General features: G+C 41.2%; 163 protein-coding genes, 8 tRNA genes and 2 pseudogenes. 98 read left to right on the forward strand and 75 right to left on the reverse strand.

Annotated features, from left to right (window positions below; genetic code table 11):
- Positions 1–242 precede the first annotated feature (242 nt).
- The 3 genes from fadI (at position 243) to QQK00_RS14820 (ending at position 3,989) form a co-directional block, all read left to right on the forward strand.
- Positions 243–1,553, forward strand: a complete 1,311-nt coding sequence (fadI, locus tag QQK00_RS14810; protein WP_284218391.1) for an acetyl-CoA C-acyltransferase FadI — start codon at positions 243–245, stop codon at positions 1,551–1,553.
- The gene (fadJ, locus tag QQK00_RS14815; RefSeq protein WP_284218392.1) at positions 1,553–3,661 is read left to right on the forward strand and encodes a fatty acid oxidation complex subunit alpha FadJ; all 2,109 of its coding nucleotides are present in this window, start codon (positions 1,553–1,555) and stop codon (positions 3,659–3,661) included. The genes fadI and fadJ overlap by 1 nt, the downstream gene beginning before the upstream one ends.
- A gap of 124 nt (positions 3,662–3,785) precedes the next feature.
- Positions 3,786–3,989 carry a hypothetical protein gene (locus tag QQK00_RS14820; RefSeq protein WP_284218393.1) on the forward strand — a complete coding sequence of 68 codons (204 nt, stop codon included), beginning with the start codon at positions 3,786–3,788 and terminating at the stop codon, positions 3,987–3,989.
- Positions 3,990–4,006: 17 nt separating this feature from the next.
- On the opposite strand, the gene QQK00_RS14825 is transcribed toward QQK00_RS14820, so the two are convergent.
- Complete coding sequence (locus tag QQK00_RS14825; protein ID WP_284218394.1) at positions 4,007–6,721, reverse strand: insulinase family protein; 2,715 nt, start codon at positions 6,719–6,721, stop codon at positions 4,007–4,009.
- Positions 6,722–6,862: 141 nt separating this feature from the next.
- Between QQK00_RS14825 and sixA the strand changes: the two genes are divergently transcribed.
- Together sixA and QQK00_RS14835 are read left to right on the forward strand one after the other, a co-directional pair.
- A complete protein-coding gene (gene sixA / locus QQK00_RS14830) occupies positions 6,863–7,351 on the forward strand; it encodes a phosphohistidine phosphatase SixA (RefSeq protein WP_284218395.1) in 489 nt (162 codons plus the stop codon).
- A gap of 15 nt (positions 7,352–7,366) precedes the next feature.
- The gene (locus tag QQK00_RS14835; protein ID WP_284218396.1) at positions 7,367–7,543 is read left to right on the forward strand and encodes a hypothetical protein; all 177 of its coding nucleotides are present in this window, start codon (positions 7,367–7,369) and stop codon (positions 7,541–7,543) included.
- Between the two features lie 30 nt (positions 7,544–7,573).
- Here the strand turns inward: QQK00_RS14835 and QQK00_RS14840 are convergent, their stop codons facing one another.
- Together QQK00_RS14840 and QQK00_RS14845 are read right to left on the reverse strand one after the other, a co-directional pair.
- The gene (locus tag QQK00_RS14840; RefSeq protein ID WP_284218397.1) at positions 7,574–8,866 is read right to left on the reverse strand and encodes an HlyC/CorC family transporter; all 1,293 of its coding nucleotides are present in this window, start codon (positions 8,864–8,866) and stop codon (positions 7,574–7,576) included.
- Positions 8,867–8,923: 57 nt separating this feature from the next.
- A complete protein-coding gene (locus tag QQK00_RS14845; RefSeq protein ID WP_284218398.1) occupies positions 8,924–9,667 on the reverse strand; it encodes a cytochrome C assembly family protein in 744 nt (247 codons plus the stop codon).
- A 223-nt stretch (positions 9,668–9,890) separates the two neighbouring features.
- Between QQK00_RS14845 and ffh the strand changes: the two genes are divergently transcribed.
- Positions 9,891–11,291 carry a signal recognition particle protein gene (gene ffh, locus QQK00_RS14850; protein ID WP_284218399.1) on the forward strand — a complete coding sequence of 467 codons (1,401 nt, stop codon included), beginning with the start codon at positions 9,891–9,893 and terminating at the stop codon, positions 11,289–11,291.
- 88 nt (positions 11,292–11,379) lie between these two features.
- Here ffh and QQK00_RS14855 read toward each other — a convergent pair whose 3' ends face one another.
- Positions 11,380–11,754 carry a VOC family protein gene (locus QQK00_RS14855; RefSeq protein ID WP_284218400.1) on the reverse strand — a complete coding sequence of 125 codons (375 nt, stop codon included), beginning with the start codon at positions 11,752–11,754 and terminating at the stop codon, positions 11,380–11,382.
- 293 nt (positions 11,755–12,047) lie between these two features.
- Between QQK00_RS14855 and QQK00_RS14860 the strand changes: the two genes are divergently transcribed.
- A complete protein-coding gene (locus QQK00_RS14860) occupies positions 12,048–17,876 on the forward strand; it encodes an Ig-like domain-containing protein (RefSeq protein WP_284218401.1) in 5,829 nt (1,942 codons plus the stop codon).
- Between the two features lie 24 nt (positions 17,877–17,900).
- On the opposite strand, the gene QQK00_RS14865 is transcribed toward QQK00_RS14860, so the two are convergent.
- From QQK00_RS14865 to QQK00_RS14880, 4 genes are all read right to left on the reverse strand, one after another.
- Positions 17,901–19,181: a serine hydrolase domain-containing protein gene (locus QQK00_RS14865; RefSeq protein ID WP_431307745.1), complete on the reverse strand. Its 1,281-nt coding sequence runs from the start codon at positions 19,179–19,181 to the stop codon at positions 17,901–17,903.
- A 234-nt stretch (positions 19,182–19,415) separates the two neighbouring features.
- A complete protein-coding gene (locus QQK00_RS14870) occupies positions 19,416–20,024 on the reverse strand; it encodes a hypothetical protein (protein ID WP_284218402.1) in 609 nt (202 codons plus the stop codon).
- Positions 20,011–20,625 (reverse strand): RNA polymerase sigma factor, encoded by a 615-nt coding sequence (locus QQK00_RS14875; RefSeq protein ID WP_284218403.1) that lies wholly within the window; start codon positions 20,623–20,625, stop codon positions 20,011–20,013. Before QQK00_RS14875 ends, QQK00_RS14870 begins: the two co-directional genes overlap by 14 nt.
- A gap of 62 nt (positions 20,626–20,687) precedes the next feature.
- Complete coding sequence (locus QQK00_RS14880) at positions 20,688–21,332, reverse strand: energy transducer TonB (protein WP_284218404.1); 645 nt, start codon at positions 21,330–21,332, stop codon at positions 20,688–20,690.
- A 247-nt stretch (positions 21,333–21,579) separates the two neighbouring features.
- Between QQK00_RS14880 and rpsP the strand changes: the two genes are divergently transcribed.
- The 8 genes from rpsP to QQK00_RS14920 all read left to right on the forward strand — a co-directional run bounded on the left by rpsP (position 21,580) and on the right by QQK00_RS14920 (position 30,314).
- Positions 21,580–21,828 (forward strand): 30S ribosomal protein S16, encoded by a 249-nt coding sequence (rpsP, locus tag QQK00_RS14885; protein WP_284218405.1) that lies wholly within the window; start codon positions 21,580–21,582, stop codon positions 21,826–21,828.
- A gap of 25 nt (positions 21,829–21,853) precedes the next feature.
- Positions 21,854–22,372, forward strand: coding sequence for a ribosome maturation factor RimM (gene rimM / locus QQK00_RS14890; RefSeq protein ID WP_284218406.1), 519 nt, complete (start codon positions 21,854–21,856; stop codon positions 22,370–22,372).
- Positions 22,372–23,115, forward strand: coding sequence for a tRNA (guanosine(37)-N1)-methyltransferase TrmD (trmD, locus tag QQK00_RS14895; RefSeq protein WP_284218407.1), 744 nt, complete (start codon positions 22,372–22,374; stop codon positions 23,113–23,115). The genes rimM and trmD overlap by 1 nt, the downstream gene beginning before the upstream one ends.
- 39 nt (positions 23,116–23,154) lie before the next feature.
- On the forward strand, positions 23,155–23,514 hold the full coding sequence (gene rplS, locus QQK00_RS14900) for a 50S ribosomal protein L19 (RefSeq protein ID WP_284218408.1): 360 nt from the start codon (positions 23,155–23,157) through the stop codon (positions 23,512–23,514).
- A gap of 224 nt (positions 23,515–23,738) precedes the next feature.
- Positions 23,739–25,280: an AbgT family transporter gene (locus QQK00_RS14905; RefSeq protein WP_284218409.1), complete on the forward strand. Its 1,542-nt coding sequence runs from the start codon at positions 23,739–23,741 to the stop codon at positions 25,278–25,280.
- 423 nt (positions 25,281–25,703) lie between these two features.
- Positions 25,704–26,780 carry a 3-deoxy-7-phosphoheptulonate synthase gene (locus QQK00_RS14910; RefSeq protein ID WP_284218581.1) on the forward strand — a complete coding sequence of 359 codons (1,077 nt, stop codon included), beginning with the start codon at positions 25,704–25,706 and terminating at the stop codon, positions 26,778–26,780.
- A gap of 6 nt (positions 26,781–26,786) precedes the next feature.
- Entirely contained in the window at positions 26,787–27,947 is a 1,161-nt protein-coding gene (gene tyrA / locus QQK00_RS14915) for a bifunctional chorismate mutase/prephenate dehydrogenase (RefSeq protein ID WP_284218410.1), read from the forward strand.
- A gap of 45 nt (positions 27,948–27,992) precedes the next feature.
- Complete coding sequence (locus QQK00_RS14920) at positions 27,993–30,314, forward strand: methyl-accepting chemotaxis protein (protein WP_284218411.1); 2,322 nt, start codon at positions 27,993–27,995, stop codon at positions 30,312–30,314.
- A 129-nt stretch (positions 30,315–30,443) separates the two neighbouring features.
- On the opposite strand, the gene pheA is transcribed toward QQK00_RS14920, so the two are convergent.
- From pheA to yciH, 3 genes are all read right to left on the reverse strand, one after another.
- Positions 30,444–31,625 carry a prephenate dehydratase gene (gene pheA, locus QQK00_RS14925; RefSeq protein WP_284218412.1) on the reverse strand — a complete coding sequence of 394 codons (1,182 nt, stop codon included), beginning with the start codon at positions 31,623–31,625 and terminating at the stop codon, positions 30,444–30,446.
- A gap of 171 nt (positions 31,626–31,796) precedes the next feature.
- Positions 31,797–32,597 carry a response regulator gene (locus QQK00_RS14930; RefSeq protein ID WP_284218413.1) on the reverse strand — a complete coding sequence of 267 codons (801 nt, stop codon included), beginning with the start codon at positions 32,595–32,597 and terminating at the stop codon, positions 31,797–31,799.
- 22 nt (positions 32,598–32,619) lie between these two features.
- Positions 32,620–32,940, reverse strand: a complete 321-nt coding sequence (yciH, locus tag QQK00_RS14935; RefSeq protein WP_284218414.1) for a stress response translation initiation inhibitor YciH — start codon at positions 32,938–32,940, stop codon at positions 32,620–32,622.
- Positions 32,941–33,221: 281 nt separating this feature from the next.
- On the opposite strand from yciH, the gene QQK00_RS14940 reads away from it, so the two are divergent.
- The 22 genes from QQK00_RS14940 (at position 33,222) to QQK00_RS15045 (ending at position 52,375) form a co-directional block, all read left to right on the forward strand.
- Positions 33,222–34,229 carry an extracellular solute-binding protein gene (locus QQK00_RS14940; protein ID WP_488798470.1) on the forward strand — a complete coding sequence of 336 codons (1,008 nt, stop codon included), beginning with the start codon at positions 33,222–33,224 and terminating at the stop codon, positions 34,227–34,229.
- A gap of 97 nt (positions 34,230–34,326) precedes the next feature.
- Positions 34,327–35,946, forward strand: a complete 1,620-nt coding sequence (locus tag QQK00_RS14945; RefSeq protein ID WP_284218416.1) for an ABC transporter permease — start codon at positions 34,327–34,329, stop codon at positions 35,944–35,946.
- On the forward strand, positions 35,946–37,016 hold the full coding sequence (locus QQK00_RS14950) for an ABC transporter ATP-binding protein (RefSeq protein ID WP_284218417.1): 1,071 nt from the start codon (positions 35,946–35,948) through the stop codon (positions 37,014–37,016). Before QQK00_RS14945 ends, QQK00_RS14950 begins: the two co-directional genes overlap by 1 nt.
- Before the next feature lie 96 nt (positions 37,017–37,112).
- Complete coding sequence (aspS, locus tag QQK00_RS14955; protein ID WP_284218418.1) at positions 37,113–38,873, forward strand: aspartate--tRNA ligase; 1,761 nt, start codon at positions 37,113–37,115, stop codon at positions 38,871–38,873.
- Between the two features lie 9 nt (positions 38,874–38,882).
- Complete coding sequence (gene nudB, locus QQK00_RS14960; RefSeq protein WP_284218419.1) at positions 38,883–39,323, forward strand: dihydroneopterin triphosphate diphosphatase; 441 nt, start codon at positions 38,883–38,885, stop codon at positions 39,321–39,323.
- Positions 39,320–39,841 (forward strand): crossover junction endodeoxyribonuclease RuvC, encoded by a 522-nt coding sequence (gene ruvC, locus QQK00_RS14965; protein ID WP_284218420.1) that lies wholly within the window; start codon positions 39,320–39,322, stop codon positions 39,839–39,841. Before nudB ends, ruvC begins: the two co-directional genes overlap by 4 nt.
- Positions 39,842–39,954: 113 nt before the next feature.
- Positions 39,955–40,572, forward strand: a complete 618-nt coding sequence (ruvA, locus tag QQK00_RS14970; RefSeq protein ID WP_284218421.1) for a Holliday junction branch migration protein RuvA — start codon at positions 39,955–39,957, stop codon at positions 40,570–40,572.
- A 14-nt stretch (positions 40,573–40,586) separates the two neighbouring features.
- Complete coding sequence (gene ruvB / locus QQK00_RS14975; RefSeq protein WP_284218422.1) at positions 40,587–41,585, forward strand: Holliday junction branch migration DNA helicase RuvB; 999 nt, start codon at positions 40,587–40,589, stop codon at positions 41,583–41,585.
- Positions 41,586–41,869: 284 nt separating this feature from the next.
- Positions 41,870–42,274 carry a tol-pal system-associated acyl-CoA thioesterase gene (ybgC, locus tag QQK00_RS14980; RefSeq protein WP_284218424.1) on the forward strand — a complete coding sequence of 135 codons (405 nt, stop codon included), beginning with the start codon at positions 41,870–41,872 and terminating at the stop codon, positions 42,272–42,274.
- A 1-nt stretch (position 42,275) separates the two neighbouring features.
- Entirely contained in the window at positions 42,276–42,944 is a 669-nt protein-coding gene (gene tolQ, locus QQK00_RS14985) for a protein TolQ (protein WP_431307746.1), read from the forward strand.
- Between the two features lies 1 nt (position 42,945).
- The gene (gene tolR / locus QQK00_RS14990) at positions 42,946–43,368 is read left to right on the forward strand and encodes a protein TolR (protein ID WP_284218426.1); all 423 of its coding nucleotides are present in this window, start codon (positions 42,946–42,948) and stop codon (positions 43,366–43,368) included.
- Positions 43,369–43,370: 2 nt separating this feature from the next.
- Positions 43,371–44,159, forward strand: coding sequence for a cell envelope integrity protein TolA (gene tolA / locus QQK00_RS14995; RefSeq protein ID WP_284218427.1), 789 nt, complete (start codon positions 43,371–43,373; stop codon positions 44,157–44,159).
- Positions 44,160–44,162: 3 nt separating this feature from the next.
- Positions 44,163–45,530: a Tol-Pal system beta propeller repeat protein TolB gene (gene tolB / locus QQK00_RS15000; RefSeq protein WP_284218429.1), complete on the forward strand. Its 1,368-nt coding sequence runs from the start codon at positions 44,163–44,165 to the stop codon at positions 45,528–45,530.
- 31 nt (positions 45,531–45,561) lie between these two features.
- Positions 45,562–46,131: a peptidoglycan-associated lipoprotein Pal gene (gene pal / locus QQK00_RS15005; protein ID WP_284218430.1), complete on the forward strand. Its 570-nt coding sequence runs from the start codon at positions 45,562–45,564 to the stop codon at positions 46,129–46,131.
- Positions 46,132–46,137: 6 nt separating this feature from the next.
- A complete protein-coding gene (ybgF, locus tag QQK00_RS15010) occupies positions 46,138–46,950 on the forward strand; it encodes a tol-pal system protein YbgF (protein WP_284218431.1) in 813 nt (270 codons plus the stop codon).
- A gap of 132 nt (positions 46,951–47,082) precedes the next feature.
- Positions 47,083–47,158: transfer RNA gene (locus QQK00_RS15015), tRNA-Lys, on the forward strand.
- 39 nt (positions 47,159–47,197) lie between these two features.
- Positions 47,198–47,273, forward strand: a tRNA-Lys gene (locus tag QQK00_RS15020).
- Between the two features lie 117 nt (positions 47,274–47,390).
- Positions 47,391–48,431, forward strand: a complete 1,041-nt coding sequence (nadA, locus tag QQK00_RS15025) for a quinolinate synthase NadA (protein ID WP_284218432.1) — start codon at positions 47,391–47,393, stop codon at positions 48,429–48,431.
- A gap of 86 nt (positions 48,432–48,517) precedes the next feature.
- Positions 48,518–48,607: transfer RNA gene (locus tag QQK00_RS15030), tRNA-Ser, on the forward strand.
- 462 nt (positions 48,608–49,069) lie between these two features.
- On the forward strand, positions 49,070–49,444 hold the full coding sequence (locus QQK00_RS15035; RefSeq protein ID WP_284218433.1) for a helix-turn-helix domain-containing protein: 375 nt from the start codon (positions 49,070–49,072) through the stop codon (positions 49,442–49,444).
- A gap of 2 nt (positions 49,445–49,446) precedes the next feature.
- Positions 49,447–50,781: a type II toxin-antitoxin system HipA family toxin gene (locus QQK00_RS15040; RefSeq protein WP_284218434.1), complete on the forward strand. Its 1,335-nt coding sequence runs from the start codon at positions 49,447–49,449 to the stop codon at positions 50,779–50,781.
- Between the two features lie 232 nt (positions 50,782–51,013).
- On the forward strand, positions 51,014–52,375 hold the full coding sequence (locus tag QQK00_RS15045; protein WP_284218435.1) for a hypothetical protein: 1,362 nt from the start codon (positions 51,014–51,016) through the stop codon (positions 52,373–52,375).
- 168 nt (positions 52,376–52,543) lie between these two features.
- Here QQK00_RS15045 and QQK00_RS15050 read toward each other — a convergent pair whose 3' ends face one another.
- Together QQK00_RS15050 and QQK00_RS15055 are read right to left on the reverse strand one after the other, a co-directional pair.
- A complete protein-coding gene (locus QQK00_RS15050; RefSeq protein WP_284218436.1) occupies positions 52,544–53,323 on the reverse strand; it encodes a restriction endonuclease in 780 nt (259 codons plus the stop codon).
- A gap of 252 nt (positions 53,324–53,575) precedes the next feature.
- The gene (locus QQK00_RS15055) at positions 53,576–54,601 is read right to left on the reverse strand and encodes a T9SS type B sorting domain-containing protein (RefSeq protein WP_284218437.1); all 1,026 of its coding nucleotides are present in this window, start codon (positions 54,599–54,601) and stop codon (positions 53,576–53,578) included.
- 75 nt (positions 54,602–54,676) lie between these two features.
- On the opposite strand from QQK00_RS15055, the gene QQK00_RS15060 reads away from it, so the two are divergent.
- Together QQK00_RS15060 and QQK00_RS15065 are read left to right on the forward strand one after the other, a co-directional pair.
- Positions 54,677–55,933 carry a sensor histidine kinase gene (locus QQK00_RS15060; RefSeq protein ID WP_284218438.1) on the forward strand — a complete coding sequence of 419 codons (1,257 nt, stop codon included), beginning with the start codon at positions 54,677–54,679 and terminating at the stop codon, positions 55,931–55,933.
- 23 nt (positions 55,934–55,956) lie between these two features.
- Positions 55,957–56,598, forward strand: coding sequence for a response regulator transcription factor (locus tag QQK00_RS15065; RefSeq protein ID WP_284218439.1), 642 nt, complete (start codon positions 55,957–55,959; stop codon positions 56,596–56,598).
- A 115-nt stretch (positions 56,599–56,713) separates the two neighbouring features.
- On the opposite strand, the gene QQK00_RS15070 is transcribed toward QQK00_RS15065, so the two are convergent.
- Positions 56,714–58,216 (reverse strand): amidohydrolase family protein, encoded by a 1,503-nt coding sequence (locus QQK00_RS15070; RefSeq protein WP_284218440.1) that lies wholly within the window; start codon positions 58,214–58,216, stop codon positions 56,714–56,716.
- Between the two features lie 131 nt (positions 58,217–58,347).
- On the opposite strand from QQK00_RS15070, the gene QQK00_RS15075 reads away from it, so the two are divergent.
- Positions 58,348–59,403 carry an AraC family transcriptional regulator gene (locus QQK00_RS15075; RefSeq protein WP_284218441.1) on the forward strand — a complete coding sequence of 352 codons (1,056 nt, stop codon included), beginning with the start codon at positions 58,348–58,350 and terminating at the stop codon, positions 59,401–59,403.
- A gap of 68 nt (positions 59,404–59,471) precedes the next feature.
- Here QQK00_RS15075 and QQK00_RS15080 read toward each other — a convergent pair whose 3' ends face one another.
- On the reverse strand, positions 59,472–60,329 hold the full coding sequence (locus tag QQK00_RS15080; protein ID WP_284218442.1) for a hypothetical protein: 858 nt from the start codon (positions 60,327–60,329) through the stop codon (positions 59,472–59,474).
- A gap of 93 nt (positions 60,330–60,422) precedes the next feature.
- The gene (locus QQK00_RS15085; RefSeq protein ID WP_284218443.1) at positions 60,423–64,109 is read right to left on the reverse strand and encodes a beta-galactosidase; all 3,687 of its coding nucleotides are present in this window, start codon (positions 64,107–64,109) and stop codon (positions 60,423–60,425) included.
- 254 nt (positions 64,110–64,363) lie between these two features.
- Between QQK00_RS15085 and QQK00_RS15090 the strand changes: the two genes are divergently transcribed.
- The gene (locus QQK00_RS15090) at positions 64,364–65,764 is read left to right on the forward strand and encodes an MFS transporter (protein WP_284218444.1); all 1,401 of its coding nucleotides are present in this window, start codon (positions 64,364–64,366) and stop codon (positions 65,762–65,764) included.
- Positions 65,765–65,848: 84 nt separating this feature from the next.
- Here the strand turns inward: QQK00_RS15090 and QQK00_RS15095 are convergent, their stop codons facing one another.
- From QQK00_RS15095 to QQK00_RS15110, 5 genes and pseudogenes are all read right to left on the reverse strand, one after another.
- A complete protein-coding gene (locus QQK00_RS15095; protein ID WP_284218445.1) occupies positions 65,849–66,967 on the reverse strand; it encodes a topoisomerase IV in 1,119 nt (372 codons plus the stop codon).
- A 13-nt stretch (positions 66,968–66,980) separates the two neighbouring features.
- A complete protein-coding gene (locus tag QQK00_RS15100) occupies positions 66,981–67,379 on the reverse strand; it encodes a type 2 periplasmic-binding domain-containing protein (RefSeq protein ID WP_284218582.1) in 399 nt (132 codons plus the stop codon).
- A 208-nt stretch (positions 67,380–67,587) separates the two neighbouring features.
- Positions 67,588–67,731 (reverse strand): annotated as a pseudogene (locus QQK00_RS20535) (hypothetical protein); the annotation flags it as partial.
- 137 nt (positions 67,732–67,868) lie between these two features.
- Positions 67,869–68,744: an alpha/beta hydrolase family protein gene (locus QQK00_RS15105; protein ID WP_284218446.1), complete on the reverse strand. Its 876-nt coding sequence runs from the start codon at positions 68,742–68,744 to the stop codon at positions 67,869–67,871.
- 6 nt (positions 68,745–68,750) lie between these two features.
- The gene (locus QQK00_RS15110; RefSeq protein ID WP_284218447.1) at positions 68,751–68,918 is read right to left on the reverse strand and encodes a hypothetical protein; all 168 of its coding nucleotides are present in this window, start codon (positions 68,916–68,918) and stop codon (positions 68,751–68,753) included.
- Positions 68,919–69,166: 248 nt separating this feature from the next.
- Here QQK00_RS15110 and QQK00_RS15115 point away from each other — a divergent pair, with 248 nt between their 5' ends.
- Both QQK00_RS15115 and QQK00_RS15120 read left to right on the forward strand, forming a co-directional pair.
- On the forward strand, positions 69,167–69,943 hold the full coding sequence (locus tag QQK00_RS15115; protein WP_284218448.1) for a PEP-CTERM sorting domain-containing protein: 777 nt from the start codon (positions 69,167–69,169) through the stop codon (positions 69,941–69,943).
- A gap of 148 nt (positions 69,944–70,091) precedes the next feature.
- On the forward strand, positions 70,092–71,861 hold the full coding sequence (locus QQK00_RS15120; protein WP_284218449.1) for an ATP-binding protein: 1,770 nt from the start codon (positions 70,092–70,094) through the stop codon (positions 71,859–71,861).
- Here the strand turns inward: QQK00_RS15120 and QQK00_RS15125 are convergent.
- Positions 71,858–72,487, reverse strand: coding sequence for a response regulator transcription factor (locus QQK00_RS15125; protein WP_284218450.1), 630 nt, complete (start codon positions 72,485–72,487; stop codon positions 71,858–71,860). The two genes, QQK00_RS15120 and QQK00_RS15125, sit on opposite strands and share 4 nt — an antisense overlap.
- 226 nt (positions 72,488–72,713) lie before the next feature.
- Positions 72,714–73,274, reverse strand: a complete 561-nt coding sequence (locus QQK00_RS15130) for a hypothetical protein (RefSeq protein ID WP_284218451.1) — start codon at positions 73,272–73,274, stop codon at positions 72,714–72,716.
- 313 nt (positions 73,275–73,587) lie between these two features.
- On the opposite strand from QQK00_RS15130, the gene QQK00_RS15135 reads away from it, so the two are divergent.
- The gene (locus QQK00_RS15135) at positions 73,588–74,022 is read left to right on the forward strand and encodes a DUF805 domain-containing protein (RefSeq protein WP_284218452.1); all 435 of its coding nucleotides are present in this window, start codon (positions 73,588–73,590) and stop codon (positions 74,020–74,022) included.
- Positions 74,023–74,140: 118 nt separating this feature from the next.
- Here the strand turns inward: QQK00_RS15135 and QQK00_RS15140 are convergent, their stop codons facing one another.
- On the reverse strand, positions 74,141–78,505 hold the full coding sequence (locus tag QQK00_RS15140) for a DEAD/DEAH box helicase (RefSeq protein WP_284218453.1): 4,365 nt from the start codon (positions 78,503–78,505) through the stop codon (positions 74,141–74,143).
- A gap of 195 nt (positions 78,506–78,700) precedes the next feature.
- Between QQK00_RS15140 and QQK00_RS15145 the strand changes: the two genes are divergently transcribed.
- On the forward strand, positions 78,701–79,147 hold the full coding sequence (locus tag QQK00_RS15145) for a type 2 periplasmic-binding domain-containing protein (RefSeq protein WP_284218454.1): 447 nt from the start codon (positions 78,701–78,703) through the stop codon (positions 79,145–79,147).
- 35 nt (positions 79,148–79,182) lie between these two features.
- A complete protein-coding gene (locus QQK00_RS15150; RefSeq protein ID WP_284218455.1) occupies positions 79,183–79,827 on the forward strand; it encodes a glutathione S-transferase family protein in 645 nt (214 codons plus the stop codon).
- Positions 79,828–79,836: 9 nt separating this feature from the next.
- Here QQK00_RS15150 and QQK00_RS15155 read toward each other — a convergent pair whose 3' ends face one another.
- The 3 genes from QQK00_RS15155 to QQK00_RS15165 all read right to left on the reverse strand — a co-directional run bounded on the left by QQK00_RS15155 (position 79,837) and on the right by QQK00_RS15165 (position 81,529).
- The gene (locus QQK00_RS15155) at positions 79,837–80,775 is read right to left on the reverse strand and encodes a hypothetical protein (protein WP_284218456.1); all 939 of its coding nucleotides are present in this window, start codon (positions 80,773–80,775) and stop codon (positions 79,837–79,839) included.
- 115 nt (positions 80,776–80,890) lie between these two features.
- On the reverse strand, positions 80,891–81,202 hold the full coding sequence (locus tag QQK00_RS15160; RefSeq protein WP_284218458.1) for a hypothetical protein: 312 nt from the start codon (positions 81,200–81,202) through the stop codon (positions 80,891–80,893).
- Positions 81,203–81,340: 138 nt separating this feature from the next.
- Positions 81,341–81,529 carry a hypothetical protein gene (locus QQK00_RS15165; protein ID WP_284218459.1) on the reverse strand — a complete coding sequence of 63 codons (189 nt, stop codon included), beginning with the start codon at positions 81,527–81,529 and terminating at the stop codon, positions 81,341–81,343.
- Positions 81,530–81,940: 411 nt separating this feature from the next.
- Between QQK00_RS15165 and QQK00_RS15170 the strand changes: the two genes are divergently transcribed.
- Positions 81,941–83,107, forward strand: coding sequence for a hypothetical protein (locus tag QQK00_RS15170; RefSeq protein WP_284218460.1), 1,167 nt, complete (start codon positions 81,941–81,943; stop codon positions 83,105–83,107).
- A 95-nt stretch (positions 83,108–83,202) separates the two neighbouring features.
- On the opposite strand, the gene QQK00_RS15175 is transcribed toward QQK00_RS15170, so the two are convergent.
- The 5 genes from QQK00_RS15175 to QQK00_RS15195 all read right to left on the reverse strand — a co-directional run bounded on the left by QQK00_RS15175 (position 83,203) and on the right by QQK00_RS15195 (position 90,775).
- Positions 83,203–84,750 carry a M56 family metallopeptidase gene (locus QQK00_RS15175; protein WP_284218461.1) on the reverse strand — a complete coding sequence of 516 codons (1,548 nt, stop codon included), beginning with the start codon at positions 84,748–84,750 and terminating at the stop codon, positions 83,203–83,205.
- Positions 84,751–84,783: 33 nt separating this feature from the next.
- The gene (locus tag QQK00_RS15180; protein ID WP_284218462.1) at positions 84,784–85,164 is read right to left on the reverse strand and encodes a BlaI/MecI/CopY family transcriptional regulator; all 381 of its coding nucleotides are present in this window, start codon (positions 85,162–85,164) and stop codon (positions 84,784–84,786) included.
- A 170-nt stretch (positions 85,165–85,334) separates the two neighbouring features.
- Positions 85,335–87,842 (reverse strand): esterase-like activity of phytase family protein, encoded by a 2,508-nt coding sequence (locus QQK00_RS15185; RefSeq protein WP_284218463.1) that lies wholly within the window; start codon positions 87,840–87,842, stop codon positions 85,335–85,337.
- Positions 87,843–87,962: 120 nt separating this feature from the next.
- Entirely contained in the window at positions 87,963–88,514 is a 552-nt protein-coding gene (locus QQK00_RS15190; RefSeq protein ID WP_284218464.1) for a rhomboid family intramembrane serine protease, read from the reverse strand.
- A 167-nt stretch (positions 88,515–88,681) separates the two neighbouring features.
- Entirely contained in the window at positions 88,682–90,775 is a 2,094-nt protein-coding gene (locus tag QQK00_RS15195) for a TonB-dependent receptor plug domain-containing protein (RefSeq protein ID WP_284218465.1), read from the reverse strand.
- Positions 90,776–90,950: 175 nt separating this feature from the next.
- Between QQK00_RS15195 and QQK00_RS15200 the strand changes: the two genes are divergently transcribed.
- On the forward strand, positions 90,951–91,658 hold the full coding sequence (locus QQK00_RS15200) for a response regulator transcription factor (RefSeq protein ID WP_284218466.1): 708 nt from the start codon (positions 90,951–90,953) through the stop codon (positions 91,656–91,658).
- On the forward strand, positions 91,655–93,430 hold the full coding sequence (locus QQK00_RS15205) for a sensor histidine kinase (RefSeq protein WP_284218467.1): 1,776 nt from the start codon (positions 91,655–91,657) through the stop codon (positions 93,428–93,430). The genes QQK00_RS15200 and QQK00_RS15205 overlap by 4 nt, the downstream gene beginning before the upstream one ends.
- Positions 93,431–93,609: 179 nt before the next feature.
- Here QQK00_RS15205 and QQK00_RS15210 read toward each other — a convergent pair whose 3' ends face one another.
- Positions 93,610–94,389 (reverse strand): SDR family NAD(P)-dependent oxidoreductase, encoded by a 780-nt coding sequence (locus QQK00_RS15210; protein ID WP_284218468.1) that lies wholly within the window; start codon positions 94,387–94,389, stop codon positions 93,610–93,612.
- Between the two features lie 344 nt (positions 94,390–94,733).
- On the opposite strand from QQK00_RS15210, the gene QQK00_RS15215 reads away from it, so the two are divergent.
- Positions 94,734–96,302, forward strand: a complete 1,569-nt coding sequence (locus QQK00_RS15215) for a tryptophan halogenase family protein (protein ID WP_284218469.1) — start codon at positions 94,734–94,736, stop codon at positions 96,300–96,302.
- 12 nt (positions 96,303–96,314) lie between these two features.
- Here QQK00_RS15215 and QQK00_RS15220 read toward each other — a convergent pair whose 3' ends face one another.
- Together QQK00_RS15220 and QQK00_RS15225 are read right to left on the reverse strand one after the other, a co-directional pair.
- Positions 96,315–97,742 carry an aminotransferase-like domain-containing protein gene (locus QQK00_RS15220; protein ID WP_284218470.1) on the reverse strand — a complete coding sequence of 476 codons (1,428 nt, stop codon included), beginning with the start codon at positions 97,740–97,742 and terminating at the stop codon, positions 96,315–96,317.
- Positions 97,743–98,010: 268 nt separating this feature from the next.
- Positions 98,011–98,505, reverse strand: a complete 495-nt coding sequence (locus QQK00_RS15225; RefSeq protein WP_284218471.1) for a hypothetical protein — start codon at positions 98,503–98,505, stop codon at positions 98,011–98,013.
- A 349-nt stretch (positions 98,506–98,854) separates the two neighbouring features.
- Here QQK00_RS15225 and QQK00_RS15230 point away from each other — a divergent pair, with 349 nt between their 5' ends.
- The gene (locus tag QQK00_RS15230) at positions 98,855–101,437 is read left to right on the forward strand and encodes a glycoside hydrolase family 2 TIM barrel-domain containing protein (RefSeq protein ID WP_284218472.1); all 2,583 of its coding nucleotides are present in this window, start codon (positions 98,855–98,857) and stop codon (positions 101,435–101,437) included.
- Between the two features lie 135 nt (positions 101,438–101,572).
- On the opposite strand, the gene QQK00_RS15235 is transcribed toward QQK00_RS15230, so the two are convergent.
- Positions 101,573–102,496, reverse strand: a complete 924-nt coding sequence (locus QQK00_RS15235) for a LysR substrate-binding domain-containing protein (RefSeq protein WP_284218473.1) — start codon at positions 102,494–102,496, stop codon at positions 101,573–101,575.
- A 210-nt stretch (positions 102,497–102,706) separates the two neighbouring features.
- Between QQK00_RS15235 and QQK00_RS15240 the strand changes: the two genes are divergently transcribed.
- The 4 genes from QQK00_RS15240 (at position 102,707) to QQK00_RS15255 (ending at position 105,848) form a co-directional block, all read left to right on the forward strand.
- A complete protein-coding gene (locus QQK00_RS15240) occupies positions 102,707–103,120 on the forward strand; it encodes a VOC family protein (RefSeq protein WP_284218475.1) in 414 nt (137 codons plus the stop codon).
- Positions 103,117–104,061, forward strand: a complete 945-nt coding sequence (locus QQK00_RS15245; protein ID WP_284218476.1) for a 2-hydroxyacid dehydrogenase — start codon at positions 103,117–103,119, stop codon at positions 104,059–104,061. The genes QQK00_RS15240 and QQK00_RS15245 overlap by 4 nt, the downstream gene beginning before the upstream one ends.
- A gap of 182 nt (positions 104,062–104,243) precedes the next feature.
- Positions 104,244–105,128, forward strand: coding sequence for an AraC family transcriptional regulator (locus QQK00_RS15250; RefSeq protein ID WP_284218477.1), 885 nt, complete (start codon positions 104,244–104,246; stop codon positions 105,126–105,128).
- 9 nt (positions 105,129–105,137) lie between these two features.
- Positions 105,138–105,848 carry a glutathione S-transferase family protein gene (locus QQK00_RS15255; protein ID WP_284218478.1) on the forward strand — a complete coding sequence of 237 codons (711 nt, stop codon included), beginning with the start codon at positions 105,138–105,140 and terminating at the stop codon, positions 105,846–105,848.
- Between the two features lie 13 nt (positions 105,849–105,861).
- Here QQK00_RS15255 and QQK00_RS15260 read toward each other — a convergent pair whose 3' ends face one another.
- Positions 105,862–106,335 (reverse strand): NYN domain-containing protein, encoded by a 474-nt coding sequence (locus QQK00_RS15260; protein WP_284218479.1) that lies wholly within the window; start codon positions 106,333–106,335, stop codon positions 105,862–105,864.
- Between the two features lie 181 nt (positions 106,336–106,516).
- Here QQK00_RS15260 and QQK00_RS15265 point away from each other — a divergent pair, with 181 nt between their 5' ends.
- From QQK00_RS15265 to QQK00_RS15280, 4 genes are all read left to right on the forward strand, one after another.
- Positions 106,517–107,170, forward strand: coding sequence for a dUTP diphosphatase (locus tag QQK00_RS15265; protein WP_284218480.1), 654 nt, complete (start codon positions 106,517–106,519; stop codon positions 107,168–107,170).
- A gap of 225 nt (positions 107,171–107,395) precedes the next feature.
- The gene (locus QQK00_RS15270) at positions 107,396–108,487 is read left to right on the forward strand and encodes a purine nucleoside permease (RefSeq protein WP_284218481.1); all 1,092 of its coding nucleotides are present in this window, start codon (positions 107,396–107,398) and stop codon (positions 108,485–108,487) included.
- 108 nt (positions 108,488–108,595) lie between these two features.
- Positions 108,596–109,087, forward strand: coding sequence for an acyl-CoA thioesterase (locus tag QQK00_RS15275; protein WP_284218482.1), 492 nt, complete (start codon positions 108,596–108,598; stop codon positions 109,085–109,087).
- Between the two features lie 232 nt (positions 109,088–109,319).
- Positions 109,320–110,558 (forward strand): glycoside hydrolase family 117 protein, encoded by a 1,239-nt coding sequence (locus QQK00_RS15280; RefSeq protein ID WP_284218483.1) that lies wholly within the window; start codon positions 109,320–109,322, stop codon positions 110,556–110,558.
- Positions 110,559–110,616: 58 nt separating this feature from the next.
- Here QQK00_RS15280 and QQK00_RS15285 read toward each other — a convergent pair whose 3' ends face one another.
- Entirely contained in the window at positions 110,617–111,858 is a 1,242-nt protein-coding gene (locus tag QQK00_RS15285) for a hypothetical protein (protein WP_284218484.1), read from the reverse strand.
- Between the two features lie 233 nt (positions 111,859–112,091).
- Between QQK00_RS15285 and QQK00_RS15290 the strand changes: the two genes are divergently transcribed.
- A complete protein-coding gene (locus QQK00_RS15290) occupies positions 112,092–112,433 on the forward strand; it encodes a hypothetical protein (RefSeq protein WP_284218486.1) in 342 nt (113 codons plus the stop codon).
- Here QQK00_RS15290 and QQK00_RS15295 read toward each other — a convergent pair.
- The 7 genes from QQK00_RS15295 to asnS form a co-directional block, all read right to left on the reverse strand.
- Entirely contained in the window at positions 112,430–114,013 is a 1,584-nt protein-coding gene (locus QQK00_RS15295) for a sulfatase family protein (protein ID WP_284218487.1), read from the reverse strand. The genes QQK00_RS15290 and QQK00_RS15295 overlap by 4 nt on opposite strands.
- A 1-nt stretch (position 114,014) precedes the next feature.
- Positions 114,015–115,691: a sulfatase family protein gene (locus tag QQK00_RS15300; RefSeq protein WP_284218488.1), complete on the reverse strand. Its 1,677-nt coding sequence runs from the start codon at positions 115,689–115,691 to the stop codon at positions 114,015–114,017.
- A 331-nt stretch (positions 115,692–116,022) separates the two neighbouring features.
- On the reverse strand, positions 116,023–117,090 hold the full coding sequence (gene cheB, locus QQK00_RS15305) for a chemotaxis-specific protein-glutamate methyltransferase CheB (RefSeq protein ID WP_284218489.1): 1,068 nt from the start codon (positions 117,088–117,090) through the stop codon (positions 116,023–116,025).
- Positions 117,091–117,197: 107 nt separating this feature from the next.
- Positions 117,198–119,522 (reverse strand): efflux RND transporter permease subunit, encoded by a 2,325-nt coding sequence (locus QQK00_RS15310; protein ID WP_284218490.1) that lies wholly within the window; start codon positions 119,520–119,522, stop codon positions 117,198–117,200.
- 154 nt (positions 119,523–119,676) lie between these two features.
- Positions 119,677–122,865 carry an efflux RND transporter permease subunit gene (locus tag QQK00_RS15315; protein WP_431307747.1) on the reverse strand — a complete coding sequence of 1,063 codons (3,189 nt, stop codon included), beginning with the start codon at positions 122,863–122,865 and terminating at the stop codon, positions 119,677–119,679.
- Between the two features lie 9 nt (positions 122,866–122,874).
- Positions 122,875–124,050 (reverse strand): efflux RND transporter periplasmic adaptor subunit, encoded by a 1,176-nt coding sequence (locus tag QQK00_RS15320; protein WP_284218491.1) that lies wholly within the window; start codon positions 124,048–124,050, stop codon positions 122,875–122,877.
- Between the two features lie 281 nt (positions 124,051–124,331).
- Positions 124,332–125,729: an asparagine--tRNA ligase gene (asnS, locus tag QQK00_RS15325; RefSeq protein WP_284218492.1), complete on the reverse strand. Its 1,398-nt coding sequence runs from the start codon at positions 125,727–125,729 to the stop codon at positions 124,332–124,334.
- Positions 125,730–125,880: 151 nt separating this feature from the next.
- Between asnS and QQK00_RS15330 the strand changes: the two genes are divergently transcribed.
- The 5 genes from QQK00_RS15330 to QQK00_RS15350 all read left to right on the forward strand — a co-directional run bounded on the left by QQK00_RS15330 (position 125,881) and on the right by QQK00_RS15350 (position 130,619).
- On the forward strand, positions 125,881–126,300 hold the full coding sequence (locus QQK00_RS15330; protein WP_284218493.1) for a hypothetical protein: 420 nt from the start codon (positions 125,881–125,883) through the stop codon (positions 126,298–126,300).
- A 526-nt stretch (positions 126,301–126,826) separates the two neighbouring features.
- Positions 126,827–127,078: an EF-hand domain-containing protein gene (locus QQK00_RS15335; protein ID WP_284218494.1), complete on the forward strand. Its 252-nt coding sequence runs from the start codon at positions 126,827–126,829 to the stop codon at positions 127,076–127,078.
- Between the two features lie 144 nt (positions 127,079–127,222).
- Entirely contained in the window at positions 127,223–128,659 is a 1,437-nt protein-coding gene (locus QQK00_RS15340) for a sensor histidine kinase (protein ID WP_284218495.1), read from the forward strand.
- Complete coding sequence (locus tag QQK00_RS15345; protein ID WP_284218496.1) at positions 128,660–129,256, forward strand: hypothetical protein; 597 nt, start codon at positions 128,660–128,662, stop codon at positions 129,254–129,256.
- Between the two features lies 1 nt (position 129,257).
- On the forward strand, positions 129,258–130,619 hold the full coding sequence (locus tag QQK00_RS15350; RefSeq protein WP_284218497.1) for a sigma 54-interacting transcriptional regulator: 1,362 nt from the start codon (positions 129,258–129,260) through the stop codon (positions 130,617–130,619).
- 39 nt (positions 130,620–130,658) lie between these two features.
- Here QQK00_RS15350 and QQK00_RS15355 read toward each other — a convergent pair whose 3' ends face one another.
- Entirely contained in the window at positions 130,659–131,228 is a 570-nt protein-coding gene (locus QQK00_RS15355) for a TetR/AcrR family transcriptional regulator (protein ID WP_284218499.1), read from the reverse strand.
- 178 nt (positions 131,229–131,406) lie between these two features.
- Between QQK00_RS15355 and QQK00_RS15360 the strand changes: the two genes are divergently transcribed.
- Positions 131,407–132,009 (forward strand): glutathione S-transferase family protein, encoded by a 603-nt coding sequence (locus tag QQK00_RS15360; RefSeq protein ID WP_284218501.1) that lies wholly within the window; start codon positions 131,407–131,409, stop codon positions 132,007–132,009.
- Positions 132,010–132,087: 78 nt separating this feature from the next.
- Here the strand turns inward: QQK00_RS15360 and bioA are convergent, their stop codons facing one another.
- Entirely contained in the window at positions 132,088–133,359 is a 1,272-nt protein-coding gene (gene bioA, locus QQK00_RS15365; RefSeq protein WP_431307748.1) for an adenosylmethionine--8-amino-7-oxononanoate transaminase, read from the reverse strand.
- Between the two features lie 99 nt (positions 133,360–133,458).
- Here bioA and bioB point away from each other — a divergent pair, with 99 nt between their 5' ends.
- The 4 genes from bioB to bioD all read left to right on the forward strand — a co-directional run bounded on the left by bioB (position 133,459) and on the right by bioD (position 137,540).
- Positions 133,459–134,553 (forward strand): biotin synthase BioB, encoded by a 1,095-nt coding sequence (gene bioB / locus QQK00_RS15370; protein WP_284218504.1) that lies wholly within the window; start codon positions 133,459–133,461, stop codon positions 134,551–134,553.
- Positions 134,550–135,779 carry an aminotransferase class I/II-fold pyridoxal phosphate-dependent enzyme gene (locus QQK00_RS15375; protein WP_284218505.1) on the forward strand — a complete coding sequence of 410 codons (1,230 nt, stop codon included), beginning with the start codon at positions 134,550–134,552 and terminating at the stop codon, positions 135,777–135,779. Before bioB ends, QQK00_RS15375 begins: the two co-directional genes overlap by 4 nt.
- Positions 135,772–136,770: a methyltransferase domain-containing protein gene (locus tag QQK00_RS15380; protein ID WP_284218506.1), complete on the forward strand. Its 999-nt coding sequence runs from the start codon at positions 135,772–135,774 to the stop codon at positions 136,768–136,770. The genes QQK00_RS15375 and QQK00_RS15380 overlap by 8 nt, the downstream gene beginning before the upstream one ends.
- A 68-nt stretch (positions 136,771–136,838) precedes the next feature.
- A complete protein-coding gene (gene bioD / locus QQK00_RS15385; protein WP_284218507.1) occupies positions 136,839–137,540 on the forward strand; it encodes a dethiobiotin synthase in 702 nt (233 codons plus the stop codon).
- Here the strand turns inward: bioD and pepE are convergent.
- Positions 137,526–138,218, reverse strand: coding sequence for a dipeptidase PepE (pepE, locus tag QQK00_RS15390; RefSeq protein WP_284218508.1), 693 nt, complete (start codon positions 138,216–138,218; stop codon positions 137,526–137,528). The genes bioD and pepE overlap by 15 nt on opposite strands.
- 92 nt (positions 138,219–138,310) lie before the next feature.
- Here pepE and QQK00_RS15395 point away from each other — a divergent pair, with 92 nt between their 5' ends.
- The 3 genes from QQK00_RS15395 (at position 138,311) to QQK00_RS15405 (ending at position 142,504) form a co-directional block, all read left to right on the forward strand.
- Positions 138,311–139,207, forward strand: coding sequence for a M14 family zinc carboxypeptidase (locus tag QQK00_RS15395; protein WP_284218509.1), 897 nt, complete (start codon positions 138,311–138,313; stop codon positions 139,205–139,207).
- Between the two features lie 100 nt (positions 139,208–139,307).
- Entirely contained in the window at positions 139,308–139,778 is a 471-nt protein-coding gene (locus tag QQK00_RS15400; RefSeq protein ID WP_284218510.1) for a low molecular weight protein-tyrosine-phosphatase, read from the forward strand.
- Positions 139,779–140,386: 608 nt separating this feature from the next.
- Positions 140,387–142,504, forward strand: a complete 2,118-nt coding sequence (locus QQK00_RS15405) for a right-handed parallel beta-helix repeat-containing protein (RefSeq protein ID WP_284218511.1) — start codon at positions 140,387–140,389, stop codon at positions 142,502–142,504.
- A gap of 77 nt (positions 142,505–142,581) precedes the next feature.
- On the opposite strand, the gene glpK is transcribed toward QQK00_RS15405, so the two are convergent.
- Positions 142,582–144,069 carry a glycerol kinase GlpK gene (gene glpK, locus QQK00_RS15410; protein ID WP_284218512.1) on the reverse strand — a complete coding sequence of 496 codons (1,488 nt, stop codon included), beginning with the start codon at positions 144,067–144,069 and terminating at the stop codon, positions 142,582–142,584.
- A 245-nt stretch (positions 144,070–144,314) separates the two neighbouring features.
- On the opposite strand from glpK, the gene QQK00_RS15415 reads away from it, so the two are divergent.
- The gene (locus QQK00_RS15415) at positions 144,315–145,931 is read left to right on the forward strand and encodes a glycerol-3-phosphate dehydrogenase/oxidase (protein ID WP_284218513.1); all 1,617 of its coding nucleotides are present in this window, start codon (positions 144,315–144,317) and stop codon (positions 145,929–145,931) included.
- 472 nt (positions 145,932–146,403) lie between these two features.
- Here the strand turns inward: QQK00_RS15415 and QQK00_RS15420 are convergent, their stop codons facing one another.
- Positions 146,404–147,315, reverse strand: a complete 912-nt coding sequence (locus tag QQK00_RS15420) for an AraC family transcriptional regulator (RefSeq protein WP_284218515.1) — start codon at positions 147,313–147,315, stop codon at positions 146,404–146,406.
- A 121-nt stretch (positions 147,316–147,436) separates the two neighbouring features.
- On the opposite strand from QQK00_RS15420, the gene QQK00_RS15425 reads away from it, so the two are divergent.
- The 3 genes from QQK00_RS15425 to QQK00_RS15435 all read left to right on the forward strand — a co-directional run bounded on the left by QQK00_RS15425 (position 147,437) and on the right by QQK00_RS15435 (position 150,879).
- Entirely contained in the window at positions 147,437–148,558 is a 1,122-nt protein-coding gene (locus tag QQK00_RS15425; protein ID WP_284218516.1) for a 3-keto-alpha-glucoside-1,2-lyase-like domain-containing protein, read from the forward strand.
- Between the two features lie 149 nt (positions 148,559–148,707).
- The gene (locus tag QQK00_RS15430) at positions 148,708–149,148 is read left to right on the forward strand and encodes a hypothetical protein (protein ID WP_284218517.1); all 441 of its coding nucleotides are present in this window, start codon (positions 148,708–148,710) and stop codon (positions 149,146–149,148) included.
- Positions 149,149–149,280: 132 nt separating this feature from the next.
- On the forward strand, positions 149,281–150,879 hold the full coding sequence (locus QQK00_RS15435; RefSeq protein WP_284218519.1) for a hypothetical protein: 1,599 nt from the start codon (positions 149,281–149,283) through the stop codon (positions 150,877–150,879).
- Between the two features lie 95 nt (positions 150,880–150,974).
- On the opposite strand, the gene QQK00_RS15440 is transcribed toward QQK00_RS15435, so the two are convergent.
- From QQK00_RS15440 to QQK00_RS15465, 6 genes are all read right to left on the reverse strand, one after another.
- Positions 150,975–154,499 carry a TonB-dependent receptor gene (locus tag QQK00_RS15440; RefSeq protein WP_284218521.1) on the reverse strand — a complete coding sequence of 1,175 codons (3,525 nt, stop codon included), beginning with the start codon at positions 154,497–154,499 and terminating at the stop codon, positions 150,975–150,977.
- Positions 154,500–155,040: 541 nt separating this feature from the next.
- Complete coding sequence (gene uxaC / locus QQK00_RS15445; RefSeq protein WP_284218522.1) at positions 155,041–156,453, reverse strand: glucuronate isomerase; 1,413 nt, start codon at positions 156,451–156,453, stop codon at positions 155,041–155,043.
- Positions 156,450–157,373, reverse strand: coding sequence for a sugar phosphate isomerase/epimerase family protein (locus QQK00_RS15450; RefSeq protein ID WP_284218524.1), 924 nt, complete (start codon positions 157,371–157,373; stop codon positions 156,450–156,452). Before QQK00_RS15450 ends, uxaC begins: the two co-directional genes overlap by 4 nt.
- An 8-nt stretch (positions 157,374–157,381) precedes the next feature.
- A complete protein-coding gene (locus QQK00_RS15455; RefSeq protein ID WP_284218526.1) occupies positions 157,382–158,497 on the reverse strand; it encodes a Gfo/Idh/MocA family protein in 1,116 nt (371 codons plus the stop codon).
- Between the two features lie 14 nt (positions 158,498–158,511).
- Complete coding sequence (locus QQK00_RS15460; RefSeq protein WP_284218527.1) at positions 158,512–160,218, reverse strand: divalent metal cation transporter; 1,707 nt, start codon at positions 160,216–160,218, stop codon at positions 158,512–158,514.
- Between the two features lie 11 nt (positions 160,219–160,229).
- A complete protein-coding gene (locus QQK00_RS15465) occupies positions 160,230–160,931 on the reverse strand; it encodes a 3-keto-disaccharide hydrolase (protein WP_284218529.1) in 702 nt (233 codons plus the stop codon).
- A gap of 249 nt (positions 160,932–161,180) precedes the next feature.
- Between QQK00_RS15465 and QQK00_RS15470 the strand changes: the two genes are divergently transcribed.
- The 6 genes from QQK00_RS15470 to QQK00_RS15495 all read left to right on the forward strand — a co-directional run bounded on the left by QQK00_RS15470 (position 161,181) and on the right by QQK00_RS15495 (position 165,555).
- A complete protein-coding gene (locus QQK00_RS15470) occupies positions 161,181–161,954 on the forward strand; it encodes an FCD domain-containing protein (RefSeq protein WP_284218531.1) in 774 nt (257 codons plus the stop codon).
- A 9-nt stretch (positions 161,955–161,963) separates the two neighbouring features.
- Positions 161,964–163,145 carry a mannonate dehydratase gene (uxuA, locus tag QQK00_RS15475; protein WP_284218532.1) on the forward strand — a complete coding sequence of 394 codons (1,182 nt, stop codon included), beginning with the start codon at positions 161,964–161,966 and terminating at the stop codon, positions 163,143–163,145.
- 89 nt (positions 163,146–163,234) lie between these two features.
- Positions 163,235–164,173, forward strand: a complete 939-nt coding sequence (locus QQK00_RS15480; protein WP_284218533.1) for a GlxA family transcriptional regulator — start codon at positions 163,235–163,237, stop codon at positions 164,171–164,173.
- Between the two features lie 15 nt (positions 164,174–164,188).
- Positions 164,189–164,632, forward strand: a complete 444-nt coding sequence (locus QQK00_RS15485; RefSeq protein WP_284218534.1) for a hypothetical protein — start codon at positions 164,189–164,191, stop codon at positions 164,630–164,632.
- Between the two features lie 102 nt (positions 164,633–164,734).
- A complete protein-coding gene (locus tag QQK00_RS15490; RefSeq protein WP_431307749.1) occupies positions 164,735–164,884 on the forward strand; it encodes a DUF3012 domain-containing protein in 150 nt (49 codons plus the stop codon).
- 14 nt (positions 164,885–164,898) lie between these two features.
- Positions 164,899–165,555, forward strand: coding sequence for a leucine-rich repeat domain-containing protein (locus QQK00_RS15495; protein WP_284218536.1), 657 nt, complete (start codon positions 164,899–164,901; stop codon positions 165,553–165,555).
- A 38-nt stretch (positions 165,556–165,593) separates the two neighbouring features.
- Here the strand turns inward: QQK00_RS15495 and QQK00_RS15500 are convergent, their stop codons facing one another.
- From QQK00_RS15500 to QQK00_RS15510, 3 genes are read right to left on the reverse strand one after another with little or no spacing between them, the layout of a single operon-like run.
- Complete coding sequence (locus tag QQK00_RS15500; RefSeq protein WP_284218538.1) at positions 165,594–166,238, reverse strand: TVP38/TMEM64 family protein; 645 nt, start codon at positions 166,236–166,238, stop codon at positions 165,594–165,596.
- A gap of 9 nt (positions 166,239–166,247) precedes the next feature.
- On the reverse strand, positions 166,248–166,703 hold the full coding sequence (locus QQK00_RS15505) for a DUF2141 domain-containing protein (protein ID WP_284218540.1): 456 nt from the start codon (positions 166,701–166,703) through the stop codon (positions 166,248–166,250).
- 2 nt (positions 166,704–166,705) lie between these two features.
- Positions 166,706–167,437, reverse strand: a complete 732-nt coding sequence (locus tag QQK00_RS15510) for an SDR family oxidoreductase (protein ID WP_284218542.1) — start codon at positions 167,435–167,437, stop codon at positions 166,706–166,708.
- Between the two features lie 96 nt (positions 167,438–167,533).
- Here QQK00_RS15510 and QQK00_RS15515 point away from each other — a divergent pair, with 96 nt between their 5' ends.
- Both QQK00_RS15515 and QQK00_RS15520 read left to right on the forward strand, forming a co-directional pair.
- A complete protein-coding gene (locus tag QQK00_RS15515; protein WP_284218543.1) occupies positions 167,534–168,061 on the forward strand; it encodes a Crp/Fnr family transcriptional regulator in 528 nt (175 codons plus the stop codon).
- 389 nt (positions 168,062–168,450) lie between these two features.
- Complete coding sequence (locus tag QQK00_RS15520; RefSeq protein ID WP_284218544.1) at positions 168,451–169,980, forward strand: hypothetical protein; 1,530 nt, start codon at positions 168,451–168,453, stop codon at positions 169,978–169,980.
- A gap of 250 nt (positions 169,981–170,230) precedes the next feature.
- On the opposite strand, the gene QQK00_RS15525 is transcribed toward QQK00_RS15520, so the two are convergent.
- The 4 genes from QQK00_RS15525 to QQK00_RS15540 all read right to left on the reverse strand — a co-directional run bounded on the left by QQK00_RS15525 (position 170,231) and on the right by QQK00_RS15540 (position 173,607).
- On the reverse strand, positions 170,231–170,779 hold the full coding sequence (locus QQK00_RS15525) for a lysozyme inhibitor LprI family protein (protein WP_284218546.1): 549 nt from the start codon (positions 170,777–170,779) through the stop codon (positions 170,231–170,233).
- Positions 170,780–170,999: 220 nt separating this feature from the next.
- On the reverse strand, positions 171,000–172,262 hold the full coding sequence (locus tag QQK00_RS15530) for an alginate export family protein (RefSeq protein ID WP_284218548.1): 1,263 nt from the start codon (positions 172,260–172,262) through the stop codon (positions 171,000–171,002).
- Between the two features lie 2 nt (positions 172,263–172,264).
- Positions 172,265–173,065: an anti-sigma factor gene (locus QQK00_RS15535; protein WP_284218550.1), complete on the reverse strand. Its 801-nt coding sequence runs from the start codon at positions 173,063–173,065 to the stop codon at positions 172,265–172,267.
- On the reverse strand, positions 173,050–173,607 hold the full coding sequence (locus QQK00_RS15540) for a sigma-70 family RNA polymerase sigma factor (protein ID WP_284218552.1): 558 nt from the start codon (positions 173,605–173,607) through the stop codon (positions 173,050–173,052). Before QQK00_RS15540 ends, QQK00_RS15535 begins: the two co-directional genes overlap by 16 nt.
- Before the next feature lie 225 nt (positions 173,608–173,832).
- Between QQK00_RS15540 and QQK00_RS15545 the strand changes: the two genes are divergently transcribed.
- On the forward strand, positions 173,833–175,182 hold the full coding sequence (locus QQK00_RS15545; RefSeq protein WP_284218553.1) for a class II 3-deoxy-7-phosphoheptulonate synthase: 1,350 nt from the start codon (positions 173,833–173,835) through the stop codon (positions 175,180–175,182).
- A 119-nt stretch (positions 175,183–175,301) separates the two neighbouring features.
- Here QQK00_RS15545 and QQK00_RS15550 read toward each other — a convergent pair whose 3' ends face one another.
- The 3 genes from QQK00_RS15550 to QQK00_RS15560 form a co-directional block, all read right to left on the reverse strand.
- Positions 175,302–176,633: a carbohydrate-binding protein gene (locus QQK00_RS15550; protein ID WP_284218554.1), complete on the reverse strand. Its 1,332-nt coding sequence runs from the start codon at positions 176,631–176,633 to the stop codon at positions 175,302–175,304.
- A 538-nt stretch (positions 176,634–177,171) separates the two neighbouring features.
- Positions 177,172–179,946, reverse strand: coding sequence for a DUF2339 domain-containing protein (locus QQK00_RS15555; protein WP_284218555.1), 2,775 nt, complete (start codon positions 179,944–179,946; stop codon positions 177,172–177,174).
- 172 nt (positions 179,947–180,118) lie between these two features.
- Positions 180,119–180,598 (reverse strand): YHS domain-containing (seleno)protein, encoded by a 480-nt coding sequence (locus QQK00_RS15560; protein ID WP_284218556.1) that lies wholly within the window; start codon positions 180,596–180,598, stop codon positions 180,119–180,121.
- 143 nt (positions 180,599–180,741) lie between these two features.
- Between QQK00_RS15560 and QQK00_RS15565 the strand changes: the two genes are divergently transcribed.
- Entirely contained in the window at positions 180,742–181,566 is an 825-nt protein-coding gene (locus QQK00_RS15565) for a helix-turn-helix transcriptional regulator (RefSeq protein WP_284218557.1), read from the forward strand.
- Between the two features lie 32 nt (positions 181,567–181,598).
- Here QQK00_RS15565 and QQK00_RS15570 read toward each other — a convergent pair whose 3' ends face one another.
- Positions 181,599–183,395 carry an ABCB family ABC transporter ATP-binding protein/permease gene (locus tag QQK00_RS15570; protein ID WP_284218559.1) on the reverse strand — a complete coding sequence of 599 codons (1,797 nt, stop codon included), beginning with the start codon at positions 183,393–183,395 and terminating at the stop codon, positions 181,599–181,601.
- A 135-nt stretch (positions 183,396–183,530) separates the two neighbouring features.
- On the reverse strand, positions 183,531–184,862 hold the full coding sequence (locus QQK00_RS15575; protein WP_284218560.1) for an endonuclease/exonuclease/phosphatase family protein: 1,332 nt from the start codon (positions 184,860–184,862) through the stop codon (positions 183,531–183,533).
- A 276-nt stretch (positions 184,863–185,138) separates the two neighbouring features.
- Here QQK00_RS15575 and QQK00_RS15580 point away from each other — a divergent pair, with 276 nt between their 5' ends.
- Positions 185,139–185,879 (forward strand): substrate-binding periplasmic protein, encoded by a 741-nt coding sequence (locus tag QQK00_RS15580; protein WP_284218562.1) that lies wholly within the window; start codon positions 185,139–185,141, stop codon positions 185,877–185,879.
- A gap of 52 nt (positions 185,880–185,931) precedes the next feature.
- Here the strand turns inward: QQK00_RS15580 and QQK00_RS15585 are convergent, their stop codons facing one another.
- From QQK00_RS15585 to QQK00_RS15600, 4 genes and pseudogenes are all read right to left on the reverse strand, one after another.
- Positions 185,932–187,134 carry a glycoside hydrolase family 117 protein gene (locus tag QQK00_RS15585; RefSeq protein ID WP_284218564.1) on the reverse strand — a complete coding sequence of 401 codons (1,203 nt, stop codon included), beginning with the start codon at positions 187,132–187,134 and terminating at the stop codon, positions 185,932–185,934.
- 133 nt (positions 187,135–187,267) lie between these two features.
- Entirely contained in the window at positions 187,268–187,915 is a 648-nt protein-coding gene (locus QQK00_RS15590) for a DUF1826 domain-containing protein (protein WP_284218565.1), read from the reverse strand.
- A 61-nt stretch (positions 187,916–187,976) separates the two neighbouring features.
- Positions 187,977–188,443: pseudogene (locus QQK00_RS15595) on the reverse strand (GTP-binding protein); the annotation flags it as partial.
- A 227-nt stretch (positions 188,444–188,670) separates the two neighbouring features.
- Positions 188,671–189,792 carry an oxidoreductase gene (locus QQK00_RS15600; RefSeq protein ID WP_284218566.1) on the reverse strand — a complete coding sequence of 374 codons (1,122 nt, stop codon included), beginning with the start codon at positions 189,790–189,792 and terminating at the stop codon, positions 188,671–188,673.
- 116 nt (positions 189,793–189,908) lie between these two features.
- Between QQK00_RS15600 and QQK00_RS15605 the strand changes: the two genes are divergently transcribed.
- Positions 189,909–190,226 (forward strand): winged helix-turn-helix transcriptional regulator, encoded by a 318-nt coding sequence (locus QQK00_RS15605; RefSeq protein WP_284218570.1) that lies wholly within the window; start codon positions 189,909–189,911, stop codon positions 190,224–190,226.
- 433 nt (positions 190,227–190,659) lie between these two features.
- The gene (locus tag QQK00_RS15610) at positions 190,660–192,048 is read left to right on the forward strand and encodes a tetratricopeptide repeat protein (RefSeq protein ID WP_284218572.1); all 1,389 of its coding nucleotides are present in this window, start codon (positions 190,660–190,662) and stop codon (positions 192,046–192,048) included.
- A 175-nt stretch (positions 192,049–192,223) separates the two neighbouring features.
- Here QQK00_RS15610 and QQK00_RS15615 read toward each other — a convergent pair.
- The 3 genes from QQK00_RS15615 to QQK00_RS15625 form a co-directional block, all read right to left on the reverse strand.
- Positions 192,224–192,299, reverse strand: a tRNA-Val gene (locus QQK00_RS15615).
- 39 nt (positions 192,300–192,338) lie between these two features.
- Positions 192,339–192,414, reverse strand: a tRNA-Val gene (locus QQK00_RS15620).
- A gap of 189 nt (positions 192,415–192,603) precedes the next feature.
- Positions 192,604–193,422, reverse strand: coding sequence for a hypothetical protein (locus QQK00_RS15625; RefSeq protein ID WP_284218573.1), 819 nt, complete (start codon positions 193,420–193,422; stop codon positions 192,604–192,606).
- Between the two features lie 300 nt (positions 193,423–193,722).
- On the opposite strand from QQK00_RS15625, the gene gltX reads away from it, so the two are divergent.
- The 8 genes from gltX to QQK00_RS15665 form a co-directional block, all read left to right on the forward strand.
- Positions 193,723–195,132, forward strand: coding sequence for a glutamate--tRNA ligase (gene gltX, locus QQK00_RS15630; protein ID WP_284218574.1), 1,410 nt, complete (start codon positions 193,723–193,725; stop codon positions 195,130–195,132).
- Between the two features lie 112 nt (positions 195,133–195,244).
- Positions 195,245–195,320 (forward strand) — tRNA-Ala (locus QQK00_RS15635).
- A gap of 148 nt (positions 195,321–195,468) precedes the next feature.
- Positions 195,469–195,544: transfer RNA gene (locus QQK00_RS15640), tRNA-Glu, on the forward strand.
- Positions 195,545–195,615: 71 nt separating this feature from the next.
- A tRNA-Glu gene (locus QQK00_RS15645) sits at positions 195,616–195,691 on the forward strand.
- Positions 195,692–195,959: 268 nt separating this feature from the next.
- Positions 195,960–196,898, forward strand: coding sequence for a tRNA-dihydrouridine synthase (locus QQK00_RS15650; protein WP_284218575.1), 939 nt, complete (start codon positions 195,960–195,962; stop codon positions 196,896–196,898).
- Between the two features lie 102 nt (positions 196,899–197,000).
- Entirely contained in the window at positions 197,001–198,410 is a 1,410-nt protein-coding gene (locus tag QQK00_RS15655; RefSeq protein WP_284218576.1) for an amidohydrolase, read from the forward strand.
- A complete protein-coding gene (locus tag QQK00_RS15660; RefSeq protein ID WP_284218577.1) occupies positions 198,407–199,696 on the forward strand; it encodes an amidohydrolase family protein in 1,290 nt (429 codons plus the stop codon). The genes QQK00_RS15655 and QQK00_RS15660 overlap by 4 nt, the downstream gene beginning before the upstream one ends.
- A 212-nt stretch (positions 199,697–199,908) precedes the next feature.
- A partial coding sequence (locus tag QQK00_RS15665; protein WP_348521160.1) for a LamG-like jellyroll fold domain-containing protein occupies positions 199,909–213,712 on the forward strand: 13,804 nt, incomplete at its 3' end.

A 213,712-nucleotide genomic window follows, 5' to 3' on the forward strand; every position in this document is an offset into this window, starting at 1 on the left:
ATTGCATTTATTTTTTGCGCATAGTGCTACCGTTTAAAAGCGCGTTATATATTACAGTGCGTATGTGACTGTTTTTTTTATAATAGGTTCGATTATCCATACATCAACTACTATGCTTGTATTTTTAATGAATCATTTGCCTTTTTGAGGGTTATTTGTTTAAATCACAGTGGTGGTCAGACCAGATTTGCCGTTAAATTTTTTCTAAAACGGCATTTACTTTACTTGTTAAAGGAAAAAAGATGTCGAAGAAACAAGAGCTTAAAACGAAGTCGGGCGATCGAATAGCGATCGTTGATGGCTTACGTACGCCGTTTGCTAAAATGGCGACGTATTTTCACGGTGTTCCTGCCGTTGATCTTGGAAAAATGGTTGTTAACGAATTACTTATCCGCAACGACATCTCGCCAGAAATAATTGAGCAAGTGGTTTATGGGCAAGTCGTTCAGATGCCCGAAGCGCCGAATATTGCCAGAGAAATTGTTCTGGGTACGGGGATGCATGTGCATACTGATGCTTACAGCGTGTCACGTGCTTGTGCGACAAGCTTTCAGTCCACTGTAAACATAGCTGAATCGATGCTTGTTGGGAATATTGACGCGGGTATTGCTGGTGGTGCGGATTCAACCTCTGTGTCACCAATCGGCGTATCTAAAAATTTAGCGAGAGCATTGGTTGATTTACAAAAGACTAAAACCTTAGGGCAGCGTTTAAGTATTTTTAAACGTCTAGGCTTAAAAGACCTATTGCCCGTACCTCCAGCGGTTGCAGAGTATTCCACCGGTTTGTCTATGGGGCAAACTGCAGAGCAGATGGCAAAGTCACACAGTATTTCACGTACTGAGCAAGATGCTCTGGCTCATCGTTCTCACTCATTGGCGGCAGAAAATTGGAATGCTGGCAATTTAGATAGTGAAGTCATGACTGCATACGCTGAACCATACAAAGGCGCGCTGGGTAAAGACAATAATGTTCGCTTTGACTCTGTACTTGAAGGCTATGCAAAGCTGCGTCCAGTATTTGATAAAAAGCATGGTTCTGTTACTGCTGCAAATGCAACGCCACTGACTGACGGCGCTTCGGCAGTTGTGATGATGACAGAAAGCAAAGCCAAATCATTGGGCTACAAACCACTTGGATACCTGAAGAGTTATGCGTTTTCGGCCATAGATGTTTGGGAAGATATGTTAATGGGACCGAGTTATGCAACGCCTATCGCGCTTGAACGAGCAGGTATGAATTTACAAGATCTCACGCTAATTGAAATGCATGAAGCGTTTGCCGCGCAAACACTTTCTAATGTCAAAATGTTTGCGAGTGAAACCTTTGCAAAAGAAAAACTAGGGAGAAGCAAGGCTATTGGCGAAATTGATATGGATAAATTTAACGTGATGGGTAGCTCACTCGCATATGGTCATCCATTTGCTGCAACGGGCACGCGTATGATTACTCAAATGTTAAATGAACTGAATCGACGCGGCGGAGGAACAGGATTACTGACTGCCTGCGCTGCCGGTGGTTTAGGGGCGGCAATGATCGTGGAGACTGAATAATGAGTGCTTTTGAATTAAAAACTAGAGAAGACGGTATTGCGGTCCTCACAATGGATGTGCCAAATGAGTCAATGAATACCTTAAAAGCGGATTTTGGTGAAGAAATTACCAGTATCTTGAATACCATTGAGAATGATGAAGACATCAAAGCCGTCGTGATCGTGAGTGGTAAAAAAGATTCTTTTGTTGCCGGCGCTGATATTAGTATGTTAGCCAATAGTGAGTCTGAATCTGACGCTGAAGCGCTATCAACACAGGGGCAACAAGTGTTTGATCGAATCGAAGGTATGAGAAAAACCTTTGTCGCTGCTATCGACGGTCCTGCATTGGGCGGAGGATTAGAACTCGCTTTAGCATGTCATTACCGAGTATGTACAGACAGTGATAAAACACAACTAGGTTTGCCTGAAGTGCAATTGGGATTATTGCCTGGTAGCGGTGGCACACAGCGTTTGCCTAAATTAATTGGTGTCCAGCGAGCGTTAAAGATGATGTTGACGGGCTCACCTGCTCGGGCAAAACAAGCAAAAAAATATGGGATTGTAGATGATGTTGTCCCCAAAAGTATTTTGCTTGAAGCCGCGATTAAGTTGGCAAATAAAAAGCCTTTGACTGGTGCTGCAAAAAAATCTGTGACAGATAAGATGCTTGAAGATACAGGGTTTGGGCGAAAAATCTTATTTAAAAAAGCGAGGGAACAAACGCTTGCTAAAACGAAAGGGAATTATCCAGCTCCCATGTTCATTATTGACAGTATTGAAGCGGGTTTAGAAAATAGAAGCAAAGGATACGCTACCGAAGCCCGTCTGTTTGGTAAGTTAGTTTTAACCAAAGAGTCGAAGCAATTAAGAGAAATATTTTTTGCTACCACTGATATGAAAAAAGAAAGTGGTGTTGAGGGAGTTGAACCCCGAAAAGTTGAGAAAATAGGTGTTTTAGGTGGAGGCTTAATGGGTGGTGGTATTGCATATGTTTCAGCGTCCAAAGCTAAAGTACCTGTGCGCGTTAAAGACATTAGCGAAAACGGTATTGCTAGTGCAATGAAATATAGCTATGACATTCTTCAAAAACGTGTAAAAAAACGTATATTGCGCAGTTCTCAAATGCAGAAACAGATGGCTAATATAACTGGTTGCTTGGATTACAGCGGTTATAAGCATATTGATATGGCCATTGAAGCTGTATTTGAAAGTGTAGAACTCAAGCAGCAAATGGTGGCAGATATTGAGCAGTACTGCGACGAGGATACAATCTTCGCTTCAAATACGTCATCAATACCTATCCGAGATATTGCTGCTAAGGCCAAACGCCCTGAGAATGTTGTTGGGCTGCATTACTTTTCTCCTGTAGATAAAATGCCGTTAGCGGAGGTTATACCGCACCCTGGGACAAGCGAAACAGTGATATCTAGTACGGTAGCGTTCGCTAAAAAACAGGGTAAAACCCCCATTGTCGTCAAAGACGGTGCTGGGTTTTATGTCAACCGTATCCTTGCGCCTTATATGAGCGAGGCAGGTTTTATTGTGATGGAAGGGCAACCCATTGACTCTATTGATAAAGCCTTAGTTGATTTTGGTTTTCCTGTGGGTGCGTTTAAGTTATTGGATGAGGTTGGTATTGATGTTGGTACCAAGATAATTCCCATTTTGAAGGCGCAGTTTGGTGAGCGATTTAGTTCGCCAAATGCATTTGACAAACTGTTAGAAAATGACAGGAAAGGTAAGAAAAACAAGTCTGGATTCTATAGTTATAAAGGAAAAACGGCCGGTAAAGATGTTGATAGCTCGGTATATGACTTATTAGGTATATCACCGGTTACAAAGTATACCGATGCAACAATTGTTGAGCGTTGCTTATTATTAATGTTGAACGAAGCTGCTCGATGTTTGGAAGAGAATGTTATAAGAAATCCGAGAGACGGTGATATTGGCGCTATCTTTGGTATTGGCTTTCCGCCATTTTTGGGTGGACCGTTCCGATATATGGATGAAATGGGCGTTGATTCGATCGTCGAAAGGTTACGTCATTATGCCGAGGTTTATGATGAAAAATATAAACCAGCTGACATTCTTATCGATATGCAAAACAACAAGAAAACGTTTTATTAATTGTGTTTTTACGTTAATTAAGTGTTAAAAAAAGCCGGTATCCCGGCTTTTTTAATTTAGATGCTCATTTTATGGGCTTTTTGATTATTTTTTCGTTATACTCTCCGCCGCAAAAGGAGAGGTCATGTTAGGTTTATTAGTATTCGTCAGTTATGTTCTGTCAGCGAGTTATTATTACGTTGAATCTGTAGTAAATGGTATGAATAAACGTCGTTGGTTATTTGGTGGCGTTGTAATGGGACCATTACTTTTGCCTATGTTTCAAATCTCAAAGCATATGACTGTGCGCAAATCTGTGGGCTTCAATTCGTTATATTTTTGTGCGTAGCTTTGGTGTTTTCCAGATTAACACGTTTGTTTAATTTCAGTTTCCACATGATGCGTCATTGGATGGGACATTAGTCTGATCTGACTATTGGCTCCGTCGAGAATGCTCTCCAACACATTTAAAATGTCTTCTTCTGACACCTTATTTATTGCTTCTTGCATCTTATGTGTATATTCCAAGGGATCAACTTGCTCATAATGTAACCAAATATACCGTGCGAAATCCGACGCCGTCCTTGGCGTTTCGCTTACTTGTTGAATTACTTGATATTTTACATGTGCCAAATTTTCAATAAGCTCTGAAAAGCTTTCTATCACTTCTGCAATGACTTCTTTTACATTGTGATAGATAACATCCGGCGAGGTATTTGGTGCTTGAGTATAAAATACTAGACCGGCTTGTTGATTGATTGGTTTGTAACCAACACCAACGGAATAACCTAGTTGTCGAATGTTTCGCATCTCAACAAAAAATATAGGACTGAGTAAACACTCCAACATAAGTGCAATTGCGACTTCTTTTTCCGCACTATTGCCGTTTTCACCCATAACTATCTGTTGGTAAAGCACAAATGCATTGTCTGCTGTACTTGTGGATGTTGCATGGGTAACGATGGATTTATGAATCAGATTGGCGGTGATTTTGGGCTTTTTCCACTTAGTATCAATTATCATTCGGCTGTCTAAATGCTGCTTCACGCTTTCGGCCATCTTTTTTGTCCAGTTACCGACCATCAAGCTTTCGATGTGTGTTTTCGAAAAATAAAGTTGTTGATGTTTAGTCGCTGTTTTAAAAGATAATTTTTCAATACCGTCGAGTAGTATTAGCGGTTCGAGTACATTAGGGTGAACGCGATTAGTGAGAATAGAAATCAATCTATTGACAGGTTTTTGTAACAAATTTTTATTTAATTTCCGTTTTATCAAAAATTTACTACGTTCAAATTCTTGTTGTGAAAATTTAAATGCTGTGGTGAGGTTGATTAAGTCGAGTACGAGCAAAATCTGCTTTTCGGTGAAACCACTTGTATGAATACAAATGCCATGTTGATGCCCATAAACTCTATAGTAGAGTCCAGCAAACTCCGATAGATAAAAAGTGCGTGACAATTTTGTTTGCAGCGCTTCTAACCAGACTTTTTTTACTAACACGTTTTCTGCAGAGCCAAACATACTTTGACAGCTTATCGAAATATATATGTCACCAAGTGGTTTGCTATTTTCTATAAATTGCATGAATTTGAATTTCATGCCTGGCTCTTCCCAATGTTCGACGGACAGGTCTTCTGGATTAAATGGGAACACACGTAAACTTGTCGGCATGTATTGGTTTTGTTCAGGGAGCTTGAATGTGTACTTATCGTCTAACTCGATAGGTTTTGGTGAGCTTATTGAATAGTTGACGTCGTAAAAATCAGTACAATCAGAGTAGATATCCAGTGTCGTAAACACATATGTGGTTGGAGACAAGTCTGACAATGTTGAAATAAGGCCATTTAGTCTTTGTTTTACTAAGTCGTCATCTAGTCGCAATGCTTCGCTTAGATCAGTGTTAGCACACACGGTGTTAAGGCGTTCGGCCATATCTATGGTGGCATCCATCATACTTTGCGTTTTTCCAAAGTGTTGTGCCAATACTAGTTGTTTTTGTTTTTCTCTAAATCGCCAAGATTCGATATCTGTGGATTGTAAAAACTCCAAATATTGTCGAGTAACGAATTTTATTCTAGCAATAAGCTCATCACTAATTTGAGGCTTAGAAACAGACATTTTTATTTGAATTTCTTCAATGGTGTTGTCTTCTAATCCACCCGTTACGATTAGTTGCTCTACATCACATATTCTTTTGAGCGTGTCTGTGAGGCCATATTGTTGTTTGCTATCGAGTAATTGCTGCAACATCGTAAGGGCCAAGTTGTCTAATTCGTCATTACCAATTTTTTCAACGATAAAACTTAAAATCAGCGCTTGAGAGCGAACGACAGGTTCAACGAAAATTAACTTCCCCTGTGCCTCTTTATCAATGATTGAAGGCAAGCATGGTGTGTCGATGCTAGCGTTAGCTCTAATGTGGCTTGTCAGTATCGATTCAATCTTCGGTAATACATCTTGGAATACGTTATTAGGTAAGGTTATGCCAACTGCGATATTGTCAGCACAAAAATGCGTTGAATGAAATTTTCTTAGTTGTTGTATAAGTGTTTCAACATCTACTTGGCAAAAGGTGAGTCTGTTGCCTACCGTAAAGCGGCTAAAGGGGTGGTTAGGGTTAGTTTGTGTTTGTTGTACTGATAAAATTCGGCGTTGCTCATCGCGTTTTTTCAGGGAAAATTCTGCATCAATGGCGTTAATTTCTCGCGTTATCTCTTCTACCGTAAATAATGGGTTAACGATTTTGTCGATTAGAATGGAGACGCAATCAATAAAATGTTCGTGTGGGCATTGTAAATGAAAATTTGTCGTTAATGAGTGCGTCCAAGCATTGACCTGACCGCCACGCTGTTCGACGTATTTCTGCAAAAAACCTACTTCAGGGTATTTTTCATTGGGAGAAAAAATCAAATGTTCGAGTAGGTGAGTGAATCCAAAGCACTGTTCTTTTTCGTAGTAACGACCAGACCGTACACTAAATGAAATTATACTATAGTCATTATTGTGTTGCTTTTCTGCCGCAATTCTTAGACTATTTTGCAACTCATTGGTGTAAATAGTCGTCTTGTCGTTATTCGTCAAGGTATATGACCTCTACTTGGTTACTTTCCTAGACTAAAGTAGTAAAGGAGCAGTAAATGCAGTTATTTTTTAGGTAAATCGCTGTTAACAACCCACTTTATAAATAGCGTCGATTAATAGCAATACTTTAGAAGATATGAAATGAAACTAATTATTATGCGCCACGGTGAAGCTGAACCATATAACAATGATGACGTTAATCGGCAGTTAACACGGTTTGGAAAAACTCAATCAGAGTATGCTGGACGTAGGCTTGCTGAATACTTACAAGATGATTTAAATAAACCGAGTATTCACAAGTTGTTAGTGAGCCCTTATCGACGTACGCAACAAACTTATCAAGAAGTCGCCAAAAAAATTGCTATTTCTGACAAAATAGATACTGACCTTATTGTGCCTGAGGCAAATGTACAACAAGCCACAGATTATATTCACGGCCTTGCTTGCAGTGATAATCCTCCAGATAACTTGATGTTAATCAGTCATATGCCCTTTGTTAGCTTACTCGCTGATAAAATTTGTTTCGGATTTAATGCAAAAATTTTTACGCCTGCCGATATACTCATTGTTGACTACAATGCAAAAGGCCAACAAGGAAAGCAGTTAGCTTTGATTCAAAGCATAAGTTAGGAGTGGTTTTTAATAATGCCTAGAGTTTCACTACCAGTGACGCTTCAATTAGCGCTTAAACAACACGTTGCTGCCGCCGATATCGATGATGACGATGAACTTCGCATGTTGATGGTTAAGCTAGGTGATTTGAATGAAAAAATTGAAGCCGTCAAACAAAAGGTGCGCGATAATCGTTTAACGAAACGATAGGTGTTCGCGCGTCTTGATATTTTTTTGTGTTTAGTCGATGGATTCTTGCTCTACGCTAACATAGTACTCAGGCTGTATACGCACAGTCTTAATCATATTACCACTTATATCGATAATTTCGATTGGATAACCGGCTAAACGCAGACTAATGTTGTTTTCAGGGATTTCTTCAAGATATTCAACAATTAAGCCATTGATAGTCTTTGGGCCATCAGTAGGAAACTCCCAATCCATTTCTTTATTTAGTTCTCGAATATTGGCGCTTCCGTCGACTAAATAGCTACCGTCTTGTTGTTCTACCGCCTCTTTACTATAGTCAGGTAACATGTTGGTAGTGAAGTCACCGATGATCTCTTCTAGTATATCCTCCAAGGTAACTAAGCCTTGTATATCTCCATATTCATCGACGACGAGTCCAATTCTCTCGCGCTCTTGTTGAAATTTAAACATAAGTTTATGCAATGGTGTAGATTCGGGGGTGTAGTAAATTTCCCTGACCGCTCTTAGCATTGTCGCCTTTGTAAATTGATCTTTTGATAATAGGCGTAAAGCATCGCGAACGTGCATAAAACCAACGGCGTCATCTATACTGTCTCGATACAATAAAACCCTTGTGTGCTGTGAATAAGTAAGCTGTCGCTGTATGAGTTTCCAGTCATCGTTAATATCGATAGCGAAGATGTCACTGCGTGGGACCATAATATCTTCTGCAGTCACCTTTTCTAAATCTAAAATGCTTACCAGCATATCTTGGTGTTTTTTAGGGATCATGGAGCCGGCTTCGTATACTACGGTGCGAAGTTCCTCTCTGCTAAGTGAGTCGCCATTGCCACCTTTAGGGTTCATGCGGAATAAAAATAGTATGCTATTTGTAATGCCATTTACGCCTTTTACAAATGGGGTCATGATAAATAACAAGGGCAGTAATATAACTGAGCTAGGAAATGCGACATTTTCTGGGTGCAGCGCAGCGTATGTTTTTGGTGTAACCTCCGCAAAAATAAGAACAATCAGTGTAAGTCCAAATGTGGCGACAATTGGCCCGTAAAAGTCACCAAACAAGCGCCAACACAAAATTGTAGCAACCGTGGTTGCGGCAATATTAACGAGGTTGTTACCAATTAAGATTAATCCAATCAGTCTATCTGGTCTATTCAGCAAGGATTGCACGCGTCTGGCGCCTTTATGACCTTCATTCGCTAAATGCTTTAAACGGTATCGGTTAATGCTCATTAAGCCTGTTTCAGAACTAGAAAAATAAGCAGACAATACGAGCAATATGCCTAAGATTATGTAGAGCGTTGAGTTTGACAATTGATCCAAAATATCTACCTATTCTCAGAGCGTACTTGAGTTAGCTGAGTGATTAATAAAGTAAGTTTATCCAATGATGACTTCCTGCACTATGCGTGAGCCAAAGTAGGCTAATGATAAAAATGCAATACCAACCACGTTAACAATGATGGCATGGCGCGCTTTTAGCCCTTTTTTGTGATGAAAAATAAGTGCGCTAATGAAGGTAAGTAGTGCGACGGTCGATAACGTAGTCTTGTGTGCATAGCCTTCAGCAAACATATTTGGCACAAATACGAACCCAGATATAAGGGAGGCTGCCAATATTAAAGTGCCTAGCAACATGAGTTTGTAAAGAATGTCTTCAACGAGTAAAAGTGGAGGAAGGTCGCTATGTAGCATAGTTTTTCGTTTGTGCTTTAATTGATAATTAATGTAACTCAATTGCAATGCGTATAGCATCGAGATACCCAAAATACCGAAGGCTAAAATTGACAGCGTAATATGTGCGATTACGCCAGAATTCATACTTGAATCGATGCCTGTTGTTGCAGGAAAAATTAAATGTAGAAATACAAACAACGCCGATAAGAAACAAACGATAGGCAAAAACACTATGTTTTTGATGAGTTTATTCAACATATACATGCTGGCTGATACAAGCCATGCTAGTGTTGCTAGCACAAAGGTTAGGCTGAGTTTTTCGCCATCAATTTGCTGGATACTGAGAATTAAGATACTTAAGTGAATGGCAATACCTAACATCAGACTGCCTTGGGCGACTTTAGTATTTTTATTGTCTTGCGCTTGACCAAAAAATTGTCTGAGCACAAGCACTCCTGCTAACAAGTAACAGATCATACTGATGACAGAAGTAATAGAAACAGCTGACATTTACATCCTTTGTTATTAGTTAGATAGTGCTAGACGTTACAAACCAGCATCCTACGTTTGCAGATAGTAATCTAATCGAAAGCTATTGCAAAGTTTCCGCTTACCCCAATCTTTATTGTATACTTACGCACAACAGTTTTGTACAACCAATAATAGACATATGTTTCAGAATCTAAGCGATCGCCTCGGGCAAACACTCAAAAATATCAGCGGTAAGGGAAGACTCACCGAAGACAACATTAAAGACGCATTACGTGAAGTGCGTATGGCACTGCTTGAAGCCGATGTTGCACTTCCTGTGGTGAAAGATTTCATTGGAAAAGTGAAAGAGCGCGGGCTTGGTACTGAAGTTAGTAAGAGTTTAAAGCCAGGACAAGTATTTATTAAAATAGTGCAGTCTGAATTGGAGTCTGTGCTAGGTGCTGATAGCGTTGGTTTAAATCTCGCCGCCTCTCCTCCTGCGGTTGTCATGATGGCTGGTTTGCAAGGTGCAGGTAAGACGACCAGCGTAGGTAAGCTTGCAAAGTACTTGAGCGAACGTGAAAAGAAAAAGGTGCTAGTCGTTAGTGCTGACGTATATCGGCCGGCGGCGATAAAGCAGCTCGAAACGCTAGCAAATGAAGTTAATGTAGAGTTTTATCCGTCAACCATTATGCAAAAGCCTGTGGATATAGTGAATGCTGCTATTGCCCATGCAAAACTTCAGTTTATAGATGTGCTTTTGGTCGATACTGCCGGTAGATTGGCTGTTGACGAAAAAATGATGGATGAAATAAAGGCACTTCATGCGGCAGTAAGTCCAGTGGAAACGTTATTTGTGGTTGATGCCATGACGGGGCAAGATGCCGCGAACACCGCTAAGGCCTTTAATGAAGCATTGCCGTTAACCGGTGTTATTTTAACTAAAGCTGATGGTGATGCGCGAGGTGGTGCGGCGTTATCGGTTAAACATATCACTGGTAAACCAATAAAATTCTTGGGTATGGGTGAAAAAGTCGATGCCTTAGAGCCTTTCCACCCTCAGCGTATTGCTTCTCGTATTCTCGGGATGGGGGACGTGCTTAGTTTAATCGAGGAAGTTGAGCGTAAGGTTGACCGCACAAAAGCCGAGAAATTGGCGAAGAAAGTTCAAAAAGGAAAGGGGTTTGACCTACAAGACTTTAAAGAACAGCTAGAGCAAATGCGTAATATGGGCGGAATGATGTCGCTAATGGATAAGCTACCTGGTATGGGTGGCATGTCAGCAAAAATTAAAGATCAGGCAAATGATAAACAGTTCACACAAATGGAAGCCATCATTAATTCCATGACGCCTGGCGAAAGACAACGCCCTGATGTTATCAAAGGCGCGCGAAAACGCCGCATAGCCGCGGGTTCTGGCACACAAATTCAAGATGTAAATCGCCTCCTTAAGCAGTTCACTCAAATGCAAAAGATGATGAAAAAAATGGGTGGCGGCAATATGAAAAAGATGATGCGAGGTATGGGCGGAATGATGCCTCCAGGTGGTATGGGTGGCGGAATGGGAGGTTTTGGTGGCGGATTTCCACCAAAACGCTAGTTAGCAACGAAAATATAAATGCCAAGTGTATTTCGCCTCATAAGGCCATGAGGCGAAACAGTTGATAGATTTAAATATACGCAGACTTTTAACGATGCTGATCGATAAGCACTGGGTTGCCATCTGGGTCTTTTAGTGAAATATGCGCTGGGCCACTCGAGTTTTCATCGATAATAGCGTCTAACGCTATGCCTTTTGACATAAGTTCTTTTTGTATTTGTCTAATGTCGTTAAACGGATTAACTTCTTTTGCTTGATTGTTCCAACCTGGGTTAAATGTCAGCATGTTTTTTTCAAACATCCCTTCAAAAAGCCCAATTGTCGTGCTATCGCCGTTGCGCAAAATTAACCACTTTTGTGATATATCACCGCCGGTAATGACGAAACCTAAGGCTTCGTAAAAATTCTTAGACTTTTCAATATTTGAAACGTTTAAACTAATAGAAAATGCACCCAATTCCACTATAACCTCCAGAAGGCCTTTTAAATACACTCTATCAGCATAGATGAAAATCAATATTTTGCTAAGACCCTTAGTATCAATTTGGCGTAAAAACTCTTAAGACGTTAACTCTGTTGAAACAAACGCACATAACGTAATCAAAATTTAACGATTTCATCTCTACAGCCGATAAAAATATAGTCTAAAGTATAGATAGGTTGGTGTTGTTTTGTACAAAACATCTTTTCTATACGCGTCGTATTTACGCATTCTCTAGACGTCAATTTTTTAGACGTAGAATTAAATTAATTGCTATGAAATACCTTTTATTTATTAAATTCATTTTATTAAGTGCTTTGGGCTTATATTCGGTTTTTGCTTCTGCGGCAGTGCCGCTATTTTCTGATGCTACGCCAATGGTAAATGTTTTTGAAAACACTGTTTATGTGGCCGATATCGTGGCTACTGATGCAGACTCAAATGCTATTACGTATAGTATCTCCGGCGGAGACGACCAAAGTCTTTTTTCCATTGATGTTAACACCGGCAGTTTACGTTTCAATTCGTCGCAAGACTTCGAAACCCCGCTAGATAATGACAGTAACAATGATTACTTAGTCGAAGTTACTGCCACTAATGTAGATGGATTTGCCATTGCAAATGTGACAGCAAGTATCGTCGATGACGTAACGCCGCCGTCATTCGAAAATTCGATGCCTCGAATAGATAGTTTTGATGCGACTTCAATCACCTTTAATCTGGATTTAGATGAAAGTGCTTCAGTATACAGTGTTGCGTTGTCTATGGGATCAGGAGCTCCCTCGGTGGCTCAGTTGGTAGCAGGGCTTGATAGAAATAACACCCCAGCGATCAACAACAATGTGCTACTAAGCAATACAACATTTACCGGTCAGTTAACTATTTCGGGTTTATCAACGAGTCTTGGCTCGCGATATGACGTGTATCTAGCGGCGGAAGATTTAGAAGGCAATCAGCAGGTTTCATGGGTTAGTTTTGGCTTACAAGACATAGATACTGATGGTGATGGCACAAGAGATACAGCCGAAATAGACGCTGATAATGATGGTGTTCCAGATACAAATGAGGGGCTTGATGGAACGAATAGCCTAAGTGAATTTAGTTTCTTAGATGACGATAATGATGGCGTTCCGAATTTTTTTGAACTCATGACACCTGCGCAATATGTTGATGTAAATGGTGATCCTTTAGACAGCGATAGTGACGGCACAATTGACTATATTGAAGCATATCCTGGTAAACCTGACATCCCATATTTTTTAAATTTTAATCCAACATTTACGGCCGTTAATATTACATCTTCTGCAATAGGAGCCGCTGGGGTTTTTGTCGCAGATGTTGATGCTGATGGTGATATGGATGTGTTATCGGCAAGTGCCGGTGACAATACAATTGCGTGGTATGAAAATACCAGCCTTGTTTTTTCTCAGCATGTCGTTGCTAATACTATGCTTGGCGTACGTTCTATTGTGGCGAGAGATTTTGATGGTAATTTATCGATTGATATGGCATCTGCAAGAAGTGCAGAGAACCAAATTAGTTGGCATAAACAGGAAGGCGATGGCAGTTTTACGAATGTGACGTTTTTTGGTGGAGCCAACAATGCCCAAGACGTATTCGGTGCAGATATAGATGGTAATGGTCATATGGATATTTTGTCAGCAAGTGAAGGGAATGACCTGCTTAGGTGGCACCCAAACAATGGTATTGAAACCTTTGGAATTATCTCAATTGATGATGTATCAGACGGCGCGAGATCAATTTTTGCTGCGGATATAGACAGTGATGGTGACATCGATATTCAAGCCGCCAGTGCCGAAGATGACACTATTGCTTGGTACGAAAACGATGGCATAGAAAACTTCACCAAACATGTGGTAACTGCTAGTGCTGATGGCGCTCGAGCGGTCTATGCGATTGATTTAGATGCTGATAATGATGTTGATCTTCTTTCCGCGAGTTTCATTGACAACAAAATAGCATGGTATGAAAACAACAATTTGACATTTACTGAGCACACTATTGACAGCAATGCATTGGGTGCTACACACATTGATGTGATTGATGTTGACGGCGATGGTGACCTTGATGTTGTTGCTGCAAATTACAACGAAGATAGTATTGTTTGGTACCAGAACGTAGATTTGAGTTTTAGTCGTCGGGTCATTGATAGTGCAGCGCTTGGTATTTTGTCTGTGCATTATGGCGATTTAGATGATGATGGCGACCTTGACCTTTTGTCTGCAAGTGAATCAGACAATGCTATAGATTGGTATGAAAATACACCAACGTTAAATGTAAATGTGTTAGAAGGGAGTACGTCAGCACTAACAATTGCCGCTAATGATCATGATGGTCAAGATATTACCTACGCGATAACAGGGGGACCAGATGCGTCAGATTTTGGTATTAATGCGACAAGTGGCGATATTAGTTTTAATGTTGTTACAGACCATTCAAATCCGGTAGACAGTGATGTTGACAATATTTATGAACTTGAAGTGCAAGCAATGTCGGTCGACGGAAGCGTGTTTGGTGAGTTGTTTATTACGGTTGATGAGAATGTTGCGCCTGTAATTAGTGGTTCGCCGGATACTTCGGTGTCTGAAGACACTCAATATAGTTTTACACCAACGGCGACAGATGCAAATAGTACAAGTCTAACGTTTTCCATCAACAATCTGCCGGGTTGGATGACGTTTGATTCAACAACTGGCATGTTGAGTGGTACACCTAGTAATAACGATGTAGGCGCTTATTCAAATGTCATTATCTCAGTCTCTGACGGTGTATTTACCGATAGTTTGGCGAGCTTTACTGTAACCGTCGAGAATGTCAATGACTCCCCAGGCATCATAGGTTCTCCCGATTTAACAATTGATGAAGACATACTCTATCATTTTACTCCTACTGCTTTAGATATCGACAGCAATGATCTTTCTTTTTCAATCGTGAATAAGCCAAGTTGGGCTAATTTTAGCCATGATACAGGAACACTGAGTGGCACACCGACAAACGACGACGTTGGACGCTTTGAAAATATCGTTATCAGTGTATCGGATGGTGCATTAAGTTCGCAGTTGGAAAGTTTTACGATAACGGTGACGAACATCAACGACGCGCCGGTGATCAGTGGAATGCCGCCTTTGTCAGTTGAGGAGGATTCTCCATATACTTTTGTTCCAAATGCAAGTGATCAAGACAGCTTTGAGCTTACCTATTCGATTGACAATATGCCGAGTTGGGCGTTATTTGATGTGTCCACTGGTATTCTGAGTGGCACACCGACAAACGACGACGTTGGGATTACAAGTGATATTGTGATAAGTGTGTCAGATGGAGCGTCAAGCGATCGCCTACCGCCGTTTAACTTGGAGGTTGTGAATGTCAACGATGCACCGGTTGTGAGTGACATAGTTGTGAGTCTTAGCAAAGATGATTTGACGAATAGTCCCGCATTTGAGACGTCAGCACTTGCGAGCGACGAAGACAATGACGCTCTTGAAATTCTTATTGTATCGCAGCCTTTGTATGGTATTGCGAGCGTGAATGGCTCACTGATTAGCTATCAATCTACGCGTCAGTCAAATACCGCTACGGTCGATGAAGATAGCTTTACTTATAAAGCAAATGACGGAAACTTGGATTCAAACGTTGCTACTGTAAAGCTTACCTTTCTTTCTAGTAACAATCGGGCCCCAATAGCACAGGATGATCAACTGGTACTCCCTGCGAATGACGTAAATCGATATGTTTTAGATGTCATTTCGAATGATCGCGACCCTGATATAGGCGACACTATCGCTATCGTGAAGGCAAGTACGCAAATTGGTCTCGTATCTATTGTTGGTAATATGTTATCAATAGACATTCCAGAAGGGTTCGTTGGTGAGGTGGATCTTTTATATACTATTGCTGATAGTTTTGGTCTAGAAAATGATGCGTATGTTCGTCTGCGTATTTCAAACGATATGATCGATATGGGTCCAGTGTTGAAAGTGCCTGAAGACATCGTTGTGAATGCGTCAGGTCTTTTAACGCCAGTTGATTTCGGTATTGCCACAGCTTTTGAACGACAGTCTGATTTGCAAATACCTATTAGCGTTGCTGGTGATACGGGTATTTTTGTACCAGGGAAACATTCAGTGGTTTGGCAGGCGACAGATAGTCAAGGAAACACGCTTTCACAACGTCAGGATATAACCGTATTGCCAATGATTTCATTCGGGCTTGACCAAATTGTCGAAGAGGGTGAAATTGCGACAGTTGAGGTATTTTTAAACGGAGTTTCGCCTAGTTACCCAGTTATTGTTGAGTATGATGTGAGTGGCACTGCGAGCTCAGGTGATGATTTCATTATGCCGTCAGGTGAAGTGCATATCGAAGAAGGGCTTTCTGCACAGATAGAAATTCAAACAGTAGATGACGTTTTAGTCGACGATCTTGAAAATATTGTGCTAACGCTGTCGGACAAGCACAATTTGGGCGAAAATAAGCAAGCCGTAATTACCGTCGTAGAGCGAGATGTTCCATATATTGTGAAATTATCGGCTATCCAATCTGGCGAGCTAAGAACCTTGGCCAGTCGAAATGATGGGCAGGTTATCGTCAAAGCATCATCACAACGCGCTACTTACAAAGAGAACCTTATCTATCAATGGAACATTGAAGACATCCTTTCTAAAACGACGTCACAAAATTTTATCGAGTTTCTTCCACGTGACCTTACTGATGGTGTTTATCAAGTAAGTGTTAATGTGTTTGATCATACTCAAATTCAGCCACTTGTTGCGCAAGATCGAATGTTCCTTAAAATAGCTGAAAACTTAGATGTGTTGTCGGATCAAGATAGTGATTTAGATGGCGAAATTGACCGTCGTGAAGGCTACGTAGACAATCATAGAAATGGCATTCCGAAATACTTAGACGCTCACAACCAATGTAATGTCATGAGTACTAACATACAAAATAGCCAACGTTTTTTAATTGAAGGTAATATGGGTATTTGTATTGGTTTAGGCAAAACTGCATTGCAGAATAATCAATTTGTGCCTGAAGTAACGTCATTGCTAAAACCATCTGCGAGTTCTGGATATAAGCTTGTTGGCGGTATTTTTGATTGGGTTGCAACGGGTATTCCAACTAATATCGACACCTATCAGATTGTTTTACCGCAACTTGTGCCTATACCGTCTGATGCTACATATAGAAAATACATAAATTCTGAATGGCTTGAATTTACCCAGAATGCGAACGAATTTCTCTCAAGTGCTAAAGGTGAAGAAGGTGTTTGTCCGCCACCTGGTGATGATGACTATATTGAAGGTCTTATTCCTGGGTATTGGTGCGTACAACTAAATATCGCAGATGGTGGCCCTAACGATATGGATGGACAACGCGATGGCATACTTGTTGACCCCGGTGGTATAGCGGTGCGAGCGAGTGACAACATATTGCCGATTGCAATAGACGATATAGCAAGTATTCGGTTAAACGTGGCAGTAGATATTGATGTACTAGAAAATGATACTGATGCAAATAATGATGAGTTGAGGGTTCTGCGCGCGTCGTCCACATTCTCAATACTCGAAATCATCGAAGATAGAACAATTCGATATTTTCCAAAACTCGATTTTGTCGGCACTGATATTGTGAAATACGTTATTAGTGACGGCAATGGCGGTATTTCTAACGCCGAAGTCGAAGTGACGGTTGCACCAAATCAGCATCCCCATGCAGTAAATGATCAATTGCAAGTAGATCAATCCCAATTTGAAATAGATGGTGGTGTAGACATTCAGGTGCTGTCGAATGACAGTGATCCCGATGGCGATAGATTGTCAGTGTTAAATGCGTCGGCTGATTTTGGTGACGTTTTTATTCGTAACAATACAAGCTTGTACTTTACGGCAATGAAAGGTTTTTCAGGTGAGGTAGAAATTCACTATACAGTCGGTGATGGCATGGGAGGCGAAGCCTCAGCGACGGTTTCAATCCTAATTGTAAAAAGCCGTCGCGGCGGCGCATATAGTATTTATTGGGGCGTCATTATGCTCATTGCATTTTTATTGAGATTGCGCCCCAACCAAGCTAAACGACAATAAGTTGGTTTTTAGGTCTTAGTACTTTTAGTCGACTAACGCTTGATAAACAACATTCCTAAAATCGTCATGATATGGGTGAAAACCCATAGGTAAAAATTGTGTCATGCTGATCATTATCATATTTTCATGAGGATCAATACGGAAATACGTTGAGGCTGCACCACCCCAGCCATAGTTGCCCGTTGAGCTCATAAAGCTTACTGCATTTTCATCAACAGTCACCGACATAGCAAGGCCGTAGCCTTCACCATTAGCGCCGGGCGCAAAAGGAATTAAATTATCCGGCAAATGATTTGAGCTGAGATATTGCACTGTTTTACGGCCCAGAATTCTTGCACCATTTAGCTCGCCACCATTGAGTAACATCTGCGTAAATTTGAAATAATCGCCAATGGTTGATGTTAGTCCGCCGCCGCCATTATGCACAACAGGATCACTAGCAAAGTCGCCTAACATCGGGTTTGCGTTAACAACCGTTTGTCCCTTGTCTCCAGGCCCATATATCTGCGCTAAACGACTTTGTTTTTCTGCGGCGACATAAAAACTCGTGTCGCTCATATTAAGTGGCGTGAAAATAGCTTCTTGCATGTACTCGCCTAACTTTTTCCCTGTTAAACGTTCAACTAAGAAACCAATAATGTCGGTGTTAACGCCATAATGCCATTTTGCTCCTGGCTGATGAACTAAGGGTAAGGTTGACAGTTTTTCTAAAGCGGCTGCAGAGCTCGCATTATTTAATTCAGCAAATGCTGCTTGATATAATTTGTCCACTGGACTTTGAGAGAAACCATAGGAAAACCCTGCAGTATGCAGAAATAGTTGCTTCACGGTGACTGATGACTTTGCGTCTTCTAATACCATGTCATCACCTTCACCACTGACATATACCTTAAGGTTTTTTAACTCTGGTAGGTGTTTTTCGATAGGATCGTTCATATGAAACAACCCTTGTTCCCACAGTGTAAGTGCCGCTACTGCAGTAATCGGTTTTGTCATAGAGTAAATCCGAAAAATGGTATCTTCTGACATCGGAGTCTGTGCTTCTCTATCTCTCATTCCGTTGGCGGATAGGTGCACAATTTCGCCATTTCGAGCAACTAAACTTAAGGTGCCTGCCAATTTGTCGGAGGTGATGTAGCGTTGCATCATATCGTCAATACGAGCCAAACGCTTTTTTGAAAACCCCTGTACTATTTGTGAATCGTTTGTTTTTTCAGATGTCGCTATTGTTTGTAATGGGGCTGCTTGGCATGCACCGATAACAAGCAAGCTACTGAGTAAAAGTGTCTTTGTCGTTAGTTTCATATTCGTCTTTTTTTAGTATGTGGCGTTCTAATGTGAATTTAGTGTTAATTAGTCTAGGCGAATTAAAGCATATAAACAAAGAACAATTTATGACAAATAAAAAATGAGAAATAGATTACCTAAACTACGTAGATAGGTGCGAGGCACCTTGGCGTGACTACTCTTTACCTAACTAGCACCGTCTTTTTTCTCCCGCCTGTTTATTTGCCATAGCCCAGTGAGCATCAATAAAGGTTAATCAGCTAGCGCTGGACATTCCTTTATATCAGTACTTGTATCTAGTTGCAGTATTCGTCCTTTATCATCCATATTCATCGCCATCATGTCACCTATATGCGGTTGGATGTGCAAGGTGGGAGAAGTTTGTATGTTCTTTAAAAGCGCCTTAGTAATTTGGATAACTTCATCATTGCAAGTGAATAATTTAATGCCATCTTCATTATCTTCAATTACTCGCGCAATCTTTTGATCATCAAAACTACGAAGTTCTAACGTATTGATGTATTCGTTAAACGCATTGTCATATTTAACTCTGTGGGCGCCAGCGATGGTAGTTGTTGCTTCGCTAGCTAAGCTATGTATTTCAATATCAACGTAATTGATGGTGCTTCTTTCGTGCTGAAAGAATTGGATACCAAAGACGATTGCAGCCACGGCACAAGTAGCCAAAACTGCGCTGTATTTAAAAAAGCTACCAATAGCATGATGCCAAGGTTGCGCCGTCGTATTATTAAACAAATTTTGCTGCAAACTCTCGGGCACTTTGCACTGTTGTTTTCTGTTTTTATACAATTTAGAAAACTTGTCCTCGTAATGTTCATTGTTTTGTTTATTCACCGACATGATATCCCTCCAGTAAATGTTGTAGCCTTTGCTTTGCATAGCGCAGTCGAGTCTTGATTGTTTCTGGCGGGGTATTAGTAATGCTTGAAATATCGTTAACAGTAAACCCTTCTTGTTGTAAACAGAATGCTTCGCGTTGATAAAATGGTAATTGCGTTAGCGCATCATTAAATTCATCAGCAATACATTTATTGTCTAAGTCAGATGCGTGAACGGGAGGATGCTTTTCCCCATAAATAGGGCCATCATTGTTTATTTCTGTATTATTGACTGTTGTTAGGTCAGATAGTTTATTAGAGCGTTTATATTCGTCAAAGATGCTATTTCTGACAGATGAAAACATGTAAGCTTTGAAGTTTTTTTGCTGTTTAAATTTTTCAGGGTGTTCGAGTAACTTTAACCAAAGCTTATGCGATAAATCTTGAGCAGTTGCATAATCAGTGAGTGTCAGCGCAAAATGAAAAATATCATCTGCATACTTTTTATAAAGGTGCTCAACGATTTTCTCGTGTCTCGTAACACTTGCTTTTTCATTAGTATTTCTTGAGTCAGAAGCGCCTGTGAATACATTATCGAGTTGTTTTAACAGAATTGATAACACAATACCTCCTTAACGTCCCTTGTAAACCTTTGCACTATTGCACACGTTCTCAATAAATATTGCTAATTTGATAGATTAAACTCTAACTTTACTTGTAAGCCACTTACAGGCGTGGGCTTACCTGCGTTCATCTGAGGTTGATACTTCCATTTTAGTAGTGCTCGTCTAGCTGCGCGTTCAAATATGCCTTTTGGTTCTGCATTTACAATTTTAATATCTTCGACATTGCCGGTGGCAGTGATATTGAATGACATTACCACAAAGCCTTCAATGCCGTCACGTGCTGCATTTACCGGGTATGTTGGATTAGCACGAACCAGAGGCCTCAAATCTGTAGCGCCAAGGCCTAGTGTAGGTTTTGTATTTGTATTAATGCGTGGTTTTTTCATTGTCCAATTGGGTGTGCCAATTGTCGGTTTAACTTTTTCAATGTGTGCCACAGGTGCTTTGGGTGGTTGTGTTAATTTGGGTAGCGGGACAAGCGTTTGCTTTATAATCGTTTTTTCGGGCGGCGCTTCATAACGAGAATTTACAAATAATGGCGGTGGTGGTGGAGGCGTGTTCACCCCTGTATTTTCGGTCAATTTCTGCATGGCAACAAATAGTGAGAATGTCACACCAAGCGCAAGCACAGTCTGAACGCTAGTCGATAGTATTTTTTGTAATGTTGAAACATGCGCGTAAGGTAATGTTAATGAATTTGTCATCGCTGAATCCTTATTTTTTGTAGACTATTTATTGTTCATTCATGGATAAGACGATTCAAAATGGTTAAAGGGGTGAATGATTTCAAAGTTTTTTTTGCATGAGTGACATTTAACGCCCTTCTATTAACGGTAGGTCTGTTTTAAGCCTTGCATTTGTAGCTTATCTGCGTATAATTCGCGCACCTTTTTGTCAGTGGTTGGCAATCAGGTTTGTTAACGGTAACGCGACAACGAGTTTGAGGCATATATGGTTACTATTCGTTTACAGCGTGGTGGTGCAAAAAAGCGCCCATTTTATCAAGTAGTTGTGGCTGACAGCCGCCGTGCACGCAACGGCAAGTTCATCGAGAACATCGGTTTCTTTAACCCAACAGCACAAGGCCAAGCAGAAAGACTACGTCTTGATCTTGAGCGTATTGAGTACTGGGTTGGTAAAGGTGCTGGATTGTCAGACCGCGTATCACGCTTGGTAAAGGATGCACAAGCAGCAGCTTAATTCGCTGTTGCTAAATGGAGTAAAGATGAGTTCTGCGTCTGACAAATTAATTGTTGGCAAAATTGGGGCACCAAACGGTGTACTCGGTTGGGTCAAAATTAACAGCTTTACCCAGCATCAAGAAGATATATTTGATTATGTTCCATGGTTTTTGGGAGATGATCGACAAATAAAGGTTGACCAATGGCGTACTCACGGCAAGGCCCTTGTGGCTAAGTTAGCGGGTATTAATAGCCGAGATGATGCTGAGCTTATTAAGAATTTAGACATAAGCGTTGAAGAATCTCAGTTACCAGCATTAGACGATGGCTTTTATTGGAAAGATTTAATTGGCATGCAAGTCGTTACTTCAAAAGGGTACGATTTGGGCGTTATCAAACAAATGTTTGAAACAGGTGCCAATGATGTAATGACAATAAAAGCAAACGATAATGACGCCTTTGGGCAAACGGAACGTTTACTTCCTTTTTTATACGACGACGTTGTATTAGAAGTGGATAAAAACGCCAACACTATTACAGTGGATTGGGACCCTGGGTTTTAATGGCGGCAGTGCAGCGATTTTGTATTGTTACATTATTTCCAGAGTTATTTACGCCATTTATAGAGCAAGGTGTATTTGGCAGGGCGGTAAAAAAAGGATTAATTGAAGTTCATTTAATTAATCCGCGTGAGTTCGCTCACGACAAACACCGAACTGTTGATGACCGGCCTTATGGTGGTGGTCCTGGCATGTTAATGATGGTGCAGCCTTTAGCAGACGCTATTGCCAAGGCTAAATTGCTTTTGGCAGACAACAGTAAAGTGATTTACTTGTCCCCACAAGGGACGCAACTTAGCTTTAATGGCGTTCAGCAATTAAGTGAGTATTCAGATATGGTGCTCATTGCCGGACGTTACGAAGGTATAGATGAGCGAGTAATCGCCACCTTAGTCGATGAAGAATGGTCTATTGGTGATTACGTGTTAAGCGGCGGTGAGTTACCCGCAATGGTGTTAATGGACGCAGTTGCTAGATTAGCGCCAGGGGTATTAGGGCATAAAGACTCTGCCAGTGAGGATTCATTTTCACAGGGTTTGTTGGATTGCCCTCATTATACTCGACCCGAAACGTTTAATGATTTGTCTGTGCCTAAGGTGTTGTTAAGTGGTGATCACGAGAAAATTAGACAGTGGCGACTTGAAGCATCGCTTATTAGAACGCTTCAACGTCGACCAGATTTGTTAAATGACCTAGCTCTGACTGAGGAGCAACAGGCGCTGTTAAAAAAGATTCAACAGTCCTGATGCGGCTAGATGGCAGTTATACTAGGATGAGAGGATTAGATGAGTAAAGTCAATCAAGATATCATCAAGAAGATTGAACAAGCACAACTAAAAACTGATTTACCAGAATTTGGCCCTGGTGACACAGTTGTTGTGCGAGTTAAAGTTAAAGAAGGTGACAAAGAGCGTCTACAGGCGTACGAAGGTGTTGTCATTGCTAAACGCAACCGCGGTTTACATTCTGCTTTTACTGTTCGTAAAATTTCAAGCGGTGAAGGTGTAGAGCGTGTGTTCCAAACTCACAGCCCAGCGGTCGATTCAATTGAAGTGAAGCGTCGCGGTGCAGTTCGTAGAGCGAAACTATACTATCTACGTGAACGTTCAGGTAAATCTGCACGTATCAAAGAAAAACTTAACTAAAATTAATTCCGCTTTATCGTTAACAATAAAAACCCGCCGTTTGGCGGGTTTTTTAATGTTCGAAGTGTTCTACTCTAGTTATGTGTCCAGTCTCGGTCCCATGATACCCGTCAAGTAAATATGTTTACTACTCTTATGCACCAGCTATCTTGCAATATTTTTCACTTCTCGCATAATGATGAAAAACGCCATGCGTTAAAATAATAACAATAATGGAGAGCATCATGCAAAACACCCAATCTACATGGGTGACGCGAGCCTTAGATCGTGTCGAAGTAGTTGGTAACAAATTACCTGATCCAGCTATTATATTCTTTATTTGTTTGTTGGTCGTGTGGGTCTTCTCGGCTGCGCTTTCTCAACTTTCATTTGATTCAATTGACCCTCGCACGGGTGAAGCCATTGTTATCAATAATTTGTTGACTGGGGATTCAATCGCCGACTTTTTAAGTCGTATGGTCAAAATATTCACTGGCTTTGCGCCCTTAGGTGTTGTACTCGTGGCTATGTTGGGTGTGGGTGTTGCGGAGCATTCGGGTTTTATTAGTGCCGGTTTAAAGCGTATGTTAGATGCCACGCCGAAAACATTTTTGACCCCAATGGTCGTGTTAGTCGCTTTAGTTTCACACACCGCTACCGACGCGGGTTATGTACTCGTTATTCCATTAGCAGGTGTTATTTTTTATGCGATGGGAAGGCATCCCTTAGCGGGTATTGCGGCAGCATTTGCGGGGGTCAGTGGTGGTTTTTGTGCTAACTTTATACCGTCGGCGATTGATCCATTGTTACAGAGCTTTACACAAGAAGCCGCCCGCATCATAGATCCAACCATTGAAGTAAATCCGTTAAATAATTACATATTTAATTCTATTTCATCCGTTCTGATTATTAGTATTGCATGGTATTTAACTGACAAAGTAGTTGAGCCTCGTTTAAAAGACGTCGAAGTGGATGGTAACCCTAACGATATTCCTAGGTTCGAGGATTTAAATCCCAAGCAAACAAAAGCCTTACGTTGGGCTAGTTTGTCTATGTTAGTTGGTTTTGTTGCGTTAATCGCGGTATTAATACCCGAATCTAGCCCAATGCGCGCGCCATCGGGAGAGCTAACTTCATTTTCTGCACCTATCATGCAATCCATTGTGCCGATTATTTTCTTACTCTTTTTATTGCCCGGTGTTGTTTATGGTTACGTGTCGGGAGCGTATACGTCAACTAAGGACATGATTGATAGCATGACAAAAGCCATGCAAGGCATGAGTTACTACGTGGTCATGGCCTTTTTCTGTGCATTATTTATTGATGCTTTTGGTAAGTCTAATCTTGGTGCGCTACTCGCCATCGAAGGCGCTCAAGTGCTAAAAACCCTAGGTTTGCCGAGTATGGTGACGATTGTTGGCATCATACTGCTCACGGCCTTTGTGAATCTATTTGTAGGATCTAGCTCTGCCAAATGGGCATTATTAGGACCTATATTCGTGCCAATGTTAATGCAACTCGGTATTTCACCAGATTTAACTCAAATTGCTTACCGCGTAGGGGATTCATCTTCTAACATCATTACGCCGTTAATGCCGTACTTCCCGCTCGTTGTCGTTTACTGTCAGCGCTATGTTAAATCTACTGGCATTGGCACACTGTTATCGATGATGCTGCCATATAGCATAACGATCCTCATTGCGTGGACTATATTTTTACTTATCTATTGGTCTATTGGTATTCCATTGGGCATACAGTCTAGCTACATATATCCAGCGGCTGGTTGAGTAAGTTAAGGGCGCATTTCTATGCGCCCCATGTGCTCGAAATATATGTATAACGGTAGTGCTGTATACCATACTCAGACTTAACATATAGACAATGAGTGACAAACGTGGCTTATGAGTTCATGATGCCTTTGGCAATGCATTGAGCTTTCCGTCCACATCCCATCGAATTTAATTATTCACATCAAGCAAGGATGCTCGCATATTTATATCAAATATCAAAAAAAAATTGCTCTCTCGGGCTGCTTTTGTTACAACTCACACCACGCGTAAAAATAAAAAAATAAAGCACGCACACGACGTATAGGGATCCAATTACTATCGACAGAATCTGGCTAGTCATAGCCTAGAATGGTCTCTTTTTTTCAAACTTGTGGCAGGTGACTAAGTATCATCTTGCCCGATAAATCAGTGTTAGAGACAATGCAAAAAGATAGTGTTAATAATTTACACGTTAGTGGTGAGAGAGTACTGGTAACCCCAGAAGCACTTGCTAACGAAATGCCAATAAGTGATAAGGCAAGAGGCTTTGTCGAATCTGCAAGAAGCACCATTTCAGACATCATCCACGGTAAAGACCATCGTTTACTTATTGTTTGTGGGCCATGTTCTATACATGATGTTAATGCCGCAAAAGAGTATGCTGAAAAGTTAAAAGCCTTACACGAATCGTGCAAAGATTCTTTGTATATTGTTATGCGAGTATATTTCGAGAAGCCTCGCACAACAACGGGTTGGAAGGGCTTAATTAACGATCCTCATCTAGATGACTCTTTTGATATTGAAAATGGCCTGCGTACTGCTCGAGAGTTGCTCAATTATCTTGCCGAGCTTCAAATTCCTGTTGCAACAGAAGCGCTAGATCCTATCAGCCCGCAATATCTTTCTGAGTATTTTAGTTGGGCGGCGATCGGTGCAAGAACCTCCGAGTCTCAAACACATAGAGAAATGGCTTCAGGCTTATCCATGCCGGTAGGCTTTAAAAATGGTACTGACGGTAGTTTGGGTATTGCTATTAACGCGTTGAAATCTGCTGCCTCGGGCCACAATTTTATGGGGATTAACAAAAAGGGGCAGGTGAGCGTTATTAATACGTCTGGTAACCCCGATGGCCATATTATTTTGCGTGGCGGTAAGCAACCAAATTATGATTCTGTTGCTGTCGCTCAATGTGAAGCTGATTTAGCAAAAGCCAATGTTACCTCAGCCCTTGTCGTTGATTGTAGTCACGCGAATTCAGCAAAAGACTACAGACGCCAACCTTTGGTTGCTGAAAATGTATTTAACCAAATCTTAGAAGGCAATAAATCCATTATAGGTATCATGCTTGAAAGCCATTTAAATGAAGGTAATCAGGGCATGAACGGAAAGTCGTTAGACGAGTTAGCGTATGGCGTTTCTATTACTGACGGTTGTATAAATTGGGAACAGACAGAAGCATTGATTCAACAAGCGAGCGAAAAACTAAATGCAGCGCTTAAATCGCGTCAACAAAAGTAATTTCTAATGGCAGAAGACCCAAAGGAATCACCGTCTCTTGAGGAATCTTTAGCGGCACTAAGAGAGCAAATCGACGAGGTCGATACTGCGCTTGTTGATTTGCTCAAACGTCGTTCTGAAATAACGACTAAAGTAGGAGAGCTAAAAAGTAAGCATGCAATGCCTGTTTACGTCCCCGAGCGCGAAAAATCGCTCATTCAAGCTCGGCGATGCCAAGCAGAAGCCGCAGGGGTTAACCCTGATTTGATAGAAGACCTGTTGCAAAGAATGTTTCGCGAATCCTATCATTCTCAGCATAATAACTACGCTTGCATTAATGCTGATATTCAACAAGTCGTTATCGTTGGTGGTGGTGGTGCCTTAGGCAAGGTTTTTGTTAAGCTATTTATGCAGTCTAAGTATCAGGTCAGTATATTAGAGAAAGACGACTGGGAAAATGCGGATAGTCTCTTATCTAATGCCGATTTGGTTATCATTGCTGTGCCAATAAATGCGACTGAAGATGTTATTCACGCGTTGCCTCAGTTACCAAAGCACTGTGTATTAGCAGATGTCACCAGTATTAAAGAAAAGCCCCTGCAATGTATGTTAGAAAAGCACAGTGGGCCGGTAGTGGGTTTACATCCAATGTTTGGTCCTGATGCACCAGGCATGATTCGGCAAGTGGTGGTGGTTTGTCATGGGCGTGGCGAAGAACAGTACCAATGGTTTTTAGAGCAAATGCAATTGTGGGGGGCTTCATTGCATATAAGTACTGCTAATCAGCATGATAAGGCCATGAGCATTATTCAGGTAATGCGGCACTTTTCTAGTTTCGTTTATGGTTTACATTTGCGCAATGAAGATCCAGACATCAACGAACTCATCGCTTTTAGTTCGCCTATTTATCGACTTGAGCTAGCGATGGTTGGGCGACTTTTTGCTCAAGCTCCTCAGTTATATGCCGATATCATCTTCGAGAACTCTGAAAATATCGATTTACTCGATAGGTTCATAGGAAGATTTACGAAGGCAACACAGCTATTAAAACAAGGTGACAAAGCCGGTTTTATTGCTGAGTTCAAGGACGTATCAGCCTGGTTTGGTACATATGCGTCCCAATGTCTCGTAGATAGCAAACAAATGTTATTAAAGGCAGACGACAGTCATCTCTTAAGAAAAAAATAGTGCTCCGTCTGCCAGAATAGCGATATTTTGGTTATAGGAGATGTTGTGTCTTTACGGAAGCGTTTAATATTATCACTACTGGCGTTAGCGGTTGTATCTACAATTGTCGCTGCGGGCGTTTCACTCTTTGTTTCTTCAAGCGAGTCAAGCAATTCACTTAAGGCACAAACGCAACAGCAGTTGATTTCACAATCGCAAAGTGCGGCTGACGGGTTAAAAACTTACTTTTCTACCATCGCACAGCAGATATCGACTAAAGCCTCTGATGATAGATGGCGAGATGCTGCCGTTAATTTTATATCGTCTTTCAATCAATACCTTGATCAACGTGGCGACACGCCTTCAAATCAGTCGCAGTCTATTCAGCAGTATTACGAGAATGAATTTGCCACTACGTATAACGCAAGAAATAACGGAAAACCCTTAGATGTTAACGCCTTATATGCTGAGTTATCGCCAACAGCGCTGGCGTTGCAATATGACTTTATTTCAAATTCACAATTTCCGCTTGGTGGTAAAGATGAACTGAGAAAGCTTGATAATCAAAGCGCCTATGCTGACATTCATGGTTCTTTTCATGGAGATGCGAGGGAGTTTTTACAAGCTTTTGGTTATTATGACATTTTTATTGTCGACGCCCAGTCAGGGAACGTGGTGTATAGCGTGTTTAAAGAGCTTGATTTTGCGACAAACTTAACACGTGGTGTGTATTCAAATACAGGTATTGCAGAGGCATTTAATCTAGCGGTGAGTTCAAATACTGAAGGACAAGTGTTCTTTAGCGACCTCGATAATTATCTCCCATCTTATGAGGCAATGGCTGGTTTTATCTCAAGCCCAATAGTTGTAGACAATAAGACGGTCGCCGTCGTTATTTTTCAGATTCCACTGGACAGAATTAATAATTTGTTGACTCGTGGGCAAAATTGGCTTGATAAGGGGTATGGCGCGACCGGCGAAACCTATTTAGTCAGTCCTCATGAAGTACTCGTTACAGAGAGTCGGTTTTTCCTAGAATCAAAAACTGATTATTTGAATCTAATGTCATCCATATCCCCTGCTATAGCTGATGCTGTTGAAAGTGCAGATACTACCGTTGGTTTCCAAAAAATAGAGAGTGTCAGCGTTAAAAAGGCTCTAGGTGGCGAGTCCGGTTTTAATGAGATTGCTGATTATCGCGGCGAGGCGGTTTTTTCATCGTATTTACCAATAGCCATTGGCGAACGAAATTTCGCACTCATTACCGAAAAAGATGTTGCAGAGGCGCTAAAACCCGCGAGAGAACTCACCAGTAGCTTGCTAAAAATTACGGTAATTATTTGTATTGCGGTAGCGCTTACTAGTAGCATAGTTGCATTTTTTATTGGCAATTCTATTGTTAAACCCTTAAGCCGCGTCCGATCAAGTTGCCTTGAATTAGCTAAAGGAGAGGGTGACTTAACCGTAAGGTTAGAAGATTGCGGCGTGAGTGAAATTGACGATTTGGTTGATTCTATTAATCAGTTTTTAGATCAAGTACATGATATTATCTCAAAAATCAAGATAGACGCTTGCTCTTTAGCATCGTCTTCCGAACAGCTCAATGCAGTGACAGAAGCGAGTAAAAAGTCGACGGCTAAGCAGTCCGAGCAAACACAATCTGTGCTGACGTCAATGCATGTTTTATCGGACTTGATAGAAGAAATTGCCTCACAAACCTCAAGCAGCTCGCAGCGCAATATAGATACCAAAGAAGACTTGGCAAAGAATAAAACCGAGTCTCAGCAAGCAGCATCAAGTATTCAGTCATTAGTGCAGCAGATAAAACAAGCGAGTGACACCATTCGTTCACTTCAAAATGATGTAAATCAAGTAACAGAATTTTTGGATGTCATAACGAGTATTGCTGATCAAACAAATCTGCTTGCGTTGAATGCTGCAATTGAAGCCGCCAGAGCAGGCGATGCCGGCAGAGGTTTTTCAGTTGTCGCTGAAGAAGTGCGTTCTTTAGCTATTCGCTCGCAAGAGAATACGGACAAAATTTCCAAAATAGTGGAACAGATGAATTCAAGTTCTGACAATAGCGTGGCGGCCATGGAGAGTGCCGTTGGGGTTGCGGATGAAGGTTTGCAAAAAGTGAATACGGTCGTATCTGCGTTGACTAATCTTACAAATGTGTTGGAAGAGTTGCAGAGTGTTGCCGACCAAGTATCTGAAGCAACAGACAAGCAATCTACACTGTCAAAAGACGTGAACGAGCGCATGAACACAATTCGTCATATGTCTGAAGATGCAGAAAATTCTGCAGATCAAACAAGTGAGTCTTCGCACAAATTGGCAGAGATGGCGACCCACGCAATGGAATTGGTAGGGCGCTTTAAATCTTAAGTGAGTTTAGTTTTTTACAGTTAGCTAGCCACAAGACGTCGGTGGCAGTATAAAATGAAAGTACTAGTGTTGTATTTCTGCGGTAAAACAGTAATACATCCTAGTACTTTTCTTTTTTGTGTTCCGAAACTATTGAGTAAGGGATGACGCAACGGCAACTCTGGTCGGCGCAACATCTTCAACAGGGTAACATCCGAGTATTTTGAAATAGCGAGTCATATCACGTAAGGATTCAACCGCTTTTTGCATTGGTCCGTCTTCAATGTTGCCTTCAACATCGATATAAAACATTTCTTCCCATGGATTGCCGTTAATAGGACGTGACTCCAATTTAGTCATGGCAATATCGTTGTCTTTAAGCACGGTCAAGGCGTCAACTAGTGCGCCTGGGCTTTGAACTGTCGACATGATCATGGTCGTTTTGGCGGGCACTTGCAATGGTACTTTTATAGGGTTACGTGCGACAACAATAAAGCGACTGTGATTTTCTTTTTGGTTGGCGAGCTTCGACTTAACTGCTTTTAAGCCGTACAATCTGCCGCCGCCTTCTGAGCCGATTGCCGCGACTTCAGGAGATTTCAGTTCATTCACCACTAGCATCGCAGCTGACGTGCTATCACAAGGTTTTACTTCAATGTTGCCTAACTCCGCTAAAAAGTGGCTGCATTGCGCAAATACTTGAGGGTGCGCATAAAGTGTTTTTATCTTGCCAAGTTCAACGTCTTCATGAATCAAGAGCGCATGATTAATCTCGTGTGTCAGTTCCCCGATAATACTTAACCGAGTATGCTGCAATTGGTCATACACTTCATTAATGCTACCTGATGATGTATTTTCTATTGGCAGTACCGCAAAGTCTGCTTCGTTGCTTTCAACCGTCGCAATAATATCTGGAAAGCTCTTGCACCCAATTTCGACTAACTCGCCACTACGGCGGGCAAAGTATTTTTGGGTGGCCAAATAACTATATGAGCCTTTTTCACCTAAAAACGCCACACGATTTATTGGCAGACTTGCTTCGGGGTTAGCGCGTTGTGCGAGAAGGGATTGTTGGTTAAGTACTGAGTCTTCAATAATCACATGAAAGAGCTTGGTGACAAAATGAGGATCTAGCCCCACTTCCTGGCCCTGTTTAATTAGGCGCACTAGTAGTTGCTCTTCACGTACCTGATCGCGCACCTGTATATGATGTTTGATTTTGGTTTCTGCAACTTGATGTGTCAGTTTTTGACGTTTTGCGATGGTCGCAAGTAAGTCGTTATCGGTTTCTGTAATAGCAACACGTAACGCTTCTAATTCCTCATTAGCCAATTTGTTTGGATCCCTGATAAATATTTAAAAAGAGAATTATGGGTATGAGTTTAACACACCAATAAATTAATTGGCTGACTGTAAAAAACGCGACCATCCATGTCAACGATATTTTTGTTTTAAGTAATCACAAACGCTAAGAAAATATGTGCGTTACAACGCTATGCAGTGCTAATGATCGAGTAATCTAGACAGAATTGCCCGTACTTCGTCAGATTCAAAGGGTTTATCACACAGTGCATTTACACCTGTTTGCTGTATATTGCTCATATGGGCACTTTCAGTATTCTCTGAGGTAACCATAATTATTGGAATATGCGTCGTTGCAGGATTAAATCTCACAAACTCAGAAAGCTCGCGCCCATCCATTTCTGGCATATTGTAGTCAGTAACGACTAAATCAAACTCTTGGTCTTTTAAAAACGTTAACGCATGAGCGCCATTTTCAGCTTCGGTAATACGTTGTATCCCCATATTTTGTAATACACGTTTAATATGGTTTCGGGCTAAACGGCTATCATCAACAAGCAACACTCTCACTTCAGCAATATCGAACGTATCTAGATCGAGTTCTTCGGTATTCATTAACTGCAAGCTGGCGTTTAGGCCGCGCTCTAAATGTATTGGCTCAAATGGCTTTGGTAAAATAGCGGCAACACCGGATTGTTTGAATTGTTCGAGTTTAGAAATACTACCTTCGCTAGATACCAACATGAAAGGTATTGTGTTGCTTACCTCGTCAGCTTTTAAATGTTTTAAAATATCTAAGCCTGTGCCGTCAGACAAATACATGGCACTAACTACCACGTCTGCCGAGTGTTTCGCTATTTCATGTTTTGCTTGTGTCACATTTTTGACGATATCTACACTATTTACATCAGCACTTCTCAGTAATTTACTGATTATTTTTGCTTGAGTGTCTGAGGGTTCAACCAACAAAATATGTAAGTCAGTTATCGCTAATCTATGCATTCAAATGTTCTCTATATAGAAACTAGCCTCCGGCTAGTTTTACTTTAAATCCTTTACTTTCGAGGAGATGTTTAAGTTTATCTCTTACATCGCCTTGAATCTCGATATCAAAATTTTTAACAGCACCACCACAACCACATTGTTTTTTCAGATCGGTGCACATCTTTTTTAATTCGTCTTTCGGCAATCCTAAGCCGGTAACTAGCGTTATCCCTTTGCCTTTTTTCCCTTTAGTCACTCGTTGTAACCGCACAATGCCATCACCTTTGGGGCTTTCTTCTTGTGCTTTAGATGGCTGAATTCGCCCACTCTCTGTAGAATAGACAAGTCTAGAATTCGTCATAAATTTATCCTTACCAAAGCATCTATACAAAATAGATGCCATTAATTTTTCCAAGTGTTAATTTTTTATCAGTGTTGTATTGTAGCGCTTATTTTGTGAAGTACCTATTTTGCTAGCCTAGTACACATATTCTTGTGACATGCCCTAGACTTGCATAGATGCTGTGATACACTACATGTAATTGAGACTTATTATCAATAAAAGCTCAATAATACTTTAGAATAACTATTACATAGAGTTAGGGCTGTGATTGAATTTCATAGACTCTATTAGGAGGCTGTATTAAAACCTTGGCGTCGGTATTTACCATATTATTCGCAGGACTTTCAGCAGCGCAAAGTTTCGCAGCTGAAGTAAACGTGTATTCAGGCAGGCAAGAAGCACTGATCAAACCATTGTTAGACAAATTTACCGCGCAAACGGGTGTAAAGGTGAATTTAGTGACTGGCAAAGCCGATGCGCTAATTAGTCGTGCGGCATCTGAAGGCGAATTTTCGCAAGTAGATCTGTTAGTCATGGCTGACGCTGGGCGTTTAGTCAGGGCTAAGAATATGCGCCTAACGCAAGCAATAGGGCTCGACTTACCTGCGCTATCGTCATCTTTTATAGATGAGGAAAAGCATTGGGTGGCGCTGACGACAAGAGCTCGCACAGTGATGTATAAAAAGGGCAGTGATGTGGTATTGCCTGAGTCTATGCTGGCCCTTGCCGATAAAAAATATGCAGGCCAAATTTGTGTCCGTTCGTCTAGTAATATATACAATCAGTCAATGACGGCGGCGATGATGTTAGATAAAGGCGACGAAGTAACATCTAAGTGGGCTAAAGGGATTGCTGAAAATATGGCAAGAAAGCCAAAGGGCGGCGATAGAGACCAGATTAAAGCGATGATTGCAGGCGAATGTCAGTTTGCCATCGCAAATACATACTATCTTGGTGGTATGCTTACGTCTTCTGACGAGAGCCAAAGAGAAATCGCTGAACAAGTTGCCATTGCTTGGACACCGAAATCTGAAGGTGGAACGCATATTAATATTTCGGGTGTGTCTATCGCTAAACATGCGCCAAATAAGGCAGCGGCAGAACAGCTACTCACATTCATGTTAGCTGAAGAGCAACAAGCGTGGTACGCGGAAGTGAACCAGGAATACCCTGTAATAGACGGTGTGAATTGGAGTAAGACCTTAGAACGCCTTGGGCGATTTGACGCGCAGTCAGTTAATTTTAACGACATGGGACGTTTAAATGGCGACGCGTTAAAATTAATGGATAAGGCTGGTTGGCAATAAGCGTCAATACCAGTATATTTCGTTCTATAAAGATGTTGCACTTGGTTGGGTAACATCTTTTTCTTTTCTTAAAACAAAATAATAAGTAAGCGGTGTAATGAACGGATTTAACTGGATTAAAATATTTGCTGTGATATTTGCCAGCATTTTAATTCTTCCTTTATTCTCTGTCTTATTTAGTGTGTTTTCGCCCGACCTCGATACATGGCAGCATCTTATCGATACAGTGTTAGTCGACTACATTACTAACAGTGTGGTATTAGCACTAGGCAGCGCGACTGGTGCGATTCTTCTCGGTACTACTACCGGCTACGTCATGGCTAATTACCAGTTTGCCGCAAAAGCCATTTTGCAGATTGTATTGCTTCTTCCCCTTGCTATGCCTGCTTACATCATTGCTTATACTTACACTGGGCTAATGGATTTTGGATCGCCTTTACATCAACTTATTCGCGATGTATTTAGCTTACCATCAACGGTAAGCGTGTTACCCGATATCCGGCACTTATCTGGCGCCGTGGTTATGATGTCTTTGGTGCTATATCCCTACGTGTATCTATTATCTTACGCCGCATTTAAGAGTCAACCGGATGCGCTTCAAAATGTTTCTACCTTGGCAGGTAAAAGTAGCTTATCGCATATTTTTAATGTGGCACTGCCAATGGCAAGGCCAGCAATATTGACCGGCGGTGCGTTGGTTATGATGGAGGCGTTGGCTGACTATGGCACCGTGGCATATTTTGGAGTAAATACCTTTAGCGCCGGTATATACAGGACATGGTTTGGTATGGGGAATCGTGAGGTCGCGGCTCAATTGGCATCTGCCCTGTGTCTATTTGTGTTTTTGGTGCTTATTTTAGAAAAATATTCTCGTAAAGATGCCCGTCGCTATGTAAACAACTTAGCGAATAAAAAAACGACTAGGGAGGTGACTGGTAAGGGCTTGGTGTTTATTTGGTTGCTCTGTTTATTGCCTCCTTTGTTTGGTTTTTTTATTCCAAGTATTCAACTTTTATATTGGGCTGTATTTACGTCTGAGGCTGATACACAAGGGTTTTCCAATCTATTAGGAAACACGCTATATCTTTCGGCGTTGGCGGCGTTTATCATTGTGGCGTTAGCGTTGATGTTTTCTTATGTCGCAAGAATGACCAGCGCTAACCACTTTAGTCGGCTAAATCAGTTATTGTCACTCGGTTACGCGTTGCCAGGTTTGGTTATTGCTGTTGGTGTGATTAGTATTTCGGGTTGGGCAGATAGGCAATTCAATATGTTTACTATTAGTTGGTTTGACTTTCGTCCAGGCCTCATTATTTCTGGCAGCATCACTATTTTACTTTTTGCTTATTCGGTTCGGTATCTTAGTGTTGCCTTGCAAAATACCGAAAATGGATTTGCACGAATTTCATTGCAAACCGATGCGGCCGCGTTAAATTTAAACCCCAGTCGGTGGCATTTGCTGTCACGCATTCATTTACCTTTACTGAGACCCAGTATACTTAGTGCTATGTTATTAGTATTCGTTGATGTTTTAAAAGAATTGCCTGCTACCTTAGTACTTCGGCCGTTTAATTTTAATACGCTGGCGGTGAGGGCTTATGAGTTAGCAAGTGATGAACGTTTGATTGATGCAGCGCTGCCGGCAATCGCAATTGTTGGCGTTGGTTTATTACCTGTTTGTTTGTTGATTTATCAGTTAGAACGGAGAAGCACCTAATGTTAACTATACAAAACCTTAACTTAGGTTACGACAATAAAACCGTACTTCGTATTGACGACTTACAATTAAATAAGGGAGATATCGGCTGTGTGCTCGGCCCGTCAGGCTCCGGTAAATCAAGCTTTTTGCATGTCGTCAGTGGTATAAATTCGCCGATGTCTGGCAGTATTCATTTAAATCAGCGAATAGTATTTGATGCGGAAGTAAATGTACCTGCTTCCGATAGAGCAGTTGGTATGGTATTTCAGGATTTATGTCTTTTCCCACACATGACAGTGGCGCAAAATGTCGCTTACGGCTTACATTCTATCGTAAAGGCAGCGAGAGATAGTCGCATAGAAGAAGTTTTATCATTAGTCGAATTGAGTGATTTTGCGAGTCGTTTTCCATACGAATTATCTGGTGGGCAACAACAACGCGTCGCGATTGCTAGAGCGCTTGCACCGCGCCCCGAAATTTTATTAATGGATGAGCCGTTTTCTAGTTTAGACCCAAGTTTGCGTGAACAATTAGCGTCAGATTTACGTGTGTTGTTAAAAAAATTAGGCATTACTGCGCTTATAGTAACGCACGATCAGCAAGAAGCATTTGCCATGGCAGATAAAATAGCGGTATTTGCTGATGGTAAATGCCAGCAGTGGGGCAGTGCATACGACTTGTATCACACACCGGTCAATCAAGATGTGGCGACCTTTATAGGTGAAGGCACATTTTTAAAAGGGCAGGTAGTTGAAAAGGATGGGAACTTGTATATCTCGACAGCACTTGCCGAGCTAAATACGCAAGAAGTAACAACTGCTAATACAATAGATGCTCGCGAAACGCCTAAATTATCTATCGGAGAAACAGTATCTGTTTTGGTGCGTCCGGATGATATTTTGCATCGTGACAAAAGTGCGCACAAAGCAACGGTTGTAAACCGGCAATTTAGAGGCGCACATATTATGTATACTTTGGCCATTTCAAATGGAGACGAAGTACTTTGCTTAGCACCGAGTCATCACGACCACCAAATAGGCGAAGCCTTTGGGATTAGCTTAGATGTTCAGCATTTAATTTATTTTTAAATGCGCTCTTTGTCCTCCAACCTGCATAGTCTATAATGCGCCGATTATTGAGCAAAATGCTCACCTGAATAAAACTAGAATGAAAAAGGTTATGGAATGCGCACTGATTATTGCGGTCGAATTGACGAAAAATTTGTAGGTCAGATAGTAACGCTAAAGGGTTGGGTACATAAGCGCCGCGACTTGGGTGGTCTTATCTTTATCGATTTACGTGACAGAGAAGGTGTGATTCAGGTTGTTATTGAACCAGATGCTGAAGCGGCTTTTGTACCTGCCAATGAATTACGTAACGAATTTTGCATTGAAATTAGTGGCCAAGTGCGTGCTCGTCCAGACAGTCAAGTGAACAAAGATATGCGTACCGGCGGCGTTGAAATATTAGCTACTTCGTTAACTATCATTAACCGTGCGCCAGCGTTGCCATTAGATTGGAATCAAGAAAACTCTGAAGAACAACGTTTAAAGTATCGCTATTTAGATCTTCGTCGTCCATTAATGACTGAGCGCCTAGTGTTTCGTTCCAAAGTTACGGCTGCGGTAAGACGTTACCTAGAAGACGCTGATTTTCTCGACATTGAAACACCGATGCTAACGGCGGCAACACCAGAAGGCGCGAGAGATTATTTAGTACCGAGTCGCACGCATAAAGGCGAATTTTTTGCACTGCCTCAATCGCCGCAATTGTACAAGCAGTTGTTAATGATGAGTGGTATGGACAAATACTACCAGGTTGTAAAGTGTTTCAGAGATGAAGACTTGCGCGCTGACCGCCAGCCAGAATTTACGCAAATCGATATTGAAACGTCGTTTTTAGATGCCGACGGTGTAATGGCAATAACCCAGGGCTTAATTACACATGTATTCAAGCAATTATTGGATATCGATTTAGGTGAGTTTCCGCGCATGAGCTATGCCGAGGCAATGCAGCGTTACGGTAGTGACAAACCTGATTTACGCAATCCACTCGAAATTGTTGACGTTGCCGATGTTGTTAAACATATAGACTTTAAGGTGTTTAGCGGCCCTGCAAATGACGAAAATGGGCGAGTTGCCACTATTTGCGTACCGAACGGCGCTAAGCTATCACGCAAACAAATCGACCAGTATGGCGAGTTTGTTGGCATATACGGTGCAAAAGGTTTAGCTTGGATGAAGGTAAATGACCTTTCGGCAGGTAGAGAGGGTTTACAGTCACCAGTGCTTAAGTTTTTTGATGACGAGAGTGTTAAGGGCTTACTCGAAACCACGCAAGCGAAAGATGGTGACATATTGCTCTTTGGCGCAGGTGATTACACAACGGTCACGGAAGCGCTGGGTGCTTTACGTTTAAAACTTGGTGTAGATTTTGAATTGTTAAGTGATGAGTGGAAACCGCTTTGGGTGGTTGACTTCCCAATGTTTGAGCGCGTTGATGGGCGCCTATATGCACTTCACCACCCCTTTACAGCACCTAGAGATGACAGCACTGACGGGCTAAAAGCGTCACCTGAAAACGCTTTGTCTAATGCATACGACATGGTATTAAATGGCGTTGAAGTTGGTGGGGGCTCAGTCCGTATCCACAATATGGACATGCAATCTACCGTATTTGACTTGCTAGGTATTTCGGAAGAAGAAGCAAATGAAAAATTCGGTTTCTTACTCGAAGCCTTACGATATGGTACGCCTCCTCATGCAGGGTTGGCCTTCGGTTTAGATAGGCTTGTGATGTTGATGTTAGGTGCTGACTCTATTCGTGATGTTATGGCGTTTCCGAAGACGACTACTGCTGCATGCCCTCTAACAGGTGCGCCCGGCAAAGCAAATCCTGAACAACTTAAAGATCTCGCTATTCAAACTATCTCAAAAAGTGAGTAATAGCCTGTTATGACATTAAAAAGACCTGAATCTGTACTTGTGGTTATCTACAGTGAACAGGGACGGGTCTTAATGTTACAACGGGACGACGACGCTGATTTCTGGCAGTCGATTACTGGCACAATGGAAGTCGGGGAACGCCCTATAGATACCGCGTATCGGGAAGTGGCTGAAGAAATTGGACTTGAGCTTGATATTAGCCGCAATCAGATTAAAGACTGTAAAACGACGAATCAATATCAAATTAGAAAGCGTTGGTTACATCGCTACCCTGAAGGTACTAAGACCAATACTGAGCATGTGTTTAGTTTATGTATTTGTGAGCAAACCAGTATTTTATTGACTGAGCATTTGGACTTTATTTGGCTGTCGAAACACGACGCTATTGCCTTGGCGTGGTCGGATACAAATAAGACTGCAATAGATGAGTTTGTAGCGGTGAATCAGTGAGTATTATTCTTGGTATCGATCCCGGTTCTCGCGTTACTGGCTACGGCATCATAAAAGTTGTGGGCAACAAAACAGAGTATCTTGGGAGTGGATGTATTCGCGTCGTTGATGATGTGCTCGCAAATCGTTTGCATAATGTATTTACTGGTGTAAGCGAGATCATTCGTCAATTTGCGCCGAATCAATTTGCTATCGAGCAAGTATTTATGGCAAAAAACCCGGATTCAGCGCTTAAATTGGGACAAGCTAGAGGCGCTGCTATTGTTGCAGCAACATCGGCAAATATGCCCGTGTTTGAGTATTCAGCAAGACAAATAAAACAATCTGTTGTGGGCAAAGGGAATGCTGATAAAACACAAGTTCAACACATGGTGACTCATATTCTGAAATTAAACAAAACACCGCAAGCTGACGCCGCTGACGCATTGGCTGTTGCGCTTTGTCATTTGCATACTGAGCAGAGTATGATTAGATTGTCGGGACAGGCTAAAAAGACGGTAAGAGGTCGTCTGCGGTGATAGGTATTACAAAAGATCCTAAGACCATAGTGCGCAATAAAGGCGCTCAACTTAAGGTGTAAAGATACGCTAGTTGTAAAAATACGCTCTAAAAATAATAGGTAAACAATATCATGATTGGAAGATTGAAAGGCGTGTTAGTTGAAAAGCTCCCGCCTGACATACTCATTGACGTTAATGGCGTGGCATACGAAGTTCAGCTTCCAATGACAAGTTTTTATCAACTCCCTGAGGTTGATCACATCACCACTATTTATACCCATTTTGTCGTGCGAGAAGATGCGCAGTTACTGTTTGGTTTTATCGACAAATATGAAAGAAGTTTGTTTCGTGTGCTAATTAAAGCGAATGGTGTAGGGCCTAAACTGGCATGTACGATCTTGTCTGGTATGTCTGCGGGTCAATTTGTGCAAGCGGTGCTTGATGAAGATATTACTTCGCTTGTGAAAATGCCTGGTGTTGGTAAAAAGACCGCGGAGCGTTTAGTCGTCGAGTTAAAAGATAAAGTATCGACTATCGATGATATTCCCAAAACTGGCATAACGCCAAGCCAGCCACTTAAAAAAGCCGAGCTACTCGCGCCAGCTACTTCGGCTAAAGATGAAGCTATTAGTGCTTTGATTGCTTTAGGATATAAAAAGCTTCAAGCTGAAAAGGCGATTCAAGGTGTGCTTGTTGATGACGCAACAAGTGAGTCTTTAATACGCGATGCACTTAAATCAATGGTGTAGTGGAGTATATTCATATGATTGATGCAGATAGAATTATAACGCCTGACGCGCAGAGCGACGAAGAACAAATAGACCGCGCCATTCGGCCTAAACTACTGACTGACTATGCCGGACAAGATCACGTTTGCGAACAAATGGATATTTTTATTCGGGCGGCAAGAAAGCGTGAAGATGCGTTAGACCACCTACTTATCTTCGGTCCTCCAGGACTCGGTAAAACAACACTTGCGAATATTGTTGCCAATGAAATGGGCGTAAGTATTAAAACTACGTCAGGGCCTGTACTAGAAAAAGCAGGTGACTTAGCGGCTCTTCTCACTAATTTAGAAGCGCATGACGTATTGTTTATTGATGAAATACATCGGCTGAGTCCAGTGGTTGAGGAAGTACTTTACCCGGCGATGGAAGATTATCAATTGGATATTATGATTGGCGAAGGCCCTGCCGCGCGTTCCATAAAGCTAGAGTTACCGCCGTTCACTCTGATAGGAGCTACAACACGTGCTGGTTCTCTAACGTCACCGCTTAGGGACCGTTTTGGTATTGTGCAGCGCTTGGAGTTTTATAATTTAAAAGATTTAACCAACATCATCATGCGCAGCGCCAAGTACTTAAATATGGACATGGAACATGCAGGCGCCATTGAGATTGCACGTCGCTCGCGAGGTACACCACGAATTGCTAACCGTTTACTGAGACGTGTTCGAGATTATGCTGATATAAAAGCTGACGGCAACATTACAGAAGAAGTTGCGTCGCTAGCGCTTAATATGCTTGATGTTGACGCCGAAGGGTTTGACTTCATGGATAGAAAATTACTTAGCACGATTATCGAAAAATTTTCTGGTGGACCGGTCGGGTTAGAAAACGTTGCAGCAGCAATAGGGGAAGAAAAAGAAACGATTGAAGATGTGATTGAACCATTTTTGATACAGCAAGGTTTTTTACAAAGAACGCCCAGAGGCAGAATAGCAACCGACAGAGCATATCTGCATTTTGGCTTTGATAAATAATTTTTATTCGATATAAGTAATCATTTTGCATAAAAAAGCCCGCATAAACAGCGGGCAAGAAAAAGTTAACGGAAGGGAGTCCGAGAATAACAAGAAGCCATGTCTACACCTCAAGTTGGGACATATATTAACGTTTTAATAATTTCTGACAATTTACAAATATTGTGCTTTCGGATTATAAAAACTAATATTAAATTTTAGAGTGTAGTTTTATTAAGTTGTTGTAATAATTTATATTTAACATATTTTATACAAAATAAAAGTGAAATAAATCTGTAATATATATGAATATTTTTAACATAAAGGCTCGAGTGTATTTCGAGGATACAGATGCTGGTGGTATCGTCTACCACGCAAACTACCTGAAATACATGGAACGTGCGCGTACCGACTGGATTCGAAACATCGGCGTTAGCCAGCAAAACCTTTTGGAACAATCTGTTGCTTTTGTCGTCAAAGACATTACCTTAAGTTATAAAAAAAGTGCTAAACTTGATGAGATGTTAACGATTACCTGTCATCCGTTGAAAATTGGTAACGTTAGTGTTGCTATAGAGCAACAAATTTATAATAAAAATGATGAAATCTTGGTAAGTGGTTTAGTTAAGATTGCCTGTGTTGATCCTAAGTTACAAAAACCAGTTAAGATTCCGAGTAGTATATTGAGGGAAATGCGCAGTGACTCATGATATGTCAATAACCAGTCTGTTTTTGCAGGCCAGCCCAGTAGTGCAATTTATTATGCTATTGCTACTAGGGACGTCAGTTGTTAGTTGGGCCTTTATTTTTCAACGTAATAGTGCCTTGTCACAAGCTGAAAAAGAAGTTAAAGCGTTTGAGGATGAGTTTTGGTCGGGCGCTGACTTAAATCAATTGTATAGTCAATATAGCCAGCAAGAAAATATGTCTGGTTGTTCGCTTATTTTTTGTTCTGGCTTTAAAGAATATGTGCGTTTACACAAAGCGGCAGGCGCTGTGCATGAGTCAATCATGGACGGCGCTTATCGTGCCATGCGTGTTGCTATGTCACGAGAAATCGATGGCTTAGAAGCTCGCCTCCCATTTTTGGCGACGGTGGGCTCTATATCGCCTTATGTTGGTTTACTCGGCACGGTTTGGGGCATCATGAATGCCTTTATTGCACTAGGGCAAGTAAAACAGGCAACCTTGCAAATGGTAGCCCCCGGTATTGCAGAAGCATTGATAGCTACGGCTATTGGGTTGTTCGCAGCAATTCCGGCAGTCGTGGCATACAATCGGTTTAGCACCAAAGTAGAAAAAATAGAAAATACTTACGGCAACTTTATGGAAGAGTTTTCTTCTATTTTACATCGCCAAAGTATTACGAAACGAGGCTAGTATGTTTATTCGACGTCGCCGTAAGCGCGTTTCAGAAATTAATGTTGTACCTTACATCGACGTTATGTTGGTGTTGCTCGTTATTTTTATGGCCACAGCACAAGTTGTGACGCAAGGGGTTACTGTCGATTTACCCAAAGCCGAAGCGCAAACTATCGAGACAGAACAGGACACGATTTTGATTGTGTCGATTAACGGCGAAGGTCAGTATTTCCTGAATATCGGTGACAATGCTGATCAAGCGATGAGTGCACAAGATGTTGCAGCATTGGTTAGAACACGTTTGGAAGTATCTCCGCAAACACCGGTTGTCGTAAATGGCGATCGTAGCGTAAGTTATGAGAAGGTAGTGGATATGATGGTGTTGCTGCAGAACTCTGGAGCTGAGTCGGTTGGTTTAATGACGGATCCAAATCAAGGGTAGTCATGAAGGAAAATAAAGCGCTCGGAATATCATTTGGACTGCACGTATTATTGGTGATCGCGCTCGTTGTGAGCATCTCCTTTGATAGTCCTAAAATGGTATTTGCTAGCGCCCAAGTGCAACCGGTTAAAGCGGTTTTTATTGATTCACAAGCCCTTGCTGATAAAAAGAGAAAACAACAAGAAGCGCAAGCACAAGCTAGGCAGCAAGAGCAAGCACGTAAAGACAGAATTAAAAAGCAGCAACAAGAAAAAGAGCGAAAAAGAAAACTCGAAAGGGAACGTAAACGGAAAGAAGATGCTGCTCGAAAAAAACGTGAAGACGATGCACGTAAGAAAGCAGAGCAAGCCCAAAAAAAACGTGATGAACAAAAGGCACTAGAGCGTGCAAAACAAGAAGAAGCTGAATTTCAACGCAGAGTGGCAGAAGAAAAAGCCAAGCAAGAAGCACTAGAAAAAGAAATGGCTGAACAATTGGCGAAGGAGCAAGCGGCAATTGCCGAAGCGCAGCAAAAACGTGTGATGACCGAATTAGATAAGTACCGAGCATTGATTTATCAAACCATCTACCAAAATTTGTTTGTGGATGACGGTGCAAAAGGTAAGGAATGTAGGTTAACCGTTAAACTGGCGTCTAACGGTTTGGTGATTGATACAAAAATCGAGGGGGGAGATGCAGCGATTTGTCGAGCGGCACAATCTGCGGTATTGCGACCTGAAACACTGCCGGTGTCGAAAGACCCTGCAGTATTTGAACAAATGAAAACTTTAAAACTGACGGTAAAATTATAAAAGATGATAAAGCGCGCTAAAAAAATCATTTTAATCACGTTGTTCGCGTGTACGGCAATTGCTAATAAAGCGTTGGCCGAACTTGAGATTGTTATTACAGAAGGTGTAAATAACGCGAGACCTATCGCTGTCGTGCCTTTCAAGTGGCGGGGCGACACTGTGCTTCCAGAAAATTTAACAGATGTTATTAGAAACAATCTGTTGCGTAGTGGTAAGTTCAATCCAATTAGTTTGTCTGATATGCCTCAATTTCCTAGCACGGATTCAGAGGTGGATTATGATGCTTGGGCGGCGCGAGGTATAGATACTGTCGTTGTTGGAAGCATTGAGCCAGCAGGAGTAGACAACTACAAGGTAAGCTTTGAGTTGGTCGATGTTTTGCGTGCGCAAATAACAGGCGGTGAATCTAGGGCTTTAGTCGATGGTCAATTGGTGTTGAGTAAAGATCATATCATTGAAGGACGCGATAAAACGATTATGTCGGAAGATTTTCGACAATATGCGCACATTATGAGCGACATTATATATGAGCGTTTAACGGGAGAGCGTGGTGCTTTTCTTACTCGCATTGCCTATGTCGTCGTAAGAGACAGGGTAACAAATCCATTGCCATATCAATTGGTGATTGCCGATTACGATGGCGCTAACGAAACACGTTTATTGTCCTCACCTGAACCACTCATGTCGCCGTCTTGGTCACCTGATGGCAATAAGCTAGCGTATGTTAGTTTTGAAAATAAACGGTCTCAAATATACATCCAAGATATTTATACTACCGAACGCACGTTAATTACTGACTTCCCCGGCATAAACAGCTCACCGGTGTTTTCGCCTGACGGCAAAAAGCTAGCAATGGTCTTGTCTAAAGACGGTAATCCAGAAATCTATATCATGGAATTAGCGACGAGAAAACTTGAACGAATTACGCGAAATCGCACGATTGATACTGAGCCGTCTTGGACGCCAGATGGAAAAAGTATCGTTTTTAGCTCAGAGCGGGGTGGTAAACCGCAAATTTATCGCGTAGATTTAGCAAGTAAGCGTCCTAGACGCTTAACTTTTGAAGGTGATATGAACTTAGGTGCGTCAATTACGCCTGACAACGAGAATTTAGTTGTGGTCAATCGCACACAAGGTAATTATCATATTGCTAGGCAGCAATTATCGACGGGTAATATGCTGGTATTAACAAAAACGTTTTTGGATGAATCGCCAAGTATTGCACCAAACGGAAGTATGATTATATACAGTACGTTGCATGAGGGTAGGCAAGTGTTATCACTTGTTTCTCTCGATGGCAGATTCAAGGCCTTATTACCTGCAACAGAAGGGCAGGTGAAATCGCCGAGTTGGTCACCATTTTTATTATAAGTAGTAAATACCAAAATAAGGACTAATAAGCATGCTTACTAATAACAAACTTAAATCTCTTTTAATTGTTTTGCCGACGTTAACGTTAATGGCTTGTGCTAACTCCGATGGAGAAGAGCAATCTGCTGACACTAACGCAGCAGCTGAAGCTGCAGCAGCGGCAGATGCAGCTAAAAAGGCTGAAGAAGCAGAAAAAGCGCGTGCAGAAGCAGCTGCGGCTGATAAGCTTCGTAAAGCAAAAGATTTAATGGCAAAAGAAAAAGCGGCGCTAGAAGCACAACAAACCGTTTATTTCGATTTCGATCGTTCAACAATTAAAGCTGAATTTCAATCAGTACTTAAAAAGCATGCTGACTTCTTAGTTAAAAATAGCAGTCAAAAAATCGTTATAGAAGGCCATACTGATAGTCGTGGTACGCCTGATTACAACATCGCACTAGGCGAGCGTCGTGCAAAAGCTGTTGAAACTTTCTTCCTTAATGCGGGAGTAAGAAGCTCACAGATGTCAGTTGTGTCTTATGGCGAAGAAAAACCTGCGGTAATGGGTGCATCAGAATATGCATTTGCTCAAAACCGTCGTGGTGTAGTTGTTTACCAATAATCTTATATGCGTAAACAATTTGTAAGTACACTAGTCCTGTCTTTCATATCAGGTGCCTGCCTTGCGCAAGCACCTGTTGTTGATATAAGCGACACGCCGACGGTATCGACTGCGAGTACCAATGGTTTAGTTGACGTATCTATCCTGGAAGACAGATTAGCCGTGTTAGAGAGAATTGTTGAGTCTCGTACTGAAAATCAGCAGCGCATGCAAGAGCAGTTAGATATTTTGCAAAGCGATGTAGACGGCATTAGAGGCTCAATCGAACTTCACAACCATCAATTAGAAAAGATACTCGAACGTCAAAGAGAGTTGTTTCTAGAGATTGACAATAGATTTTCGTCATTGCAGTCTCAAACGCAGCAAGTGGCTAGTCAATTTCCCAGCACTACTAACGCTGGAGCTGCGAGTAACGGTACACCTACTGCTGTAATTCCGGCATCGGGTAATGAGCAGTCAGCATATCAAGATGCGGTTAATTTAATCTTGAAGCAACGTGATTACGATGCTGCAATTCCTGCATTTAAAACCTTTTTGAGTCAGTTTCCTAACTCAGAATATACTGACAATGCACATTATTGGTTAGGCCAACTTTTATATAACAAAAAAGAATGGGCTGACGCCAAAAATGCGTTTGAGCAGGTGGTGAATAATTTTAATCAGTCACCTAAACGCGCTGACTCAATTTTAAAACTGGGTATGATCGCAAAGCAAACGGGTACCATTGGAACTGCAAATCAGTTGTTTCAACAGGTGGTTGCAGAGTATCCCGACAGCACACCAGCGCGACTAGCAAATGAGCAACTAGCAGGTAATTAGGCTTGCTAGCTTGTTTGATTGTTTAGTTTCCATGCAATCAAACCATATTTTAGAAAAAAACGCATTTAAAGGTTGCACTCAATTCTTTTATGGGTAATATATGCCGCCGTTGCAACATGATGTTGATTTGAAGGGTCGTTAGCTCAGCTGGTAGAGCAGTTGACTTTTAATCAATTGGTCGCTGGTTCGAATCCAGCACGACCCACCATCATCACATCATTGTTAGTAGCATTACACCAAGAATTGTGGGTCGTTAGCTCAGCTGGTAGAGCAGTTGACTTTTAATCAATTGGTCGCTGGTTCGAATCCAGCACGACCCACCACTCTTCTCCAAGTTGTATCTTTCCTTATATCTTATCGCTTTAATTTTTACATCATCTAAATGAACTTTTTATGACGTCAGTGTATAATTATCGGATTAGACACACTTTATTTTTATTATGACTTTAGCAACCCGCATAGCGCCAATTGATTATCCATTTCCGGAAAAGCCTGTTAGTTTAGATGCTTCTCGCGAACAAGCATTAATTAGCGAAATCACATTGTTACTTAAACAACATAATGCAACGCTTGTTGCACATTACTATACAGATCCCGTGATTCAGGCGCTGGCAGAAGCCACCGGTGGATGCGTATCTGATTCTTTAGAAATGGCAAGATTTGGTCGAGATGCAAGAGAACAAACCCTCATTGTTGCTGGCGTTAAGTTTATGGGCGAAACAGCAAAAATTCTTAGTCCTGAAAAACGTGTATTTATGCCAACGCTTGAAGCTACTTGTTCACTTGACTTAGGTTGCCCTGAGAAGGAGTTTACAGCGTTTTGTGATGCTAACCCTGATAGAACCGTTGTGGTGTATGCAAATACTTCTGCAGCAGTAAAAGCGCGCGCTGATTGGGTGGTTACTTCAAGCATTGCTTTAGAAATTGTAGAACACTTGGATAGCCAAGGTAAAAAGCTGATATGGGGGCCAGATCGCCATTTAGGTGCTTATATTCAAAAGCAAACCGGTGCTGATATGCTGATGTGGAACGGCGAATGTATTGTACATGACGAGTTTTCTGCAAAGGCATTGAAAACCGCAAAACATTTGCATCCTGAAGCGGCAATCTTAGTTCACCCAGAATCCCCCGCAAGTGTTGTAGACATGGCCGACGCGGTAGGGTCAACGTCGCAACTGATAAAAGCGGCGCAATCCATGGACAACCAAAAGTTTATTGTTGCGACGGATAAGGGCATTTTTTACAAAATGCAGCAGTTAGCGCCAAATAAAGAATTAATCGAAGCACCAACGGCTGGACAAGGTGCAACGTGTCGAAGTTGTGCCAACTGCCCTTGGATGGCGATGAACGGGCTTGAGGCACTTAAAAACTCACTTATTCATCCGCAAGGCAGGGAAATCTTCGTAAGTGAAGACTTACGCGAAAAAGCTATGATTCCATTGAATCGCATGCTCGATTTTGCCGCGCAATTGAAAGGATAGCTTAATTCTTCTGCGTTTATACCCACAAAGCTAAATTCTGGCTTGCAACCAAGCCCAGATTTACCTAGTATACGCCCTCAAATTTCGGAGAGGTGGCTGAGTGGCTGAAGGCGCACGCCTGGAAAGTGTGTTTAGGGTTAAACCTAACGAGGGTTCGAATCCCTCTCTCTCCGCCAGATAATTTTGAAAGCCCCGTTTATCGGGCTTTTTTGAGTATCTAAGCCCTTTTAAAAGATTCTCTCTACCACAACAAAATTTTGCCTACATTATTTTATAGTAAGGCGGCGAGCTGAATCGAACCAAATCAATACTCAATAACGTAGCTAAACTAAGTATCTTCATCAGATCAACACGCTTTAAAAAACCAAAGCATTCTTTAAGTTTTCTCAGTTAAGATAAATTAGTTACGACAAACTTAACTAAATTTACCTAGCACTGTTCATTTTGTTTGACGCTTGTTAAGACGACGAGAACATGACAATAGTTATGTCACCTTGTCATTATAGTGAATAAAAGCAATATAGTAGAGTATTTAGTCTTTTATAGTGAATAAAAGCATTGTTAATGATCTTGTGTAATAATTAATATAAGCACTATAATTGGACGTATGTTCCAAAGTAATGCGGATAAGCAATATTATGAATTTCGAAAGAATGAATAACAAAGCAATTATGCTCGAGATTGGTCAGCGCTTTTTGCTAGCGCGCCTAAATGAAGGATTGGAGCAAGTTGAGCTGGCTGACAACGCAGGCGTAAATGTCAGCACTGTCCAAAGTTTGGAAGGAGGCAAGCGAAGTGTCGGTTTAGAAAAAGTCATTGCCATATTGCGTGCTTTGGGCAAGTTGCATGAGTTAGACAATTTTATGCCAAAACCACCTGTGCGTTCTGCTTCGTTGCTTACCACCAAAAATCAAGTACGTAAACGAGCAACTGGGGGAAAAAAGAAAAACTCCGGCAATGAGCCGTTTGAATGGAATAAAGTCATACCACAAATGGATAACACGAAGGAGTGAGTATGGTAGATATACTAGAAAAAGCCGATGTTTATTTGTGGGACACTAAAATAGGTTCAGTAATATGGCAAAACGAATTAGGGTATTTTGAGTATGATAAGCAGTTTCAGCGCTCAAATATTCAATTGTCTCCAATCAAGATGCCGTTAAGTAATAAGTCGTATTCATTCAGTGATCTGTCAAAGGAAACCTTTAAAGGCTTGCCAGGCTTCTTGGCTGATAGCCTGCCAGATAAGTTTGGTAACCGCCTGATTGACCAATGGCTAGAAAGAAATGCTCGCACACCTGAATCATTTAGCCCCATTGAACGTTTATGTTACATCGGCTCTCGTGGTATGGGGGGACTGGAGTTTAGACCCTCTGTCGGCTCAATTAAGGAGACGACATCTGAGGTACAATTATATGAATTAGTCAAGCTCGCCAACAAGGCTCTGCAAGAAAAAACAACACTTAATGTTCCAATTGAAGATTCTGAACAAGGTAAGCACGAGGCGGTTGAACAAATCATTCTCGTTGGCACCTCAGCGGGCGGTGCAAGAGCAAAGGCAGTTATTGCATGGAACAAAAAGACCAAGGTGATCAAAACTGGACAAGCACCAGCGGGTGAAGGGTTTGATTATTACTTGTTAAAGTTCGATGGAGTGGATGGCAACAAAGACAAAGAATTGTTGGCTGATCCAAAAGGGTTTGGCTTACTGGAGTATGCCTATTATTTGATGGCAATTGATGCTGGCGTCAAGATGAATGAATGTCTAATTTTTAAGGAGAATGGTCGCTCTCACTTTATGACTGAACGTTTTGATCGATTGACTGGTGGCAACAAACTTCACATGCAATCACTTTGCGGTATTGCCCACTACGATTTTAATGAATCGGGTGCTTATTCCTATGAACAGGCCATTGGAGTCATGCGTGAATTAAGGTTGTCAGCAAAGGAAATTGAGCAATTCTATGTTCGTATGGTCTTTAATGTCGTCGCCGTCAACCAAGACGATCACACAAAGAATATCTCGTTTTTAATGGATCAGTCAGGTAACTGGTCACTATCACCAGCATATGACATCACTTATAGTAATGGCGCTGGCTGGACAAGTCGTCACCAGATGACCATTAATGGTAAGGCACAAGAGTTCACAATTGATGATTTGCTAGCGGTAGCAAGTCATGGAGACGTATCTAAAGCCAAAGCAAAGAAGATAATAAAGAGAGTCGTTTCCACTGTAGCTAACTGGCCGCACTATGCGAGGGAGTCTGGTCTGGCTAATTTTGCTGATATGTCTCGATTGCTTAGAGAAGTGGGTGAAGCTCATCGACTTTATCTGGGTGAAGATTTGTAGCCAGTATTTGAACATCCTTGTTTTTAGTTATTCTGGTTTACGTACTAAACTTGCGTGCAAACTAGTCAGACAGGCCGAACGAGAAAAAAACTAAGGGGCCACGCCACAGCATTTGTCTGTGCAGGTTTACAAAAAAAGAGTTGATTACAAATTCATCGTAAACTACACAAAGCTTTACATTTATTACCCATTATAAGTTTTACACTGTGATTTTTATATTACGGAGCAAACTATGCGTAAGGGTCTACTGTCATTGTGTATTTTGGGAACATTTTTGAGTGGATGCAATTCAGATGATACATCCGATGAAAATACATTAACGATTGATTTTTCTGAGTCAAATCAAAATTTCAAAGCAATTTTTTCAGAATACTACGCCAATCGTGAGGCGATGAATAACGAAGTGTTTTATCAACTCGAGGGGCGACATGATCCACTACCTACCCCGTTTGATGGTAGTTCAGGTTGGTACTTGGCGGGTATGAATCGTTCGGACGATTTGTTTATGTCTATTAAAGGTTACTCTCAGGGCTGGTCGCCAGAAACGCATTATGATGCAGTGCTATCGGTGACGATAGTTACAAATGTGAATTCTGATTGTGTGGGGATTGGTGGGGCGCCCGGCGAATCTGTTTATGTGAAATTAGGCGCCAGTACTCAAGAGCCTATTAATACTGTTTCAGACGATACTGAGCTAGGGACGTATAGACCTAATATTGATAAAGGCAACCAAGTTAATTCAGGCGTCAACGCGACGAACGTGGGTAACGTAGCCAGTGGTATTGACTGTGAGCAGCCTTCAAGTTATGTCGAAAAGACCTTAACTACGGCGCAGCCGATAGATGTTCGAAGCGATGAACAAGGTGGCTTTTGGGTGCTAGCTGGATCTGACTCTGGCTTCGAAGGTTTTACTGACTATTATATTCGTTCCATAAGATTGGATGTAAACGGGGGCACTCAACAGTTTGATTTTGCTGAGAATGATGGTGATTTCTCCGTGTTTTTCTCTGACTACCCACCGAGCGGTGATGCTGTTGACAACGAACAAGCCTTTCAGTTGGTATCAGACTACGTTAATTTGCCTGCTCCGCAGAACAATGAAAACGCTTGGTATCTTTCTGGCAACAACAAGTCGAGTGACTTGTTCATGGGCGTTACCGGCTATGTAAATGGTTATACACCGAACGAAACGATAGACCTTGAGATTCACTCTAGTTTTGTCACCAATACCCCAGATGCTTGTGGCAGTGCTGATGTTGGCGTAGCTGATGCCCTATACGTGAAGCATATTGCCAGCCCATTTGAACCAAGCAACAACTTATTTCAAGAATTCGATGAATTCATTTATGTGTTGACCGTTGACAAAGGTAACAATGAAAGCGACGGTTCTGAAGGATATACGGCGGGTAATCTAGGTAACAACATGAGCTGTAATGATGAAAGCGAATGGGTAGAAGTACTGCTCAAGTCAAATAAGCGCCTAAGCGTTGATACTGATGAAAGTGGCGGATTTTGGGTAACAGTGGGTGTTGACTCAGCTTCTGAGCATAGCAATCAGTTTTATCTTAAAGGGATTGGGGTTGTTGAATTGTAATCTTCGTTTGGTGCAGATCAATTTGTTTTAAAAATTCACTCTGTGACGTATTTTTATACATACTACCATTGCAAGAAGCATCATTGATTTATGTGTAGGGCTCGACAAAATAGCGACTGAGCTAGTACAACTGAGTAAAGCGTTGAAGCGGTGATCTGCTCCAAAACATTATGTAGCTGCGGTATATCGACACTTTGGAAAGCTACTGCATCCAAAAAATTCGTTTCCTGTATTAGGACCTTTTTTAGCAACACGCTTAACCAAATCAGAGTCACATTTAGGGCATTTTTTGATGTCTTTAGTTTGCGCAACGGGTTTGCATTCGCCTGATGTTTGAACTTCGGCAATTAACGAGACTAACTCATCACCACTGATTAAGGTAATCGGTAAGTCAGCAGCAAAAGCGATAGCGTCTTTTGTAAAGTGACCAGAACTAACGACATAAACGCTTTTTGCGGACGATGCTTTCAGCACGCCGAACATCTCCCTTATGATCGCCACCCCAACGTTAGATTTTCGCCACTGCTTGCACTGTACTACGTGATGTTCGCCGTCTTTTAACAGCAGTAAATCAATACCGCCGTCTGCACCAGCTGACATATTCTCCTGCACCGAATAGCCTTTGCGTCTAAATACTTCTCCAACAAGCACCTCAAAATCGTTCCATGATGTTTCTCTGAGCGTGGCAATGCTCTTTTGTTGTTCAACTAAGTTTTTGCGTTTCCGGCTTCTGAAAAGTGATGTTACGGTCGGTAACAGGAATAACAGACTTAACCAAGTTGCTGCATGCTTGCCAGCGCCAATAAACATTCTCAGCATATTGTTGTCGGTCGCTATACTCGGCAGTATGTACGTAAGGCTAAAGTATACAAAAATACCTGCAAGAACACTGAGCCACCAAGGCAAGTATGATAAAGCTATGAATAGTGAGGGATTGTTTCGATTCATGATATCGCAAGTGTTCAACGGATACTTTTGATTTTATGCAAACATCGGCCATTAACAATATCTAAAAACATCACTTGTTATGTGGATCTATATTTAGCCGAAGAATCACGAGAGTGTTTTCTGTAAATATTTATTTTGTAACTTACCTTTATTCTGGTAAGAAACTCTGTCAAAAATAATAATAAATCTGACAGAGCAGCATACAAAATCTTATTCTACCTATCTTTATAAGTATAAACATCTATCTAATCACTAGTTTAGCGATGCAACCATGAAGCTAACAATCTCTTTGGCTGTCGTGATATTGTTGGTATTCGCGTATAACTTACCATTTTGGCCGGAGTGATGACCATGACCTATGAGCTCAAGAAAAAATTGTTTTTTGTTTTTGGCTTGCAGCTTTGCACTATAAATTAATGAGGGCTGACCAGAAGAGCCTGACCCGCTATAAATGGCGTCATCTGGAAACCTGTCCTTGCTGTAATATTCATTAAAATCGTAAGATCGGTTCACTTCAACCATTAGTCTTTTGCCGTCTAGATTTGTTCCCGCCAGTTGTAGCAGGTGATCGCTTTTTGGCGTGGCTGCTGTTCGACCATCAAACGCGGTACTATCCTCCTCTGGTACATATAATCCGTCACTGGCCTTAATTCCCCTTTTATGAGACCAGTAGGGAAGGGTTTCCGGTCGTCTTACTCGTCCCTCGTCTTCCTTCGCGGAATAAAAACCTGACTGGGCGACTTTACCTGTTACATACAGGGTTTGAAGGTAGTTACCCTGCATATCTTCCAGCCATACGGCAATTTGTGGTGTGGAAGTGTAAGTCAACCCCCAATAGAGTGGTTGTGGTTCTGACTCGTATTCACGGCCTGCTTTAATAAACAGTGACAGTTTGTTGTCATCATCAAGATCTGGAGCCAGATCAATCGTCTTATATGCGCCTTCTCTAACCTCACTGGCACCACGCAAGTTCTCACCTAATGCAACTAGTGTTACAAAGGGCGTCATTTCTGAAACCAATCCCCACGAAACAGGAATAAGACCGACAGTAAAAAAAATGAAAACAAACTTGCCGATTTTCTTTTTGAGGTGGTTTTTATAGGGCGCCCAGTTGCTTTTGATATGCCCAGCGACAGCCACTAAAACCAAAATTGAAGACCATAAGTGTAACCCGGATGTAAAGTAGTCATACTCCGTGCTGTACATCAAAACGCCAGTGATGATTAAACAACTAATACCTATAGACAAAGCAACAGTGTAGGCAATACGGTAATTCATTTGTGAATGCTCCAGTTATGTTCCGTTTTAGTCGTTGCTATTTTGAAGGCTTTTCACTTTTGGCCAGAGTGACATATGTCACGAATTCAGCGCCAAAAAATTCGTGACATTTGTCCATTGGATTTGCAGAGAATTTATGGAATGATGTTCATCAAACTCAATAAAACAGCTAACTCCATGAAAACATTAACTAAAGACTATCTGATAACAGGTTCCGCCTGGGGTCTAATAGTCGTAGTAAGTTTGGTTTTCTGGACTACCGACGACCCGGAAGTTCAATTGGACTTTACGTTTGAGTCTATAGCTTTGGCGGTGATTCTTTTTACTATTTTCCTTGCCGGCATATGCTCGCTTAAATACTGTCAATACCAGAACTTCGTAGAGAAAAGAACATTTTATCAGCGTATTGCTTTTCTGGTTTGTATAGTGTCGTTCGCGGCATTAGCAGGCATTTTTTACTACCTGTTAATAGGATTACTGTTCGTTCTTTTAAGCACTACTTTTCTAGATTATATGAAGCCATCGCAGGCCTGGCTATTAGCAGTGGCGGTGCCAATTCTGGCGGGTACCTATGATGTGTTTTTTAAACAAATGAGCTTCTATATTGAAATTAAATTGTTATTTATTGTGCTTAACAGTCTAGTGCTTGTATCTAGTAGTAAAATAAAATCTGAACAACAAGCCATGGAGCAAGCATCCCAACTCTTAAGGGAGTTGCAGGCCACGCAGCATTTACTAGAATCTACGGTAAAAAGAGACGAACGGTTGCGTATCGCCAGGGACTTGCATGACTCTATGGGGCACAAATTAACCGCACTTAAATTACAACTTGAGTTAGCATCACATCTTGCACCGGACCTTATGCTCGATAAGGTTAATACGGCAAAAAAGCTTAGCGGTACCTTGCTGGATGATGTCAGGGCTAGCGTGAATGAATTTCGCGACTCCAATGGAATAGATTTAAATAAGGCTGTTAAAGCACTAGTTCCCAATATCGCGTCTGTCAGATTTGAGTTGAAGTTGGACCTCAATCAGCAGTTACTATCAAATCGTCAGGCAGAGACATTGTTTCGCTGTATTCAGGAATCCATTACGAACGTATTACGACACGCGAATGCTAACCATTGTCTTATTGAACTTGATGATAATGGGTGCAACGCTTTTTTAAGGGTGCAGGATAATGGCGATACAAAAAATTCATCTAACAATCCAGGTAATGGATTGGCCGGTATGGCAGAAAGGGTAAAGGAAGTCGACGGTGAAATTATGTGTGGTTTTAACCAGTCCGGCTTTGAAGTAAAACTATCACTACCGCTCGACCATATCCATTAACTCAGTTTCAACAGGTGCTATAAATGATAAATATTGTAATAGTTGACGACCAAAACTTAGTAATGGAAGGTATTTGTAGCCTGCTGGAATTAAATTCAGAATTTAATGTTGTAGCTAAAATTGATGACAGCACCCGGGTTGTAGAAACACTTCACCAATATAACCCCGACGTACTGTTACTTGATATCAGAATGCCAAAAATGGATGGTTTAGAGGTGCTTAGGGCGATGCAATATGAGGGAATTGACACCCCTACGCTGATGTTAACCACCTTTGATGAGCACAAACTGGTACTCAATTCACTTAGTCTCGGTGCCAAAGGCTATTTGCGCAAAGATGTTTCGTTGGAAGAGTTAACAGACGCTATTTACACGTTGTCTGCAAAAGGCTCTTGGATCCAGCCTGCGGTGTCTTGCCAGTTGAAAAGCAACAGTGAATGCTATTCACAGCAGGTTCAGCTATTAGAATCCCTTACAGCAGGTGAAACGGAAGTTTTACGACTTATTGCGGCTGGTTTTTCAAATCATGAAATCGCTGACGCATTGCACAAATCATCTGGTAGGATTAGAAATATAGTTACCGCTATATTAGATAAACTTGCTGTGCGAGACAGAACTCAAGCGGCACTAAAAGGCCTTGAGCTAGGCCTTATTTCAAAAAACTAATCAATCCCGCTTTAACTTTCTCCTTCTACTAGATACCTTTGATTTAGTTCGCTCCTTTATCGTGTCACTGCAGTTATAAAGGGGTACGCCACCAGATTGGGGCGCATATCGACCATTACAACTCTGTAGCTGATAACATATGCCTATCTATTACTACGCCATTTAGAATGACCTTGTTAATTGTGTCGTATGCAGAAACATCCACTAGCGGATTTTCGTTTAACAAGAGCAAATTTGCTTTCATTCCCACGCTGACTTGACCAATGGAAGCTTCCATCCCTATAGCTCTGGCATTTTGGACTGTCATTGAGGTAAAAAGTACGTTAGGGCTTAACCCTGCGTCCATCCAGCGGTCCATTTCCCAACGCCCATTTATGCCTGGAAATTGAGTATAAAAAGGTCCACTTGGCGTATCGCTACCAAAAAGTAAGGTCGCACCTTCTTGCGATAGCATTTTGGTAAAGCTTAAAAGATTGTTGATTGGTGTGCTATACGCGTCTTTTACTTTGAGATACAAATCTTCGGCATCCTCGAAATCGTTACCAAAATTCTGACTTAAGTCGTTTTTCATCCACTGGCCTTCATCACTTTGATACCAATCTAATAGAGATTTTGGCATCACATGTTCAAGCGCCTTATGCAGAAAGAACGTTGGCTTAAATATTTCTTTTTCTCCAGCAATCACCTGAATAGTCGGCTGTACCCAAATATTCGTCTCTGCATAGCGTTTGGCGAATTGTCGCTTTGTTAAGGTGTTAGCTGTAGATAAGTTTCCCCAATGCCACATACCGTGAACAATACCATCAACCTTTGATGCTAAACCAAATTCATGTGACGTTTGAGAGTTAGCATGTAGTAAAACGATTAAGTCTTGCTTATGAGCATGCTGGATAATCTCCTGTATCAACGCAATCGGCGGTACCGGCAAGTTTTTCCATCTACCAAAGCCTTTTTCATAGAAGACTTTGATACAGCGTGCGCCTTCATTTTTAGCTCGATTGACCATTTTCTCTGGTGTTTGCTCAGCCTTTGGAAAATTGCTTGGGTAAAGTTCGGATTGTTCAGGATTGAATACGAGGCTATGGACCAACGGCGAAGAAAATTGATGTTTGTGACTGTTTCCTTGTATTGGGTAGCCATCGGGAATGATAATCGAGTGGCAAAAAAACGCTTGCGGCGCTACAGATTGATTGTTCCAATCCTCAATAAACGAACGATGGGATATTAAATCTAATAACGTCGTGAAACCAAAATACAAATAACTACGCGGGATTTGCGCTATTGCCTCGTCAACAAATTTGGGCTGCTTACCGTCTTTAGTTATAACGCCAGGAATGCCTTGTAAGTGAACATGTGTATCTATTAGTCCAGGAATTAGATATTGATTTTTACCCTCAATTACCGTTTTTGATGGGGGAAGGTCATGGCCGATGTTAAGAATAATACCATCTCGAATAAACACATCTTTAGGACTGCTGACGTTAGGTTTGTCGCCGCTAATAATGTGCACATTACGTATTAGTAACTCTTCGGCAAATGCGACTTTCCATGAAAAAACAGCGACTAAAAATAGGCACCATAGACTAATGCGATTTTTGGATACTGTCTGGTTGAGCATAAAAGACCTTCTGGCTTGCGAATATTAGATATTGATTGTTATGCTCATAGCCCATAATTGACGACCTAAAACACGATCGAGGTCTGCTTTTATTCTGAAAAAAAGCTATGTAATGGATGTAGAACGAATCTATGGAACAAATACTTTCACACAGCCAAGCGGCCAATGTCATGATTTGCTTGGTATTAGCGCTTCACCTCTTTTCTGTTAGCACTAGAGTTCGCTTACCGGCTCGGATGTTAGGAGTGAATTACCTGATGTATAGTTGTCAGAGCTTCTTGCTCATTGGATTGCTGAATGATGTTAATTTGTCTTATACATCTGTTATTAGACCGACTACAGCAATGCTGCTAGGGCCAGTTTTTTATTTCTATTTTTTAACGGTTAAACGGACAATACCTCAATTCAAATGGGTAGACTATTTGCACTTTTTCCCATGTCTGTTGGTACTCTTTGCCTTTATAGCGCAAAGTCGGTTCCTCTACCTTACGGATTATCTCATCATCGGCAGCTTTGCTTTTTATTTGATACTAATGACCATTCCAATGCTGCAGGGTGTAAAGGTATTTAGCCACTTAAGCACAGAGCCCAAACGGCCTTATCAATGGTTATGCATATTGGCGCTGATGATGGCTGTGAATATCGTTGCCGAGGTTGCAGTGCTTACGGAAATACATGCAGGAAAGGCACTTAACGAAAGTTTGGCTTTATTTATAGGTACCAGTTTATTTCTCGTTATTAACGCTATCGTAGCGTTTGCAACACTGAGGAGAAACCCTTTGATTGAATGGATGTACGAACTGAGTGTGCAAACATTCTCTGAAAATGACGTGGCATCGGCCGAAAACAACGCGCATTTTGGCAGGTGGGAAGTACTTGTTACTACTGAAGAGTTATACAAAAAAGAGTTTGGCATTACGCTATCCGAAGCTGCCAGAAAACTGCAAATACCGGCAAGACAGTTATCTAATGCTATTAATCAATGTTACGGCAGGAGCTTTTCTCAATATTTGAATGACAAGAGAGTGAAAGAGGCGCAACGCCTAATACAAGCTGACCCTGAAATGACCATGATAGATGTAATGTATGCGGCAGGCTTTAATAGTAAATCTAATTTTAACAAAGAATTTCAGCGAGTTTCGGGGATGCCTCCATCGAAATATAGGTTGGCATTGTTGGTGGATTGAAGTCATGTAGTAAACCACTGCGATAAAAAAAGGCCGCAAAAGCGGCCATATTTTACTTGTAAATAGCGTTACCCAATCAATTTTTTTCTGCCAGCAAAGGCTAAACCCAGCAAGGCAATTGAAGAAAACAGTACGCTACTAGGTGCTGAGACTTGGTTTACTGTAGATACATCAAACCCATTGCCATTTGGCGTGAATAAGATCGACATTTGATCTAAGTCAAAAGCACTGTTATCTAAACCAGTAAACTGCTCACAGCTGTCTTCTGTGTCATAACACCATTGTTCAAATACTGTATTTGCTGTATTACTACTATCACTACTTAAATCGTGAAGCGCCAGTGGACCATAATCGCCCGCGCTTATGCCTGTCACGATACCTTCATCAAGAGAGTCAAAGGGACTTTCACCTGCGTCGTCAAAAATACCGTTATAACTAAAAAGGATTTGCCCCATCTCAAATAACTGAATTTGAAAGCTAGCCAAATGATCTAACTCTAACGCGCTACCTACTTCATTCCATGTAAAAACGGCTCTATCACCAAAATCATTAAAATGAATGGTGCCATTGTCTTCTAATGACAAATCGGTACCAAACGCCGAAAATAGGGGAGTACCATCACCTAAAAATTCATCTAAATCTGCCCACAAGTCATAGTCTATGTCGTCGTCATTGCCGGCTAAACCTAGGTTGTCCGTTGCTTGAATTCCCCCGTTAGTGCCGACAGCAAATTCGTTATAACTTTCGCCAGCATACGGAAACATAAAGCTCAAAGACACGGTTGAAAATGCATCATCTTCGCCAGTTAAGTCAGCGAGTTCAGTGCCAAAATCGGTTTCCCACATGACGGGGGCGGCGTAACTAGATGCACCAAACATTAATATAAGGCCGCTTAGGCTTGCTTTAGTCACTTTATTAAATTTCATTATTATTCCTCTTTACTACTGTCTTGTTTCCAACAAATACATGTTGAAAAACAAATATGCTCGGTCAATACCATTGACCGAGCACAACGTTGCCTATGGTAAAACTTCAATAAGTTTTACATCGAAGGGTTTCAAGGTAGTCATATATGCCTTTTGGTTATATTCCAGCATTGACGTAAACTCGAGCCTTGTACCGTCAGCTCTACTCTCCAAACTCATGTCTACATCATCCAAACCAGTATTCACGATAGACATCACAATTTTTCCATCGGCCATACTCACTTGTTTGATCATCAGCTTTTTCTCACCCGTTGTGCGTAAGGCGTCATTTGCATACTCTTGAACGCGCACTGGCGAGACAGTGTTTTTGTCTGTCAAGACAGTCATTGCTTGATGTGTTGCATCTGTCGCCGTATTAGCTGTAATTAGCTGCCCAGACGACGCATACAAACTAGCAGGGAATGCCTGACCATATTCGTCCGTCTGGAAGCTTTCATCGTCAATGACCACAGTGCCCCCTTGATCCAAGTACGCTTGCAATTGATTAAACTCCGTCAAAGTTGCCATCGGTGTTTTATGCACCACCACCACATCCCAATTTACATCTTGCGTGGCCAAAATATTCTCTGTGACAAAGCCTATGGCTTCGCCTTCAAAATATAGTGATTCGTGCATCGCGCGTTGTGCTGGCATATAGTCTCTGCTGTTTATGCCTGCAACGCTTGAGTAGAACATACGAATGGGTTGACGGTTATGTTGTATAGCGGTTATTTCTTCAGCATAACTGTTCAAATCCATCACAGTTTCAGTGATTTCATGCAGTACTTTCGGGTTTTGGGTAATCGAGATGACAAAATCCGAATTAATGCCACGGTTTGTAAATAGGCTACCGTCAGGGTTTCTGCTCCAGACCCACGTTTTTGTCGCGTCTATACCACTAGTAAAGCCACTCCAATAAGCCGCTCTCACATAGTCAGGGTTTAATTGTGGATTCTTATAGTTGCTTTTCAATATGAAGTGATTCTCGGAATCATACATAACATTGTCTGGTTTAACTGATCTCAAAAAATCAAAGGTCAGCAGCGACGTTTGCCAATCAAATGAATATTTATCAACCCATGACTTATAGCCGAAGTCCAAGCCATCCTGCATACCTGCATCAAAACTAGTGATCGTATTCAAATTAGTAATGGCTTCAAAGTCCACTCCATGGTCTCTGGCAGCGTCAGAAAATAACCAAGGCATAAGCTTTGCGTGGGAGTTTGCATCTGGATCATATTTTCTAATTTCATTATTCATGAATGCAAAAAAGTCAGTAACCCGGTGGTTGTTAAATGTCATCCAATCCATCCAACGTGGTGTTCCCTGCAAGGCCCGAGGCATGGGAATGGTTTCATTTACATCATCAAAACTAACGTATGTTGACCCCCACAAATTATTTAAGGTACTTATATCGCCGTGTTTTTCACTTAACCACGTTTCATAGTTGTCCAAGGTATACTGTGAAACAATTCCAGTGTTCCAAGTACCTACCTCTGTAAAGTAACTAGGCTCATTAAAAAGCATGTACCCCAATTCACTAAATTTCTTCCCCTTCAGGAGCGGTGAAAAGTGTCTAAATAAGTCCCTTAGCAGCTGCCTAGAGGCAGGATGATCAATATCGTATTTACCATAGATACGTATTCCATCTTCTATTTCTGGGTAATTTTCTTTTATCCAATTGGGGATCGCATTTTGACTAAGAAAAGCTGCGCCAATAGTCGTTTCTTGTTGCTCTTGAGCTTGCTGATAAACATATGCTCGAGGACTACCGTCCTCTTGAATAAAGTTAGGTGCAATATAGTGACCGTCCATCGCTCCATAGTAGCGAGTAAATTCTGGGTCGAGAGGTTTCCATGTATAATCAGCTAAAAAGACGGGTTTGCCATCTTGCGTCAGGTTTTGATTGGAAACATCTACACGGCTATAATCGACAAGTATTCCAGGTCGGCGAACTAAACTTTCTCTTCGCATTTTTTTCAACCGGTCAATCGCTTCTTGCATGATATCTCTTGCGCCTTCGCGTTCGAAATTTGGCAACCAAGCAGCAAGTTCGGCAGCTTCTTCAATATCTATTTGACCACTTTCTGAATAGTGAGACTGTAAAATATCAGGATGTTGAGCATCCCAGTCTGCCCATTTTAGAAATATATCGGCGGTGTACAATGTCATTTTTTCTTTTTCGACGTCGATACCGTCATCTTCCATCAAAGCAATCAAGGTAGAGAGCGTTTCTCTCGCTTTCACGAGCTCTTCGCTCAAGGTGAGTGAGACTTTACATTTGTCATACGTACAAAGCGCTCTTAGCGCTTTATAGTCATTTTTATCTACCTTACCGTCACCATTAAAATCATATTCGGCACCGAGTGGTTCACCAGATTTTAGAAGCGTATTAAACGCTTTTGTGTCTTTTTTATCGATGTCTCCATCACCATCAAGATCGCCAAATTCAACGCCGTTTACCATCACACTTTGGGTAAATACCTCACTGATTGGTGTGTTGTCATCGACAGCTGACATAAATATTTGCCACTCGTAGTTACCTGAATACAACTCTGGTAATACAATTTTAAAGTCTTTACTTGCTTGGTCATCAACTTGTTCAGATGCACTGAACACGACATTATTTGAAGTATCAGCTAGTACAAAATGAATGGCTCTTTCTTCTGTCACATCAAAGCTGACAAAGATGGATGACTCTGTGTTTATGTCGATTGAAGATGGGGCGGAAGCGTCGAATATTTTGTCTTCGCGTGTTAAATCTACTATTTCATAAGTATATTGCGCTTGTTTGTGATTGATATCACCTGCCCACGAGAATGCTCTTACTATTTTTCCACCGTTTCCTAGTGCTGCGAATACAGCTTTTCCGTTTGGCGCGGTTAAAGAAAGTTGAACATCACCATGATCTGAAATAAGAAATTTATTTCCATCTTCGATGTGATCTGAGCCTAGTACTAGCGCGCCACTTTGACTTGGTGCATCAGGTGTACAGTAACAGCGGAGGTATTTGCCCGTTGGCAAATGACGCAAAGCTATTAAGTCAGGCGTGCCAGCTTCAACAACCTCAAAAATACTTGAACGGTTTTCCTCGCCATCCCAGCGGCTGTCAGAAAACCCGTCTTCAATCCATAGGTACGCGCCCCGATCACTTACTGTTTTTAATCGGATAGTTTGTCCAAGGATTTCTCCTTTAATAGCACTAGTATCCGGTACTGGCCTATTAGCAGGCTCATAGGTGTATTGGGCTTCCCACGAGGTAGGATCATTTGACCATGTAAATGCTCTAGTAAATTTAGCGGAGCTGCCAAAGGCTGAATATACAGCTTTGTCGTTTGCAGCCACTAGCGCAAAGTTGTCATCACCTCGGTCAACTACTGTATAAGACTCAAAATCTCCTATAGTGTCAGCATTGGCAATTAGTTGACCGGAGCCGCTGCAAACACAACTCAAATATTTCCCGGTGTCTATGTGCAGCATGGCGATTGTGTCAGGCTGCGCACCTGCAACTACTTTAAAATCACTTGTTGTATCTCCTGAGCCATTCCAACGCAATTCCGTTGCACCATCTTCAAACCAAAGGTATTGGCCTCTGTCGCTGCGCGTTTCGATTTTAATTTCCTTTCCAAGTAAACCAACTGCATCCACTGCATAACTTGCCTGACTCACCGTACCTAAAATACAAGCAGCGATTACAGAAAGACGTGTCGGTACTTTGTTACCCCTGTGTAACTTTTGCATTTTTTCTCCAACATGAATGTATACGTTTACATTTTAATAACTATAAATATAAATACATATTATTCAATTAAAATTTACATATAATAAACAAACTATTGATTACTAAGTAAATTGAAGTAGGGGCGCTTCGTATGATTTTTGATGCTAGATGGAAAACTTGCGAATAAATGTAAACGTTATTATCCTGTGGTGTAAGAAGCATGTCGTTCAAGATTGATAAGTAAAAGGATTAAGCGTATTAATAGGGATGCAGTTTGTTAATCAAATCAGTAGGTTTTGTGCGCACCAAACATAAATTTGTTCTAGGCATTGGTTTTTTAGCGATATTTTTTAGCGCACAAGGCTTAGGCATTCTTGCCACTCCGTATTATCAAATGACCTTGGGTGTTGACCCATTTTTGCTTGCGCTTGCCATGAAAGCCCCTGTATTTATAGCTAGTTTTCTTGCGCCATTCATTGGTCAATGGTCTGATGGCTTTCGTTCCAGTTTTGGTCGTAGAAGACCATTTTTATTCGTGTTTCCTTGGTTATCGTGCCTAATATTTGGTTTGATTTGGATGGTGCCACAAGCTTGGTCTCGAGAAGAACAGTTGGTGTATTTCGCAATCATGGCACTTGCATTTTATTTATGTAATACGTGCTGGACCATTCCTATGAAGTGTTTAGCGTATGAAGCGTCAAGTGATTACCACGAACGAACCCGAATCATGGGATTTGTCACATACTTTTTAAAGTTTGGTTCAATTATCTATCATTGGGTATTTCCTATTGCTCAATTAAGTATATTTGGCGGTGTTGTCGTTGGTATGCAGTACGTTGGATGGGGCGTTGCGCTCATTTGTTTAGGCTTATTCGGAATGATCCCCGCTATATTTTTGCGAGAGAGAACATACGAGCCAAGCAAATTGGAACAAAAGCATTCCTTAATTGAGAGTTTAAAGACAATTCTTCAAAATAAAAACTTGCGCATCTTATTGTTAATAATTTTCTTTCAAATGGGCTTCGGTGGTTTGGCTGCAAGCATGGATTATTATGTTCTCGTTTATTATATGCATGAGGGGAACGTTGCAGAAGGTGCTACTTGGAAAGGGCTGTTATCGACGGCGTATGCAATTGCAGGTATTGCGTCTATTCCTTTGATAACCAAACTTTCTTCAACGTTTGGCAAAATTAATGCGATTAAGTTTATGTTTATACTTACCTTTGTCGGTGGATTGCTAAAATGGGTCATTTATCAGCCAGGCAATGAGTGGCTTTTAGTTATAGATGCGGTAATTTGCTGTGGTATTTGGGCGGCTATGGGGATTTTGGTGACATCTATGGTTGCTGACCAAATTGATGTCGATGAGCATGCGTATGATATACGAAGAGAAGGCATATTTGTGTCCTTACAGAATTGGTTTATCGCGATTTCTGGTGCTATCGCAGTAATATTGTCTGGGCTCATGCTCAACCTTATCGGCTTTGAAGCCCTTAAGGGAGGTAACCAAACAGATACAAGTCTAAATGCGATGCGATTTATATTAGTGTTTGGCACAGCTTTTCCGGCGCTACTTGGCTACAAACTAATATCTCAGTATGATTTAACAGAGCAACGCTTTAATCAAATAAAGGCAGAAATAAAAACGAATCATCCGAGTGAGACAGCAGATTAATGAGAAGTTGTGATGCTAAGCGCACATTAAATGTTTTATCAATGTGCGCTTAGTAGGGTGGTCTTTTAGACGGCTGACTTAGGCTTAAAATACATAATTGATAGCAAAACGAAGTAAGGTCGCATCGCTGTTACCGGATGCATCTCTGTCGTCAGTATACTTTGTTAAATCAGCTTTGAGCGCCACATTCGTGCTGTGGTCGAACCTTACGCCCAGAGTTATCGTACTATCGTCACTTATAAAAGCATTCTGTAGGCCTGCAACAGCACCGACGAGTGCTGGTGGTAAGCCAACAAGTTGATTTGCGAACTTAAGGTCGTCCTCATCTTTTACTCTTTCATATGTAATTGACGGGGTATACTTGCCAAAGCGTAAGCCTGCGGTGACGTAGTATGCGATATCCTCAGTAAGAAATGAGTCTTCAGTATTCACACTGGTAAATTCGCCGCTAACAAACCAATCAAATTTATCTATTTCAACACCTACGCCAATAAACTTGCCGAGATCCTCTTCTTGCTTTAAGTTGTTAAACAAATCCGCAGGTAGCGTTTGTTCAAGTTGTGCTAGCAAGGGGGCAACAGGCCGCAGGTTTAAAGTAGTATCCGCTTGTCCATATACTAAACGAAGTTTTAAGTAGTCATAGGTCGCTTCGATACTCGCAGTAACATTGTTCCTGCCGTCCAGTTCAAGTAAGTCGTTAGATACACTGTAGTTACCAACGGCGAGTTGTAGTGCGTATTCCCAATCGCCAACATAATTATTATAGTCTAATCGAACTCCTTCAATACTGTTAAAAGGTACATCATAAACACTTTGAGGGGCACTGACCCAATGATATGAGTAACCGATATCTTGAGAGGATGAATAGCGGAATAAGGGTTGTCTAAATCTACCTGCACTGATATTCAGGTTATCGGAATAGTTATAGGTAATGTATGCCCATTCTAGTTTGGCGTTGTAGTCATCTGAGCCGCGCGCTAAAATTTGCCCGGTTGCTGTCATTTTTTCGTTGATGTCGCCAATAATCTGTACGGCAAATAAACTTTCTTCAGAAAAGCTTATATTGTCATCATAAGCATACAAGGTCTCATCCGATTTCGTTATACCACCAACTAAATTAGCAAAACCGTTTATACGAATTTCAGCATGAGCAGTAGAATATATACATGCGCACAAGGCAACAAATGGAATAATTTTTTTCATAATTGTATCCTCGTTAATTAAGTGAAATAACACGAACAGCATCAGTCACTGCGCTGCTGTCTATGTAGCCGATACAACTTGGATTATCGGATATTAAGTTGATAACGTCGGCATCACTTTCAACTTCTTTGGGCGGTATACCTTTTCCTGTGAAAACCAGCTTTGACCAGTAAGCTGAAATTTGACTTGAGCTTCGACCCAATATACCTGAGTCAAAAGCATTGCGAGCAGCTGCGCCTTCGACTTGGTTAATTGGAATAGCTTCTTTTCCGTTTGAAAACTTTTTAGCTTTTCCTAAAAAAATTCGTTGAACCGATTTTTTATCAAGTGTAGCGTCATTAGATGAATGAGTGACCAATACGACTTCAGCGGATGCTGAAAGCATTACTGCAAGGTAAAAGAAAGTCATCATTCCTATTTTTTTGTATATGTTTATACTCATATAACCCTCGTGGCAGGATGGTGTGTTAGTGTTCGGGCGTCTCTCCGTGATGCCGGCTATGGTTGGATGATCCCTTCTGATAAATTACAGAACAACCTTAGGTTTATTTCGGCTGCTTTTTCATTTACTTAAGTATGGTGGGAAGGTATTTTCAGGCTGGACGGTGTGTAATCCAAATTTAAACTCTTTGGAAAGTGCATAATAGGCCAGTGCTTTTATCCCCGAAAGGAAAGCGTTTTTCATGCATGGCGAGCGAACCATCTCTATTCAATGACTCACTACGCCAGCCATCATCTACAATAATGTATTCGTAGCCAGCATCAAGTAAGCCCTTGTATGGATTTTATAGAGGAATGTAGAATCTTCTAGGGCAATATTTGTTTTGTACTTACGATATTAACGATTTGATTGGGAAAAGACTGGAAAAGGCGCAAACAAGCACCTTTAGTAGGAATGAAATCACAAATGCAAGTGAAACCACGTCGCCAATTCAGATAGCGCCATGGTTTTTGCATTAGCATTAAATGAATGTTTTTCGCCGCCATAAATTGAGAGCTTATATGGATGCTTAAATTCTTCCAATTTCTCTACTAGCCAATAGGCGTTGTCTACCGATACTTTTGTGTCTTGATCGCCATGTATTATCAGGATTGGCATATTCTTTTTTAGGGTGTCTGCCCAATTGATCGCTGAGCGCTCCGCGAGAGCCATATGCTTATTATCTGAGTAATTTGGAATTCTTATTTTGTACACGTTTTCCATTTCTGGTCTATTTTCCAATTCTCTGAGTAAATCGGACGCGCCAGATTGCACTGCAAGCGCTTTTATTGACGGCATTCTTCGTGAGGCAATAAGCGTTTGCATGCCGCCTCGACTGCTACCGTACATGCCGACACGTGAGCCATCAACACCTTGGATATGGGGAATATAGTCTAAAAGTTTAACCACATCATCAATGTCTTTGCCGCCAAATTCGTCATACTTTCCTTTGACGACTTCCTTACCAAGTGAGCCACGATATTGGCTCCCAATAATAGCAAAGCCTTTTTCTGCAAGAGGAAACAAATTCGACATGAGACTGGCGAATATAACGGCGCCATAGCGGCCATTCCCACCTCGATTATATATAAGCAACGGCAAATCATTTTGACCTTTAGGTTTTATTAAATAGCCGTCGACAAGGAGGTCATCAACCTTATATTTAAACACAATACATTCAAGCGACGCCTTGTATGTGTAAAAATCGTCTTTTTCGAACATGCGCTTAAAGGTATTAAGCCGTTGTTCCAGCTGAGCCGGTGTTTTTGCCTTGCGTTTACTACCGCGTTCTATCATGCTTAACTAGGTGTCATATTCTTCGAAAACACCGCTATAACAATTTTTTATCTGGCTCACGTCACGGTGTTTGAGAATATCGTCATTCGCCTTGACGACAAATACGGCAGAAAATATCAATACCCCTGTTAAAAAGATACTACTTATATATTTTAACAATATACGTCCTTGCATAACTGATTCCCTAAAATTCTAAAGTACAGGAACTAATTGAAAAAAGCGAATTCGGCGGTTTAGAAATCATCGGCTTTCATTTTTCTGCGTGTTATGTCAAATCGGAAAATTTACAGAAGCTAAACAAATCGAGATTTATTGCTTAATACATCCTTTAGTATGTATAACTACATACTTATTCTCGGCTTGTTCAAAAAGCGCCTAGCAGTATATTTGTGTCCTTGTGAATTAATAGTAAAGGATCTTGTATGTACCTCACTCCATTAAAAAAACAACGAACGCGCTTGTTAAATGCTCTGTTATTTTTAACTGTATTTTTGTTTGCACAATCTGCTAGTGCCATTTTAATCGACGCAAGCGTTGGCATAGAAATTACTGATTTGTCTTCTACCGACCGGGTCGTACTAGAGGTTGATGGGACAGGACTCGAGCAACGCCTGTTGGGTGCTTATAACGTCGAAATATCGGGCCAACTCTGGGATGTCAGATTTGTCGATGGAACCGTCGGGAATATATATAACAACGGCGCTGATATTGATACGCCAGCCGTTTTTTTAGCTTTGTCATTCGCAGAAGCAATAGGTGAACAGGTGTTGAGAGGCTCTTCTTCTATCTTTAAGTTTTTCAACTTTTTTCCGCAAAATGTCAATGGTTGTGGTGTTGGAATAAATCCATTTAGTTCTTTTTGCGACATTATTGTGCCATATCGCTATCAATCTCAAGAGGATGCATATTTGGCTGTGTCATTACGAAACGATGTGTCTTTAGATATTTCCAATATTGATCTGAATACATTGATTGATGCGAATGTAGATACCTCAAATGATTCAGCTGTTACCCTTACAGAATGGGCAACGTCGTTTTCAGAAGAATTTAGAATCACGCCTCCCGTCACACCTACAACACCGACAGGTTCAGTACCTGAGCCATCTGTATTGATTTTGATGTTAGTTGGATTGTTGGTTCTCTTTCGCAATGTCCGCAAAAAAGTCAGCATATTTTATCACGCAGTAAAGTTAAGATAACTTACTTAAGGCGATGAAAAGGCCATGAATTTTTGGCGGTATTGACTTTTAACATCATTGATAGGAAAGGTTAATTTTACTGACACTCCGGTTTTGATGTGCATAATTATCCTGGTAGACCCTTTTATTTGGGTCACAAAGGACAGGTATGAATTTCACAAATAAACACCATAAATTGACTATAAATGATGCAATCTTCAAAGCGCAAATAAAAGAATGTTGTCGCCCTCACTATGAGATATTTTTTGCAGCATTGCTAGCGATTATTTTCGTAGTTTTCCTTAGCGCTGACAAAGGTAGCAATCAACCGCTGCTTATATGGGTTGGAATAACCCTCACAGTATTGAGTTTACGATACGGGTTTGTAGCGTGGTTTAACCGTTTGCCTGACGAAAGGATTAGAATAGGCCATAGTCGACTATTTTGCCTTATTATGATGGTTTGGGGAGGTTGTTGGGCCGCGGCAACGCTCATTTTTTTCCCTCTTTTGAGCACCGCTCAGCAAGCGGCATGGTTTGCGATGTTCATGGTCATGATTTCAGCATCCGCGACCTCACATGCGGTGTTTATTAGTGCTTTTTTTGCTTTCGCCTTGCCCTATTTTTTCAGTATTGTTTGGGTCGTAGCGATACAGTATCCGAGCCCTTATCATGTAAACGCGTTTATAGTTACTCTGGTGATGATTACGCAAGTAGGTGCTGCAAAAAAAGGTAATTTGGCAATATTGGAGTCCTTACGGTTACGATTTGATAACCTTGATTTAATTGCTAAATTAAAAGAACAGAAGGATACAGCGGAGCAAGCAAACCTTTCTAAATCTAAATTTCTCGCAGCTGCCTCTCATGATTTGAGGCAGCCATTGCAAGCCATAACGTTGTTTAGTTCAGCACTGAAAGACGCAATTGATGACAAAAGTAAAGCTAAAGTACTTGCCTCACAAATAGGTGACTCTGTGGGTACTCTGCAAGGCTTGTTCAATGCACTGCTGGATATATCAAGGTTGGATGCGGGTACCTTAGAGTGTGAGAAATCAGATTTTTATGTTCAAGATGTATTGAGTAAACTCGAAAATGATTTTTCACTAAGTGCGGAAGCAAAACAAATCGATTTGTACTTTGATGGTGATAACCATGTCGTGAACACAGACGCTACTTTATTATTACTAGTGCTTCAGAACCTTCTTTCAAATGCCTTACGTTATACCGCTGTAGGTTCGGTAAAAGTCTCTGTTAGCGCGCTAGATTCAAAGATAAAAATTGATGTTGAAGATACGGGGATTGGTATTCCTATTGAACATCAGCAATACATTTTTGAAGAGTTTGTGCAGCTACATAACCCTGAAAGAGACAGAAAAAAAGGACTTGGTTTAGGTTTGTCCATCGTTAAAAGAGTGACGACATTGATGGGAGCAGCTTTATCTTTTTGCTCTAAAGAAGGAAAAGGCAGTTGTTTTTCCGTAGTAGTGGATAAAGGGAGCGATATGGCCGCGCCTTCAAATAATGAAGTCCACGTGCACAACTTTTTATCGAATCAAGCAAACGTTGTAGTGATTGACGACGAAGTTGCCATCTTAAGTGCAATGTCTGCGTTACTGATAGGCTGGGGATATAATGTGATATCCGCTGCAGATCTGACTAAAGCAGAGCGATTGCTTGAGGGGCAGTCCATTGTACCTGATTGTATTATTGCTGATCTGCGTCTACGAGACAACAAATCGGGAATTGAGGCGATTTGTCGACTCCGGAAACGATACGGTGCATCGGTGCCTGCACTCATTGTGTCTGGTGATATTGCCATAGAGCGACTTCAGGAAGTGAAGGAGCATGGATTGGACATGCTTCATAAGCCTATTCAACCAGCGAAGCTACGAAGTTTTCTTCACAATAAAATTCATACATTTAAGAACAACACGGTCTAACCTGTGTCTACTAAAGAAATGTGTTTTTCCCGAATTTTTGCAATCGCAGCGCTGCGATTATGTACGTTCAGTTTTTCAAATATAGCAGATAAATGCATCTTAACTGTGGGTTCGGCTAAGTCCAATTTGGCAGCAATAATTTTATTCGGGCAGCCTTCAATAACTAAGGACATTACTTGGCGTTGTCGCGGCGTCAAATCTATACGTTTTTCGCGGCTTATTCTGCGTTCGGTATACATAATCGAATGGGGTACGTAAATTTCACCTGCCAAAATCAGACTCATGGCATTGTGCAATGCGGCGGCAGGAGAATTCTTTGATATAAAACCCAGGGCACCCGCATCAATCGCTTTATTAACGTCATTGCGTTTGGTCGAGGCGGATAAGATAACGCAAGGTAAGGTAGGGTATAGCGTTGTGAAAATATCTAGTGTCTCAAACCCGTCATTGACAGGCATTTCTAGATCTATTAACAGCATTACTAAATCTGGGTGTTTTTCTACCGTAATTTTTGCCTGAGACAGCGAATCTGCTTGAAGTAGAACAATACTACTATCAATTGCTTTGAGTGCGTAATGTAACCCATCTCGAAATAAGGCATGATCATCAATGACTAATACTTTCATTTCACTACTATTTAGTCTCGGCTTAGTACTGTTGGATACGGTTACCCATTTTTAATCTAAAAGACTAATACATTAAAAACAAAACTGAAAATTTTTAATTGCGTAAAGTATTTTCCTTTTTAGTTTTTGTCGCAAGTGATTTAAACCTAAAATTATCATAACATCTGGATAAAGGAGTGGCGTTCAAAAATCACTATGCCAAGAAAATTGAACACTTGCATCTCTACTAAAAGCCGAACCAATTCTTCTCTAAAGAGAAGTTTGGGTTCAATTTGCTGAATATTAGCTCCAATTCTTCAATCGTATCTTTGGTTACACGTCCCAATAACGGTTGTTCGCTAACTATGTAGCTTTGCCTTTCAAAAAATGAAGATGAAACGACATTTACGTTGTTTGCTGAATACACGATAGTTCTAATAGAGACATGAGAGAGGTAGCTTTCTTGGAGCACATTATCTTCTTTTACAAACACATCACTTACAATAAATCCATTTGCATTCAAATGCTTGGCAACTTGCTCCATCGCTAAAATTGGATCCTTATTATATTGTTCTTGCAAAGCAAGATGCTCAATTGTGCTCATTACTTGTCGGGGCGTAATGAATTTAATTGGTCCTCTTGTGGCTAGTTCGTGAATATACTGGTCGGTAACGTATGAGTGTGTATTACCATCAATTGGGGCAATTAAAACGACGTCCCAATTTTGACCTTCGAAATTAGCGTTAAATTTTATCGACGTACACGCCGTCAAGGTGCATAAAGCAATAAATGTTATTAAGTACTTCATTTGAACCATATTCCCTCTGGTTAGAAATCTTATTTGGATAAACGTATGAAAGGCTGTGAAATACACACATGCTAACGACTTGCTAAGTCTGCTGATTACGTAAAATATAAATGTACATCAATATTTTACATAATCAAGCCTAAAAAAGCTTTCATAATGAGGAATTTATATTATTCACCATCACTTACAAAATTTAGCGCGCTTGAAATTAAATTGTTCATCAAGCAATATGTATATTGATTTAATTATACCTATTGTTAGGTCAGTATTTAGTAGAATATTTTCACGAAATAAATAGTAAAAAGGTAGCAATATGAGCGTTGACGCATATCAAAGCCCAGAAGCAGATTTAAGTAACAGTAGTAATGATGTGAGAGTTTTAAGCCCCAAGCAAATATTGTTTACGATGGAAGGCAGAATTGGTCGAAAAACTTATTGGCTCTATTATCTTGGTACTGTGTTTTCTCTTTTGATTCTTTTTGGCATTCTTATGGCTGTTTTGCCCAGTGCAGGCGGGGAATCGGTTATAGGTGGCGTGATTATGATGGGGGCAATGTTAGTCTTCTATGTGCTAATGATTTGGGTCTCTATTTGCATAAGTGGCAAGCGATGGCATGATAGAAACAAGTCTGCATGGTGGATTTTAATTAGCTTTGTACCAATAATTGGCGGCTTTTGGTTACTAATCGAAAATGGTTTCTTGAAAGGCGACGATGGTGAAAATAGGTTTGGGCCACCGCCTTTCTAATGCACTTAGCTGTTAGTTAGATGTATGAGTTTGGACCTATTTAAAGGCTTGATTGGGCGACAATCAAGCCTTTATTCGTCGTTTTAGACGGTTTGTGCTGACTTAAAATCGTGTATATCTAAAAAGTATCCTTTAACAATATCAACATATCGTCTACGGACAGTTTTGTCGCTTGGTCGCTGCCCGATAGCAGCTTATCCGCTAAGTCTCGTTTGTGTTGATGTAAAGAGACAATTTTTTCTTCAATCGTATTTTTCGCTATCATCCGATAAATCGTGACAGGACGATTTTGCCCCATTCTGTGGGAGCGATCAGATGCTTGATCTTCCACCGCAGGATTCCACCATGGATCCATGTGAATAACGTAGTCAGCGGCGGTCAAGTTTAAACCAAATCCACCGGCTTTTAAGCTAATTAAAAATACCTCACCTTCACCTGCCTGAAAGGCATTTACACGCTGCTGCCTTGCCTTTTGTGGGGTCGAACCGTCAAGGTATTGATATGAGATACCTTTAGATTCTAAATGTTGTTTTATGAGCTGAAGATGCCCAACAAACTGACTGAATATTAGTGCTTTGTGTTTATTCAGGCGCAAGTCAATCAGCAACTCATTTAGTGCCTCAAGTTTTGCGCTAGGCAATTCACTCTCTTCTAGCACCAGTTTTGGGTGGCAGCACGCCTGTCTTAGTTTCGTTAATTCTGCTAGCATTTTTATGCGCTGCTCTCCGGCGTTAGTTATGTTGCTAGCTTGACTAATATTATCTATGGCATTGAGTCGCAAGGCTTCATAAAACGCCCGTTCCTTACTGCTAAGTTCAATCGGCACATTTATCTCTGTACGTGCCGGCAACTCAGTTAATACCTGACTTTTTAGCCGTCTTAAAATAAATGGTTTAATCAGTGCTTTCAGCGCTTGGCTGGCTTTACGGGCGGCAAGTTTATCTTCTTTCGCATTTTCAATGGGTTGAATAAAACGTTGCGTAAAACGCTTTAAGTTACCTAATAGCCCTGGATTGATAAAACGGAACAAGCTCCAAAGCTCTGTAAGATCATTTTCAATGGGTGTGCCGGTTGTCACCATGTTAAAGTCAGCCTTGAGTAAATAAGCGGCTTTGGTGCGTTTTGCTAACGGGTTTTTAAGTGCTTGGGCTTCGTCCGCAATTAACGTATGCCATTGGACTTTTTGTAATAATTCGCTCTCTCGTTGCAGCAAGCCATAACTCAGTACTACGCAGTCAAAGGCTTGCAATTCGGCTAATAGAGCGGCTCGTTCGGCACTTGTACCGGCGTCGGCAAATAGTTTGATGTTTAGGGTTGGTGCAAATCGTTGTGCTTCTTGTATCCAATTAAAACATACAGATGTTGGCGCGATGACTAAACTTGGCCCTCCTTGTGCTCTGGCGACTAACAAGCCGAGTGCTTGCAGGGTTTTACCTAAGCCCATATCGTCGGCTAGACAAGCGCCGGCCCCCCAATGAGATAAGCGCATAGCCCAATCAAAACCTTCCAACTGATAGTCTCTCAGTTGGGCTTGCAAAGTTGATGGGACTAGAGGTTTTATCTCGTTGGCTTCATACATTTGCTTGGTTTGTTTGTCCCAAGCATGAATCGTTTTCATGCGCATGCCGGAAGTAGCTTCTTCTACCTGAAGGCTAGCCACGGGGTGAAATTTACCCTCATCGGTAACTTGGTTAAGGTATTCCAGTTTTTGACGCAAATCATTGCTTAACGCAAGCACTCGCTCCGAGTCCAATTTTATAAAGCGCCCGTTACTGGTCGAAACCAAAGACAGCAATTTCCGCAGCTCGATGACGTCATTGTTATCGATGGCTAGTTCGCCAGTGATATCAAACCATTCCGTTTTTTTGCTGATACCCAACTGTATTTGTTCACTGCTTAATTTTTTACTTAACGTGACTGTTTTACCTTTCGGCCAGCGAAGGATAATAGGCAATTTATTCTCAGACAGCGCGTTTTCGAGTTGCTCTAAGGCTTCCAACGCACTTTGCGTGTCTTCTAGCTGCAACATATTGTCAGGCATTGACAAAAAGGCTGGGCATGTAGCATCAAGCCTGTCTAAGAGGGTTTGTTCTTTTAATAAATCGCGTTGTGTTGCGACGCGTTTACCACTAATTTCTGCGCTTAAATTTGCACTGCCTACTCCAGGCTTATACGCAGGGCCTTTTTCACCAAACGGCATGATAACGCAAGTAAACTCTAAGCCTTCCCTTATTGGTTGAATATTTATTATCAGATTGTCATCACACGGCACGGCGTCTAGGCCGGTATCTAACTCAGCGACATCAGATTGAATATTTAAGAACGGTGCAATAGCGGCAATGCCTTCTAGCACACGTTCTTTAGCTGATATCGGGACGAGTAAACCGTCATCGCCAAGAATGTCGACAACTTGTAAGTGTTCCTTTGAAAATACTGTGAGTTGATATTGCTCAGTGTTGAGCTGTTTTAGCACATAAGGTTTATTTAGCGGATTTGTATCATTGGTATAGTAGCCTCGTTCATCAAGATGATCCGTTGTAGACACTGGCTCAATATCTGACATACTCAAGCACAGTTGGCTGCCATGCTGGCTAACCACGAGTTCTGGTTCTTTCTCAATTAAGTCGATACTTTGACTAATGTCATTGGCCATGTATAGGTTAGGTGCATCTACCGCTGCTAAAAGCGCGGGTAAACCCTCTAACTCATATTCCGTTTTGGCGTAATAACCATAGCCTTGATAGGGCATAATAGCGCGGCAGATTTTTATATCTGATTCAAGTAAAAAGCTAAAGGCATCAGTATTTTCATATAGACGTTTTAACGAGACTACTCGGCCTTTGCTCCATGCTGTTTTTGTTCGTTTTTGTTCTCTAGGCACCAGCTCGTCTTTAAATCTACCAAGATGTAGCTCCCATATCAGTCTTGACGTTTTTTCTATCTGTGGTGCTTTTTTCGCCTCACTATCATCATTGGTGCTGTTTGGGTTTAAAGCGACAAGTTTATCTAAGGCATGTTCCCATGCTGCACGCCTATGAATTTGCGAGCTTATGTTAATCAGAAGTGGTGGTGCTTTAGTTGCATTGTTTTTGTTTATATTCGCCGCGTTGGTTTCTAATGAAGTATCAAAATGGTCCGCGAGCTGCTTGCTTAAATTGGCAAATAATGTATAGCCAGTGTCAGAAAAAAATGCGACACATTGGTGAGCTAATTCAACATTGGCATTGTCACTCAGTTCAACTTTATCCGATTCACTAGTATTACACCAAGCACTACCAATGAGTTGATTGATGCGATTAAGCCAAAAAATAAATGCATTGAGATCCTTGTTGATATCATACAAATCCGAGTGCGGTAAATATTCGGCACCATCGCTTAAGCGGGAGGTGATTTTTTTTAACTCAAGATATAAGGGTACGCAATCACTCGCTGTTTTTTGATCTACATATTCGTTTTCACATTGTGTAAGCAGTGTATTGAACAAACTAGCGTCATGTTGGTTGGCTTCAATGATAAGCGACAATTTAAAAAAGTAGCCAAGTAGGTCACCAAGGTATTGTTTTTTTCTGCGAGAAATCTTATTTTTCGCAACTATGGCTTTTTCGTAATATGTATTTGCTATTTGGGTTTTGCTGGTTAAAAATTGATAAGCGCCCTGTAATTGCAAGCCATAAGATGATGAGTCAAGCTCGTCCGAAAACGCTAAATATTCTTCAAAACGGCATGTATAAAGATATTGTTCGCAGAGTAATTGTCTACAAAGAACGTTCCCTTGGTTTTCCTTACAGATTTGTTCAAGTAGCCTAAGTGGATACAAAATGTTACTTCCATCGCGTTGGCACATACGAAACAATGTTGCAAACGCGAGATATTGAATTTTGTCTGATAGGATTAAAAAACGTTTGAGAGAAAAGGGTAAAAATAAGAGTTCAACCAAAATCTGATTAAACTCCGTATCAATAATTTGTGGATTTTTGTGTGACTCTATTGTTTTTTCTAAGTTATCAATTTCATTCAAGTAAAAAAAGTCGCGACATAAGCGCTGTTTATCAACGCGTTTGTCTTGCCAAGCGTATGGGTTCACTACTGGCACTATGTGTTCTGCGGCAAATAGAATACTGATGAATTTTCTATGCCCAACACCTTCGCGCAATTCTTCTAGATACTCGACTTCTTCTGTTAGTTTGTTAGCGAGCAAGCGATTCACCATTACACCTTCACGGGTGACTTGTAGCATACCCGCTTTACCTAGTTTTGCTTTAACGTCAGTCGTCAATTTGTAGTAAGTACCTTTTTGAGTCAAAAAGTCCATGTCGATTAACTGACGAATAACCTGGTCGAATTTTGTTGTGCCAATTGGCTTATAAATTACAGATAAAATAATAAGGATGACTTTATCAGCAGCAGATAAATCTAAAAAAGCCTTATGTACAACTTCTGATTCCTGTTTTGTGTTCTGAGATATTAAAGAAGTGATTTTCATTAGGCCTGCTATAAGGGATGTAGAAAGTACTAATTGCAAAGATGCTCAGACGCTATCAGAAAATTAAAGGCAGCTCAATTTTAGCTTTTTCTATTGATTAAGATTTATTCATTCTTGCCGATAGACTGCCTATGAATCATAGGATGTTGTACAAAAAAAGTACGAATCCAGCGTTAAAGATAAGTGTGGCATTGAATGAAAGTATTTACTTGCTTTACCTTATTAGTATGCTTAGCATTTTCGTCTACGTTGCAATCAATGACAACGAGCGAGAATGCTTCAGATATTGTTGTTGTTGTACATGCAGAAAATTCGGTTAGGGGCCTTACAAAAAAACAGCTTGTTGACATCTACATGGGGAGATTTAAACATTTCCCAAATGAAGAAAAGGCCTCACCTATAGACTTTTCTAGTGGGAGTGAACTTCGAAAGGAATTCTATTCCGCTTTAGTAGGTAAAACTGAGCGCAGTATTAACGCTTATTGGTCCGTCTTGCTATTCTCTGGTAGAGCGACGGCACCTAAAAAAGTAAAGTCCGTAAAAGATGTTATTTACTCGTTGGATGCTGATGTTTCCTCTATTGCATATCTTCGTGCTAAAGATGTGACGCCAGATATGCATGTGGTTTATAGATTTAGGTGATATGCTAATGGTTTCATAAGGGGTGAGGGCATGGTGTGCAACTATATATAGGCAACAAAAACTATTCATCTTGGTCGCTAAGGCCTTGGTTACTTTTAAAAAAGTTCAACGTAAATTTTGATGAAGTTAAATTAGATTTAGCTACACCAGAATTCTATCAACAATTAGTAAAAATCTCGCCCGCTTGTAAGGTACCCACGTTAGTTGATGATAAGCTAGTGGTGTGGGATTCTTTAGCGATATGCGAATATATTAATGAAGCTTATTTGTCTGGGCGAGCATGGCCTAATGAAAGTTTTGCTCGCGCTAAAGCACGAGCACTTTCGTCAGAAATGCATGCTGGTTTTGCCGCATTGAGAAATGAAATGCCAATGAATATCCGCGCTAAACGAATAGTCAATCTGTCTGCAGATGCAAAAAAGGATATTCAGCGCGTCTGCGACATATGGACAGAACAACTTTTTGAGTATGACGGATGGCTGTTTGGGGAATGGAGTATTGCAGACGCAATGTTTGCGCCTGTTGTGCATAGATTTATTACTTATGGCATTGATGTGAATAAGGACGTACAAGCATATATGACGCGTACTTTAGCTTGCGACGCAATGCAAAAATGGATATCAGAGGCCATGATTGAAACTGCATTTGTGTCAGTAGGTGAAGCAGGTGAGGACATTTGAGTTGTTAGGCTATAATGACCATTTTATTCCGCCTAGCATTCTGCTGCTATTGTCAACCTTATCGAAGCGAATGAACCAATTTAGTGGGGCAAAACTAAAACTAGATTCAATTTCCGCCGAAAATCCGTGACCGGTGCCTAGAAAGTCTTCAGTAAGTTCTGCTTTTAAGCCAAAGTCATCACTGACATATGAATAGTAGACAAAATATTCATAGGGCTTATCTTTGCTTCTAAATTCACCTTCGACACCTAGGACAGTTTTAATTTTAGTGGCATCTGCTCGCTTAACTAATTCGGCGAATGCAGTGTGGGACTCAGCATAAGCATATCGTAATTCGGTTCTCATAAAGTTTGCAGAGGTCATACGTTCTAGACTGAATTCGTAACTTATCTGCTCGTTGTATGATGCTGAATATTCCGCCTCTAGATAGTCGATTGTGTTGGGTGCGTCAATTGCCTTACGAGGGTCAACGTTATTTAATTCTCCAGCGACTAATTCAAATTGACCTTTGTTGCCTGTATTTCTTACATGTCGAATGCCTTGAATCCAACCATCTTTTGATAATCCACTAGAGGACACACGCCCTTTAAATGTAGGGATTATACCCACTTCAGTTTTTCCGTAGTCACCAGAATGGCGCACAAATGCTCGCCTAAGATAAAAATGATCTGCAGAACTGTCATCAATCGTGTTGTGACTAGATGAAAAGTCATCGCCTGTCACAACAAAGCCATTTACTGACAAACTATCACTAAAACTGACAGAGGGATAATAACGTACACGATACTGATACCTTAAATCTCGGCCTGATCTATCATCAGCTCGTAGTTGAACATCAAGTTTATGTTTAAACACTGTGGCATTAGCGGTGTACAAAGGATTTAACGTCAGTAGCAATATTGCAAGCGATGTTGAAAAAGCGGTGAAAAACGTAAATTTATGTCTCAAGTGGTGGCCGTTGTTACTTCTACTAATACTTACTATTATATCTGATTTGCAACTGTTTACATTATTAACGCAAAAATTTGCTTAGAATCTGAGGAGATACTAAAGATTTTTAGCCTTATTCGTTTTCTTGTGTTGCGTTATCTGGCTCAAACGAGCAGGAACTAAATATTAAGATAGCAATGAGATAACCCGCTAGCGTGGCTAAAATATCCTTGTAGTCAAATATTAAGGTTGTCCAAATTTGTTCAATTTCATAAATGAGGGCGCCGAGAGCTATTAATGATGCTAGCGTTAAGAATTTTTTGAATTTTATTGTATTATCTATTAGCGGGACAAAGAGAATAGCACCTAAAACATAAAAAAAACTTGGGGCAGATCCCAATATGATATCTACGCTACTTAATACGCCATGGGACTTTTCACGCATGTGTTGCGAAGTAGCCGCACATATAATACATATAAGGATGATAAGTGTTATAAGGATATTTTTTTGTCGTTTCATACTATTTAAAAAAAGGAGAAAGGAGCCCATTACTCCTTTCACTTTGTTAGTATAGCATAGCCTTTATTGCGATAAACGCCTGTTCCCATTCATTTGACCACCAGAGCTAGTGGTGCGTTCTCTGTTCTTGGCGTAAGATATGACACTATCTGCAATCTTGCCACCTAAGTAACCCAAGACGGCGACTGCGATAACTGCTTGTGCAGCACCGCCATATACTTCATTGATTTCATTAGTGTTCAATTGATTCATTTTATACCACTCCGATTAGTAACATTAAGTTGTGAAAGTAATTTTTAAGTTGTTTATTTGTAGTCGTGACTTTTACTGCCGCTACAAATGAGATGTTAGACAAATTAAATTCGCCAGATAACTGTACTGTAGTAGTAAAACTTAAAGTAAATTCGCTCCGAATTTAAACGTTTGTTCATCTTAACAACGTAATTAGATGGCAGGTTCACATGTTAGAGATGTATCATCAACATGCTCGAACGCTTATGTGATATTAGCCATTGTCCATAATTTGCAGTTATGACCAATATAAAAGTAAAAATGTAAATCCTCTACCTTCTATCTGGCGTTATGCACATCCTTCATCAACTGAGAGAATCTCTTTGATACCAACACTTAAGGAGTACACATACAAAATGGAAGCGTTATTAAATGAAAATGAAAAACACCACGTCCCCTTTATTATTGGGTTCAGCCTTGCTCTTATCAAACGTAGTTTTTGCTGAAGAGAGTGATACTACAATATCAATTAATTGTAGTAATAATGAACAAAAAAAGTGTGTTGAAAAAGTGTTAGTTGCAATTAAACCAGCTTTTAAAGTGTGTGATTCTGGTTTGGCTAAGGGCTCTCTAGACCTGCAAGAATTTGCAAACGTAGAAATTCCTGATGATAAGTATCACGACGCGGATATGGCTAAAAACATGCGAAGCGTTTGGATTAATGGTATTCAAAGTAACTGCGCCGAAGAAAAATTCGTAAAAGATTTATTTGACCCGACCGAGAAATCCTCTTGGGGGAATCAGCTAATGTTAGGATATACCTTGCAATCTGACTATAACGTAGATGGCGTTCACGAGGGATTCGGTCGAAAAAATGCGTTTGCACAATTTGCTTTTAATGGGCGCTGGATGACTAAGCAGTATACCGCTATTCATTGGGGAGTCGGGGGCTTATTTGCTAACAGTGCTGTGCTTCTGGAAGAAAAAGATGCTATCCCAAATGAGCCAATGATGCCAGGCGATAATGACAGTGGTTCAGAGGGAGACTCAACTGGTGGCGCAAATGATGGATCCGAAGGCGATACTGGAGACAATGCTGGAGTACCTAGCGCAACTGATGCCAAAAACGATGAAGTAAGTTTTAATGACGTAAATGGCTCGTTGGATATTTATACTAAACTAACGTTTTCTACGTCGCATAAAAATAAGTTAATGCATGATTACTTTACCTATGGACTAATGGTGGGGTTGAAGACCAGAGAGAAGGTAACGGCTTCACAAGATACAAGCAATTCATATGGTGGTTTTATTGGTGAGTATCTATACTTCGGCGAAGATATGAGTAAAAAGGTCAATACGATTCCTCGCGGAAAACTGAGTGCTGCGGTATTAATGTTTGAAGAGTACGGTGGGCAAAAAAGTGAACCTAGGCTACTGTTAACCGGTGAATGGCAATTAGATGTTGATGCTGATGCTGAAAAAGGTAGATTTGTTGTCGGATTTAAAGCAAATGTCGGTAACGGAGCAGATGATATTGCAGTATTTTTTGCTTACCGTTCAGGTTTTGACAGTATAAAAAGCTTTATCACAGGGGGATAAATTATTGTCGCTGGTTTAAATACACGGGCAAGAACTTCAGGTTCATTGCCCGTCGTTGAAATATAGAGACTGCAGCAAAATGGTTAATTGATGTTTTATTGCTCCATTGCGCCCTGACTAATTAAAAAACGACGGATTTTATGTGTTGCCGCTTTATTTAACGGTGTTCTATATTCTTTCGCAAATGATTCATTTGCCATAACGCCCAAGTTTACGTCGGCTCCCTGACTGACTAAATATTCGACGACTTCAAAGTTACCGCGGCGAGACGCCGTGATTAAGGGCGTTTCATCACCTGGCACAATAGCGTTTACATCTGCGCCATAGTCTAGCAAACGCTTAGTTAGTTTTACGTTGTTGGTGCCTGCTGCCGCAATCAGTGGGTTGCCATCACCCCTTGATGATTGATTCACGTCGGCGCCGAGTGAAATGAGTGTTTCCATCATGTGTGCGTTATTGGCTTTTACCGCAATGATTAGCGCTGTACCATCGCCAACGATGGGCGTGTTTATGTCCAAACCATTGTCGATCATTAAGTTGAGCAAGGGCTTGTCATTTGATTTAATCGCCTCCATTAGCATTTCACCTTGTGCTCTTGATAGTTTTGAAAAGTGATTTCCATCGCGTTCTACAGCCTGAAGGTCGATAGACGGCGCAAAAGCGTTCGCAGTCGCGATGGTTACGCCGCTTAAGCAAAGGCAGTAGAAGGCAATAAGGCTTGTATTTGGTTTACGTTTTGAATTTTCGTTCATCACTTGATTTATCCTATAGGTTAGGTCTTTCTTTTTACTAAACAATCCGAGTGCCAACACATTGGTTTTGTGTGTTAGCATTAATTTTGTGCTATCTAAAAGCGATTGAAGATAACGCTTTGAGCTATTTAAGTGCCTTACTGCGCGTAAATCACATGCCAACTCCCTAGAAATATGAATTTTTCTGTTAATAAGGCGTATTGCTGGACTCCACCAAAAGGCAATTGCTAATGTTTCTTGAAAGGCGCTTACCCATAGGTCTTTGCGTTGAATATGCGCATATTCGTGCATCAATATGGGCAACAGTTGTTGCTCACTTAGATTATGCAGAAAATTAGCAGGTAATATAATTTGGGGGCGCATGAGGCCAACGGCTAAAGGGGATTTAGCGTAAGAAGATATGAGAATGTCGACGTGTGGTATTTCATTTGTCGCAATACCCGATGGGGTTGCTGTTGTGCTTAAGTATCGAGTCCTAGATACCGAACCTACCAACTGAAATAAGCGCCATATGCTGCCAAATATCCATAGTACACAAAATGTATATAGTAAGCTTTGGATACCAAATATCAGGCCACTTGGTACATGCCAGTTTGGGGGTATTCTCTTTTGTGCTTTCGTGGGTTGATATGCATCAGAAAGGTCTAAAATGGCTGTGCTTTCATTGACTGAAGTAATATTTACGCTGGGTGTACTGCGTTCCTTATCGACATTAATCAGTGTGAACGGAGCCACCGTCGAGACAATAAAAATAGTTACCCACAGCCAACTTTGCGTTTCTGCAGAAAGTGCGAAACATTTTATCACTATGCACATTAACCCAAATAGGCAAAGACCAATCAGCAAGTGGTGAATCGCTATTGTGCCAAACAATGTCATTTCAGTAATCATCGGCTTTTCCTATAGATGGTCGTGTAATATGTTTCAGTCTTTTACCTTGTTAATTTTCTGTTGGAGCGCTTCTAGATCTCTTAATTCGATATCTGTTTCTTGCATAAGGTGTTGTGCCAATAACTCCGGCGAATTGCCAAAAAACTTATTTAATAAGGAGGATAGGGCGCCTTGTCTCGCGTCATGCTCAGTTATTTTTGCTTTGTATAAAAATGCGCGACCATCTTTACGAAACTCTGCATAGCCTTTGTCTACGAGAATTTTGCACATTGTTTGTGCAGTTGTGTATGCCGTTGGTTTGTCCTGTGACAAGGCGTCAGCCACGTCTTTTACTGACATCTCACCTTGTTTCCACAGTAGCTGCATAATGTTTTGCTCACCGTCGGTTAGTTGGTCTGATTTTTTGCGGGCCATCTTTTTTACTCACATGGATGTTGTAGACATCAATACTAGTATCTACTAAATAATTAGTATTTAAACTGTAGAATCAAAAATATTGATTGTCAACTAATTAATTAGTTTTAAAGCTTTGAAAAATGCCCAGCAATTGCTGGGCATAGGGTGAGGGTAACTTTCTAGATAGGTTAGTTTAGTATTTTACCTAAATTAATTAACTGAGTTTCGCCACTGTTGTCATCTACACCATCGTTATCATTGATGATATAAACATTGCCCTCTGAAGTCACAGCAGTACCTTCTATTTTTTCAAAAGTCAGTGCACCAGTTGCTGCTAAGTCTGGCATGAGATCACGCACTAGTGTTTTAGTAACCGTGGTATCATCCGCTGCCGATGACAAATCAATGGTGTATAAGCGTTTAATGGCTGCATCTGGTCCGCCTTTATTGTCACGTTCCAATACCAAAAATTGGCCTTCGCCTAAGGAAGTAATATCAGATAAGCCAACCCAACCGCCATCTTGTGATTCAACGGCATCCAATGGGTAGAATACAAAGCGCCAAGTACCCGAAGCAACATGGTATATGCCAATACGTGGATTCACTTCATCCCCCCAAGCGCGTTGAAAAGCAACATATGCTTTACCGTCATACTCAGTAATACCTTCAAATCCAAAACGCAGTTGCATATCATTTAACGCCTGAGGCAGCGTAATAACAGATTCAATTACACCGCTATCATCTGTTTTAAAGATGAAGTTTAGCTTTTCGATATCGCGGTTGTCGTCACCAATCGTACCTGCACCTTCTGACGCCACCCAAAAGCCACCATCGGATGATTTAGCAACACCTTCCGGGTCAATGTTTACTGTTTTATCTTGATTAATCATTGCAGCTAAATCAACATCGTCAAAACTCTCTGCGTCTTCAGCGGCACCAGACGTTGTCACTCCTGCAAATACATCGTTTGTGTCTTTTATTGTGATTTCGTCTACGACAACTGCAGGCGTTTGTCCGACGTCAATTTTAAATATGCGATTAGACATGTAAAAACTATCTTCAACCGCATACAGCGTATTTGCATCAGCGGGATCCGCTGCTAAACCAGACATGGCTGACCAAGGGATTGGCGTGCCGTTAGCACGATCTGCTGACACTAAGGTTGGGTATTCAGCTTCTGCAAATTCATACTGGTAAATATTCAATACAGAACGAATTTTGTCGCCACGGTTATCTTCTTCACTGGCAACAACCAATAGGTTTCTATCAGGGATGGCTAACCCACCTTCTGGCGCAGCACCGGCTGGCAGAATTTGTTTTAAAGTAGGCAACGCAGGATTTGCTACATCGTAAACAAACACTAGACTTGAGCGCTCTGAATTAACAAATAAGAACCTGCCGTCATTGTATATGCCGACCTCTACATTTTCTGGTTCATTGCCTTTGTTACCTGAGCGGCCATCTGGGTAATGCCCTAAACGAGCAGTCATGTGGTCTAAGGAATTGCCGGAGGTCCACACTATTTCGCCTGCGGTATTAAAAATGGTGAATCCGCGGCTTCCACCGTCTAAGTCACCTTCATCAGCGGTTGCAAAGTGCTCACTATTTATCCATGCGACACCGTCAGGTTCGCGAGGCACATCTGCTAAAGACTCTGTTTGTAGAATAAGCGCTGGGTCTTCTTCAGTGGCGTCAACCATGTCTAAGTCGACTGTACCCGCGCTGAAGTCATTCATTACTGTACCATCTACTAAATTAATCAGCACGATATGATTATTTTCTTGTAAGGTAACCACCGCGACATTATTGTCATTTATATCGACGTATTCTGGTTCAGGGTCAGACGGAAACTTATCTGCAAGATCAACTAATTCAACCGTTGATGTCGTCCAGTTTGCTGGGTCGATATCCGCGATATTGACGATAACTAAGCTACCTGCGGGAAGTTGCGGAGGAGCACCATCTCCAAGGTCTTCGTCTCGTTCATTTTCAATTACGACAGCTGCGTAGTTCCCATCAGGGCTAACGGCAACTGAGTCAGGTTGACCGCCTAAATCCAGAGATTGCACGACAGTTTGCGTGGCAATATCTACCACACTTAGTTTACCACTTACATTGATGAAATCTTCAGAAGTATTCACACCAACTAACGCAAATTCACCTTTAACGGCAACTGAGGTCGGTTCACCTTCTAGGGCTAACGTGCCTGCTGACATGGGGGCATTTGGTGTCGCAATGTCCACAAAACCAAGCGCTTCTCCTGGACTATCTGTGTAGATTAAGGTCATTCCATCTTCTGAACTTGCGACGATTTCTGCCGCGGTTTCATTGTCTGTATTACATGCCACATCAATTTGCGAACATACTGGAAATGAAGCGATACGGTTAAAGTTTACTGCGTCATTGAGGTTAGCATTGGCGCATACGTATGATGTACTGGATACTTCATCCATCGTCAATTCACCATCAGCATTTGTATCTATGCCGCTTTCAACTTGCAGGCCACCATTGAAGCAAGCGTCGCTCATTGCGGGCAACGTCGTTTGTACTACAAGACTGCCTAAACCATTTTGGCCATCAGCACCATTTTGTCCATCAACGCCGTTTGTACCGTCACGACCGTCATCTCCGTCACAACCAGCGAGTGAAATTATAATAGCCGTGCTCAACAGGGCTTTTGGGAATATCGTCTTCATTCTTTACTCCAAAGTTATAGGTATTTTTTTTCGCCCATAGTCTTTGGAAAATGAATGACAATTTGGTGTCTATTTGGTTACATAAAAATGAACTTTATGTGTTAAATATATGACAGGGCCTTAACGTTGTTTACTGCGCATGAGCCATGCTAAGCCTAGACCTGAGATAAAACCGAAGAGGTGAGACTCCCAAGAGATATAAGGTCTGCTGGGTAACACGCCAAAAATGATACCGCCGTACATAAAGGCTATAACAATCGATATTAACATTAAGGAAAGGCGTTTTTGCATCCATCCTGCTAGCACTAAATAACCAAAATATCCGTAAAGTAAACCGCTTGCTCCCAAGTGGTATGCGTTTCTACCAAGTAACCACACTAAAATTCCAGTGCTTAAGATAAGAATGGCGGTGACTTTTAGAAATTGTTTATTGCCGAATTGGAAAAGTAAAAAAGCGAAAATACTCAAAGTAAAAATATTTGAAAAGAAATGATGTAAGTTTGCATGTAAAAAGGGGGCTGTGAGAATAAATATGAGTGAGCTTGGATCACGAGGTAAAATGCTAAACTGGTTTAGTGCTCTGCCAGATAACAAATTGATAATTTCAATAACGATAAAGGCGCCTAAAAAATAGGCTAAGTATTTAAGCTGAAGTTGAAACTTGCTTTCCATTTTTGTTCTCAATATTTATTTGATAATCGCACCTGTGTTATATGTAAATTAACGCAATATAGCGAACTAAATTTCAAAAAAAATGTAAGAGAATTTTTTTTTGCGCAGGTCTACCAGATAAATCTAATATTTATCTGGTATCGAGACCGCAAGCAAGAGTTATTCGCCTAGAATTGGCCTGATAAGGTGATGGAAAATCTCGACTCCCAATGATATCGACGTTGTTCATCACGCAAAAATGCTGACGCTGATGATAGGCCGTTAAAACGTTCTCTTTCATATTGATACTCGCGATTTAAAAGATAGTCGCCTTGCAGTCTGAGTTTGAGCTGTTTGTTGATTTGATAATCAATAAAACCATTCACGGTCATATTAGACGTAAGTGTTTGTTTGTAGTCATAGCGAGCCGCCGTATATGGGCTGCGTTTGGCTAAGGTTAAGGTGAATGATAAATCTTGAATTAACTCATTCTGATTGATTTTTAGACGCCAGTCATGATTACTAAAACCATTGAACTTAGTATGCTCATTAGTAAAGGGATCAAGAACATCACTGGTTTTTATTGTATAACTTGCAGTGACGATAGTGTCTTCAATGCCAAGCATGTCCAAGCTTAGATGACCATTAAGCTTTAGTCCGTATTCTTTGGCTTCATCAACATTGCCGTCCCCAGAGTAGTTAATTAGCGGAATCTCAGTGATCAAATCTGTAATTTTGTGATAATACGGGCTCAAGGTAATGCTATTTTTAGTTGCCTGCCATTGTGCTTGCCAGCTCATTGAAAACTCATCGCGCATTTCTGGTTTTAAATCTGGGTTAGTTTCTTCAAGGCGAGCCTCATCTCGATTAAATTGCGGCACAAAGTCATCGAGATTTAGTTGACTAACGGTACGCTGATAATTGAATCTTAGTTGATGCTGTGCGTCTAAGTCGTAGCGTAGATTAAGCCGCGGTTTTAAATAAGCGAAGCTGCGACTAGATGCGTCATTGGATGTTAGCAATTCGTCGGTCTGAAGCTGAAACTGGGTTGCAACCTTAAGCGCAGAATTTTCATAGACTAAAGAAGACTGCACATTGAGAAATTCACTTATGGCGACGTTATGGCTGATAAAAATTTCGTATCTTTGTTCTTCAATGTTTGTCTCTTCTGTTGAGTGATAAACATCGCCTGATAGCGCTTCGAATTGAACGTTCTCGTCAAGTTTATTTATTGCGACTTCAATGCCTGAGTCAACGCTATGTTTGCTATTAGAGATATGTTTCCAATTCCCTCGCAATACGGTTTCATTAGCAACAAAAAGTCTGGGTAATCGATAATCTATGGTCGTTTGGCCGTGCTCTAGAACGTTTAATTGCCATATTTTGTCGTCGGCATCTGATCGATTGCTGATAAAAAGCAGTTTGAGATGATTGTCGTTATCGATGTCATAAGTGATGTCTCCGCTTACTTCCCAGTTTTCTTTGCTCCAGTCATAGACAAGATCAGTGGTATTGAATGAGTTTTCAATTACGTTTTCTGATTCGCTGAGATATGAGCTGTCGACACGATACTTTTCAAATAACGTGTTCAGTTGCAAATGTGTGCGTGTAGAGTATTCATATTCTAGTTTTGCACTCACGCTGTCCCGCGTAAACCAGTTTTTCCGTTTTCGAGTAGCAGCAAAAATTTGCTGATTGTCAAGGTTCCAGTATTCATCTGTGATTGTGAATTCGGTGGGATTAACGTAGCGTTCGTAACCAATCCGATACTTAAGACCGTCATTGCCATTGTTATAAATAATAGAGCCAAAGGGCTTGGTCGCTAAACTTTTAGTTGTTATGCCGCCAAATGTCCAACGTATAGATGCATCGACGTGCTTTTTGAGTATGACGTTTATCACCAACCCGCGGCTTTGCACGTCTAAATCAGACCGTGTGCCGCGTATTAATTCGACGTATTCGATATCTTGCGCAAGCGTGTTATTCAGCTCTTTTTCAATGCTATTGTCTTTGCCGGACACTCGTTTGTTGTTAATTAGTATTTGGTCTCCGTCACTACCAAAGCCTCTGTTGTCTGCGGTATTGGCCATATCAATAAGGACACTATTGGCAGCAGGAATGAGCGTTAACACATCGTAAAGTGTTTGTGGTTCGAGCGCCATAAAATACGTACTGTCGTAGCGGTCAACATTTGATGTTCTTAGATTTTCACAGCATGCACTACCAGCGGTGAAAAGTAAGCTAGCGAGAAGTGCTAAATGCGCTGTTTTGTGCTTAGTCATAGATAGCTTGATTTGTTCTGGTGGCTTAAAACTGGATAGAATTTTAAAAAGCCTGACCTGATGAAAATAGGCACAAAGCGTAAAAATACCACGTCAAATAATTTACAATAGTTTACATTGAGTCTTTGTAAATCCTGTTATATTGGGCGGTGATTTAGTTGTCGGAATGGAAGTCATGAAAGCAAAACCTACTCTACTAATTATTGAAGACGAGCCTTATATTTTAAGAGGTTTAACTGACTTATTTGTATTTCATGGATATCACGTCGACAGTGAGATGGATGGTCAAAACGGTCTGAATAAAGCTTTGGAAAAAAAGTATAGCTGCATTTTATTGGATCTTATGTTGCCCAGCATGAACGGCTTTGAGGTTTGCGACATTATTCGACAATCGTCGCAGGCGCAGCCGATAATTATGCTTACTGCAAAAAATTCGGAAGAAGATGTTATCAATGGCCTTACCTTAGGGGCGGACGATTATCTGGCTAAGCCTTTTTCGACATCAGAATTGGTGCTTAGAGTAAATGGATTAGTTCGTCGATCGGCTATGGCAGGCCAAAGCACATCAATCTTGATTGGTGATCATGTTAGGGTATGTACTCAAACCTTAGTGGGTACGTCGTATCAACAAAAAGTACAGTATACTCGTCGTGAAGTGGCTATATTGTCCTACTTGAATGAACAAAGTAGCTTTGTTAGCCGCACGGAACTTTTGAGGCAGGTGTGGGGGTACAAATCGACGGAGGATGTTGATACTCGAACCGTTGATATTCATATCGCCAGGATTAGAAAAAAGATAGAGAAAAACCCAAGAGCACCCGCGCACTTAGTGACCTTTCGAGGTGAGGGGTATCAGTTGTTCTGCAGCCCTGTCGACGTATGAAGTGGCTCAGCCTAAACAATTCCCCGCGTAATCCTCCGCGTAATTATCGTCAACGTCTAAATCGTTTGCGTTTGATAAGCCTGTTATTGTTTTTTACATTGTTTATCCCTGCAAGTGTACTTTCTTATCTCGGTTTTCAGCAGCTGAGTAAAGACACGTTAATAAATTACCAGCGACAAACCGACAAAATCACTGTTGCTTTAAATAAGCGACTATTTAAAAGGCTCGCCTATTTTAATGCGATTCAAAAACGGCAATTTGACTACTATTACCTTGTGTATAACCCTGCCACTAAAGCGCTAAATGAAACGCTATCCAATTTGGCCGACCCAAGTAATTATGAAAGTAAACCTGGCTTGTTGGGTTACTATCAAGTCGATATGAAAGGGCGGTTTAACAGTCCAATTTGGCCATACACCTTGCACTCGGAGAGTGAAAAAAAAGCGCTGACTGAACACTTGTCTAGCACATTTGAAGCTCGTCGAAAACAGGCCTTGGAGTTGCAAGAGATTGTTTCTTTGTCTCAACAGTTCAAGCAGTTCGTTGCTGGTGGGATGATAGGCAATTCCGGACGCTTTCACTTATTCGACGATGTGCCAAACTATTATATTTTTTATCGTGTGGTGTTGCTCAATGAGCAAACCAAATTGCAGGGTTTTGTGATAGAAAGGTCGTCGTACTTAAACTACGTTGTAAGCTCTGCACTCAATTCAATTCCCGTGGACATCGTACTTGCCATTACGTTGCACGATTCAAAACCAACGCCTTTTTACAGTTATTTTATTGCGACTAGTGATGATAACGGTGAGGTGAACGTTCAACGGCGAGAACAAGATTCACCTCAATACACCCAGCAAATCTTAGGTAGTCAAACGCTAAATTGGCCCTATGGCAATCTGACTATTCATTATTCTACCGCGACTTTGAAACATTCTCCTCAGGGCTTATATAACTTAGTGCTGAACATCGTATTGTTGGTGGCGATGGTAGGTAGCTGTTTAGGTTTTTATAAGATTGGTGTTAAACAACTTAAATTAGCGGAGCAGCGCTTGGGCTTTGTATCGTCGGTAAGCCATGAGCTAAAAACACCGCTTACTTCAATAAGGATGTACGCTGAAATGTTGGAATCTGGGCAAATGAATTCAGTTCAAGACCAAAAGGACTATTACAATTTCATTCTGTCAGAAAGTGAGCGGCTTTCTCGTCTTATCGACAATACGCTAACGCTGTCTAAATTAAGTCAGCCGCAACAAAGCCTGAAAACTGAATTTGTCGAATTACCCGTTTTGAAAGATGTTATCCGATCAAAAGTTATGTCGCTACTTCAGACAAATGGCTTTGAACTCAATTTTTTAGGCAGCACTAGTGACTTTAGAAAGGTAAAAGTGAAGGTCGATTTAGATGCATTTTCGCAGGTCGTGGTTAATATTGCGGATAACTCTGTGAAGTTTTTTGGTGCTAGTAAAATAAACGATATTAGCCGCAAAAAGTTGGATTTTACCTTTAATATAGATAAAGCAAATAACAATCGGATTATGTTAGAGATTCGAGACTATGGCCCTGGCATTACGTCAGCCCATGAGGAAAAGCTGTTTGAATTGTTTTACCGCGGTGGTGATGAACTTACTCGCATAGCACCAGGGACTGGTATTGGCCTTGCGCTAGTGCAAGAGTTGGTTCACGCCCAAAATGGGACAGTGAAGGCGGTTTCGATGTCTCAAGGGTTAGCACTACAAATTTCTTTAGTCGCATATATTGCACATAGTTTTTAAGATAAAGGTCATCTATATCGAATTAAATATAGGTTGATTTGTTGGGGTAGATATGTAAAATATGTTGCAACCTTGTTAAAAAAATCAGTTTCATGTGTTGTCTTGCGATATTCCCTAGTCGTAATGTCTATTGCACAGTACTCGCCGTTTTCTTTTTAGAAAACGGCTTTTTTATGGACTTAACTTATACTTAAACCGCCGTCGATAGGAATAACGGTCCCAGTTATCCAGGATGATTCACTTGATACTAACTGTAGCGCCATTGCGGCAACATCTTCTGGTTTTCCGAAGCATCCCATTGGCTGAAATTTAGGCATATCTTCTTCATATTGCTCCGTAATTTCGGCATCACAGGTAGAAATTTTTTCAAAGGTTTTACCTACGATCATTCCTGGTGATAGGGCATTTACTCTGACACCTTTGGGCCCTAGTTCTTTCGCAAGCGCCTTAGTCAATGAATTTAGTGCGCCTTTGCTAGCAGAGTAAACACTTGACGATTTGTCTGGTAGCATCTGATCGGCTAAATGGGAAGAGATGTTTAATACACAACCCTTACGTTTAGCGAGGTTAGCTTCAAATGCTTGAGTAAAAAAGAGAGGAGTACGTAAGTTGACGTTCATGATTGCCTCGTAATCATACACGCTGATTCGCTCTAAGTTTTTGAAAATTGCGGTGCCAGCATTGTTTACAAGTATGTCAATGTTGCTAGTCAGCGATTGAATTTGGTCAATACATTTTTTAACGTATTCGAAATTGGATAGGTCGGTAGTAATTAGGTGGACATTTGCGCTTGTAAGCATAATAAGCTGACGTCTAACTTCTTCGAGTCTATTCTTATTTCTTGCTATGAGTATTAGTTCGGCGCCCTGTTCGGCAAATCGTTTTGCAATGGCAAGTCCGATGCCTTCGCTAGCGCCTGTAATGATGGCGGTCTTTCCAGTTAATCGTTGAACGTACATTCATTAAACCTAAGGTCAGATATGCTTCCTAAAAAGCATATGGATCGCAAAAAGACGGTCGTTTGAATTCACTTTAATATAAATCCAAATCAGGCCCGTCATACGTTTACCTCAGTATTGCGTAACACATTACTGGGGTATTGTTTAATTGGTTTGCTTGTACAACATATAAATAGACCTGCAACATCCTAAACTCATTTCAACGTAAATGAAATATTTGTTGTTTGGGATGTAAAAGTTGAGCGTAAGTGAGTGAGTTGTTCTTTACTGCGCAAATTAAAGCGATTAATGTATACAATCTTAAATCTGCTTATGTACAAAATTTATTATTTACAAGGACATACATGTCAGTTTCAATAAAATCAGTTGTTATTGTGGGCGGCGGCACGGCTGGTTGGATTACCGCGGGTGTGCTATCTGCAAAATTGATTGAGAAGTTTGGTGCAAATGCAAATGGGGCGCCAATAATTACACTCATTGAGTCTGACAAATTAGCGCCAATAGGTGTAGGCGAGGGGACGTTGCCGACAATGCGTTCTACACTCTCAAGTATGGGGATCTCTGAATCAACCTTTATTAAAGAATGCAATGCGTCTTTTAAACAAGGATCGACGTTTCGAAAGTGGCGAACAAACGAGAGCAATGACGTATACCAACATCCCTTTTCTTTACCCGCGGAGTTTAGTACTAACAATCTGGCAGAGTATTGGTTGTCCAATGCTGAAGTAAATGAATATCAGGCTTTTGCTAATTTTGTTACGCCTCAAGCAAAGGTATGCGAGCAAAAGCTTGCCCCAAAACAAAGTACAACGCCGGAATTTGCAGCCGTTTGTAATTATGGTTATCACCTGGATGCGGGCAAATTTTCTAATTTCTTAAGGACGCACTGCATTAAAAACCTTCAAGTTAGGCATGTTGTAGATGAGGTCATCAATATTGACAACCATCCTAATGGGCACATTAAGTCAGTAACGACAAAATCGAGTGGCGTCTTAGAAGGCCAATTATTTATCGACTGTACAGGAATAAGCGCTCTATTAATTGGCAAACACTTAGGGGTAGGATTTATCTCTAAGAAAGATACGCTTTTTATTGATTCAGCGGTTGCCGCCCAAGCAGATTATGTTAACTCACATGCGCCAATAGAATCTAATACGCTATCTACTGCGCAGGCGGCAGGATGGATTTGGGATATTGGTCTGCCTTCTCGTCGAGGCATCGGTTACGCCTATTCAAGTCAATTTGCCAGTAGAGATCTTGCTGAAGAGACATTGCAAGACTATATTCAGCATGAAAAATACGCCTTACCTACCGCAGACTGTCGTCACATTTCTTTTGAGCCAGGTCACCGTGAACGTTTCTGGTCAGGCAACTGTGTGGCAATTGGCTTGTCTGCTGGATTTGTTGAGCCACTAGAAGCGTCTTCATTAGCATTGGTTGAGTTGTCATGCAAAATGATTGCCGAACAATTTCCAGCCTCAACCTTTGCGTTGCCTCAGTTAGAAAAGCGTTTTAATGAGGTTTTCTTATATCGTTGGCAACGTATCGTTGAATTTTTGAAGTTACATTATGTATTAAGTCAGCGGGCAGATTCTGCGTTTTGGGTACAAAACAAAGATCCACAAAGTGTGCCGGAGAGACTTAAAGAGATGTTGGAGGGATGGAGATATCAAGCGCCATGGCATTATGACTTTGATCGAATAGAGATCTTTCCTTCCGCGAGCTACCAATACATTCTGTGTGGTATGGGGTATGCGCATGCGTTAAGCGGTATGGCTGTATCGAATAACATGGACGCTGTTGTCGCTAGACTTACATATGCAAATAAGAGTATGAGTGAAAAATATTTATCAGCGCTGCCTACAAACCGAGAATTGATAGAGAAGATTAAGCAAAAAAATTTGCCGATTTAATTCGTAGCCCATCTAGATAGGAGATCGTTGTTTGCACATCTTACCTAATGTCAATAGTGCATCCTTTCTCTTGAAAGTATAAGCGTGAGCGAAGCTCAATCGAATGTGATGATCAAAGCGTTTCGAATTACTGAATAAGCGTCCAGGTGTGATAACGATGCCCTGTGTCATCGCTTCGTGATACAGAGACAATGTATCGATGCGCCTGCTTAGTTCCACCCATATGCATAAGCCACCATTTGGCACTCTATAGTCGTATTGAAACTGCCAATTTGCATGAATTAAATCTAACATTGAGTTGAGTTGCTGCTTCAGTGTTTTTCTCAAGTTGATTAAATGTCGTTTGTAGTGTCCTTCCGATAAAAAGGTGGCGATCCCTTCATGCACTGATATAGGAGATGCCAACTGATTTAGTAACTTGATGCGTAGTATTTTTTCTTTGTATTTATCATTGCAAACAATCCATCCTGTTCTGATATCCCTAGACAAGGACTTGGAAAACGAACTACAAATGATGGTGTTGTCGTGGCGGTCAAATGACCGGATTGGCTCGGGCCTGTAATCAAATCCAAGGTCACCATATATATCATCTTCAATGATCGTAAAATTATGCGTTGCGGCTAATTCAGCGATGGCTATTTTTTCTTCCCTGGGCATTAATGCGCCTGTTGGCGTCGCGAAATTTGCACTAATAACGCATGCGCTAATTTGCCACTTATCGCAAACGGCTTTTACATCAATTGCAGAAATCCCCTGTGTTGCAGACGCATTAATTTCGACAACGTTCAGTTTTAGTTGTTGAAGTATTTGTAGTACGCCATAAAAGGCTGGGCTTTCTACTGCAACAGTATCGCCTTCATTACAGCACGCGGAGAGGGTCAAATATAGACTGTTTTGACAACCATTGGTCAAACAGATGTTTTCGGGCGTAATGTCTATGGCTATTTGTTTATAGATATAGGCTAGTTGTTTTCTAAGCTCAAAGCTTCCTTCTGGCATGGCGTAGTAATCAGCTTTGGCTTTTGAGTTACATCGCATCGCTCTTCCAATATGGCGATTTAATAAGTCTAAATGAGTCGACGACTGAGTTGAATCTTCGCCACTAGGAAAAATATCAAACGCTGCACTTTTCGCCATGATATCGTAAAAAATTTCTGGGACTTTGACTGGCCTGGGTATTGAGGTGCGAATTGTTTCATAATGAAGTGTTTGACTGTTATTTTGATATTCACCTTCGACATAATAGCCTGAACGTGCCTTAGAATAGAGGATATGACTCGCTTCCATTTTTTGCAGGGCGGTTTGCACTGTCACTTTGGCCGCCGAAAACTCCCTGCTCAATTGGCGAATAGAGGGGATTCTTTCACCGACATGCCACTCTTTGCGACTTATTTTTTCGCTAAGTTCCTTGATTATGTATTCATATTTAAAATTAGACATATCTTGTGTTAGTCAAACATCCTAAATTGTCCCTATTATAACTTAATAGTTTATATCTATTAATAGCAGTTTATGTAGGTATTCTACTTGGAGGTTTTAAATAGCCGACGAGTACTAGAAGTAAAGATAAGTGAAGACAGAGAATAAGGGAGCGATGATTATTATATGACTACTAAGTGTATAGCGAATATTCGTATATAAAGCAGAGAGCCCACACTCCATTACAAAGTGCGGGCTCCCTGCTTTTGATCCTAAGCGTTTAGCTACATTAACTAGCTATTGAGCTTGACTCATCAGTATCTAATACGACTTTACGGTTTTTAAATGTCTTTAGGAAGTGTGATAGCGATTTACCATTACATACCACGTTGGTATTACGCATATTGTGTTTGGAGCGTGCTGCTTTTTCACCCATAACGACAGCGTCTAAACATAGCTGTGATTCAGGTGAACGGTCTAATGCACTTAATGCAACTACTTGAATCGTTTTCTTTTCCGTAATACTCGACTTTTTGTCAAAATACTTTGCGGCAAATTCGTTGATACGCATGCCATTGCACATTACGCTGTTTTTGAAAACCGCGAAGCTTACTTTAGATTTTTGAACAATTTCTTTTGTTGCGTTCATTCCTTTAGTCGCGGCAGTGTAACAAGCTTCTGTTTCTAGGTTGTTGTTTACTTTTTCAAATTCAACTTGGTTAGCTGAAACGCTAAGCGCAGTAAATGTCAATGCGGCAGATAAAATAAGTGTTGATGTTTTCATATGTTTCTCCAAAAGCAGGTAAAGCGTATTTATGTTTGAATGCCAGCGCATTATGGTTGAAAAATGTATAAAAGGAAGTAAATCTAGGGATGGTGAGCTATACCTAAGTATGGTTGTTGAATGTGAAAATTAGCATTGGTTAAAAAATTTTATATATTAATCAAATGTTTGTGGGTTTTTGTTTGTTCGTGCCGAGACGAAAATTTGAACATACATGCAAGAAAAATACTGCTTGTTTTATATTAATATTTGATCATTATTTTAAATATAAAAAATAAAAATTATATGTCAATTATTTGTTGGGTGTTTTACCATAAACAACACTGTATTAAATATGATTGAGAATTAAATGAAAATACGTAGTTTATGGTGGGTGTCACTTTTTACGCTTTCTGTCCTACTTTTGATATCAAAGTTGCATGCAGCCGATAACACAAGGCATATATCGGATTTTAATTTTAATTGGCAGTTTATGCTTAAAGATGAAAATGCCGTTTTCATTAACGACGATAACGAGCAGTCTCTTGGTAGCTGGCAAACCATAAACATCCCGCATGATTGGTCTGTCGAGCTTGATTACACTGAGCAAAATGCGGCTTCGAGTACTGGTTTTAAACCCGCTGGTGTCGGCTGGTATCGGAAAGAATTTAATTTAAGCGATGATGACTTAAATAAAGTGGTTTGGCTTGAGTTTGATGGGATCTATAACAATTCTCAGGTGTGGATTAATGGGCATTTTGTGACTGAGCGTCCAAATGGCTATATAAGCTTTGTGGCACCTGTATCTAAATACGCGCTAAAAGGTAAAAATGTCGTTACGGTAAAGGTAAATAGAACAGCGTATAACGATGCTCGTTGGTATACAGGATCGGGTATATATAGGGACGTGCGGTTAGTAAAAGTACACCAGCACCACATCAAGCATTGGGGGGTACAAGTGACGACGCCAGAAGTGTCTAGACAAAAAGCTAGCATACATATTAATAGTGCGTTAAACATTGGTACTCAGCGCAATAGCCGACTATCTCTAAAGGTTGATATTCTTGACGCGAATGGTGAAATAGTTACTTCGAGCAAACAAAAACTAAAACATAGTCATTCTCAAACAATCAATACTGAAATAGCGCTTAAACATCCAGTACTCTGGCAATTGGATAAGCCAACGCTTTATAAGGCGCGTGTTAGTCTGCTGCAAAAAAGTAAGACAATTGATCAAGTCACTCAAACCTTTGGTATTCGTTCTTTTGAATTTACCGCAGATCGTGGTTTCTTTCTAAATGGTGTTCAAACCAAGATTAAAGGCGTTAATTTACATCATGACGCTGGCGCAGTAGGTGCCGCAGTGCCCAGAGAAGTGTGGCGATATCGCTTAGATAAACTAAAAAACCTTGGCACAAATGCGATTCGTCTATCGCATAACCCGCATTCTCCAGGTTTGCTGGATTTAGCCGATGAGATGGGTTTTTTGGTTATTGCTGAAATGTTTGACGATTGGTTAGTTGCCAAGGACAAAAGTGTAGTTTTTTTAAGTGATAATGCTGGCAAGGGAGAATCAGTTAAGTCTTACACTGAGCATTTTGCGCAATGGGCCGAGCAAGACTTAGCAGACTTAGTTCGCAGAGATTTTAATCACCCATCGGTTATTATGTGGAGTATAGGCAACGAAATCGAGTGGACTTACCCATATTACACTCAAGCCTTAATATACAAGAATGGTAAGGTGGATTACCATGGTGAGCCACCTGTATACACGCCTGAACGACTCAAGAAAAAATTTGAAGAAGTTACAAAAGGTAAACCTGATGACTTAGCGCGCATAGCGCAATATCTTTCAAAGATAGTCAAATCACTAGATACATCCAGGCCTATCACTAGTGGCTTAGTCACGCCATCCGTAGGCTTTGTCAGCGGATATACTGATGCATTAGATGTTGTTGGTTTTAATTATCGAGCGCAAGAATATGATATTGCACATGCAACGTATCCTGATATTCCGCTGTATGGGTCTGAAAATTGGGGAACATGGCCAGAGTGGAAAGCAGCGCTAGATCGAGAATTTATTCCGGGTATTTTTATTTGGACGGGCTTTGCGTATAAGGGAGAAGCAGGCCCGTGGCCACGTAAAGGGCTAGAAATTTCTTTGTTTGATTACGCTGGCAACACAACGCCAAGAGGACATCAATTTGAAACTTTTTGGGTAGACAAGCCAAAAGTATACCTAGCAACCATTGATGCTGAATTATCGGAATACACATTTGATCAAGTCGATGGCTGGGTATTTACCGAGCGCGAACATCCGGTTAAACAAATGCAATGGGTACGCAAGTGGGAATGGTATGGTGTTAGTGAGAATTGGAACTATAAAGATGCTCAGCCTGTCATTACGCACGTATATTCGAATACTGAAGAAAGCGAATTATTTATTAACGGGCGCTCTTTGGGCAAGCAAACGATTAGTGATGACAATAACCGGATACTATTTTGGGAAGTCCCCTTTGAAGCAGGTGAATTGAGAGTAGTGGGCTATAACGGTGGAAAACCCGTTGCAGAATACGCTTTGCATACGCATACACCACCAACTAAATTGAATATCAAGGCAACAAAAACGACGTTGGAAGCCGATCATTACGATGTAAGTCACATACATGTGCAACTGCTAGACAAAAATGGCAACAATGTAGTTAATGACGAATACACGGTTTTATTTGAAATAACCGGCGCTGGGAAGTTGTTGGTTGTCGACAATGGTTGGGAAAATAGCGTACAAGCCGAAAAAAGTGATCGACTAACAACGCATCAAGGACGCGCATTGGCTATCATTCAGAGTACTTTTGACAAAGGTCAGATTGAGGTCAACGTGAGTGTTATTGATAAAAACGGACAGGCGATAGCAAGTATTGCATCAAGCTCAATTGTACTAAGCGCCAACTAGTAAGCAATAAATCAACAAGCAATTACGATATCGAACAAGCAGCAAGCAGAGTATTTACCCCGTGCTTGCTGTTTGTTCTATTATTATTTTTAACTGAGTTGATGCTTTATCAGAATTAAAAATCGTCAGCATATTTTAGTTAGTAAACCAACGTAAAAAAGATTGTATGGCGTCGTTGTTTTGTAATTCGCGCCTGTAAATAAAATAGTATTGATATGGGCTAATAAAGTTATTTTTTATGGCGACCGTCAACGTCTTTTTATCTAGCTCATCTTTAATTAATACTTTTGGGACAAGTGCAACACCTTGACCGCGAATTGCGGCTTCGATCAACATGAAAAAATGCTCAAACACAATGCTGTGTTTGAGCAAATGCGTAAACTTACCGTCTGATAATATCGCCGTTTGTGAAAAGTATTCTGTCCACATATTCGGGCGAGTACCATGTTGAAGCAGTGTCAGGCCATGTATACTTAACGCACCATTTTCGTCATGGTTTTGCGCTTCTAAGTAGCTTGGGCTGCATACAGGCAGGATTTCTTCTTTCATTACAGGCATAAGTGCAGCACTGTGCGGTATTCGCGATCGGTGTGACGAGTGTATGGTCCTTATCGCAATATCATATATGGCATGGCCATGGTTTTTATCCAACGTAAAATCAACGTCTCCGTCGCCCGAAGTAAGGTCTATGTTGATTAAAGGATAGGCGCGTTGGAATGCTGCCAATTTAGGCATTAGCCAACGTTGACTTAGCGTTGGTAAGGCATTGAGTCTAATAGCTCCAGTCTGTTGTCCATGGACTAAGGTCTCTGTCGCTGCAGCAATATCTTTAAATATATGGGCGATTGCGTCGAAATAGCCTCTTCCACACTCTGTCAACGATACACCCTGAAACTCACGATTAAATAAGCGCTTACCCACATGGTTTTCTAATATTTTTATTTGTTTACTTACTGCGCCTTGCGTGACGGAAAGCTCATTTGCTGCTAGGGTGTAACTCTGCAAGCGTGCAGCAGCTTCGAACGCTCGCAAACTATTTAATGGCGGAATTTTACGCATATATTGAAAAGCCCACTTCACGTATAAGTATGAGTTTATCTCATATTATCGAGACGATAATTCGCTTGTTACTTTCATGCAAGCATCATTTAATAGTGATGATGCTTGTTAACAGCGTATCTAGAAATTTAAGTGCCTGAATAAGCAAAAACCAATGAAAGAATACACAATAAATAAACTTAAAAAAACAAAGAAATCAAAAGGATATCTATGCGGCCATTTCATTTAGCCATTGCAATCAATGATGTTGAAGAAACTAGAGCTTTTTATACTACTAGGTTTGATGTCGAAGTAGGGCGGGAAGCGAAAAAGTGGATAGATTTCAATTTTTACGGCCATCAACTCTCAGCGCATGTTAAACCTGAAGAAACATCTCCAATAAAAACCAATGGTGTCGATGGAAAGCAGGTGCCGGTAAAGCATTTTGGTATTGTGCTTGAGTGGCAACAATGGCATCGCTTGGCAGACAAACTGAAATCTCTGTCGACCGTGTTTATTATAGAACCGTACATTCGCTTTGAAGGCGACATTGGGGAACAGGCGACGATGTTTCTGCAAGATCCTAGTGGCAATGCCTTGGAGTTTAAGTCATTTAAAGATGACAAACAGTTGTTTGCCAAATGAACGTTCCAATTCCCGTAATCGGTAGATTGAGCCCCGACGAGCTAACTACTTATCTCAATTTGTTGAATGAACGTTTGCCAAATGAGCAATTTGTCTGTGCGAGTAGTTTGAGCGCTAATGAGAGGGCGCAATGTGATATCGCCGTTGTTGCAAACCCTGAGCCCAAAGCACTAGAACAGTTCACATCGTTAGTTTGGGTACATAGTGTATGGGCTGGTGTAGAGAACTTAGTTACCCATATTGGCAATAAGCATATAAAAATAGTAAGACTAGTCGACCCCAATTTAGCACAAGTTATGTCTGAGGCTGTATTGGCATGGACGCTATATTTGCATCGAAATATGCCTGAATATAACAAACAACAAACACAGAAGTTGTGGAGAAGTTTGACGTATTGTTTACCTCATCATAGGCAAGTAGGTATTTTAGGTTTGGGGGAGTTGGGGAAGACGAGCGTGCAACGCTTAGCGCAAAATGGGTTCAATGTTATTGGTTGGAGTCGCCAACAAAAGCAAATTGACGGTGTGTCTTGTTTTAGTGGTGAAGCCGGTCTAAATGAAGTGCTATTGCGAGCTGATATTCTGATAAGCTTATTACCATTGACGTCGCAAACACGTTACTTACTGGATAAAGTTAATTTATCAAAATTACCCACAGGTAGCGCAATAATTAATTTTTCGCGCGGTGCTATTGTCGACATTGACGCCTTAGTGCACTTGCTAAATGACGGTCATGTTTCTCATGCTGTACTCGATGTATTTGACCAAGAACCATTGCCTGCTAGTAGCGATTTATGGTCTCATCCAAATATTACAATATTGCCTCATATTTCAGCACCGACTATGGCAGAGTCTGCGTGTGATATTGTGTCGAATAATATTCAGGAATACCGTTTAACTGGCAACATTCCCCCTCACGTTAACGCTTTAGTCGGTTATTGAGTTAGTCGCATTTGTAAATTGTTGATGACAGCCAAATGTTTCCATCTGAATATCTAGACGACATGGCTGCGGCATTGATACAACGTTAAACATTTTTTTTCAAAAATAGCACAAATGGTCAAACGCGCCGAAAATTATTTAGGTAGCATAGACCTTAAGTATTCGTCCGAATGAGGAGAAAAATGAAACATTTAAAAAGTGTTCAAATGGGCATTGACTATATTGAGGCTAATCTAGACAAACATATTTCCCTTACTGACGTTTCATCTCATGCAAAGATGAGCCATTGGCATTTTCAGCGCATATTCAAGGCACTTACTAACGAAACACTTAAGTCTTATGTGAGAGCAAGACGTATCACAAACTCCCTCGATCGTGTCTTGAAATCAGAGGGATCAATTTTGGACATTGCATTAGATGCTGGTTTTCAATCTCACGAAGCATACACCAAGGCTTTTCAGCGCTTATATGGTTGTACCCCAATACAATATCGTCAAAAATTTGGTCAGCCCTCTATTTTCAAAAAGCCGAAAATTGATGATCGCTACCTTACCGATCTACATCAACATGTATCGCTAGAGCCAAGAATTTATGTCTCGGAGGAAAAGCACCTTGTCGGCATGAAAGAAGAGGTGATTGGGATTGAATCTGAACATACGAATATTGCGGAGAAGCTCCCAAAGCTATGGCAAGATTTTGTGGCATGCATGCGGGAAGTACCCAATCGTGTTGATGAAAAAGGGTATGGTGTTATTTCGGTTGAAAATACCTGTGGCACTGAACAAAGACTTTTTTATACGGCTTGCGTCGAAGTGAGCTCGTTAAATGATATTCCATCAAACATGGTATCTGTAACAATTCCAAGGCAACGTTACGCAGAGTTTCGTCATAAAGGACGTGTTGACGTTGAAAGCTTCAATACGACTATTAGCTATATTTATTCTAGCTGGCTGCTCCAATCAAATGTCAGTCATACCTACGGTTATGATATCGAAACATATGGAGACGAATTCCATCCTGATTCAGACGATTCTGTTGTTTATTACGCTATTCCAATAAATGTATAAGGACACACTATGATTACACTTTATGGCTTCGGGCCAGCTTTTAGACTCATCGATCCAAGCCCCTTTGTCGTAAAGGTGCATTTTCTCCTGCAGCTATCAGGGTTGCCTTACAAGGTTAAAAATGGGGTTGATGGCCTGCGTAAGGCGCCAAAAGGCAAGTTACCTTACATTGAAGACAAGGAGATACAAATTGCCGACAGTCATTTTGTTCAAAAGTATTTAGAGGACGAGTACACATTTGACGTAGATAAGCATTTAACGCCAGAGCAAAAAGCAATATCCGTACTCGCATGTTCTGCAATTGAAGAACAACTTTATTGGTATGTCGTATATTTTAGGTGGGCAGATGATAAAAACTGGTCCGTACTTAAAGAAGCTTTCTTTGGTGAGATGCCGTTTCCACTAAATAAAATAGTACCGAAAGTGGCCAGAAAAGATGTACTTTCTACCTTAAAGGGGCAAGGAACGTCGCGCCATTCTGACGATGAGATCGTTGCGCTTGCAAAAATCCAATTTGAAGCACTTAGTCATTTGTTGGGCGATAAAGAGTATTTCTTTAACAACGAGGTAAGTATGTTGGACGTCGTGACCTACTCATTGTTAGTACAGATATTAATGGTTCCGCTGTCTTCTCCACTAAAAGGTATGGCTGAGAAACATTCCAATTTAGTTCGCTTTTGTCAAAATATTCACCAGCAATATTTTAGTGAAAAAGCGTAAAACAACTGATGGCTTACAATAGCCATTTTTGATCGATATCAACAAAGGAATCAGCGGCATTAATCAAGGTATTTGAGGTGAGTTGAAGCACGCCAAATACCGATGTGCTGCATTGATACTTTTCCTTTACTGTATCTAATAAAATTGCAAAATCGCCGTCGCCAGAGAGTAAGACGATTTCATCTACTGTTGGCGCGGTTTCCATTACATCGATAGTGATTCCGACATCCCAGTCCCCTTTTGCGGTGCCGTCAGCTCGTTGAATAAACGGTTTTAATTTTACGTCAAATCCAATATGTCGAAGCGCACTTTGAAATTTCATTTGTTGCTCGTCACCTTTATCAATCGCATAAGCATATGCTGCAACGATGTCATTTTGGTACGCTAAATCTTGCCAAAAAGCCCGGTAATTGAATGGTCTCTTGAAGGTATCTCTTGTGGTGTAGTAGATATTTTGTACATCTACAAAAATTGCAATTTTTTTCAACGTTACGTAACCAATGTATTGTTTCTAGTAGAGTAACACAGAGTCATATACGTATTTCTATAGATTATTGTGATTTACTGTAAACTCAACTAGGCATATGTAGATGCGACGTTTACAATATTCGCGCATCATCACATTCGAATGATGAATCAACAATAGCTATTAATATTAAGGAATTTACATGCTTTCGTCTGCACAACTTTCTACCATGCTTAATCTTCAAGATGAGATGAACAAAAAAGTTAATCCTGCATGGTTAACTGCAAATTATGGGTATTTGCGTGCAGCAATGATTGAATCTGTGGAGGGGATGGATCATCACGGATGGAAATGGTGGAAGCATCAAGAAAAAGATCTTGCGCAGCTCCAGATGGAACTCGTCGACATTTGGCATTTTGCTTTATCTGCAATTATCATCGAATTCAACGGCGATATTGATAAATCCGCACAAGTTATTGCGGGGAAGCTTGAGAGCGGCGCAACTAAAGTGCACTTCGACGGAGCCGAGTACGACTATAGTTCCGCTGAATTGTTAGATAATTTGCAATTAATGACGGGCTTGTGTGCGGCAAATAGATTTGATGTGCCATTATTCATGGTTATTGTTGTTCAAGCGGAGATGGATTCCGAAGAACTATTTAAACAATACGTCGGGAAGAATATTCTGAATTTCTTTAGACAAGATCATGGCTACAAAGATGGAAGCTATATAAAAGTGTGGCATGGTCGTGAAGATAATGAGCATTTGGTTGACGTCTTAGCATCAACCGATGTAAATGCGTCTGGCTATAGTCAATTAATTTATACTGGGCTTAAATCACGTTATCCAAAATAGATTAATAGCAATACTCTATACGTACTGTATTTTAGAGACCACAATCACCAAAATAGTTAGCGAATTTGATTATTGTGGTGCAATTCAACTCTTTATAATTTTGGCGTCATATAAATCATTGTTTTATTTAGATAAACATATGTTATATAAGGTATCTTATTTGCATTTACATGCATTGCTCTGTATTGAAGGGCGCAACTATAAATCATTGAGGTAGCAAATATTGTGTTTAAAACATTAATGTGTCGTTTTTTTGTGGTTTCTCTCGGCGTTTTCCTTTTTGGCTGTGGCCAAAAGCAAGCATTTGAAACACCTTTACCAATTGAGGTAAAAGTCGTTGTGGTGAATATGTTCGAAATTGGCGAAGACGAAGGTGATAGACCGGGTGAGTTTCAGTTATGGAAGGCCGGTCAAAAGCTAAATAAACGTTTTTCATTTACGCATTCACATCACGATATTTACATGAATGAAGACACCGGCGTAATGGGCATAGTGACTGGAATGGGGACAGCACGAGCCGCTGCCGCTATTATGGCTTTGGGTTTGGATGACCGTTTCGACTTTTCAAAGACTTATTGGCTTGTCGCAGGTATTGCTGGCGTTGATCCCGCTGATGCATCGATTGGCTCTGCGATATGGGCAAAATGGTTAGTCGATGGCGATCTAGCGCATCATATTGACGCTAGAGAGATGCCAACGGGCTGGTCAACGGGTTACTTCCCATTATTTACGTCAGAGCCATTGTATTCTGTAAAAGATGGTGCTTATCCTGTGTCTCAAAATGGTGAATCGTATCAGTTAAACGCAAATTTAGCGGACTGGGCGTTTTCGCTAACAAAAAATATCACCTTAAGTGATTATCCTAAAATGCAAGAACTGAGGGAAAAATATGTAAACTATCCAAATGCGCAAAAACTCCCTTTTGTCATGATAGGTGACCATCTCGCGGCTTCAACGTTTTGGCATGGCAGTTTGATGACTGATTGGGCAAATGATTGGACTAAATATTGGACACAAGGCGAGGGAAATTTTGTCACGTCTGGTATGGAGGATACGGGAAGTTTTCAGTCAATAACGTATTTAGATAAGGTAGGTAAAGTCGACAAAAATAGATTTATGGTATTACGCACCGCAAGTAATTATTCTATGCAACCACAAGGGCTTACTGCTGCAGAAAATCTAAAGTTAGAGATGGGAGCCGATGGCTTTGCCGGGATGCAGTCTGCATTAGAGAGTGCCTATACTGTTGGGAGTAAAGTCGTGGATACGATTGTGGCTGATTGGGATACGTATAAAGCAACAATTCCATCCGCTTAAGGCGTGTTGAGTATATATTTTTAGTATCGCGTGTTAGATTATGTAGCAAAGAACAAACGATAATTTGATTTTTAAAGTCAATGCATTTGACAAAAACAGGGTAAATCCATGGGTAAAAATCACGAACGCAGTAGTCAAACCGAATTTAGGTTTTTAGCCGAACCAACAGATGTCAACTTTGGTGGCAAGGTGCATGGTGGTATGGTGATGAAGTGGATTGATCAGGCGTCGTATGCATGTGCTGCTCAGTGGAGTAAGCGATATTGCGTTACCGTCTCCGCCAATGCAATTCGTTTTATTCGGCCTATTCTCGTTGGGCAACAAGTGACGATTAGTGCCAGAATTGTACATACCGGCCGCACTAGTATGCATATTTATGTGGTGGTGAGAGCAAGCGATCCTAAAGAGGATGCAGTGGTGATCACCAATCGATGCTTCATCACGTTTATGGCGATAGATGAAGCGGGTTATCCTGTAGAAGTGCCTAAATTTGAAGCTAGCTCTGATGACGACAAAAAACTTGAAAAAGTGGCGATACATGCTAAAGATTTTGCTAAGAAGTTAGACAATGACTTTGAAGAAATATTGGGTTGGAAGTAGTCTACCTACGGTTTACTCTAATCTAGTCGCCTTTTCCATTAATCGTCTTTAGACTGTTTATTACTTAGGTCTCTTAAACTCGAATACTCAGCGTCATTGAGTTATTAAATTGCATTACCATATGATAGCGCTATCATATGGTAATGCGTTGTAGATGGTCAAAACATCGGCTAGTACAAAACACCGACTAGTACACAACATCGATTAGCGTAAAACTTTGGAGCATCTATTCATGCGTAAAAATCATTTAACGCCCAAGATTTCGAAGCCATTCTTATTGTTTGTACTATTCAGTTTATCTACCTTTCAATACGCCAGTTCACAAGAAAGTGCATCATATAAACGGTTTCGTGAAGGCAATGTGCAGTATGAAAGATACAATGAATTTAATACTGAGTTTACGTTTACTAAACTTGACGGTTTTGAGTTTGAAAAAGGCGTTGAACGTTATTATCCATCAAGTGTGATTGACGTCGGTGGCACATACTATATGTGGTATTCAAAACCTCAGCCGAATACGGAGGTTGTTGGTCCCAACAGTGCAAATGACTCAACTCGTGCATTTCACTGGGATTTGAGTGAAATATGGTATGCAACTTCATCAGATGGATTTAAGTGGGAAGAGCAGGGGCGCGCGGTCAAGCGCGGGGCTGCTGGGCGTTACGATCATCGAAGTATTTTTAACCCGGATATTTTAATTGCTGAAGGCAAGTATTACCTAGTCTATCAAGCGGCTGCAAGTCTTAGTGACGCGCGTTGGGGAAAAGCATTTAAGATTGCAGGTGATTTTGTCCCAAATGTACTTGGTATGGCGGTTGCTGAATCGCCAAACGGTCCTTGGCTAGCGCTTGATAAACCTATTTTGACACCAGGCCCTGAAGATGCATGGGATGGCGAAGTCGTGCATGAGCCGACTTTCTTTGTAAAAGGTGGGCAGTATTTCTTGTATTACAAAAGTGATGCCCGACTACCCTGGAAACCTAATATTTCCAAAGGTGACTTTAATAAAGCACATGCAGATATGCCGTTGGCAACCGGTGTAGCAATTGCGAGTAATCCCGAAGGCCCCTATGTAAAATCAAAATACAATCCTGTTTTAATGGGGGGGCATGGCAGTATGGTATGGCCGTACCGAAATGGTGTATGTGCTACGTTGCCTGAAGGACCCGAACGAAATAGCATTCTTTGCGCAAAAGACGGTATAAACTTTTACCCAGTTATTCAGGGGCTAACTGTCCCTAAAGGGGGCGGCGCATTTCGTCCTGGTAATTTTGTCGATGTTGATGTTACGCAAGGGAAGGGAATCACTTGGGGGGTAGGACATGCGCTTTCTCCTTACTACCATTTTGTGCGTTTTGATACTGACTTGTCACTAGAAAAAGGTGACCGTGTGCGTAATGAATATGAATTAATACAAAACTACATGAATAGCGGCGATTATGAATATGATGCGAGTTTACAGCTTAAATAACGGAGGGTTATGAACGTATGAGCTTGGTCAGTCTGTGTGGGTACGAATATCTTTTTAGCTAAAAAACGGTGCTAATACTAATATGTCCAATATTTACTTGTCTGCGTTCTTGCGTTTGGGCTAACTCGCGATGTCTAAGTAAACCGACGCCTGGGTAATCAGTCCATTTTCTGTCAGCCTGAAATTTTATGACCCAACGAGGGTTTACATCCCATCGAATACCTATGCTTAGGGACTCTTGGTCAACGGCGGTTATTCCGACGGCTATGTTAGTTGCCGCAATGAGTTGATTTATTGCAGGCCCTACGGGGTTTGCAGGGTTGAGTTCAAAAGGCAATTGTTCAATGTCATTTTTTGGTTTTACGGCAGATACGGTGATAAATGGGGTAACGCTATTCATTCGTCGGCCAACGGTTGCGTAAAAAGCATTGGCCGACGGGTAAAATGACCAATCTGCTAAGTATGTCGACGCCTCTGACATAAATAACCATTTTTCATTTTCAAACTTAATACCTGCGGCAAAATATCGTAATAGCAAACCATCGGGTAAAAAGTTTTCTGCAATGTCAGCCTGCTCAGGCCAAAAAGCCGGAGGAATAGACGCAATGCCGTCAATGACGTCGCCAAAAACGCCGCGTTTCGCCACATTTAAATTAGCACGCAGTGCACTTAGTCTAAAGATCCAATCTAACTGAGAATATTCGATATTTGCAGCAACAGTGTTACGTAAACCGAGTTCAAAATCACCACGCTGTTCATTTTCTAGTGGTGCATCTGACTGCCCGAAGGATATGTTCGCTTTGAAGAATCCGCTACCCAGGGTGTTTGCGTACGTAACATCACCACCATCGATTTTGTCTACACTTGAAGACACGAAATAGGGTTCCATAGGGGGACGACCCCATATATACGCATGACTAACAAGTCGGTGATTAGAGGTAAGATACAAGCCGCTATTTAACCGGCCAATACGGAAAGATAAGGATCTATTTACATTGTAACGAATAAATGCCAGCTCGGTTAAAGACAGCAAATTTTTATCAATTTTGTCTTGCGCCACGAATTGGACAAGTGTCTCGAACTTGCTATTGAACTTATAGTTGAATTGCACACCGACCAAAGATTCACGCACGAGTGAACCACCAAATCTATCTTTGTGTTCCAAGGTACGTGTAAAACTTATGTCTTGATTTGACGCTGTACTGTATGACAAGGTCGCGAAACCACCGAAAGCATATTCGCTTGCTTGAGCAAACGCACTAAAGAAAAATAGAATAATGACAACTGAGCGTGACGCCAACAGTGTTTTCCTTGTGAGAGTTGATAATTGTATATAAATACATCAACTTCAGCGTATACTATGCTATCCTAAAAATCAAAGTTATCAATCAATTGGATCCCCCGACATTGAACTGTCAGATATTCAACGTTACAAGAACGCATCTTAAACTATGGTGTTGTCTTATCTTTGGTTTATTTGTTAGTTCGACACCTTCGGCATCTTTTGCCTCACCTTCAAATCTAGTCGTTGTTGTGAATCAGGACAACGATATACGAGGTTTGTCCAAAAAAGAGGTGATAGATATATACATGGGACGCTTCCAGAGTTTTCCTAACGGTCAACCAGCAAAACCGGTAGATTTTCCGGCCGAAACTGAGGTCAAGTCTGATTTTTACACTTTATTGGTAAACCAATCTGAATCGCGTATACAATCGTACTGGTCACGGCTTTATTTCTCTGGAAGAGCGCAACCACCCCATCAAAGCAAAAGTGTCGATGAGGTGATATTAAGAGTGACGAAAGATGTAAGTACCTTAGCTTACATTCCCGCAGAACATGTCACGAATGATATGCGTGTAGTCTTTGCGTTTTAAGGCGCTAACGCACTTATATCCAATGGATCTTGCATTTCATTCTGCAATGTCAATAGTGCTGAAAATAAGGACTTTACTCTTGTCGCCTGTTCGGGTGACTCAGACAAATCGTTAGCTTCCAAAGGGTCAGTTGCCAAATGAAACAATTTTAATTTTTTGGCCTTTGGATACACAATCAACTTGTAGCCATCTTTTTTTATCATGCGTTGACTGTCTATATAGGCACCATAAATAGAAGAATAATAACTTTCATTCCTCTCTCCGGTCGCAATGTCCTTAACGCTATTAAAAAACACATTTTCCGGTTTTGCAATGTCCGCCACGTCTAAGGCAGTTGCCATTACATCTTGTAAATAAATGTCAACGATGGCTGTTTTGTTTTTAGGAATGTTAGGGCCAAGAAAGATAAAAGGTGTTCGTACACTGTGTTCATACATATTTTGTTTACCGAACAAGCCATGTTCACCCACAGCTAAGCCATGATCTGCAGTGTAAACAATATACGTATTCTCCATTAAGCCAGCGGACTCAAGTGCATTTACTATTTTGCCCACTTGGTCATCTAAGTGAGTAATGAGTGCATAATACTCCTGTAAATTTACTTTCGTTGCGTATTCGGTTCTTGGAAATGGGGCAAGCGCAGCATCACGCAAATCGGGGCCATTTCCCATTAGGTCCTTGTCAGGGTACATGGGTAAGAAGTTCTTAGGCATTGGAATATCGCTTAACGCATACATATCTATATACGATTGTGGCGCTTGGCGTGGGTCATGCGGCGCATTAAATGCCAAATACATGAAAAATGGTTTATCGCTATTTTTGGTTTGTTCAACAAATTCGATGGCATCGTCAGCGACAACTTCACTCCAGTGTTTTCCACCTTCCCAGAAGCCGCCATGTTTAGGATCGGTGGGAGACCAAGTATCATCATTTTCGTTTATTGGTCTGTTGTAGCCAATTGGCATAAATTCTCGCCAGTCTTTTGCTTCGCTCTTACCTGCATAAAATGCTTCAAATTTGGCTACTTGAGTTGCATGCTCCCAGCCGTCATTTGGCATGCCTGGCCTCACATGTTTCACGCGGCTAAATACGTCCTTGGCTGGCGCTGCAACGTGCCACTTTCCAGTCATGTATGTATCGTAACCAGCATTTTCGAGCATCATCGACCATGTCGCATCGTAGGCCTTGCCCGCGCGTATTTTAGTATCTACGTCATATGCATTCCAAACGCTTAAGCCTGTATTTAGCATCGCTCGTGACGCCATACAAACCGCGCCATTCCAAGCACCCATATTGTATGCGTTCGTAAATTTCACACCACGCTGTGCTAAATTGTCAATGTTAGGTGTTTTCACAACTTCATTTCCATATGCACCCACGGCGAAAGGAGACTGATCGTCCGCAAAAATAAACACAAAATTTGGTTTTGTGGGCGATTCGCTAAGGTCTTTGTTTGATTTTTCTGAGGGTATTGTGTCACTACTCTTCATTTCGCCACATGCGTTGAGTAACGCTGTCACGCAAATTATTGCACTTAGTACCCGTTTTTTCTTAGACGTCATCCATGTTTGTTTGGACATATTAATCATTCCAATGCTGCTCGATTATTTTCTGCAAATGAGGGTAGTCTTTATCCGTTTCATTATACAATTCACGTTGTCGTTTCAATTCAGTTTTTAAATCGTTTACCACACTGGCGTATCGTTCTTCGTTGTACACATTCTTTAATTCATTCGGATCGTTTTTAAGGTCATACAATTCCCATGCAACGGGGGTTGCTATAGCGTTGTTAGCTAAACCTGTTTCTTTAAGCCATTTCGCGTCATAGTATGGGAACGGTTCGGTCATAAAGTTCTCACCATAGTAAAAAATTAGTTTGTAATCTTTTGAACGAAGGCCAAAGTGTGCGGGGACATCATGGTATGCGCGATGGGTCCAATATCGATAATATGATGCAGTTCGCCAGTTTTCAGGTTGCTTGCCAAAAAGCGCATCTTCAAAACTTTCGCCATGCATAAACGCCGGTGTTTCGATACCCGCCATTGAGAGTAAACTAGGCGCAAAATCGGTATTATTGACGATCATATCGTTCTTAGTACCATGTGTTGTCATGTCAGGGTGGCGGACGATGAGTGGCATCTTGATAGATTCATCCCACATCCATCGCTTGTCAATATAGTCATGTTCACCTAGCATCATGCCTTGATCAGATGTATAAACGATGATCGTATTGTCATAAAGTCCTTGTTCTTTTAATGTTGCGATAAGCCTTGCTACATTGTCATCTACGCCTTTCACGCAGCGTAAATAAGCTTTTAAATATTTTTGGTAGGCCGCTTTGGTAAACGCTTCATCATCTAGCGACGCGTCTACGCCTAAATCAATGCCGACACTCCTGCGCAAATGACGTTGCGATACAGAGGTGCCTATATGGCGAATAAGACTATCGTTTTCGCCTCGGGTGGCGGCAGAACCAAATTCATCGTTAAGTTCATATAAATCGGTGGGTTCAGGTATTTCAACGTCCGCGAGGTAATCTTCATATCGCGGCGCATATTCAAACATATCGTGAGGGGCCTTGAACTGATGCATTAAGAAAAACGGTTTATCTGAACTGCGATTTTTAAGCCAATCAATGGTTAAATCGGTAACGACATCGGAAGAGTGACCTTCGTACTCAGTTTCGTTCTGTGGCCAAGGGTTATCTCCCTGCACCCGAAATACAGGATCAAAATACTTACCTTGTAGTTCCAGGACTTCATAGTAATCAAAGGCTCCAGGTTCTTTTTTCAAATGCCATTTACCGATAATAGCGGTATCGTAACCGGCATCTTTCATTAGTCGAGGCAAATGTTGTTGCTCCGTACTCAGTGAACCACGTAAATCGAGTACGCCATTCGCTTGACTATATTGCCCAGTTAATATGCTTGCTCGACTTGGCGTACAGATTGAATTTGTGACGAAAGTATTCGTAAATGTTAAACCGTCTGCGGCTAGTTTATCTAATTCTGGCGTTGGATTAACAGACGCCAATCGACCACCATAAGTACCCAATGCATGCGCAGCGTGGTCGTCCGTCATAATAAACAGTATATTATATTTAGGTTTATTTGTGACTTCTTCACTTGCTGACGGGCTTATGAGGTCGCTTTGTTCTTTATTCTCTTTTTTATCACTCGCAGGCGTACAGGCAAATAATATGCTTACGATAGATACAATAAAGCTGACGGAAAGTAATGACTGTTTAGTTAGTTTCATATGCGTCTTTTGAAGTTAACACGGAGATTTGTCTAGTGACAACTTACCAGGGGTAATTTACCAAGGGCTTTTTGACCAAAGGTAATTTACGTTAAAAGATTGTTAAGTAATTTACAGGGAAAAGGGTTTATGGTGCAATTCCAATTTTTTCTTATTCGTGTGAATAAGGGCTTTCTCGACTTATCAAATTGCGTTTACAGATAATTATTTTTCGTAAGGGCGGTGTTTAAACAAAATCGCAGGTCTTTAAATGACATTTTTGTTTTAACTTGGGAGTATTAAGTATTGCAGTGTGACCCAGCCCAGATTATTTAATGTGGCATGCGAATAGTTATTTGGTTAGACGTAATAGCGCATCTAAGATTTGAGTATTAGGCAAGATTTCACTTGCGCCGCCTTGTTGTATTAACTCTCTTGGCATACCGAACACTGCAGCGGTTTCTTCTGATTCAGCGATCGTGTGTGCCCCTCGTTGATTTGCTGTTGTCATTGCGCTAGCGCCATCATTACCCATGCCGGTTAGCTGGACGCATATTAAGTTATCAGCTGAAGTAGCCTTTAGCGCAGAATTTACCATTAACTCAACACTAGGGTGCCACAAGTGATTTTTATCCATGATGTGCATTTCGGCAACCAGCTTACCGCCGCGGCGCGAAATAATGACATCCGAATCTCCTTTGGCAATATAGACATTCCCCGCTTGCAAATCCAAGGTGCCAGATATTTCTTGTACGGATACGTTTGAGGCTTTATTTAAACGCTCAGAAAATACTTGCGTAAAGCGAGAAGGCATGTGCTGGGCTATCACGATTGGCACTGGAAAACCTTCAGGTATGTGAGGAATGATGTCTTGCAATACAGATGGGCCGCCAGTAGACACGCCTATTAAGACAAGTTCGAATTTTTTTGCTCCAAAAGATCTTTTGGGTATCTGAATTTTTGGTTTTTGAAGATCTTGTTTTTCCGCTCGAAGGCGCTCATTCGATTTTCTTTCAATCGAAGAAGATACCTTAATACTTAACGCGGATTTTATTTTTGCAAGTAAGATTTGCTCGACCTCTTTCATATTCGACGAAATTGAGCCGCCGGGTTTAGCAACATAGTCGACAGCACCTTTTTCAAGTGCTTCAAGTGTTGCAATTGCGCCCTTTTCGGTCACCGAAGATACCATTACGACAGGCGTCGGTTTGGTTGCCATTATTTTTTCTAAACATTCAAGGCCGTCCATTTTGGGCATATTGATGTCGAGTGTTATCACGTCAGGTGAAAATTCTATGAGTTTTTCAAGCCCTTGTAGTCCGTCTCTGGCATATTCTATTTTATAGCCTGCACCGACTAATATGTCGGAAATGTATCGACGCATTAGTGCAGAGTCTTCAATGACTAGTACTTTTCTCACCGCGTTCCATACTCCCTTCACTTAAAATAATTGTCTTCAAGTGACAAGTTAAGTTTGCTTACCATAATCTATCATGTTCACTATATGTCGTACTTTCGTGACTAAACTTAAGCGGTTTTTTCACTCCTTATATTTTTGTCTTTTTGTAGTAACAATACTGCGGGCAAAATCAAGAGGTCAATTATGAGCGCTAAGGCTATTATAATTGCAGTTAAGGTGCCCATATCGGAGTTTATTGCAAAATCTGAAAATGCTAAAACACCAAAACCAGATGCTAATACGATAGTTGTAATAGTGAGCGCATTGCCTACATTTTCAAACGCAAATTGAACACTCTCTTTAATGGAACTTCCGCTGTCAACGGCCTTTTGGTACTTCACCAAAAAATGTACTGTGTCGTCTACGATTATCCCAAGTGTCATCGTTAATACCACCGATAAGGCCATGCTGATGTTCCCAGAAATCATCGCCCAAATGGCAAAACCAAACAGTGCAGGAAGTAAATTAGGGATCAAACTGATTAACCCTAACTTTATGCTTTTTAATGCAACTAGCAGTAGGCCAGAAATTAACACCAATGCGATAATGGCGCCCTGCAACATGCCAGCCATATTGGCTTTACCTATATGCGCAAAGATGAGTGGTAAACTCGCTGCGTCCATCTTGTATTCAGGGGCATGTGTACTCATCCAAGTTTTTGCACGACTTTCAAACGCGGTAAAATCTTCACTCCCTAGGTTTTTCAGTGTCACCATAATACGAGTCGCAGATTTATTGATATCGATTTGGTTGTTTATATCTAAGCCGTAGGGCAATGACATTTCATATAAAAGCAAGTACTGTGCGGCAATCTCTCTTTCTTGCGGTAATTGATATGCTTCAGGTGCATCATTTTCCATATTCATATTGAGTCGCTTCATGGTATTTGCAAAACTCAATACATGATCGACTTCAGGTTGGTTTTCCAACCATAGGGTAAAATCTTCTATTACTTGTAAATAATTTGGATTATTTATTTCATGCTCTACATCGGTGTAGATAGCAAAATCAATTGTACTTAAGCCACTTAAATTATCCTGCTGGAAGTCGGCATCTTGTCTAAATTCGTTGCCCTTATTGAAGTATTCTATGGCGATATCATTTAACTTATTTTGGCTTGCAAGGTGCGCGCTTAGTATCGTTAAACCAACCGCGGCGACCAGAATGAATCGGAAATGTCTTTGGATGTTGTTCGAGAATGCTAACCAAACGTTGCTTGTCTTACTGTTTGTTACTGAGTTTGTTTTATTGTTTGGTGCAAAATTGAGATTTTTCATCATTAAGAGCGCCGGCAATAGGGTCAAGGAAAATAGACAAGCGAAAATGACGCCAATGGCAACCAGGTTACCCAGATCCGATAAAATAGGTACTTTAGCAAAGTTTAAAGTGAGAAAGCCTATGGCGGTTGTAACACTCGTCATAATGATGGCTTTTCTATTTAAAGCAATCGACTGCAATATTGCCTCTCTTTGCGAGTATCCTGCGCCCATATAGTATCGAGTACTTGAAATAATATGCACACTATCGGCTATCGCAAGTGTAGTTATGATGATTGGCACATTGACGGACGCAATGTTGATAAACATGCCAAACCATCCACCAGCGCCCATGGTCGCAACCACACTCAGTGACACAATGATTAAGGTGACCACTGCCGCATATATTGAACGTAAAAGGATACAAAGCAGTACAGTGATGATTAAAAACATCAGCGGAAATAAGGTAATGGTATCTTTCAGCGCCGCGATGAACATCGCATCCGTCATAATGGCAATGCCGCTCAGGCGAAACTCATGATTGGGGTAGCGCTGTTTAATGGGAATGAGCAGATTGCGTAAGTGTTTGCCAATTTCTGTTATTTCTTTCGTTTGGTCGCCATCAGGCAATTGCACTGTAATGTTTATCATGGCGACATGGCCGTCTTCAGAAATTAGTTTATTAACTAAATCAGGTTCAGTCGTACTTACTTGTTTAACTGTTTTTATATAGTCTGGGGTTAACCATTCAGGTTCGAGCACTAAGTCTTCTACAACTAAATCGTCTTCGAGTGAGTAGGTGCGTTGAAAATTAGTAATTGAATCAACACGTGTAGACAGCGGTGTTTGCCAGCTTTCGTCCGTCAGTGTTTTTATTAGTGCTAGGCTTTTTTCATTAAACAAGTCGCCGTCTTTAGCGGAAATAATAATCGATGCACTTTCATTTTTACTAAAGACACGTTGCATGTTTTCATAAGCAACCCGCTGCGGATTATCATCTTCAAAGAATACTTTGTAGTCACCACGAAAATAAAGGTTCTTACTACCAATCGCACATAGCACGACGACAATGATACTAATTAAGCACGTAATGCCCTTGAAATTGAGTACTTTTTTGTCGAATTTGTTTGATAACATTTGAATACAAATTGAAAGTTGGTCTTGTTTTAGTTTAACGGAGTCAGTGTAAAAATGTTTAATTTATTCGAGTTAAGGTGCGTTAAAAAGCGATAGCAAAAAAAGGCCTCAATTATTATTGAGGCCTTAGGAAGGTATTTGGCTAAACTGTTGCTTAGCTATGTTGCTCTTCAAGTGGTTGTTGAGACTTACGCTTAGGTCCAATTTTTCGCCATATTGCTTTGAACGGTCTAGAGAAATCTAACAATATCATGTACAAACAAGGTACCAGTACGAGCGTAACCAAGGTGGCGTACATTACTGCAAATCCTAGGGCGACGGCCATTGGTATAACAAAGCCTGCTTGTAAACTGGTTTCAAACATAATGGGTAATACCCCAGCAAAGGTCGTGATTGATGTAAGCGTGATAGCTCTAAATCTTGCACACCCTGCATCAATGACTGATTCACGGATTGAAAACCCTTCCGCACGCCGTTTATTGACATAATCAGTCATGACCAAACTGTCGTTAATTACGACACCCGCCGCGGCAATTAAGCCAAATGTAGAAAACATACTTAAATCCATTCCAAGCATGAAGTGTCCAAAAATTGCACCTGTAAAGCTAAACGGAATGACAGACATAATAATTAAGGGCTGCGCATAACTTTTTAGTGGAATAGCAAGTAACACATAGACCAGTATCAAACCAGCAAGCGCAAACATGATTTGTTCTGCTTGTTGCGTTTGTTGTTCTTCAATTTTTCCGCCCAACTCTGTTTTAACGGAAGGGAAACGTGCTTTCATTTTAGGTAACAAGTTTTCTTTTATATTTTCGGTTAAGGCATTGGGTTCTACGGTTTCTTCGTCTATATTGCCCCAGACGTACACGCTACGGAAGCCGCCTTCACGGCGAATGTAACTAATACCAGGGGCTTCGAACAATTCTACCACGTCGCCAAGCATCACCTCTTGTCCGCCAGGTGTAGAGATAACCGTGTATTTTAAATCAGCAAAACGTTCGCGGGTTAGCTGCGGATAGCGAACCATAACCCGCACTTCCTCACCATTTCGCAATACACGCTGCGCTTCGCCGCCATAAAAGCTAGCGCCTACTTGAGATGCTACATCTGCCAAATCGAGTTCTAAATCATACGCAACAGGCTTTAAGCGTAATTGCACTTCTTTACTCGCAGGGTCAATAGTAGAACTTACATCAAATGCGCCTTTTTCTTCTTGCAGTAGCTCTATAAAGTAACGCCCAGCCGCATTTAACGTTTCGATATCAGGCCCAAAGAGTAAGTATCCAAATTCGCCGCCGTCACCTCCGCCATTTACGTCATCTTGAATCGTAAATGACTTCATTCCAGGTATTTCAGGTAAGTTTTCACGCCATCTACGCGCTAGCTCAAACGTATCGAATGGGCGTTCTTCTTCATCTACTAAAGGCGCCATTACACGGCCTTCGTTGCGTCCTTGATTCCAAACTAAGATATTAGCAACCATGCCTGAGCCATATTCTTTGATGATTTTTTGCTCTTCATCACGAATAACACCTTCAATGATCTGTAACGCTTCAACTGTAGTTTCATCCGATACCGTTTCACTCATCTCAATATTAATACTTGGGAAGTCGTGCGGTACTTTGGGTTCGGGGATAAATCTTACAAAGTTATTGTTTATCAACGATATGGCTAACGCGAACATGCCAATAAAAATAAATAGAACTGGCCAGCGCCACTCTGTTGCTCGCGTAACAAATCTACGGTATTTACCATTCACGAAGCCAAAATACGCTTTGTTAAACTTGTCTCTCCAACTGTTTTCTGCGACAGGTTTGAACTTAGTGTTAGCGATATGCGCAGGTAAAATGAGCTTTGATTCGATTAACGAGAAAATTAAGCAAAATATGACAACGCCCGCAATATTTACGAAAAAGTCACCTTGAGGGCCGCTTGTTAGTGCAAATGGCGCGAATACCGCAATAGTCGTAAGTACGCCGAACGTCGCAGGCGTTGCTACACGTTTTGCACCAATAACAACATTTCTTGTCGACGCACCCTTTTTCTCGATTTCGGAGTAGGCGCTTTCGCCAATAACAATTGCATCGTCCACCACAATCCCTAGCACCATAATAAATGCAAAGAGCGATACGATATTAATGGTAATACCAAATAAGGGCATTAGCATTAACGCACCAAGAAAACACACTGGCAAACCGACCATAACCCAAAACGCCAATTTAAAACGTAAGAACAACGCTAGCATAATGAAGACTAAAATCGCCCCTTGGGTTAGGTTACCAAGCATCATGTCTAAGCGACCATTCAGGTAATAGGTCATATCTACAAGTACATTTAATTCAACACCTTGCGGCAAGGCAGGGCGCTTTTGTTCCATGTATTTTTTTATCGACGCCGCGACAGGCAATACATTCTGCGACTTTGTCGCAGAGACACCAATGTAAATAGCGTTTTTACCATTAAACTTAAAATAGCGTTTGCCTTCGGTAAACCCATCTTTGATAACGGCGACGTCTTTGAGTGTCACCTGCGCGCCGCCAGCGCCAATTTTTACCGGGATATTTCTAAACTCTTCACCGCTGTAATATTGGTTTTCGACGCGAACAGCAATCATGCCTGCATCGGTTCGGATTTGTCCGGCTGAAATGTTTGCGGAGTAGCGGCGAACTGCTTGCGTGATTTCATTGATCGACAAATTGTATTTACGTAACATCTCTGGCATAACTTCGATGCTAATTTCATCATCAGGTACATCAGCATTTGCTAATTGCACATTGCTTAGTTGGAGCAGTTCTTCTTCTATTTGTTGCGCAATCGGTTTTAAATCATTTAATGGCATATCGCCCGAAAGGGTTAACTCCATTACTTCTTGTTGCCATTCAATTTGCGATACTGTGATGGGCTCCATCGCCGCAGGGAACGTTGCGATACCGTCTATACGTGCTTTTATTTTGTCTAACACATCTGGTAAATGCACATCAGGATGAATTTCCATTGTCACCCGACCACCACCGCGCCAAGAGCGTCCAACGCTCTTTTTGATTTCGGTGATGTCTTTAATTGCTTCTTCGACTTTTATGACAATGTTTTCTTCAATTTCTTTCGGTGAAGCACCAGGGTATGAGACGTAAGCATTGATATAATTTATTTCAATGTTTGGAAACATCTGTTTCTGTATTGTCGCGTAACTTGCAATACCCATCATAATGATAAAGAACATTAACAGATTGGCTGCGACAGGGTTTTTTGCAAACCAAGCGATAATACCGCCTGGCATGCTATTGTCTTCAGGCGATTGGTTCTTAGGTGTATTCGTTAGTTTAGTGTCTTGAGTTTCCATAATCGCTCCCTAGCGCGCATCGCTATTCGTTTGATTATAAGTAATTAGGGCTTGGTCTGGTTCTTGGATGCGCACTTCCATACCATTTTGTGGATATTCTGGTAAATTCTTTGCCATTCTATCTTCCGCGGTGACACCGCTGGAAATATAAAAGTAACTGCCTTCTTCTCGAAGCACATTTACATCATGGGCTTCAAGTTTGTCTTCTTCATTTACGATCCAAAGTTTTCTGTTATTTACCAACGATTGGGGGACTTCGAATACGTTTTCTAGCATTCTGCCTTGAAACGTTACTTCTACATATGAGCCAAATTGTAATTTTGGTAAATCAGACTCAAGACTATATGGGTCATCAATGCGCATCACGAGGTGTTGCATACGGGTGCTTTGATCAACAACGCCTAAGTCTCTATCAATGTAACCATCACGTGTTACAGGCACTAAACTGCGCGTTGCTGCACTTGCTTGAACGCCCTGCATGTTAGGCTGTAAAAATGGGCTATCAAACCCAGCGACTGGGATCATAATTTCCGCGGTTTCAATGTTGTTAATTTTAGCAACCTGCATACCGGTTGATACGTATTGACCTGAACCAATATCACGAGAAATGATTAGTGCATCATAAGGAGCCGTTACCTTTGTTTTTCCAAGGTTCCTGTTGGCTATTCTAAGTGCCGCCTGAGCCGATTTTAATTGTGCTTTAGCACTCAATACTTGAGGTTTGCGAAGGTATAAATCGCTGACTTGGTTTTTCGGCAAGTTTTTGGATTCGCGTTTGGCGACGTTTTGTCTCGCTAGCTCTTCAGTTAAGGTTGCCTCAGCCAAGGATACCTGCGCTTCCGCTCTCAAAACTTCAGCTTCATATGCGTCTGCTTCAATGGTAAAAAGCACATCGCCACGTTCCACTATGCCGCCATTCACGAAATTTGGGTTCCATGAAATAATTTCGCCACTCACTTGCGCCGCCAGTACGGTTGATTCTAACGGCATGACTTCGCCAAAGCCGCTAATGAGTACTTGATGGTTAATTGGTTTAAGTGTTTCTATACTAACAATTGGGCGAGTGTCAGTAGGCTCTTTTTCTTCCGTGTCTTCTGATGCAGCTTGGATACCAAACGTTGCTGCAAATGCAACTGCGCTGATACCTATTATTAAGCCAACATTAATGAGTATTTTATTTTTCATAGCAAGTGATCCTCGAACGTGTTGAACACAGTGTATCAACTAGATGTGACAGAGGTATGTGACAAATGTAACAAACTGTATGCTACTGCTACAATTTGTTACTGGGAAGGTATATTGTCAGATAATACAAGAGGTACGATGAGCAATTTTTTATATGGGCACGTACTAAGAGACATGCAACTAAAAAAATCAGTGACGAACATCGTATCAAATACTTGTCGCCACTGATCCAAATTATTGCGTTTGGTGAGCCGCTAGTTGGGCGTTTAGTAGTTGGGAGTTTAGTAGTTAGCGTTTCCAGGGGTTCTTGGAAATGGAATAACGTCTCTCACGTTTGCTATGCCGGTAACGTAAGCAACTAAGCGCTCAAAACCTAAGCCAAAACCAGCATGAGGTACACTGCCGTAACGACGCAAATCTCTATACCACGCGTAGTCCTCAGGGCTAAGATCCATTTCAGCTAGGCGGCTATCAAATACCTCTAAACGCTCTTCGCGCTGAGAGCCTCCAATGATTTCACCAATGCCTGGTGCTAGCACATCCATTGCGGCAACGGTTTTGCCATCATCGTTTATGCGCATATAGAACGCTTTGATGTCTTTCGGGTAGTTTTGCATAATCACCGGTGCACCGACATGCTCTTCAGCAATATAACGTTCATGTTCAGAAGACAAATCGACACCCCATTCAACTGGGAATTCGAAAGTTTTACCGCAGTTCTGCAGAATTTCGATTGCTTCTGAGTAATCCATTCTGACGAAATCAGAATCCACAACAGATTTCATGCGTTTTACAACGTCTTTATTGACGCGTTGTTCGAAAAAGTTTAAATCGTCAGCACGTTCTTCAAGGACGGCTTTGAATACGTACTTAAGCATGTCTTCAGCTAATTGTGCAATAGTAGATAAATCAGCAAAAGCAACTTCAGGCTCGACCATCCAAAATTCAGCTAAATGCCGGCTGGTGTTTGAGTTTTCGGCCCTAAACGTAGGCCCAAACGTATATACTTTCGACATTGCTGTACAGTATGTCTCAACGTTTAACTGACCAGATACTGTCAGGTAAGTTTCTTTGCCAAAAAAGTCTTGAGTGTAGTCAACGTCACCGTTTTCTGTCTTAGGCACGTTCATCATATCTAGCGTAGATACCCTGAACATTTCGCCAGCCCCCTCAGTGTCTGAAGCAGTGAGAATAGGCGTACTTATCCACATATAGCCATTTTCATGAAAGAAACGATGAATTGCTTGTGACAGGCAGTTTCTAACCCGGGTAACTGCGCCGATAATATTAGTGCGAGGTCTTAAATGTGCGTGTTCCCGCAAATACTCAATACTATGGCGCTTGGCAGACATTGGGTAGGTGTCAGGGTTTTCTACCCAACCAATGACGTCTATCGCTGAACCTTCAATTTCGAGCGATTGCCCTTTGCCTTCAGATTGCTTAATTGTGCCTGTCGCAATGACTGAGCAACCAGTGGTTAAACGAGTAATATCTTCGTAATTCGCTAAATTACTTAATGCGATGACTTGTACTGGATCAAAACAGCTACCATCATGCAATGCGACAAAAGATAGACCTGCTTTTGAGTCACGCTTAGTGCGCACCCAACCTTGAACTTTTACTGCTGTTCCCACTGAATATTTGCCAGCCAAAACATCGGCGACCGAGGCAATCGTCATATAATTCTCCGTATTTTTTTTCAAGACGTCGGCGTATTTGCCGAAATGATTATGTGAGTCGTTTGACGACAACGACATAATCGTTATGCGCTTTTTTATGGTATAAGTATACTTGACTGATTCTCTGATAACACTAGGCAAATTGTGATTTATGCCAAATAAAGACAATAATGCGGGAAATATCGACGTTTCTGAATTAAGGATGCCTGAACGGCAAGTTGATAGACGTAAAAAACACAGGAACAAAGATACCCTTTATCGAATTGTTGTAGCGCTTAACATAGTGGCTTGGACGATGTTGGTAAGTGCGCTTTTGGTATTTCATTATGCTCGTCCAGATTTTATTGCAGGTGTTCAAAATTATTGGGGCATAGACGGGCGTGATTTTTGGTCTCAAGCGCATTTAGACAACTTGTTACTATTGTTACAGGCGTGCTTGATAATAAGCTTATCCGCCATTGTCCTACGTACTAGACGTTCTAGGCGAAAATCGGATAGTTTTGGATACAACTTACTCGTACTTTTCGTTATTTCTATTGTCAGTTTAGCGACTATATACACAACGGTATAGCATACTCCACGTTATACACTACTCCGGTGGTTCGTTCATATCAGAGTATGGTGTGTACATGAATTTACATGCTAGTACCGCGTTCAAGCCTTCAATAATAAACCTGAAATAATTCTCATTTTCATAATTGTGTCAGGAACATCATACAATATTTAACTTGCTGATTTTATAGAGTTTTATCCTTAAGTGGTGCATTAATGAGCGGTATTTTCATTCCCCTGTCTATTATTCGCGACACATTTACGTCTGAATACAATATTAAAATAACTTAAGTTGTTGAAATGTAAGGAAAATAAGATTTTGGCACGTTAATAGCTATAGTGAAGTCAATGGCGAAATTCGTAGTGTAAATACAATAATAAACATTACTAAAATAACGAATGCTATTGATACAAAAGACTGCCATATAAATAGCTGTCTTCATGTTGATGTCTTTTGTATTAAAAAATAATAAGAAGGCTTAGGTGGTTGGTAGCATCATAAGCTTAAAATTGCGAGAACGGCTAACTATGCCTGGGAGCATCTAATGGCGAACTATAAAAAAATATTAATCGTTGGGCTTAGCGTAATAATCATTCAAGCCATTCAGGGCGTTGCTCAGGCAAGTGTGTCTCAAACCGTTTTAATGTTTCTTGATAGGGATAAGGATGGACTCATTTCGCTAAAGGAAGCGACTCGGAACATAACAATTCTGGAAGCGTTTGACATTATCGACATGAATGAAGACGGTTTTATTAGTTTACAGGAGTTGACCGCAAGCAATTTGGTGAAAGAGTAAATGTGGTAAAAAAGTTTCAGGGGTTGCCCGCTTTGCGAGTGGTGGGTGACCTTTTTTCTTTTATCCTTCTTCAACATCCAATACAGACATTTCTAGTTGAGATTGTTTTGTTAGGGCCTATTGAAGCTTGGATAATGCTATGCAATGCTAGCGAAAAATATACGGTTGTTGGTTAATTTCTTGCAAATACGTTCACTCAGACAATTGGTGTTAATCAGTTTTTTAACATCACTAGTGCCACTTATCGCGCTTCTTTGGCAAAGCCAACGAGACTTTTCGCATGTCAGCGTAACGACAAAAGAAAACACTGAATTGTTTGTTAATATAGCCTCCAATCTGCGGGATTTGTTGAGTTCTGCTCAAGACGTGCAGCGGTTAGTAAAACAATATCAAGTACTAAAAGAGCCGCAGTTAAAAGTAATTACAGATAAGACACTTGAGAGTTTTATTGAAAAATTGCACGCATTTTGCCGTATATCCAAAGAATTTAAAGAATGCACAAGTTTGGAAAATAGCTTGCCGACTTTACTAGAATATCATGGATTTAATGATACCTTAGTGGTTGATGCGTACTTAGCACGGTTTGGCCAGTCTATGCTGAAGCTTCAGCGCAATGTAAATATTTTCGTCGATCAAAGAGTTATTGAACAACAGCAGTTTTTAGCGAATATGCAAATTAGACAGGGTTGGTCTACAGGTATGCTTGTGGTGCTGTCTTTGGTTTTCATTTTATTCTCAACACAATTTATTGTAAAACCTGTCAGAAAGCTACAAGCAATCATTCAGTCTATCGCGACATCAAGTCAATCACTGCCGGTTAAATCATCCAGTGCACCAAGAGAGCTCTTGGCGGTAGAAAAAGATTTGTTTTGGTTGAATGAAAGGTTAAGGCAACTTGAAAAAGTACGTACAGCCTTGTTGCGACATGCCTCTCACGAATTAAAAACGCCCTTAGCCAGCATTAAAGAAGGGTGTGCAATTTTATCGGATAACTTAGTTGGTGATTTAAATAGTGCACAACATGAAGTGTTGCAATTGCTCAATAATTCCACAGAGAGATTAAATTTGTTAATCGTAAAACTCTTAGACTATAACGCCTTATTGCAACAAGCTGAGCCCAAGTTGGTGCCTGTCGCCATATATCCGGTGATTGACGCGAGTGTTACGAATAGCAAGTTATTGCTGCAACAGAATGGGCAGTCCATAGGAATTCAGCTGAAAGAAAGCCAACAAGTGAAAGGGGACGAAGAACTATTGGGGCGAATATTTGACAACCTAATTTCGAATGCAATTGCTTATGGTCGCAAGAATGAAATCATCAGAATTTACGCGCATGAAGAGGAAGATTTCTTAGTTTTGGATGTTATGAACCAAGGGAATAGTATTCCATTAGATATTAGAACTGAAATATTTGAGCCATTTAAACGTGGTGCTGAAAAACGAAATGACAAAGTCATGGGGGCAGGTTTGGGATTGTCCATTGTGGCAGATTGTGTGAGACTTCTTAACGGAGATATTTCTATTGTAGATAAGGAGTCGGTTGATGTGTGTTTTCAAATTAAGCTGCCAAGGGTCAAATAAGTGAAAACCTGGATAGCAGTACTGATGTCTGGCCTTATACTGTCGGGGTGTAAATTACTGCCGAAGGATGGTCCGTTACCGCCTGTCGTTGAAGCAGAACCTCAAGCTAGACAGACTTGGTTTTGTACAACAGAAGCGTCATTTGACGCATTGGGTAAGTTTTGTGAATTTAATTATTGGGCGAAAGTTTATATAGAAGCTAATGAGATAAATTGGCCTGAGAGACTCAATAAAATTAATGAATTAGGCGATGCTCCCGTCGATCTTATGTACAAGGTGATGATGAGTCAGGGGCCGGATACTCCATACCAGAATCGACTCAGAGCACAAAACTGGATTACGTCACTGTTAACGGTTGTCGAACCAACAATGGCGAGTGTTTTGGATGTTGTGATTTTTCAACCCTCGCAACAACTATTAGAACTTGAGTCCGCAATCACAATTTTGAGCCGAGTGAATGTGCGGCAAGAAAAAGTTATGGATGAATTAAATGCGACCTTGGACGCGCGTAAAGAAGACTTAGAAAAGCAGCGTACCCAAGTAGAACAGCTGTTAAAGATTGAAGCAAATATGGCAGATCAGAATAGGAGCCAATAGATTGAGTAGTACTAATATCAGCCCAACTGAACGCAAACCGAAGTTATTGATTGTTGATGATGACGAAAGTTTATTGCGCTTGATGTCAATTAGGCTCAGTTCTGAGGGGTTCAATGTCACGAGTGTCGATAGTGGCACTCAAGCGATACGTTTACTGTTCCATACCCCATTTGACGTGGTATTGAGTGATTTACGAATGCCAGGCATGGATGGTTTGTCTTTATTTGATGAAATCTTACATCAACATCCCGACTTGCCTGTGATTATTATGACTGCCCATGGCAGTATTAAAGATGCTGTTGCCGCGACGCAACGCGGTGTTTTTAGTTTTCTAACTAAACCAGTAAATCACGACGAATTACGTAAAACACTATTTCAGGCTGTTGCGCAAACCGGCTCAAATGAGTTAGGGGATTGGTCTGCCGATATCATTACACGCGCACCTGACATGATTCGCTTGCTTAAGCAGGCTGAACAAATCGCGCCAAAAAATGTTAGTGTGTTAATCACTGGCGCAAGCGGCACCGGTAAAGAGTTGTTGGCTAAGGCAATTCATAAAGCGTCGGATCGAAAAGACAAACCTTTTGTGGCAATTAATTGTGGTGCAATGCCCGAAAACCTGCTTGAGTCCGAATTGTTTGGTCATGCAAAAGGGGCTTTTACTGGCGCTGTTCAAGCGAATATTGGTCTATTTCGTGAGGCCAACGGCGGGACACTATTTTTAGATGAAATTGGCGATATGCCAGTTAGTTTGCAAGTAAAATTGCTACGTGCGCTGCAAGAGCGCTCTATTCGTCCAGTAGGGAGTGCAACGTCTATTGATGTTGATGTGCGCATTGTCTCTGCAACACATAATAACTTAAAAGAGGCAATGGAAGAGCAACGCTTTCGAGAGGACCTATTTTATCGTTTAAATGTGGTCGAGCTAGAACTTCCAAGTTTGAAAGAGCGTTTCGAAGATATTCCTCTATTAGCGGATCATTTACTTAAGCTAAGCGCGAAAAAACACGGTATCAACGTGCGGAAATTTGCAAACGATGCTATGAACTTACTTACCAAAGCGAAATGGCCGGGGAACGTCAGACAACTCGTAAATGTTGTTGAACGATGTGTTGCGTTAACTACGTCCAAAATTATTCCTGCGAGTTTAGTTGAGCAAGCATTGTCTCAGGAAACCCAATATTGGCCGACATTGACAGAGGCACGTGATTCTTTTGAATATAAATATTTGTGCCGATTATTGCAGTTAACGGATGGAAACGTGACGAAAGCTTCTGAGTTGGCTGGTCGAAATCGCACAGACATGCATAAGTTAATGAAAAAACACGGGTTAGACGCCGCAGAATTTAGAATTGCAAATTAGCGCAATCAGTATTTGTTTGTTACATAGCGTTTTGGCGAGTCATTTCGCCATCGCTTTCACCAAATCCAAGAATTGGTTAACATGTTGCCGGTTATGTTCTCTGAGCATCTCCGATCGGCATAGACTTGTATAACCTTGCATGAGGGCCAAGAAATTTCGGGCTAAGACTTGCGCTTGGGCGTCATCAAAAGCAGGCTCGGCCAATAAATTTAGGTAGAAAGCTTTTTCAACAGCTAGTAAAGTTTTATCAATTAGTGCTAATGAAATTGATGGTATACTCTCAGATTCATTCAAGCTTAAGGTCAGTAAACATCCTGAGTCAGAGAAATGCGTAAATAAGTATCCAAAAAAAGCCTGAATGTTGTCAATCCCCAACGGCTTTTCCCTTAACAATGGTCCACTTTGTGCTCTTTCGTTCGCGATAAAATCTTCCAGCACGACCATAAACAAAGATTCTTTATTGCCAAATTCATTGTATAAACTTTTTTTGTTAAGCCCCGTCGCTGAGGTCAAATCACTGAGCGACGTTGACTGATAACCTCTTGCGATAAATATGGCAAAGGCTTGCTGGATAACCGTTTGGCGCTCATATGCTTTGGTTCTGGCCAAATGAATACCTATAAATTCGTTAATACAATAAAAATATATTACACCAATCGGTTACTTTTTTCTTGCGTTTTAACTATAAGGTCGTTATTTTAATTTTATACCGATTGGTTACTTATTGTTTTTACCACGCGATTGCCACCAATATGCTTAAACATCAATGAAATTAAAGGAATCTATCATGACACTTTATCACCTCTTTCAATATGACCGTTCATTAAAGGTTCGCTGGCTTGCGAATGAGCTAAATATTTCCCTAAAGGTCGTGCGGCTCAATGCTAAAGAAGGAGAGTATAGACGTGCGCCATTTACAGATATTAACCCATATAGCTTAATTCCTACGCTCGTTACAGAAGACAAGCAATGCTTGTTTGAAGCTGCTGCTATTTGTCTATATTTGTGCCGACAAGAGGGCAAGGATCTTGTCGACGAAGACAATCCAATGTTTATGCAATGGCTATTTTATTTTGCGAGTAGTTTGGACCAATTGAGCGGTGGCATTATAGGTTTAAAATTGTTTGGAGAGTGCGAAAAAGTGCGGGCTAGATTAGAACCAAGAATACCCGGCAAACTAATCGCAATGGAGCTGCATTTAGAGGGGCAAGATTATTGGTACAATGGCCAATTTAGTTTGTTGGATATATTTGCATGGCATAATCTCGCGTATTTACGCAATGACGGTCAACTAGCAGACTATCCTAATCTAAATCACTATATTGATAACTTAGCCTTACGGCCTAGTTTGGCAGCGTTGTCGGTCGACAAGTTAATCAATCCTAGTTAATCATATGCGTTGGGTATCGCTATTTTGTTACAGTCATACCCAACCGCTAAACTTGAAAGTAACACCAAGCGATGAAGCCTAACAGCTGTCGACGCCATGTTTTATTGCATTACATAAAACATCTAAGTCAGCTGCTGAAGAAATGTAGGGTGGCATGATATAGATGTTTTTAGAAAATGGCCGTATCCACGCCCCGTGTTTAATAAACACTTTTTGTATTTCAGCCACATTAACTTGCGTTTTCATTTCGACAACGCCAATTGAGCCCAACACTCTTACATCGGCCACTTTATCGTGCTCAGCTAAAGGGGTTAAGGCTTCATTTAGATGTGTTTCGATAGTGTTTACTTGCGTTTGCCACGGGCTTTCCAGCAGTAAATCGATACTTGCACTGGCGACAGCACAGGCTAGGGGGTTACCCATAAACGTCGGGCCATGCATAAATACACCTGGCTCACCTTCACACACGCCTAACGCGACTTGTTCTGTGCACAATGTGGCAGCGAGCGTCATGTAGCCGCCAGTCAGCGCTTTTCCTAAGCACATTATATCGGGTGTAATTTGTGCATGGTCGCAAGCGAATAACTTACCGGTGCGGCCAAATCCGGTTGCAATTTCGTCACAGATAAGTAGCACATCAAATTCATCACAAAGTTGACGACACGCTTTCAAATATTCTGGATGATATATGCGCATACCACCTGCACCTTGCACGATAGGCTCTAAAATAAGTGCAGCGATTTCGTGTGCGTGTTGCTCAAATATATCGCGCATGGGCGCAATATCGTCAGGACTCCAAGACTTACCAAATTTTGTTTGAGGTGCTGGCGCAAAAAAGTGTTCTATCAATGACTTTTTAAACAAGCTATGCATGCCGTTGACAGGATCACACACTGACATAGCCGCAAAGGTATCGCCGTGATATCCGTTTCTAGGTGTCACTAGTTTCGATTTTTCTGGACGTCCTTGGCATGCCCAATACTGAATCGCCATCTTTATCGCCACTTCTACCGAGACAGAACCTGAATCCGCTAAAAATACCCGATGTAAACCGTTTGGAACAATATTCAATAGTTGTTTACACAGATTTACTGCAGGACTATGCGTTAGGCCACCAAACATAACATGAGAAAATTTATCTATTTGTCGATGGGCTGCGTCGTTCAAAGTAGGGTGATTGTAACCGTGAATCGTTGACCACCAAGAGGCCATGCCGTCGACGATGGTTTCGCCACTTGCCAGTGTGAGTTTTGTTCCACTTGCACCTATGACGTCGTAACACGGCAATGGATTTGTTGCTGACGTGTATGGATGCCAGATGTGTTGCTTATCAAATTCAATATTGTTCAAAAAATAGCCTTTAGTTTCGTTTGGTAAATTTGTAACATTGACAACTTGAAAGGTGAGCATAGACTATGCGTATTAAAACTTAGAGTAAACTATTTTTTTATGAATGCTGCCGTACCTCAAATGCCTAAGAATGACTGGACGCTAGACGAAATAAATGCGTTATTTGCAATGCCTTTTAATGATTTAATGTTTAAAGCACAAACGGTGCATCGACAGCACTTTGATCCCAACCATGTGCAAGTGAGCACTTTGTTGTCGATAAAAACAGGCGCATGTCCTGAAGATTGTAAATATTGTCCGCAAAGTGCGCGTTACGATACCGGACTAGAGAAAGAACGTTTACTCGAAATAGAAAAAGTTATCCAACGCGCAAAAGAGGCGAAAGCCGCAGGCTCGACACGTTTTTGTATGGGCGCTGCTTGGCGAAACCCTCGCGACAGAGACATGCCTTACATAACCAACATGGTCGAGGAAGTTAAAAAGCTTGGTCTTGAGACATGTATGACGTTGGGGATGTTAACCCGTGATCAAGCGTTGTTACTTAAACAGGCTGGCTTAGATTATTACAATCATAACCTTGATACTTCCCCTGAGTTTTATGGCGATATAATTACGACACGCACCTATCAGGATAGGTTGGATACATTAGACAACGTAAGGGCAGCAGGCATGAATGTATGTTCTGGCGGTATTGTGGGAATGGGGGAGTCTGCGGATGATCGGTCTGGTTTATTGATGCAGCTTGCTAATTTGCCCAAGCAACCTGAAAGTGTCCCTATTAACATGTTGGTTAAAGTGGAAGGTACGCCGTTAGACAAGGTTGACGATTTAGAGCCGTTTGAATTTGTAAGAACCATCGCAGTTGCCCGAATCTTAATGCCAAAAAGCTATGTGAGGCTCAGTGCTGGTAGAGAATCAATGAATGAGCAAATGCAAGCTATGTGTTTTATGGCCGGCGCGAATTCAATTTTTTATGGATGTAAACTACTCACAACATCTAATCCTGAAACGCATGAAGATGTTCAACTATTTAAAAAGTTAGGCATAAATGCAGAAAAAACCAGAAGTTACTCTGATGAGGCATATGAACAAGTGTTGCAAGAAGAAATTGAATCTCAAAAAACAGAACACTTGTTTGTTGATGCGACGAAAACATCAATGAAGGGAAAAACGTTAGCAACAAACGAGTCTTGACCAGTATTGTGCCTTTTGACTTTATTAAATCAGCAAACGCTCGCCGAAAAACCAATGGGCTTTTTCGGCAACGAACGGCCATTGTAGAATCGAGCAATTGCGTCATTAAAATTGGCGATAGCTACTTTATCAATTTTTCTAGCAATGATTACCTTGGCTTGAGCCAGCACCAAGATGTGCTACAAGCATATGTCGAAGGTTTATCGCTATATGGCGCAAGTAGTTCTTCTTCTCCCGTCGTCTGTGGTTACAGTCATGCGCATAAAGCATTAGAAGTACGTTTATCTGAATTGGTGAATCAGCCAAGTGTTGTATTGTTTAGTTCCGGCTTTGCTGCCAACCAAGCCATATGTCAGGCTTTATGCATCCCCGAACCAAGTGCCGACACCGATGTTGGCATAGTCGCGGATAAGTTGATGCACGCCTCATTTGTCGAATCTGCGTCAACAATGACAAGGTGTTTTAAACGTTTTGGACATAACGACATGTTTCATGCAGATAAACAGTTGTCTGCTTTACACAATGAAAACAAGCTACTTGTGAGTGAAGGTGTGTTTAGTATGGATGGCGATACAGCCCCGGTAAAAGAACTACTTAAGTTAAAACAAAAACATGACGCTTATTTGATGCTAGATGAAGCGCACAGTTTTGGTGTTGTTGGTGAGCAAGGTTTGGGGTTTTCAGGTTCATTTGCTTATGCACTGGAAGGGATTGAAGATAAAGGTGAACAACAAATCGATATCACCATGGGGACCTTCGGAAAAGCCATAGGCACTCAGGGGGCATTTGTTGCTGGCAGCGAGGCGTTGATTGATTACTTAGTAAATTTTGGCCGGCATTATATATACAGCACCGCGCCAGCACCAGCTATAGCCCGAGCTACATCTACCGCGTTGGATATCATGCTCAAAGGGCATGAACGGCGCCGACTACATGAAAATATAGAGCAATTCCGAGCACTTGCTGTGACCAAGGGTATTGTTCTAATGCCATCGGTAAGTGCAATTCAGCCGATTGTTGTGGGTTGTGCCGACAAGGTAATGCGAGCCAAAGAAAAGTTAATGTCGCTTGGGATCTTAGTGTCTGCCATTCGTTCGCCTACTGTCCCGAAAGGAACGGACAGACTACGTATTACGCTCAGTGCGCTACATTCAGATAAAGACATCGACGCGTTAATTGATGTACTCGTGATAGTGCGTGATAGTTTAGGTGGTTTTGATGCTTAGTCGACCTTCTACCAACGACGCAATGCAAGTTAAACGCAAACAGCGTATACGTCATGATGACCATTTTAGTACACGCAAAAGTGTAGAAAAATGCTTTGATAAAGCAGCGTTAAATTACGACGCGAACGCTGACGTGCAAAAAAAAGCTGTGAGTTTATTACACCAACAAGTTATGTTATCTGAGGTGCAAGGAACAAACGCCACGCGAGTGCAAAGCGCACAAATATCCTTGGATATCGGCTGCGGCACCGGCGCAATTTATCGGCAATTGCAGTCAGATATTGCATACAAAAGTGGTGCTCAGAATGCGCAATGGTTACACCTTGATATTAGCCACGCTATGCTGGCAAAAGCACGAAATTTAAACGATGCCACTTGGTCTTCGCCTCATTTAGCAAATAGACCTGTTTCACATTTTACGCAGGGCGATGCATATCATCTTCCTGTGCAGTCGAACGTTATTCAACATGTGTATTCTTCAATGGCTTTGCAGTGGTGTAATAACACCGCGTTAGTCTTAGCGGAAATTAGTCGTATTTTATCTACCGGTGGCGCTGCGCATCTAGCAATCATGATTGCACCTTCATTTTCACATATCTCAGAATGTTGGCAACGGGCAGGGTATGCCCCCAGAGTGAATACCTTCTTGAATGCCGAGGATTGGATAACATCACTACCAGCTTCACTGGAGCTTGTATCATCTAATGAACAATGTATTACTAGTCAGCATAAAAATTTACGTGAACTTTTAGTATCGATAAAGTCAGTGGGTGCAAACGCGACAACAACTCGTTCTTCAATTCCTTCAACAACAACTACTGCAGCTACAGCTTCTATTGCAGCAACAACTGTTGATAAGGTTGACAATGCCTCTCAAATTAAGTGTTTAACGAGAGGGGAGTTGCATGACGTCGAGAAAGAATGCAGTGCAAGTAATGAGGGCTTTATGTTGGATTACCACTTACTGTTTTTACATTTGAGAAAAAGATAAATAACACCGATTGATGATGTCCTCTGCATGAGATTCAGGATCGCCAACTATTTGAGAAAGGACGTATCATGCGCTCAATTTTTATTACCGGCACTGACACTGACGTAGGTAAGACCTTTGTTAGTAAGTTGATGTTGGATGCTCTGAAAAAAGACTATCCGCGTACCTTAGGCTTCAAACCCATTGCGGCAGGTTGTGAACACTCAACGAATGGCTTACGAAATGAAGATGCGTTAACTTTGCAAGCAGCGAGCACGATCGATACAGATTACAATGTTATTAACCCAATTGCGTTTGAACCGCCAATTGCGCCGCATATTGCTGCAGCAACGCAACAAGTTGATTTATCGGTGTCAGTATTGTCTAGACACTACAAGAATGCTTGTTCACTTGCTCCCGACATACTCTTAACCGAGGGGGCAGGTGGTTGGCGCTTACCATTAAGTGCAAACAAACACGCCGAAAAACGTGAGTTTTTATCTGACTTTGTGGCGCATCATAAAATGCAGGTTGTCTTAGTCGTGGGCATGCGCTTGGGTTGTCTAAACCATGCAGTGTTAACATATGAAGCCATCAAAAAGGATGGCTTAACGTGCGTTGGCTGGATTGCGAACCGTTGTGTAGCAAGCATGCTTAACTATGAGGACAACAAACAAACGTTAACTAAATTGTTAGATGCGCCACTATTGGCGGAAGTGCCGTATGCGAGTAATAAAAATGCTAGCTGCGTTTCATTTAACAAAACTGAATATTGGTCACAAGTATTCTGACAAGTCTGTACTATCGCTAAAAGGGGTTTTCTTGTCATTCAAGAATAATTCACCATTAAGGTTTCCTAATAAGCGAAGTGAGTCATTTGTACGTAATAATGCGGTACCTTCTCTGATACCCAACACTGGTGTTGAAGGATGCAGTACACAAAACTCTTGAATGCGTTGGTCTCTTGTCTCACCGTGAAAACCTTCGGGGTGAAAGTCCGTATAGTGCGGGTTTAATTGCGCATTCACGAAGCCCAAGGCATTGAACGACGGTGGCTCTATAATCGGCATATCATTCGTCGTAGAAATTGTTTTGCCACAGATGTTAGAACCTGCACTCCAACCGATATACTTTGTCCCGCGTTCGACACAATGGCGCAGCGGATCCAATAGTTCGTACTTATATAAATTTGCTAGTAAGTTGAAAGTGTTTCCACCGCCGACCATTATTGTTTTGGCATTTTGAATAGCATCAACAGGGTCTTCGTACTCATGTATGCCAGTAATGTTTAAATCAGGTAACGCCAATTGGACTTTTTGTGTGTAATCCGCCCATCTAATAGTAACGCCAGCGTAGGGAATAAAAAGCACATTTTTAGATGTTCCAAGTAACTCACTTATCCAGGTGGTGGCGTATTCTAGGTAAGCATATTCGCCATAGCTTGAACTACTTAACATTAAAATTTGCATTAATTGGATGACTCTTGCTATAAAAGTGCTTGAAGTATAGGGATTTTTTATCGAAGAGCAAATTTTCGAAGCGTTAAAAAGTGAATAGGCAAATGCTAGATTTTTTTGAATTGCATGGTAAATATAAACACAGTGGACTCAATAAAAAACACATTGTATTTGAAGATGTACAAGGTGTGCTGCAAGGCATAAATTGTTCTGATATTGATGTTGTTCAGGTCGCTAACTCATATGAAGGGCGTCCCATTAATCTAGTAACTATTGGGCGCGGAGCGACTAAAGTATTTGCGTGGTCTCAAATGCATGGAGACGAACCTACCGCTACATCAAGCTTACTTGATTTACTTTTATTCATTCAGTGTGACAGTGGACGGCGTTGGTACAAGGAGTGGCGTGATAATATTACATTGCATATTGTGCCGATGTTAAACCCTGATGGTGCGGCAGCAGTGACGCGCGAAAACGCCCAAGGTATTGATATTAATAGAGACGCTATAGTCTTGCAGACGCCAGAAGGGCGCATTTTGAGCAAATTAATGGATGATCTTCATCCCAATCTTGCGTTCAATTTACATGATCAAAATCCATATTACACTGCAGGCGAAAATGGCGCGAAAACGCTCGTTGCTTTTATGGCACCCCCTCCAGATGAACAAAAGACCATAACTACTGCCAGACGCCATGCTATGCAGTTGATAGGCAGCAGTGTTGAATTGATCACGCCTCGTTTTCTAGGAAAAATTGCACGTTATGATGATACATATTCATCAAGTTCGTTTGGTGACCTTGCGGCGACAAAAAATATCCCCTGCATTTTGATTGAGTCCGGATATGATGCCGCTGACTCAAATCGTCAAATGCCCAGAATGATTAACTTTGTTGCTCTTTGCCATGCATTGTCGCTTTTGTCCGCCAGTAGCGACATATCTGGAAAAGAAAAGATATACAATGATTTACCAATGAATGTTGAGGGGGATATTATTGATTGATTTTAAAAATCAGTATTTATAGGTAATTAAAGGGTGAAAGCTTAATCACCATGTTTTATACTTTAGTTTGTTGAATAGTAACGAAACACTTGGACGTATTGTGGCTGCAAATTCATCCCCCTCTCTATTATTTGTTTGTCTTGGTAACATTTGTCGGTCTCCGACTGCTGAGGGCGTGTTTCGTGACAAAGCGTCTAACTCTGGTATCGAAGTGACGATTGATAGTGCGGGAACTGGTGGTTATCATATTGGTAGTCCGCCAGATAAACGCTCTCAAGAGGTCGCCCTTTCTAGAGGATATGATCTATCTAATCTACAATGCCGAAGAGTTCACGAGAGTGATTTCGATAAGTTTGACATTATCATTGCAATGGACAAGGCAAATGAAAGAGATTTATTGCGCAAATGTCCTGATGAACATAAACATAAAGTAAAATTGTTTATGAGTTATTGTGACTCTGAATTTGATGAGGTGCCTGATCCCTATTACACCGGTAAAAAAGGATTTGAGTTAGTACTTGATTTAATTGAGCAGGCAAGCGATGGCCTTTTGCTTAAGGTGGCGGGTTAAGATAGCTGGCTAACGCGCGTAAAAAATGTACCGTAAAAAATATATTATACAAATTTGGAATCATAAATTTAAATACGATGTAACGTAAAATGTTTTATCTTAGTTTTCCGTTACCTTGTGATTACTGATTTTTCTTTGTTTCAGCAATAATCCTCTTAAGCAATCCTCCAAGTATCTTTCCGTTATGCAGCATCCGATTCGATGGACGGGGAATTGTATTCCTATGAATTGGTTGTGCAAATATAAAAAATATAATTTGTATTTAAAATGTATTGCTGTTTTGTTAATTATATGACTAATATGTAACACGTACACCAATGACTATCAATTTAACCCGCGTAATTTTAGTTTTAAGCATACTTTTGTGTTCGATAAGTTCTTTGGCGAGAGAGATATATGTCGCAAAGAACGGAGATGATTCTTCTGACGGTACCTTACAAAATCCATACTTAACTTTGACTAAAGCAGCACAATAGGCAGTCGCTGGAGATACAGTCTACATAAGAGAAGGAACATATGAAGAGGTACTTGCACCTGCAAATTCTGGTGCTGAAAACAATCCGATTGTTTTTCAATCGTATGAAGATGAAAAAGTTATCATCAGTGCAATGCAAAACTTATCCGGCTGGCAGCGCGATCAGGCGAATATTTATGTGACGGATGTCGATTGGGATTTAGGTCAGCAGAACTTTGTTATGCAAGACAACGTTGCCATGGACTTGGCGCGTTGGCCGAACAATATAGATGGTGATCCATTTACACAGAACGCCTTGCGAAACACTGGCGGTAGCAGTAGTGAAGTAGTAAACAATGCATATTTAGAGTATGCCGATGGCATTCCCGAAGGTGATTGGTCAAAAGGTGGATCGCTATACTTCTATGGTGATAAACCGGTGTCTGGCTGGACAACATGGCGTGAGTTTATCACTGACAATACTAGTACGCGCGTTACGTTTGAACTTGATAAAAATCCGACTTGGATACGTACTTTCCATGCGCCTGCAGACGGCGGTGACTTTTTTCTTCAAGGGATTAAAGAAGTATTGGATTATCAGAATGAATGGTTTTTTGACTCAGATACTAAAAAACTTTATGTACAGCTCCCTGATGGCGACATGCCACGTGAGAACCAGATAAGTATGCGCAAGCGCGTGACGACTATTGATTTAGCTGCGCGCAGTTACATTCACATCAAAAATTTAGCGGTGTTTGGCGGTTCTATCGAAATTACAGGAGGCGCATCTTTTAACCATATTTATGGCGTCACCAGCCTTTACGGGAATTATACCTTGGGTGTTGTGACTGGTTTTGCTTCTGGCAACCAGAGCGTAAATATTAGAAGTGATTGGAATCAATTCAATACTCAACATAATATTATTGAGAAAAGCGAAATAGGTTTTGGCTCAGGCACTGGCATTTATGATTCTGGTGAAAACACTCAAATTTTAAATTCATACATTCACGATTTTAATTATTTAGGTAATTATGACGCGATAATTAATGCGCGCGGCGGAAATCATACTAAGGTCCTAAACAATCTTATTACTCGGGGCGGCCGTGATGCCATTCAAGGGTTTAATGATTTTGCAGAGTATGCATACAACGATATTTCTCGTAGTAACTTAATTGCTGACGATTGTGGATTGTTTTATACCGTTGGTGGTCCTAGCAATACTGAAATACACCATAACTGGCTGCACGATGCCTATTCGTCTGGTGACAAATCAAAAGCAGCGGGTATATATTTAGACAATGACGCTGAGGCATTTAGTGTTCATCACAATGTAATTTGGAATACCGAATGGAGTAGCATCCAAATTAATTGGGATGGCACTGACATTAATATATACAACAACACCATGTACAATGGTAGCGCAGTGATGGGGGCTTGGCATAAAGAGGGGACGGCATTTTCGAATGTGAATGTGTGGAATAACCTGTCGGACAGTGATGAATGGGAGCTTCAATCGGACAAGCAAAATAACCTGACGGTAGCAAGTTCGCCTTTTGTGAACTTGGACGATGGTGATTTTAGATTGAGGGCTGGTACGTCTCCAATTGATGCAGGTCGTGTAATTGATGATATCACTGACGATGTGGCTGATAGTGAACCTGACGTCGGAGCCTATGAGCTAGGCGGCGACAACGCAGATTGGGTAGCGGGTATTAATTGGGAACGTAAACTAGGTCCGACGGGGTTGGGGTGTTATGGCTTGCCAGGCGAGGACTGTACTAACCCGAATGAACAAGAACCAACGGTTAGTTTTTCGGAAGATCAAACGATAGACGAAGGCGATACTGTGACTGTGTCGGTTGTTTTATCCGATCTGGCAATAAGCTATCCTGTATTGATTGCTTATACTATTTCGGGGACTGCTACTATTGGTGCTGATCACAATGCTGACAACGGTGAAATTGAGATAACGAGCGGTATGGAAGGTAGCTTTACTTTTTCTGTTGACACAGATGATATTCAAAATGAAAGTGAGAATATTGTAATAGCTATGGGGTCTATTTCTAACGCAATGGCAGGTGAGTCTGATATACATACCATTACAATAACAGATACTACACCGGAACCGGCGCCACTACCGACACCGGAACCTGCGCCAATACCGACGCCAACACCAACACCAGAAGTCGATGCGCCAAGCAGTTCAGGTGGCTCATTCGGCGGTGTATTGGTTTTTCTTGCTATGGCACTGCTTGTTAGAAAACGGCTTTAAAACCGTTTTCTCTTGCCTATATGAAATCTTTGGGGTTGCGGAATATATAGGACTGTCTAGCTACTAATGATTGAAAATCATGCGTTCGCAAAATGCAGTGTAGACTGCACTGCAACCTCCCATTTAGCGCATAAATGATCTCTAGTATCATTTGGCATCGCTGGCAAAAACGCTTTATCTAACGCTTTATGCGTAGATATTTCCTCAAAGTCTTTATACAAACCTTGATAAAGGCCAGCTAAATAGGCAACGCCCAATGCCGTGGATTCCATCATCGCAGGGCGCTTTACTTCTATATTTAATATATCCGCTAGAAACTGGCAGAGCCAGTCGTTGCCAACCATTCCGCCGTCTACCCATACACTTGTAGAGTTTGCACCATCTTGTTTCATTGCAGATAGTAGATCAGCAGTCTGGTAACAAACGGCTTCTAGTGCGGCGCGTGCAAGGTGTGCATTGTTGGTGTTTCGGGTCATGCCAAACATTGTTGCTCTTGCGTTTGGTTCCCAATGAGGTGCGCCTAAACCGGCAAAACCTGGGACTAAAAATACACCGTGATCGTAGTCTAACGACTCTGCTAAGGCTTGGGTTTCTTTGGCTACTTTTATGACTTTAATCCCATCTCTTAACCATTGTACGTTAGCTCCCGCTGTAAAAATTGCCCCTTCAAGTGCATAGGTGGTTTTACCATTTATACGATATGCAATGGTCGTCAGTAGTTTGTTTTGAGAGGGCAGGGCAGACTTGCCTGTATTGAGTAAGGCAAAACAACCTGTGCCGTATGTACTCTTTAAGTCACCGGTGTTAAAACAGCATTGGCCAAATAACGCCGCTTGCTGATCACCAGCAACACCGTTTATTGGGATTTGTGTATTAAAGAGGCCTTGCGCTGTTGTACCAAAATCACTTGCGCTATCGAGTACTTTTGGCAATACGGAACTGGGAACATTAAATAGCGTTAAAAGGTCATTATCCCATTGATTATTATGAATATTGTATAGATTTGTACGACAGGCATTGGTTGCATCTGTTACATGAGATTCTCCATTTGTAAGCCGCCAAATCAGAAAACTATCGACAGTACCAAAGGCCAATTTTCCTTCGTTCGCCAATTGCCTTGCTCCCTCAACATTATCTAGGATCCACGCTATTTTAGTGGAAGAAAAATACGGGTCTAACAGCAAACCAGTTTTTGCTCTGACGGATGCCAATGAAGGTGCTAATTTGTTGCAGGTAGGCGCTGTTCGACGATCTTGCCAAACAATCGCGTTATATATTGCTTTGCCCGTTGATCTGTCCCATACGAGTGTGGTTTCTCGTTGGTTTGTGATACCAATTGACACAACGTCAACATCGCTTTCGGCCGCTTTAGCGAGTGCCTCTTTACACGCTTTGTATGTGGTTGCCCAGATTTCTTCGGGGTCGTGCTCAACCCAACCATTTTGTGGATAATATTGCGTAAACTCGTATTGCGCGCTTGCGATAGGTTGACCACTTAGTGAAAACACAATGGCACGGCTTGAGGTTGTTCCTTGATCAATTGAAAGTATCGCAGTTGTCGGCATAGTATGTTTGTCCTATCTCAAAGTCGTTTTAGTTTGATGGAGCGCTCGCAAATGACGTCTAGTATTAGCAAAGGTTCGGTGCTTAGGTTTAATTTAACAACAATTTAACGTATATGTAAGCCATGCCAATATTTGTTCTGTTTACAGTTCAAACGCTCAAATATCTTTCTTAGCTTGGTCATTTACATTTAATTTATAATTTTATATATTATTTATATGATAAATAAAATCAAGTTTAAAATCTCATGCAATTACGCGAGACCAACCTTAAAAAGCTAGAGAGTCAACTCTATGATGTGTTGATCCTAGGTGGCGGCATTAATGGCGCGGTATCGGCTGCGGCCTTAAGCCGAAAAGGGGCTAAGGTTGCCCTAATTGATAAAGGCGACTTTGCGGGACAGACGTCATCAAACAGCTCTAATCTAGCCTGGGGGGGGATTAAATATTTAGAAAATCATGAGTATTTGCTCGTAAATAAGCTATGTAAAAGTCGAAATCATTTAATGCGAAGTTACCCCTCTACAGTGAGAGAGATAAGGTTTCTTACGACCTTGCAAAAAGGGTTTCGCTTTCCTGCGTGGTTTGTATTTGTTGGGACAATGCTTTATTGGGTAATGGGACGCTTTTTTACCAAACAACCAATTTTTTTGTCGCCTAAAAAAATAAAAGATGTCGAGCCTGTGATTGATGTCTCAAATTCACAAGGTGGTTTCGAATATTCCGATGCCTTTTTACATGACAACGACGCTAGGTTTGTTTATAACTTTATTCGCTCATCCATGGATAATGGCGCGGTTGTTGCCAACTATGTAGGGGCGACAAAAAGTGAGCGTCAAGGTAACTTATGGCTAGTATCTGCTAACGATGATGAGAGCGGCGAACAACTTACGATCAGAGCAAAAGTGGTTATTAATGCCTGTGGACCAATGGTTGACCATTTTAATCACATTAGCCAAGAAAGGACGGCACACAGACATTTGTTTTCCAAAGGTGTTCATCTCATTGTAAATAAACTGACGAAAGTAGATAAAGTATTGGCTTTCTTTGCCAGTGATGGGCGTTTATTCTTCGTTATTCCTATGGGACAAAAAACGTGTATTGGTACAACTGATGACAAGGTTGAAAACCCTGTAACCTATGTCACGGCAGAGGACAGGAAATTTATTCTGGACAACGTTAATTCATTACTTGATTTGGAAAGGCCGCTAACGGAAGTTGACATTATCTCTGAACGTTGTGGTGTGAGGCCATTAGCCGTGAAAGGCGAAAGTGGAAACGCAGATTGGGTTCAACTGTCTCGCAAACATGCTATTGACGTTAATACTGAAAACAAATATTTAAGTATTTTTGGTGGCAAGTTAACGGATTGCATCAACGTTGGTGAAGAGATTAGTGATATTGTAAGTGAATTAGGCGTAACGTTGGCGCAAAAGGACAAAGTTTGGTACGGCGAATCGCCTAGCAACATTAAACAAGAATTTGAATATAGAGCAAAATTAATCAAGTTGGATGAGATGACGCCTGCTTATTCTTCTGAAAAGTTAAGTACACGACTTTGGCGACGTTACGACATTAACGCCTTGCAAATATTAGATGAAATTCAACGAGATGCGTCACAGGCAGAGCAACTGATGGAGAATGCTGAATATTTGCGAGCCGAACTGCACTATGCCGCCAAACGAGAGATGATTACTCGTTTAGAGGATTTTCTTAGACGTCGGTCAAAGATAGAAATGGTATTGCGCAAGCGAGATATTATTGGCACTAAAGGAATAAAAGAAGCGTGCAGTATTTTATTTGGTGAAAATGCAGATAAAAAGTTGCAGGAATACATTGCGCATGTCGAGCAACTAGATGGTTGAACTCGTCATGACAGTCAATTCTGATGATGGCACACTATATTACTTTGCGTTAACGTGTTTTCTATAGCGGCAATAGTTGGCTTTTTTAGCATACTTGTACTTCCTAATGGCATCTTGCTGTTCTTATTGCGCTGGAAAAAGCAGCAACGATGGCAAGTCATTGCAAAGCTTGTGATAGACCATTTTTTAACACACGTGATGAAGGCCTTCAATATATTCAAGATATTAGGAAACGAATTTCGCTAACCTAAATAGTGACATCAGCATGTGGATTTTTTCCAGTTGTCGGTTTTATCCCTGGGATCATTTTCTACCGCATATATTTGTTGTCAGGCCTAAAAATTTATACCAACTTGGGCGCAGGGTTTTTGATTCGCAAAATGAATATAAGACGCTTGCTAGTAGGCAGCCGGTAACGGAATAAAGCTAGCAATTACGTTGTAACATTTATTGTGTCGTTTCCCTGCAGCCTCTATCTTTTTTGCTCGTAGAGTTTGCTCAATTTCGCTGTCTTGCGGTACTGAAGTGGGGTGCATCCAAGCTCATGTTTAAATGCCCTGCAAAAATATGAAGTGTTTGTAAACCCTAAGACTTCACTCAATTCTTCGATGCTGACATTAGAGTGTATTAGCTGTCTTTTGGCCTCTGTAAATAAACGTATCTTAATAAGCGTGCTCGCAGAGCAGCCCAACTGCGCGTTGCACAACACATTTAGGTGGCCTGGGGTTAACGCAAGCATCGAAGCGTATTCTGCAACTTTGTGATACCGATGAAACTGCCGATCAAGTAAATGTCTAAATTTACTTATCTTGGCATATTGGGTTTTTTCTTGAACCTGGCCAAACTGCTTTGTGTAAATGCGATTAATGTACAAAAGTGCGTCGTAAACCTTTGCCAGTAAGACATCTTGGCTGTCGGTTCGTAAATGTGCAATCTCGTGTTGCATCGTTGAGAGTTTTGACACTAATGCTCGATTTTGGTCTTGATCAAGCACTAAGTTTTCAGGGCCAATTTTTGTATGAAAATAATTAAATCGATGCAATAGCAATGGATCGTTGAATTCTTTTAAAAAGAATGACGCTGGGAAGAATAAGCATATTCCTTCTAGATTTTCGGTATACCAACGTCGCACTTGACCTGGGGTCGTAAATAATATTTGCTGAGGTTTTAATTCGTAGTGTTTTTCATCTAACCAGAAGCTGCCCGTTCCACCGGTGATCAATGTGACATCATAAAAATTAAGTGTGTAGGGTTCTGTTGTTTTTCTGAAAGATGGCATTTCGTGAATCCACGCGACATCTACTAACAACTTTTGTTGATATTTATTGGTAACGAAGTTGATGGCTTTTATATCTATTGGTTTAGAGAAAACTGAGTCGCCCATTATTTATTTCTTTTTACCTAATCAACGAAATGTGACATTTTTTGCATAATAGTTGAGTATCTAGTTTGCTTTCGTTTTTATAGTATAAGCGAAGATAATTTACTATAGGTAGTAACGCATTATGAAACGTCGATTCAAGACATTAGTAGCATCAGTTATTTTGGCCTTATCTCTTTTTCAAATTCAATACTCACAAGCCTTAACTAATATTGACTCGTCCAAATGGAAACTAAGCGATAAAGGCGTTCACATCGTGAAAAAAGACAATCAAGAAGTCTTCAAACTAACGTCTGGAAAATTGACTTTACTCGACCAGCAGCTAATGAATGGGACGATTGAATTCGAAATGATGAGTGAAGGGGACCGAGCGTTTGTGTATGCTTATTTCAGAGAGCAAGGTCGAGAATCTGAGCATGTGTATTTAAGAACGCATAAATCAAATTCGCCAGATACGTTGCAATATTCACCTGTCTTTCAAGGCCGAAGTGCTTGGCAGATTTATCATGGTAGTAAAGGAACCGCTACAGCATCGTTGCCTGCAAATCAATGGATCAAAGTGAAAGTATCGTTCTATGATGACTATTTAAATATGTGGGTGGGAGACCATCAAACCCTAGTATTCAACGATTTATCCCTAACTGGCAAAAAACAAAAGGGCTCAGTATCATTGAGAGGCTTTATTCCAAATGGCAGTGAAGCTAAATATAGTGCCTACATCAAAAACATTTCTATCGAGTCTAACGATACGCCGGCCACATCAAATACAAGTACCAAAAACTCAAATAGCCACTTTTTAACTACGCTTAACGTCTCTCCGGTATTTGAGGCGACCAAAGATCCGCTTGAAAGTATACCCGAGTCATTGAAAGAAAAAGATTGGTCTGTTGTGACTGCGCAAGAGGATGGGATATTCGAGTTTCTAAGATCTCGGCAAATACCCAGAGGAATGCGCTTGTATGCTGTAGTAGCAGAAACGATGTTAAGATCTAACAAAATTCAGCGATGCCAAATTAACCTCGGCTTTAGCGATACTATAAGCGTGTTGTTAAATGGGAAAATTATTGGGCATGCGGATCATAGCTACCGTTATGCGCAAAATCGGCAGCAAGGTGTATTACACGACAAACAGCTTACGCTATTTTTACCGCTTGAAGACGGTGAAAATCAGCTTCAAATGGTTGTAGCCGACAGTTTTGGCGGGTGGGGACTTCAAGTACATTTAGTTGACTGCGCTGTTGATTAAGTTTGAGTATCAAACGCAGCAGTGCAGCAGTAAAGTCTTGATTAAGACCGATTAGTGACGCTAATCTATATTCAATTTCGACACTTTATGTTAAAACTACTATTGTTACTATCTGTTTAAACAAGTGGTTTTTATTTAAAAGGAATTTTATGCGGTTGTTGTTTGTTGTATCGTCGTTGTTCTTACTTATATTATTCTCCGCGCCGTCATTTGCGCATAAATACGAAACATCTGTTGGCGTTGGCCACCAATATGGCGGTCTTTTAGGTGTGAAAGTCGCGTACAAATCGGCGCAAACAAAATATTATGGTGCGTTAGGACTTGTTGGTGTTTCGGTAGGAATGCAAACAACCTTTAGCAAAGGGTCTAAGCACACTTATGGTTTTACACTTGGTCGAGAAGAACTTCAAAGTGAAGATGGCTTTTTATTTGTCACTTACGATTATCACTTTAACGGCTTTCAACAAGAAGGTTTTGTTATTGGTACTGGTTTGGGTATTACCAGAGAAGATGACGGCGGCTTTTTGGCAGACAAGGGCGATATTGAAACTTCCACGAGCGCCACATTGACCCTCGCTTACAAGTTTTGATGGTGATACTAGCATCATAAAAATCCTGCTAGCTGTCGGTAAATGTGAAATATAATTGACAAAGTGCTCACACTTTCTACACGACCCCTTACTTAGAATATTTACTCCACCTATTTAAATACGAGTAAATATATGAAAAAGTCATTATTAGCGGTAGCAATAACATCAGCGTTTATCATGGTTGGATGTGGTTCGAGTTCTGATAAAAACACCATACTACCTAACGAATCTGATACGCCTGAACTTAATTTAGCGCTAGAACAAATAGACAAGTCTATGGTTGAAGACTTCCCATTAGCTAAGTTTGTAAAATACGATTTTGAATTTCAACGCCTCGACAATATTGATGCAATTCAGTTTTCCCCGCCGTTTTTAAACGTTCTACAACATAAACAAACCTTTGGTGCGATTGACGCTGGTGAAAGCGAGTTACCCTATTTACTGATTGAAGATACGCCTTCCAATCATTTAGATGCACTAGACTTTGTCGCTTTTGATGACAGTTATTGGTCAGTTAAAGGTGATGAAGGTGTTTTTTCTTTTGCATTGGATGGGTCAAGTATTCGCGAGTTTAGCAATGCGAATGCCGAATTCACGGAAATTACTAAAGAAGATGCCACTGACACTGCATGGTTATATGACAAAAATAATACCATGTTAGTTGCCTTAAATACTTCAACAGGTGAGTTTAGTAAAACAAAGTTAAAAGGGCTTGATAGCGTTACTGGCTTGCACGTTAACAACAAAGTGTTAACCATGCTTGTGAATAAAGACAATGAGAGTGCAATTGTTCAAATAGACACGTCAGATTCTCAATTTTCTCTTATTGATGGTTGGCATATTGAGGGCTTCGATACAGATGGTATATTCAATGACATTACGATTTTTGGTGATGGAAGGTTAATCGTCAGTATCGATTCAATGAGTGAGAATTTGTATGTCTTGGCCGACAAGGAAGAACTGCTCGGTGTTGGCCCCATTGAAGATTCTGTGAGCTTGGAGGTCAGTGATACTATTGCGTTGCCTGAGGTTATATTGCAGCCCTCGGGGATTCATGCAGCCGATGATGGTAAATGGCTAGTGATTACAGATCAAGCTGAGGCATATGTATTGGGTGAAGACTTTTCCTTAGAGAATTCAACTAAGTTGTCATTTGATAGTATAAATTGTAATCAAGGGTGCACCGAAGCGATTATCGGAGACAGTACTCAGTATTATGCAATTACTGACGCAGGTTTAGTTGGGCGCTTTGAGCTTGCTAATGGCGAATATAATTTGGCGCAAGAATATGAATTAGACATTACCAGTAGCGAAGGTGATACATATATTTATGCGGGTTTAACGCAAAATAAAATGACCGGCGAGTACTATTTGATACCCGATGACAATAGCCCTGATACCGAAGATGAGTTGTTAGTATTAGATAACGAATTTTCCTTGCTCAGTCGTCATGACATAACATTTGCAAGTGAAGTCGATGGCAGCATTCATCAATATGATGCGCAAGGGGTCGAATATTATGATGGCGCGATTTATGTGTTATCTCAACAATTTACAAAGGTACTAAAGCTTAATTTGAATGGCGAGATTCTGTCGGTTTTTGACATCGATCCTGAAGATGTGTCTGAACCGAGTGATTTTACAATCATCAATGATTTGATATACGTCGTGGGCGATCATGAGGATGATCAACCGGCGCCGCCGATTACTGTGTATGGTTTGCCTGAGTAGTATAAGTAGCGATACACGGTAAAAAGCCCGTAATATGCAGTTAAGCATGTTAGCTGCATATTACTGCGGGCCTATTTTTACTTATTCAGCGTTTGTTAGAAGCGCCAGTTAACACCCAAACGATAAAATGATGCAGCTAGGTTATAGTTTCTAGTCGCTTCTGGAATCGCGGTGAACGCTCGATTAGCTTCTTCTGTTATATTGGTAGCTTTAAAAATAACGCCTAAGTTATCCGTAAAGTTATACCCAACAGAAAAGTCCAGCTGTCCAAAATCTTCGTTCCAATTTCTTGGGTTTACGTTAATTCTATTTCGGTAAACATTTTGACCTGCGACACTTGAGTTATCGGGATCTATCGCAGCCAACGTGAAATCTACATAATCTTGTTCCTGATCGCCACGTAGGTTTGAGTCACGCCAGTTATAGGCCAAACGAACACTCCAGCCGTAGTTTTCATAAAATAGTTGCAAGTTGTACGTGGATTCAGAGCGACCAGGGACTGGCAGGTTTAATCCCGTGTATTCGTCATACCCGGCAGTTTGCTCGCTATCTACTAAGCTGAGGTTTGCCGCGACACCAAATCCTTGTAAATTATTGGGTAAATAGGTGAGCGTATGGACAATGCCCAATTCTAAACCTTCTACTTTTCCGTCGCCGCCATTAATTGGTTGCCTGACTAGTCGATTGAGAGCAACGTTAAAGTCTGTTGAATCGATTTTTTGATTCAGCAACGATTTATAAAAATAAGTGATTGAAACACTGTCTGTTTCTGACATGTACCACTCCCAACTGAGATCCATTGACTCCGTTTCAAATGGCTTCAGGTTAGGGTTACCTTGTGTAAATACGCCACCTCTATTGGCTGGGTCAAGGCTTAAATCATTTGCGCCTGGTCGAGCCATCGTTTTATATAAAGCGAAGCGCACAAACATATCCTCAGTAAGGCCTAAAGATAAATTTAGACTGGGTAAGGTAAAACTATATTCATAACCAGAGGCCAGATAGTCTTTCCAAAGAGAGCCGCCATCAGTGCCCGGTGTACCTGTTCTAATTTCACCGCTAGCCGGAACGGACTCTGATATTTGCCATGGATCATCTTTAAAAATTAAGGCTAACTGTTCTCCGCCCGGTTCATCTCTTGTTGTACAAAAGTTTTTAAGCTGCGGAAGATCTGCTGCCCGATTTCTTGCTCTGTGTGTCGATAGCGGTTGATCCCAAAAAGACGGCTCAAATAATGGCCTTGTATCAGGATCTGAGCCTGCCGCCTCCCATTCTGCAAGTGGACCATTTTGAAACGCTTCATTTTCGGTTCTGACAATATTGGTTTTTTCGATATCTACGTCCCACGGCATATTACAATGTGCGATGAAGGCTTCAGAACGACCATCTGTGTTACCGTGACGAATGCCAAAGTTGCCGGTTAAAGGCATGCCCGCTACTTCGTATTCAAAGTTAAATTTGATGTAAAAAGCGGTAGTATCTTCAAATACCTTTTCTGTCTGCAAGTCGTTCAGTACAACACTGTGGCCACCATAGACAGAATTAATAAAATTATCCCAGGTGCCTTCGTTATTTGTTGTCCCCCAAAATTGACGTGGAAAGGTCCCTGGTACATTAGACATCCCTTCTCTAAGCACCAAAAAGTCATTAATTTTTGCTTCAGTGACATCAGAAAAAGCGCCCTCTGAATCTACAAGGGGGTCGTTGATCAATGACGTTAGAGTCCGATTGGGTTGGTTGCTTCGCCTATCTAGGCCATCAGGTAATCCATCACCGTCTACATCATCCGGAAACCCATCTGCATCATTGTCCTCAAAGCCTGGCACAAATGGTGTTCTAAAGTCAGAGCGGTCTTTAAAGTTTTCTAATTTATCGTAACGTGTTCCAAACTCAATATTATAGATACCCGCAAACTCGACGTTCCAGCTGAAATCTAGACGAAACTCATCTATGTAGCCTCTGGTTCGATTCAGGTTCTTGTTCAAGCGATTTAAACGATGCAAATCATTGCGTAGATTTGGGTCTAAGTAGTTTGGTGAGAAGCCATCAATGGTTGCGCCCCCTAGTCGACTTCCTTCGTCGTCAAGTAAAGGTTCTCGCCATAAAATCTCATACTCAGGTAAATCTCCTCCATTTCGAATGTCAAAACCGATACTCGGGTACAGTCTGTTACCTGTTTCTGGGTGAGTTGTTTCAAGGTGTAACTGCATTTCGCGATTTGTATTGTCGGTTTCCGATTTTGATGTCCCGAACTTAGCGGCAACAAAAAGCTCATCGGTAATATGCCAATTGAGGTCTACGCCGACGTTGATTAAGCTTTTATCTTGTATAAATAGTTGACCGGTAGAGCTTACGGGAGATTGTTGATTGTTGTTTTGCGAATCAGCTAGAAAAATACCTGAGGTAAGGAAGGAGCGATTGACATTGCCAGTCGCTAGTTGACCAGTTGTAAATAACGAACTGGATGCTCGACCATCCGATTGTATGTAATTATCCATGAGTGTCGCGGCACTATACTCTTCAGGTGCCGTCGGACGCGTGAGTGTATTCCAGGTAGCGCCGGGTTCTAAAGTGACACCAAACTCGCCTCTGCCTGTCCTATTACCACCAAGGTTTTGCGTGTTTATTCTGAGTCTGGATGCCGCATTATTTTTTTGATAGTCACTGACGGACGCTTTTAGTTCCATATTTAGGTCGTCATTTAATTCCCATTGAATCGAGCCACTAATGGTGCCGTTAGTCAGTGCTTGTTCTCTTTGTTGAATATCTGCAAAGCGATGGTAAAACGCGGGATGATCAGGTATTGAGCCTGTTGCGTTTAAAAGTGCAATTGAGCGGCCAACACCTGGTGGATCGGATATGCCGCCGCCATTTTGCCTATTTTTGTCGACTCCACCATATCGTGCATTAAAGCCCTCAGAATATGTGTGTCTATCTTCATAATCCGCGGATAAAAGAACCCCCAATCTACCTGCGTTTTCAAATTTCCATTGGTTAGAGAATAAGCCGCCAACTTTTGCGCTGGGGCTACTTTGGAGTGAGTTGTCATTAGCCTCTACAACCGCACGAATCTCAAGTTCATCGAAATCGAATGGGGAAAACGTCGTTAGTTCAACTGACCCACCACTTCCACCTTCAATTTGATCAGCGGTTGGTGTTTTGCGAACAACAATGGATTTAACTAATGAAGACGACAAGGCGTTTAAATTGTTTTCACGATTGTCGAATCCGTCGGAGACGACGCCTTTACCGTTTATGGTGAGTGAGTTAGCACTAAACCCTCGGATCTGAAATGATGTACCGTCACCGGCGTCATCACGGCCAATGGTCACACCGGTGACACGCTGTAACGCTTCAGCAATATTTGTATCGGGTAATTTACCAATATCCGCTGCGGATATTGCATCCACTATTTGCGTGGCGTTTCGCTTAATTTCAGCCGCGTCAGAAAGTGCTTTATAAGTGCCTTTCACCTCAATATGTTCTAGGGTCTCGTCTTCAACATTTGTTTTTTCTTGTGCAAAAACATGGTGGCTGGCCAAAATAGACGTCGGAAAAAGTGTGGCATAAATTAGCAGCGTACTTGTTTTGAGTAAGGGTGTACGTTTTTTACTTTTCACAAACAACTCCTCGTTATAATTAAAAAGTGGTATAGCGCCTTAAAAGCAAAGGCGGACGCCAATGAGCTTACCCCCACCTTGAGGGGCTTTTTCACTGAATGATTACCATCAACTCAACAACAAAAGGGAATTTGCTTTGTGCTATTTGCCAACACCACCAATAAGTATTATGTGTAAAGAGTCAGTACATATATTTAATGTCAGATATAGGATGTATTATGTATGCTTAACATATGTATAACATAAATATAACTTGCGTGTAAAATAGTATTGTAAGTAAAAGTCTAATTTTAAATATGCAGTTTATTGGTGGGGAGTAAAATCAACAAATTGATATTTACAGTCGTAATATCAAATGTTTTCTATATGTCTTTTGGCTAAACTCATTAGCCTTAGGTCTTTCGTTTTATTTTAGTGTGGAGTCACATGCGAATTAAAAGATTTACTAATAACACTTTAGTGTTACTTAATATTAAATAGGTCTAATAGACGGTGGGTCTGAATTGAAACGAATTCGGTTAACTTACCTGAGTGATAGTATTCACTCAGGTTTTGCGAAAAATGTTTTTGCGTTTTGGTAGCAAATATCATTTACTATACCGCCTAGCATGTTAATGTCGTGAGGCGCTTCACCATTCACAACCCAATCGCCAATTTTATTACATAAAATTCGTCTAAAATACTCGTGCCGCGTAAACGACAATAAACTGCGGGAATCCGTGAGCATGCCGACAAATTGGCTTAATATGCCTAACTGCGCAACTTGTTCTAACTGTCTTTCCATTCCGTCTTTTTGATCATTAAACCACCAAGCTGAGCCAAATTGTACCTTCCCAGCAATACTGCCGTCGTTAAAGTTACCCACCATTGTTGCTAACATTTCGTTGGCGGCAGGATTTATCGTATATAAGATAGTTTTTGGCAGTTTTCCTGCGACATCCATAGCATCAAGTAGGCGCGCTAGCGGTTGAGAAAATGGCTTATCACTCATTGAGTCGCATCCAGCATCAGGACCAAATTTTCTAAATATGCGTGAGTTATTGTTGCGTTGTGGACCAATGTGCATTTGCATCACCCAACCCAATTGACAGTATTTTTCAGCGAGCCAAACATGCACACCAGTAAAAAACTGATTTATCTCAATGTCATTTAAGGTATTGCCAGCTAAGCGTTTTTTCAAAATTTGGTTCAAGGTATATTCGTCTGGTACCGGTGCAAAGCGCATGTTTTCAATACCATGATCGGCTGTTCTGCAACCATGTATTTCAAAATGTTGAATGCGTCTATCTAATGCAGTGAGTAGGTTGTCAAAACTAATGATATCTATGTTGGCCAATTTACCTAGCGTTTGCATGTATTCACAAAAGCCATCTAGCTCAATCTTAAAGACTTTATCAGGTCGCCAACTTGGCGTAACCGACACATTAAAACTTGCATCATCTTGCATTTGTTTATGATATTCCAAAGACGAGAGTGGGTCGTCGGTGGTGCCGATGTATTTAACATTCATTTGTTTTAAAATACCGCGTGCTGAAAACTCACGTTGAGCTAGCATCGATTCGGTTTGCGCCCAGATGTCCTCGGCAGTATCCGCCGATAACAACTTGCCACTAATACCGAATGGGCGTTTTAACTCCATATGCGTCCAGTGATAAATTGGATTGCCTATGCATTTAGGAACCGTCTTTGTCCATGCTAAATACTTTTCTTTATCACTTGCATTGCCTGTTATAGATTCTTCATTCATGCCAGCTGTGCGCATGGCTCGCCATTTATAATGATCACCTTGCAGCCATATTTGGCTAATATTCTTGAACCTGAAATCGAGCGCAATTTCTGCTGGACTCAAATGGCTGTGATAGTCGTAAATTGGTTGTTTTGCAGCAAAGTCAAAATATAAGGTTTCAGCAACGCTTGAGTTCAGCAAAAAATTGTCTGCTAAAAATGGTTTCATTTGCTTGATTGTGCTCCTAAGGTATTTACCTCTAATGACGGGGAGTAGGGGCTATGTATAAACGCCATGTCCTGCAATATTGTCATTAATTTTTGCCCATACTCAAGGTATAAGTCGTAACTTTTGTCATTCGGTGTATTTAGCGCACTTGGGTCGTGAAATATAGCTGCAAGGTGCGGCTCTATCGAAATACCACCTGAATAGTTTGAGGCTTGTAAATCACGTAATATTTCTTTTACATAGCCCTGTCCTTCACCTGGCATTGTGTACACTTCTTTTTCACCGGGTTTGGGATTTAAGGTGTCTTTGATGTGAATGTAAGCAACATGTGATTTAATTTCATTGTAAAAATCCCAACCGTTTTGCCAGACATCCGCGCCATTGGCGTAATCTTTCATAAATGGGCTGTTACCGGTGTCATAAATGAGTTTTAGGTCAGGCACATTGTTAATTAATTCCAGACTGTGTCTCCAGCTCATACCGCCATAGTTCATGCAGTTTTCGTGCACCGGTACTAAGTCATGTTCTACAAACATATTCACGATATCACGCAAGCGAGCAAATCGCTCTTCTGCGTGTTGTTCAGTCCCTTCTTCCCGTTTATAGCTCATGATTCTGACGAGCTTGGTGCCAAGGCGTTTCATGCGTGGGATTGCGCGTTCGACCTCAGCCAGTGTAATGTCAAAAGGGTCATGTACGCTTTTTGCCCAATTGGCAATAGCAGATCCAAAGCAACTCACATACACATTGGCGTCTTCTAATTTTTTACACGCAATGTCAAACGCATCTTCGCTGATATCGTGGATATTTTTGCCATCAATGTTTCGACTTTCAATGGCGTTCCAACCAAGCGCCTTGGTGGCTTGGATTTGTAGATCTAAATCTTGTGAGGCCTCATCGGCAAATCCAGTTAAGTACATGTTGTTTCCTATTTACCTGTAATTACCGTTGTAAGTGTCTGTTTATCCGGCCAATGTTGAAGTGGTAAGCTGACTGGCGTGCCTTGCTGTGCCGCAGAAGAATATATAGCGCCAATAAGCTCAATGGCCATGCGACCTTGTTCACCATCTACGATGGACGGTCTATTTTCATCAATGGCATGTAATGCTTCTTCAAAGTTACGTTGATGCCACGAAAAATCGATGGCTTTGGGATCTGATGCTCCTGCTGCTTCGGAGCTTGCTTGTAGACCTAATTTGTCGCGTATTTCTTCGTCTTCTGCGGCTGGTGTTTTAAAATCCCATACTGAAAATTTGTCATCTACCATAAATGCTGAACCTTCCATTCCGCATATCTGCACTTGTGCCGGGTGACCTGTTTTAGAATAACAAGTGGTGGATGCTTGAATAATGCCTTTTGCGCCATTCTCGAACTCTAAAATTGCCACTAATGCATCTTCAACTTCAATACCATCGTGTCCAGCAAGTGCTGCAAACGCGGAGACTTTTTTGACCTTACCCATGACATGTATCAGCAAATCCACAGTATGAATCGATTGGTTCATTAATGCGCCCCCGCCATCTAGTGACCAAGTGCCTCGCCACGCGCCACTATCGTAGTATTCTTGCGTTCTAAACCATTTTATGGAGGCTTCTGCCATCGTTATACGACCAAAACGACCTTGTTCGACCGCTTTTTTTAAAGCATTGGTTGATGCGTTAAATCGTCTAGGGAGCACGCTAATTAATTGTACATTATTTTGTTCGCACGCTCGAATGAGCGCATCCGCTCTTTCTAAGTTGACCTCAAGCGGCTTTTCCATAATGACATGTTTACCTGCATTTGCGGCGGCTATTCCTGGTTCGAGGTGCGCGCCACTTGGTGTGCATACTGTAATAACATCAAGGTCATTGTTCGCAAGTAGTTGTTCAAGATCATCATAGGCTTTACATTCAAACCTGCCTGCGAAGGCTTCGGCTTTAGATAAATTACGATTGAACACAGCGATTAACTTTGCGTTATCCATCGCTTGTATTGCTTTGGCATGAAATTCGGCAATCATACCCGTACCAACAATGCCAAAGTGATAAACTTTTGAGGGCATATGTATTTCCTTTTTTAATCTTTGCTGCGTTTTTTTATCATATACAGTTGCCCAAGGAGCGCAGCAACTACAAAGCCAATGACGAAATATTGCCCAATTGGCAGACCGCCCATCGATTTATTCCAAGCGCCATACGGCCCAAATGCCGCCGCACTGATCAACACGGTAGAGCCAATCATTAATACATTCCATATCACGCGCTTTTTACCTTTTACCCTATTGTCGCCCATGGCGCGTTTAGAGTTAAACAATAAACAAAATGAAATGTAGGCTGTGGGTAAAAATATAAAACCTATGGTGCCTGTAATTGCAGCTAAATAGGGCGCAGATCCACCTGTCCATACGACAAACCACAATAAACCCGTTGCGCCGAGCAATGTGCCCATTTTATGTTGTTTGCCCCCATGAGGAAATCCAAAAAATTCGCAGACACAAAAGCCACTGATTAACATCAACATGGTAATCGTCGAAATCCCCATCGCGAGTATACCAAGACCAAATATCCAGTTAGCTAAGGTGGGGCCTACCACGCCTTCAAGTGCCTTTGTAAATGATCCTGTATCGCGTTTTATCAAATAGGCCGCCATGAGCATTTCTTCATTATCTAAGGGCTCATTTAGCTCTGCGACTCGTTTATCAATTATTTTTGTTAGCTCAGTTTGTACTTTCTTGGATGCGTTAGGGTTAACTTCGTAAATACCTTCGTTTTCAATGAGGGCATTTTGTGGATTACCATGAAAAGTCGCAGCGGCGGCGATGACAACACATGATGTTGCAAGTACAAAGGGGATTAACATACCGGTCGCTAAGTCAAATACCGCCAAACCTCTAAAATTTTTGTTCCAGCCACGGGCAATAATCGAATAAGGCATCATGAAGGTCATGTTTACGCCAACGGCAAATGCTGCGGCCGCAATCAGAACGGTTTGTTGTATATCAATGACTTGTGCATGCCAATAGGCTTTTACCGCGTCAGGAATATGTTGTATTTGTTCACCTAATGCACCGACCGGCTCACTGAAGTGGTTAATATTCGGTACATATCCAGCAAATATTTCGCCCAAGCTGATGCTCTTATCTACGAATACAATTTTTATGCTCACGGCCATAAAGGTAATGACAATGGCGCTAACAATTGCTTTTATCAAAAAATCAAACAATCGCTGGCCTTTTCCACCCTGTCCATAGGTCATAACTACTGCAGTACAAAATGCGAAGATAAGCAATGAAATAACGATTTTGTTTAGCAGTTCATTTTCAAAACCCAGCCCGATATTTTCGGTGATTGCAGAGTAAGATAATGCATATTGAGGCATTACCCATATTAGATTTGCTAGCAGAGAGGCAAAAAGCCAACCCCACGCTAGCACTGGGTTGATTTGATCACGAATGAGTTTGTATGGGGATTGCCCTGAACTAAGCGTCACGTAAGCAATGGCTGACAACATAACAACACCCATTAGCATTGCCACAATTTGAACCCATAAGAAGTGTGTTCCGCCAACAACACCTAAAAATAGCGCACTGGCAAGTGAGCCTCCACCCAAGGTAATGCCGCTTTGCAGCCAGCCTGGCCCTGACATACTTAAATAGGTTTTTAAGGTGGCAAACAACCCTGTTTGTTTGGCTGTTAGCAAGCGTTGTTCGTCGACTGCGAGCGTGTCGTTTTCAGCATCATTTGATGTGTTTTGTGTATCTACATTGTCAATATTAGCATTCACTGTCGCGGACCTTACAATGACGTAATTTTTATATTGCGAAAACGGATAGTGTTGCTTCGATCGCCATTTTTTGCAAAACCATGACTACCATGATGCTGGATCCCTACAAAGCCCTTGCTCAATTTTGTGTCAGTAACATGTGTCGTGAGTACGTCATTTACCCAAATTTTAATGTCATTGCCTTCTGCTTTAATTTTGTATTTGTTCCAGCTTAAGTGTTTGTATGCATTTGCTTTAGTATCATCCCATATGGGGGAATGATTAACTTTGAAGTCTTCATCTGGGAATGAACGTGTATCATGCAGTGGGTGTAGCCATTGTCTTCGCGTGCCTTGCTCATAAAGGCCGCCGCTCCATTTACGTTCACTGGGGTCTACTTCCGCTTGGTAACCATAGGCATATGCGCCTCTGGTTTCATGCTTTCCGACTTGGGCCCTAAAAATAATGCCAGAATTTGAATATTCTTTTGTGTCGGGCATTTTTACTTCAGCTTCAAATACAAAGTTTTCGTATTGCTGTTTACTTAACAAAAACCAATTGCCAGTAGATATCAATAGCAATTCATCATCTTCTTGCGTGATTTCACCATAGTCATATATGTTTTGCCACACAGATAAATCTTGATCCAATCGTTGAGAACTCGTTGCACATGCACTTAATAAAAATGCACACGCAAAAATTGATGTAAGTAGCGTTGTCGGGCGGTATGACATGGCGATTCCTTTTTTTGCCACTAAGCAAGTACATGCGTAGCAAACGTTAATACTTTGTTAAGCTCCATATTATGCATAGCTTTATTTATTGGTCAACCAATTAATAAATTGGTTGACAAGTTATGGGGTGCGCCGCAAGATACAGCAATATAAAAAATGTAATATTTGTAATCCTGTTAGTTATCAAAAAGTACATTTGTGTAATAATGCATATAAATCAATGAGATAAATTTAAGGTTGTGCTCTACTTTGAATAAACGCCCTTACCAAAAAATTGGTGAACAACTTAAAGATCAATTATCGGATGGCAGTTTTTCTGTCGGTGATAAATTACCGCCTGAACGAGATATTGCGCAACGGATGTCGGTCAGCCGAGCGACCGTGAGAGACGCAATGATAATGCTTGAACTAGATGGTTTGGTTGAAGTTAGGAAGGGCTCCGGTACTTATGTGGTTGCTATCCCTGCTGATGATCATACCCTTGAAAGCAATGATGCTAAAAATTATAGCGCTGAAAGTCATAACCTTAGCGATGATATGGGGGTTTTCGAAATGCTCCAAGCGCGGCAACTCGTCGAGAGCCATATTGCAGAATTTGCGGCAACACAGGTAACAAAAACCGATATTCTTCGCTTGGAAGAAGCATTAGTGCAAGAGCGTGAAGCCATTGCAAACCACGAAGACAATGAGCAAGGTGACCGTGCTTTTCATATGGCGCTCGCCAACGCGACTCAGAACAGTTCTTTGGTAGATGTAGCTGAGCGGCTATGGGTACAGCGCCAAACTAGCCAAGCGTGGGTAGTACTTCATCGACGACTAACGGATATAGATTATCGTGAAAAATGGTTAGATGAGCATCAAAAAATACTGACTGCCTTAAAGCGACGCCAACCTAAAGAGGCTGGTTTGGCAATGTGGCAGCATTTAGAAAGTGTTAAGCAAACGTTGTTGACACTGTCTAATGTAGATGACCCGGCATTTGATGGTTATTTATTTGACTCTTATTCTTTGCAAGCAAACTAGGAAATTAGCATGGAACAAACGTGGCGTTGGTACGGACCAAATGATTTAGTAAGCCTTGATGACATCAGGCAAGCCGGTGCGACGGGCGTAGTAACTGCATTGCATCATATTCCCAATGGACAAGTATGGTCAGTGAAAGAAATTGCAGCGCGTAAAAAAATTATCGAAGAAAAGTCGCTGACTTGGTCGGTGGTCGAAAGTGTGCCGGTACATGAAGATATTAAGCGCCAATCGTCGGGATTTCAGCACTACATTGATAACTATAAACAAACAATCATTAACTTGGCAGATCAGGGCGTTAAGACTATTTGCTACAATTTCATGCCAGTGTTGGACTGGACGCGTACCGATTTGTCTTATGAATTGCCTGATGGGTCACGTGCTTTACGCTTTAATGCGGATGCATTAGCGGCGTTTGAGCTCTTCTTATTAAAGCGTCCCGGTGCAGAGCAGACATATTCGGACGAAGAGAAGCGGCGCGCTAGCGTATATCTAGATAGTCTAAATGATACGGAAAAACAAACGCTTATCAACAATATCATTGCCGGCTTACCTGGGGCAGAAGAAGGTTACACGCTTGACCAATTCCAAACTCAATTAGACGCTTATCAGCATATTGATAAAGAGACCTTCAGAGGACATTTAGCGTATTTTCTCAAGGAAATTTTACCTATTTGCCAACAATATGATGTGCAGATGGCAATTCATCCTGACGATCCGCCTCGCCCAATTCTTGGATTGCCGCGCATTATGTCCACCATCGAAGATGTTAAATGGTTAGTGTCTATTGCCAATACTGCATATAACGGCATTACTATGTGCACAGGGTCTTATGGCGTGCGCGCTGACAATGATTTGGTAGACATGATTCAACAGTTTGGTGATCGTATTTATTTTGCTCACTTGCGAGCTACTCAACGTGAAGAAAATTCGAATAGCTTTTATGAAGCAGCACATTTGGACGGCGATGTAGATATGTATAATGTTGTTTATGCCTTGCTAGAGCAAGAGCAAAAACGCAAGCAAGCGGGTAAAGAACAACTTATTCCAATGCGACCAGACCATGGTCATCAAATTCTAGATGATCTAAATAAGGCGACTAACCCTGGCTACTCAGCAATAGGCCGTTTAAAAGGACTGGCAGAGATTAGAGGTTTAGAAATGGGATTAAAACGCGCATTTTTTAATTAACGGCTTTTTTGAGTGTCCTTATATGAGGTAATGTTGTCTTAACAGACGCATATACACCTGCAATACTTAAGTCTGTTTAAGGAGATATTATGACTAAACGTATTGCTTTTTTTATTGCTGATGGTTTTCAGACACTCGACCTTTTTGGTCCATTGGATACTTTCTTTGAAACGAACTCTCTTGTTAATCAGGCTTATCAGTGTGACATTGTAAGTTTTGCAGAAGGCACTGTTGAAAATAGCGCAGGCCATAGGGTGATAGCAGATTTTGCGTTAGCGACCTTAGGGCATGTTGACTATATGATCATTTGCGGTGGCTCGGGCATGCGCACGTTGTCACTGAGTGCTTCGCAGTTAGCGGCTTTTAGAACACTGTGTATTGATGCAGAAAAAGTGATAAGCATTTGTACAGGCGCATTTATACTTGCACAAATATTTTGTGATGAACCAAGAAAGTTGACAACACATTGGCGCCATTGCCATACCTTGGCCTCACAACATCAGTGTGCTGAGGTTGATCCAGAGCCACTTTTTATTAATGATAAAAATATATGGTCTTCGGCTGGTATACTGTCGGGTGTTGATTTAGCCTTGGAGATCATAAAGCAAGATCACGGAAACACAATTGCATCCGCTGTTGCTAAAGAGTTAGTCGTTTATTTACAGCGCAAAGGTAACCAGCAGCAATTTTCTGATTTATTACAACACCAGTCTGCTCAGAGTATTAGATTAGCACCCTTGTTGGATTGGATAGTTGATAATTTGCAGCAGAAAATCAGTGTGAACGATTTGGCAGAGCTTGTAAGTGTTAGCCCTCGACAAATTACACGAATGTTTAACAAACATATGAACACCACGCCAGCCGCATACATTGCAAAGCTTAGAATGCATCAGGCAAGAGATATGTTAAATGAAGGGAATCATTCACTTGCTGCGATTTCTCGTCGAGTGGGTTTTAGTAACTATGAAAGTTTTAGACGAGCATTTGAACGTCAATTTGGCCTATCGCCATCTGATTATTCACGTTAAATGAAGGATGTCCTTATGAAAATGCTAACGTTAATCGGTGCAACGCTAATATCTATGGGGGCAGTTGCAAGCGATAAAGGCCTTGCTGATTTTACAACGGATGGTTGCAGCATGTTCCCAGACGGCACACCTGAACAACCTACGTTATGGCAAAACTGTTGTGTTTTGCATGATATTGCTTATTGGCAAGGTGGCAGTTTTCAGCAACGTCTTCAGGCCGACAAAGCACTTGCTGCTTGTGTGACTGCACTTGGCAAACTTGATCTTGCGAAAGTAATGTTTGCTGGCGTTAGGGTAGGAGGCTCTCCTTATCTACCGACCTCTTATCGTTGGGGGTATGGGTGGGCGTTTCCTCGTGGGTATAAGGTTGTTTCGGACATAGAACGCACGCAAATAAATGCAAAATTAAAACACGTTTCACATATTAAAATATTAGATGTGACAGAAGCTGTTCAGTAGAGTTGAGAACAAACGCGTTTGCGTTTATTCTTTAAAAACATCGTATTAAGTTTCTGAGACATAAAAATGAAGAGAAGATTTGTTGTATTGAGTTTATTGGCAATGTTAGGTGCTATTAGCGCTTGCACACCTGAAGTGGGTAGCAAAGATTGGTGCGATGACTTAGATGAAAAGCCTAAAGGTGACTGGTCGGCAAATGAAGCGAAAGATTATGCTAAGCACTGTTTATTTAAAAGTAAAGACGAAGAGTAAACACCAGTAAAATCATGCGTATTGATATTTGCACGATTACTCGCACGCTTTTTATCGTAATTGGTTTTTTATTAATGCCATTGGCAACATCTGCAAACGTTGATGTTGCTGATCAGGCGCTGTCTGAGTGCATCTCAAAAGCAATGAAAAAAGCCAAGGTCGAAGAATCTACTAAATTAAATAAGTTAAAGTGTCACAATAAAGGCATTAAAAACATTGACGGTATTCAAGCTTTTACAGGCCTAACGAGCTTGTCTTTATTCGGGAATAGCATTGTTAACGCTGATCTCACGCCATTGTCTAAACTCACACACTTGAATTTAGCGAAAAATAAACTCAAATCGCTTTCAATTCGTGCTTTGCCCTCGCTAGAAACATTATATTTGTTTAAAAACGAGCTACAAACGCTAGATTTTACTGGCGTATCCTCATTAAAAAAAATGCGTATTATGCAAAATAATTTGAACGCACTCGACATTACGCCTTTACTATCGTTAGAAGAAGCTTATCTTTGGGATAACAAATTGGAAGATTTACAAATCACTGGGCTTAATAAGCTTAAGTTCTTAGATGTAAAACAAAATCCAATGCCCGACGAACTCTATGATTTCTATGATAAACAAAAGGGCATTACGATCAGTCATGACGGTAATGCTGATGATTGGAAGTGACCAATGACCGAAAATGAATAGCAGGCAAGACTAGCCACTTACTTTTTTACTCGTTGAAAAATAGCCCATGCTAACCAAAAAAATGAAGTAAGCCCAATGGCGGCAATAATTGCTGGTTTTGGGCTGTCTATCGAGCTTATTGAGCCTGCGTAGCTTGCAATTACGGCATATGGCACCGTGCTTATTTGCCATATCGCAAAGAATTTAAGAAATGGCATACGTGTTATACCAGATAAACATGCACACACTTCAGGTAAAATTGGCATTGCTCTCGAAAACAAAAGCATGAATACACCATACTTCTTAAAATTTGAATGCATTCGTTGCCGTTCATCACTGTTTTTAATCACCCATTTTTCTAACTTGTCACCAAAGCCGTAGCTAAGTGTATAGCCAAGCGCGCCAGCGATACTAAGGCCAGCAATTGAAACGATTGCACCGTAGGTATGACCAAGAAAGTAACCACCTAATATAATGACTGTTAGCGTAGGCACAGCGACAAACAAGTCAGAAATCAACAGCAATAAAATGATAGAGGCAATGACGTTTACGTTTTGATTTTTGGCATCGACTAGCCACTGTTCAATTTGCTCAACTGATAAAATGCCACCAAGTTTAAAAATGATGAATGTTGTTGCAAATATGCTGGCAAGCACTAGCGCTAACTTAATTAGAGGCTGCATTTTTTTACCTTATGGGTAGACAATGGGAATGGATAGTGTGTTTTTTATATCCTTGATATGTAACTTTGCTTGTTTAAAACTTGGTGGGCCGAAGCGTATTTTTGCCCCGTTCGAAAAGCCAAGTCCCTCTCTAGGGAATATTCCAGTCCAATTTTTGGTAACGCTGCCACTACCGTCTTCATCATGCAGAATTTTAATCGCTAATTCTTGAATATTGTTTGGAACATTTACCGAAACGGTGAATGAATTTGTATCTCTGTGAACAGGCAAAGAATATTGTGAAAGTGCATCATCGTGTACTTTCGGAAACCCTTTTTCGCTAAATAGCATGAGCAAAATGTTGCCCCCACGGCTGGTGTCAATTTGCTGAACTTCAACAGTAATTTTATTGTCTTGGGCTTGAGCGAATGATGTCATTGGCATTAGGAGACCTATCGTGATGTATATGTAAAGTAAGTTTTTCATGATCAGTATTTCCTCATGATACGCAAAGCCATTGATGGCGATAAACGAGATAGTATTCGAAGCAGTTTTACCTTTCCGATATCGTTGTCTAAGGTGAGATTTTCGATTCCCTTGATGATTGCGCTAGCAGCAGAGTCAGCACTGATTTTGTTGCTGCCTCGGCCTTCTGTCATTGGCGTTTTTACCATTGGCAAAAATGCCTGCAATACCTTTACAGATGTGTCGGTAAGTTGATGGCGTAAAGAAAGTGAAAAACTGTTTAAGGCACTTTTTGTCGCACAATACACAGCAGAGCTGCCTTTAGGCACAAGTCCTAGACCTGAGTTTACATTGAGGATAATACTTGTTTGTTGAGACGCCAACATAGGCAAACACCAAAAACATAAACTGCATATGGTTGCGAAATTGACAGATATTTCTTCGTGCATTGCATCGACAGAACAGTGTTTGTCTGTCAATTGATTAGCATGCTGAATTGCCGCATTGTTTATTAGAATATCTAAGGTCTTAGTGTCTGACTGTAAGGTTTTTATTGCATTGTATAAGCTGATACTGTTTGCTAAATCGGCATGATAAGCCTTGAGTTTAGGAAACCTTTGTCGTAAGGCGTCTATTTTCGTAGCGTTACGGGCAATCACATAGACAATATTTTGAGGGTACAGCTTTTCTATTATTTTTAAACCGATACCAGACGTACCACCGGTGATCAGTATGTGTTTATTTATCAATTGCATATTGCTGCCTAATAAGGTGTTATAAAACGAATTTGACTGGAACTACTGCGGATAATAGGCAATCGAACAATGCATATCGTTAACATAGGTTAAAAAATGACATTTCAGGCATTAATGGATGAACATGGGAGTATTGAGCATTTCAAAAAACGAGCTCACGTATTTTCTCAAGGGGCTAAAAGTAACTCTATATATTTGGTGAAGCAGGGGGCTTTAAAAGCGTACTATTTGGATTTGGACGGAAAAGAATACGTCAAATCGCTATTGTTCACAGGCAACACGATTGCGAGTATTAAAGCATTGCAGGGAGATGTATGTAGCTTTAGTTTGATTTGCCTTGAAGATACCAGTGTGTACAAATTGTCTTACGACAAAATAAAAGACATAGCGCTATCAAACCTTTCAGTGGCGAATTCGGTGATCGATTTACTAATGCAATTTGGTATCAAAAAGGAACGCCGAGAATTTGAATTACTGACCTTATCGGCCGAACAGCGATATCAGCAATTATTGGCATCGACGCCCGATATTCATCAACGAGTAACTCAAAATGATATGGCGCGGTATTTAGGTATTACACCTGTTGCATTGAGCAGAATTAAACACAAACCATCAATTACATAGACGCTATGCGCGATTTACATCAAGGTCAGAGCTCAAAATATAAAAGCTCATAAATAGGCCGAATATATGACAGCAATCCTGTTCCTGTTATCCACTTATAAAAACCTTGCAATACTGGAGGAGAGCATATATGAACTTTGGACAAGCAGTAGTGCAAAGCTATGTATTTGAAATACTATTTACCAATCATACAATAGCTATCAACGAAATCATCACTTCGCATAGCAGTTACTACTTATCTCAGCCGTTTGTAAAGAAATGTAAGGTTTTGTCTGCATTTTGTAAAGCTACTGAACCAAGGCATTAGTCGCCCCTCTTACCTTCGCATAAGCGCGCTTAAGTAAATCATTCAATTTAATCTTATTTTGCCCACTTTATACGGAGTGTATATGGCTAATCCATTGCCTATGTTTACCCTTTTTAAAGCAAGTTTATTGCTTTTATCTATTGCTGCACTAAGTGCTTGTTCAAGCGGAAGTGACAGTGATGACGATGACGCAACCGCTTACGTGAAGTTTTATAATGCATCTGCGGACTCACCGCCTATATATTTGACCTTGGAAGATGAAGATACCAGTGACGATGGATATGAAACGACGTTTCAAGCTATTAGTTACACCTCATCGCTATCGAGGGCAAGTTTACCTCCTAACAATTATAAAGCAGAACTTGCGTGGCAAGATGAGGATAGCAGCGCACGTTCTGATTTGGATTTGCTTCATGAAAACAACATTGCTATTGAAGCAGACACCACCCATTGGATAGTTATGTCTGCATCTGTTGAATCACCCTCCGTCTTGCACTTTTCAGTTACTGAACGTGACGAAACGGAAGTGATAGAAGACAGTGAAAATGATGTGTTTAACCTTAGGCTGCTAAATCTTCATGCGGAGTATCAAAACATTGATGTCTTTATATCAGCAGAGGATGAAACATTTGAGCAAGCGCAACTGATCGAGACAAGTGTATTTGAATCTCTTTCTGAAAATAGCAAATATGCTCAAGACCAGTATAAAATTTACATTGCAAACGCGGATACAAATGACGTGTTATATGAATCTGGCACGATAAGCTTTTCATTTAATGCTCAATATGTCGTTGCAATTCGTGAAAACTTTGGGAGCGGTAGCTCACCGTTTGTGGTCGATCAAATAACTAACAGTGGCATATTATCTCACCCAGCTGCTGAATCTGTCGCCAAGCTTTCAGTTTTCAACGGACTAGATGCGCATCAACTTCATGCAGACTATGCTAAAAAAATCGATGTAACGCTGATCCATCAAACAAGTAATGGAGAAAATAATGAGATCCGCCACGATATTGATGCACTAAATTTTAGTGATTTCAGTGAAACATTACTAGTCGATAGTGGCGATTTTCGGATGAACATTGTGAATGACGCTAACGACACTTCATTTATAGAAAATCAACTATTACAATTGCCTGAAAATAGCCATCAAACAATGTTTTTGTATTGGTCAGAAGAAGCTGTCGATGACGATGGGGATGATGTTATCGATGAAAACAATGATGGTATCGTAGACGCGCTCCGTGCCAAAGTGAATACAGTGCTGGTAAATAATGCGACCACGCTGGGCCTATACCATAAGCAAATAGAGCTGCTCAATATCTCACATTCTGAAGACTTTTCGTCTGTCACCGCATATTTTGTAAAAGCAAATGAAACTATCAGTACTGCTGGAAATCAACGTAGCATGTTGTTTGGGAAATCAACCACACTCAATCTAATCAACAACACTTACCAAGTATTTGCTATCGCTGAAATTGATGGTGTGGAGATTATCATTGATGACATTTCTATTACGCTTGATGAAAATAGTAGTAACCAATATTTATTGTTAGTATCGGATGCTCAGCGTGCCAGCGGCCATAAATTGCAATTTGTTGACCAGTTTTAGGGCTTGTTGATCTTTGTAATCGCACTCTGTACTTTGCGTATCAGAGTGCGAGGTAAATTATCCAGTGTTCACGCTAAGTAGTTCGAATGTGTGATTTACCTCTATCCGAACGTTCAAACCAGTGCTTTTACATAAGTTTGGGCGCAGTACTTCAATAACTTGTCTTCCGGCTAGGATTTACTAGCTTACTGAACTGTCGATGAACAGCCAACTAACTGCCATGATAGAAAAAACAATTCAGGTGCTTAAACTAGTTAGCACAATAGCTGCCAGTGATGCCTGGCGCGCAGAGAATACCACCCCACTGATAGGCGGTAATGCCATTTGCCTCAATTAAAAACCAAGCGTAGCCATTCATTACATCGGGCGTTTTTTGTAATACGACGATTGCTTGTCGCTCCTTAGTAGAGCCAACTTGTTTACTCGTTAAGTTTGGTTCTGCCCTTAGTTTTCCACCCCAAGAGTATGCGGCGCTTTGAGTGGTGATTGGCTTAAACTCCGCTATTCGTTGCGTGATAAGGGCTTTTAAGCAATCAAAGCTGTACTCACATTGATTCCGTTTTTTTAGCCATTCACGTTGCTCAAAGACCAAAGTCTCAGTGTTGACATAAGTTTTATTTAACTCTTGCTTATAAAGTTGGTTTAACTTCACATCTAAATTAGATAAATCTTTACTGCCGCAAATAAGCCGTTCGGATACCAAGGTCGCTTTATGACAATCAAAACTGGCGGCATAAACTGACGACGAAAAAGAAACGACAATTATCCCAACAAATACGAAAAATTTAGCTAAATACATTTATAAAACAGACCACCGATAAATATGACTTCATGTTTGATTAAAGATTGTATGATAAATAGTTTGCATGATAAACAGATTGTAACGCTCAAGTTTTATTGGACACTGTTCTAGACATTATGTCGCAAAGTTAGTGTCCATTATCTTATCGCATGCACAAGATTTGATAAGTACGTATATAGGTAGTGTCGTCCACGAACTAGGCACCCAAAGACAATTTCTAAATATTATACGACAACGAAACCATCCAAGTAGACAAATCACCTTCTGAGGCTTTAATGCCTTCAATGCCGCCTTTGCTGAAATATTTAGATGCCAATAAGGTGGCTTCCCATTTACGTGTAAATCGGTAGGCAACTTCAAGGTCTATCTCTTTACCCGCGGTTTTACCGGTAGTATCGCTTTCAAAGTGATGCCCAACTAGTCGCCAGCGCAGTTTGGCTTTTCTGCCGCGATAGGTAACAAAACTGTCTCTAATACCATCAGCGTTGGTATAGCTGGTAAATACATCAGCCCACCCTAAAAATTTGTGGTTGTTACCGAGTGAGGTTGCAAATGCAAATCCGTTGTCCTCACTTAATCTCTCATGCGCAATAGCAAATTTATGGCTGTTAAATTGCGCACTTACTTCTGCAAAAGCATAGTAACCCGAATAATCCCAGGGATTGTCGTCGGAGGTGCGTTGATGCGCGATGTCTGCGGTATATCCATATTTAATTGTACTGGGTTTAACTTCCCCGGTTATTCTAAGTCCGTAGGTGTCACTCGAAAATATACTAGCGCTTTCGTTTTTAATAAGGTGCGCGTATGAACTGAGCTCTAAAAACTGATTCACATTATACGTAACGTTTAGCAAGTGAGTATTGTGAGAATGATTACCTAATTCGCTAGATGGTCGACGAGTAATATCGGGAAAGCGACTGTCGTCAGTACTTAACGTTAATTCAGCATCATCCCCAAATATTCGGTGTACTTTAGAGATATATTGATATGAAATATCCCAGTGAATGGCGTCATTATAAGTAAAGGAAAAAGCATCAAAGCTTTGATCATTTTGCCAAAATTCAACGCTGCTCACATGGCGCTCGTTGTTTAAGTTGATTACTTGTCGTCCAATTTTAACTTGCCAATCATTGTTACTGGTATAATTGATCCATGCTTGGTTGACTTCCGTGCTTGCTACATCAGGAATTGGACTGGTAGGGCGTTGCACTGCCACTGAGTTATAACTGTCTTCATCGTATACATAAACGTGATCAAACTGACCAAATGCTGAAAGGGCATTTTCACTGTCCCATTTAGCATTTATTCGCAGCTTTATAGTGTTTGCCGTTGCGTCTCCTCTTTGCTCATCATTTACTTGTAGATACCGATATCGCGCAGTGGGGCTAACATCCCACTCGTTCGCAAATGCCAGTGTTGCGCAGCCAAACAGGTGGGGAGTGATGTAGATAAAAATAAACAAACTCAATGTTAACTTCATTGTTAAATCTGAACCTCACGTTCTGCTAATCGAATACAAAGCCCTCTGGATATAACGTCTTCGCTAGGTTCGCCCAGTGCAGAGCCACCTTCATCTTCTATTGATATGAGCAAGAATGAGGAGTCTGCAATGAGTCGCCACTCTGCTTCAGACAGTTGTCGATCAAAGTTAGTGGTACCTTTTGGTATTTCACCTAGGCTACGCGTTTGGTTGTCAGTTTTTGATGTTACCCATAATTCATATGATTGCTCAGTATCAATGTCGGGTAAGGTCAATATATCTAGCACAAGCGTCTTCGATTCTCCATACGTTGAGGCAACAACCTGCGGTGTTTCGTTTTCACTTTCTAATACTGCAATGTAACTTAGTACATCTGGCACTGTTGGTGTAATAGCAGGTTGATTAATAAGTTGGAATCCAAGCACAACGCAAACAACTAATGAAAATACACTGGATAACTGCCACATAGATAGTGAAGGCCACTTAAACCAGCTTTGCCCCTGTTGTTCAGCTTGTTTTGTCGCCAATTTGCTGTCAGTCAGATGTAAACTTTGCTGAATATTTTTCCAAGTTTCGGGCTTTGGCGCTAATGCGGGGACTTGTTCATTTAACGGCGCTAGCTTTTGTTCCCAGTATGTAATTCTAGTGTCTAACGCAAGGTAGTCATACTGCTTTCTGAGTTTATTTACACGGCGCGTGACTCGTGCGTTAAGTAAACCAGTAACATAATTTGACGCTAAGTGATCGACAACCTCTGGCGCTACATATCGTTGAATCACGGTGTTTTCTAATTTCCTAGACATTGTTGTAACCTCTCTATGCCTCGTCTGATCCATGATTTTACGGTGTTAATTGGTGCTTCAAATTGACTGGATATTTCTTCTCGACTGAAGCCATAGTAGTAAGCCATTAAAACTGATTTTCGTTGGTTTACATCTAAGTCAGCTAAACAGTCTGTAAGTTGTTGATCTATCTCACATAGTTGTATGCCGTCAGTACGTTTGTCTGCAATATCGTCAAAGCCTTCTATATCCGCCTTTATTTGCGCGCCTTCAATTCGCCGTTTTTCGAATTTGATACGGTCATAGGCTCTATATCTAACTATCGACGCCATCCAGGTCATTGGTTCAGCTTTATCTTGTCGATATTCGCTTGCGTTATTCCAAATTTGCACAAACGCTTCTTGCAATACTTCGTTCGCGCTGTCGACGTTGTTTAATATTCGATAGGCGATGCCGTTTAATTTACTGGCAACCTTTTTATAAAGTTGCGCAAAAGCAGCTTGGTCATTTAATGCACACCTCGCCAGTAATTCTTCCAATTGCGGCGGTTGGGGGTCAATCATTGTCGATAAATCCTATCGTATTTGCCTATTCAATCATTCCGTTTGTGACACATACGACGTGTCCAAGTGAAAAGTTGCAGCAAGTCAGAAAATTGCATTGCAATATTGTGAGTAAGAGTTAAGCATAATATTGATAAATAATCTTCAGTGAGGATAAAATTTTATGCGTATTGTGATATCCTCTGTCGCCTTATTTTCACTATACATAAATAACGAGGACGAACCGTGGCAAATTGGCGTATAGATAGTTGGAGAGATAAGCCGATTCTTCAGCAACCCACCTACAATGATAAAGCGCAACTTAATGATGTAGAGAGTAAGTTGGCTAGTTATCCGCCATTAGTATTTGCTGAAGAAACGCGTCAACTTTATAAGCAGTTAGGTGATATCGCCATGGGGCATGGATTTTTGCTTCAGGGCGGCGATTGTGCTGAGTCATTCAACGAGTTCAATGCGCCAAAAATTAGAGATACCTTCAAAGTCATATTGCAAATGGCCGTAGTACTTACGTTTGCAGGACGATGCCCTGTCACAAAAGTAGCGCGTATGGCTGGACAGTACGCTAAACCTCGCTCTGCTGATTTAGAAGAAATAAATGGTGTGGCATTACCGTCTTATCGCGGAGATATTATCAATAGCTTCGAATTTACAAAAGAAGCACGCGAACCAGATCCTACTCGTATGTTAGACGCTTATCATCAAAGTGCGTCTACTTTAAATTTATTGAGAGCATTTGCACAAGGTGGCTTAGCGGATTTACACCAAGTTAATCGTTGGAATATGACGTTCCTTGAAAACAATCCTTTGAAAGACAAGTACCAAGACCTTGCGGAACGTATTGAAGATACCTTAGGTTTTATGGGCGTGATTGGTCTAAATAGCGAAAATACCTCAGTGCTGCATGAAACATCTTTATTCACTAGCCATGAAGCGTTGTTGCTAAATTATGAACAAGCATTGACGCGCATCGATACACTGACGGGTAAACCATACAACTGTTCTGCCCATATGTTATGGATTGGCGAACGAACGCGACAACTCGACCATGCTCACGTAGAGTTTTTTAGTGGGATTAACAATCCGATCGGCGTAAAGGTTGGACCTAGCATGGGTGAAGATGAGTTGATTCAACTGATTGATGCTTTGAATCCAAACAATATTCCAGGGCGTCTAACGCTTATCACTCGCATGGGAGCAGACAATTTAGCGAATAATTTGCCTCGATTACTTCGTCGAGTTAAAGCCGAAGGTCGCCATGTTGTGTGGAGTTCTGATCCAATGCACGGCAATACATTTAAGGCCTCAAGTGGTTATAAAACACGAAATTTTGATGCAATACTGCGTGAAATTAAACAGTTCTTCGACGCGCATGCGGCGGAAGGGACACATGCCGGCGGTATTCATTTGGAGATGACGGGGCAGCACGTAACAGAATGCACCGGTGGCGCTTACAAAATCAGTGACGACGACCTAGCCGAAGCATATAAGACTCAATGTGATCCACGTTTAAATGCCGATCAAGTGCTTGAAATGGCGTTTTTGGTTGCAGACTATCTTAAAAATGCAAAAGTGTAGTGCCTAGCAACGTTTATTATTGACTAGCCAAATACGACATTAGAAAAGGTCGCTTCACAGCAATATGAAGCGACCTTTCTATTTGCAAATTTAGCTTGCAAATTTAGCGCTAGTATCTGCTATTGCGGTCCACCAACGCCATACATTAAATCCAGAGAATCTACTATTGTGATATCTGTTGCCTGTTCATGCGGCACGTCATAGTGCAGTTCATGCACGGTTAACCCTTTAAAACCTTGCTCACGTAACCTTGTTGCAAAAGTTCTAACCACTGTTCCGTTACCTTGTCCAGGTTTTGCACCAGTGAGTACAACGTTAATGTTCAGGTTTTCATTCTCAGTATGGCGCTCATCTAATAAACTGTAAATGTCTGCGCTGCGATCCCAAAATGAGCCATCGATAGAGAGGATATTCTTAAATTTAGGCGCCTCTGTATCATCATAGAATATGCTAAGTGCTACCATTAGCCCCCCAAATGAAAAGCCCTCAAATGCTAGCGTGTCTTCTTTTACTCGATACTCTTCGACAATATGAGGTACAAACTCAGTTAAAATGAAATTTATGTAAGTTTGTGCAAATGGCAGTCTAAAATCATTGTCCCTGCGCCCCGCATTTTCAAGACCAACTAAAATGAGTTGTCGTTGATTTTTGTCTACTTCTCTCGCAAAGCTGTCGAAATTCCATTCGGCGTCAGTGATGATTAGCACATCATATGGTTTTGTTGTTTCTGTAGTGTAAGTATTGGGCAAATACACGCGGTATGGATAAGTTGCCGTGTAGCCAGAAGGCGATATTTGTTTGCCGTCAATTACCTCGCCATGGTCGAGTGTTTCTTCAACGCTTGGTACTGTTGGTGGCAAAGCTGGTGGCGTTTCACACGGTGGAGCAGTGCTTGGCGCATTTCCAACGCGGCTGATCACAAGTCGATCTGCATTCCATTGCCATGTACCGGGTTCTCCCCAACCGATTACTTTGAGTGTTTGTTGCCCTGACGTCGAGACTACTAACTGGTCGGTCACAACATTGTCAGCAAATAGATTCCAACTACTGGTGGATTGCACGTTAGCTGTTGCAATCAAACAATCATTTAAATGCAATTGTACCTGCGTAGGTGTTTTTTCAATGGGGGTCGCCGCCTCTAAAATGACGCGATAAATTCCCTTATCTAAATCAACCTCATATTCAGCAAAGTCACCAGCTTGATTCGAATTAATGGCGCCTCCAACAGTCAAATTATGACGATTAAAGCCGTCAAAACTGCCACCGGTAAACTGCCAGTCTTCAAGTTCAACGTTGATGTCTTCCTGGCTTGTTGGTGGCGGATCGCTAGGAGAAGGGACCTGCGGTGTCGGTGCTGGGGATGGCGTATTTTCGCTGTCCGAAGATGAACCGCCACAACCCACAAGCCAAATTGTTAATGCGATAAAGGTTATAATATAAATGTTCTGCATTTTTCCTCTTTTTCCATCATTTGAACGTCCAGTAAATCGTCTAATGTTATTGTCTTTTTGCGTATTTAAAGTGTGTGCATATTGTCGATATTGAATCATTGATACGAATAACAAAGAATGTTAATTCAACTTACTTTTATATGTCCCGGCTATGCATTTTGACAAATGAAAAATGATGAAAACATATGAAAAAAGCTGATACGTGGAGAGGGCCATCCTTGTGACAGGCTAGTTTCAAAGGGATCTTGACATGTAAAAGAATTAGCGAAATACCCCAGAAGTAGGGGAGCAGTATCGCATAGTGAACATCTATTTAGGTATAGTTTGTCGTTTTGTCTATACCTAAGTGTTTCATTTTTTTATGTAGATTCGTGCGATCTACTTCCAGAGACAGTAACTAAAAAGGTAAGTAGCAACAGGGCGGTAATTAGCAGTCCCCTTTGTAATTTGGTAAAGCGGGCATAATTTAAAATACGATTTCATTGTAGGTATTTCATGTGTGGTAACAAAACCACAGTTGTTGCTTATTGTCACTCTTTTAGCATTTGGCTTCTTTATCGGAATTTTGCCTAAAGCGCTGAAACAACCAACCCAACGCGACAAGTGACAAGCCCAAACCAATGAACGACGCCGCTCTCAATATTCCCTCTAAATGCGCCATATCTACAACAAATGCTTTTAATACCACAATAGCCAAGATTGAAAAGCCAATACGGTTAAGTTTTTCATTTAAGAATTTTTTGGCCCAAACAATTAAACCAATGGCCGCGAATAACCATACTATAGAATAAGTATATAATTCAGCCGAATCGAATGCATTGAAATCGATACGCAAATAAGGATTAAAGCTCGTTCTAATTAAACCATTAACGTAAAACACCGTAAAAACTGCTGCTATTATTGTAAATAGTTTTGTTAGCTGAGCGCCACGACTCAAATTTTTGAGTACTTGGCTTTTGGTTAATGAGAACAATAGTGCCGCTGGCACTAACCAAAGTGGGAGTAGCCAATTAAATACTATGTTACTTCCCGTTTCTTGTATGGTCATGAATGGATTGTTGATGAATGAAATGTCTATGTGGATTGTCGCCAAACCAGTGATCAATATGGCAGCGAAAACTTGATATAGACGCTTCATCGAAGAATATTGGCTACGGCATAAATACACTGCGCTGAGTATTAGCCAGTTCATCGCCATCAATACGCTTTGCTTAAAGCTCATGTCGCCAAACTGCGGGTATTGCCCCATCAATAGGTAGCTTGTTTCGGTTGTGACCATTAATGCTAGGACATGCAACATAGCGCCGCCTAGCCAGATTTTTATACTCGGCGATTGCTGAAGTCGCCTTGCTAGCCAAAGAATGCCAAGTACTAAAGGGTAAACAACAATCGACCAATGCAGTGTAAATAGAGTTTCTTCTGCATATTGCTCAAGCCAAGGTGATGCTGTTAGTCGGATTAAAATCGCAATGCTCGCTAGCTTGAATAACCAAGCAGGTAATGCCACATTAAATTTAAGACCCAAATAGGTCATAAGCAGGATTTGTGTTGCCAGCGCGAGCGTTAATGTATTGGCACTCAATAGCATGGTGCAAGTCAGCGTAATAGCGCCATTCACTAATAGCCAATAGGTGACCGCTGTCATTGGTGATTTTTCTTTAACGCCAAGGTAAGTAAACGTTAAGGCAGTAATTAACAACTCTGTTGCGTATACAGGGTAGAGGTATTGTGCTGCTTCAGCGGGCGAGAAGGTGTAACTTATGCCCATAATTAGCAACGGTGCTAAGACTAGTAGTAGTAAAAATGCTGGGCGTTCTACCGACGCTTTTCGTAACACGATGTGTACGCAAAATGCGTATAACGCAAATGAGAAAAATGCAACTTGTGTGACCAAATAGTGGCCACTAAAGACGAATAAGTTATCGCTATAATCGTATTCAATCGGCAAGTTTAGATAAGTAAATAACACTAGCGCTAATGCAATAAAGGGCCATGTATCGAAGGCGCTATGTTTTATCGGCGCTATGCATAGCACGACACTGAATATCGTGAGTATCCACAACATCGTATTTACATTCTCGCTGTTCCAGAACATGTGTATTAAGAAGAATAGGCCGATAGCGATTGCTGGCAGAATAATTCCTAGCTGCTCTTTTCTCGGAATGATCAACGCTTTCAACGAAAATGCTACTCTGACGGTTTGCGCTAAACGCCAACCTAAAATCGGCACAAGTACAAATAGATAAATAGAAATAAGTGCGAAACAAAGTATGACAACGGCGTGGGACGCATCACCTAATACAATGGCGATAAACATCCATAAAAAATGTCCGGCAGCCGTCAAGTACCATAGCCACGATTTTTTTACGGACGCTACAACTAATGTTGAGGATAAAGATACCAACGCAACATATATCAATAAAGCGAGTATGTTGTTTGAACCGGTCGACACTAGTGCTGGCACAAGATATGCGCCAATGATGCCGATGACAGCGAGCAGTGGGCCGAATCTTAATGATAGCCATGCTGCGGCAGTTGCGATACACGCAAGTATAGCAAATGCCACTAATGGCGTTATAAATGCGTAGAAATCAAATGCCACGTATGTCATAGCAAAACAAGTGATGACGCCACCACTTGCCAACGCGGCACTGATAAACGGAGTATTAATGTTAAAACGCGCTGGGTGACGATATAAATAGTCTGCAACAGCGATGAGTAAAACACCGAATATAGCGCCGCTTATAATACGTATGTGTGGTGGAAATAAACCTGCTTCAATACTGTATTTAGCTAAAAATACTCCACCGAATGAAAGAATAATAGCGCCTATCCATAACAAGCCATTGCCCATTAAAAAGGTTTCTAGATTGAAAGACGTCTTAGTTTTATGCGCATCATGTGTTTTCTTTGGTGTAGCAGGGCGGTGATTTTTTAAAGATGCCGTCGGTACGCTTGCTGAAGCTGCTATGGTGTCAGGTGTCGATGGCACAACTTTTTGGCCGTCAGTACTTTTTAAGCGAGTGCCAGTGTTTGACGTATCAACAGGCTTTGCATCTGTATGGTCGTTTTGTGTGCCATGTTGATCATTTGAATACGGTTCAACATTTTTTGACCTTGAAGTATCGGAAAGTGTTTTATGTAACTGAGCAAGCTGCTTTTTTTGATTGTCGACTATTGCGATAAGTTTAGTGACTTCGCTTTGCAAGGCTTTGAGTCGCGAACCGTTGCGAAATCCCATTGCAGCGCCACCGACGACAAATATAAATAGACCAATTGCAATTAAAAATATAAGAAGAACAGAACCATCCATTTACTTTCTCCAGTTAGTACACTTATGATCAATACGTCCTAAGTTACTATACTCACTAGTGACAGTTATGGATAGAAAACAATAAAAAGTAGCATATCGCTATGCTACTAGTGTGTATTCATTATACTTTTACCAAACAAGGTAAAAGTATAATGTAAAAGCATCGAAAGGTTTATTCTGCCTCTAACTCAGCATCAGTCTTGGTTTTTATGTCTCCCCATAAACCATTTGCACTATCGATAAAACCCGAGGTATCGCTTAACCAGCGTTGTTGTACTTTGTCATTCAAGTTTAGATAAAGCTTATTGTCCACGATTTTAAATGCTTGTGGGTCGGTATCAAACTTACGCTCCATGGTTACACCAAACGCACAGAAGCCGCCATATTGAGGCGCATATTTTTCTGGATTGCTTTTAAACAAGTCACGGTGCGCCGCAGAAGAAAACTGATAGATTGCATTTTTGTAAGTAGCGGTAAATTGGCTACTACCTTCTACTGCTTTTCCTTTAGTAAAGTAAGCTACCGTATCATACCCTTTTATCGCTACGTCGTTTGCGTCAGCATTCATGTCGATATCGGCTGCAAAAACAAAAGTACTTAGTGTTAGTGTGGAGGCCACTGCCGCTGCTTTTAAAATATTTGTGAAAGTCATCTTTATGTATCCTTAAATTGGTTTGTCTGATACGCATTGTTGTAAATGCGCTTACTTAATACCTGATATAAGATACGTGTTTATCTGTACAAAAAGGCGCAATTAGTCTATAAAAGTATGCAGATAGTATTATTTGGTGGTTTATGGATCCATTATCGTTAGTGTTACAAACATTTGGTGTGCGAGCAGATGTATTTTTTACCGGAAATCTTTGCAATTTACATGATTTTACAGAAGAGAACGGTCAACGAGGACATTTGCACATCTTAAAGTCAGGGGCGTTGGATTTGATCAGTAAAAGCGGTAGCCGCCAGCGTGTAAATAAACCGACGGTGATATTTTTCCCTCGAGGCGAAAAGCACCGATTTGTACCTGACCCACTCACAGGGGCAGATATTGTGTGCGCTACGCTAGAATATAACGAACTTAGTACCAATCCAATTGCAAAGGCATTGCCGCCAGAATTAGTGCTGAGTATGGAGTCATACCCAAAGTTCCCTAAAATATGTGATGCCTTGTTTGATGAGGCATTTAGTGACGAATATGGACGTGTAACGGCAATTAACCGATGGCTTGATTTGTTCTTGATAGAAATATTGCGGGTATGTTTAATGAATAAATTAATTACCACCGGTCTAATGGCTGGTTTGGCAGATTCTAAATTGGCGAACGCAATTGTGGCAATACACACAAGGCCTGCTGAAAATTGGACTGTGGACACCTTGGCTGCTGAAGCTTTTATGTCTCGTGCAAAGTTTGCGGCATCGTTTAAACAGGTAATTGGACAAACGCCGGCTAGCTATATGCTTGATTGGCGAATGATACTGGCACGTAGTCTATTGAAAAACGGTTTAGCGGTGAGTGAAGTGTCAGAAGCCATAGGCTATGAGAACAGTTCAGCAATGGCTAGGGTATTCAAAAAAGTACTTGGTGTGTCGCCTAAGCAGTTTCAATTAGATAACATGTAACTCAACAACAGGCAATTCAGTGGCTAACACACTCATGTATTAGTATTTTCTTGTTTATGTTGATTTATCCATAGATCAAAATATTTTCCCTTCTGAGCTAACAAGGTTTCGTGTGTTCCTTGTTCTACAATGCTGCCCTGATGCATTACCACGATAGTATCGGCATCGACAATGGTCGACAAACGATGTGCAATGACTAAGCTTGTATGGCCCTTTGCTACCGATTTTAAGGCGTCAAGAATAGCGGTTTCAGATTGCGAATCTAAAGAACTGGTCGCTTCATCAAATACTAAAATTGGCGATTGTTTTAACACCGCTCTGGCAATTGCTACTCGTTGTTTTTCGCCGCCAGAAAGTTTTAAACCGCGTTCACCTACGGGTGTTTCGAGGCCGTTAGGTAATTTATCTATAAATTCGCTAAGATGCGCGAGGGATATTGCTTGCTGAATATCTTCGTTTGTCGCGCCAGGGCGACCATATTTAATATTTTCATAAAGTGTGTCGTTAAACAATACTGTATCTTGAGGCACTATGGCGATGGCATTTCGCAGACTGTCTTGCGTGACGTGTTGTATATTTTGCCCATCAATAGTAATGCTACCGCCTTGCGACTCATAAAACCTAAACAAGAGTTTTACCAAGGTTGACTTACCGGAACCGCTTTCACCGACAACAGCTACTTTTTGCCCTGACCGGATGTGCAGATTCACTTTTTTCAGTATTTGTCGCTCTGGCGTATAAGCAAATGACACGTCAGAAAATGTAATTTCGGCTTGCTTGAGTTTGAGTGTTTGCGCATTTTCTGTGTCTGCAATTTTTGGTCGACGATCGAGTAATTCAAATAAATTTTCTATATTTGCTAGCGACCCGCGTATTTCTCTGTACACAAAACCTAAAAAATTGAGCGGCATGAATATCTGCATTGTAAATGCGTTTACAAGTACAAAGTCGCCAATGGTCATATTGCCTTTTGCCACTTCGTAAGCCGCCATACCTAACATTGAGGTCATCGCTAGTGCAATGATAAATGCTTGACCGCCGTTTAGTGCAAACAAAGATAAGCGATTTTTACGTCTGGCTTGTTCCCAATCTGCTAAACCTTGGTCGTATCGTTTAGCTTCAAAGGCTTCGTTTCCAAAATATCGAACGGTTTCAAAATTAAGTAAACTATCAATTGCGCGGGTACTAGAGGCATTGTCAGCCATATTCTGCGCTTTGACATATTTGGTTCGCCAATCGGTAGCCTTTATAGAAAACCACACGTACGAGACAACAGAAGTAAGAATAATTCCCGCAAAGGTGAAACCGTAGTTGTAGAGTAATACGCCAACAACCATGGCTAGTTCGAGTAGTGTGGGGCCAATATTAAATACCATGAAACGCATTAAGAAGCTGATGCCACTAACACCGCGCTCAATGTCGCGCGACAAACCACCCGTTTGCCTAGATAAGTGAAATTCTAATTCGAGTTTATGAAGGTGTTGGAATACCGTCAACCCTAGTCGGCGCATGGCGCGTTCAGTTACTCTGCCAAATAAGGTATCGCGTATTTCACCGAATAAGACATTTGCTAATCTAAGTGCACCATAAGCCACAATTAGGCCAATAATCGCAGACATCGCTTGCGCCATTGCATCATCAATATTTAGGTTGTCTACAATGTGTTTAAGAATAAATGGTAAAGTAATACTCGCCAATTTGGCCGCAATCAAGCATGACATCGCCAACCACACGCGAGATTTAAACTCGGTCAAATACGGCCAGAGTTTGGTAACAATTTTCCAATTAAACCGCGTGTTTTCGTTGAGGGGGAATCGAGTGGGGCGCAAGATGGTCCGTTTAGGTATTTTTTACATTGCTCAATAGTATAAGGCTTATGTCTATTTACATAAAGGATAAGTGACGCAGCTGTTGGAACTGAAATTAGTAGCTGCCGGGAGAAGTCGTTAATGTTCAAACACGTGTTACAATTCGATTGTAACCCAGACAAGACGATGGTCTGATGATACCTCTTTATCAGCACCTCGTTTACCAATGCGCTCGTCGTTAAATAGTCGCCTTCCATCTTGACCGGCGGCTTGCCAGTACACACCCGAATCTACCACTGACAACGTTGCTGACGAAACAGCATAATCAGCACGCGTGCCAAAAGTGGCTGTACGTATTGCTGGATACGGATGATTCCGTCGGTTGGGTTCTTGAGCACCGCCTTCAGACGTAGGTACAAATTTACCCTCAGGCTTAACAAGCGCTTGATTCACAAGCGGATGGTTCATTAATCGTTGGATACCATTAAATCGTTTGTCTGTTGTTGTTCCCCATGTGGTATCTGCATTTAAATCACCCATGATGACAAAATTGGCGCTGTTGAGCCCACCATAGATACCGTTATCGTCATATAAATTACCGTCGTTACTAATGTAATACCGCCAAAAATCATTCTCTTCGCTATTACGGTATTTATTGTTATCGCTAACGCTGTCAAATGCGGGTGGAGTAGGGTGAGATAACAAAAGGTGAATGGTATTTTCTCCCGCGTTTGTTGCAATGGTAATCGGCACGTCTACGTGATTTTTCGACGATAGCCTAATGTTTTCCCATTCGTGTTGACTAAACCAATTATCTCCACAGGCTAACCCTTTGGGCAGCGGTTTTTCATTCGAGCAAACATTTACGATGGGGATCATTGCGTTGGGTAAATCTTTGCGCTTGAAGGTCTGGAATGTGCGTGTTTTCTCGGTGTTGATTTGGTGTTTCGACAATAACGCAAATGCGTAATGTCCATGGTAAAAGCCGAAACCAAAGGCGTCATTTGGGTCTGTGGGGTCATAGCCATTGTTCGCTAAATCCAAGCCAGAAGGTAATCCTGTATTTGTCGCATAACTTTGTTTGTAGGGATAGTGAATTGGCGCTAGCTTTTCGCCTCCATCAATACTGTTTATATGCTGCCCTATATCTAAATAGTGTTTTTGAAACCCATGGAGTGCTCTGTAATCTTCGCCGTTACCGTCGTTGTTAAATTCGTTCAGCAACAAAATGTCTGGTCGCACGCGTTGTATAATTGCAGCGATATTTCTAATTTGTATTATTCGCTCGGCAAGTTTTTTTTCTTGCGCATTTACCTGTTTGTGTTTCCATTTTTGAATCACTTTTTCTTGTTCAACATAAGGTATGTTCATGAACATTACCCATTGTTCAAAGTGTTCCGATGGATCGCCATCGTGAGCAAATGAAACATTGAATGTGGCAAATTTTACATGTGTTGTTTCGTTCGTCTGCGTTACAGATGGTTGCACGCAGGCACTTAGAAACAAAATAGCGAATAGGCATATACTGAGAATTCTTATCATGCGATGGACATTACATAGATATTAATAAGTAAAGGTTTACCCTAGCATGGTTTAGTCAATGTACATATATAAAAGCCATGTGTATCAAATAAACATCTAGCCACACTATGTTCAACTTTTGAATCTTTGTTATCAGCCGATACGTATTGAAAATACCAAATACAGTTATCGTACATGCTATAACAACTTGTTTAATTACGCGTATTAATTTTTGGAGCTGTGGTGAAGACATATGTAATCGGAAAGTGTTTTTCCTTTTTTCTGATGCTTGGCTTTTGGGGGCTGGCGGAAGCAAAAACGCTTGTTCTCTCTAGCGATGACGGACCTCCACATATGATTAAGGAAAGTAGTAGTGGCATTGACATAGATATTACGCGAGAAATTTTACAGGCTTTAGGTTACGACGTGTCAGTACGTTTTTCCAGTTTAGCAAGGGGGAAAAGCGATGTTGAACTTGGCAATGTGGATGCTGTGACCCCTACATTTTTTGAAAAAGATCGAGAGGGATTCTATGTTTCTAAGCCTATTGTCGACTATCGTCCCACCGTGTTTACTTTGAAACATGAAAATCACAAGATAGGGCATATTTTGGACTTGATTGGGCATCGGGTTGTCACCTTTCAAGGTGCAAAAGGGTACTTTGGTTCTGATTTTGTCAAGGTATCTAAAAATACAGTCTATAAAGAGCATTATGACATGGGGATATTTCCTGACTTGCTCAAACGAGGGCGTTATTCAGTCGTCGTTGTAGATTATTATATTTTTTACTATTTCTATCGTTTGAAGGACAAAAATCGAGATGCGTCACTCTTTCAAACGCATTCGGTTATTCCGCCAGTAAAGGCGGGGGTTGGGTTTCATGATAAGAAGTTAAGAGACCGTTTCAATGCTAAATTAGCTGAATACACTGAACAAGGGCGACATCTTCTCGTCATTGAAAAATACATAGGAAAGGTTCAATAGCATTAAACCTTGATCACATTAACGTCGCCGGTAACTAAAGACAAACTGTTTACTAATCATGTACATTAACGGCATTAAATTCGAATCGCTGGATGGCATTACCACCAGACCACCACGGTTGATCGGGCGCTACTATATATTCATGTGACAAGCCCCATTCGAGCGCAGCCATCGGGTGCGCCTCGCTATCCAATGAATCTACTAACCCCATGGCGTCGGGGGTTTTAGCGATGTAAGCTCGAATATCAAAGTTAATCCCATCGTCAGACCATTGGACAGTACCCGCTTCGGGACCATCATCAGTAGAGATCATCACCATGCCGTGTTTATGCTGCCAAATACAAATTTCGTGACCACTTTGTGTAATTGGATTTGCGCGTGACTTTTTATATGGGCCTTCTGGCTTGTCAGAAATTGCCACGCCCCAGCGTATCTCTCGACCACCTGAGGTTAAGCGCTCACCCATACGTTCGCCCTTGTAATACAAATAAAATTGGCCTTTGTAAAACATCAACGTTGGATCATGCACTTTATGACTGTCAAAGTCTCCTTGCTTGATGACAGCAAACCGGTTGTCTTCTTCTCCTAACCATTCTCCGTTAGCGGCTGGCGTCAAAATTGGAGCATCAAGCACTTTCCAAGGCCCGTCAGGGGTTTCAGCGACAGCCATGCCGACAGTATTTTTTGCTCGGTCATTGTATGGCGCTTTGATGGCCTGGTAGACCAAATAGTATTTACCGTCGTGGGCAAGTATTTCGGGTGTAAAAACACTGCGGTCATCATATCGGCCGGTTTCTCCGCGAACAACTGCTGGGCCTTTTTCATCCCAAACCCAACCATCTTTAGATGTGGCATACCATATTTCAGATTTATCCCAAGGAAATACTTTAGCCTCGGGGTCCCCTGTGCCAAATCCTTTGGTTTCACCAGTTGAGCGCGTGTACCATGTGTAATACATGTCATTAATGAGCAATACGCGAGAGGGATCTCGGCGAATAACGCCCTCTTCGTAAGCAAAATCACCGCCTAAATTGTATACCGTAAAACGTCCAAACCATTCCTCATATTTATGGTAGTTGCGCGCTAAAGCGCGCTTGGATGCCAAACTCATATGTTTAGGATCGGTAATTGCCAAATAGTCATAGTCTGCTTGGGTGTATTTAGTCGGCGATTTTTCGCCTACATTTTCGTAGGATGAACAGGCACAAAGCAGGCCTACGACGGACAATGTAAATATTTTTATTAGTTTAATCATAACGATAGACATAACGATAGGGAAAATTACCGAGCTTGGTTTTGAACGCTATCATCGTGATATGGACTTTGCAAATTATTCTGATTGTTTGCAAAAGGTGAGCAAACGTACGCGTTTTTAAAAGCAATAACATTTACATAGGATCAAGAGTCAATAGTACGCGCTTCTCGTTCTCTGCTAACTGGCAAGATCGATGCACGGCAGCTATATCATTCTGTTTGTGCCACGCTTTCCCTTTTAACAGGCCGACATCAAAGGTATTCATTTGTTGAATGTGTTGTTTGTTGTAATGTAGACCAAAATTTGTCTTGGTGATAACACCATTTTCGTCGCTTGGCGGGTGTTCATGCAAGCACTCTAACGGGAGCCACTGAGTGCCTGAGCCAAGGTAGGTGTTGACTAAACGAACAGGAATGTTGTCTGCGTGAAAGCTTGGGCACATGGCGGTGGTAAGTGGAGCAATACGTAACCCCACGGTATCGCAATCAAAAAGGCAGGTAAGCATATCCGACAATAAGTAAATGTCATCTATTGATTCCCGTTTACCTTCGTATTCGGGTAGGGTCTTGCTGAGTTCCTGTTTTAACGAATCCATAGAAAACACGCCTCGCACGCCCAAGCCTAAGGATTCGAACGCCTTGTCGAAATATTGGCTGATTGTCGTATCAATTTTTCGATGCCAAACGGTAACACTGACATTGTTTGAAAAAATGTCGCTCAATATCAAAGGCGACGCACCTTTACTCCAAGAGGATAATGTTTGTTTTTCTTTTAGTTGCATATCAATGCTCCCATGACGGAAAAGGATCAGGTAATTTGGCCCACATTTCTTTACCTTTTAGGACGTCTTGCAGTTGCTTAGCTTCGTCACAATCTTTTAAGAAATTAAGTGCATCGACCACCGTAACCATAGTATCAAGCGCTGCGACATTCGAAAGACTTACACCATCCTCATCTGCAAACGTAAAGGTTTCTGCGACAGGTAACGGCTCAGAAATGCCAGTTGACTCAATAACCAAATAGTCATACTTGCCATCTTTCGCCAATCGACTAATTTCGTCTAACAAGTATTCCCTCAAGTACAACAAATACAGCCATTGCTCATTTCCACCAGCTTTTCTTCTGAGCGATTGAAGCTAATTTCATTTTTTACTGTTGCTGCATCAATATTAATTTCACTCATATCATTGACGATGACAGCCACTTTGAGTCCGTCTCTGTTGTTTAATATGTGATTTAAAACAGTTGTTTTACCAGCGCCTAGAAACCCTGATAATACGGTGACTGGAAGTAAAGGTGTGTTTGGCATGTTGAAGATAAATTTTATTTTTAATTATGTTATAACGTATCATTTGTTGATGGGGAATAGCAAACCAATTGAATAAATAACGTATAAAATGTGATGAACTACTTTGATGAACGCTTGAATTATTGGTTCCGCGTATCAACAAAATAGAACACCAATCTGAAGCAAAATTGCTCAAAGATATATCCAGAATAATTTGGGGTAGCGAACTACAGACCTGTCAGATATAGTTATAGTCCAGCCGTTTCATTTTTATTTTCCCAATTAAACTGGTCTTCAATAGATACGCCTAACGAAAACATATCAGGATTAAAGGGTAATATTTTTTTCATATTTTTGAGTTTAATAGGCCAGTCAGGGTTGGCTAAAGCGCCTGTGCCGAGTGCAACTAAATCTGCATGTCCTTCTTCAATAATGCGGGTGGCTTCTTTTACGTTATCTAGTCCACCATTTGCAATGACTTTTAGGCCTGTGACTTCTCTTGCCAATTTTGGTAGGCTCTCTCCATTTTTGGTAAGACACCCATGGTCAAAGCCTTTCCCTTCACTGGCAAAATGGATGTAATCAGCGCCGGCCTCTTTTAGAGAGTTGAAGATTAATTTCCCATCGAGCAAACCATTAGGCCAAGTGTAGTCAAAGTCATTTACCTTTCCTTGTGATACACGCACACCCACAATAAAATTATTGAAGGCTAAACGTTTAATAGAAGAGACAATCTCTGTCGTCAGTCGGCATCTATTTTTTAGAGAGCCACCATATTGGTCTTCGCGAGTATTTGTGTAGTCAGTGAGAAATTGGTCAAGCAGATAACCGTTGGCTGCATGAATTTCAACCCCGTCAAATCCAGCTTCTTTTGCCCGTATAGCTGAATCAGAAAAGCCAGTGATGACGTCGTCAATTTCAGACAAGTTCATCGCCTGAGGGAGCGGAAAGCTACCTTGCTTTTCACTGTATCCCTCAAGCATATGCCTAATCGGTTGAACGCAAGAAGCACTCCTTGTATTTGATAAATGCTGAGATAAAGCGCCAGCATGCATCAGCTGTAGAATGATTTTTCCTCCGGCTTCATGTGTGGAGTGAACTATATGTTCCCATCCTTTTTGTTGTTGTTCATTAGTAATTCCAGGTTGATTAGGATATGCCTGAGAGAAAGAGCGATCAGTATATGTACCTTCTGCGATAATCAATCCAAAGCCTCCTTCAGCATAACGACGATAATATTCTTCCATTGTTTTTGTCGGTATGCCATCGCCTTTTGTGCTGACACGAGTCATGGGGGCAACGACTACTCTATTTTTAAGGGGCAATTGATCAAGCATGACACTTTCTAATACAACATTTTCTTTCAGCATTTTTAAACCTCTAGCGTTTTGATTTCAAGAGGAGTCTAAATGAACATATCCTTTTTTGTAAGAATGCACATTTATGTGCTATACATACAAAAAGTATACTGTGGAAAGATGAGTAAATGTCAAAATCGAATAAAGATGCTTGTCCAACGGAAACGGCGCTTGATTTAATTGGAGGTAAATGGAAGGGGATGATTTTGTATTATTTATGTTCCGACATCAGGCGTTTTAATGAGTTGACCAGGCTAATTCCGGGTATCACACAACGAATGTTAACTAAGCAACTTCGTGATTTGGAAGCCCATGGAATTGTTCACCGCAAAGTTTATCCTCAAGTTCCTCCCAAAGTAGAGTATTCTTTAACAAAATTAGGAAAGACCCTCAAACCTGTTATTCGTGAATTGGAGAAATGGGGGCAGGGTTATTTAAAAAGCTAGCGGTGTTAAGTTTACTTGTTTTGTAATGACAACGAAGAAACGTGACAATAAGTTGAGCTGTTAATACAAAAAGAGTGTAGTGATGCTGATTGGCAATAAATAAATTATGAGGTGGTGGACTATTCTGGAAAAAGATTGAACCAATTGTTCGATATTTTAGCCGAATGGAACACCTATCTGGAGCAAGAATGTCCAGACGTTTATTCAACGGCGAGAATGATAAAGTCTGAGATTTAAGATTGCAAGTTTATCATTAGGTATTTACGACTGAAATAGGTGAATTGTCTATTTAGTAGGCTAATCAGTCAGTGTTCCTCCTGAAATACACTATCGTTGATAGTGGAGTTAGTGAAATAAAATGCTCGCTTGAATGTTATTTGAGCAGCTTGTACATTAGTTATGTCAATAGTATCCATGAATTAGAGACAGGTGTGTGGACAATAACCAATGTATATCGACCACAAAAACGGGGGGCAGATGCAAGAATAAGGCATTGGCCTCGGGATACTGCCGCTTGCATTTACCGCAAAATAAAACAACGGAAGGTTCAGTACATCCGCAATCATGGTGGGCCAAAAACAAGCTTTGGGTCGGCGCAGGCGGTCCAATTGTAGCAGGTGCTTTGACTTTAATTGTCTCTCTTTCAACTGACAAACCAAGCCAGGCAGTACAAATCAATAATGAGAACTCAATTGGTGTTCAAAATAATCAAGATGGCACCGTCAACGTTGAAATCAATCAGATAACGGGTTTACCCGATGAGCAATACCAAATTTTACTAAAACAGTTCAACGCTTTAAAGCAAGACAAAGAGGCAAATCAAAAAATACTTAATGCCTTGCTTGAGCAAATTGATGTCAAGAATCTGTCGAATATCGATTTACAAAGCAAAGTCGCAGAGTACGAAAAACGTATCACTGAGTTGTTGCAAGATAATGGCGTGAATGATGAGATTAAATCACTCATTCTGGAAGGTGAGTTAGACAAAGCAGAGCAAGTTGCTGATAGCTATGTCACGAACCAAGAGCAAAAGCTTGCAGATTCTTATTATCAGCAAGGGCAAATCAAAGAGCTAAAATTAAAATATGAAGAAGCTAAAATTGCCTTTGAAAAGGCGGCCTTTCTGGAAGACCAAAATTCAACCCACCTAAATAAAGCAGGGCTTATAAATTATACTTTAGCGAATTATGCTAAAGCGATTACCTACTATAAACAGGCACTGGCCTCTGATTTGAAAACCTATAGTGAAGGCCATCCTAGTGTTGCCACAAGGCGCAATAACTTGGGCTTGGCGTATAAATCGCTGGGTCAATATGAGAAAGCGATTGGATACTATGAGCAGGCACTGGCCTCTGATTTGAAAACCTATAGTGAAGGCCATCACAGTGTTGCCATAACGCGCAATAACTTGGGCTTGGCGTATGGTTCACTGGGTCAATATGAGAAAGCGATTGGATACTATGAGCAGGCACTGGCCTCTGATTTGAAGACCTATAGTGAAGGCCATCCCAGTGTTGCCACAAGGCGCAATAACTTGGGCTCGGCGTATAAATCGCTGGGTCAATATGAGAAAGCGATTGGATACTATGAGCAGGCCCTATCATCGGGTTTAAAGACCTATGGTGAAGGCCATCCTAGTGTTGCCATAACGCGCAGTAACTTGGGCTTGGCGTATAAATCGCTGGGTCAATATGAGAAAGCGATTGGATACTATGAGCAGGCGCTATCTGTATTAACGAAGGTGCTAGGTGATAACCACCCCAACACCAAAGTAGTGCGAAGTAATCTGGAGAGAGCAAAAGCCAGCTTAATTTCTAATTAAAGAGACGCAATAATTTTTTATATGTGAGTAGACGCGCTTGGGTGTGGAAGTGTAATTTAATACCGTCATGGACTTGAACCAAAAAATTTAACTATTTCAAATGATTAAAGCGCTTTCTAAATTCAAGAAATTGAAGCCAAGGGAATTTTTTAATAGAATCAAGTAGATAGTGAAATGGTGGACGCTACTGGGCTTGAACCAGTGACCCTCGCCTTGTAAGGGCGATGCTCTCCCAACTGAGCTAAGCGTCCATATTGTTTTTTGCGATTGCAAAGATATAAATTAAAAAGTGGTGGACGCTACTGGGCTTGAACCAGTGACCCTCGCCTTGTAAGGGCGATGCTCTCCCAACTGAGCTAAGCGTCCATCATCTCGCAAACGAGTTGTCGTTAGCAAGTGGAGGCGTATTATAGAGTTGAACGTTGCGGTGTCAATAATAAAGTTAAAAAAAACATCCGGATGAACAAAAAAACATCTACATGAACAAAAAACATCAACAAGATTCAAAATTCCCCATCATACTAATACGCATTGCTGAGGGGGCATTTGAGTCGTTTATTTACGCTTTCTTTTCCATATTAAACAAATGGTCGAACACAAAAATAATGAATTGATGACTGGGCTATTCACTGAAGTAGATGATTGTAATTGTTGAACAACATTGTTAATTCCACGTGCGCCTATATCGTTGTATACTGTTCCCGCGTATGAGTCCAAAGTATATGCGATAGTTAGTGAGCTAACTGAATAAATAAGTTCAAATGTTTCACCGATGCCTAAGCTACCTAATTCTATGGTAGAAGAAAATGGCGATGTTACTAAAGACCGATAAGTTGGGTTATATGTGGTCTCTAGCCCTCCAGTAGAAGATGTGTTGACGCCTGAGTGAGGATTAAAGGATAAGTGAGCTTGTGCATCCCATATAACATCTCTATTTAGCGATATTTGAGTTACAAACGAAGTTCTAACATCGATATCTTCGCAAGCTAAAAGTACCGCGTCACACTCTGCGAAAAGGTAAGCGTCTAGCAGACTAAAATTAAATGCATAATCCTGTCGAGTACCTGTGTTATTCGTTACGTTAAAAGTTTGTTTGTAACTGCTGTAGATTCGCCCATCGAAATCAACAATGTTAATTAGCGTGAAATTGCCAGAAATATCGCCGTCTACTACACCGTCATAGTTATCGCCATATATTTCTGCTCTAACTCGACGATTCTCAGTACCATAGGTGCTATCGAAGTCGCTATCGGAGTTGCTATCGAAGTATACACTTACCCCAGATATACTTACGTCGATTATAGAGGCGTGAGTGGCCGAAATTGATAAAAGTGTCGCCAGCCCAATGTATTTTTTTAATTGTTTTATTTTCATATTAGTTTTCCATTTTTACTACTTCCTTAAAACTAAATCGCTGCCTAGCAATAAGTGAACCACATAGTAATCAATGAAATTTCAATAGCTTAAATTTTGTAAAAACGGTAACTGTAAAAATTATTGACGCAGCTTACCAATATTTTGGGTAAAGCAGTCATGCATCTCTTACTATTGATTTATCTGAGGTAAAAAGACGCTTTTTAAAAGCTAAGTATCAATTTTTTGTAGTTGATACTGCTTTAGAAAGCATCAACAAACAGGTAAAATGCGCGTAATATTTTAGAAACGGAAAAATAAATGTCTGTAGTTACTCGATTTGCGCCCAGTCCAACGGGCTATCTTCATGTAGGCGGTGCTAGAACCGCACTGTATTCTTGGTTATATGCAAAAAGCCAAGGTGGGAAATTTGTCTTACGTATTGAAGATACGGATTTAGAGCGTTCAACTGATGCCGCGAAGCAAGCAATTATAGATGGTATGACTTGGTTAGGGCTTGAACATGACCAAGGGCCTTTTTACCAAACTCAACGCTTTGACAGATACAACCATTTTATCGATGTGCTGCTTGACAACGGTTTGGCGTACAAGTGTTTCATGACGGTAGAAGAGCTAGATGCTATTCGTGAAGAGCAAGAAAAAAACGGCGAAAAACCTCGTTACCCAGGGACTTGGCGCGATCGTACAGATCACCCAAGTGATCAGCCCTATGTTATTCGCTTTAAAAACCCAAAAGACGGTTATGTTGTCTTTACTGATCACGTGCGCGGTGAAATTCGTATTGCGAATGAGGAGTTAGACGACCTCATTATTCGCAGAACTGACGGTGCGCCGACATACAATTTCTGTGTAGTAATTGACGATTGGGAAATGGGTATTACGCACGTAGTGCGTGGTGAAGACCATATAAACAACACGCCTCGACAAATAAACATTTTGAAGGCCTTAGGTGCGCCAATCCCTGAATACGCGCATGTATCTATGATTTTAGGTGACGATGGTAAAAAGCTCTCTAAGCGTCATGGCGCCGTTAGTGTAATGCAATATCGTGATGACGGATATTTACCTCAAGCCGTTTTAAACTATTTAGTTAGGCTAGGGTGGTCACATGGTGATCAGGAAGTATTCAGTGTAGATGAAATGATTGCGTTATTTAGTTTGGATAACATCAGCAAATCCGCAAGTGCTTTTAATACAGAAAAACTCATTTGGCTAAATCAGCATTATATTAAAACATTACCCAGTGAAGACGTGGCAGAACATGCTCGTTGGCATTTTGACCAACAGGGCATAGACATATCTGGCGGCCCTGAACTAAGTAAGGTAATTGAAGTGCAAGCCGAACGCGTGGCAACCTTAAAAGAGTTAGCCGACATTAGCTGTTATTTTTATCAAGACTTTGAAACATTTGATGCGAATGCCGCAAAAAAACACCTTCGTCCAGTAATAAAAGAAAACTTGGTCGCGGTAGGCAATAAATTGGCTGACTTGTCAGAATGGACAGCAAAAAATATTCAACAAGCGATTAATCAAACGGCAGAAGAGTTGGGTGTTGGTATGGGGAAAGTAGGTATGCCTTTGCGTGTTGCTGTTACTGGCGCTGGCAACTCGCCTTCATTGGATGTAACCCTTGTGTTGATTGAGCAATCAAAAGTTGTTGAAAGAATAAACAAAGCGATTGAATTTGTTGAAAATCGCGAAAATTCTTAAAAAAACCGTTGACATAAATCGGCCGGATGCCTAGAATGCGCCCCGCTGTCACGGAACTGTAGCAATATTGACGATGCAGATTATACATTGTTAATTAACAGCTCCAGAGACTGGGGCTATAGCTCAGCTGGGAGAGCGCTTGCATGGCATGCAAGAGGTCGACGGTTCGATCCCGTCTAGCTCCACCACAATGTCTGATTTACAGACTGCGTGATAGCCGTAAAATCAATTAATTTGCCTGTATAGGCTACCTAAAGACTAGGCCCTTTAGCGACTAATAAGTTAATTGATATTGCAAAAGTCTAAAACGCTAGCCGTTTTACGTAAAAGATTTTTGTCCCATTCGTCTAGAGGCCTAGGACACCGCCCTTTCACGGCGGTAACAGGGGTTCGAATCCCCTATGGGACGCCATATTCAGCACACTTACACTAGGCCTGTATTGTGTGTGGTGACGCAAGCTACGGTTTGCAAAAAAAATTGATGTCCCATTCGTCTAGAGGCCTAGGACACCGCCCTTTCACGGCGGTAACAGGGGTTCGAATCCCCTATGGGACGCCATAAAATGAGAAAACCACCTTTACGGTGGTTTTTTTATGCCTGTTATATAAGAAGGCCAATTAAAACTACTATTAAGATACACCTCCTAGTTAAGTTTTCAGTCTGTATTACATTTTTCAGTGTCATAAATATGAGTTGTCCGTCTTTTCCAGTGTAAATATTTTATTAATTTACAAGCGCTATGGGAGTTCTTTATAATCGCGCACCACGCTGACTCATCTATAGATGTTTTGGCCTATTTAGCCGCTCACTAATATAAGACTAACGAATGTTTTCAGCCCCTCAAGTATACCTTGCACCAATGGAAGGTGTTGTCGACCATCTCATGCGAGATATGCTTACACGTTTAGGCGGTTTTGATTATTGTATTACTGAGTTTGTGCGTGTTGTCGAACAACTATTACCGGCGAAAAGCTATTACAGAATTTGTCCAGAATTGCACAACAATGCAAAAACCCCATCGGGTATACCAGTGCGCGTACAATTGCTGGGGCAACATCCGCAGTGGTTAGCGGAAAATGCCGCTCGTGCTGTCGATTTAGGCTCACCAGGGATAGATTTAAATTTTGGTTGCCCCGCTAAAACGGTAAACAAATCTAAAGGGGGGGCTGTACTGCTAAAAACGCCTGAAACACTATATGAGATCGTGTCGGCTGTGCGTGAGGCAGTGCCAGCAGAGCATACCGTAAGTGCAAAAATTCGTCTCGGCTTTGATGACAAGTCGTTGGCCTTAGAAAACGCTGATGCTATTCAGCAAGCAGGTGCAAATTTACTGACGGTGCATGCACGTACAAAAGTAGAAGGATATAAACCTCCTGCGTATTGGGATTGGATTGCAAAAATTCGTGGTGCCATCGATATTCCCATTATTGCCAATGGTGAAATTTGGACGGCAAGTGATGCCTTGGCATGTCAGCAGCAGTCCAATACGCCGCATTTAATGGTGGGCAGGGGAGCCTTAGCATTACCAAACTTAGGTGCATGTATTAAACATGGGCAAGCGCCTATGCAATGGCATGAGGTAAAGCAGTTACTAATCGATTATTCTGGCTATGAAATTTTTGGAAACAAGGGAAAATACTATCCAAATAGAATCAAACAGTGGCTTGGTTATATGAAGCGGCAGTATCCTGAAGCTGAACAACTATTTAACGATATACATCGCCTACAAAGTGCTAACGATATTGTAAAGGTGTTGAGTGTTTAAAGTGAATATAAACGAAACTTAGCAAATCCATCTTGCGCAAAACGCTGTAACTAATTAGTCTAAACGTGCTGTAAATACAGAAACAAACTAAATAGGAAAGCTATGCGCAAAACAACAAATATAAAAATGCTTGGCTTAGCGCTTGCTGTCTCTGGTGTTTTTATCACGGGGTGTAGTGATAAAAATGAAGGAGAGCAGCGGGTACACGACAGGCACAATCCATTCCCGAGTACATACAAAGTCATTGAATCTGCACCGATTTTTATAAGCAACGTCACCATTCTAGATGGTGTAGGTGGTAAAATAGAAGATGGTCAAATTTTATTAGAAAACGGCAAAGTAGCCAATGTCGGAAAAAACGTAAGTATACCTTCCAATGCAATTGAAATTGATGGAAAAGGTAAGTGGTTAACACCGGGCATTATCGATAACCACAGTCATTTAGGGGTTTATCCGTCCCCTGGTACGCATTCACATTCTGATGGGAATGAAATGACCGGACCAGTAACAGCAGAAGTGTGGGCAGAACATTCTATTTGGCCACAAGACCCCGGTTTTCAACGCGCGCTTGCTGGCGGTGTAACGGCTATGCAAATTTTACCGGGCTCGGCTAATTTATTTGGTGGGCGAAGTGTAACCGTTAAAAACTTACCAAACCGCACGATTCAAGACATGAAGTTTCCAGAAGCGCCTTACGGCATCAAAATGGCCTGTGGCGAAAACCCCAAACGTGTTTATGGGAGCAAGGGTGGCCCGATGACGCGCATGGCGAATGTGGCTGGCTATCGTAAAGCGTGGATTGATGCACAAGCATATAAATCTAAGTGGGACAAGTACGATGCTGCGGTCGAATCTGGCAGCGCGGGAGATGCGCCCAAGCGTGATTTACGGTTAGAAACACTCGCAGGCGTATTGGCAGGTGATATCCTCGTGCATATGCATTGTTATCGCGCTGATGAAATGGCGGTAATGATGGACGTAATGAAAGAGTTTGATTACAAGATTGGTACATTCCATCATGCTGTGGAGTCTTATAAAATCCCTGATTTGCTTGCTGAAAACGGCGTTTGTTCTGCAATGTGGGCGGATTGGTGGGGATTTAAGATGGAAGCATATGACGCGATTCGCGAGAATGTCCCCATGGTGCATACTGCCGGCGCTTGCGCAATTGTTCACTCAGACAGTGACTTGGGGATACAACGTTTAAACCAAGAAGCGGCAAAAGCGTGGTCGGACGGTAAGCGCGCAGGCATCGACATTTCTCAGGCCGACGCGTGGCAATGGTTGTCAGCTAACCCAGCAAAGTCGTTGGGTATTTTTGAACACACAGGATCCTTGGAAGACGGAAAAAACGCAGATGTGGTTTTATGGTCTGGTGACCCGTTTTCGACTTATTCACAAGCTGAAAAGGTATTTATTGATGGGGCGTTAGTCTATGACCGAACCGACCCAAGCACATGGCCTGTAAGTGATTTTGAGTTAGGCCAAGTAACGCAAGGAGACGCGAAATGAAAACAGTTATCAAACATATATGTCAGCTGTCGTTAGTCGCGACTTGCGTGTCGGCGAGCTTTAGCGTGATGGCTGAAAAAATCGCCATTACAGGGGCGCAGATTTATACGATGAGCGCGGCAGGTATCATAGAAAACGGCACCGTCTTAATTGACAATGGTAAAATTCAACAAGTACTCGACAATAAACGGGTACCATCAGGTTATCGAGAAATTGACGCGAGCGGTAAAGTTATTACACCAGGGTTTGTTGGTGCATTGACAAGTTTAGGTTTAGAAGAAGTGAGCTTGTCGGCGGGCGTCGTAGATGCGCGCGTTGAACCTCATGCAGTGTCTAGTGTCGGGGCGGCTTACGATGTTCAGTACGCCATTAATAAAGACTCTTCACTTATTCCTATTACACGCGTTGAAGGGTTTACATCAGCAGTGACGGGTATCAGCCGCACGGATCAGTTGTTTGAAGGCCAAGGCGCGGTTATTAGTTTAAATAATGAGTTGTCGAGTACCCTAAAAGCAAGAGCTTATGTTCATGTAGACGTGGGCAATAGCGGTATGCATGCAAATGGTGAGTCTAGAGCCGCATTGTGGGTGGCGTTGAATCAAAGTTTAGATGAGGCTATTTTTGCGAGTACTCATGATTTGAGCCCCTCTCAAGGATGGGAAGGCATGATTTCACGCGCAGATGCCAAAGCACTAATTCCTGTGATAAAGGGCGAAACGCCTTTATTGGTTACAGCGCATCGAGCAGGGGATATTTTACAAGCCTTAGACATCCAATCTCGTTATAGCGACGTTAAGCTTGTGTTAGTTGCCGCCACCGAAGGTTGGCGAGTTGCAGCGCAGATTGCTGAAGCAAATGTGCCCGTAATATTAAATCCTGAAAACAATTTACCAGGAGATTTTGACCAGTTGGGTTCAACAATGGAAAATGCTGGACGTTTGCATAAGGCTGGCGTGAAGGTTGCCATTGGCATGGAAACACATAATATCCGTTTGGCAGCGCAACATGCAGGTAATGCAGTTGCAAATGGCTTACCCCATAATGCAGGTCTTGCGTCGTTGACATCCAATGTTGCAAGTATATTTGGTGTCGACGAAATTGGTAGTTTAGCACCGGGCAAACGCGCCGACTTAGTGGTTTGGTCTGGCGATCCGCTTGAAGTGACAGAAGCCGCTGAGCTAGTCATGATAGAGGGGGAAGAAATACCCATGACGTCACGCCAAATCCAGTTGCGGGATAGGTATCTGAAACGAAGCACGGATAAACCCGTAGGTTACTTCCGCTAATATACATAGTATTCACTTTGTATTTGTTAAAGCCTAGCAGTGTTAGATGCTGGGCTTTTTTCATTGAATAAAAAACTTTTGTAAGTTGTTGAATTTTATTCTGTTTAAAAAAAAATAAAAAAAAAGCTAAACAAAATTGTCATTTCGTGGAATAGCTACAAAACACCTTGTCGTGAGGTGAGCAAAATTGTAGTTATAAAAGGAATTCAGAAATGGTAGCTGTTGTCGCTAGCGAAAGTGCTGGTTTGTTTAATTCTTCGTTGTCACTAATTGGTCCGCAAGGGGCGCATGGGAATGCTAACCTTGGACAAGGTAATGAGCGGGTTTTCGTGAATGCCAGCACTGGAAGTCTTGTCATACAAGGGCAAGATTCTGGTGTAGCGTCAGTGGGTGCTAATTTTGGTGTGCTACGCACATACAATAGTATGGGGAGTATTGACGACCAAAACGGGCAAGACAATTGGCGTCTTGGGTTTTTGAGTACTATTGAAGGAAGCTTTGGAAATAGCCAAGTGACACGAGTAACGGCAGACGGTGCGTCACAGACATTCGAGCGACAGGGCAGTACAAATACGTATTATAGTAAAGATGGAGCGGGCGCTCACGACAAATTGACGTACAGCAGTGGTACTTGGCAATACGAAGAAGGCAGCAGCTTGCTTCGTTTGGAATACGATAGTAGTGGTCGACAAACGGCAGCGCTTGATAAAAATGGATTTGGGCATCGTTACATCTATGAAGACGGGCAACTTAAAAAAATTCGATCAGACGTCGAAGTGGCTGAAGGCAGCATTACTACTTTAGAATCAACGATTGAGTACAAAGACCAGTTGATTGAATCGATTGTTAGCTTGGGTGCGAATAATGAAGATATTCGACGCCAGTATTATCAATACGATAAATTTGACCGATTAGAGCATGTTGTTATCGATTTAACGCCTGATGACAACAGTATTGCAGACGGAAAAGTCTATACCACAACATATGAGTATGAAAGTGATAGCTCTCAACGAGTTTCTTCAATTACTCAGACAGACGGAAGTACGCTTAGCTTTTTTTACTACGGCGCTGATGAGTCTAATACAGGCAAGATCAAAAGGATCGTTGATGGTGCAAATGGTGAAATGTCATACAGCTATGAAAGTGGCCTCGATAATACCACAATTACTAAACAAACGGTTGCTGGCAGAGAATACTCGTTTATTACCGATAGCGAAGGTCGGCTAATTGAAAAACATTCTTTAGTTGATGAACAAATAGTAAAAACGTCCTATATATACACTACCGAAGGTGAGATTGAATCTATCACGCAAGGATCGTCTCAATCGGTCACATTTTCTTATAGCAATGGTAATCAAGTTGGTCAAACTGACGGAGAAGGTAATTCTGTTAGCAGGCGATTTAACGCCGACAACTTACTTCTTGTCGAAAGTACATTGCTTGAGCAGCCAGGTGAAGCACCAAAGAACCTCTTGTCATATTATGTTTACGATGGCAAAAACTTACGTTTTTCTGTATCGCCAGAAGGTCGCGTATCGGAGTATGAATACAATTCGCTTGGGCAGCTTTATCAAGAAAAACGTTATCATTCGAATAAATATACGTTTGACTCCGAGGACATTCGGAGCATAGATAGTCCTGAACTGACCTTAAGTGATATGACGAATTGGTTGGCGTCAATTTCAAACGTCGATAAGCATGGCATCAGTATTGTAGAGTATGCATATGATTTCAGAGGTCAACTATCATCTCAAACCCAATATTCAGAAGTAAATGCTGACGGCAGTGCTAAGCAAGATAGTGCGCAAATAAACTATTATCATTACGATATGATTGGGCGATTGATTTCAGAGACGTCTCCTGAATTACGTCAAAAAGCATACGCTTACGACGGACTGAATCGGATAATCGCAGAGTATGACGTAGAGCAAGTAAGTGCCGCAAATGCTGATGCGAGTCCGACTGACCTAGAGACGCGCACCACGCTTGTAACCAACGAATATAATGACGCGTTAAAGCAAATAACAACGACACAACAAAATGGCCTTGTTACGACTAGTGAATTTGATGCAGCGGGAAGATTAATATCTATAGATACTGGCGTCGCAACCAATACAGACAAGTTCAATGAACAAGGTTTCTATTACGATGCAGAAGGTCGTCAGGTTGCCAATCTCCATGCGAATGGCGCAAAGAGCTATACCTTATATGACGACGCAGGCAGGGTTCAATATACGGTAGATCAAGCGGGTGTTATTACCGCTTATAGTTATACTGACGCAAGCCAACTTTCAACACTCATTACTTATGCAAACGAAACAGTATCAACGAGTGGATGGGTTGATGACACTGGTTTTGTTGAAGGTGAAGGGGGCTCTGTTGCGCTAACTGCAATTACTGCAGTGTTAGATAGTAGCCGTTCAACCGCCGAAGATAGAAAAATTCGTTATGAATATGACGATGCAGGACGTCAAATATTAAGCATTGATGCTTTAGGAGCCGTAACGGAATATCGATATGATTCCTCTAGTCGCAGAACGCACGTTATTTCGCATGACATTGTTGTTGATGTAAATCAAGAAAATATTTCAGCTCCAACGCCTTCTCAAAAAGCGCGTATCGAACGAACATTTTATAATGATGACGGCTTGGTAAAAGCAGTTGTTGATGCCGACGGCTATGCAATTGAGTTTGAATATGATGGCAGTGGTAGGCAAATTGCAACGACAGAGTTTGCTAGCCAGTCTTTTGTATATAGCGAATCAGGATACAACAAAGCGACACAACTTACCGGTAGTTGGGCAGAGCTTCAACCTGAGATGAGTGCAGATAGCGCAGATAGTGTTAGCTCACAAGGCCAAAATCGAGTATCACACACGCTATACAACGCTTTAGGGCAAATAATCAGCACAATTTCACCAGAAGGAAAGGTTAGATCAATCGAGTATTATGATGATGGTCAGGTGTATCGGACGATAGACTATTTTCTACCTGAATATACATATGCCGATGGTGATTTAACCCTGCCGCAAGCGCATCTTGAAGACGTAACGATTACCTATACGTATAACGAACGCGGTCAGGTAAGTACCGAAACTCGTTTGCCAAATGGTGCCGTAACTATCTTCGGCTACAACATTCAAGGCTATCTAATTAGCACAAGTACGCATTTAGTAGGTGATGAGAGTGGTGAAAGTGCTAGAAATACGATCTTTAAAAAGGATGAGCTTGGCCGGACCGTAGGGCTTGCAGATGGCGAGGACGCGGCATCGATTAGCTTGACGAGTGAAACCGATATTGTTGCAGCTATAGATGCTTTAGATAATTCTCAAATTTTTGACAAGAAAGGACGCCTAACGTCGTCGACTGATGAAGAAGGGAATACTACTTACTATTTCTATGATTCACGTGATTTAGTTGTTGCTACTATTTCAGACGCTGGTGAAGTAAGGCGCAATGAATATAACAATTTTGGAGAACTTGTCGAACAAATCAGCTATGTTAACCGTTTGCCCATAGAAGCAATAAGGACGCTGAATGGCGGAGATATTACCAGTGGTTTGAGCGTTACCTTAAATGGCGCGGCTAGCGATAACGATATAAAAACTGACTACAGTTATACCCGTCGTGGCAACTTGGACATAACCTCTACGAATATTCGTAACGGTGCAGCAGCGAATGGACGCTATGTAGATAACGACTACAATCGCTTTGGAGAGTTATCGTTTGTAAATACAAAATTAAGTGATAGTGAAATTAGAACTGACAAGTTTATTTACAATGCCAGAGGTTTGCGCATTGGAACGACGATTGATTTTGATAACAGCAGCGCGAACAACACAGCAATAAATGCCAATATGTCCACCAGGTATGACGCATTTGGGCGCATTGTTAGTCAAACCGATGCAGAAGGCAACGAAACCCTTTTTGCTTACAATGACCAAGCCGGTGAAGGGACAGAAGTGACTTTAAGTTACCAATCGAATCGCGGCAGAGTGTCAGAGGTTACAAGCTACGATTTGTTAGGTAGGACGGTTACTGTTCAAAAAGGTGTATTGACTAACAATGATTTAGACGTCGAAAATCAAATCACATATCAATACGATGGCGCCAATAGAACTCAATTTATCATTGATGGCGAAGGAAACGCGACTCAACTATCATTTAATGTACATGGTGATTTAACCGATACTGTAAATGGAAAAATGCTGGGCGGTGAATTAACCGATATCCAGGCGCATACGCATTTAGAATACGATAAAGATGGCAATACTGTTACCCGAATTGAGGGATATGGTAGCAGCAATACAGTTACTACAACATATATATATGATGATAATAATCGCTTAACACACTCGACACTAGACCCCGACGGCATCGCCGCTTTAACACGATATCATTATGACAATGAGGGTCGTGTTGTTACTAGTATAGATCCTGAAAACCACAAGACTCGCTTTGCTTATGATGGCGTTGGTCGTCTTGCGCACACGATTGATAGCACAGGTAGCCTGACTTCATATACGTATGATGCAAACGGCAATAAAACCAGTGAAACTGTCTTTAATGCTGACTTTAGCCCTTATGTTAACGGCTATGATAACGATGATGCTTTATCAGCGAATGCTATTTCGCGGTGGGTCAGTGATACAAGTGCTGCAGTAGGCATGCAATATCACTATTTATATGATGCAAGTGATAGGTTGGTTGCATCATTTGACCCAGTTGGTGCAGCAGTCGTAAATAGCTACGATAAACGAGGCTTAGTCATAGCTCAACGTAAATTTGCGAATTCAGCACCGTTGTCTGTAACAGATAAGTTAGCGATGGCGTCTGGTGAAATATCTGCTGACAATGCAGACACTCTTTTACCATTAGCGATCGCTGATAAAGACACGCAGAGTGCGTCGATTTATGATGACAATGGACGTGTTGTCTTCAGCTTAGAAAGTGACACGAATGGACAAGCAAGGGTTAAACAAAATATTTATGATGCAGCAGGCCTATTGGTACAAACCCGCGCATTCGCTACAACAATACCTTATGGCGAAAGTTATACGCCGGCCAATGTCGCCGCGCAATTAAGTTTGACAGAACAAAATGGTGAATCTAACGACGATCTCACTACTCAGCACAGAGCTTCACGTTTTTATTATGATGGAATAGGCCGACTGCGCTTTACGATCGACAGTGAAGGCAACGTTAGTGAAACTCGATATGATGATGCAGGTAGAGTGGAACGCACGATTTCATATGCTAAATCGTTAAGTGAGATCTCCGGTCTTAGTGATTTGCCTAGCGTTAATTACAGTTCATTGACAGCGGCTTATTCCAATCCAGTTTTTCATGCTGATGATAGAGTGTCAATCACTACATATGATAGTGCTGGACGCATAGCGTCGACAGAAACTGGAGGTCTATCTGAGAGTTGGACATACAATAGAGCAGGGCAAAAAACAAGTTATACGAACCGCAATGGTGAGGTCTGGCTGTATGCTTATGACAATGCCGGAAGGTTGACTCGAGAGTTTACCCCTATTATTGAGAATGTGCAGTGGCAACGTGATAATTCAATTCAGGCGCTGTCATTTGCTCGACAAGTAACGGAAATTACTTATGATGACTTGGGTAACGTCACGTCCCGCAAAATCGGTGTCATTCCTTTAAGACGCGCAACGACAACAGCAACTGGAAGTACAGCAAAGTTTTTACTCGACTCTGCAAGCGTCAGTCAATTAGCTGACGCAGAAATAGAGCAATCTCAAACGACCGTTTTTGAGTACGATGAATTAGGTCGTCAAACAAAAGTAATAGAACCAAACGCAGATAATGCCCCGTCTGTTTCATCAGAAACATTCTATAACCCTTTGGGGCAGGCAGTGGTAAACAAAATTGTTACTGACGGTTCAACTATTTATAGTTACAAAGCCTATGATGCTGCAGGTCAAGTACGATTTGATGTAGATGCAGAAGGCTACGTTAGTGAGTACGAGTATGACGCATTCGGAAATCAAGTATCGTTAACTAGATACGAAAAACGCCTTACCATGACATTGCGAAACTCAGCAAACGAGATTCAAATAGCAGCAATACAGTCACGTCTTGGCTCTTTGGGGGCAGGAAGAACAATTACCAATGAATATGACTCGTTAGGCCGAGTAACATCTGTAACGCAACCTGAGGTTCAATTCGGCAGCGTAGATGGCAACGGAAACATCTTGTTAGCACGAGGCGCGCCACTAACCACATATGAATACAATGCCTTTGGAGAAGTTGCTCATACCTATGAGAAAATCAATGCCAGCGAACATGCCGTTACATCATATTTTTACGACAAGTTAGGCAATCAGACGCATGTAATTGATGCAGAGGGGTATGTTACTCAGCGTTCGTACAACGCATTTAACCAAATCGATGGCCTAAGGGAATATGCTGAAGCAACCAGTGAGCGGGCTTATAGACCAACGCCTAGTGAGACTGTGAAGGATCGTGTTTGGGAGTATGAATATGATACTTTAGGGCGCAAAACTAAAGACATACAGCTAAATATTCAACATCATCATGTCAGTGGCAATGAGAGTTTGTCAATTGGTGGGCCTGACAATGAAAATAGTGAAGTAGAAACTGAATACGATAACGTAGGTAATATCGTAAGAATTGACAGCAATGGACGCGTTAGCGTAAATACATACGACGCGTTAGGTAGATTGACTCAAAGCGCGTTACCTCAAACCGAAGTAGTGACCAACGCTGCCACATTGACTGATTCAGTTAACCGCAGTACTCAGTCGTTAGTAACAGAGTACCGATATGATATTCATGGCAATGCGATATATACCATTCAAGGAGTGGCATCAGTTGACACTTCTGAAAAAACAATCGGCACGTTATCTGCTTCTGACAACAATAACCGTGTACTAACTCAATGGTTTAATGCACGCAATAACGTAATAAAACTAAAAGCGGCAAATAATGCCGAAACCACTTTTAGCTATGATTATCGTGGCAACATAGTAGAAGAAAAACGTGCGTTTTTGAATCCTGGTGTAGTGTTCAATTATGACGTAAAAGCAACACTATATATTGATATAGATATTGACCAATTAGGTAATCGAACCAGCGATCCTATTAGAGAAGAAATTACTTTACCTTCAACAGTCAATTTTGATGAGAATACTGGGATTCTATCGGGCTTTTTGCATAAAAATTTCCTTAGTGATATAGAAGCGCTAGTAATAGACGTTATAGTTACTAATGAGCTAGGAGAACAAGTCGCTAGCGTCACCACTGACCGGATTGCAAGCAGTAGTTCACAAATCAGTATTCGAGAAGAAATTCCTAATTGGCGATTCAGTTCAACACCCGAACAAACTGAATATTCGATTACAAATTACAGGTATGACAATTTAGGTCAAGTAACAGACACTACCTTATCTCACTTAGCCGACGATACAAATACTATTCAGAGTAAACTGGTCTCTGAGTACAACAGCTATGGTGAGATAGATGCTCAAGGTGACCCACAATTTAACGGCGCTAGCAATGCGGCATTGCAGGAATACTTTGTTTACGATAATGCCGGTCGCCTGACGAATACCAATCAAGGGGATGGCGCACAAAAACAATATGTTTACGATTTACGCGGAAATGTGGTTAAGAGTACTCACGCTATTCAAGGTGACACGTTCAACAAACTTGATGCACTCGGACGAGTTGTCACGCAGTATCAAAGTAGCAGAGAAGTATACTTACCATCGTTCAGAGTAACGTTAAATCAGACACCACGCGTTAGACAAGAATATGATCGTTGGGGGAATATTACTCAACTAACCAATGCCTTAAATAAAACAACCACTTATACCTATAATCACAATAACCAAATATTGTCTGAGACAAGGCCCATTGTTTCTATTGTCGACGAGAATGGCAATGCTAAACAAGATAGTCCGACTTTTCATAACCGCTATGATATTCATAACCAGCTTATTGGGCGCCAAGATGCCAATGGCAATTGGCGCTACAATACGTTTAATGCGGGTGGCGATTTAACTAGGACCCAAGATGAAACAGGTAACAGCACATATTTGGGCTACAATGTATTTGGCGAACAAGTCACCACTGAAAACGCTATCGGATATACTTCTGTTAATAAAGTTAACAAGCTTGGGCAGGTGGTTGAAACAGGCGACCTGCGCAGAGCAGACGAACAAAGCTCATTGCAGTATAAAAAACTTAATACATTTGAATATAATGAGTTAGGTCATAAAACTGCATTTACTAATGCACTTGAACAAACATACGAATATAACACCGATATTCGTGGCAATATAATTCGCTCGTATACACCAGAAGGCGTTGAGATGAGCTATGCCTTTGATCGTAAAGGCAATCAAATAAGAGAAACTTACGAGCGTATATACGAAGGTACAAATGTTGAGCAAGTAACGTCGCGATTTAATTATTTCGGTCAACAAGTGTACAAAAACGACTTAGGCGGCAACGAATATCGGTTTGAATATGAGCAAGGCCAGCTACAAAATCGTAAACTAGATCTTAAAATTACTAACTATACATCTGACGATCAAACGGTCAGTTACGAATATTATGACAATGGTTTACTGAAAAAAATTAGCGATTCATCAACGGGTAGCAGTAGTAACTTTGCGTATGACCTCAATGGGCAGTTAGTTAGCGAAACGCGTAACGTAACTAATAGCCTTGGTGAGGTCTTAGTTGAACGTACCGATACTATTTATGACGACTTAGGCAGAGTGGCACGGGTATTGGTGACAGAAGTGCCAAATGAGAGTGCGAGTGGCGCCGAAAAAATACGTTCGGCGTTAACTTATACATATGATGCCATGGGTAACCGCCGTACGGTAGAAGTACTGAATGGTTATAGCGGCAATATTAGTTTAGAAGCCGCACCAATTGTCAATCCGAATGCGCCAGATATACATTATACTCCGGCAAGTATTGGTGAAGCGTACCGGCAAACGATAGGCTTCTCATCTGAAATATTTTTAAACCCTAGCAGCACTGCACCGACTTACGACCTCTTATATAAAGATGGCAATGAGTATGTTGAAGTGCCAGCGAACCATTGGCTGCAACTAGAAATAGCGGGTGAAGGTGATGAACAAACGCTTTCCTTAGTATCATCGAGCGCCCAAGGTGGAAAGCATGAATATGCTATTCGAGCATCAAATGCGAATAAACCTGAGTTTTTCACCGTATTGCCCATTTATTTGCCCGTTGTAAGTGACTTAAAGCCTCGATTTACTAGTGTGCAAGGTTTTTCGGGGGTTAAACCGATTATTGAAGGTCACGTTTATGAAGAAGTAGTTGATTTAAATAAATATATCGAAGACCCAGAAGGTAATAGGCTAAATTTTACCTTGAATTTAGCTGAAGGACAAAATATCCCCAGTTGGCTGCTAGTCGGTTACCTTAAAGAGACAACCGATGGGCGCCCCCAGTTTGTATCACTTGACATTCAAGGGTTAAGATCCATTCCACTGTCAAGCAATGCAACAAAATTATTGTTTCGAACAACAACCAATGCATATGGGGATCCTAGAATTGTCCCTATAGATCAAAGTATTGATTCGATTGACTTTAGTATCGTTGCGAATGATGGCGAGTTAAACTCAGTTCCGCTTGATTTAACCCTCAATATTGAGGCATTAGAATTAGTACCTATTCCTACCTTAGTACACGGCGAAGGCGCAGATTTTACCTATCAAGTAAAGGTAAAGAATGTGCCTGCGGGGCATAAAATCAGCTATAAATTGGTGCATGAAGAGGTACTTGGTCGCCTTAGCATAAATAAAGAGACTGGTTTACTTTACAATAAGGCTGGGTCATTCCGTCACGGTTCATACCCTGTAACGGTTGTCGTTACTAACGAAACTACAAAACAAGTACTTACTCAATCATTTGATATTAATGTTCAAGATACGGTTGCGTCTACACCCGATGACGGCTCTATGTACATCGAACATATTCCTACGTTGCGACATGGTGAGTCATTAATTAACGAATTAAAGCATGATGTTGTTGTTAAAAATGCAGGTGAAAACCTTAAATTTAGCTTGCAGTTTACGGGGGATTTGGGGCGGCTTAGGATTGATCAATCTACAGGTGTATTGACTAATGTTGCTGGTGCATATAAGCAGGGAACATACCTTGCAAGAGTTTTTGTTACTGATCTTGACTCTGGTATCTCAGTATCTCAGCGATTCCATATTGTGGTAGACGATACGATCCATGAAGAAATGAGTATTGAGTCAATCGGCGAACTTATCAATGGAACGCAAACGTTATCTCATGACGAAGGTAAGGAATATTCATATCAAATTAACGTAGCTAATATTCCTATTGGGCACGCTATTGAATATGAGATTCAGCATGAAGAAATACTTGGACGTCTAGAGATAAATCCGTTTACAGGCTTACTTAGTAATAAAGCCGGTGGCTTTAAGCAGGGATCTTACCCAATCACCTTAATTGTGAGAGATGTAACCAAAGGAACTGAGCTCCAACAAGCGTTTGTACTCGTTGTGAATGATACGGTTACGCCAGCACCCCTGAAAATTGGCACTATAGGTACGAGAATTGACGGCATGGACACGATTGTTCATGGAGAAGGTGTAGGTAATAAATTTACACAAGCAGTACCGGTAAGTAATAAACGTGTAGCAAGCTCACTCACCTACGAGCTCATTCACACCCTAGAAGAAAATGATGAGTTGCTAGGGCGGTGGACGATAGATAGAAAAACTGGCGTAATGGAGAATATTGCAGGAGCGTATAGGCAAGGCACGTATTACGGAACTGTTAGGGTAACAGAGTCCTTTACGGGGCGCGTAGCGGAAAAAAGCGTACGGTTAGTCGTAAACGATACTATAGATGAGACGACACTGCCACCTACAGAACCGACACCACCTAGTGCTCCAGAGGTTAGTTTGTCGAGCTACTCTGTAAAAGAAGGGCAGCATAAAAGTGTAGACATAATTGTGCCAAATGGAACAACGATCAATGCTGTTGGCGGTTTACCTTCAGGGATGAGATTAGTAGGTAGTACAATTACTGGGGCACCTGAGTTTAGCGAGAGTGGTGAACATTCAATTACGGTTTATGTAGATGTTCAGGGAACAACTTATAATAAAGAATTGATGTTATTTGTACAGAATACAAATACCACACCATACAAAAACAACGTCAAGAATTTTGTTTTGGAGATGAAAGCCGGTGACGTCGAGAGGAATTTTCCACTATTTGATAATTATTTTAAAGATGACGAAAGTATATCTCAGCTTAAATATAGAATTGTTAGTCGTGAAGGAGCTGATAGTGCTAGTCTAAAACTCATTAGTGATGGAAGACGATTATCTTATACTCGGACAGATGATGGATACCATACTGTTTCAGCAACAGTTATTGCGACCGACTTAGATGGAAATGGGTTGGACTCAGAGCCAGTCACATTTACCTTTGAGTACCCAGGCGTTACACCAGAACCAGAAGTTAACACCAGGCCTTACTTTAAGAATACCCCAGCTCACTTACGCGAAGGATTTGTGTCAAGTACTGAGTTTTCGGGTCAGTTTGATTTACGCCAACATTTCGACGACGACAACAATGGTGATACCTTAAGTTTTCAGTTGAGTAATGGAAGTGCTTCAGGATACAGGATAGAGGGAAATTACCTAATTTATGAGCGTCTCACTAGTGCTTGGCAAAACCCTAAAGCGTCGGTACGAGCATATGATGGTAAGCAATACTCTAGTAGTTACGCCAATTTTGAGTTTATTGTTGATAATCTAGACCCAAGCTTCGCGCCAACGGTAAAGTTCTTCAAAAAGCCAGAATTTGTTGAAGGTAGCCGCGGAGGCTTTTTCCTTTCATTGACGGGCGCGGGTACAAAAGTTATCAGTGTCGAAAAGCCTGATTGGCTCGACTATGACGGAGATGAACAATTTGGTGGTGTTCCTGGTTACCACGATCAAGGCAAGCATGATCTTGTTGTAACGATAGAAGATATTTACGGTAGACGCGTAACAGAAACGCTTTCTTTCAATGTTGCTGATAACTCGATGAGTATTAGAAGTATTCCGACGCTTCGTCATGGCGAATCACCTACAAATGCATTAGCATATCAAGTTAGGCTTAATAATGTTAAACCAAATCATAGTATTAGTTATTCATTTTCCTCTAGAGGTGGTTTCGGGCAATTATATGTAAGTGATACTGGCTTGATTACTAATATTGCGGGTAGCAGAAAAGGAGGAAATACATATTCACCGACATTGTTGGTAAAAAACAATACTACTGGCGAGCAAGTTTCTCAAACATTTAATATTGTTGTCGAGGACACGCATATTGATGGTACGATACAGCCTAGAAGCGCACAAGCGGCCAGCGCTTCGCTAATTTCTCCACAGTTGTCTACTCAAGTCAGTCTCCTATCACAGGCAAATGAGAGTACTACTGAGACGTTAAATATTGCTGATTTGAACGATGGTTCACCAATACTTGCTACGACCAGACAGTTGTCAACATCTGTAACACCAAGTGCATCACCTGTAGTGTTAAGTAATACAGTTGCGTTAACTCAGGCAACTAGTGCTTCAAATGATATCAGCACTGCAGACCAAATAGCACACTTCACCTTTGATAACGATGCCAGTGATGTGACTGGTGCGACTAACAGTAATTTAAGTGGCGGTGCCAGTGTTGATGTTGACGGTGGCTTATTTGATGGTGCACTGCGCTTAGACGGAGTAGACGACAGAGTAATCATTAATAATCGCGATGGTATTAACTCGCAAGGCATGTATACATCTAAGACCATCGCCTTGTGGTTTAAAATGGATGATGCCAATGGCGGGCGTCAGGTGATTTATGAGCAAGGCGGCGCGCATGGTGGTTTAAATATTTATATCGATAATGACACTTTGTATACCGGTGGTTGGGATATCAACCAACAAGGCAATGACGCCGAAGTTTGGCCCGGTACCTTTAAATCTATTGGTGGACTTGAAGCGAATAAATGGTATCACGTCGCCTTGGTGTTGGATGCTAATGAGACGCCTACGCAGTTAACGCAAGGTGCGTTAAGGGCATATTTAAATGGGACGGAGTTTGATACTGCCAACAGCCAAGGCATGCAGTTAGCCACGCACAATAATGGTATTGGTGTGGGTGGTATAAACAGCGAAACCCGCATGCATGATGGTATGACAGCAGGTAATGCGTTCTTCGCAGGCGCTGTGGATGATGTGGTGTTATGGAACCGGGTGCTAGATGATATCGAAATCAGTCAATTGTCTAAGGTTATCGACCCCGCGTTATCGATGGCAATATTGGTGGATGACCACGAAGAAATTTTCTTTAACGGTGAGTTGGTTGACGGAGGATTGACCGGCGACAGATGGAATCAAGCCGAAGCAGTGAATGTCACGCAGCAAACTGGTAAGAATGTGATTGCGGTTAAGGCCGTGGATACAGGCGGTGGTTACCGTATGGTCGCGCAAATTGATACAACCAGTGGTCGTTTTCATAGTAATGGTAAGTGGAAGGTGTCGAGCACTTATCAGGCGGGTTGGCAGGACGTCGACTTTGATGATAGCGCTTGGGAAGATGCGCGGGAATTGGGCGTGTTTGACCGCACTGACCAACATGGCATTGCACCTGATGGTATTGCTAAAGAGATTTGGTCACAAGATGCAGGCGGTACGGTGTACTTCCGTTATGTGTTGGATTACGACGATGTGACGGGGGAAACCACCGATGTTAATGTTATATACGGTACAGATAATAAACAAACGCTTACGGGTACTGCAGAAGATGAAATCTTAAAAGGCTATGGCGGCAACGACACTTTAAAAGGCGGCGGTGGTGCCGATGTGTTAATCGGCGGCGCGGGGAATGACCGGCTAGAAGGTGGCGGGGGTAAAGATACCTACATTTACCGCCGGGGCGATGGTACCGATGAAATCAGAGATACGAGTG

This window comes from Agaribacter marinus (assembly GCF_030160655.1).
Taxonomy (GTDB): domain Bacteria; phylum Pseudomonadota; class Gammaproteobacteria; order Enterobacterales; family Alteromonadaceae; genus Glaciecola; species Glaciecola marina.

Excerpts from the sequence above, each read along its gene's own strand:
- fadI (WP_284218391.1), top strand. The coding sequence starts at position 243 with ATGTCGAAGAAACAAGAGCTTAAAACGAAGTCGGGCGATCGAATAGCG.
- fadJ (WP_284218392.1), top strand. The coding sequence starts at position 1,553 with ATGAGTGCTTTTGAATTAAAAACTAGAGAAGACGGTATTGCGGTCCTC.
- QQK00_RS14820 (WP_284218393.1), top strand. The coding sequence starts at position 3,786 with ATGTTAGGTTTATTAGTATTCGTCAGTTATGTTCTGTCAGCGAGTTAT.
- sixA (WP_284218395.1), top strand. The coding sequence starts at position 6,863 with ATGAAACTAATTATTATGCGCCACGGTGAAGCTGAACCATATAACAAT.
- QQK00_RS14835 (WP_284218396.1), top strand. The coding sequence starts at position 7,367 with ATGCCTAGAGTTTCACTACCAGTGACGCTTCAATTAGCGCTTAAACAA.
- ffh (WP_284218399.1), top strand. The coding sequence starts at position 9,891 with ATGTTTCAGAATCTAAGCGATCGCCTCGGGCAAACACTCAAAAATATC.
- QQK00_RS14860 (WP_284218401.1), top strand. The coding sequence starts at position 12,048 with ATGAAATACCTTTTATTTATTAAATTCATTTTATTAAGTGCTTTGGGC.
- QQK00_RS14865 (WP_431307745.1), bottom strand. The coding sequence starts at position 19,181 with ATGAAACTAACGACAAAGACACTTTTACTCAGTAGCTTGCTTGTTATC.
- QQK00_RS14870 (WP_284218402.1), bottom strand. The coding sequence starts at position 20,024 with ATGTCGGTGAATAAACAAAACAATGAACATTACGAGGACAAGTTTTCT.
- QQK00_RS14880 (WP_284218404.1), bottom strand. The coding sequence starts at position 21,332 with ATGACAAATTCATTAACATTACCTTACGCGCATGTTTCAACATTACAA.
- rpsP (WP_284218405.1), top strand. The coding sequence starts at position 21,580 with ATGGTTACTATTCGTTTACAGCGTGGTGGTGCAAAAAAGCGCCCATTT.
- rimM (WP_284218406.1), top strand. The coding sequence starts at position 21,854 with ATGAGTTCTGCGTCTGACAAATTAATTGTTGGCAAAATTGGGGCACCA.
- trmD (WP_284218407.1), top strand. The coding sequence starts at position 22,372 with ATGGCGGCAGTGCAGCGATTTTGTATTGTTACATTATTTCCAGAGTTA.
- rplS (WP_284218408.1), top strand. The coding sequence starts at position 23,155 with ATGAGTAAAGTCAATCAAGATATCATCAAGAAGATTGAACAAGCACAA.
- QQK00_RS14905 (WP_284218409.1), top strand. The coding sequence starts at position 23,739 with ATGCAAAACACCCAATCTACATGGGTGACGCGAGCCTTAGATCGTGTC.
- QQK00_RS14910 (WP_284218581.1), top strand. The coding sequence starts at position 25,704 with ATGCAAAAAGATAGTGTTAATAATTTACACGTTAGTGGTGAGAGAGTA.
- tyrA (WP_284218410.1), top strand. The coding sequence starts at position 26,787 with ATGGCAGAAGACCCAAAGGAATCACCGTCTCTTGAGGAATCTTTAGCG.
- QQK00_RS14930 (WP_284218413.1), bottom strand. The coding sequence starts at position 32,597 with ATGCATAGATTAGCGATAACTGACTTACATATTTTGTTGGTTGAACCC.
- yciH (WP_284218414.1), bottom strand. The coding sequence starts at position 32,940 with ATGACGAATTCTAGACTTGTCTATTCTACAGAGAGTGGGCGAATTCAG.
- QQK00_RS14945 (WP_284218416.1), top strand. The coding sequence starts at position 34,327 with ATGAACGGATTTAACTGGATTAAAATATTTGCTGTGATATTTGCCAGC.
- QQK00_RS14950 (WP_284218417.1), top strand. The coding sequence starts at position 35,946 with ATGTTAACTATACAAAACCTTAACTTAGGTTACGACAATAAAACCGTA.
- aspS (WP_284218418.1), top strand. The coding sequence starts at position 37,113 with ATGCGCACTGATTATTGCGGTCGAATTGACGAAAAATTTGTAGGTCAG.
- nudB (WP_284218419.1), top strand. The coding sequence starts at position 38,883 with ATGACATTAAAAAGACCTGAATCTGTACTTGTGGTTATCTACAGTGAA.
- ruvA (WP_284218421.1), top strand. The coding sequence starts at position 39,955 with ATGATTGGAAGATTGAAAGGCGTGTTAGTTGAAAAGCTCCCGCCTGAC.
- ruvB (WP_284218422.1), top strand. The coding sequence starts at position 40,587 with ATGATTGATGCAGATAGAATTATAACGCCTGACGCGCAGAGCGACGAA.
- ybgC (WP_284218424.1), top strand. The coding sequence starts at position 41,870 with ATGAATATTTTTAACATAAAGGCTCGAGTGTATTTCGAGGATACAGAT.
- tolQ (WP_431307746.1), top strand. The coding sequence starts at position 42,276 with ATGTCAATAACCAGTCTGTTTTTGCAGGCCAGCCCAGTAGTGCAATTT.
- tolR (WP_284218426.1), top strand. The coding sequence starts at position 42,946 with ATGTTTATTCGACGTCGCCGTAAGCGCGTTTCAGAAATTAATGTTGTA.
- tolA (WP_284218427.1), top strand. The coding sequence starts at position 43,371 with ATGAAGGAAAATAAAGCGCTCGGAATATCATTTGGACTGCACGTATTA.
- tolB (WP_284218429.1), top strand. The coding sequence starts at position 44,163 with ATGATAAAGCGCGCTAAAAAAATCATTTTAATCACGTTGTTCGCGTGT.
- pal (WP_284218430.1), top strand. The coding sequence starts at position 45,562 with ATGCTTACTAATAACAAACTTAAATCTCTTTTAATTGTTTTGCCGACG.
- ybgF (WP_284218431.1), top strand. The coding sequence starts at position 46,138 with ATGCGTAAACAATTTGTAAGTACACTAGTCCTGTCTTTCATATCAGGT.
- nadA (WP_284218432.1), top strand. The coding sequence starts at position 47,391 with ATGACTTTAGCAACCCGCATAGCGCCAATTGATTATCCATTTCCGGAA.
- QQK00_RS15035 (WP_284218433.1), top strand. The coding sequence starts at position 49,070 with ATGAATTTCGAAAGAATGAATAACAAAGCAATTATGCTCGAGATTGGT.
- QQK00_RS15040 (WP_284218434.1), top strand. The coding sequence starts at position 49,447 with ATGGTAGATATACTAGAAAAAGCCGATGTTTATTTGTGGGACACTAAA.
- QQK00_RS15045 (WP_284218435.1), top strand. The coding sequence starts at position 51,014 with ATGCGTAAGGGTCTACTGTCATTGTGTATTTTGGGAACATTTTTGAGT.
- QQK00_RS15050 (WP_284218436.1), bottom strand. The coding sequence starts at position 53,323 with ATGAATCGAAACAATCCCTCACTATTCATAGCTTTATCATACTTGCCT.
- QQK00_RS15055 (WP_284218437.1), bottom strand. The coding sequence starts at position 54,601 with ATGAATTACCGTATTGCCTACACTGTTGCTTTGTCTATAGGTATTAGT.
- QQK00_RS15060 (WP_284218438.1), top strand. The coding sequence starts at position 54,677 with ATGTCACGAATTCAGCGCCAAAAAATTCGTGACATTTGTCCATTGGAT.
- QQK00_RS15065 (WP_284218439.1), top strand. The coding sequence starts at position 55,957 with ATGATAAATATTGTAATAGTTGACGACCAAAACTTAGTAATGGAAGGT.
- QQK00_RS15070 (WP_284218440.1), bottom strand. The coding sequence starts at position 58,216 with ATGCTCAACCAGACAGTATCCAAAAATCGCATTAGTCTATGGTGCCTA.
- QQK00_RS15075 (WP_284218441.1), top strand. The coding sequence starts at position 58,348 with ATGGAACAAATACTTTCACACAGCCAAGCGGCCAATGTCATGATTTGC.
- QQK00_RS15080 (WP_284218442.1), bottom strand. The coding sequence starts at position 60,329 with ATGAAATTTAATAAAGTGACTAAAGCAAGCCTAAGCGGCCTTATATTA.
- QQK00_RS15085 (WP_284218443.1), bottom strand. The coding sequence starts at position 64,109 with ATGCAAAAGTTACACAGGGGTAACAAAGTACCGACACGTCTTTCTGTA.
- QQK00_RS15095 (WP_284218445.1), bottom strand. The coding sequence starts at position 66,967 with ATGAAAAAAATTATTCCATTTGTTGCCTTGTGCGCATGTATATATTCT.
- QQK00_RS15100 (WP_284218582.1), bottom strand. The coding sequence starts at position 67,379 with ATGATGACTTTCTTTTACCTTGCAGTAATGCTTTCAGCATCCGCTGAA.
- QQK00_RS15105 (WP_284218446.1), bottom strand. The coding sequence starts at position 68,744 with ATGATAGAACGCGGTAGTAAACGCAAGGCAAAAACACCGGCTCAGCTG.
- QQK00_RS15110 (WP_284218447.1), bottom strand. The coding sequence starts at position 68,918 with ATGCAAGGACGTATATTGTTAAAATATATAAGTAGTATCTTTTTAACA.
- QQK00_RS15115 (WP_284218448.1), top strand. The coding sequence starts at position 69,167 with ATGTACCTCACTCCATTAAAAAAACAACGAACGCGCTTGTTAAATGCT.
- QQK00_RS15120 (WP_284218449.1), top strand. The coding sequence starts at position 70,092 with ATGAATTTCACAAATAAACACCATAAATTGACTATAAATGATGCAATC.
- QQK00_RS15125 (WP_284218450.1), bottom strand. The coding sequence starts at position 72,487 with ATGAAAGTATTAGTCATTGATGATCATGCCTTATTTCGAGATGGGTTA.
- QQK00_RS15130 (WP_284218451.1), bottom strand. The coding sequence starts at position 73,274 with ATGAAGTACTTAATAACATTTATTGCTTTATGCACCTTGACGGCGTGT.
- QQK00_RS15135 (WP_284218452.1), top strand. The coding sequence starts at position 73,588 with ATGAGCGTTGACGCATATCAAAGCCCAGAAGCAGATTTAAGTAACAGT.
- QQK00_RS15140 (WP_284218453.1), bottom strand. The coding sequence starts at position 78,505 with ATGAAAATCACTTCTTTAATATCTCAGAACACAAAACAGGAATCAGAA.
- QQK00_RS15145 (WP_284218454.1), top strand. The coding sequence starts at position 78,701 with ATGAAAGTATTTACTTGCTTTACCTTATTAGTATGCTTAGCATTTTCG.
- QQK00_RS15160 (WP_284218458.1), bottom strand. The coding sequence starts at position 81,202 with ATGCGTGAAAAGTCCCATGGCGTATTAAGTAGCGTAGATATCATATTG.
- QQK00_RS15165 (WP_284218459.1), bottom strand. The coding sequence starts at position 81,529 with ATGAATCAATTGAACACTAATGAAATCAATGAAGTATATGGCGGTGCT.
- QQK00_RS15170 (WP_284218460.1), top strand. The coding sequence starts at position 81,941 with ATGAAAATGAAAAACACCACGTCCCCTTTATTATTGGGTTCAGCCTTG.
- QQK00_RS15175 (WP_284218461.1), bottom strand. The coding sequence starts at position 84,750 with ATGATTACTGAAATGACATTGTTTGGCACAATAGCGATTCACCACTTG.
- QQK00_RS15180 (WP_284218462.1), bottom strand. The coding sequence starts at position 85,164 with ATGGCCCGCAAAAAATCAGACCAACTAACCGACGGTGAGCAAAACATT.
- QQK00_RS15185 (WP_284218463.1), bottom strand. The coding sequence starts at position 87,842 with ATGAAGACGATATTCCCAAAAGCCCTGTTGAGCACGGCTATTATAATT.
- QQK00_RS15190 (WP_284218464.1), bottom strand. The coding sequence starts at position 88,514 with ATGGAAAGCAAGTTTCAACTTCAGCTTAAATACTTAGCCTATTTTTTA.
- QQK00_RS15195 (WP_284218465.1), bottom strand. The coding sequence starts at position 90,775 with ATGACTAAGCACAAAACAGCGCATTTAGCACTTCTCGCTAGCTTACTT.
- QQK00_RS15200 (WP_284218466.1), top strand. The coding sequence starts at position 90,951 with ATGAAAGCAAAACCTACTCTACTAATTATTGAAGACGAGCCTTATATT.
- QQK00_RS15205 (WP_284218467.1), top strand. The coding sequence starts at position 91,655 with ATGAAGTGGCTCAGCCTAAACAATTCCCCGCGTAATCCTCCGCGTAAT.
- QQK00_RS15210 (WP_284218468.1), bottom strand. The coding sequence starts at position 94,389 with ATGTACGTTCAACGATTAACTGGAAAGACCGCCATCATTACAGGCGCT.
- QQK00_RS15215 (WP_284218469.1), top strand. The coding sequence starts at position 94,734 with ATGTCAGTTTCAATAAAATCAGTTGTTATTGTGGGCGGCGGCACGGCT.
- QQK00_RS15220 (WP_284218470.1), bottom strand. The coding sequence starts at position 97,742 with ATGTCTAATTTTAAATATGAATACATAATCAAGGAACTTAGCGAAAAA.
- QQK00_RS15225 (WP_284218471.1), bottom strand. The coding sequence starts at position 98,505 with ATGAAAACATCAACACTTATTTTATCTGCCGCATTGACATTTACTGCG.
- QQK00_RS15230 (WP_284218472.1), top strand. The coding sequence starts at position 98,855 with ATGAAAATACGTAGTTTATGGTGGGTGTCACTTTTTACGCTTTCTGTC.
- QQK00_RS15235 (WP_284218473.1), bottom strand. The coding sequence starts at position 102,496 with ATGCGTAAAATTCCGCCATTAAATAGTTTGCGAGCGTTCGAAGCTGCT.
- QQK00_RS15240 (WP_284218475.1), top strand. The coding sequence starts at position 102,707 with ATGCGGCCATTTCATTTAGCCATTGCAATCAATGATGTTGAAGAAACT.
- QQK00_RS15245 (WP_284218476.1), top strand. The coding sequence starts at position 103,117 with ATGAACGTTCCAATTCCCGTAATCGGTAGATTGAGCCCCGACGAGCTA.
- QQK00_RS15250 (WP_284218477.1), top strand. The coding sequence starts at position 104,244 with ATGAAACATTTAAAAAGTGTTCAAATGGGCATTGACTATATTGAGGCT.
- QQK00_RS15255 (WP_284218478.1), top strand. The coding sequence starts at position 105,138 with ATGATTACACTTTATGGCTTCGGGCCAGCTTTTAGACTCATCGATCCA.
- QQK00_RS15265 (WP_284218480.1), top strand. The coding sequence starts at position 106,517 with ATGCTTTCGTCTGCACAACTTTCTACCATGCTTAATCTTCAAGATGAG.
- QQK00_RS15275 (WP_284218482.1), top strand. The coding sequence starts at position 108,596 with ATGGGTAAAAATCACGAACGCAGTAGTCAAACCGAATTTAGGTTTTTA.
- QQK00_RS15280 (WP_284218483.1), top strand. The coding sequence starts at position 109,320 with ATGCGTAAAAATCATTTAACGCCCAAGATTTCGAAGCCATTCTTATTG.
- QQK00_RS15295 (WP_284218487.1), bottom strand. The coding sequence starts at position 114,013 with ATGTCCAAACAAACATGGATGACGTCTAAGAAAAAACGGGTACTAAGT.
- QQK00_RS15300 (WP_284218488.1), bottom strand. The coding sequence starts at position 115,691 with ATGAAACTAACTAAACAGTCATTACTTTCCGTCAGCTTTATTGTATCT.
- QQK00_RS15310 (WP_284218490.1), bottom strand. The coding sequence starts at position 119,522 with ATGTTATCAAACAAATTCGACAAAAAAGTACTCAATTTCAAGGGCATT.
- QQK00_RS15315 (WP_431307747.1), bottom strand. The coding sequence starts at position 122,865 with ATGGAAACTCAAGACACTAAACTAACGAATACACCTAAGAACCAATCG.
- QQK00_RS15320 (WP_284218491.1), bottom strand. The coding sequence starts at position 124,050 with ATGAAAAATAAAATACTCATTAATGTTGGCTTAATAATAGGTATCAGC.
- asnS (WP_284218492.1), bottom strand. The coding sequence starts at position 125,729 with ATGACGATTGCCTCGGTCGCCGATGTTTTGGCTGGCAAATATTCAGTG.
- QQK00_RS15330 (WP_284218493.1), top strand. The coding sequence starts at position 125,881 with ATGCCAAATAAAGACAATAATGCGGGAAATATCGACGTTTCTGAATTA.
- QQK00_RS15335 (WP_284218494.1), top strand. The coding sequence starts at position 126,827 with ATGGCGAACTATAAAAAAATATTAATCGTTGGGCTTAGCGTAATAATC.
- QQK00_RS15340 (WP_284218495.1), top strand. The coding sequence starts at position 127,223 with ATGCTAGCGAAAAATATACGGTTGTTGGTTAATTTCTTGCAAATACGT.
- QQK00_RS15360 (WP_284218501.1), top strand. The coding sequence starts at position 131,407 with ATGACACTTTATCACCTCTTTCAATATGACCGTTCATTAAAGGTTCGC.
- bioB (WP_284218504.1), top strand. The coding sequence starts at position 133,459 with ATGAATGCTGCCGTACCTCAAATGCCTAAGAATGACTGGACGCTAGAC.
- QQK00_RS15380 (WP_284218506.1), top strand. The coding sequence starts at position 135,772 with ATGCTTAGTCGACCTTCTACCAACGACGCAATGCAAGTTAAACGCAAA.
- bioD (WP_284218507.1), top strand. The coding sequence starts at position 136,839 with ATGCGCTCAATTTTTATTACCGGCACTGACACTGACGTAGGTAAGACC.
- pepE (WP_284218508.1), bottom strand. The coding sequence starts at position 138,218 with ATGCAAATTTTAATGTTAAGTAGTTCAAGCTATGGCGAATATGCTTAC.
- QQK00_RS15395 (WP_284218509.1), top strand. The coding sequence starts at position 138,311 with ATGCTAGATTTTTTTGAATTGCATGGTAAATATAAACACAGTGGACTC.
- QQK00_RS15405 (WP_284218511.1), top strand. The coding sequence starts at position 140,387 with ATGCAAAACTTATCCGGCTGGCAGCGCGATCAGGCGAATATTTATGTG.
- glpK (WP_284218512.1), bottom strand. The coding sequence starts at position 144,069 with ATGCCGACAACTGCGATACTTTCAATTGATCAAGGAACAACCTCAAGC.
- QQK00_RS15415 (WP_284218513.1), top strand. The coding sequence starts at position 144,315 with ATGCAATTACGCGAGACCAACCTTAAAAAGCTAGAGAGTCAACTCTAT.
- QQK00_RS15420 (WP_284218515.1), bottom strand. The coding sequence starts at position 147,315 with ATGGGCGACTCAGTTTTCTCTAAACCAATAGATATAAAAGCCATCAAC.
- QQK00_RS15425 (WP_284218516.1), top strand. The coding sequence starts at position 147,437 with ATGAAACGTCGATTCAAGACATTAGTAGCATCAGTTATTTTGGCCTTA.
- QQK00_RS15430 (WP_284218517.1), top strand. The coding sequence starts at position 148,708 with ATGCGGTTGTTGTTTGTTGTATCGTCGTTGTTCTTACTTATATTATTC.
- QQK00_RS15435 (WP_284218519.1), top strand. The coding sequence starts at position 149,281 with ATGAAAAAGTCATTATTAGCGGTAGCAATAACATCAGCGTTTATCATG.
- uxaC (WP_284218522.1), bottom strand. The coding sequence starts at position 156,453 with ATGAAACCATTTTTAGCAGACAATTTTTTGCTGAACTCAAGCGTTGCT.
- QQK00_RS15450 (WP_284218524.1), bottom strand. The coding sequence starts at position 157,373 with ATGTACTTAACTGGATTTGCCGATGAGGCCTCACAAGATTTAGATCTA.
- QQK00_RS15455 (WP_284218526.1), bottom strand. The coding sequence starts at position 158,497 with ATGCCCTCAAAAGTTTATCACTTTGGCATTGTTGGTACGGGTATGATT.
- QQK00_RS15465 (WP_284218529.1), bottom strand. The coding sequence starts at position 160,931 with ATGTCATACCGCCCGACAACGCTACTTACATCAATTTTTGCGTGTGCA.
- uxuA (WP_284218532.1), top strand. The coding sequence starts at position 161,964 with ATGGAACAAACGTGGCGTTGGTACGGACCAAATGATTTAGTAAGCCTT.
- QQK00_RS15480 (WP_284218533.1), top strand. The coding sequence starts at position 163,235 with ATGACTAAACGTATTGCTTTTTTTATTGCTGATGGTTTTCAGACACTC.
- QQK00_RS15485 (WP_284218534.1), top strand. The coding sequence starts at position 164,189 with ATGAAAATGCTAACGTTAATCGGTGCAACGCTAATATCTATGGGGGCA.
- QQK00_RS15490 (WP_431307749.1), top strand. The coding sequence starts at position 164,735 with ATGTTAGGTGCTATTAGCGCTTGCACACCTGAAGTGGGTAGCAAAGAT.
- QQK00_RS15495 (WP_284218536.1), top strand. The coding sequence starts at position 164,899 with ATGCGTATTGATATTTGCACGATTACTCGCACGCTTTTTATCGTAATT.
- QQK00_RS15500 (WP_284218538.1), bottom strand. The coding sequence starts at position 166,238 with ATGCAGCCTCTAATTAAGTTAGCGCTAGTGCTTGCCAGCATATTTGCA.
- QQK00_RS15505 (WP_284218540.1), bottom strand. The coding sequence starts at position 166,703 with ATGAAAAACTTACTTTACATATACATCACGATAGGTCTCCTAATGCCA.
- QQK00_RS15510 (WP_284218542.1), bottom strand. The coding sequence starts at position 167,437 with ATGCAATTGATAAATAAACACATACTGATCACCGGTGGTACGTCTGGT.
- QQK00_RS15515 (WP_284218543.1), top strand. The coding sequence starts at position 167,534 with ATGACATTTCAGGCATTAATGGATGAACATGGGAGTATTGAGCATTTC.
- QQK00_RS15520 (WP_284218544.1), top strand. The coding sequence starts at position 168,451 with ATGGCTAATCCATTGCCTATGTTTACCCTTTTTAAAGCAAGTTTATTG.
- QQK00_RS15525 (WP_284218546.1), bottom strand. The coding sequence starts at position 170,779 with ATGTATTTAGCTAAATTTTTCGTATTTGTTGGGATAATTGTCGTTTCT.
- QQK00_RS15530 (WP_284218548.1), bottom strand. The coding sequence starts at position 172,262 with ATGAAGTTAACATTGAGTTTGTTTATTTTTATCTACATCACTCCCCAC.
- QQK00_RS15535 (WP_284218550.1), bottom strand. The coding sequence starts at position 173,065 with ATGTCTAGGAAATTAGAAAACACCGTGATTCAACGATATGTAGCGCCA.
- QQK00_RS15540 (WP_284218552.1), bottom strand. The coding sequence starts at position 173,607 with ATGATTGACCCCCAACCGCCGCAATTGGAAGAATTACTGGCGAGGTGT.
- QQK00_RS15550 (WP_284218554.1), bottom strand. The coding sequence starts at position 176,633 with ATGCAGAACATTTATATTATAACCTTTATCGCATTAACAATTTGGCTT.
- QQK00_RS15555 (WP_284218555.1), bottom strand. The coding sequence starts at position 179,946 with ATGGATGGTTCTGTTCTTCTTATATTTTTAATTGCAATTGGTCTATTT.
- QQK00_RS15560 (WP_284218556.1), bottom strand. The coding sequence starts at position 180,598 with ATGACTTTCACAAATATTTTAAAAGCAGCGGCAGTGGCCTCCACACTA.
- QQK00_RS15565 (WP_284218557.1), top strand. The coding sequence starts at position 180,742 with ATGGATCCATTATCGTTAGTGTTACAAACATTTGGTGTGCGAGCAGAT.
- QQK00_RS15585 (WP_284218564.1), bottom strand. The coding sequence starts at position 187,134 with ATGATTAAACTAATAAAAATATTTACATTGTCCGTCGTAGGCCTGCTT.
- QQK00_RS15590 (WP_284218565.1), bottom strand. The coding sequence starts at position 187,915 with ATGCAACTAAAAGAAAAACAAACATTATCCTCTTGGAGTAAAGGTGCG.
- QQK00_RS15600 (WP_284218566.1), bottom strand. The coding sequence starts at position 189,792 with ATGCTGAAAGAAAATGTTGTATTAGAAAGTGTCATGCTTGATCAATTG.
- QQK00_RS15605 (WP_284218570.1), top strand. The coding sequence starts at position 189,909 with ATGTCAAAATCGAATAAAGATGCTTGTCCAACGGAAACGGCGCTTGAT.
- QQK00_RS15625 (WP_284218573.1), bottom strand. The coding sequence starts at position 193,422 with ATGAAAATAAAACAATTAAAAAAATACATTGGGCTGGCGACACTTTTA.
- gltX (WP_284218574.1), top strand. The coding sequence starts at position 193,723 with ATGTCTGTAGTTACTCGATTTGCGCCCAGTCCAACGGGCTATCTTCAT.
- QQK00_RS15650 (WP_284218575.1), top strand. The coding sequence starts at position 195,960 with ATGTTTTCAGCCCCTCAAGTATACCTTGCACCAATGGAAGGTGTTGTC.
- QQK00_RS15655 (WP_284218576.1), top strand. The coding sequence starts at position 197,001 with ATGCGCAAAACAACAAATATAAAAATGCTTGGCTTAGCGCTTGCTGTC.
- QQK00_RS15660 (WP_284218577.1), top strand. The coding sequence starts at position 198,407 with ATGAAAACAGTTATCAAACATATATGTCAGCTGTCGTTAGTCGCGACT.